Origin of the sequence: Streptomyces sp. NPDC093510 (assembly GCF_040683555.1) — a bacterium.
Classification (GTDB): domain Bacteria; phylum Actinomycetota; class Actinomycetes; order Streptomycetales; family Streptomycetaceae; genus Streptomyces.
Genome location: NZ_JBFBEE010000020.1, coordinates 1 through 168221 on the forward strand (window position 1 = coordinate 1; position 168221 = coordinate 168221).

General features: G+C 71.2%; 149 protein-coding genes, 3 pseudogenes and 1 riboswitch. Of the genes and pseudogenes, 98 read left to right on the plus strand and 54 right to left on the minus strand.

The features are described 5' to 3' along the window. Positions 1 to 73: 73 nt before the first annotated feature. Both AB0N81_RS29005 and AB0N81_RS29010 read right to left on the minus strand, forming a co-directional pair. The gene (locus tag AB0N81_RS29005; protein ID WP_365363393.1) at positions 74 to 847 is read right to left on the minus strand and encodes an SDR family oxidoreductase; all 774 of its coding nucleotides are present in this window, start codon (positions 845 to 847) and stop codon (positions 74 to 76) included. A 55-nt stretch (positions 848 to 902) separates the two neighbouring features. After that, a complete protein-coding gene (locus AB0N81_RS29010) occupies positions 903 to 1583 on the minus strand; it encodes an MOSC domain-containing protein (protein WP_365363395.1) in 681 nt (226 codons plus the stop codon). Positions 1584 to 1663: 80 nt separating this feature from the next. On the opposite strand from AB0N81_RS29010, the gene AB0N81_RS29015 reads away from it, so the two are divergent. Further along, positions 1664 to 2560 (plus strand): LysR family transcriptional regulator, encoded by an 897-nt coding sequence (locus AB0N81_RS29015; protein ID WP_365363397.1) that lies wholly within the window; start codon positions 1664 to 1666, stop codon positions 2558 to 2560. Between the two features lie 45 nt (positions 2561 to 2605). On the opposite strand, the gene AB0N81_RS29020 is transcribed toward AB0N81_RS29015, so the two are convergent. Next, entirely contained in the window at positions 2606 to 2935 is a 330-nt protein-coding gene (locus AB0N81_RS29020; RefSeq protein WP_365363399.1) for a WhiB family transcriptional regulator, read from the minus strand. 390 nt (positions 2936 to 3325) lie between these two features. Here AB0N81_RS29020 and AB0N81_RS29025 point away from each other — a divergent pair, with 390 nt between their 5' ends. From AB0N81_RS29025 to AB0N81_RS29040, 4 genes are all read left to right on the plus strand, one after another. After that, positions 3326 to 3937, plus strand: a complete 612-nt coding sequence (locus AB0N81_RS29025) for a response regulator transcription factor (protein ID WP_003948568.1) — start codon at positions 3326 to 3328, stop codon at positions 3935 to 3937. Between the two features lie 245 nt (positions 3938 to 4182). Then, positions 4183 to 4758: a sigma-70 family RNA polymerase sigma factor gene (locus AB0N81_RS29030; RefSeq protein WP_055563244.1), complete on the plus strand. Its 576-nt coding sequence runs from the start codon at positions 4183 to 4185 to the stop codon at positions 4756 to 4758. Between the two features lie 128 nt (positions 4759 to 4886). Then, positions 4887 to 6404: an IMP dehydrogenase gene (gene guaB, locus AB0N81_RS29035; RefSeq protein ID WP_365363401.1), complete on the plus strand. Its 1518-nt coding sequence runs from the start codon at positions 4887 to 4889 to the stop codon at positions 6402 to 6404. 112 nt (positions 6405 to 6516) lie between these two features. Then, positions 6517 to 7641 (plus strand): GuaB3 family IMP dehydrogenase-related protein, encoded by a 1125-nt coding sequence (locus tag AB0N81_RS29040; protein WP_362993411.1) that lies wholly within the window; start codon positions 6517 to 6519, stop codon positions 7639 to 7641. Between the two features lie 62 nt (positions 7642 to 7703). Here the strand turns inward: AB0N81_RS29040 and AB0N81_RS29045 are convergent, their stop codons facing one another. After that, on the minus strand, positions 7704 to 8957 hold the full coding sequence (locus AB0N81_RS29045) for a nucleotide sugar dehydrogenase (RefSeq protein WP_365363404.1): 1254 nt from the start codon (positions 8955 to 8957) through the stop codon (positions 7704 to 7706). Positions 8958 to 9184: 227 nt separating this feature from the next. On the opposite strand from AB0N81_RS29045, the gene AB0N81_RS29050 reads away from it, so the two are divergent. The 8 genes from AB0N81_RS29050 (at position 9185) to AB0N81_RS29085 (ending at position 25203) form a co-directional block, all read left to right on the plus strand. After that, on the plus strand, positions 9185 to 10894 hold the full coding sequence (locus tag AB0N81_RS29050; RefSeq protein ID WP_365363406.1) for a glycerol-3-phosphate dehydrogenase/oxidase: 1710 nt from the start codon (positions 9185 to 9187) through the stop codon (positions 10892 to 10894). Positions 10895 to 11126: 232 nt separating this feature from the next. Further along, on the plus strand, positions 11127 to 13205 hold the full coding sequence (locus tag AB0N81_RS29055; protein WP_365363407.1) for a serine/threonine-protein kinase: 2079 nt from the start codon (positions 11127 to 11129) through the stop codon (positions 13203 to 13205). 129 nt (positions 13206 to 13334) lie between these two features. Beyond that, positions 13335 to 15929 carry a protein kinase gene (locus tag AB0N81_RS29060; RefSeq protein ID WP_365363409.1) on the plus strand — a complete coding sequence of 865 codons (2595 nt, stop codon included), beginning with the start codon at positions 13335 to 13337 and terminating at the stop codon, positions 15927 to 15929. A 199-nt stretch (positions 15930 to 16128) separates the two neighbouring features. Continuing rightward, complete coding sequence (locus tag AB0N81_RS29065; RefSeq protein WP_365363648.1) at positions 16129 to 17847, plus strand: serine/threonine-protein kinase; 1719 nt, start codon at positions 16129 to 16131, stop codon at positions 17845 to 17847. Positions 17848 to 17950: 103 nt separating this feature from the next. Beyond that, positions 17951 to 19645: a serine/threonine-protein kinase gene (locus tag AB0N81_RS29070; RefSeq protein ID WP_365363411.1), complete on the plus strand. Its 1695-nt coding sequence runs from the start codon at positions 17951 to 17953 to the stop codon at positions 19643 to 19645. An 81-nt stretch (positions 19646 to 19726) separates the two neighbouring features. Continuing rightward, positions 19727 to 21544, plus strand: a complete 1818-nt coding sequence (locus AB0N81_RS29075) for a serine/threonine-protein kinase (RefSeq protein ID WP_365363413.1) — start codon at positions 19727 to 19729, stop codon at positions 21542 to 21544. Positions 21545 to 21687: 143 nt separating this feature from the next. Next, positions 21688 to 23304 carry a succinic semialdehyde dehydrogenase gene (locus tag AB0N81_RS29080; protein ID WP_365363415.1) on the plus strand — a complete coding sequence of 539 codons (1617 nt, stop codon included), beginning with the start codon at positions 21688 to 21690 and terminating at the stop codon, positions 23302 to 23304. Positions 23305 to 23388: 84 nt separating this feature from the next. Then, positions 23389 to 25203 (plus strand): GMC family oxidoreductase, encoded by a 1815-nt coding sequence (locus tag AB0N81_RS29085; RefSeq protein ID WP_365363417.1) that lies wholly within the window; start codon positions 23389 to 23391, stop codon positions 25201 to 25203. A gap of 132 nt (positions 25204 to 25335) precedes the next feature. On the opposite strand, the gene AB0N81_RS29090 is transcribed toward AB0N81_RS29085, so the two are convergent. Continuing rightward, positions 25336 to 26433, minus strand: a complete 1098-nt coding sequence (locus AB0N81_RS29090; protein ID WP_365363419.1) for an LAETG motif-containing sortase-dependent surface protein — start codon at positions 26431 to 26433, stop codon at positions 25336 to 25338. 276 nt (positions 26434 to 26709) lie between these two features. On the opposite strand from AB0N81_RS29090, the gene AB0N81_RS29095 reads away from it, so the two are divergent. The 3 genes from AB0N81_RS29095 (at position 26710) to AB0N81_RS29105 (ending at position 28841) form a co-directional block, all read left to right on the plus strand. After that, positions 26710 to 27075 carry a hypothetical protein gene (locus tag AB0N81_RS29095; protein ID WP_365363421.1) on the plus strand — a complete coding sequence of 122 codons (366 nt, stop codon included), beginning with the start codon at positions 26710 to 26712 and terminating at the stop codon, positions 27073 to 27075. Between the two features lie 101 nt (positions 27076 to 27176). Beyond that, a complete protein-coding gene (locus tag AB0N81_RS29100; protein WP_365363423.1) occupies positions 27177 to 27977 on the plus strand; it encodes a hypothetical protein in 801 nt (266 codons plus the stop codon). 141 nt (positions 27978 to 28118) lie between these two features. After that, positions 28119 to 28841: a hypothetical protein gene (locus AB0N81_RS29105; protein ID WP_365363425.1), complete on the plus strand. Its 723-nt coding sequence runs from the start codon at positions 28119 to 28121 to the stop codon at positions 28839 to 28841. A 664-nt stretch (positions 28842 to 29505) separates the two neighbouring features. Here AB0N81_RS29105 and AB0N81_RS29110 read toward each other — a convergent pair. After that, complete coding sequence (locus tag AB0N81_RS29110; protein ID WP_365363427.1) at positions 29506 to 29817, minus strand: chorismate mutase; 312 nt, start codon at positions 29815 to 29817, stop codon at positions 29506 to 29508. A 510-nt stretch (positions 29818 to 30327) separates the two neighbouring features. Here AB0N81_RS29110 and guaA point away from each other — a divergent pair. Beyond that, positions 30328 to 31914 carry a glutamine-hydrolyzing GMP synthase gene (gene guaA, locus AB0N81_RS29115; RefSeq protein ID WP_365363429.1) on the plus strand — a complete coding sequence of 529 codons (1587 nt, stop codon included), beginning with the start codon at positions 30328 to 30330 and terminating at the stop codon, positions 31912 to 31914. Between the two features lie 74 nt (positions 31915 to 31988). On the opposite strand, the gene AB0N81_RS29120 is transcribed toward guaA, so the two are convergent. Continuing rightward, positions 31989 to 32468: a pyridoxamine 5'-phosphate oxidase family protein gene (locus AB0N81_RS29120; RefSeq protein WP_365363431.1), complete on the minus strand. Its 480-nt coding sequence runs from the start codon at positions 32466 to 32468 to the stop codon at positions 31989 to 31991. A 130-nt stretch (positions 32469 to 32598) separates the two neighbouring features. Here AB0N81_RS29120 and AB0N81_RS29125 point away from each other — a divergent pair, with 130 nt between their 5' ends. The 3 genes from AB0N81_RS29125 to AB0N81_RS29135 all read left to right on the plus strand — a co-directional run bounded on the left by AB0N81_RS29125 (position 32599) and on the right by AB0N81_RS29135 (position 35470). Further along, complete coding sequence (locus AB0N81_RS29125; protein ID WP_365363433.1) at positions 32599 to 33384, plus strand: class II aldolase/adducin family protein; 786 nt, start codon at positions 32599 to 32601, stop codon at positions 33382 to 33384. Positions 33385 to 33535: 151 nt separating this feature from the next. Continuing rightward, entirely contained in the window at positions 33536 to 34801 is a 1266-nt protein-coding gene (locus AB0N81_RS29130) for a hypothetical protein (RefSeq protein WP_365363435.1), read from the plus strand. 144 nt (positions 34802 to 34945) lie between these two features. Next, complete coding sequence (locus tag AB0N81_RS29135) at positions 34946 to 35470, plus strand: DoxX family protein (RefSeq protein ID WP_365363437.1); 525 nt, start codon at positions 34946 to 34948, stop codon at positions 35468 to 35470. Positions 35471 to 35519: 49 nt separating this feature from the next. On the opposite strand, the gene AB0N81_RS29140 is transcribed toward AB0N81_RS29135, so the two are convergent. Continuing rightward, positions 35520 to 35759: a hypothetical protein gene (locus AB0N81_RS29140; RefSeq protein WP_365363439.1), complete on the minus strand. Its 240-nt coding sequence runs from the start codon at positions 35757 to 35759 to the stop codon at positions 35520 to 35522. Beyond that, positions 35746 to 37110 (minus strand): PspC domain-containing protein, encoded by a 1365-nt coding sequence (locus AB0N81_RS29145; RefSeq protein WP_365363441.1) that lies wholly within the window; start codon positions 37108 to 37110, stop codon positions 35746 to 35748. The genes AB0N81_RS29140 and AB0N81_RS29145 overlap by 14 nt, the downstream gene beginning before the upstream one ends. A gap of 184 nt (positions 37111 to 37294) precedes the next feature. On the opposite strand from AB0N81_RS29145, the gene AB0N81_RS29150 reads away from it, so the two are divergent. Next, positions 37295 to 38584 carry a PspC domain-containing protein gene (locus tag AB0N81_RS29150; protein ID WP_365363443.1) on the plus strand — a complete coding sequence of 430 codons (1290 nt, stop codon included), beginning with the start codon at positions 37295 to 37297 and terminating at the stop codon, positions 38582 to 38584. Next, positions 38581 to 39312: a response regulator transcription factor gene (locus AB0N81_RS29155; protein ID WP_365363445.1), complete on the plus strand. Its 732-nt coding sequence runs from the start codon at positions 38581 to 38583 to the stop codon at positions 39310 to 39312. The genes AB0N81_RS29150 and AB0N81_RS29155 overlap by 4 nt, the downstream gene beginning before the upstream one ends. Before the next feature lie 37 nt (positions 39313 to 39349). Here AB0N81_RS29155 and AB0N81_RS29160 read toward each other — a convergent pair whose 3' ends face one another. Both AB0N81_RS29160 and AB0N81_RS29165 read right to left on the minus strand, forming a co-directional pair. After that, positions 39350 to 39991, minus strand: a complete 642-nt coding sequence (locus AB0N81_RS29160) for a hypothetical protein (protein ID WP_365363447.1) — start codon at positions 39989 to 39991, stop codon at positions 39350 to 39352. Positions 39992 to 40137: 146 nt separating this feature from the next. Further along, entirely contained in the window at positions 40138 to 41187 is a 1050-nt protein-coding gene (locus AB0N81_RS29165) for an NlpC/P60 family protein (RefSeq protein WP_365363449.1), read from the minus strand. Between the two features lie 345 nt (positions 41188 to 41532). Here AB0N81_RS29165 and AB0N81_RS29170 point away from each other — a divergent pair, with 345 nt between their 5' ends. After that, positions 41533 to 41886 carry a hypothetical protein gene (locus tag AB0N81_RS29170; protein WP_365363451.1) on the plus strand — a complete coding sequence of 118 codons (354 nt, stop codon included), beginning with the start codon at positions 41533 to 41535 and terminating at the stop codon, positions 41884 to 41886. A 63-nt stretch (positions 41887 to 41949) separates the two neighbouring features. Here AB0N81_RS29170 and AB0N81_RS29175 read toward each other — a convergent pair whose 3' ends face one another. Next, the gene (locus tag AB0N81_RS29175) at positions 41950 to 43194 is read right to left on the minus strand and encodes an NlpC/P60 family protein (protein ID WP_365363453.1); all 1245 of its coding nucleotides are present in this window, start codon (positions 43192 to 43194) and stop codon (positions 41950 to 41952) included. Between the two features lie 7 nt (positions 43195 to 43201). Continuing rightward, a riboswitch (cyclic di-AMP (ydaO/yuaA leader) is annotated at positions 43202 to 43358 on the minus strand. Positions 43359 to 43613: 255 nt separating this feature from the next. On the opposite strand from AB0N81_RS29175, the gene AB0N81_RS29180 reads away from it, so the two are divergent. Next, a complete protein-coding gene (locus AB0N81_RS29180; RefSeq protein WP_365363455.1) occupies positions 43614 to 46202 on the plus strand; it encodes an ATP-dependent DNA helicase in 2589 nt (862 codons plus the stop codon). A 21-nt stretch (positions 46203 to 46223) separates the two neighbouring features. On the opposite strand, the gene AB0N81_RS29185 is transcribed toward AB0N81_RS29180, so the two are convergent. Beyond that, positions 46224 to 47759 carry a M23 family metallopeptidase gene (locus AB0N81_RS29185; protein WP_365363457.1) on the minus strand — a complete coding sequence of 512 codons (1536 nt, stop codon included), beginning with the start codon at positions 47757 to 47759 and terminating at the stop codon, positions 46224 to 46226. A 215-nt stretch (positions 47760 to 47974) separates the two neighbouring features. After that, positions 47975 to 48769, minus strand: coding sequence for an alpha/beta fold hydrolase (locus AB0N81_RS29190; protein ID WP_365363459.1), 795 nt, complete (start codon positions 48767 to 48769; stop codon positions 47975 to 47977). Positions 48770 to 49346: 577 nt separating this feature from the next. Between AB0N81_RS29190 and AB0N81_RS29195 the strand changes: the two genes are divergently transcribed. Beyond that, positions 49347 to 49757: a cobalamin B12-binding domain-containing protein gene (locus tag AB0N81_RS29195; RefSeq protein ID WP_365363461.1), complete on the plus strand. Its 411-nt coding sequence runs from the start codon at positions 49347 to 49349 to the stop codon at positions 49755 to 49757. A 360-nt stretch (positions 49758 to 50117) separates the two neighbouring features. On the opposite strand, the gene AB0N81_RS29200 is transcribed toward AB0N81_RS29195, so the two are convergent. Then, positions 50118 to 51734, minus strand: a complete 1617-nt coding sequence (locus AB0N81_RS29200) for a DUF5691 domain-containing protein (protein ID WP_365363463.1) — start codon at positions 51732 to 51734, stop codon at positions 50118 to 50120. A 23-nt stretch (positions 51735 to 51757) separates the two neighbouring features. After that, entirely contained in the window at positions 51758 to 53110 is a 1353-nt protein-coding gene (locus AB0N81_RS29205) for an SWIM zinc finger family protein (RefSeq protein ID WP_365363465.1), read from the minus strand. Between the two features lie 154 nt (positions 53111 to 53264). Between AB0N81_RS29205 and AB0N81_RS29210 the strand changes: the two genes are divergently transcribed. From AB0N81_RS29210 to sucD, 5 genes are all read left to right on the plus strand, one after another. Further along, on the plus strand, positions 53265 to 54389 hold the full coding sequence (locus AB0N81_RS29210; protein ID WP_365363467.1) for an AAA family ATPase: 1125 nt from the start codon (positions 53265 to 53267) through the stop codon (positions 54387 to 54389). Continuing rightward, positions 54386 to 56821: a DUF5682 family protein gene (locus AB0N81_RS29215; protein WP_365363469.1), complete on the plus strand. Its 2436-nt coding sequence runs from the start codon at positions 54386 to 54388 to the stop codon at positions 56819 to 56821. Before AB0N81_RS29210 ends, AB0N81_RS29215 begins: the two co-directional genes overlap by 4 nt. 179 nt (positions 56822 to 57000) lie before the next feature. Continuing rightward, positions 57001 to 58341, plus strand: coding sequence for a VWA domain-containing protein (locus tag AB0N81_RS29220; RefSeq protein WP_365363471.1), 1341 nt, complete (start codon positions 57001 to 57003; stop codon positions 58339 to 58341). Positions 58342 to 58652: 311 nt separating this feature from the next. Continuing rightward, positions 58653 to 59831 (plus strand): ADP-forming succinate--CoA ligase subunit beta, encoded by a 1179-nt coding sequence (gene sucC / locus AB0N81_RS29225; protein ID WP_365363473.1) that lies wholly within the window; start codon positions 58653 to 58655, stop codon positions 59829 to 59831. Positions 59832 to 59852: 21 nt separating this feature from the next. Beyond that, positions 59853 to 60737 carry a succinate--CoA ligase subunit alpha gene (sucD, locus tag AB0N81_RS29230; RefSeq protein ID WP_365363475.1) on the plus strand — a complete coding sequence of 295 codons (885 nt, stop codon included), beginning with the start codon at positions 59853 to 59855 and terminating at the stop codon, positions 60735 to 60737. 424 nt (positions 60738 to 61161) lie between these two features. Here sucD and AB0N81_RS29235 read toward each other — a convergent pair whose 3' ends face one another. Next, on the minus strand, positions 61162 to 62337 hold the full coding sequence (locus AB0N81_RS29235) for a sigma factor-like helix-turn-helix DNA-binding protein (protein ID WP_365363477.1): 1176 nt from the start codon (positions 62335 to 62337) through the stop codon (positions 61162 to 61164). Between the two features lie 151 nt (positions 62338 to 62488). Between AB0N81_RS29235 and AB0N81_RS29240 the strand changes: the two genes are divergently transcribed. Further along, positions 62489 to 64285 carry a DUF6350 family protein gene (locus AB0N81_RS29240; protein ID WP_365363479.1) on the plus strand — a complete coding sequence of 599 codons (1797 nt, stop codon included), beginning with the start codon at positions 62489 to 62491 and terminating at the stop codon, positions 64283 to 64285. Between the two features lie 49 nt (positions 64286 to 64334). On the opposite strand, the gene AB0N81_RS29245 is transcribed toward AB0N81_RS29240, so the two are convergent. Continuing rightward, positions 64335 to 65153: a hypothetical protein gene (locus AB0N81_RS29245; protein WP_365363481.1), complete on the minus strand. Its 819-nt coding sequence runs from the start codon at positions 65151 to 65153 to the stop codon at positions 64335 to 64337. 266 nt (positions 65154 to 65419) lie between these two features. Between AB0N81_RS29245 and purN the strand changes: the two genes are divergently transcribed. Next, positions 65420 to 66043, plus strand: coding sequence for a phosphoribosylglycinamide formyltransferase (gene purN, locus AB0N81_RS29250; RefSeq protein WP_365363650.1), 624 nt, complete (start codon positions 65420 to 65422; stop codon positions 66041 to 66043). A gap of 68 nt (positions 66044 to 66111) precedes the next feature. After that, the gene (gene purH, locus AB0N81_RS29255; RefSeq protein WP_365363652.1) at positions 66112 to 67671 is read left to right on the plus strand and encodes a bifunctional phosphoribosylaminoimidazolecarboxamide formyltransferase/IMP cyclohydrolase; all 1560 of its coding nucleotides are present in this window, start codon (positions 66112 to 66114) and stop codon (positions 67669 to 67671) included. A gap of 74 nt (positions 67672 to 67745) precedes the next feature. On the opposite strand, the gene AB0N81_RS29260 is transcribed toward purH, so the two are convergent. After that, on the minus strand, positions 67746 to 68378 hold the full coding sequence (locus AB0N81_RS29260; protein WP_365363483.1) for a hypothetical protein: 633 nt from the start codon (positions 68376 to 68378) through the stop codon (positions 67746 to 67748). 257 nt (positions 68379 to 68635) lie between these two features. Between AB0N81_RS29260 and AB0N81_RS29265 the strand changes: the two genes are divergently transcribed. Both AB0N81_RS29265 and AB0N81_RS29270 read left to right on the plus strand, forming a co-directional pair. Beyond that, positions 68636 to 69490 carry a bifunctional methylenetetrahydrofolate dehydrogenase/methenyltetrahydrofolate cyclohydrolase gene (locus AB0N81_RS29265; RefSeq protein WP_055569933.1) on the plus strand — a complete coding sequence of 285 codons (855 nt, stop codon included), beginning with the start codon at positions 68636 to 68638 and terminating at the stop codon, positions 69488 to 69490. Between the two features lie 20 nt (positions 69491 to 69510). After that, positions 69511 to 69996 carry a DUF3017 domain-containing protein gene (locus AB0N81_RS29270; protein ID WP_365363485.1) on the plus strand — a complete coding sequence of 162 codons (486 nt, stop codon included), beginning with the start codon at positions 69511 to 69513 and terminating at the stop codon, positions 69994 to 69996. Here the strand turns inward: AB0N81_RS29270 and AB0N81_RS29275 are convergent. Further along, positions 69993 to 70103: pseudogene (locus AB0N81_RS29275) on the minus strand (IS481 family transposase); the annotation flags it as partial. The gene AB0N81_RS29270 and the pseudogene AB0N81_RS29275 overlap by 4 nt on opposite strands. A 499-nt stretch (positions 70104 to 70602) precedes the next feature. On the opposite strand from AB0N81_RS29275, the gene AB0N81_RS29280 reads away from it, so the two are divergent. The 7 genes from AB0N81_RS29280 (at position 70603) to AB0N81_RS29310 (ending at position 77791) form a co-directional block, all read left to right on the plus strand. Continuing rightward, on the plus strand, positions 70603 to 70710 hold the full coding sequence (locus tag AB0N81_RS29280; RefSeq protein WP_365363487.1) for a keywimysin-related RiPP: 108 nt from the start codon (positions 70603 to 70605) through the stop codon (positions 70708 to 70710). A gap of 149 nt (positions 70711 to 70859) precedes the next feature. Continuing rightward, positions 70860 to 72761, plus strand: coding sequence for a lasso peptide isopeptide bond-forming cyclase (locus AB0N81_RS29285; protein ID WP_365363489.1), 1902 nt, complete (start codon positions 70860 to 70862; stop codon positions 72759 to 72761). A gap of 32 nt (positions 72762 to 72793) precedes the next feature. Further along, positions 72794 to 73030 carry a lasso peptide biosynthesis PqqD family chaperone gene (locus AB0N81_RS29290; RefSeq protein ID WP_365363491.1) on the plus strand — a complete coding sequence of 79 codons (237 nt, stop codon included), beginning with the start codon at positions 72794 to 72796 and terminating at the stop codon, positions 73028 to 73030. 125 nt (positions 73031 to 73155) lie between these two features. Further along, on the plus strand, positions 73156 to 73572 hold the full coding sequence (locus AB0N81_RS29295; RefSeq protein ID WP_365363493.1) for a lasso peptide biosynthesis B2 protein: 417 nt from the start codon (positions 73156 to 73158) through the stop codon (positions 73570 to 73572). 4 nt (positions 73573 to 73576) lie between these two features. Continuing rightward, positions 73577 to 75448, plus strand: a complete 1872-nt coding sequence (locus AB0N81_RS29300) for an ABC transporter ATP-binding protein (RefSeq protein ID WP_365363495.1) — start codon at positions 73577 to 73579, stop codon at positions 75446 to 75448. Positions 75449 to 75819: 371 nt separating this feature from the next. Then, positions 75820 to 76995: a sensor histidine kinase gene (locus AB0N81_RS29305; RefSeq protein WP_365363498.1), complete on the plus strand. Its 1176-nt coding sequence runs from the start codon at positions 75820 to 75822 to the stop codon at positions 76993 to 76995. A 106-nt stretch (positions 76996 to 77101) separates the two neighbouring features. Next, positions 77102 to 77791, plus strand: coding sequence for a response regulator transcription factor (locus tag AB0N81_RS29310; RefSeq protein WP_365363501.1), 690 nt, complete (start codon positions 77102 to 77104; stop codon positions 77789 to 77791). A gap of 64 nt (positions 77792 to 77855) precedes the next feature. On the opposite strand, the gene AB0N81_RS29315 is transcribed toward AB0N81_RS29310, so the two are convergent. Next, positions 77856 to 78200 (minus strand): hypothetical protein, encoded by a 345-nt coding sequence (locus AB0N81_RS29315; RefSeq protein WP_365363503.1) that lies wholly within the window; start codon positions 78198 to 78200, stop codon positions 77856 to 77858. A 676-nt stretch (positions 78201 to 78876) separates the two neighbouring features. Here AB0N81_RS29315 and AB0N81_RS29320 point away from each other — a divergent pair. The 9 genes from AB0N81_RS29320 (at position 78877) to AB0N81_RS29360 (ending at position 90137) form a co-directional block, all read left to right on the plus strand. Continuing rightward, on the plus strand, positions 78877 to 80112 hold the full coding sequence (locus AB0N81_RS29320) for a DUF2690 domain-containing protein (RefSeq protein WP_365363505.1): 1236 nt from the start codon (positions 78877 to 78879) through the stop codon (positions 80110 to 80112). Positions 80113 to 80872: 760 nt separating this feature from the next. Continuing rightward, positions 80873 to 81862, plus strand: a complete 990-nt coding sequence (locus AB0N81_RS29325) for a malate dehydrogenase (protein WP_365363507.1) — start codon at positions 80873 to 80875, stop codon at positions 81860 to 81862. A gap of 152 nt (positions 81863 to 82014) precedes the next feature. Then, positions 82015 to 82260 carry a helix-turn-helix transcriptional regulator gene (locus AB0N81_RS29330; protein WP_365363509.1) on the plus strand — a complete coding sequence of 82 codons (246 nt, stop codon included), beginning with the start codon at positions 82015 to 82017 and terminating at the stop codon, positions 82258 to 82260. Next, complete coding sequence (locus AB0N81_RS29335) at positions 82260 to 82823, plus strand: hypothetical protein (RefSeq protein ID WP_365363511.1); 564 nt, start codon at positions 82260 to 82262, stop codon at positions 82821 to 82823. The genes AB0N81_RS29330 and AB0N81_RS29335 overlap by 1 nt, the downstream gene beginning before the upstream one ends. An 81-nt stretch (positions 82824 to 82904) precedes the next feature. Beyond that, positions 82905 to 84434 (plus strand): aldehyde dehydrogenase family protein, encoded by a 1530-nt coding sequence (locus AB0N81_RS29340; protein WP_365363513.1) that lies wholly within the window; start codon positions 82905 to 82907, stop codon positions 84432 to 84434. Positions 84435 to 84555: 121 nt separating this feature from the next. Continuing rightward, the gene (locus AB0N81_RS29345) at positions 84556 to 86091 is read left to right on the plus strand and encodes a GMC oxidoreductase (protein ID WP_365363515.1); all 1536 of its coding nucleotides are present in this window, start codon (positions 84556 to 84558) and stop codon (positions 86089 to 86091) included. Continuing rightward, positions 86088 to 87203, plus strand: coding sequence for a glycine betaine/L-proline ABC transporter ATP-binding protein (locus tag AB0N81_RS29350; protein WP_365363517.1), 1116 nt, complete (start codon positions 86088 to 86090; stop codon positions 87201 to 87203). Before AB0N81_RS29345 ends, AB0N81_RS29350 begins: the two co-directional genes overlap by 4 nt. Beyond that, entirely contained in the window at positions 87203 to 89170 is a 1968-nt protein-coding gene (locus AB0N81_RS29355; RefSeq protein ID WP_365363519.1) for an ABC transporter permease subunit, read from the plus strand. Before AB0N81_RS29350 ends, AB0N81_RS29355 begins: the two co-directional genes overlap by 1 nt. Position 89171: 1 nt before the next feature. Continuing rightward, positions 89172 to 90137 carry a glycine betaine ABC transporter substrate-binding protein gene (locus AB0N81_RS29360; protein ID WP_365363521.1) on the plus strand — a complete coding sequence of 322 codons (966 nt, stop codon included), beginning with the start codon at positions 89172 to 89174 and terminating at the stop codon, positions 90135 to 90137. A gap of 95 nt (positions 90138 to 90232) precedes the next feature. Here the strand turns inward: AB0N81_RS29360 and AB0N81_RS29365 are convergent, their stop codons facing one another. From AB0N81_RS29365 to AB0N81_RS29375, 3 genes are read right to left on the minus strand one after another with little or no spacing between them, the layout of a single operon-like run. Then, positions 90233 to 90961 (minus strand): isocitrate lyase/phosphoenolpyruvate mutase family protein, encoded by a 729-nt coding sequence (locus AB0N81_RS29365; RefSeq protein ID WP_365363523.1) that lies wholly within the window; start codon positions 90959 to 90961, stop codon positions 90233 to 90235. Continuing rightward, the gene (locus AB0N81_RS29370; RefSeq protein WP_365363525.1) at positions 90955 to 91401 is read right to left on the minus strand and encodes a carboxymuconolactone decarboxylase family protein; all 447 of its coding nucleotides are present in this window, start codon (positions 91399 to 91401) and stop codon (positions 90955 to 90957) included. Before AB0N81_RS29370 ends, AB0N81_RS29365 begins: the two co-directional genes overlap by 7 nt. Next, on the minus strand, positions 91398 to 91952 hold the full coding sequence (locus AB0N81_RS29375) for a carboxymuconolactone decarboxylase family protein (protein WP_365363527.1): 555 nt from the start codon (positions 91950 to 91952) through the stop codon (positions 91398 to 91400). The genes AB0N81_RS29370 and AB0N81_RS29375 overlap by 4 nt, the downstream gene beginning before the upstream one ends. 47 nt (positions 91953 to 91999) lie before the next feature. Between AB0N81_RS29375 and AB0N81_RS29380 the strand changes: the two genes are divergently transcribed. Then, a complete protein-coding gene (locus tag AB0N81_RS29380) occupies positions 92000 to 93406 on the plus strand; it encodes a PLP-dependent aminotransferase family protein (RefSeq protein WP_365363529.1) in 1407 nt (468 codons plus the stop codon). Between the two features lie 33 nt (positions 93407 to 93439). On the opposite strand, the gene AB0N81_RS29385 is transcribed toward AB0N81_RS29380, so the two are convergent. Further along, positions 93440 to 94306 carry a hypothetical protein gene (locus AB0N81_RS29385; RefSeq protein ID WP_365363654.1) on the minus strand — a complete coding sequence of 289 codons (867 nt, stop codon included), beginning with the start codon at positions 94304 to 94306 and terminating at the stop codon, positions 93440 to 93442. Positions 94307 to 94466: 160 nt separating this feature from the next. Between AB0N81_RS29385 and AB0N81_RS29390 the strand changes: the two genes are divergently transcribed. Beyond that, the gene (locus AB0N81_RS29390) at positions 94467 to 94856 is read left to right on the plus strand and encodes a hypothetical protein (RefSeq protein WP_365363531.1); all 390 of its coding nucleotides are present in this window, start codon (positions 94467 to 94469) and stop codon (positions 94854 to 94856) included. 14 nt (positions 94857 to 94870) lie between these two features. Beyond that, positions 94871 to 96058 (plus strand): glutathionylspermidine synthase family protein, encoded by a 1188-nt coding sequence (locus tag AB0N81_RS29395; RefSeq protein ID WP_365363533.1) that lies wholly within the window; start codon positions 94871 to 94873, stop codon positions 96056 to 96058. A gap of 22 nt (positions 96059 to 96080) precedes the next feature. On the opposite strand, the gene AB0N81_RS29400 is transcribed toward AB0N81_RS29395, so the two are convergent. The 3 genes from AB0N81_RS29400 to AB0N81_RS29410 form a co-directional block, all read right to left on the minus strand. Next, positions 96081 to 97184 carry a serine hydrolase domain-containing protein gene (locus tag AB0N81_RS29400; RefSeq protein WP_365363656.1) on the minus strand — a complete coding sequence of 368 codons (1104 nt, stop codon included), beginning with the start codon at positions 97182 to 97184 and terminating at the stop codon, positions 96081 to 96083. A 225-nt stretch (positions 97185 to 97409) separates the two neighbouring features. Beyond that, complete coding sequence (gene rocD / locus AB0N81_RS29405; protein WP_365363658.1) at positions 97410 to 98591, minus strand: ornithine--oxo-acid transaminase; 1182 nt, start codon at positions 98589 to 98591, stop codon at positions 97410 to 97412. 7 nt (positions 98592 to 98598) lie between these two features. After that, positions 98599 to 98748, minus strand: a complete 150-nt coding sequence (locus AB0N81_RS29410) for a hypothetical protein (protein WP_365363680.1) — start codon at positions 98746 to 98748, stop codon at positions 98599 to 98601. A 99-nt stretch (positions 98749 to 98847) separates the two neighbouring features. Here AB0N81_RS29410 and AB0N81_RS29415 point away from each other — a divergent pair. The 4 genes and pseudogenes from AB0N81_RS29415 to AB0N81_RS29430 form a co-directional block, all read left to right on the plus strand. Beyond that, positions 98848 to 99080: pseudogene (locus AB0N81_RS29415) on the plus strand (hypothetical protein); the annotation flags it as partial. 133 nt (positions 99081 to 99213) lie between these two features. After that, positions 99214 to 100227 (plus strand): tryptophan--tRNA ligase, encoded by a 1014-nt coding sequence (gene trpS / locus AB0N81_RS29420; protein ID WP_150171284.1) that lies wholly within the window; start codon positions 99214 to 99216, stop codon positions 100225 to 100227. 86 nt (positions 100228 to 100313) lie between these two features. Continuing rightward, positions 100314 to 100895 (plus strand): 2'-5' RNA ligase family protein, encoded by a 582-nt coding sequence (locus AB0N81_RS29425; protein ID WP_365363535.1) that lies wholly within the window; start codon positions 100314 to 100316, stop codon positions 100893 to 100895. A 33-nt stretch (positions 100896 to 100928) separates the two neighbouring features. Further along, entirely contained in the window at positions 100929 to 102137 is a 1209-nt protein-coding gene (locus tag AB0N81_RS29430) for a hypothetical protein (protein ID WP_365363537.1), read from the plus strand. Here AB0N81_RS29430 and AB0N81_RS29435 read toward each other — a convergent pair. Beyond that, positions 102134 to 102889, minus strand: a complete 756-nt coding sequence (locus tag AB0N81_RS29435; protein ID WP_365363539.1) for a decaprenylphospho-beta-D-erythro-pentofuranosid-2-ulose 2-reductase — start codon at positions 102887 to 102889, stop codon at positions 102134 to 102136. The two genes, AB0N81_RS29430 and AB0N81_RS29435, sit on opposite strands and share 4 nt — an antisense overlap. 13 nt (positions 102890 to 102902) lie before the next feature. Further along, positions 102903 to 104303: an FAD-binding oxidoreductase gene (locus AB0N81_RS29440; protein WP_365363541.1), complete on the minus strand. Its 1401-nt coding sequence runs from the start codon at positions 104301 to 104303 to the stop codon at positions 102903 to 102905. A 166-nt stretch (positions 104304 to 104469) separates the two neighbouring features. On the opposite strand from AB0N81_RS29440, the gene AB0N81_RS29445 reads away from it, so the two are divergent. From AB0N81_RS29445 to AB0N81_RS29460, 4 genes are read left to right on the plus strand one after another with little or no spacing between them, the layout of a single operon-like run. Next, the gene (locus AB0N81_RS29445) at positions 104470 to 104991 is read left to right on the plus strand and encodes a phosphatase PAP2 family protein (RefSeq protein WP_365363543.1); all 522 of its coding nucleotides are present in this window, start codon (positions 104470 to 104472) and stop codon (positions 104989 to 104991) included. Next, positions 104984 to 105934, plus strand: a complete 951-nt coding sequence (locus tag AB0N81_RS29450) for a decaprenyl-phosphate phosphoribosyltransferase (protein WP_365363545.1) — start codon at positions 104984 to 104986, stop codon at positions 105932 to 105934. Before AB0N81_RS29445 ends, AB0N81_RS29450 begins: the two co-directional genes overlap by 8 nt. Positions 105935 to 105945: 11 nt before the next feature. After that, positions 105946 to 106413, plus strand: a complete 468-nt coding sequence (locus AB0N81_RS29455) for a GtrA family protein (RefSeq protein WP_365363660.1) — start codon at positions 105946 to 105948, stop codon at positions 106411 to 106413. Next, positions 106401 to 107357 (plus strand): YihY/virulence factor BrkB family protein, encoded by a 957-nt coding sequence (locus AB0N81_RS29460; protein ID WP_365363547.1) that lies wholly within the window; start codon positions 106401 to 106403, stop codon positions 107355 to 107357. Before AB0N81_RS29455 ends, AB0N81_RS29460 begins: the two co-directional genes overlap by 13 nt. Here the strand turns inward: AB0N81_RS29460 and AB0N81_RS29465 are convergent. Then, entirely contained in the window at positions 107348 to 108610 is a 1263-nt protein-coding gene (locus AB0N81_RS29465) for a D-alanyl-D-alanine carboxypeptidase (protein ID WP_365363549.1), read from the minus strand. The two genes, AB0N81_RS29460 and AB0N81_RS29465, sit on opposite strands and share 10 nt — an antisense overlap. A gap of 109 nt (positions 108611 to 108719) precedes the next feature. Between AB0N81_RS29465 and AB0N81_RS29470 the strand changes: the two genes are divergently transcribed. The 3 genes from AB0N81_RS29470 (at position 108720) to AB0N81_RS29480 (ending at position 110869) form a co-directional block, all read left to right on the plus strand. After that, positions 108720 to 108962: an SCO4848 family membrane protein gene (locus AB0N81_RS29470; RefSeq protein ID WP_062778448.1), complete on the plus strand. Its 243-nt coding sequence runs from the start codon at positions 108720 to 108722 to the stop codon at positions 108960 to 108962. A gap of 2 nt (positions 108963 to 108964) precedes the next feature. Then, positions 108965 to 110329, plus strand: a complete 1365-nt coding sequence (locus AB0N81_RS29475; protein ID WP_365363551.1) for a metallophosphoesterase — start codon at positions 108965 to 108967, stop codon at positions 110327 to 110329. A 141-nt stretch (positions 110330 to 110470) separates the two neighbouring features. After that, on the plus strand, positions 110471 to 110869 hold the full coding sequence (locus AB0N81_RS29480) for an ATP-binding protein (RefSeq protein ID WP_365363553.1): 399 nt from the start codon (positions 110471 to 110473) through the stop codon (positions 110867 to 110869). 8 nt (positions 110870 to 110877) lie between these two features. Here AB0N81_RS29480 and AB0N81_RS29485 read toward each other — a convergent pair whose 3' ends face one another. Continuing rightward, positions 110878 to 112197 (minus strand): MFS transporter, encoded by a 1320-nt coding sequence (locus AB0N81_RS29485; protein WP_365363555.1) that lies wholly within the window; start codon positions 112195 to 112197, stop codon positions 110878 to 110880. A gap of 69 nt (positions 112198 to 112266) precedes the next feature. Here AB0N81_RS29485 and AB0N81_RS29490 point away from each other — a divergent pair, with 69 nt between their 5' ends. Then, on the plus strand, positions 112267 to 112812 hold the full coding sequence (locus AB0N81_RS29490) for a MarR family transcriptional regulator (protein ID WP_365363557.1): 546 nt from the start codon (positions 112267 to 112269) through the stop codon (positions 112810 to 112812). Between the two features lie 16 nt (positions 112813 to 112828). On the opposite strand, the gene AB0N81_RS29495 is transcribed toward AB0N81_RS29490, so the two are convergent. The 6 genes from AB0N81_RS29495 to AB0N81_RS29520 all read right to left on the minus strand — a co-directional run bounded on the left by AB0N81_RS29495 (position 112829) and on the right by AB0N81_RS29520 (position 117541). Then, entirely contained in the window at positions 112829 to 113239 is a 411-nt protein-coding gene (locus AB0N81_RS29495; protein ID WP_365363662.1) for a VOC family protein, read from the minus strand. A gap of 178 nt (positions 113240 to 113417) precedes the next feature. Further along, on the minus strand, positions 113418 to 114188 hold the full coding sequence (locus tag AB0N81_RS29500) for a succinate dehydrogenase iron-sulfur subunit (protein ID WP_365363559.1): 771 nt from the start codon (positions 114186 to 114188) through the stop codon (positions 113418 to 113420). Next, positions 114188 to 115942 (minus strand): succinate dehydrogenase flavoprotein subunit, encoded by a 1755-nt coding sequence (gene sdhA / locus AB0N81_RS29505; protein WP_365363560.1) that lies wholly within the window; start codon positions 115940 to 115942, stop codon positions 114188 to 114190. Before sdhA ends, AB0N81_RS29500 begins: the two co-directional genes overlap by 1 nt. Before the next feature lie 16 nt (positions 115943 to 115958). After that, entirely contained in the window at positions 115959 to 116462 is a 504-nt protein-coding gene (locus tag AB0N81_RS29510) for a succinate dehydrogenase hydrophobic membrane anchor subunit (protein WP_365363562.1), read from the minus strand. 8 nt (positions 116463 to 116470) lie between these two features. Next, positions 116471 to 116851 (minus strand): succinate dehydrogenase, cytochrome b556 subunit, encoded by a 381-nt coding sequence (gene sdhC / locus AB0N81_RS29515; protein WP_150185849.1) that lies wholly within the window; start codon positions 116849 to 116851, stop codon positions 116471 to 116473. Between the two features lie 150 nt (positions 116852 to 117001). Continuing rightward, positions 117002 to 117541 carry a 2-oxo-4-hydroxy-4-carboxy-5-ureidoimidazoline decarboxylase gene (locus AB0N81_RS29520; protein WP_365363664.1) on the minus strand — a complete coding sequence of 180 codons (540 nt, stop codon included), beginning with the start codon at positions 117539 to 117541 and terminating at the stop codon, positions 117002 to 117004. Between the two features lie 328 nt (positions 117542 to 117869). Between AB0N81_RS29520 and AB0N81_RS29525 the strand changes: the two genes are divergently transcribed. The 3 genes from AB0N81_RS29525 (at position 117870) to AB0N81_RS29535 (ending at position 120770) form a co-directional block, all read left to right on the plus strand. Next, complete coding sequence (locus tag AB0N81_RS29525) at positions 117870 to 119474, plus strand: glycoside hydrolase family 20 protein (protein ID WP_365363564.1); 1605 nt, start codon at positions 117870 to 117872, stop codon at positions 119472 to 119474. A 108-nt stretch (positions 119475 to 119582) separates the two neighbouring features. Further along, positions 119583 to 120089 carry a hypothetical protein gene (locus AB0N81_RS29530; RefSeq protein WP_365363665.1) on the plus strand — a complete coding sequence of 169 codons (507 nt, stop codon included), beginning with the start codon at positions 119583 to 119585 and terminating at the stop codon, positions 120087 to 120089. Between the two features lie 75 nt (positions 120090 to 120164). Beyond that, positions 120165 to 120770: a hypothetical protein gene (locus AB0N81_RS29535; protein WP_365363566.1), complete on the plus strand. Its 606-nt coding sequence runs from the start codon at positions 120165 to 120167 to the stop codon at positions 120768 to 120770. A gap of 4 nt (positions 120771 to 120774) precedes the next feature. On the opposite strand, the gene AB0N81_RS29540 is transcribed toward AB0N81_RS29535, so the two are convergent. Then, positions 120775 to 121290, minus strand: a complete 516-nt coding sequence (locus tag AB0N81_RS29540; protein ID WP_365363568.1) for a hypothetical protein — start codon at positions 121288 to 121290, stop codon at positions 120775 to 120777. A gap of 331 nt (positions 121291 to 121621) precedes the next feature. On the opposite strand from AB0N81_RS29540, the gene AB0N81_RS29545 reads away from it, so the two are divergent. From AB0N81_RS29545 to AB0N81_RS29560, 4 genes are all read left to right on the plus strand, one after another. Beyond that, the gene (locus AB0N81_RS29545) at positions 121622 to 122020 is read left to right on the plus strand and encodes a hypothetical protein (RefSeq protein ID WP_365363570.1); all 399 of its coding nucleotides are present in this window, start codon (positions 121622 to 121624) and stop codon (positions 122018 to 122020) included. 86 nt (positions 122021 to 122106) lie between these two features. Then, on the plus strand, positions 122107 to 122769 hold the full coding sequence (locus AB0N81_RS29550) for an RNA polymerase sigma factor (RefSeq protein WP_365363572.1): 663 nt from the start codon (positions 122107 to 122109) through the stop codon (positions 122767 to 122769). Positions 122770 to 122814: 45 nt separating this feature from the next. Then, positions 122815 to 125025 carry a hypothetical protein gene (locus tag AB0N81_RS29555; RefSeq protein WP_365363574.1) on the plus strand — a complete coding sequence of 737 codons (2211 nt, stop codon included), beginning with the start codon at positions 122815 to 122817 and terminating at the stop codon, positions 125023 to 125025. A gap of 18 nt (positions 125026 to 125043) precedes the next feature. Then, positions 125044 to 126648, plus strand: a complete 1605-nt coding sequence (locus tag AB0N81_RS29560; protein WP_365363576.1) for an amino acid ABC transporter substrate-binding protein — start codon at positions 125044 to 125046, stop codon at positions 126646 to 126648. Between the two features lie 63 nt (positions 126649 to 126711). On the opposite strand, the gene AB0N81_RS29565 is transcribed toward AB0N81_RS29560, so the two are convergent. Further along, positions 126712 to 129483 carry an FG-GAP-like repeat-containing protein gene (locus tag AB0N81_RS29565; RefSeq protein ID WP_365363578.1) on the minus strand — a complete coding sequence of 924 codons (2772 nt, stop codon included), beginning with the start codon at positions 129481 to 129483 and terminating at the stop codon, positions 126712 to 126714. Positions 129484 to 129830: 347 nt separating this feature from the next. On the opposite strand from AB0N81_RS29565, the gene AB0N81_RS29570 reads away from it, so the two are divergent. The 3 genes from AB0N81_RS29570 (at position 129831) to AB0N81_RS29580 (ending at position 131988) form a co-directional block, all read left to right on the plus strand. Continuing rightward, positions 129831 to 130565 carry a hypothetical protein gene (locus AB0N81_RS29570; RefSeq protein WP_365363580.1) on the plus strand — a complete coding sequence of 245 codons (735 nt, stop codon included), beginning with the start codon at positions 129831 to 129833 and terminating at the stop codon, positions 130563 to 130565. A 119-nt stretch (positions 130566 to 130684) separates the two neighbouring features. Continuing rightward, positions 130685 to 131320, plus strand: coding sequence for an RNA polymerase sigma factor (locus AB0N81_RS29575; protein ID WP_365363582.1), 636 nt, complete (start codon positions 130685 to 130687; stop codon positions 131318 to 131320). After that, on the plus strand, positions 131317 to 131988 hold the full coding sequence (locus AB0N81_RS29580) for a hypothetical protein (protein ID WP_365363586.1): 672 nt from the start codon (positions 131317 to 131319) through the stop codon (positions 131986 to 131988). The genes AB0N81_RS29575 and AB0N81_RS29580 overlap by 4 nt, the downstream gene beginning before the upstream one ends. Before the next feature lie 92 nt (positions 131989 to 132080). Here AB0N81_RS29580 and AB0N81_RS29585 read toward each other — a convergent pair. After that, positions 132081 to 132567: pseudogene (locus AB0N81_RS29585) on the minus strand (Uma2 family endonuclease). Positions 132568 to 133068: 501 nt separating this feature from the next. Here AB0N81_RS29585 and AB0N81_RS29590 point away from each other — a divergent pair. Next, positions 133069 to 133734 (plus strand): RNA polymerase sigma factor, encoded by a 666-nt coding sequence (locus AB0N81_RS29590; protein ID WP_365363588.1) that lies wholly within the window; start codon positions 133069 to 133071, stop codon positions 133732 to 133734. Further along, positions 133734 to 134915, plus strand: a complete 1182-nt coding sequence (locus AB0N81_RS29595; RefSeq protein ID WP_365363590.1) for a hypothetical protein — start codon at positions 133734 to 133736, stop codon at positions 134913 to 134915. Before AB0N81_RS29590 ends, AB0N81_RS29595 begins: the two co-directional genes overlap by 1 nt. 210 nt (positions 134916 to 135125) lie before the next feature. On the opposite strand, the gene AB0N81_RS29600 is transcribed toward AB0N81_RS29595, so the two are convergent. Continuing rightward, complete coding sequence (locus AB0N81_RS29600) at positions 135126 to 136004, minus strand: L,D-transpeptidase family protein (RefSeq protein ID WP_365363667.1); 879 nt, start codon at positions 136002 to 136004, stop codon at positions 135126 to 135128. Positions 136005 to 136119: 115 nt separating this feature from the next. Here AB0N81_RS29600 and AB0N81_RS29605 point away from each other — a divergent pair, with 115 nt between their 5' ends. Next, positions 136120 to 137712, plus strand: a complete 1593-nt coding sequence (locus AB0N81_RS29605) for a methylmalonyl-CoA mutase family protein (RefSeq protein WP_365363592.1) — start codon at positions 136120 to 136122, stop codon at positions 137710 to 137712. Positions 137713 to 137823: 111 nt separating this feature from the next. Then, on the plus strand, positions 137824 to 138483 hold the full coding sequence (leuE, locus tag AB0N81_RS29610; protein ID WP_365363594.1) for a leucine efflux protein LeuE: 660 nt from the start codon (positions 137824 to 137826) through the stop codon (positions 138481 to 138483). Here the strand turns inward: leuE and AB0N81_RS29615 are convergent. After that, positions 138470 to 138871: a MerR family transcriptional regulator gene (locus AB0N81_RS29615; protein WP_365363669.1), complete on the minus strand. Its 402-nt coding sequence runs from the start codon at positions 138869 to 138871 to the stop codon at positions 138470 to 138472. The genes leuE and AB0N81_RS29615 overlap by 14 nt on opposite strands. 48 nt (positions 138872 to 138919) lie before the next feature. Here AB0N81_RS29615 and AB0N81_RS29620 point away from each other — a divergent pair, with 48 nt between their 5' ends. Continuing rightward, positions 138920 to 139846: an NAD(P)-binding domain-containing protein gene (locus tag AB0N81_RS29620; protein WP_365363596.1), complete on the plus strand. Its 927-nt coding sequence runs from the start codon at positions 138920 to 138922 to the stop codon at positions 139844 to 139846. A gap of 58 nt (positions 139847 to 139904) precedes the next feature. On the opposite strand, the gene AB0N81_RS29625 is transcribed toward AB0N81_RS29620, so the two are convergent. Together AB0N81_RS29625 and AB0N81_RS29630 are read right to left on the minus strand one after the other, a co-directional pair. Then, a complete protein-coding gene (locus tag AB0N81_RS29625; RefSeq protein WP_365363598.1) occupies positions 139905 to 140372 on the minus strand; it encodes a MarR family winged helix-turn-helix transcriptional regulator in 468 nt (155 codons plus the stop codon). A gap of 33 nt (positions 140373 to 140405) precedes the next feature. Further along, positions 140406 to 141839: an FAD-dependent monooxygenase gene (locus AB0N81_RS29630; protein ID WP_365363600.1), complete on the minus strand. Its 1434-nt coding sequence runs from the start codon at positions 141837 to 141839 to the stop codon at positions 140406 to 140408. 29 nt (positions 141840 to 141868) lie between these two features. Here AB0N81_RS29630 and AB0N81_RS29635 point away from each other — a divergent pair, with 29 nt between their 5' ends. Next, positions 141869 to 142552 (plus strand): TetR/AcrR family transcriptional regulator C-terminal domain-containing protein, encoded by a 684-nt coding sequence (locus tag AB0N81_RS29635; protein ID WP_365363670.1) that lies wholly within the window; start codon positions 141869 to 141871, stop codon positions 142550 to 142552. Here the strand turns inward: AB0N81_RS29635 and AB0N81_RS29640 are convergent. From AB0N81_RS29640 to AB0N81_RS29650, 3 genes are read right to left on the minus strand one after another with little or no spacing between them, the layout of a single operon-like run. Then, positions 142536 to 143693, minus strand: a complete 1158-nt coding sequence (locus AB0N81_RS29640) for an acyltransferase (protein ID WP_365363602.1) — start codon at positions 143691 to 143693, stop codon at positions 142536 to 142538. The genes AB0N81_RS29635 and AB0N81_RS29640 overlap by 17 nt on opposite strands. Next, positions 143690 to 145039: a polysialyltransferase family glycosyltransferase gene (locus AB0N81_RS29645; protein ID WP_365363605.1), complete on the minus strand. Its 1350-nt coding sequence runs from the start codon at positions 145037 to 145039 to the stop codon at positions 143690 to 143692. Before AB0N81_RS29645 ends, AB0N81_RS29640 begins: the two co-directional genes overlap by 4 nt. Then, positions 145039 to 146016, minus strand: a complete 978-nt coding sequence (locus AB0N81_RS29650; protein WP_365363608.1) for a glycosyltransferase family 2 protein — start codon at positions 146014 to 146016, stop codon at positions 145039 to 145041. Before AB0N81_RS29650 ends, AB0N81_RS29645 begins: the two co-directional genes overlap by 1 nt. A 198-nt stretch (positions 146017 to 146214) precedes the next feature. On the opposite strand from AB0N81_RS29650, the gene AB0N81_RS29655 reads away from it, so the two are divergent. From AB0N81_RS29655 to AB0N81_RS29670, 4 genes are all read left to right on the plus strand, one after another. Then, positions 146215 to 147567, plus strand: a complete 1353-nt coding sequence (locus tag AB0N81_RS29655; protein ID WP_365363611.1) for a DUF6716 putative glycosyltransferase — start codon at positions 146215 to 146217, stop codon at positions 147565 to 147567. 80 nt (positions 147568 to 147647) lie between these two features. Further along, positions 147648 to 148970, plus strand: a complete 1323-nt coding sequence (locus AB0N81_RS29660; RefSeq protein ID WP_365363614.1) for an N-acylneuraminate cytidylyltransferase — start codon at positions 147648 to 147650, stop codon at positions 148968 to 148970. A gap of 13 nt (positions 148971 to 148983) precedes the next feature. Next, a complete protein-coding gene (locus AB0N81_RS29665) occupies positions 148984 to 149937 on the plus strand; it encodes an N-acetylneuraminate synthase family protein (RefSeq protein WP_365363616.1) in 954 nt (317 codons plus the stop codon). Positions 149938 to 149966: 29 nt separating this feature from the next. After that, the gene (locus AB0N81_RS29670) at positions 149967 to 151079 is read left to right on the plus strand and encodes a hypothetical protein (RefSeq protein ID WP_365363618.1); all 1113 of its coding nucleotides are present in this window, start codon (positions 149967 to 149969) and stop codon (positions 151077 to 151079) included. Here AB0N81_RS29670 and AB0N81_RS29675 read toward each other — a convergent pair. The 5 genes from AB0N81_RS29675 to AB0N81_RS29695 form a co-directional block, all read right to left on the minus strand. Further along, positions 151069 to 151512 carry a protein-tyrosine phosphatase family protein gene (locus AB0N81_RS29675; protein ID WP_365363620.1) on the minus strand — a complete coding sequence of 148 codons (444 nt, stop codon included), beginning with the start codon at positions 151510 to 151512 and terminating at the stop codon, positions 151069 to 151071. The two genes, AB0N81_RS29670 and AB0N81_RS29675, sit on opposite strands and share 11 nt — an antisense overlap. Before the next feature lie 358 nt (positions 151513 to 151870). Continuing rightward, positions 151871 to 152209: a hypothetical protein gene (locus tag AB0N81_RS29680; protein ID WP_365363622.1), complete on the minus strand. Its 339-nt coding sequence runs from the start codon at positions 152207 to 152209 to the stop codon at positions 151871 to 151873. Positions 152210 to 152474: 265 nt separating this feature from the next. After that, the gene (locus tag AB0N81_RS29685) at positions 152475 to 152657 is read right to left on the minus strand and encodes a DUF397 domain-containing protein (protein WP_365363624.1); all 183 of its coding nucleotides are present in this window, start codon (positions 152655 to 152657) and stop codon (positions 152475 to 152477) included. A gap of 29 nt (positions 152658 to 152686) precedes the next feature. Then, positions 152687 to 152881, minus strand: coding sequence for a DUF397 domain-containing protein (locus tag AB0N81_RS29690; RefSeq protein ID WP_365363672.1), 195 nt, complete (start codon positions 152879 to 152881; stop codon positions 152687 to 152689). A gap of 12 nt (positions 152882 to 152893) precedes the next feature. Next, positions 152894 to 153745, minus strand: coding sequence for a helix-turn-helix transcriptional regulator (locus AB0N81_RS29695; protein WP_365363626.1), 852 nt, complete (start codon positions 153743 to 153745; stop codon positions 152894 to 152896). 235 nt (positions 153746 to 153980) lie between these two features. On the opposite strand from AB0N81_RS29695, the gene AB0N81_RS29700 reads away from it, so the two are divergent. Continuing rightward, positions 153981 to 154454: an ATP-binding protein gene (locus AB0N81_RS29700; RefSeq protein ID WP_365363628.1), complete on the plus strand. Its 474-nt coding sequence runs from the start codon at positions 153981 to 153983 to the stop codon at positions 154452 to 154454. Between the two features lie 8 nt (positions 154455 to 154462). Here the strand turns inward: AB0N81_RS29700 and AB0N81_RS29705 are convergent, their stop codons facing one another. Continuing rightward, the gene (locus tag AB0N81_RS29705; protein ID WP_365363674.1) at positions 154463 to 155821 is read right to left on the minus strand and encodes an MFS transporter; all 1359 of its coding nucleotides are present in this window, start codon (positions 155819 to 155821) and stop codon (positions 154463 to 154465) included. Between the two features lie 219 nt (positions 155822 to 156040). Between AB0N81_RS29705 and AB0N81_RS29710 the strand changes: the two genes are divergently transcribed. The 11 genes from AB0N81_RS29710 (at position 156041) to AB0N81_RS29760 (ending at position 168117) form a co-directional block, all read left to right on the plus strand. Then, on the plus strand, positions 156041 to 156928 hold the full coding sequence (locus AB0N81_RS29710; protein ID WP_365363630.1) for a LysR family transcriptional regulator: 888 nt from the start codon (positions 156041 to 156043) through the stop codon (positions 156926 to 156928). A 76-nt stretch (positions 156929 to 157004) separates the two neighbouring features. Further along, positions 157005 to 157511, plus strand: a complete 507-nt coding sequence (locus AB0N81_RS29715; protein ID WP_365363632.1) for a carboxymuconolactone decarboxylase family protein — start codon at positions 157005 to 157007, stop codon at positions 157509 to 157511. Positions 157512 to 157601: 90 nt separating this feature from the next. Continuing rightward, the gene (locus AB0N81_RS29720; RefSeq protein WP_365363634.1) at positions 157602 to 158126 is read left to right on the plus strand and encodes a hypothetical protein; all 525 of its coding nucleotides are present in this window, start codon (positions 157602 to 157604) and stop codon (positions 158124 to 158126) included. 131 nt (positions 158127 to 158257) lie between these two features. Further along, positions 158258 to 159550 (plus strand): amidohydrolase, encoded by a 1293-nt coding sequence (locus AB0N81_RS29725; RefSeq protein WP_365363676.1) that lies wholly within the window; start codon positions 158258 to 158260, stop codon positions 159548 to 159550. A gap of 275 nt (positions 159551 to 159825) precedes the next feature. Then, a complete protein-coding gene (locus tag AB0N81_RS29730) occupies positions 159826 to 160875 on the plus strand; it encodes a BMP family ABC transporter substrate-binding protein (protein WP_365363678.1) in 1050 nt (349 codons plus the stop codon). Positions 160876 to 161105: 230 nt separating this feature from the next. Continuing rightward, positions 161106 to 162158: a BMP family ABC transporter substrate-binding protein gene (locus AB0N81_RS29735; RefSeq protein WP_365363636.1), complete on the plus strand. Its 1053-nt coding sequence runs from the start codon at positions 161106 to 161108 to the stop codon at positions 162156 to 162158. Positions 162159 to 162225: 67 nt separating this feature from the next. Beyond that, entirely contained in the window at positions 162226 to 163917 is a 1692-nt protein-coding gene (locus AB0N81_RS29740; RefSeq protein ID WP_365363638.1) for an ABC transporter ATP-binding protein, read from the plus strand. Beyond that, positions 163914 to 165053, plus strand: a complete 1140-nt coding sequence (locus AB0N81_RS29745; protein ID WP_365363640.1) for an ABC transporter permease — start codon at positions 163914 to 163916, stop codon at positions 165051 to 165053. Before AB0N81_RS29740 ends, AB0N81_RS29745 begins: the two co-directional genes overlap by 4 nt. Further along, on the plus strand, positions 165050 to 166312 hold the full coding sequence (locus tag AB0N81_RS29750) for an ABC transporter permease (RefSeq protein WP_365363642.1): 1263 nt from the start codon (positions 165050 to 165052) through the stop codon (positions 166310 to 166312). Before AB0N81_RS29745 ends, AB0N81_RS29750 begins: the two co-directional genes overlap by 4 nt. Next, positions 166309 to 166710, plus strand: coding sequence for a cytidine deaminase (locus AB0N81_RS29755; RefSeq protein WP_365363644.1), 402 nt, complete (start codon positions 166309 to 166311; stop codon positions 166708 to 166710). Before AB0N81_RS29750 ends, AB0N81_RS29755 begins: the two co-directional genes overlap by 4 nt. Positions 166711 to 166839: 129 nt before the next feature. Then, positions 166840 to 168117, plus strand: a complete 1278-nt coding sequence (locus AB0N81_RS29760; RefSeq protein WP_365363646.1) for a thymidine phosphorylase — start codon at positions 166840 to 166842, stop codon at positions 168115 to 168117. The last annotated feature ends 104 nt before the right edge of the window (positions 168118 to 168221 follow it).

Sequence of the window (168221 nt, forward strand, 5' to 3'; positions counted from 1 at the left end):
CCCGGCGACGAAGGGCAACCCGGCAGACGCGACCCCGCCCCCCGCAAAGGCGCCCCGCAAAGGCCCCCCGGGCCTACTGCGGCCCGTACTTGCGGCCCGTCCGAGACGTGACGCTGCCGAGCAGGTTCCTCGGCGTCACCTTCACCACGCCCATCAGCGCCTTGTACCGCGGGTCCGGGACGGAGAGCGTCTTGCCGCGGGCGAGGTCGGCCAGGGCGACCGCGACCAGCTTGTCCGCGTCGAGCCACATCCAGTTGGGGATGTTGGACGTGCCCATCCCGGCGCGCTGGTGGAACTCCGTGCGCACGAAGCCGGGGCACAGCGCCATCAGCCGCACCCCGGACCCGGTCAGATCCTTCGCCGCGCCCTGGGTGAACTGCACGACCCACGCCTTCGAGGCGCCGTACGTCCCGCGCGGCACGAACGCCGCCACCGACGCGACGTTCACGACACCGCCGCGGCCGCGGTCCCGCATCGACGCCGTCGCCGCCGACGTCAGCCGCAGCACCGCCTCGCAGTGCACCTTGAGCATGGTCAGCTCGTCCTCGAGCGAGACCTCCAGGTAGCGGCCCTTGTTGCCGAACCCCGCGTTGTTGACCAGCAGGTCGACCGGGTCCCTGCGGTTCGAGAGCCGCTTCTCGACCGCCTCGATGCCCTTGTCCGTCGCGAGGTCCGCCGTGAGCACCTCCGCCTCGATGCCGTGCCGGTCGTGCAGCTCGGTCGCCTGCTCGCGCAGTCGCTTGGTGTCGCGAGCCACCAGCACGAGGTTGTGCCCGTCGCCCGCGAGACGCCGCGCGAAGGCGGAGCCGATGCCGGCGGTAGATCCCGTAATCAGAGCCGTAGTCATGCGCCAAGGCTAGTGAGATCGCGTGACCGCCGCGTCGCGCGGAAGGACCCGGGCCTCAGACGGTGACCGCGGCGGCCTGCTGCGCCACGTACTTGCGCGCGCGCTCGGCCGTCCCCGGATGCAGGGCATCGCCCGCCGCGAGCAGCCGCGGCAGCAGCGCCTTGTCCGTGGTGACGGCCCGGAACTGGAGGCCGACGGTGACCTCGTGGTCCGGCCGGTGGATGATCTCGATGACGTCCCCGGCCCGGATCTCACCCGGCGCGATCACCCGTAGATACGCGCCCGGCGCGTCCCCGTCGGTGAACCGCTTGACCCACCCCTTCTCGTCGAGATGGCCCTGGAACGTACGGCAGGGAATGCGCCCGCTCGTCACCTCGAGCACCAGATCGGAACCTACCCGCCAGCGCTCACCGATCTTCGCGCCGTTCACGTCGACCCCGGACGTCGTGAGGTTCTCGCCGAAGGCCCCGTCGGGCAGGTCCCGCCCGAGGGTCCGCTGCCACGCGTCGAGGTCCTCGCGGGCGTAGGCGTACACCGCCTGGTCGTTGCCCCCGTGGTGCCGCAGGTCGCAGATCTCATCACCGGCCAGGCCGCTCCCGCCGACGCCCTTCGCGCCCGGCGCGCTCACGAGCACCGGCCCCCGCACCGGCCGCTTGTCGATACCGGTGTGGCCGGAGGGCGCGCCGGTGTACTCGGCGGCCTTGCGGCGGCCCACATTGACAGAAAGAAGCTCCATGCAGGCAGGCTAAGCGAGCGCCCCTCAAAGGCGCAGAGCAATATTTCGCGCCATGTCCAAGCGTCGCTTATGCTCGATGCATGATCGAGGCCCGTCATCTCCGTGTCCTGCGCGCCGTGGCCGCCACCGGCTCCTTCTCGGCCGCGGCCCGCGAGCTCGGCTGCACCCAGCCCGCCGTCAGCCAGCAGATGAAGGCCCTCGAATCCTCGGCCGGTACGACCCTCCTGATCCGCACGGGCCGTGAGATGCGTCTGACGCAGGCGGGCGAGGCGCTGGTCAGGCACGCCGCCGGCATCCTGGCCGGGCTCACCGCCGCCGAGGAGGAGGTCGCCGCGATCGCGGGGCTGCGCGCGGGCCGGGTCCGGCTCGTCTCCTTCCCCAGCGGCAGCTCCACGCTCGTCCCCTGCGCCCTCGCTGCGCTGCGCGCGGCCCACCCGGGCACCCGTGTCTCCCTCGTGGAGGCCGAGCCGCCGCGCTCCGTGGAGATGCTGCGGGAGGGCGACTGCGACGTGGCGCTGGCGTTCCGGTACGAAGGGGCGACGGCGGCGGAGGAGTGGGACGACCTCGTCGTACGACCGCTGCTCGCGGACCGGCTCGTCGGCCTCGTGCCGGAGGGGCACCGGCTCGCCGACGCGGAGTCGGTCACCATCGGGGAGTTCGCCGACGAGTCGTGGATCGCGGGCTGCCCCCGCTGCCGCAGGCAACTGGTGGAGGTCTGCGAGAGCGCGGGCTTCGAGCCCCGGATCGATTTCGCGACCGACGACTATCCGGCGGTGATCGGCCTGGTCGGCGCCGGTCTGGGGGTTGCGGTGCTGCCGGAGCTCGCGATCGAGTCCGTACGCCCGATGGGTGCCCGCACCGTGACGGTGGAGCCTGCCGTGCGGCGGGAGATCGTCGCGCTCACGCTGCCGGATCTGGCGCAGGTGCCGGCCGTCGCCGCCACGCTGGACCACCTCGCGCGGGCTGCCGCCCGCTGATCGGCACCCCTGCGGGGGGGGGCGCCCTCTTGAAGAAACGTTCCTTCAGCTGTGTGACACGGCTCTGCCCGCCGGCGCGGAGGCCGTGACGAGGCGATTGCGCGCGCGGCCCATGAGCTCTTCGCGCTCGTCCTCGGTCAGCCCGCCCCACACGCCGTACGGCTCGCGCACCGCGAGCGCGTGAGCGGCGCACTCCGCCCGCACCGGGCACCGCATGCAGACCTCCTTGGCGGAGTTCTCGCGTGCGCTGCGGGCCGCTCCCCGCTCGCCCTCCGGGTGGAAGAAGAGCGAGCTGTCGACCCCGCGGCAGGCCGCGAGGAGCTGCCAGTCCCACAGATCTGCGTTCGGTCCGGGAAGGCGGGAGAAATCTGCCATTGCTGGTCCCCTTGGTGCCGTTCTGACGCGGATACGGTGCCCATGACCGTACATCTACTATCTAAGGAGATGAAAATATGACTCATTGCGAATCTAGCCATAGACACCAGGAAAAGGGAAGAAAAGGCGCTAAATGGGGCATAGCTTGTGATGAAAGGTTGAGGGTCTCCCGCGCGCTCTGCGCTGTGTCCGCGCCCTCACGTAGAGTGCCGAACGTGGCTGACCGCCCCGTAACTCTTTCGGGTGACCGTCGTTGAGAGTGCGGAGGCGGTTGAAAGAACAAGCGCTCGGGCAGGTGTCCGAGAGCGTCAACCGCACAGGTGACGAATAAGTACCAGCCTGGAGGCTCAAGGTGACGCGCAGCAGCTGTGAGAGCCGCGGAGGACAGTCATGACATCCGTCCTCGTCTGCGACGACTCCCCGCTTGCCCGAGAGGCGCTCCGCCGCGCGGTCGCGACCGTGCCCGGCGTGGAGCGTGTGACGACGGCGGCCAACGGCGAGGAAGTCCTCCGCCGCTGGGGCGCCGACCGCTCGGACCTGATTCTGATGGACGTACGCATGCCCGGTCTCGGTGGTGTGGAGACCGTCCGGCGGCTGCTGTCCGCCGACCCCGGTGCGCGCATCATCATGCTCACCGTCGCCGAGGACCTGGACGGGGTCGCGCTCGCGGTCGCGGCCGGCGCCCGCGGCTATCTGCACAAGGACGCCTCGCGCGCCGAGCTGCGCGCGACCGTCACCCAGGCCCTCGCGGACCCGACGTGGCGGCTCGCCCCGCGCAGACTGCGTTCGGCCGAGATGGGCGCCGCGCCCACGCTCACCGCGCGCGAGATCCAGGTCCTCGAAGGCATGAGTCACGGCCGCTCGAACGCGGAGATCGGCCGTGAGCTCTTCCTCTCCGAGGACACGGTGAAGACGCACGCCAGGCGGCTGTTCAAGAAGCTCGGCGCCTCGGACCGGGCACACGCCGTGGCGCTCGGTTTCCGCTGGGGTCTGGTTCGCTGAGTGTGCCGCCGCGGGGGCACCGCGATCCCCGCCCGCCACGAGGTGGGCGGGGCGACGGACGCCCGCGGCTGCTTGTTTCGCCGCCGATGCCGCATCCTTGAGGTGTGGAGTTCCTCGGGGACGAGTCGATCGAGCGGGAGGGGAGGGCGCAGGAGATGAGTTCCGGCGCACCTGCTCATAACGCTTCAGTGCACAACTACGGACGCGGTGCCACGGATAAGTCGCCGTCAAGGCACCATGGACCGATGCGCGATGACAAGACGACGGTGATCGGTGCCCTCGTACTTCGCGCGGTGGAGGGCGACGAGCAGGCCACGCACGACCTGCTGGCACACGTGCACCCTCTCGCGCTGCGCTACTGCCGCACCCGGCTGTCCCGACTGCCGGGTGACGCACGGCACTTCGTGGAGGACCTGGCGCAGGAAGTCTGTGTCGCCGTGCTCCTCGCGCTGCCGCGCTACAAGGACACGGGACGCCCCTTCGAAGCCTTCGTCTTCGCGATCGCGGCGCACAAGGTGGCCGATCTGCAGCGTGCGGCGATGCGGCACCCCGGATCGACCGCCGTGCCCTCCGACGAGATGCCCGAGCGGCCCGACGACTCGCTCGGTCCCGAGGAGCGCGCGCTGCTCAGCAGCGATGCCGAATGGGCCAAGAAGCTCCTCGCCAACCTGCCGGACAACCAGCGCGAGCTGCTGCTCCTGCGGATCGCCGTCGGCCTCACGGCCGAGGAGACCGGGCAGATGCTGGGGATGTCTCCCGGGGCGGTGCGGGTCGCCCAGCACCGGGCCCTGAGCAGGCTGCGGGCGCTCGCCGAGCAGTAGCGGTCCGTCGCCCCGGGGGCCGTACGAACGTACAAAGCTTGCCGATGATCTTGATCGTGGAATGAGACACCCTCAGAGCCCGTTAGCATGGACATCCGCACCGATCAAGGCCATTTGGGGAAGGTGTCATGACTGCAAACGGCGGTTCTTCGACTGGGGTGCCCGAGAAATTCGCGACACTAGGGCTGACCTACGACGACGTGCTGCTGCTGCCGGGCGCGTCGGACATGGCGCCCGACCAGATCGACACTTCCTCGCTCGTCTCCAAGAACGTCCGGGTGAACGTCCCGCTGCTGTCCGCGGCGATGGACAAGGTCACCGAGGCCCGCATGGCGATCGCCATGGCGCGCCAGGGCGGCGTCGGTGTCCTGCACCGCAACCTCTCCATCGCCGACCAGGCCAACCAGGTCGACCTGGTGAAGCGCTCCGAGTCCGGCATGGTCACCGACCCGATCACGGTGCACCCGGACGCGACGCTCGGCGAGGCCGACGCGATCTGCGCGAAGTTCCGCATCAGCGGCGTCCCGGTGACCGACGCGGCGGGCAAGCTGCTCGGCATCGTCACCAACCGTGACATGGCCTTCGAGAACGACCGCAGCCGTCAGGTCCGCGAGGTCATGACGCCGATGCCGCTGGTCACCGGCAAGGTCGGCATCTCCGGCGTGGACGCCATGGAGCTGCTGCGCCGCCACAAGATCGAGAAGCTGCCGCTGGTCGACGACGCGGGCATCCTCAAGGGCCTCATCACGGTCAAGGACTTCGTGAAGGCCGAGAAGTACCCGAACGCCGCGAAGGACGGCGAGGGCCGCCTCCTCGTCGGCGCCGCCGTGGGCGTCGCGGGCGACGCCTTCGAGCGCGCCCAGGCACTCGTCGCGGCGGGCGCCGACTTCATCGTCGTCGACACGGCGCACGGCCACTCCCGCCTGGTCGGTGACATGGTCGCCAAGATCAAGTCGGACGCCCCGCGTGTGGACGTCATCGGTGGCAACATCGCCACGCGCGACGGCGCCAAGGCGCTCATCGACGCCGGTGTCGACGGCATCAAGGTCGGTGTCGGACCCGGCTCCATCTGCACCACGCGTGTCGTCGCCGGCATCGGCGTACCGCAGGTAACGGCCATCTACGAAGCGTCGCTCGCCGCCAAGGAGGCCGGTGTCCCGGTCATCGGCGACGGTGGCCTGCAGTACTCCGGAGACATCGCCAAGGCGCTCGTCGCCGGCGCGGACACGGTCATGCTGGGCTCGCTCCTCGCTGGCTGCGAGGAGTCCCCGGGTGAGCTGATGTTCATCAACGGCAAGCAGTTCAAGTCGTACCGCGGCATGGGCTCGCTGGGCGCCATGCAGACCCGCGGCGAGCAGAAGTCCTTCTCCAAGGACCGCTACTTCCAGGAGGGCGTCGCCTCCGACGAGAAGCTGGTGCCCGAGGGCATCGAGGGCCAGGTGCCCTACCGCGGCCCGCTCTCGGCCGTCGTCCACCAGCTGGTCGGCGGACTGCGCCAGTCGATGTTCTACGTAGGCGGGCGCACCGTCCCCGACCTCCAGGCCAACGGCCGTTTCGTCCGCATCACGTCCGCGGGTCTCAAGGAGAGCCACCCGCACGACATCCAGATGACGGTCGAAGCACCGAACTACAGCCGTACGAAGTAGTCTCCTGCGCTCCACGCGCGCGTGGAGGGGCGGTCCCGGATCACCGGGGCCGCCCCTTCGGTGTGCGTCGGGGATACTGGACAGGCAGACCAAGAGGGAAAGGCCCCACAACGTGACTGAGATCGAGATCGGGCGCGGCAAGCGCGGCCGCCGCGCGTACGCCTTCGACGACATCGCCGTCGTACCGAGCCGGCGCACCCGCGACCCGAAGGAGGTCTCGATCGCGTGGCAGATCGACGCCTACCGCTTCGAGCTGCCCTTCCTGGCCGCTCCCATGGACTCCGTGGTCTCGCCGCAGACCGCCATCCGCATCGGTGAGCTCGGCGGCCTCGGCGTCCTGAACCTCGAGGGCCTCTGGACGCGGTACGAGGACCCGCAGCCGCTGCTCGACGAGATCGCCGAGCTGGACTCGGAGACCGCCACCCGGCGCCTCCAGGAGATCTACGCGGCCCCGATCAAGGCCGACCTCATCGGGCAGCGCATCAAGGAGGTGCGCGACGCGGGCGTCGTCACCGCCGCCGCGCTCTCCCCGCAGCGCACCGCCGAGTTCTCCAAGGCCGTCGTGGACGCCGGGGTCGACATCTTCGTGATCCGCGGCACCACCGTCTCCGCCGAGCATGTCTCCGGAGCCGCCGAGCCGCTGAACCTGAAGCAGTTCATCTACGAGCTGGACGTGCCGGTCATCGTCGGCGGCTGCGCCACGTACACCGCCGCCCTGCACCTGATGCGCACGGGCGCCGCGGGTGTCCTGGTCGGCTTCGGCGGCGGCGCCGCGCACACCACGCGCAACGTCCTGGGCATCCAGGTCCCGATGGCCACGGCCGTCGCCGACGTCGCGGCCGCCCGCCGTGACTACATGGACGAGTCCGGCGGCCGGTACGTGCACGTCATCGCCGACGGCGGCGTGGGCTGGTCCGGCGACCTGCCCAAGGCCATCGCCTGCGGCGCGGACTCCGTGATGGTGGGCTCCCCGCTGGCCCGCGCCACGGACGCGCCCGGCAAGGGCCACCACTGGGGCATGGAGGCCGTCCACGAGGACGTGCCGCGCGGCAAGAAGGTCGACCTCGGCACGGTCGGCACCACGGAGGAGATCCTCACAGGCCCGTCGCACATCCCGGACGGCTCGATGAACTTCTTCGGAGCGCTGCGCCGCGCGATGGCGACGACGGGCTACAGCGAGCTCAAGGAGTTCCAGCGCGTCGAGGTGACGGTCGCGGACTCGCAGCACAAGCGCTGACGGAACGCACACGGAAGGGCCCCGGTACTTCGTACCGGGGCCCTTCTTGTCGTCCCGAAGCGTCACAGGCGGTGTGCCGCGCCCGCCGGGGTCGCGCCCCTGGTGTCGAGGAGGAGCTGGGCCTTCACGGCCAGACCCTGGAGGTCGTACGTGCGGTGGTGCTGGAGCAGGATCGTGAGGTCGGCGTCGGCCGCCGCCTCGTAGAGGGAGTCCGCGCGCGGGACGGGGCGGCCGAGCACGCTCCAGTTGGGCACGTACGGGTCGTGGTAGCTGACGGCCGCGCCGAGCTCCATGAGGCGCGTCGCCACCTCCTGCGCGGGGGCGCCCTGCTGGTCGGCGAGGTCGGGCTTGTAGGTGACGCCGAGGAGCAGCACGCGGGCGCCGCGGACGGACTTGCCGTGTTCGTTGAGCAGGGTCGCCGAGCGCTGGATGACGTACTGCGGCATGCGGTCGTTGACCTGCTGGGCCAGTTCGACCATGCGCAGGGGGCGGACACCGCGCGAGGGGTTCGGGATGTCCAGGGGGACGCCGTGGCCGCCGACGCCGGGCCCGGGGCGGAAGGCCTGGAAGCCGAAGGGCTTCGTCTCGGCGCAGCGGATGACGTCCCACAGGTCGATGCCGAGGTCGTGGCAGAGGACCGCCATCTCGTTGACCAGGGCCATGTTGACGTGCCGGTAGTTGGTCTCCAGGAGGTGCACGGTCTCGGCCTCGCGGGGGCCGCGGGCGCGCACGACCTTGTCGGTGAGGCGGCCGTAGAAGGCGGCGGCCGACTCGGTGCAGGCGGGGGTGAGTCCGCCGATGACCTTCGGGGTGCCCGCGTAGCCGTGGGTGCGGTTGCCGGGGTCGAGGCGGCCGGGGGAGTACGCGAGGTGGAAATCGCGGCCCGCCCGCAGGCCCGAGCCCGTTTCGAGGATCGGGCGGAGGAATTCCTCGGTGGTCCCCGGGTAGGCGGGGGATTCGAGGATCACGGTGGTGTGCGGCCGCAGGCGCGCGGCCAGCGCCCTGGCTGCCTCGGCCACCTGACCGAGATCGAGCGAGCGGTCCGCGGCCGGTGGCGTGGGGGCGCAGATGACGGCGGTGCGGACGCGGCCGAGCTCGGCCGGGTTGACGGTCGGCCGGAAGCCCCCCGAGAGCATCCGGCGGACGTCGGCGGCCGTGAGGGTGCCTTCGGCGCCGTCGCAGGGCAGCCGGCCGCCGGCCAGGTCGGCGGCGCGGACGGGGTCGTAGCCGATGGTGGCGATGCCGCCGGAGACGGCGGCCTGGGCGAGGGGCAGGCCGAGGTGGCCGAGGCCGATGACAGCGAGATCTGCGGGCATGGCGGTGGGCCGTCCTCCCAATATCCGGACCGGGACGAGTGCGCAAGCCCTGTGGACAAGGCGGACCAGCGCAATGTCAGACTAGGAGTAAATATGACCGATTTGCGGTATTGCATCGCGTGGAGCTCCGGAGTGTTGTCCACAGGCTGGGGTCGCGTTCAGCGGGCGGCGCGGAAATCTGGGCATGATGTGAGTCCGACCACACCCGATCTCAACGGGAGGCAGCGGTGAGGACAGCGACACTCGGGCCGGCGCAGCGCGCCGAGTCACTTGCGGGAATGGCCGAACGAGAGCTGGACATCCTGGTCGTGGGCGCGGGCGTGGTCGGCGCGGGGACGGCACTCGACGCGGTGACCCGCGGCCTGTCCACCGGCCTCGTCGAGGCGCGGGACTGGGCCTCCGGCACGTCGAGCCGGTCGAGCAAGCTGATCCACGGCGGCCTCCGCTATCTGGAGATGCTCGACTTCGCGCTCGTGCGGGAGGCGCTCAAGGAGCGCGGCCTGCTCCTGGAGCGCCTCGCCCCGCACCTCGTGAAGCCGGTGCCGTTCCTCTACCCCTTGCAGCACAAGGGCTGGGAGAGGTTGTACGCGGGATCGGGCGTCGCCCTCTACGACGCCATGTCGATGTCGCGCGGACACGGCCGCGGCCTGCCCATGCACCGCCATCTGACGCGCCGCCACGCCCTGCGCGTGGCCCCCTGCCTGAAGAAGGACGCCCTCGTCGGCGCCATGCAGTACTACGACGCCCAGATGGACGACGCGCGCTATGTGGCCACCCTTGTGCGCACCGCTTCGGCGTATGGAGCGAAGGTCGCCAACCGCGCGAAGGTCACCGGCTTCCTGCGCGAGGGCGAGCGCGTCGTCGGCGCCCGGGTGCAGGACGTGGAGGGTGGCGGGGAGTACGAGATCCGCGCCAAACAGGTCGTCAACGCGACCGGTGTGTGGACCGACGACACCCAGGCGATGGTCGGCGAGCGCGGCCAGTTCCACGTCAGGGCGTCCAAGGGCATCCACCTGGTCGTGCCCAAGGACCGGATCAACGCGACGACCGGACTGATCCTGCGGACCGAGAAGAGCGTCCTCTTCGTCATCCCGTGGGGGCGGCACTGGATCGTGGGCACGACCGACACGGACTGGGACCTCGACAAGGCCCACCCGGCCGCCTCCAGCGCAGACATCGACTACCTCCTGGAGCATGTGAACTCGGTGCTCGCGGTGCCCCTCTCCCGCGACGACGTCCAGGGGGTGTACGCGGGCCTGCGGCCGCTGCTCGCGGGTGAGTCGGACGCCACGAGCAAGCTGTCCCGCGAGCACACGGTCGCGCACCCGGCGCCCGGCCTGGTGGTCGTCGCGGGCGGCAAGTACACGACGTACCGCGTGATGGCCAAGGACGCCGTCGACGAGGCGGTGCACGGCCTCGACCAGCGCGTCGCCGACTGCGTCACCGAGGACATCCCCCTCGTCGGCGCCGAGGGGTACAAGGCGCTGTGGAACGCCCGCGCGAGGATCGCCGCCCGGACGGGTCTTCATGTGGTGCGCGTGGAACACCTGTTGAACCGGTACGGCTCGATGGCCGAGGAAGTACTCGAACTCATCACCGCGGACCCGAAGCTGGGCGCGCCGCTGCCGGGCGCCGACGACTACCTCCGGGCCGAGGTCGTCTACGCCGCGTCACACGAAGGCGCCCGGCACCTCGACGACGTGCTGACCCGGCGGACACGCATCTCGATCGAGACGTTCGACCGGGGCACGCGCAGCGCCAGGGAGTGCGCCGAGCTGATGGCCCCCGTCCTCGGCTGGGACAAGGACCAGATCGAGCGGGAGGTGCAGCACTACGAGAAGCGGGTGGAGGCCGAGCGGGAGTCGCAGCGGCAGCCGGACGACCTGACGGCGGACGCGGCACGCCTCGGCGCCCCGGACGTCGTTCCCCTTTCCTAGCAGGGGACTTCACCTTTACTGGCAGGAGACTTCACGCAGGAGCACCGCGGCCGGGAGTATGACCGGTATGGGGCGCTGTGTCGGCATGGCGGTTCCCACCTCGTGCGCGGTACATCATGGGGCGGGACGGGGTCGACGGACCCTGGGCGCCGGCCGGTCCCCGAGTAAGGGACAATGAAGGCTCTGTCAGGGCGGGTTGCTCGGGTAGCAGCGGTAGCAGCAGAGGGGACGCATGTCGGACGCGGAGCAGACGGGTGACGCCCGTCGGGACAAGAGCGAACGTCTCCTCGCCGGCCGGTACCGGCTGGGAGAGGTGCTCGGCCGCGGAGGCATGGGCACTGTCTGGCGCGCCAAGGACGAGACCCTTGGCCGCACGGTCGCGGTGAAGGAGCTGCGGTTCCCCTCGAGTATCGACGACGAGGAGAAGCGGCGGCTCATCACGCGAACGCTGCGCGAGGCGAAGGCGATCGCGCGGATCCGCAACACCAGCGCCGTGACGGTCTACGACGTGGTCGACGAGGACGACCGGCCGTGGATCGTGATGGAGCTGGTCGAGGGCAAGTCCCTCGCCGAGGCGATCCGCGAGGACGGGACGCTCACGCCGCGCCGGGCGGCCGAGGTCGGCCTCGCCGTGCTCGACGTGCTGCGGTCCGCGCACCGTGAGGGCATCCTGCACCGCGACGTGAAGCCGTCGAACGTGCTGATCGCCGAGGACGGGCGCGTCGTGCTGACGGACTTCGGCATCGCGCAGGTCGAGGGAGACCCGTCGATCACGTCCACCGGCATGCTCGTCGGCGCTCCCTCGTACATCTCGCCGGAGCGCGCCCGCGGGCACAAGCCGGGTCCCGCGGCAGACCTGTGGTCGCTGGGCGGCCTGCTGTACGCGGCCGTGGAGGGCGTGCCCCCGTACGACAAGGGGTCGGCCATCGCGACGCTCACCGCGGTGATGACCGAGGACGTCGAACAGCCGGTGAACGCGGGCCCGTTGGAGAAGGTCATCTACGGCCTGCTCGCCAAGGACCCGGAGCAGCGGCTCGACGACGCGGGAGCGCGGGCGCTCCTCATGGACGTCATCCACGCGCCGGACCTCAAGGTGGAGCCGGAGCCGGTGGAGGCGACCAAGGTCGTGCCGCTGCCGCCCGCGCCGCCGGCCCAGCCTCCCAAGGCGCCGAAGACTCCAAAGACTTCCATGTCGGCCAGGCTGACGAAGTCGCCGAGGACCACGAAGGCCGCGGGTGCCGCGGGTGCCGGCGCGGCCGGTGTCCCCGGGGGCGCCGCCGGTCCGGCCGCTGCCGCCGGGACCACCCGGGCCGGCGGGGCTGTCGGTTCCTCCGGGGCCGGCGGGTCCGCCGGGCGCAAGGCCGAGGAGGCCGCCGAGCGGGTGAAGGGGGCGTTCCAGTCGGTGCGGAAGGCGGCCGCGGCTGCCACCGCGCGCTCCACGGGCACGCCCGCGTCCACGCGCACGTCGAACGAATCGCCGTCCACCGGCTCCCCTTCCGGTGCGCGGGCCGTGCCGCCGAGGCCGCCCGTCAAGGCGTCGCTCACCGATGTGGTGCCGCGCCGGACCCTGGTGATCCTGTCCGTGGTGGTCGTGCTCGCCGTGCTCGGTACGGTGCTCGCCCTCGCGCTCGGCAACGACAACGCCGGCAGCGAGGACAACAAGGGCGGCGACAAGGCCGCGTCCAGCGGGGCCACCGCCGGTGGCGGCGGACAGGGCGACGCCGACAAGGACGCGGGCAAGGACACCGGCAAGGAACCGGACAAGGGCACCGGTACCGGGGACGACCAGGACAAGGACCCGGGCAAGGACGAGAGTTCCGAGCCGGACGAGGGCAAGGGGAACGACCCGAGCAAGGGCGACGACAAGAAGCCGGAGGACGGCGCCGAGTCGACGTACAAGCACTCCCAGGGCTTCAAGATCGGGCTTCCCAAGGGGTGGAAGTACCAGTCCACCGGCCGGGCGGGCGCGCGGTTCGGCGGGCCCGGCGGGCAGAAGCTGCTGATCGGCTGGACCACCACTCCCAAGGACAACCCGGTCAGCGACTGGAAGAACCAGGAGAACTACATGGTCCGGCCGCAGTACGACCGGATCCGCATAGAGAAGGTCGGCTTCCGCGGCTGGAACACGGCCGACTGGGAGTTCACCTACGTCGACGGCGGCACCAAGTACCGGTCGATAGACCGCGGCTTCGTCGTCAACGGCGGTCTGGGGTACGGAATGATGTACACCGCCAAGGCCGATGACTGGGGCAGCGAAGAGCGGCGGGGCGCGTGGCGGACCTTCACAAGGACGTTCGAGCCGAAGTCCTGAGCCTGAGATCTCGTATCCCCTCATTGCGGTTCGCCCACGGCACGTATCGTGAGTGCTTGCGGACCGTACGCTGCCGCAACGGGCCGCAAGACGAACGGATTTGACCACCGGGCGGACGGGGAAGGCATCGTGGACGACTACGCGGGTCGGGTGCTCGCCGACCGGTACCGCCTGCCGCTGCCGCCCTCCGACGAGTACGAACTCGCCGAGTCGCGCGCCTTCGACACGTACAGCGGGCAGGAAGTTCTCGTGCGGCAGGTGCCGCTGCCCGAGATCGTCGAGGCGGAGATGCTCGACGAGGACGACCTGCCCGACGGGTTCGTGCCGCGGGCGGGGGCCGGCGGGGCCGGAGTGCGGCGGGCCGCGGCGCGGACGACGCGCAGGCCGACGGACCCGGCGGTGCGGCGCGCCATGGAGGCGGCGCAGACCGCCGCGCAGATTCCGGACCATCCACGGCTCGACCAGGTCTTCGACGTGTTCGCCGAGGGCGGCTCGCTCTGGATAGTCAGCGAGTTGGTGGCGGCGAGGCCGCTGGCGGCGCTCCTCGCGGACCGGCCGCTCAGCCCGTTCCGGGCCGCCGAGGTCGCTGCGGACGTCCTCGCGGCGCTGCGCGTGCTCCACGGACACGGGTGGGTGCATCGGAACATCACCGCGAGGACCGTGCTGATCTGCGACGACGGCCGCGTGATGCTGACGGGGCTGGCGGCGGGCGCGGCCGAGGAGGCGCTCTGCGGGTACGACCCCCGGCCGGTCGAGACGGGGGAGGCGGCCGGTTCGGCGGGCTCGGTCGGCAACGTGGCGGAGCACGGGGGTGCGGCCGGCCCGGGCGGTGCGTCTCGTGGCGGCCACGAAGCCGGAGACGTGGGGCTGGACCCCGCGCCGGAGTCCGCAGGGAGCGGCGGTGCGCGGGCCGGGCGTACGGGAGCCGTCGCGGCGTATCGCGCGGGGACGCGAGCTGCCGGACGGGTGTACGCACAGGGCGCGGAGGGCGCGGAGGGCGCGGAGAGCTCGGGAGGGCACGGTGCCGGTCCGGCCGGGCAGATACCGGACCCCTACGGCGTGGCAGGCGACAGGCCGCCCTGGCACGGCGCGGTGCCGCGGAACACGGCCCCCGTGGCGCGCGACGCGCGGGACGAGGGCGCGGGCGCCGAGGAGCGGCTCCAGAAGCACTCCCCCGATGAGTACGAGGACACGCGCGGGGACGCGGCCGCCACCGGGCACGCGAGCTGGGACGAGGGCACCGCCGCCGGAGCCGCCTCGCGCGGACCGACCACCGCCCTCGCCGCCGAGCGCGCCCGGCACGCGCGCATGGTGGTGGTCGGCGCCGTCACCGAGCGGTGGGCGCCCGAACAGGCCGGACCCGTGCACGAGAACTGGCGGCTCGCCGCGCCGATCGGCCCCGCCACCGACCTATGGGCCCTGGGAGCGCTGCTCTTTCGCGCCGTGCAGGGACACGCGCCGTACCCGGAGGACAGCCCGGCCGAACTCGTACAGCTCGTCTGCGCCGAACCGCCCGCCTTCGCCGAGGAGTGCGGCCCGCTGCGGCCCGTGGTCGAGTCGCTGCTGCGTCAGGACCCGACCGAGCGGCTCGACTTCGAGGAGCTGAGCGGCTGGCTGCGTTCGCTGGTGCGGTCAGCGCCGGAACCGGAGGCCGGGGTGAACGTCGTGCCGGTGCCGCCGTACGACGCGGGCCGGCTGCCCGTCGTACGCCGTCGTGGCGAGGTCGTGCGCAAGCGGCGCGGGGCCGCGGCTGCCGCCTCCGGGAACGGCCAGGGGCACGGGCGGCACAAGCGCGGCAAGGGGCGTGGCGGCAAGGGGAGAGGAGGGGCAGGGAGTGACGTGCGCGTCACGTCGTCCATACGGGCCCCGAGCGCCCCTCGGCCGACCCGCGAGCCGAGGGACCGGGCCCACGAGCCGAGGGACCGGGCCCGCGAGCCGGGGGACCGCGGGCCGGCCCGCCCCCGTTCGCTGGGGCGGCTGCTGCTGATCGCCATCCTGCTCGGGCTCGCGGCGGCCGTCGTGTACGCCATGGTGTTCATGCCCAAGGCCGATGACGGTGCGTCGGGCGATCGCGCCGGGACCGCGGGCGAGGTCAGTTCGGCTCCGGGCGCGAGCGGCGGGGCCGACGGCACCGAGAAGGAGCGCGAGAGAGAGAAGGAGAACGAGAAGGAGAAGGAGAACGAGAAGGAGCGGGAGAAGGGGGAAGGCGAGGGCAAGCCGGGCAGGAGTCCGGGTTCGCAGGAGCCGCAGACCACCAACCGCCCCGACCTGCCGCAGGGATTCACCCTGAGCAAGGACCCCGAGGGCTTCCACGTCGCCGTCGCCAAGGGCTGGGACCGGCAGCCCAAGAACGGCCGGGGTCAGGTCCGTTACACGCACGGCGCCTTCGAGCTGCTGGTGGTGCCGGGACGTGACACCACGGACGGCTACGGCAGCGACCCCATGAAGTACCAGCGTGAGGACGAGCGCGAGCTGCAGCCGTTCCGGGACTCCTCCTGGGCGACCTCCAGCGGGATGCGCCGTATCGACGTCGGCGGACGCGCCATGGCCGAGGGGCAGTTCACCTGGCAGGACTCCGCGGGCCGTGAGGTCTTCGTACGCAATCTGGCGATGGTCGTCGGCGGGAAGTACCACGTGGTGCAGGTGCGCGGGCCCGAGGCCGAACGGGACGAGGTGGACCGGCTGTACGAGCAGGCGTCGGCCACCTACCGGGTCACCGACTGAGCCGGTTCGGGTGCGGTTGCGGCGCGGTCCCGGCGCGGTTCCGGCCCTCGTCACACCCTCGGAGCCAGGCGATTGGGGCACTCTGGACATGAACGGCATGCGTCACAGTGCGGTCTCCTGAGACCCCCTGTGGTTCCCAGCGCGCTTCCCGCTCCTTAACCTGGCCCTGTCAATACCATTGCGGGGGAACGTGAACCAGATGCAGGGCCTGCTCCTCGCGGGCCGCTACCGACTCGTGGAGTCCATCGGCCGCGGTGGCATGGGACGGGTGTGGCGTGCGCAGGACGAGGTGCTGCACCGTGCCGTCGCCGTCAAGGAGCTGACGGCTGCCCAGTTCGTGCAGGAGGCCGACCGTGCCGTCCTCTTCGCGCGGACGCAGACGGAGGCACGGGCCGCCGCCCGCATCAACCACCCCGCCGTCGTCACCGTGCACGACGTCATCCAGTACGACGACCGGCCCTGGATCGTGATGGAGCTGGTCGAGGGCCGCTCGCTGGCGGACGCCGTCAAGGACGACGACCGCGTCGAACCGGTCGAGGCCGCCCGCATCGGCCTGTGGACCCTGAAGGCCCTGCGCGCCGCGCACGCCGCCGGGGTCCTGCACCGCGACGTCAAGCCCGGCAACGTACTCCTCTCCGACGACCGGCGGATTCTGCTCACCGACTTCGGGATCGCCGCGATCGAGGGCGACTCCACGATCACGCGGACCGGGGAAGTCGTCGGCTCGGTCGACTATCTGGCGCCCGAGCGCGTCAGCGGCGGCAACCCCGGGCCCGCCTCCGACCTGTGGGCGCTCGGCGCCACGCTGTACACGGCCGTCGAGGGCTTCTCCCCGTTCCGGCGCACGTCGCCGCTCGGCACCATGCAGGCCGTGGTCACGGAGGAGCCCGCGCCGCCCCGGCACGCGGGGGTCCTCGCCCCCGTCATCAGCGCGCTGCTGCGCAAGGACCCGGAGACCCGGCCGACCGCCGAGGAAGCCGAACTGATGCTGGCCGAGGCCGCGGAGGGGCGACGGCCGCAGCACGCGCAGGCGTACGTCCCGACGCAGGTGCACCCGGCCTCCGGACCGCACACGGACGCGCAGGGGAAGTTCCCGTCGGCGTACACGCGGAGCGACACCCCGGCGGCGCCGTACACGCACGCGCACTTCCAAGCCCCTGGCACAGGCACACGCACAGGCACAGGCACAGGCACCGACACCGCCCCCGGCACGGACACAGCCTCCGGCACCGCCCCCGGTACGGGCACAGCCTCCGGCACCGCCCCCGGCGCCCGCCGGGACGCCCACACCGTCGTCGGCGGTCAGGGCCCGCGTGAGCGTCGCCGCTGGCCCGCGATCGTCGCGCTCGTCGTGGCGGCCGCGCTGGTCGGCGGCGGTGGCGTCTTCGGCTATCTGCACTTCGCCGCCGGCACGCAGGAGTCGGGGAACAGCGCGGAGGACGAGCCGGGCAAGGAGGTGGGCCGCATACCCGACGACTGGCAGCGCGTGAACGACCCCGAGGGCTTCAGCCTTGTGCTGCCCAAGGAGTGGAAGCGCGAGGCGAACGGCAACCAGGTCGACTACACCCCCGACGGCGGACGCCGGTTCCTGCGCGTCGCCGTCGAGAAGAACCCCCAGTTCAAGAGTTCGTACGCCCACCAGCTGTCCCTGGAGAAGAACCTGCGGGTCAAACTCCCCGAGTACCGGCGGCTGCGGATGGATTCGAACGTATTCCGCGATCAGCCCGGCGCGCTCTGGGAGTTCAGCTGGACTGCGGGTGCGAACGACACGACCGCGGGCCCGCGCCGCGCCATAGAGCAGACCTATCTCAGCCGTGACGGCGTCGAGTACGCGCTGTACATGTCGGCCCCGGCAGCCGGCTGGGACACCACGCGCGAGCAGTTCGACGCGATGCTCCGGGGGTGGCGGGAGCGCTGAGCGCCCGCGCCCACCCCTGTGAAGTCGGGCGGCAGCGGCCGGAACCGGCCCGCGGCTCACTTCGCCCCATTCCGTTCGCACACGTGTGGGGCATGATGGCCGCATGGGGAGCCTGGGAGACCACGCCGGTGGTGCAGGTGGAGGAGCCGGCGGGGGTGGCGTCGGCGGGGGCGGCGCACGTGTGATCGCGGGCCGTTACCGCCTCGAGGCGCGGCTCGGACGGGGCGGCATGGGGGTCGTGTGGCGTGCCACCGATCTGCTTCTGGGGCGCCAGGTCGCGGTCAAGGAACTGGCGCGCGACGAGACCCTCTCGGACGTCGAGGCGGAGCAGCAGCGCGAGCGGACCCTGCGTGAGGCGCGGGCCGTGGCGCAGCTGCGGCATCCGCACGTCATCGTCGTCCACGACGTCGTCGTGCAGGACGAACAGCCGTACATAGTGATGGAGTTGGTCGAAGGCGGCTCGCTGGCCGGGCGGATCGCGCGGGGCGGGCCCCTGGACGCGCACGCCGTCGCAAGGATGGGCATCGACCTGGTCGGTGCCCTGCGCACCGCGCACGAGGCGGGCATCCTGCACCGCGACCTCAAGCCCGCCAACGTCCTCCTGGAGCGGTCGACGGGCCGCGTCGTGCTCACCGACTTCGGGATCGCGCAGCTCACCGGGGCGACGACGTTGACGGAGGTCGGGTCGTTCGTGGGTTCGCCCGAGTACACCGCGCCGGAGCGGATGGCGGGCGAGCGGACGGGGCCCGAGTCGGACCTGTGGTCGCTCGGCGCGCTGCTGGTCACCGCGCTGACCGGTGAGTCCCCGTTCCGCCGCGACTCCATCGGCGGCGTCCTGCACGCCGTCGTCTACGACGACATCCGGCCACCCGCGGCGGCCGCGCCGCTGCTGCCCGTGGTGCTCGGCCTCCTCGACCGCGACCCCGACCGGCGGCTCGACGCGGCGGAGGCGGAGGGGCTGCTGCGGGTGTACGTCGAGACGGGGCGGATGCCGACGGTGGAGCGGGAGAGACCCGGCTCCGGGCTGCCGGGACTTCCGGGGTTGTCGGGGTTACCCGGGCGGGTGGGCCTGCCCGGCCGACCGGGGCGAGGCGGTCAGACACCCGCCGAGCGGGAGCTGCTCGCGAGCCGGGCCGCCGCGGGACTCGTGAAGCCGGAGAAGCACGGCCGGGCATTCATGATCGCCGCCGCGCTGGTGGCCGCGCTCGCCGGGGCCGGGGTCTCCGCCGTGGTCCTGATGGGCAGGGACGGCGACAGCGGGGGCACACCGGCCACCCTGTCGCCCTCCGCGTCGCAGGGCTCTCCGACGCCCACGGTCACCGTGACGACGCGCACGCCGAGGCCGTCGTCGCCCGAGGCGCCCCAGGGCTACCGCATCGCCAAGGACCCCAAGGGCTTCGCGCTCGCCGTCCCCGAGGGCTTCCGGCGCCAGGTGGACGGACGCCGCGTCTTCTACGTCTCGTCGGACGGCACCTACCGCATCGGCATCAAGGAGGCGGCCTCGGGGCGCGGCGGCCCGCTCGCGGCGCAGCGCCGCGCCGACGCCGAAGGGGCACGCGACAACCCCGGCTACCGCGACAGCAGGGTCACGGAGACCACGCGCAACGGCAGGCCCGCCGCCCTGTGGGAGTTCACCTGGGACGGCTACGGCGACGACGAGGGCGGTCGGCGCACGCTCGACCTGTGCTGGCAGGAGGGCGGCCGGATGTTCGACGTGTGGGTCTCGGCGCCGGCCGGGGACGCGGGGCAGGCGCGGCGGTACTTCGACGCGGCGGTGGACACGTTCGTACGCCGATGACGCTCCCCGGCGTGCATCACCCCGGTCACAATGGGGGCCCTGGCTGGAAAGCGTGGTGCCCGGCAGGGTAAGGATGTGGGCATGAGTGACAACGGGGGAGCCTCTTACGGGCCGTACGAACCCACCAGCTTCGGCCTGCAGCCGCCACAACGGCCGGGCGTACCGGGGCAATCCGGCCATGGCGAGGGGATTCACCCCGACAATCCGTATGCGCAGCCGCTGCACCCACAGCCCGCGCAGCAGCACCCACAGCCCTCGCAACACCCGCAGCAGCAGCACCCACAGCCCTCGCAGCAGCCCCAGCCCTCACAGCACCCACAGCCCTCGCAGCACCCACAGCCCTCGCAGCAGCCCCAGCCCTCACAGCAGCCGCAGCAGACCCTGCACGCGCAGTCCGAGCCGGGCGCGGGCCGGCTGATCGCCAAGCGCTACCGGCTGCTCGCCAAGCTCGGCCACGGCGGCATGGGCACGGTCTGGCGCGCCAAGGACGAGACGGTGGACCGCGAGGTCGCCGTGAAGGAGCCGCGCCTCCCCGACCACCTGCCGGAGCGGGAGCGGGCCAACGCCTTCGAGCGGATGCGCCGCGAGGCGCGCGCCGCCGCCCGCCTCGATCACCCCGCCGTGGTCAACGTCCACGACGTGGCGGTCGAGGACGGCCAGCCGTGGATCGTGATGGAGCTCGTCCAGGGCCGTTCCCTGGGCGCCGCGCTCCAGGAGGGCACGCTCGGCGCCCGCGACGCCGCGCGCATCGGCCTCGAGGTCCTGAACGCCCTGGACGCCGCGCACCAGGCGGGCATCCTGCACCGTGACGTGAAGCCGGACAACGTCATGCTCGGCCGGCACGACCGCGTCGTCCTCACCGACTTCGGCATCGCCCAGATCGAGGGCGAGACGAACCTGACGGACACCGGTGGCTTCGTCGGCTCGCCCGAATTCATCGCCCCGGAGCGGGTGTTGGGGCAGCGGCCGGGCCCCGCATCCGATCTCTGGTCGCTGGGCGTCGTCCTGTACGCGGCGACGGAGGGCGTCTCGCCCTTCCGCCGCAACAACACGCCCGCGACACTTCAGTCCGTCCTGAACGCGACTCCCGCCGCGCCCGCGTCGGCCTCCGGACCGCTCGCCGAGGCGATCAACCGGCTGCTGGCCAAGGACCCGGCCCAGCGTCCGGACGCCGCACAGGTCCGCACCCTCCTGGAGGAGGCTGCCAGGCCGCCGCAGCCGGCGCCGACGCAGGTCGTCACGGTGGCGGGCGGCGGCTCCGGGCAGCAGCACGGCAAGGGAATCTTCCTGAGCCGCAAGGCCCTTGTGGTCGTCGCCGGTGTGGTCGTCGCGGCCGTGGCCGCCGGGGTCCTCGTGGCGTTGAACCCCTTCGGTAGCTCGGACGCCGAGGCATGGAAGAAGCACGAGGCGAAGGCGGTCGCCGCCACCGTCTCCGCTCCGGAGGGCTACGCGGAGAGCAAGCCGGAGGCCACCGACACGGACAAGTCCTGGGCCAGGTACACCGACCCCAGCGGTGCCGTCTTCATCACGCTCGACCTCGCGGAGAAGAAGGACACCTCGCTGCAGGTCGCGGGGACCGCGGCGGCCCAGGCGTACGCCGACGCGGAGACGTTCGAGGAGAGCGGCGAGAGCTCGATCAGCGACATGGCCGGCGACCCCGCTCCCGTCGCCAGGACCAAGGAGACGAAGTACCGGGACCGCGGTGCCGCCGAGAACACGGTCACGTACACCGACTCGCAGTCCGAGCTGCCGCGCGAGGCCAGGATTCTGTACTACCGGACCAAGTCCGGGGACATGTACCGGTTGTGGATCGACTATCCCGGCAAGGGCGACTTCACCGCCCGCGGCCGCGAGGTCGCCGAGACCGCCATCGCCGACCTGGAGCTCAGCAAGCTCTGAAAACTGCTCCGAGGCTCGTCCCGCTGGCGACAACGCCCTGATCAGCAGCTTTGTCGCCAGCAATCACTGGCGTGGTGCGAGTGGCCCGTGAAGCCGTTACCGATGGGTACCCAAAACCCTGACGTGCGCCTACTCTCACGAGCATGACGGACTCGCAGGCCACCGCAGCGCCCCTCGGAACGAACCCGACCGCCCCGGCCCCCGACGGCGCGCGCACCGCCGCCGACGTGGTCACGCCCGAGCTGATCGCCCAGCTCACCCGTGACGTCATCGGGTCGGGACGTACGGCCAACCACACGCCGCTCACCGGCGAGAAGCTGGCCGACCTGCCCGAGTCCACCCCCGAGGACGTGGCCACCGCCTTCGAGCGGGCCCGCACCGCCCAGATCGCCTGGGCCAGGACCCCGGTGAAGCAGCGCGCCGCCGTCCTGCTGCGCTTCCACGACCTGGTGCTCCAGCGCCAGGCCGAAGTCCTCGACCTGATACAGCTGGAGACCGGCAAGTCCCGGCTGCACGCGCACGAGGAGATCCAGGCCGTCGCCGTCGCAGCCCGGCACTACGGCCGCAAGGCCCCCTCGTACCTCAGCCCGAAGCGGCACACCGGCGTCGTCCCGACCCTCACCAAGGTCACGGAGAACCGGCAGCCGCGCGGCGTCGTCGGCCAGATCGCCCCCTGGAACTACCCGCTCGAACTCTCCATCGGCGACGCGCTGCCCGCCCTCGTCGCGGGCAACGCCCTCGTGATGAAGCCCGACACGGAGACCTGCCTGACCGCCCTGTGGGCCCGCGACCTGATCATCGAGGCGGGCCTGCCGTCCGAGGCCTTCCAGGTCGTCCTCGGCGAGGGCCCCGTCGTCGGCCCCGAGGTCGTCAAGCACGCCGACTACGTCTCCTTCACCGGCTCCACCCGCACAGGACGCGAGGTCGCGCAGGGCGCCGCCGCGCGCCTGGTCGGCGTCTCGCTCGAACTCGGCGGCAAGAACGCCATGCTGGTGCTGCACGACGCCGACATCGACAAGGCCGCGTCGGGCGCGGTGCGCGCCTGCTTCTCCTCCGCGGGCCAGCTGTGCATCTCCATCGAGCGGCTGTACGTCCACGAGTCGATCGCGGACGAGTTCGTGGCGCGCTTCGCGGAACGTACGAAGGCGATACGGCTCGGCACGTCCCTCGCGTACGGCGCCGACATGGGCTCCCTCGTCGGCGAGCGCCAGCTGGAGACCGTGACCCGGCACGTCGAGGAGGCCGTCGCCAAGGGCGCCACGCTCGTCGCGGGCGGCGTCGCGCGCCCCGACATCGGCCCCTACTTCTACGAGCCGACCATCCTGGACGGCGTCGAGGCCCCGATGGCGGTGTGCGGCGAGGAGACCTTCGGCCCCGTCGTCTCCATCTACCGCTTCACGGACGAGAACGAGGCGGTCGAGCTCGCCAACGCCACGTCGTACGGCCTGAACTCCTCGGTCTGGACGAAGGACACCGGCCGCGGCCGCAAGATCGCCGCCCGCCTGCGCACCGGCACCGTCAACGTCAACGAGGGCTACGCGCCCGCCTACGGCAGCGTGCAGTCCCCGATGGGCGGCATGAAGGACTCCGGTCTGGGCCGCCGCCACGGCTCCGAGGGCATCCTCAAGTACACCGAGGCGCAGACCGTCGCCACCCAGCGGATCATGCCGCTGGCGCCCTCCTTCGGCATGGACGACGAGAAGTACGCGGCGTTCATGACCGCGAGCCTGAAGGTCATGAAGGCGTTCCGACTGCGTTAGCAGCGCCCCGTAAGGGGCGCGGGGAACCGCGCGAGCAACCACAGACCCACAGACGGCCCGCGGGCAATTTGACGAGGAGAGTCGATGTCACAGGAGAGCTCTGCCCAGATCCAGGTGGGCGACGACGCGTACGACTACGACGTGGTCGTCGTGGGCAGCGGCTTCGGCGGCGCCGTGTCCGCGCTGCGGCTGACGGAGAAGGGATATCGCGTCGGCGTGCTCGAGGCGGGCCGCCGCTTCACGCGCGCGACGCTGCCCAAGAACTCCTGGGACCTGAAGAACTACCTCTGGGCCCCCGCCCTCGGCCTCTTCGGCATCCAGCGCATCCACCTGCTCGGCAACGTGATGGTCCTCGCGGGCGCCGGAGTCGGCGGCGGCTCGCTCAACTACGCCAACACCCTCTACGTACCGCCCGAACCGTTCTTCAAGGACCCGCAGTGGAAGGACATCACGGACTGGCAGGACGAACTGCACCCCTACTACGAGCAGGCCAAGCGCATGCTCGGAGTGCGGCTCAACCCGACGACGACGCCCTCGGACATCCATCTGAAGGCCGCCGCCCAGGAGATGGGGGTCGGCGACAGCTTCCACATGGCGCCCGTCGGCGTCTTCTTCGGCGACGAGAAGGACGCGGACGGTCGTTCAACGACCCGGCCGGGGACGGAAGTTCCCGACCCCTACTTCGGCGGCGCGGGACCGTCCCGCAGATCCTGCACCGAGTGCGGCGAGTGCATGACCGGCTGCCGGCACGGCGCGAAGAACACCCTCAACGAGAACTACCTCTACCTGGCGGAGAAGGCCGGCGCGGTCATCCACCCGATGACCTCGGTCGTCGCCGTCACCGAGGACTCGCAGGGCGGCTTCGCCGTCGCCACCCTGCCCACCGACGACAAGCGCAAGGGCAGAGGCCGCACCTTCAAGGCCCGCAAGGTCGTCGTCGCCGCCGGTACGTACGGTACGCAGACGCTCCTGCACCGCATGAAGGACAACGGCCTGCTGCCGCACATATCGAAGCGGCTCGGCACCCTCACCCGCACCAACTCCGAGGCCCTGGTCGGCGCCCAGACCACCGACCGCCGCTACCGCAAGCGGCACGGCACGGAGAAGGCCGACTTCACCAAGGGCGTCGCGATCACCTCGTCGATCCACCCGAACGCCAACACGCACATCGAGCCCGTCCGCTACGGCAAGAAGTCCAACGCGATGGGCAGCCTCACCGTGCTCCAGGTCCCGTACACGGTGAGGGGCGGCAAGGCGCGCGTCGCGGGCTGGCTCGGCAACGTGGCACGCCACCCGTGGCTGATGGCCCGTTCGCTCTCCAACCGGCGCTGGTCGGAGCGGACCATCATCGGCCTCGTCATGCAGTCGCTCGACAACTCCCTGACCACGCACCGCAAGGAGAAGGGCATCGGGAAGGGACTGCTCACCGCCCGGCAGGGCCACGGCGCGCCCAACCCCGACCAGATCCCCGAGGCCACCCGCGCGGCGACGATCCTCTCCAAGGAGATCAACGGCTTCGCGGGCTCGAACATCGGCGAGCTCATGGGGACCCCGCTGACCGCGCACTTCCTCGGCGGCTGCCCGATCGGCGACTCGGCGGACACGGGCGTCATCGACCCCTACCACCGGCTCTACGGCCACCCCGGCATCTCGGTCGTCGACGGCGCCGCGGTCTCCGCGAACCTGGGCGTCAACCCGTCCCTGACGATCACCGCGCAGGCCGAGCGCGCCATGTCGTTCTGGCCCAATAAGGGCGGCGAGGACCCGCGTCCGGCGCAGGGCACGGAGTACGTGCGGCTCGCGGCCGTCGAACCGAAGACCCCCGCGGTCCCGGCGGACGCCTTCGGCGCGCTGAAGCTGCCGTTCCTGGGGATGCCCGCGGTGCCGCCCAAGAAGTGACGCGGCCCCGACACCCGTAGGGCCCCACCCTAGGGCCCCACCCGTAGGGGCCCACCCGTAGGGGCCCGGACACACGTAAGGACCTGCGCCCCCCTCCGAGCGCAGGTCCTTCCGCGTGATCAGGTGCCGCTGTTACGCGGCGGTGTCGGCCTTGCGGCGACGTACGGCGAACATCGCGCCCGCACCGGCGACGACGGCGGCGCCGCCCGCGAGGGCGATGGTCGGCAGCATCGAGCTGGAGCCCGTCTCGGCCAGGCTGCCCGTGTCGCCGCCGGTGGTGTCGGCGACCGGGAGCTCCTTGGACTCGCTCTGCGGCTTCTTGACGGAGGCCGGCTGGGTCTTGTCCGGGGTCGGCGTGGACGTGCCCGGGGTCTCGCCCGAGCTGCCCGCCTTGCGGAACGTGATCGGCTGGTACGCGTCCGAGCTGTGCATGCAGTTCTGCTCGGTGTCGAGGTAGCCGCCGATGCCGACCGCGTAGCCGTCACCGGCCGGGGCCTTGGAGTCGATGGCGACCCGCAGCTTGACGTCGACCGTCTCGTCGGGGCCGAGGTCGGCGACGTCGAAGGCGAGACCGCCGTTCACATCGCCTTCGATCGTCTTCCAGGCATCGGCCTTGGAGCTGAAGTACTGCAGGTCGGCGTAGCTGCTCAGCCGGTCATCGTCGTCGTCGCCCGCCGAGAAGTCGTTCACGGCCGCGATCCACTTGACCTCGCCGAGCTCGTCGTCGGTGGGGTTGGTGAGGGACAGCTCGAACCGGTGCCAGCCGCTGCCCGTGACGATCTTCTCGGGCAGGCCGACGAGGTCGACCTCCAGCACGGATTCGGTGTCCACGCCGTCTTCGTTGACCGGGCAGTCGAGCGGCTCCTCCGCTTCCCCGTCCTCGGCGTCCTCTTCCTCGTCCTTGGGATCCCCGTCCTTGAGCTCGTCGGCGGGCTTGTCCGCCTTCGGGGGCTTCGCAGGCTTCGCGGGCTTCGCCGGAGGGGTGGACGGCGGCTCGTCGGCCGGCTCGTCGGTGTCCGCGGGCGGTGTGGACGGGGTGGACGGGGTGGAGGGGCTGGGCGTGGCCGTGTCCGTCGGCGTTCCGGCCGGCGGGGGCGTCCCGGGGGAGTTCGCGGCCGAAGCCGCGGAGCCGGCCTCCTCGGTCGCGAAGGCCGCCGGGGCCGAGAGCAGCGCGATCGGGGCTATGGCAGCCGTTGCGGCCGCGGCAGCCATGGCACGACGAAGCTTCATGAAGACCTCAGGAAGTCCGGCGCGCTGCCCGGTCGGCAGCACGGAAATGGAGGCCCCCGCGTTGGAGACGCGGGTGTGGCCGTTGTTACTGCATGCATGACCTGCGATCCCTGTGAATGGTTGTCCTCGGGTTCACAGAATTCTTATGTGGTGTGAATCACACGGCTTGTGTTGTCGTGAGGGGGTGCCGTAGAACTTCCCCGCTCAAGAGGCACATGGAGCACGTGGAGCACGTGGAGCACATGGATGCCAGGGGATGCCAGGGGAGGGGACAGCGTGGCCATACCCGACGAGGTGTGGGAGAGGTTCGAGGACGACAGCGAGCGGGACATCCGCTCCTCCGCGCCGAAGGAGCCGTCGGCGCGGGCCCGCATGGTGGCCGAAAGGCTACGGCGCCTCGACGAGGAGGCCGCGCGCCGGCGGATCGAGGAGGCGGGGCGGTTCCGCCGCAGGCGCGCGAAGCGCGAGGCGGAGTCCGAGCGGTGGCGGCCGGACGAGTGGCGGGCGGCGCCGACGGGCCCGCGCCGGAGCCGACGCTCCGAACGCAGCCGCCGGGCGTGGTGCGTGGTGATCGTCATCGGTGGCATGGCCCTCGCGATCGCCCTGCTCAGCCCGTTCCGCTTCTGGATCTGGGGCTGGTGACGGAACCGGAATCGATCTTCCCCCGTCGTAACAGTGCAAGCAGCGACGAGACTGCGAGCAGCAGGAATCAACAAGCGGGAAGCCTTCGGGGGAAACAGAACGTGAAGTCAGCTGTGTCGCGTGTCGTGGCGGCCGTCTCGGTCGTGGCCGCCCTCGGTGCGAGTGCCGCCTGCAGCAGCAGTGGTGACGACGACGCCGGGAAGCCGTCGAAGCCGCGCGCCCGTGTGGGCTCCGCCGCGCTGGAGAAGGCGGCCCTCACCGCGGGGGACATCAAGGGCTACAAGGTCGAGACGCCCAAGGCGTCCGAGGGGTCCAAGGGGCCCGGCCCCGGGAAGGCGTCGCCCACGGAGTGCGGCCCACTCGCCGCGATGCTCGCTTCCGCTTCCGCTTCTGCTGCCGGTGCCGGTGCCGGTGCCGGTGTCGGTGTCGGCACCGGTGGTTCGGCGAAGGCGCACGTCGACCGCGTCCTGACCCCCACCGACGACAAGGACTTCACGACGACGGGCGTCGGGCTCTCCGCCTACGCCGAGGCCGACGCCAAGCAGACGATGAAGGACCTGCGTACGGCGTCTACGTCGAAGAAGTGCGCCGCCTTCCGCGTCGGTGAACAGCGCTACCTCGGCGTGAAATCGATGTCGGCCCCGGAGGGCGAGGGCGACGAGGCCGTCTCGTACAAAATCGCCCATCGCAACGGTGAGTTCGTGGTGCGGGAGAGCGTCACGGTCGTGCGCAGCGGCTCGACGCTCGCGGTCTTCGACGCGTCGAACCTGTACGACCCCGAAGGCGTCCAGAGCGACAAGGAAGCCGAGAGGAACGGCATGGACGGCATCGGCGCGCCCACCGCGGACGAGGACCCGAAGGTGGCACCCGAGATCGTCGACGCGCAGCTCGGCAAGCTCTGACCTAACTCACACGCGCCGCGTACAACCTTTCCGGCGGTTTCTGATCGTTACGGAAAACGCTGGTGAGAGGCGTGCTTCTACCGCTTTCATGTCGCCTCGGCGCGGGCCGTCGCCCGCGCCGTGAGAGTGAAGGTAGGAAACGTGAAGTCATCTGTGTCCCGTGCCGTCGTGGCCGCGTCCGTGACGGTCGCGCTGGGTCTGACCGCAGCCTGCGGCAGCGACAACGGCGACAGCGGCGACAAGGGCAAGAAGTCGCCGGAGAAGTCGGCCGCGGCGAAGCCGGTCGCGAAGAAGTCGACCGTGCTGTCCGCGGCGGATCTGGAGAAGGCGGCCCTCGCCAAGGGCGACCTCAAGGGCTACAAGGTCGAGAAGATGTCTGCGGCGGACATGCCGTCGCAGACCGTGCCCGCGGACCCGGCCGCGTGCCAGCCGTTCGCCGACATGTTCATGTTCGCCACCCAGCCGGCGGCGAAGAACCGCCTCGGCCGCACCCTGACCGGCCCCGACGAGCTGGACGCCACGGTCATCTCGCTCGCCCTGCTCGCGCACGAGAAGGCCGACGCGGAGAAGATCATGGAAGGCCTGCGGAAGGCCACGAAGAAGTGCACCGCGTACGAGCACGCGGACTCCAAGTACCGCGACGTCGCGGCCCTGCCCGCGCCGAAGGCGGGCGATGACGCCGTCTCGTACAAGGTCGTGGGCGACATCCAGGGCCAGAAGACGCCGATGAGCTTCACGGTCGTGCGCAGCGGGTCGACGCTCGCGGCCTTCTACTCGATCAACCTGCTCAAGCCCAAGGAGTTCGGCGTGCCGACGAAGATCGTCGACGCGCAGGTGAACAAGCTGGAGAAGCTCGCGAAGTAGCCGCCGCCCACGCGCCGGAGCCCGAAGGCGAAGAGCACGAAGGCGAAGAGCGAGATGGTGAAAGCGAAGGGCCCCGCGGGACGGAACCGCGGGGCCCTTGGCTGTCGGCGCCGACGTCAGGGCTGCGTCGGTGCCTCGGGGCGGCGCCGGGGGGAGTGCGCCGCTTGGCCGGGGGTGCCGGTGGCCGACCCGGCGCACAGGGGGCGCTCGCGTGGTATCGACCAATGGCAATGAAGATGTGGACGGGGTCTCGCTGCCCGCCCTTCTACGCATCGTGCTGGATGTGTTGTTGGCTGCGCAACCGTTTCGACCACTTGTGCAGGGGAAAGGGCCGGGGATCCGGTTCGGGGTACGAGGGGTGCGGGACGGCATTCGGGACGGAGGCCGGCCGGCTCCGGGCGTCCCCGGAACCGACCGTTCTCTTGGGTGACCGGGCTGCTGTCCCCTGCCGTCCGGTCACATCACTGGAGTGAGGTCCCACGGCGCAGGGACGCAATCCCTACGCCTCATCGCTCCAGCGGAGCCACGCGTGGTTCTTACGGGCCCGCCCCTGGCTGGCACGGACACCGGGACCAACGAAGCCCGCCCGGAACCGGTCACGCGCCGTACGGGTGAGAACCGATCCGAACTCAGTTCCGCAGACGACCGTGGGGCTCGCGCGGGGTCAGACGCGGCCCCGGCACAGCTCCAGGAGGGTCATCGCGAGCGTCGTGCCGGGCTTGCCGAGCGCGTCCCTGTAGTGGGCGAGGATCTCCATCTCGCGGGAGAGGTTCACGCGGCGGCCGCCGGAGGTGATGCGGGCTTCCTGGATGACGGCCGAGACGGCCATCCGTTCCTGCACGAGGCCGATGATCCGGTCGTCGAGCGTGTCGATCCGCTCACGCGCGTTCTCGATCACACCGGCGGCCTCGGGGGTGCGGGCACCGGTCTTCTCGGTGGCGGTGGCGGTGGTGGTGCCGGCGGCGGTGCTGGTCATCTTGGGGCTCCTTGTCGGAAGAGGTGCCCCGGAGCGGCAGGACCCGCGTACGACAGAGCGCCCCGGGCCTTGTCGGCCCGGGGCGCCCGGTAAGTCGCTTGTCGGTGGGATCAAGCAGCTCGACCATGGCAGCCGGCAGGCCGGTTGCCATAGGTAAAGAGGAAGCTGAGGTGCTTGGTCACGGGGTCAGTATGCCCCCACGCGCGTGTGCCGGGTCAATCGGGACCGGCGCACCGCTCGGATGCTGAGACGCCCGTCCGGGCTGCGTGCGGCCGGACGCCCTCCGCGCGGGGCCTGCCGTATCCGACGAGGGCGGGCCTGTCGTATCCGACGAGCGAGGGCCTGTCGTATCCGAAGAGCACGGGCCCGTCGTATCTGCCGAGCGGGGGCCCGTCGCATCCGACGAAGGGGTCGCGCCGCGCCCGTTAGAATTGACAAACACAGACCCCCTGCTCACGCACGAGCCTCTGCTCACGCACCGCTCAAGCTCAACGCCGGAAGGCCGCCGCCGTGCCATCAGCGCCCCCCGCTGCCGCCGCTCCCGACACCGTTCTGGTCGTCGATTTCGGAGCGCAGTACGCCCAGCTCATCGCCCGTCGCGTCCGTGAGGCCCGCGTCTACAGCGAGATCGTGCCGAGCACGATGCCCGTCTCCGAGATGCTCGCCAAGAAGCCCGCCGCCATAATCCTGTCCGGCGGCCCTTCCTCGGTGTACGCGGAGAACGCGCCCAGCGTCGACCGCCAGCTCTTCGAGGCCGGCGTCCCCGTCTTCGGCATGTGCTACGGCTTCCAGCTGATGGCGACGACCCTCGGCGGCACGGTCGACAACACCGGCGCCCGCGAGTACGGCCGCACCGCGCTGGCCGTCTCCAAGGCGGGCTCCACCCTCTTCGAGGGCACCCCCACCGAGCAGTCGGTGTGGATGTCGCACGGCGACGCGTGCAGCGCGGCCCCCGAGGGCTTCACGGTCACCGCGTCCACGGACGTCGTGCCCGTCGCGGCCTTCGAGGACGACGAGAAGAAGCTGTACGGCGTGCAGTACCACCCCGAGGTGATGCACTCCACGCACGGCCAGCAGGTCCTCGAGCACTTCCTGTACCGCGGCGCGGGTCTCAAGCCGAACTGGACGACCGGCAACGTCATCGACGAGCAGGTCGCCGCGATCCGCGAGCAGGTCGGCACCAAGCGCGCGATCTGCGGCCTCTCCGGCGGCGTGGACTCCGCGGTCGCCGCGGCTCTCGTGCAGAAGGCCATCGGCTCGCAGCTGACCTGCGTGTACGTCGACCACGGCCTGATGCGCAAGGGTGAGACCGAGCAGGTCGAGAAGGACTTCGTCGCCGCGACCGGCGTCAAGCTGAAGGTCGTGGACGCCCAGGAGCGGTTCCTGAACGCCCTTGCCGGGGTCAGCGACCCCGAGGAGAAGCGGAAGATCATCGGGCGCGAGTTCATCCGCGTCTTCGAGCAGGCCCAGGCGGAGATCGTCGCCGAGGCCCCCGGCGACCAGCCGGTGGAGTTCCTGGTCCAGGGCACCCTCTACCCCGACGTGGTCGAGTCGGGCGGCGGCAGCGGCACCGCGAACATCAAGTCCCACCACAACGTGGGCGGGCTTCCCGAGGACCTCGAGTTCCAGCTCATCGAGCCGCTGCGCAAGCTGTTCAAGGACGAGGTCCGGATGGTCGGCGCCGAGCTCGGCCTGCCGGACGAGATCGTCCAGCGCCAGCCGTTCCCCGGTCCCGGCCTGGGCATCCGCATCGTCGGCGAGGTCACCAAGGACCGCCTCGACCTGCTGCGCGAGGCCGACGCCATCGCCCGCGAGGAGCTGACGGCCGCCGGTCTCGACCGCGAGATCTGGCAGTGCCCCGTCGTGCTGCTGGCGGACGTCCGCAGCGTCGGTGTCCAGGGCGACGGCCGCACCTACGGCCACCCGATCGTCCTGCGCCCCGTCTCGTCCGAGGACGCCATGACGGCCGACTGGACCCGCATGCCGTACGACGTCCTCGCGAAGATCTCGACGCGCATCACGAACGAGGTCGCCGACGTCAACCGCGTCGTCCTCGACGTGACGTCGAAGCCGCCGGGGACCATCGAGTGGGAGTGACCCCCAGGGTCCTTCCCCAGGCTCGCTGAGCGCCGGTGCCGCCATTCCCGAACAGGGTGGCGGCACCGGCGCTCTCACGTCCGCCGTGTCGTACGGACCGGTTCCCCCGGCTTCCACAGCTGCACCGCCAGGTACTTCCCGTCCTCGATGCCGATGCGGACCACCTCCGTCAGCTCGGTGCGGAAGAGGTGGAAGGCGCCCGGGTCCGGCGGGTTCACCGAGTCCGCGTAGCGCGCGACGGTCTCGGGGTCGCGCACCTCGACCGCCCGGCCCGCGATGCGGACGTCGCCGCCCGCCATCTCCGTGCCCGGGCCCGGGTTCGCCTGCAGCGCGAAGCGCGGATCGCGGCGCAGGTCGATCGCCTTGAGGGAGCCCGGCATCATGCCGAGCCACAACTCCCCGTTCAGGAAACGCACCTCGATCCCGGTGGTGCGTGGCGCCCCGTCCTTGCGGAGCGTCGCGAGGGTGTGGTGGGTGAACGCGCCGAAGCGCTTCTCGACCATCGCGGCCAGATCCGGTTCGGCCGCGACGAAGGCTTCCCAGTTGAATGGCATACGCCGAGTCTCCCGCCGATACCGGACATCTCCTGTCGCCTTTGCTCGCTCCGTCGATCGTGACGTGCCTCTGTCCTCCTGTGCTTCTCACCGGTAACTTCCGCCCCGTACAGCCAGAGATGGAGGACAGATGCAGGCGCCCACACCGATACCCGTCGAACGGTTGCAGTTCGCGATGCCGCCCGTCCACGAGTCCGTGGCGGACGAACGGCGGCACCGCAAGGAGAGGCTCGCGGGCGCGCTGCGGATCTTCGGGAGGCTCGGATACGAGGACGGGGTCTCCGGCCACATCACCGCACGCGACCCGGAGTACACCGACTGCTTCTGGGTGAACCCCTTCGGGATGGCCTTCAAGCACATCACCGTCGGCGACCTCGTCCTCGTCAACGCCGAGGGGCAGGTGGTCGAGGGGCGCCATCACGTCAACCAGGCCGCGTTCACCGTCCACGCCCAGGCCCATCTGGCGCGGCCCGATGTCGTCGCCGTCGCGCACTGCCATTCGCTGCACGGCCGTGCGCTCTCCACACTCGGCGAACTCCTGGACCCGATCACCCAGGAGTCCTGCGCCTTCTACGAGAACCACGCGCTGTACGACGGCTACACCGGTGTCGTCGTCGACGCCGAGGAGGGCCGCATGATCGCGAGCGCGCTCGGCGGACACAAGGCGGTCATCCTGCGCAACCACGGCCTGCTCACGGTCGGGGACTCCGTCGACGCCGCCGCCTGGTGGTTCATCTCCATGGAACGCTCCTGCCAGGTCCAGCTGAGCGCCCGCGCCGCGGGCCGCCCGGTGCTGATCGGCCACAAGCAGGCGGTGCAGACCCGCGAGCAGCTCGGCAGCGATCTGGTCGCGTGGATCAACTACCAGTCTCTGTGGCAGGACATCAGCCGCAGCGAACCGGATCTGCTGGCCTGACCCGGCCGTCAACGCCGTGCCGGTCCATTCACCCCCGCTGACCTGACCCCGGCAGTGCGTTCGCCTTTCAGTGCGGCACAATTCGCTTTCTCTGCAAGGAAGTTCGCAAGGGGCCCCAGGGGCTTCGAGGGTGGGGAAGGCGGCGTACGCGGTGGCAGTGCAGGAGGCGGGGCAGGGCGTGCACGGGGGTGGCTGCACATGCGGCGGCTGCCCGCACGGCGCGCGCGAGGGGCACCGGCGGGCCGTGGCCGCATTCCTCGCCAAGCGCGACGAGCTCGCGACCGGGCAGGGGCTGCCCGCGGCCGTCGCCCACTCGGCGGGCGCCTCGCGGCAGTGGGTGTCGGACGAGCTGACACAGTCCGCGTACGACGTCGCCGAGCGCGGCAGGGCGGAGGGCGAGGCCTGGCTGCGACGGCTCTGGACGCGCACCCTCGGCGTCGTATGGGTCTCCTTCGGCGTACTGCTCCTGGTCCAGGCGCTCACCGCGATCGGCACCGGCTGGTCGGACGCGCGCACGGCCGGGCTCCTCGCGGCCCTGGTCGTGGGCGGCCTGCTGACCGGCGCGGCATACGCCCACCGGGCGCGCGGCGGGGTCCTCGCCCCGGTGATCGGCGAGGACAACCGGCTCTCCACCTCGCGTGCCGTGGCCGCCTCCTGGGTGCTCCTCGTCGTCTTCGCCGTGCTCGTCCTCGCGGGCGAACTCGCCGCGGCCTCGGACCACGGGCAGCGCGACCAACTGATCGCCGGTCTCGAACTCGCCCGCGCCGCCGGAACGGTGACCGTCCTCGCCGTGGTGTGCGCGGTCGCCGTCCTGGTCCGCAGAGTCGTCGGCCTGCGCGTGCTCGGCCAGCGCCTGCAGAAGGTGCGCGCGGACCGGCCGCGGCCCGCCGACCCGCTCACCGACGACGCGGGCCGCGGCAGCTTCACCGACGCGCAGTACGTCCTGGTCAACGCCGTCGCCGTGGTCTTCGCCGCCGTACGTCTCGCACGACGGCCCGAGCAACTGCCCGACCTGCCCTGGGGCCTCGCCCTGCTCGTACTGGTCTCGGCCGCCACATACCTCGCGGGCAAGTACTCCGAAGGCAGCCGTCCCGTGATCCTCTCCGTCGTACGCGCCCGCGAGGCCGGCGACCTCGACGCCCCCATCCGCACGGGCGACGACATCGAGATCCGCGGCGTCGGCTTCGTCCCGCCCGGCGCCGGGGACGCGGACCGGCTCGCCCGCACGGTCGTCCGCATCGGTGCCGTGCACGTCCACGTGCCGCTCGTGCCCGTGCCCGGCGGCTTCACCAACCCGACCGACGCCACCCTGACCGTCCCCGTCCCCGTCGACGTCGAACCAGGCCGCGTCGAGGTCCAGGTCGTCACAGCCGCCGGCGTCGAGACGAACCGCGTCACGATCGACGTCACGGACTGACCCACCGCCATCCCCCCTCCCAGAGCTTTCGGACCGGTACCCGAGAAACCCGCCGCACCCGCCGCACGCCAGTGAGCAGCACCCCCTCTTCGTACGTATCGTCAAAAGACGGGACCACGACCACGCGAGAGGCGGCGGAGTGCCATGGCCCACGGCATGCGTACGAACAGCCACACCCACCACACCAAGCGTGCCGACTGGCGGGAGTCCGCCACCCGTTACGCCCTGCTCCCCCTGCGGATCTTCCTGGGCATCACCTTCATCTACGCCGGTCTGGACAAGCTCACCGACAGCACCTTCATGCAGGCCGACGGCGAAGGGTCGATCGGCGCCCAGATGGACGGCGTCCGTGACATCTCCGCGATTCCCCCTCTCGTCGACCTGTCCCTCAAGAGCCCCGTCGGCTTCGGCTACGCCATCGCCCTGGGCGAACTGGCCGTCGGCATCGGCACCCTGGTCGGCCTGCTCGCCCGGGTCGCGGCGCTCGGCGGTGTGCTCATCTCGCTCAGCCTCTGGCTGACCGTCAGCTGGCACGAGACGCCCTACTACTACGGCAACGACCTGGCGTACCTGATGGCGTGGCTGCCCCTGGTGCTCGCCGGGGCCTCCGTGTTCTCCGTTGACGCCCTGCTCGCCGCCCGCCTCGGGAAGTCCCCGGGGCCCGGCTGACCGGGTTGTCCGCCTAGTCCAGCTAGACCAGCTAGACCGGCTAGACCGGCTAGTCCGGCTGTTCCTCGGGGCCCCCGGCGCGGCCGCCCGGACGACCGCGCCGGCTCGGGCGTATCCCATGGATCGTCGCCGCCACGCCCGCCAGGAACAGGCCGGCCATCACGAGCGGCAGCGCGACGAACCAGGGCGCGTCCCAGGCACCGCCCGCATCGCCCGCGTACACGATCGCGACCACCAGCAGGCAGAGTCCTGCCACCAGCTTCCCGGGGTGGAATTCATGACGTAGCACGGGTCACCTTCGCTTGTCCGACGCCGACTTCGAGGCGCAGATCTATCGTGCCGCCGTCCTTGCTGCCCGCGGGCGGCTCCAGCGTCACCTTCTTCTCCCGGCCCGGAGCGATGTCCAGATCCTTGTTCATGTCGTCGGGCAACACGATGTCGCCGACGCCCACTTCCGCGTCGAGCCGCACGGTGGCGTCCTTGGGCACGATCACCCGGAGGTCGCCGACGCCGACCTCGGCACCGGTCTTCAGCGTCTTCCCCTTGCCGATGTCGATCCTGCTCAGGTCGAGGGTGCCCCGGCCGAGCCCCACCTCGTACTGGGGGCGGATGTCCGCGGCCGTCATCGGTATCCAGTCCGTGCGGGCGTAGTGCGTGGTGATGTTCTTCGGGAGGGCTGCCGAGGCGGCGAGGAGCCCGGCGGTCAGCACCGCGAGCACGATCGAACCCGCGCCGGTGCGCCCGAGGAAGGCACTGACCGCGATGCCGAGTCCGAACACCGCCAGCGCGCATGCGAGACCGGTCTGCAACGTCGTGCCGAGCGGCTGCTCCTCCCACGTCAGGCCGGTCCCCAGACCGCCCGCGAGCAGGGCGAACAGAAACACCCAGCCGCCGATCCAGCGTGGCCCGCGAGGCGTCGGCGCGGGGGCGGCCGTCGCCGTCTCCTTGCGGAGCATGCCGTGGCGATCCGTCGGCTGATAGCCGATGTCGATGCCCTCGGGGCCCCAGAAGTAGCCCGAGATCCCGTCGTACGTACCGTCCTTCACTATCGGGTCGCGCCACCATGAAGGGCCAACGGTGACGGGCGGCGCCTTCGCCTCCGGCGGGGCGTCCGCCGCGGCCTGGGCCGCCACCGGATCGGTGTCGAGAGTGTCGCGCTGCTGCGACCAGTACCCCGCACCGGCCAGGAGCAGGGCGAGGACGGCGGCGAAGGTGAGCGCCCCGCCGTTGTTCAACAAGGTGAGGAAGACGCCGCAGCCGACCAGGGCGAAGAGCACCGCGGTCAGCGCCTGGCCGTCGACCCGGCCGGACAGGAGCCTGCGCGCCTCGTTCTCCTCCTCGTCCTCATACGGCACGAAGAGCCAGGCGAAGCCGTAGAAGACCAGGCCGAGACCGCTCGTGATCGCGAGCACGGCGAGGCCGATACGGAAGATCACCGGGTCCATGTCGCAGTGCCGGCCGAGCCCGGCGCACACGCCGCCGAGCTTCTTGTGCCGACGGTCGCGGTGGAACTTCCGCTCCTCCGCGGGCAGGCCCGGCGCGTGACCGCCCGCGGGACCACCCGGCTCGCCGTGCGCGATGCGCAGGGCATCGCGGATGGCGGCCTCGGTCTCCGTCTCGGCGGGCTGCTGATCTCTCATGCGTCCATGGTGACCGCCCCGGGCCCGCCGCGGCAGTCGGGAAGACCCTGGCCCAACCCTGATATCGCCCCTGAGACGCCTCGGGTCGCACCCCTGACAGGGCCGCGGCAGGGATTGAGATCAGGGAAGTCTCGGGGGTCGACCCTGATGCTCGTACCCGCGCCCGCGTGTGAATATCGATGACATGCCGGAAGCCGCTGCACCGCCCATCGACGACGTCCGACCGCTGCGCAAGCTCTATCGCAGCGGCGACGGCCGTTGGCTCGGCGGTGTCGCACGCGGTCTGGCCGGACACCTCGGGCTGCCCGTCATCTGGGTCCGGCTGATCTTCGTCGGCCTGTTCACGGCGGACGGCCTCGGCGCGCTGCTGTACGCGGCGTTCTGGTTCTTCGTCCCGCTCGGCGTGGGCGGCGTGGACGCCGAGCGGCCGCCCGCTGCCGTCACGAGCGAGACGACGCCGGACGGCCGACGCAGACTCGTGGCCCGCAAGCCCGACAAGGGGCAGCTCGTCGCGCTCCTTGCGATGGTCGTCGTCGCCATGGTCTTCGTCGGCAATGTGGATCTGGACGGTTCGACCAAGGCGTACGTCGTCCCGACCCTGCTCGTCGCCGCGGGCGTCGCTCTCGTCTGGCGCCAGGCCGACAACGCCCGCAGGGCCCGCTGGATGGCCGTCGGCCGCCGCAGGCGCACCCTGACCATCGCCAGGTCGGCGGCCGGAGTGCTGCTGGTGGGCGCCGGGGTCTCCGGCATCTTCGTGCTGCAGGGCTCCGCCGCGCACCTGGGCGCCGTGCTGCAGGCCTCACTCGCCGTGCTCGTCGGCATCGCGCTGCTCGCCGGCCCCTATCTCGTCCGCATGATGCAGGACCTCTCCGAGGAGCGGCTGATGCGCATCCGGGCACAGGAGAGAGCCGAGGTCGCCGCCCATGTGCACGACTCGGTGCTGCACACCCTGACTCTGATCCAGCGCAACGCGGAGAGCGCGGGCGAGGTGCGCCGCCTCGCCCGCGCCCAGGAGCGCGACCTGCGGGCCTGGCTCTACAAACCCGGGGGCACCGGCAAGGACGAGGACGAGGAGCCCGACACCCTCGCGGAGGCGGTCCGCCACAGCGCCGCGGAGGTCGAGGACAAGCACGGCGTCCCCATAGAGGTCGTCGTGGTCGGCGACTGTCCGCTCGACGAGCCGCTCACCGCACAGATGCAGGCCGCGAGGGAAGCGATGGTGAACGCCGCCAAGTACGGTGGCGAGGGTGGCGCGGTGCAGGTCTTTGCCGAAGTCGGGGACGAGACGGTGTTCGTGTCCGTCCGGGACCGCGGTCCCGGCTTCGATCTGGACTCCGTGCCGGACGACCGCATGGGCGTACGAGAATCGATCATCGGCCGCATGCAGCGCAACGGCGGCACGGCGCGACTGCGCGCGGTGCCCGGCGGCGGTACGGAAGTCGAGCTGGAGATGGAGAGGACGGGGACGACATGAGCGACGCTAGCGGGGCCGGCGGGCCCACGGAGCCGACCGGGACGGACGAGGGCGGCGGTGCGGGCGGGCGTCGTGTGCGAGTCGTCCTGGTCGACGACCACCGAATGTTCCGTACCGGGGTACAGGCGGAGATCGGCCGGACCGAGACCACCGGTGTCGAGGTCGTCGGCGAGGCCGCGGACGTCGACCAGGCGGTCACGGTCATCACGGCCACGCGCCCGGAGGTCGTCCTCCTGGACGTGCACCTGCCGGGCGGCGGTGGTGTGGAAGTCCTGCGTCGCTGCTCGCCGTTGATGGCTGACGCGGAGAGCCCGGTGCGCTTCCTCGCGCTGTCGGTCTCCGACGCCGCGGAGGACGTCATCGGTGTCATCCGGGGCGGTGCCCGCGGTTATGTCACCAAGACCATCACCGGTACCGACCTGGTGGACTCCGTCTTTCGTGTGCAGGACGGCGACGCGGTGTTCTCGCCGCGTCTCGCGGGGTTCGTCCTGGACGCGTTCGCCTCGACGGACGCGCCTCCGGTCGACGAGGACCTGGATCGCCTCACGCAGCGTGAGAGGGAGGTTCTGCGGTTCATCGCGCGCGGGTACGCGTACAAGGAGATCGCCAAGAAGCTCTTCATCTCCGTGAAGACGGTCGAGTCGCATGTCTCGGCGGTGCTGCGGAAGCTACAGCTGTCCAATCGGCATGAGCTGACGCGGTGGGCTACGGCTCGGCGGCTGGTCTGACCGGACCTCGGCAGGGTGGGCTTCGGCGGGTGCGGCGTCAGCGGCGCGCGGGGGTGGTTAGCCCTGCGGTCGGGGTCAGTTTCCGTAGCGCCCAGCGGTAGTGGCCGGCGGCCTTCGTGGCGCCGAGGAGGCCGGTCAGCCAGAGGATCAGGCCGACACCCATGCCGAGGACGACGTCGGCGTATGTGTCGTGGCCCGGTTCGGCGTGCGCGGTCGCGGTGAAGGACATCCACAGGCCCAGCGTGCACACGGCGAGGGACGACAGGAGCCAGAGGAGGCTGAGCCCGGGGGAGCGCAGCCGGGCGTCGGATGTCGGGTGCCTGTCCAAAGTGAGCCAGGCGTCGGTGAGTCGACGGATGCGCCGGTCGCGGCGGATGCCCAGGGCGACGCCGATCACCGCAGGGGCCAGCACCGCAAGGCCGAGGATCACGAGGACCGGGCCCAGCAGGAAGACGGAGGCGTCCTTGTCGTCGATGTACCGGAGCGGCTGGATCAGCAGGGCCCAGCCGGTGACACCGCCGAGGCCGCACAGCCACAGCAGTAGGAGCCGGCTCACCCCGAGGTGCCGTCTGCGCAACTCCTCCAGGGCCATGCCGCGGTCGGTGAGCAGCGTCTGCCGGTCCGGCCAGGTGCGCAGATGGACGGGTGGCGGGGGCGGAGGCAGCGTACGACTGGGCATGCTCGTGACATTACTGGCGGGCCGACCCCTTGATCGCCGGGGCCCGCTCACCGGGACCCGGACGGCAGGGCCTGGATGGCAGGTGCCGGGTGCCGGGTGCCGGGTGCCGGGTGCCGGGTGCCGGGTGCCCGTGGTGGTGCGGTGGTTCAGGCCACGCGTGTCGCCCCCGCGAACGGCATCTGGTCGATGGGTGCGAGCCGTACGGGTGCGCTCGGGTTGGGGGCGTGGATCATCTGGCCGTTGCCGACGTAGAGGCCGACGTGGCTGATGCCCGAGTAGAAGAACACCAGGTCGCCGGGGCGCAGTTGGGAGCGCGGGACGCGTTCGCCCGAGGCGATCTGGGCGTAGGTGGTGCGGGGCAGCGCGACACCCGCCGAGCGGTACGCGGCCTGGGTGAGCCCCGAGCAGTCGAACGCGTTGGGGCCGGTGGCGCCCCAGACGTAGGGGCTGCCGATGGCCTTGTACGCGTAGGAGACGGCGGACGCGGCGCGGGCGTTGGGGGCCTTGGAGGGCGTGCCCGCGGCCGCGTCGCGGCCCGCTGAGCGGGTGGCCCGGTCACCCTCGTCGTCGGCGACCCTGGCGCGCTGGTCGGCGGTGAGCCGGGACAGCAGCCGCTTCGCCTCGCCGAGCTTCCCGGTGATCGTCTTCTTGTGCTTGCGCAGTTCCGTCTCGCGCGTGCGGAGGGCGGCCAGTCGGTCGTCGGCGCGGCCGCGCAGCCGGTCGAGCTCCTGAACCTGCTCCCGCACTTCGCCGACGGCCAGGGCCTGGCGGCTGCCGGCGCGGTCCGCGCGGGCCGCGCGGTCCAGGAACTGGTCGGGGTCGGAGGAGAGCGCGAGCTGCATGGAGGGGTCGATGCCGCCCGCGCGGTACTGCGCGGCGGCGAACGAACCGAGGCTGTTGCGGGCGGTGTTGAGCTTCTCCGTCTTGCGGGCCGCCGTGTCGCGCAGTTCGCCGAGCGATTTCTCGGCCTTCTCGGCCTTCTCCTTCGCGCCGTTGTACTTCTCGGCCGCCGTCTCCGCCTCGCGGTAGAGCGAGTCGACCTTGGACTTCACCTCGGCGGGGCTGAGCCGGGGGTCCGCGTGTCCCGTGCCGTCGAAGGCGGTCGCCGAGGCGGCTCCCGCGAGGGCGAGGGTCGCGGCGGTGCGGGCCGTGCTGCCGGTGAGCGAGCGCTGCTTGGGCTTGCGGTGCGCTGCCACGAAGTGGGGCTCCTTACGTGTCCGGCGGCGGCCCGCACAGGGGGAGCGGGCCACCGCCGGGTTTCTCGGCGGTGGTGGCCGACGGCCGTCCTGGGTCGGACGACGGTGGGGAGTCGGTCACCTGGTGGAGGACGCTAAACCTGGGCGTCACGAGTTGGTGACCGATTGTGCGCAACTGACGGAAGTGGGCGGACAGTGACCGACTACGCCCGTGCCGCTCACGGGACAGCACCCGCTTCGGGCGTGGCTGTGACCGATGGCTCGATTCCGACTTGCCTGCCCGGGTGGTGGTGGTACGGGGGCGCCTGCCGTGGCCGGCTGGGCGCCCGGCTAGGCTCCGGCCTCATGGACCTACTCATCCATCTCTTCGTCGGCCTGCACATCATCGGCATCGCCTCGCTCCTGGGCGGCTTCCTGACCCAGATGAAGCAGATGGGCCAGGGTGCCGCCCGCTTCACCCCCGGGATGCTGCACGGCGCTTTGATCATGCTCGTCACCGGTGTGGCCCTGGTGGGCCTCAACCAGGCGGACGACAACACGGTCAACAACGTCAAGATCGGCATCAAGCTGGCCCTGCTGATCGTGATCCTCGCGCTGGTCTATGTGAAGCGGGACGAGGAGAAGGTCGACAAGGGCATGTTCGGCGCGGTCGGCCTGCTGACCACTGCGAACATCTTCATCGCCGTGCTGTGGACCTGAGTTTTCCGCCTCTACGCGCGCGTGGCCCGCATCCTTCCCGGATGCGGGCCACGCGCTTTGTGCTCAAGCGGGGCGCACCACGCTGTGGATCGGCATGTAGTAGATCGACTCGACGCGGACGTTCGCGCCCGGCTTCGGGGCGTGGATCATCTTGCCGTTGCCGATGTAGATCCCCACGTGACTGATGTCGTCGTAGAAGAACACCAGGTCACCCGGCTCGGCGTCGGCGGTCTTCACGGTCGTGCCGACCTTCACCTGGTCCCACGTGGTGCGCGGCAGGGAGATCCCCGCGGCCTTCCACGCGTCCTGGGTCAGCCCGGAGCAGTCGTACGAGTCCGGGCCGGTGGCGCCCCAGACGTACGGCTTGCCGATCTGGGCCTCCGCGAAGTCGATGACCTTCGCGGCCTTGGTGGCGTAGCTGCCGTCCGTGCTCCCGGGGCCCGAACCGGAACCGGAACCGGAACCGGAACCGGAACCTGAGCCCGCGTCCGAGCCCGTGTCGGAGCCGGAGCCGGAGCCGGAGCCGGAGCCGGAGCCCTGCCCCTCCTCCTGCTCCTTCTCCCGCTGCGCCGCCTCCTCGGCCTTGCGCTTGCGCTCCGCCTCGGCGGCCTGCTCGCGGGCCAGCTTCTCGGCCTTGCGCTTGGCCTCCTGCTTCTTCTTCCGCTCGATCTCCGCGAGCCGCGCCTTCTCCTCGGCGGTCAGCTTCGAAAGGAGCTCCCGCGCGTCGCCCAGCTTCTTCTGGACGGTCTGCTTGCTCGTCCTGAGGTCGTCCCGCGAGTCGCTCAGCGTCTCCAGGCTCTTCGCTGCCTTCGCGCGCTGCTTGGTCGCCGACGCCTGCTGCACCTCGTAGTCGTCGACCGCCTTCTTCTGGCGCGTGGTCAGCCGGCCCGCGAGGTGGCTCTGGTCGAAGTAGCCCTGCGGGTCGTCGGCGAGCATCATCGTGGCCGTCTCGGAGACGGCGCCGGTGCGGTACTGCGCGGCGGCGAACGAGCCGAGCTCCTTGCGCGCGTCGTTCAGCTTGTCGGTGCGCTTGGCCACGTCGTCGAGCAGGTGGTCGACCTTCTTGCGCTGCTTGTCCGTGCGCTCCTTGGCCGAGTTGTACTTCTGGGTGGCCACGCCGGCCTGCCGGTAGAGCTCGTCGACCTTCTTCTGGACCTCTTCGAGGCTGGGCTTCGTGGGCGCGGAGGGTGCTGCCTGCGCGCTCTGCGACAGGAGAGCGACGGAGGTGAGGGCTGCCGTCGTGATGCCGATGGCAGGGGCCGTGCGTAGACCGGCGGTACGGGTCCGCGGCTTGCGGTGCGACGCCAAGGGAGGCGACTCCTTCCGTAGACCGCCTACCGGGTTAGCTGTCGGGTTCGGGCGGGTGGTTCGGAAGGCTGCCCTACAGTCCCGTACTACGTACGGGACCGATTCACCCCAAGGTTCGGGTGGGTCCCCGGCTCCGAACATGTCGGACTCGGCGGAGGCCGCCCGTTCCCGGCGGGGTTCGCCGGTGGGGGACGAGTGGCCCGCCGGGCACGCTAGCCAACTCGTGTGGCCCGTGTGAAGGATGATGTTCGATATGCCCGATACATTTTCGTGACTTTACGAGGTCCTTGACACGGGCATGGCGCAGGCGCGTCGGAGCGTAGCGGGGTGTCATCGGACGCGGGCGGGGCGTGAGGGAGTGCGGGGACCATCGGAACCCGCAGCGGTTTGTCAGTGGGGCCGCCTAGACTCGGGAAGCGATGAGCAGCCTCTTTGATGACAGCTTCCTGGCGGACCTGCAGCCTTCACGGGCCGTGGACGAAGAGCCCCCGCCGCCGCCCGAGGACAGCGCTCCGGAACCCGTTCCGGACGACCTGTTCAGCGGGAAGTTCGACGTGCCCATGACCCGGGACTCGCACTACCGCGACGGTGCCCCGCGCCCGGTCATCGACCCGGCGACGCTCCTGGACGGGCTGAACGAGAACCAGCGCGCGGCCGTCGTGCACGCCGGCTCCCCCCTGCTCATCGTGGCCGGCGCCGGCTCCGGCAAGACCCGCGTGCTGACCCACCGCATCGCGTACCTCCTCGCCGAGCGCGGTGTGCACCCCGGCCAGATCCTCGCGATCACCTTCACGAACAAGGCCGCGGGCGAGATGAAGGAGCGCGTCGAGCAGCTCGTGGGTCCGCGGGCGAACGCGATGTGGGTGTCGACCTTCCACAGCGCCTGCGTCCGCATCCTGCGCCGCGAGTACAAGAAGCTGGGCTTCACGTCCTCCTTCTCGATCTACGACGCCGCGGACTCCAAGCGCCTCATGGCCCTGGTCTGCCGCGACCTGGATCTCGACCCGAAGAAGTTCCCGCCGAAGTCCTTCAGCGCCAAGATCTCGAACCTGAAGAACGAGCTGATCGACGAGGAGGACTTCGCCGGTCAGGCCGCCGACGGTTTCGAGAAGACCCTCGCCCAGGCCTACGCCATGTACCAGTCACGCCTCCGCGAGGCGAACGCGCTGGACTTCGACGACCTGATCATGACGACGGTCCACCTGCTGCGTGCCTTCCCGGACGTCGCCGAGCACTACAGGCGCCGCTTCCGGCACGTCATGGTCGACGAGTACCAGGACACCAACCACGCCCAGTACGCCCTGGTGCGCGAGCTCGTCGGCCCCTCCGGAGGCGACGAGGACGACCCGGCCGAGCTGTGCGTGGTGGGTGACGCGGACCAGTCCATCTACGCCTTCCGCGGCGCCACCATCCGTAACATCCTCCAGTTCGAGGAGGACTACACCGACGCGACGACGATCCTCCTGGAGCAGAACTACCGCTCCACGCAGACGATCCTCACCGCCGCGAACGCGGTCATCGAGCGGAACGAGAGCCGCCGTCCCAAGAACCTGTGGACCAACCAGGGCGCGGGCGCCCGCATCACCGGATACGTAGCCGACACCGAGCACGACGAGGCGCAGTTCGTCGCCGACGAGATCGACCGGCTCACGGACGCGGGCGACGCGAAGGCCGGCGACGTGGCGATCTTCTACCGGACGAACGCCCAGTCCCGTGTCTTCGAAGAGATCTTCATCCGCGTCGGCCTGCCCTACAAGGTCGTCGGCGGCGTCCGCTTCTACGAGCGCAAGGAAGTCCGCGACGTCCTCGCGTACCTCCGCGTCCTCGCCAACCCTGAGGACGCCGTCCCGCTGCGCCGTATTCTCAACGTGCCCAAGAGGGGCATCGGCGACCGTGCCGAGGCGATGATCGACGCGCTCTCGCAGCGCGAGAAGATCTCCTTCCCGCAGGCCCTGCGCCGCGTCGACGAGGCGTACGGAATGGCGGCCCGCTCGGTCAACGCCGTCAAGCGTTTCAACACGCTCATGGAGGAGCTGCGGACCGTCGTCGAGTCCGGCGCGGGCCCGGCCGTCGTCCTGGAGGCCGTGCTCGAGCGGACCGGCTACCTCGCCGAGCTGCAGGCCTCGACCGACCCCCAAGACGAGACGCGCATCGAGAACCTCCAGGAGCTCGCCGCCGTGGCCCTGGAGTTTGAGCAGGACAACAACCAGGCCGAGGGCGACAGTCAGGCCGAGGGCGACAGTCAGGCCGAGGGAGCCGGTCAGGCCGAGGGTGCCGGTCAGGCCGAGGGTGCCGGTCAGGCCGAGGGTGCCGGTCAGGTCGAGGATGGAGCGGGTGAGGGTGTCGCTCCGGCCGGGACGCTCTCCGACTTCCTGGAACGCGTCGCGCTAGTCGCCGACTCCGACCAGATCCCCGACGAGGAGGACGACGGCTCCGGAGTCATCACGCTCATGACCCTGCACACCGCCAAGGGCCTCGAATTCCCCGTGGTGTTCCTGACCGGCATGGAGGACGGCGTCTTCCCGCACATGCGCTCCCTCGGGCAGGTCAAGGAGCTGGAGGAGGAGCGCCGCCTCGCCTACGTGGGCATCACGCGCGCGCGCGAGCGGCTCTACCTGACACGGTCCTCGATGCGCAGCGCCTGGGGCCAGCCGTCGTACAACCCGCCGTCGCGCTTCCTCGAAGAGATCCCGGACGCCCACCTGGACTGGAAGCGGACCGGATCGGTCGGCGCGCCCGCCTCGTCCGGACCCGCCGCGGGGATCGCCTCGACGCTGTCGTCCTCGCGCTCGCGTTCCGGCGGCGCCCAGGGGTTCGCCACGCGTCGCGCGTCGGAGAAGCCGGTGGTCTCGCTCGCTGTGGGCGACCGGGTCACGCACGACCAGTTCGGCCTCGGGACCGTGGTCGGGGTGAAGGGGACCGGTGCGAACGCCGAGGCGACCGTCGACTTCGGAGAGCCCAAGCCGAAGCGCCTGCTGCTGAGGTACGCGCCGGTGGAGAAGCTGTAACGCCGGGGGCGGCGGCCGGAGTTACGTCGGGTCGAGGTCGTGGCTGCGCAGCCACGGCAGCGGGTCGATCGCCGAGCCGCCGCCGGGCCGCACCTCGAAGTGCAGGTGCGGGCCTGTGGAGTTGCCGGAGTTCCCGGAGAAGGCGATGGTCTCGCCCGCCTTCACGGGGCCGCTGGAGATCTTGTGCGTGGAGAGGTGGCAGTACCACGTCTCCGTGCCGTCCTTGGCGGTGACGATCGCCATGTTGCCGTAGGCGCTGTTCCACTTCGTCGACACGGTGCCGTCGGTCGCGGCGAGGACCTCCGTGCCGTACGACACCGGGAAGTCGATGCCGGAGTGCGCGGACATCCAGTTGACGCCCGCCTGGCCGTAGTACGCGCTCAGGCCGTGCTGCTTGACCGGGAGCGAGAACTTGGGACGCAGCCGCTCCTTGCGCGCCGCCTCGGCGGCCGCCTTCTTCTGGGCGGCCACCTTCTCGGCCTTGAGGTCGATGCGCTCCTGCGTACGGCTCGCGCGGTCCGCGAAGTCGCCCGCGTCCGCGGAGAGGTTCGCCAGCTGGGTGTCCAGCTTGTTGTTGGCGGTGGAGGGCTTCACGGACGTGACGTCCGGAGCTGATGCCGCCGTTGCCGTTTTCTCGTCGTCCCCGCCGAAGCTGCCCACGGAGGCGGCGGCCACTCCGGCGACTCCCATCACACAGGCCGAGGGCACGGCGACGGTCAGCAGGGCGGAGCGCTTGGCAGGGCTGCGGCGGCGGGTCCTGGAGCGGCCGCCGTCGGAGGGCCCGCCGCCCTTTCCGCGCGAGGAGCGGGGGGCAGGGGGGACGGGGGGAGCGGCGCTACGGGAATCCGCGGCCGGCTCGGCGTCCGCGATCCCGTACGGGGCGTCGGCGTCGATCCCGTACGACTGCGCGTCCTCGGGGTGCTCCGCCGATTCGTAGGGCTGGGGCGCGCCGAGCGTGTCGTACGCACCTGTGTCGAAGGTCTGCGTGTCCCACTGGTCGGTCTGCGGTGCCTGGTCCGGCGCTTGCCCCGGTGCTTGCTCCGGTGCCTGGTCCCAGGCGGTGCTCTCCCACTGGCCCGTGGAGTCGGGGCCCGGCTGTGACGGGATGTCGGCGAGCTGCTGATAGCCGCCGGTCGACCACACGGAGGTGTCGTAGCTGCCGGTTTCGTAGGCGCTGCCGTCGTACGTGGCGGCGTAGTACTGCGCGGCGTACGGGTCCTGGGTGAGCGTCTGCTGCGGGGCCGTGGTGGTCGCCCACTGGCCCGTGTCGTGCGCGCTGCCCGGCATGTCGCCGAAGAGGGGGTCGGCCGCGAAGGTACCGGTGTCGAAACTGCCGGTGTCGAAAGTACCGGTGTCGAAAGTGCCGGTGCTGAAGGCTCCGGTGTCGTAGCTGCCGGTGTCGAAACCGGTGGTCTCGAAGCTGCCGGTGGAGTAGGTGTCGTAGCCGTAGCCGCCGTGCTGGGCGCTCTGTTGGTCGTACGTCACGTAGTGCGGTTGGTCGGCGCCGGGTGCCGAGGACGGGGGAGTCGAGCTCCCCGACGGGTGACGGTCGTTCACCAACTTCTCTTTCGCCTCGGCAGCAGGGGCAGAGCAGTGCGGCGACTGTACCCGGCGGTATACGGGCGCGACAATCTTCGGCAGGTTTCGTGGTTTCAGGAAACGGGCATTCGGCCGTCTTTCGGCGGACTGCGGGCACAGCCTTGGCTCTGCGTTCGAGGTTCGTTCGAGAGAAGTGGGGTAGCGCCGGGGGCCGTGGGAAGGGTGGGGCTGTTTCAGGCGACCGTGAGTCCGCCCGGTGCGCTCTTGGCATCGGCGCCCGGATTCGCCAGGTCGAGTGCCTGGCGTATGCCGTTCGCGACCGCGGGGTGCACCGGCAGTGCGAGGTGGCCGATTCCGGTCACGCGGACGTTCTGCGCGAGCAGGTCCGGGTGGTCGACGCAGGCCGTCTTCAGGGGGTCCATGATCTGGTCCATATCGCTCCAGAAACTGACGAACTGCGTGCCGCAGTCCGGCGCGGGTTCCTTCAGCTCCTCGATCAGATCGGAGCCCGGACGCATCTGCCGGACGATCGGGTGCGCGTCCGCGAGCGGTATGACGCGGGTGCCGGCGTGCGGTGTGCCGAGCGTGACCAGGGTGCGTACGTGCGCGTCGCCGCCGAGCCGCTGTACGTAGTAGCGGGCGATCAGGCCGCCGAGGCTGTGCCCGACGATGTCCACCCGGGCGTGCCCCGTGCGCTCGCGGATCTCCTCGATGTGGCGGCCGAGGAGCTCGGCGGCGACGCGGATGTCGCAGGTCAGCGGCGAGTGGTTGAGGGTCTCCACGCGACGGCCGTGCTGGGCGAGCGCGCGGCGCAGCAGTACGAAGACGGAGCGGTTGTCGATGAAGCCGTGCAGGAGGAGAACCGGGGGCCTGCCGTCCGGGGGGAGGCGGGGGGCGCCGGGAGGCGGCTGGACCGGGGTCGGCCTGCGCTCCTGCGTGATGCCCGAGGGGTAGAGGAGCAGGTGGCCCGCGAGGATCGTTAGCTCCAGGGCGGTCGACTTCAGCAGGGCCGCGGAGAGGCCTGCCATCTTCGCCGGGAGGGCCGGGAGGGCCGGGAGGGCCGGGAGGGCCGGGAGTGGTGGGAGCGGTGGGAGTGACGCGAGGCCGAGGATTTTTGGCAGCAGGGCGCCTAGTGGGCGAAAGGGGCGGGCTCCCGCGTGGGCTCCTGTGACCGGCATCGTCGACCTCCCGTTGGCGCACGGAAGGACGCCTCTGTCCCCCGTGTGCCCTAGGGGGAGTCGTGGTCGAGGAGTCGGCTGTGCGAGGGCGACGTCGGCCACCGTCAGTAGTGGCTCCTTGCCCCCGTTGCATCGCCGATGCGCGGTATCACCACGCCGTGCGGTTGCCGGCGCGGTGGCCCGGCGTCTCGTTGCGGCTCCCCTCGCGCCTGGTCCGGATGCGGAGCGTGAACCCCTGGGTTACGGACGGGCGCGCAGCGAACGTGTCCCACGTGTGATTTCCCCCTCGCTCTCCACCGTGAAACTGCCGCTTGCGGGATGCTGGGGATAACGTTCGTTCACTTCCCCGGCCGGTGCGGTGCGGGAGTTGTGGGTCTGTTGGTGGTACGGATTTCGGTACTACGGATTTCGGTACATGGAGGCAGTGATGGGTGTGGCAGCCGGGCCGATCCGCGTGGTGGTCGCCAAGCCGGGGCTCGACGGGCACGATCGCGGGGCCAAGGTGATCGCGCGGGCGTTGCGTGACGCCGGTATGGAGGTCATCTACACCGGGCTGCACCAGACGCCCGAGCAGGTCGTGGACACCGCGATCCAGGAGGACGCCGACGCGATCGGTCTCTCCATCCTGTCGGGGGCGCACAACACGTTGTTCGCTCGCGTGTTGGAGCTGTTGAAGGAACGGGACGCGGAGGACATCAAGGTGTTCGGGGGCGGGATCATTCCGGAGGCGGACATCGCGCCGCTGAAGGAGAAGGGTGTCGCGGCGATCTTTACGCCTGGGGCCACTACTGCGTCGATCGTGGAGTGGGTTCGGGGGAATGTGCGGCAGGTGGTCTGAGCGGCGGGTCGTCTGAGCGCGGGTCGTCTGAGCTGAGCCGTTGACTGCCGCCTGCTGTGCGTCTGTTCGTCTGTGGGGCGGGGCCGCGGGGGTATGTACGTACTCGCTATCCCTTCGCCACGGCACAAGGACAAAGACGCCGATGTTTCCTCGGTGCTCCGTGCGCACATACCCCCGCGTCCCCTCGGGACGGTTGCGCGACCGTCCGCCGGTGGGGGTGCCTGTGCCTGGTCCCCGCGTCGCCTCGGGACGGTTGCGCGGCTGCGGCCCGGTGGGGGTGTCTGTGACCGGTCCCCGTGTCGCCTTGGGACGGTTGCGCGACCGGCCGCCGGTGGGGGTGCCTGTGTTCTCAGGGGCGGGTTATGGGGGTGGGAGTTCTGTGCGGATTGCTGCTCTTAGGCGCAGGGTGGTTACGAGGCGTTGGAACGCTTCCGACCAGTAGCTGCCCGCTCCGGGGGACGCGTCTTCCGGTTCGTCGGGGATGGCGGTGAGCGCCTCCAGGCGGATCGCCTCTGAGGGGTCCAGGCAGCGTTCCGCCAGGCCCATTACTCCGCTGAAACTCCAGGGGTAACTGCCCGCGTCGCGTGCGATGTTCAGGGAGTCCACCACGGCTCGGCCGAGGGGGCCGGCCCAGGGGACCGCGCAGACGCCGAGCAGTTGGAACGCCTCCGACAGGCCGTGTGCCGCTATGAAACCCGCTACCCAGTCCGCTCGTTCGGCGGGGGGCAGGGCGGCGAGCAGTTTGGCCCGTTCCGCGAGGGACACGGCGCCGGGGCCTGCCGCGTCGGGTGCGGCGGGGGCGCCCAGTAGGGCTCTGGACCAGGCGGTGTCGCGTTGGCGTACCGCCGCGCGGCACCATGCGGCGTGCAGTTCGCCCCGCCAGTCGTCGGCCACCGGGAGCGCCACGATCTCAGCCGGGGTGCGGTTGCCGAGCCGGGGCGGCCAGGTGGCGAGTGGGGCCGACTCCACCAACTGCCCCAGCCACCAGGAGCGCTCGCCGCGGCCGGTGGGGGGTTTGGGGATGACGCCGTCCCGTTCCATGCCCGCGTCGCACTCGTGCGGGGCCTCGACGGTGAGGGTCGGCGTGCTCGAGGTGTGGTCGACGGCCACGCAGGAGGCCGCGCGCGCCGACATCCTGCCTGCCAGGGCTGATGCGGGGAGTGCGGACAGCAGTTCCGCAGCTGTGGAGCGGACGTTGCGACTGCGGTCGGTCAGGGCCTGTTCCAAGAACGGCTCGTCCTCGGGGGACAGGCCGGTGCGCAGCGAGTCGAGGAACATCAGGCGGTCCTCCGCCCGTTCCGTCGGCCACGTGGAGGTGAGCAGGTCCAGGGCCGTGCGGGCGTGCTGTGCGCGCAGTGCGGTGAGGAGGGCCACGCGCTCGGCGAAGAGGCCCTCCTCCCAGAGCTGTCCGGTCCGCGCCGCGTCGTCGGCGGGCGGGAGTGCCACGCCGCCTCCAGGGGTGGCGCGGAGTGCGAACTTCCAGTCGGGGTTCAGACGGGCCAGCCAGAGTGCTCTCGGGCCTGCGAAGGTGAGGGCGTGGGGGCGCAGGTCCGTGCGGCCGCGTGCCGCGTTCAGGAGTGCGGGCAGGAGTTCGGGCGGTGCGCCGTAGCCCCGCGCGTTGGCCAGGGCCAGCCACTGGGGCAGGAGCTCCATCAGGTCGGGTGCGGCGCCACGGCGGCCGCCGCTGCCGGTTCCTGGCTGGCCGGCGAGCAGCGTCGCGAGCCTGCGTCTTGCCGCGGGCGGCACCTGGGGCCTGGGGTCGTCGGCCGCGGGCTCCGGTGGTGCGGCGGCGACTGCCGGGCGCAGGCCCGCTCTACGGCGCGTCGCCTGCGTCGCCGCCGCGTCCAGGAGGGCGAGTGGTGCCTCCTTGCCGGGGGAGTGGAGCGCGGGCGGCAGCGGGCGACGCTCGGTGCCCAGCAGGGAGGCCGTGACCAGGTCGTCCCATGAGGGCGCGGTGGCGGTGTGCGGTGTGGGCATGTGTGTCTCCTGGTCCGCGGTCGTCAGCACAGCGACACCGGCTCCTGTGAGTCCTTCGGCCACGCCGTCAGCGGTGTGAAGCCCTGGTGGCCGCATTCACCGAAGACCGTCAACGGCATGCCTCCGGAGAGGGCGATCAGGCGCCACAGACCCGGCCTGGATGTGGCGGGTGGGGAGAGGGGGAGTGCCGTGGTGCCGTCGGAGTCGGTCAGTTGCCAGGTGCCTTCGTGTTCGGCCGATATCACTTCGGAGAGCGTGACCGGCCAGGACTCCAGCCAGGGGTCGTCGCGAAGCGCCTCTCCGTAGCGGACGACGGCCTCTTCTGTGCGTATGCCCGGGGGGCGGTGTGTGGCGGGGGCCGGGGCGGTGAACTGTTCGCCCAGGTCCACACGGAGTTGGGCCGCGCCCGGGTAGGCGATCACCTCGGCGTCGAGTACGAGGCCCACGGGGAGAGCGAGTTCGGGTGCGCGGCCCGCCGCGCCGTAGGAGAGGAGGAGTGCGGTGCGGTCGGATTCCGTGCCGTACAGCCATATGCGGCGTGTGGTGAGCCTGCTGTCCGCGGTGTCGTACTGGGCGAGGACCAGCCAGCGGTCCCGTGTCGGTGGGCCCTCCGGCTGGGTGGGCAGGCCGACGCGGGAGCGGACCGTGGCCGCCAGGTCGGGCGGCAGCCGGTCGCGGTGGAGCCACCCCTGGGTCAGGAGATGGAGCAGCGCGCACTCCTCCAGGAGACGCGCCGGCCAGCCGGGGCCGGACGAGGGGATCGCCCCCAATTCCCGTGCCCGGGCGGCCAGTCCCGGTGCCTGGGCGTCGACCATGCGGGCCGCTGTCTCCTCCCACAAGCCGTACCCCGCCTGCTCGGCCGCGGCGGTGCCGCCTCGGAGCAGATCGGACAGGCGCTGCTCCAGCTCCGTCGCACCCGCGGTGATGCGCTCGGCCCGCCTCTCCGCTCTCCTACGCGCCGCCTCCGGGTCGGCGGCGGCTCTCGGCGTACCGGGCGGACTCTGCTCGGTCTCCGTCCGTTTGCGGCGCGACGCGAGCCATTCCTCGGCCCAGGGCGGTGGTTCGCCGCCTTCCGGCACGGTGCCGTCCGCGCCCGCCCAGACCAGCAGCAGCCCCAGCGCGTGCTTGCACGGGAACTTGCGGCTCGGACAACTGCACTTGTACGCCGGGCCCGCCGAGCCCGCGATGTCGACGACCGTCCGATACGGCTTGCTGCCACTGCCCTTGCACAGCCCCCACACCGCCCCATCGTCAGAACTGCCCGCCTCCGACCATGGGCCGGCGACGCCGAGTTTGCTTCCCGCCTTGCGTGACGGCGCGTCAGGAGCCAGTGCCAGCACCTGATCCGCCTTCCAGCGCACCCCCTGCTGAGTCATGTCTCGAAGGTAGGCGCAGCCACTGACAATCGACCCGGCCAAGGATATGTGCGCAGGTCAGAGGCGTGCGGAGGGTGATTGTCAGTGGCGTGGTGCACCGTGGAGACACATCCGGGCCAGATGCGGTCCGGACGAGCTGGAGGGGGATCGCTCCATGACCGTTTCCGTCGACTCGACGACGTCCGCGACCGCGAATCCGTCGGGCGCCCTGCGGCCGCACGCCGAGCACGCCTTCGCCGCCGAACTGGCCGCGCTCGCCGCCCAGGACGACCGGCCGAGGCCGCAGCGGTGGAAGCTCTCGCCGTGGGCCGTCGCCACCTATCTCCTCGGCGGCTCACTGCCCGACGGCACGGTGATCACGCCGAAGTACGTGGGGCCCCGCCGCATCGTCGAGGTCGCCGTCACCACGCTCGCCACCGATCGCGCCCTGCTGCTGCTCGGAGTGCCCGGCACCGCGAAGACGTGGGTGTCCGAGCACCTCGCGGCCGCGGTCAGCGGTGACTCGACGCTGCTCGTCCAGGGCACGGCGGGCACGCCGGAGGAAGCCATCCGGTACGGCTGGAACTACGCGAGGCTGCTCGCGCACGGCCCCAGCCGCGACGCGCTCGTGCCCAGCCCCGTCATGCGGGCGATGGCGGAGGGCATGACGGCGCGCGTCGAGGAGCTGACCCGCATCCCGGCCGACGTCCAGGACACGCTGATCACGATCCTGTCGGAGAAGACACTGCCCATCCCCGAGTTGGGGCAGGAGGTGCAGGCCGTACGCGGCTTCAACCTCATCGCCACGGCCAACGACCGCGACCGCGGCATCAACGACCTGTCGAGCGCCCTGCGCCGCCGCTTCAACACCGTCGTCCTGCCGCTGCCGGAGAGCGCCGACGCCGAGGTCGACATCGTCTCGCGCCGCGTCGACCAGATCGGCCGCTCCCTCGACCTGCCCGCGGGGCCCGAGGGCATCGACGAGATACGCCGCGTCGTCACCGTGTTCCGTGAACTGCGCGACGGCGTGACGGCCGACGGGCGTACGAGACTGAAGTCGCCAAGCGGCACGCTGTCCACGGCGGAGGCGATCTCCGTCGTCACCAACGGGCTCGCGCTGGCCACGCACTTCGGGGACGGTGTCCTGTGCCCCGGTGACGTCGCGGCCGGCATCCTCGGCGCCGTCGTGCGCGACCCGGCGGCGGACCGTGTCATCTGGCAGGAGTACCTGGAGGCGGTCGTGCGGGAGCGTGACGGCTGGAAGGACTTCTACCGCGCGTGCCGCGAGGTGAGCGCATGACGGGGGTGGGGGAGCCGCTGCTGCTCGGGGTGCGGCACCACGGGCCGGGCTCCGCGCGCGCGGTGCGGGCCGCGCTCGACGCTGGGCAGCCCGATGTCGTGCTCGTCGAGGGCCCTCCGGAGGCCGACGCGGTGGTGCGGCTGGCCGCCGACGAGGGCATGCGGCCGCCCGTGGCGCTGCTCGCGCACGTGGTGGACGAGCCGGGCCGCTCGGCGTTCTGGCCGCTCGCGGAGTTCTCTCCGGAGTGGGTCGCCATCCAGTGGGCCCTGGGGCGCGGGGCGACGGTGCGCTTCTTCGACCTGCCCGCGGCGCACTCGCTCGCCCTGCGCGCCGGGGACGAGGGAGGCGAGGGGGACGGGGACGAACGCGCTGAGGGTGAGCGCGTCGAGGACGGGAGCGAGAGCGACGTGCGGGTCGATCCCCTCGGCGTTCTTGCCGAGACCGCGGGGTACGACGATCCGGAGCGCTGGTGGGAGGACGTCGTCGAGCACCGGGCGGCGGGCGGCGAGGCGTTCGCGCCGTTCGAGGCGCTGAGCGACGCGATGGGGGCGCTGCGCGAGGCGTACGGGGACGGTGGACACAGCCGGGACGTGGTGCGCGAGGCGTACATGCGGCTCCAAGTGCGCGCCGCACAGAAGGAGGCCGGTGCCGAGCGGGTCGCCGTGGTGTGCGGGGCCTGGCACGTTCCCGCACTCCGGCGGAAGGTCACCGTGGCCGCCGACCGGGCCCTGCTCAAGGGGCTGCCCAAGGTGAAGGCCGAGATGACGTGGGTGCCGTGGACCCACCGCCGGCTCTCCCGTGCCAGCGGGTACGGCGCGGGAATCACCTCCCCCGGGTGGTACGGGCATCTGTTCAGCGCACCCGACCGGCCCGTCGAGCGCTGGATGACGAAGGTCGCGGGGCTGCTGCGCGACGAGGACATGCTCGTCTCGTCCGCACACGTCATCGAGGCGGTGCGGCTCGCCGACACGCTGGCCGCGATGCGGGGGCGGCCGCTGGCGGGGCTCACCGAGACGACCGACGCCGTGCGGGCGGTGATGTGCGAGGGCTCCGACGTGCCGCTCGCGCTCGTGCGCGACAAGCTCGTCGTCGGTGACGTGCTGGGCGAAGTGCCCGAGTCGGCGCCCGCGGTCCCGCTGCAGCGGGACCTCACCCGGCTGCAGCGCAGGCTGCGACTCAAACCGGAGGCCGTGGAGCGGGAGTTGGAGCTCGACCTCCGCAAGGAGACGGATGCCGCGCGCAGCAGGCTGCTGCACCGGCTGCGGCTGCTCGGCGTCGGCTGGGGGGAGCCGGTGGTGTCCCGGGGGAGCACGGGGACGTTCCGGGAGACCTGGCGGCTGCGGTGGGAGCCGGAGCTCTCCGTGCGGGTCGCGGAGGCGGGGGTGTGGGGGACCACGGTGCTGGGCGCGGCCACGGGCCGGGCCTCGTCGGACGCCGTCGACGCGAGGGCCCTCGCCGACGTGACCGCGCTCGCCGAGCGGTGTCTGCTGGCGGAGCTGCCGGACGCGTTGCCCGTGGTGATGCGGGTGCTGGCGGACCGGGCGGCGCTGGACGCGGATGTCGGGCACCTCGCGCAGGCGCTGCCCGCGCTGGTGCGGTCCCTTCGCTACGGAGACGTCCGCGGGACCGGTACGGAGGCTCTCGGCGAGGTGGCCCTCGGGCTCGCCGAGCGGATCTTCGTCGGGCTGCCGCCCGCGTGCGCGGGGCTCGACGCGGACGCGGCTCTGGAGATGCGGGGGCACGTCGACTCGGTGCACCAGGCGGTCGGGCTACTCGAAGAGTTCTGTTCGGGCCGCGCCGAGGTGACGCCCGCGGCCGCGCCCGCCGCGACCGTGGTGCGGAGTGTTCGTCCCCGGTGGCACGCCGTCCTGCGGACACTCGTCCAGCGGGAGGCCGTCGCCGGAGTCGTCCGAGGCAGGGGCGTGCGGCTGCTTCTGGACGGTGGGGAGCTGGGGGACGAGGAAGTGGCCCGGCTCATGGGGCTCGCGCTGTCCCGGGGGTGCGCGCCGGCCGAGGCGGCCGCCTGGATCGAGGGGTTCGTCGGGGGCGGGTCCGGGGGCGGAATGCTGCTGGTGCACGACGAGAGGCTCCTCGGCCTGGTCGACGACTGGCTGAGCGGGGTGTCGGACAGCGCCTTCACCGACGTACTGCCCCTGCTGCGGCGCACCTTCTCGGCGTACGAACCGGGGGTGCGGCGGACGTTGGGCGAGCTGGTTCGTCGGGGGCCGACGGGGGCGGGGGCCCGGGGCGAGGTGAGCGGGCGTGGGTCCGGGGGCGGACTGCCCGGCTTCGCCGAGGACATAGACGCGGCGCGCGCGGACGCCGTCGTCCCGATCGTGCGCCTGCTGCTGGGCCTGCCGACGGGGACGGGGACGGGGACGGTGACGGGGACGGTGACGAGCAGCGACGACTGCGTGGGGGTGGCGGGGTGACTGGGGCGGCTGGGGAGACGGGAGTGGCTGGAGCGATGGGGGCAACCAGAGCGGCCGGGGAGACGAGGGGGGCCCGGAAGACCGTGGCGGTGGGAGAAACCGGGGCGCTTGGAGCGGCTGGGGGGACGGGGACGAGGAGGGCGAGCGGGATGACTGGGGTTGCAGGGGCGGGGGCTGGGATGGCTGGGGTGGCTGAGGCGGGGTCGGATGGGACTGGAGTTGGGGTCTCTGGAGCCGGGGGTGTCGGGGGTGTGGTGCCTGGGGGTGAGGTGGGGTCGGACGGGGCTGGAGTTGGGGTCTCTGGAGCTGGGGGTGCTGGGGGTGTGGTGCCTGCGGTGCCTGTGGTGGAGGCGGTCGGGGTCGGGGTCGGGGTCGGGGACGAGAGGTTGCGGCGGTGGCGGCTTGTGTTGGGTGGGGGGAGTGCCGAGGGGACGGGGGGTGCGCTCAGTGGGCGGGATGTGGCGGTGGATAGGGCGCTGGCCGCGCTGTACGGAGGAGGGGGTGAGACGGATGGTCGGGGGCGGGAGCGTGCGGCGGGGCTCGGGGCGTCCGCGCCGTCCGTGGCGCGCTGGCTCGGGGACATCCGGACGTACTTCCCGTCGTCCGTCGTCCAGGTCATGCAGCGCGACGCCATCGACCGGCTGGGGCTCTCCACGCTCCTCCTGGAGCCGGAGATGCTGGAGGCCGTCGACGCGGACGTACACCTGGTGGGCACGCTGCTTTCCCTCAACAAGGCCATGCCGGAGACGACCAAGGAGACCGCGCGGGCCGTCGTGCGCAAGGTCGTCGAGGACCTGGAGAAACGGCTCGCGACCCGGACCCGTGCCACGCTCACCGGAGCCCTCGACCGCAGCGCCCGCGTCAGCAGGCCCCGCCACCACGACATCGACTGGAACCGCACGATCGCGGTCAACCTCAAGAACTACCTGCCGGAGTACCGGACGATCGTCCCCGACCGCCTCATCGGGTACGGGCGGGCCTCCCGGTCCGTGAAGAAGGACGTCATCCTCTGCATCGACCAGTCGGGGTCGATGGCCGCCTCCGTCGTCTACGCCTCGGTGTTCGGGGCCGTGCTCGGGTCGATGCGTTCGCTGAACACACGGCTCGTCGTCTTCGACACGAACGTCGTCGACCTGACCGACCAGCTGGACGATCCGGTCGATGTCCTGTTCGGCACGCAGCTGGGCGGCGGCACGGACATCAACCGGGCGCTCGCCTACTGCCAGTCGCAGATCACCCGGCCCGCCGACACGGTCGTCGTTCTCATCAGCGACCTCTACGAAGGGGGCATCCGCAACGAGATGCTGAAGCGGGTCGCGGCGATGAAGGCGTCCGGAGTGCGGTTCGTGACGCTGCTCGCGCTCTCCGACGAAGGGGCGCCCGCGTACGACCGCGAGCACGCGGCGGCGCTCGCCGCACTGGACGCGCCGGCCTTCGCCTGCACTCCGGACCTCTTCCCGGAGGTGATGGCCGCGGCGATCGAGAAGCGTCCCCTTCCCATACCGGACACGGCGGGCTGATCGCGGGAGCAACCAGAGCAAACAGGCGGCCCCCGACGTCACAGGGGCCGCCCGGCGACCTCCGCAACTGCGGGTTTTGCCGCGGTGACCACGTGATCTGTGACCGTCATCACCGCCCAAATGTGATCTGTGATTTAGGGAGGCGCGGCACACGGCGATAACCTGCGAGACGGACATGCCGCGTACTGGACTCCGTCCTACGCCTCCCTTGTGACAGCGCAGTCACGTTGCCCTCCGCGGCACGCCCATGCAGACAGCTGACACCAAAGCAGCGAGATCGCAGCGAGATCACGGATAAGGGACGGACGCGCGTGGACCTGTTCGAGTACCAGGCGAGGGACCTCTTCGCCAAGCACGGTGTACCGGTGCTGGCCGGTGAAGTCATCGACACGCCTGAGGCGGCGCGCGAGGCCACCGAGCGGCTTGGCGGCAAGTCGGTCGTCAAGGCGCAGGTGAAGGTCGGTGGCCGCGGCAAGGCCGGCGGCGTGAAGCTGGCGGCGACCCCGGACGAGGCCGTCGCCCGCGCGACGGACATCCTCGGGATGGACATCAAGGGCCACACGGTCCACAAGGTGATGATCGCCGAGCTGTCCCCGGAGATCGAGGCTGAGTACTACGTCTCGTACCTCCTCGACCGCACCAACCGCACCTTCCTCGCCATGGCGTCGGTGCAGGGCGGCATGGACATCGAGGAGGTCGCGGAGAAGACCCCCGAGGCCCTCGCGAAGGTCCCGGTCGACTCCAACGATGGCGTCACCATCGAGAAGGCCCGCGAGATCGTGGCCCAGGCGAAGTTCCCGGCCGACGTGGCCGAGGGTGTCGCCGAGGCCATGGTGACCCTGTGGGAGACCTTCGTCGCCGAGGACGCGCTCCTCGTCGAGGTCAACCCGCTGGTGAAGACCAAGGACGGCCGCATCCTGGCCCTGGACGGCAAGGTCTCGCTCGACGAGAACGCCGACTTCCGCCAGGCCGACCACGAGGCGCTCGAGGACAAGGACGCAGCCAACCCGCTCGAGGCTGCTGCCAAGGCCAAGGGCCTCAACTACGTCAAGCTCGACGGCGAGGTCGGCATCATCGGCAACGGCGCGGGTCTCGTCATGAGCACCCTCGACGTCGTCGCGTACGCCGGTGAGGCGCACGGTGGCGTGAAGCCCGCCAACTTCCTCGACATCGGTGGCGGCGCCTCCGCCGAGGTCATGGCGAACGGCCTGGAGATCATCCTCGGCGACTCGGACGTCAAGTCCGTCTTCGTCAACGTCTTCGGTGGCATCACCGCGTGCGACGAGGTCGCCAACGGCATCGTCCAGGCCCTGGAGCTGCTCGCCTCCAAGGGCGAGAAGGTCGAGAAGCCGCTGGTCGTGCGTCTCGACGGCAACAACGCGGAGCTGGGTCGCAAGATCCTGAGCGACGCCAACCACCCGCTCGTGCAGCGTGTGGACACCATGGACGGCGCGGCCGACAAGGCCGCCGAGCTCGCGGCCGCGAAGTAAGGGACGAGGGACAGAACAGCCATGGCTATCTTCCTCAACAAGGACAGCAAGGTCATCGTCCAGGGCATGACCGGTGCCACGGGCATGAAGCACACCAAGCTCATGCTGGGTGACGGCACGAACATCGTCGGCGGCGTGAACCCGCGCAAGGCCGGCACGTCCGTCGACTTCGACGGCACCGAGGTCCCGGTCTTCGGCTCCGTCAAGGAGGCCATGGAGAAGACGGGCGCCAACGTCTCCGTCCTCTTCGTGCCGCCGGCCTTCTCCAAGGCCGCCGTCGTCGAGGCGATCGACGCGGAGATCCCCCTCGCCGTCGTCATCACCGAGGGCATCGCCGTCCACGACTCCGCCGCCTTCTGGGCGTACGCGAAGTCGAAGGGCAACAAGACCCGCATCATCGGCCCGAACTGCCCCGGTCTCATCACCCCGGGCCAGTCGAACGCCGGCATCATCCCGGGCGACATCACGAAGCCGGGCCGCATCGGCCTGGTCTCGAAGTCCGGCACGCTGACGTACCAGATGATGTACGAGCTCCGTGACATCGGCTTCTCGTCGGCCGTCGGCATCGGTGGCGACCCGGTCATCGGCACGACGCACATCGACGCCCTCGAGGCGTTCGAGGCCGACCCCGACACCGACCTGATCGTCATGATCGGTGAGATCGGCGGCGACGCGGAGGAGCGCGCGGCGGACTTCATCAAGGCGAACGTGACGAAGCCGGTCGTCGGCTACGTCGCGGGCTTCACGGCGCCCGAGGGCAAGACGATGGGCCACGCGGGCGCCATCGTCTCCGGCTCCTCCGGCACCGCCGCCGCGAAGAAGGAGGCCCTCGAGGCCGCCGGCGTCAAGGTCGGCAAGACGCCGACCGAGACGGCTAAGCTGGCGCGCGAGATCCTGGCGGGCTGACTCCGTCGGTTGAGCAGTGTTTAAAAGTGGGCCCGCACCTGATTGGTGCGGGCCCACTTTTGTGCCTTCGGCCTGCGGGCCGGTGGGGGCTTGTCGCGCAGTTCCCCGCGCCCCTGAAGACCCGGGCCGGTGGGGGCTTGTCGTGCCCCGCGGTGGAGCCGCAGATGTCACCGTCCCGCGCGCCTGAAGACCCGGGCCGGTGGGGGCTTGTCGGGCCCCGTGGTGGGGCCGCAGATGTCACTGTCCCGCGCGCCTGAAGACCGGGGCCGGTGGGGGCTTGTCGGGCCCCGCGGTGGGGCCGCAGATGTCACTGTCCCGCGCGCCTGAAGGCCCGGGCCGGTGGGGGCTTGTCGGGCCCCGTGGTGGAGCCGTAGATGTCACCGTCCCGCGCGCCTGAAGACCCGGGCCGGTGGGGCGTCTTGGGCTATGGCAGGTGGGGTGTCAGGCGGGGGTGGCCGGTTGTCAGTTCTGCTCGGAGTTTTTCGCGGAGGGTGGTGTCCTCGTAGGAGAGAGGGCCGGGGCCCATGCGTGGGGGGACTCCGCTGATGGCGGTGCCGGGGGCCTGCGGGGGTTCGTACCGGGTGGGCGCGGTCTTCAGGGTGAGTGCCGTCGCACCGACGATCAGGGCCGTGAACGCGATCGCCGCGCGCGTCCAGAACCGGGCGCGGTACTCGCTGCCGGTACGGATCCGCTCCGACTTGGGCAGCCGCAGCGTCTCGGCCCCGCCGACCTCCCTGAGGCGCCGGTGCAGTACGTCGAGGTCCGCCAGTTCGGGCATCTGTTCGGCGACGGCCTCGCGCGCGTGCAGCAGGCGGTTCGCGGTGGCGGGCGTGCTCGCCTCCGTCTCGGCCGCGGTCTCCGGCAGATCCAGACCGAGGCCGTCGTAGAGCATCAGGGCGCGGCGCTGTGCGGGCGGCAGGCTCAGGAGCACGTCGACGAAGGTGAGGTCCGCCGGGGACGCGGGCAGGGCGTCCGGGTGGCGTTGGCCGGGGCGGAAGCGGTGCCAGGGTGACATCGCGTACTCGTACGCCGCCGCGCGCACCCACCCCGCCGGGTCGCGGTCGACCGCCACCTCGGGCCAGCGCTGCCAAGCCAGTTGGAAGGCCCGCTCCACCGACTCCTGGGCGAGGACCCGCCGCCCGGTGAGCAGATACGTCTGGCGTACGAGGCCGGGGGCGCAGTAGGCGCAGAGGGCGTCGAAGGCCTGGGCGGGGGTGAGGTCCCGCTCCTGCGGCGGCTCAGGGGGCTCGACCGTCGCCACCCGGACGGACTGTGGGTGTGGGTGTGGGTGTGGGCGTGGCTGTGGTTGTGGTTGTGCGTGTGGGTGTGGTTCGGGCAGCGCGGGGGGCGTCGTCGGCTCCGGAGTGCGCGGTTTCGTTGCGCGTCTGGTCGTCGGCGCGGGCGCCTCCGCGTTCAGGAGCCTCGCGTACGCCTCACGTTTGCGGCCGCGCGGCGTGGTGCGGCCCGTCTCCCAGGAGCGGACCGTCGCGCGCGTGACGCCGATCCTCGCGGCGACCTCGGCCTGGCTCAGCGACTTCGCCTCGCGCAGCCTGCGGCGTTCCTTGGGGGACGGCAGAGGCGTGGCAGGGCTCTGGGGCATGTCGGACTCTCCGCACCGTGGGCCGACGTGCGGCGGGAGGCCGGGCGCAGCCGATCCGCCGTACGAAAAAGTACATAAACGTATATTGAGCGACACATCCGATATTCGCCTGCTACGGGAAGAAAGCGCGTGTCGTTGGGACCATGACCGCGTGACCCAGACGACCGATCACCACGCCTCGCCGCCGCCCGCCGAGCCGCAGCGCACGCGGGCGCGCGATCGTTCGCCAGGACTGGCCACCTGCGTGCTGGGCGGGGCCGTCGCCGCGGGACTGGGACTCGGCGCGTTCGCCGTACTGGTGATGGTGCTGTGGACCACTTCCCCGTACCCGGACAGCGGGCCCGACGGCGCCCTGCACGTCGCGGCGGCACTCTGGCTGCTGGCGCACGGCACAGAACTCGTCCGGACGGACACCCTCTCGGGATCGCCCGCGCCCATCGGTGTGACGCCGCTGTTCCTCGTCGTCCTGCCCGGCTGGCTGCTGCACCGGGCGGCACGGGACGCGGCCTCGCCCGAGGGGCGCGGGCACCCGGCGCGGACGGCGTGGTACGGCGTGGTGGGCGGCTATCTGCTGGTCGGCGCGGCGGCGACGCTGTACGCGGCGGGCGGTGAGCTGAGGCCCCACTGGCTCAGCACGGCCGTGCACGTGCCCGTGCTGGCGGTGGGCGCGGCCGGACTCGGGGTGTGGACGGCGTGCGGCCGTCCGCGCGGTCCCCTGCCAGTGGCCGTGCGCCGCCCGCTGGCCGCGCTGCCCGACGAGACGCGTGCCGCGCTCCGCGCCGCTCTCGTACGCGGCTTCCTCGTACGTCGTCGCACGGTGGCCGTCACCCGGGCCGGGCTGGCGGGCGCGCTGGTGCTCGTCGGTGGCGGGGCGCTGCTCGTCGCGGTGTCGCTCGTGCTGCGGGCCGGATCGGTGCAGGCGTCGTTCATGCAGGTCACCGACGTGTGGTCGGGGCGGCTCGCGGTGCTGCTGCTGGCTCTCGCACTGGTGCCCAACGCCGCGGTGTGGGGTGCCGCCTACGGCCTCGGCCCCGGCTTCTCCCTCGGCACGGGAACCGTCACGGGCCCCCTCGCCGCGGGCTCGGCCCCGCTGCTGCCGCCCTTTCCGCTGCTCGCGGCCCTGCCTCCGGCGGGGCCCGGGACGCCGCTGAGCTGGTCGGCCGCGGTGGTGCCCGTGGGGGCTGGACTGGCGATCGCGTGGTGCACGGCCGGGGCGGCGGTGCCCGCCTTCGGGCAACGGGACGGGGAACAGCACGGGGAACAGGGCGAGGCGTGGTCGCCGGGGCGTACGGCCGCGGGCGCCGTGCTCGCGGCGGTGCTGTGCGGGGTGGCGACGGCGGGCCTCGCGGCGCTCGCGGGCGGGCCGATGGGGGTGGCGGCGCTCGCCGAGTTCGGGCCGGTGTGGTGGCAGGCGGGGGCGGCGGCGCTCGGGTGGTCGGTGCTGGTCGGGGTGCCGGGGGCGCTGATCCTGCGCGTGTGGCGGCTCAGGCGGCCGCAGCCGTCCGACAAGGTCCGGCGGCGGGCGTGGCTGCCGCGGCCGACGACGTCAGCGTTGCGGCTGCCGCGACCGATGATGCCTGCGTTGCGGCTGCCGCGACCGATGATGTCCTCGCTGCGGCTTCCGTGGCCCGGACGGGCGGGGGCGGGAACGGAAACGGGTACGGGTACAGGAACGGGTACAGGAACGGGCACTGCTGGGGGCGCAGGGGCCGCCGGCACGGCCACGCCCACGTCCGCACCCACGAGCCTGGACGGTACGTCCCCGGAGCCGCTGGAGCCGCCGCAACCGGCGAGCACCCCGCATACGCCTGAGCCACCCAAGCCGCCCAAACCGCCCAAGCCGCCGGAGCCCCCCACCTGGCACGACGACGACCGTGAGGCTCGCTGGCAAGCGTTGAAGGAAGAGGGCGAGCGCCTCTGGCGGCGACGCCCCCCAACGTCGTCCTAGCCGCCCTGTCGTCCTAGTTGCCCCAGCCGTCCTAGTCGCCCCAGCCGCCTTAGTCGTCCTGCTCGCCCAGCAGCGGACGCAGCTGCTTCGGCAGGAGGTCCTCGCAGGACTGCTTCGACGTGCTGGTGAGCGCGTCGTCCACGCAGGTGTAGTAGTCGCTGTACACCAGCTGTGCCGTGAACGTGGCCGCCACCATGACCAGCGCCAGACCACCCGTCACCAGGCCGCTGATGGCGGCGGTCGTCTGCGGCCTCGTGGACGGCGTCGTCGCCGGGTCGGCCTGCGGGCGGGCGCCCGGAGCGGTCACGGCGGTCGCGGCGGGCGCCGGAGCCGTCGGGTCTGGCGTGCGCGGCTTCGCGCGCAGCGCCTGGACCGCCCACATCACGGCGAGCGCGCCGAGCAGCAGCGCCACGTACCGCCAGCCGAACAGGGCGAAGAAGAAGCCCCACATGCCGGAGAGCAGGGCGTAGCGCGCGCGGCGCTGGGCGGGGTCCGTCGGGTCCCAGCGCATGCCGCCACCGCCACCGCCACCGCCACCGCCGGACCCCGAGGGGCCGTCCTGGCCGGGGCCGTTCTGCTGGTTCTGGCCGGGGCGCTCGCCGAAGCCGCCCTGGGAGCGGCCGGGCTGGCGGTCGCTCCACTGGCTGCCCCAGGGGGACCCGTGGCCGCCGCCCGAGTCCTGGTCGTCCGGGGCGGAGTCGCCGGAGGGGCGGCGCGGCTGCCACGGCCGGTCCGGTGTCCCCTCCGGCGGCGGCGCGAAGGGGTTGTCGTCGTCCTTGCCCGTTCCCTGGGCACCCGGGCTCCGGGACTCGGGTCCCTGGGATTCCGGGTCCTGCGGCGGAGACGAAGGGCGGCTACGGTCCGGCATCAGGTGTGCGTCTTCCCCTTGGTAGGGCCGTGGAGGAGCCATGTGCGGCTCGGCAACGCGGCGTTCGTCGGTATTCAGGGCGCCTTCCTGACAGACGCTACCCTCCGCCCGCGCCCCCGTCCCGTGAGGGGCGGTTCCGTGTGCCGGTATCGTTGCTGGCGGTCGGCCGCTTCGTAGGGTTCCCCGTATCGAGGGGCCCGAAGCCTTCGTACGACCGTACAAAGACGCACCTCCCGAGAAAGGGCCCCGCTGTGGCCAAGAGCGCTGTGGTCGCGCGCCCCAAGCGCCTCGTCGTGCTGGTGTCCGGGTCGGGCACGAACCTTCAGGCCCTGATCGACACCATCCACGCCGAGGGGGCCGAGCACTACGGGGCCGAGATCGTCGCGGTCGGCGCCGACCGCGACGGCATCGCGGGGCTCGACCGCGCCGGGCGTGCCGGCGTCCCGACCTTCGTCTGCCGGGTGAAGGACCACGCGACCCGCGACGATTGGGACGCGGCGCTCGCCGCGGCGAGCGCCGCGTACGAGCCGGATCTGGTGGTCTCCGCCGGGTTCATGAAGATCGTGGGGAAGGAGTTCCTCGCGCGCTTCGGCGGGCGGTTCGTGAACACGCACCCCGCGTTGCTGCCCAGTTTTCCGGGGGCCCACGGTGCGCGCGACGCGCTCGCGTACGGCGTGAAGGTCACCGGCTGCACCGTCCACTTCGTCGACGACGGCGTCGACACCGGCCCGATCATCGCCCAGGGCGTGGTCGAGGTCCGGGACGAGGACGACGAGAGCGCTCTGCACGAGCGCATCAAGGAAGTCGAGCGCACGCTGCTCGTCGATGTCGTGGGGCGTCTGGCCCGGCACGGCTACCGCATTGAGGGACGAAAGGTTCTTATCCCGTGACCGCCGAAGCTACGAACGCCGAAGCTGCGAACGCCGAAGCTGCGAACGCGACCGCCGCGCAGCGCCCCATCAAGCGCGCGCTCGTCAGCGTCTACGACAAGACCGGCCTGGAAGAGCTCGCGCGCGGGCTGCACGAGGCGGGCGTCGAGCTCGTCTCCACCGGCTCGACGGCCGCGCGGATCGCCGCCGCCGGGGTGCCCGTCACCAAGGTCGAGGAGCTGACCGGTTTCCCCGAGTGCCTGGACGGCCGGGTCAAGACCCTGCACCCCAAGGTCCACGCGGGCATCCTCGCCGACCTGCGCCTGGAGGACCACCGCCGCCAGCTCGCCGAGCTGGGCGTCGAGCCCTTCCAGCTCGTCGTCGTGAACCTCTACCCCTTCAAGGAGACCGTCGCCTCGGGCGCGAGCCCCGACGAGTGCGTCGAGCAGATCGACATCGGCGGCCCCTCGATGGTCCGCGCCGCCGCCAAGAACCACCCGTCGGTCGCCGTCGTGACCGACCCGAAGCGGTACGCCGACGTCCTCGCGGCCGTCAAGGCGGGCGGCTTCGACCTGACCGCGCGCAAGCGGCTCGCGGGAGAAGCGTTCCAGCACACGGCCGCGTACGACGTGGCGGTCGCCGGATGGTTCGCCGACGCCCGCGGCGGAGCCGCTGATGAACACAGCGCCGCCGCCGACGACTCCGGCCTCCCCGGCTTCCTCGGCGCCACCTACGAGCGCAAGAACGTCCTCCGCTACGGCGAGAACCCGCACCAGGGCGCGGCCCTCTACGTCGACGGCACCGGCGGTCTCGCCGAGGCCGAGCAGCTGCACGGCAAGGAGATGTCGTACAACAACTTCACGGACACGGACGCCGCGCGCCGTGCCGCGTACGACCACGACGAGCCCTGCGTCGCGATCATCAAGCACGCCAACCCGTGCGGCATCGCGATCGGCGCGAATGTCGCCGAGGCGCACCGCAAGGCGCACGCCTGCGACCCGCTGTCCGCGTTCGGCGGTGTGATCGCGGTGAACCGTCCGGTGTCGAAGGAGATGGCGGAGCAGGTCGCCGACATCTTCACCGAGGTCATCGTCGCGCCGGAGTACGAGGACGGCGCCCTCGAAGTCCTCACCAAGAAGAAGAACATCCGCGTGCTGCGCGCCCACCGGGCGCCGTCGAACGCCGTGGAGGTCAAGCAGATCGACGGCGGCGCGCTGCTCCAGGTCACCGACCGTCTCCAGGCCGACGGCGACAACCCCGCCAACTGGACGCTCGCCACGGGCGACGCGCTCAACGAGGGCGAGCTCGCCGAGCTGGCGTTCGCCTGGAAGGCGTCCCGCGCGGTCAAGTCCAACGCCATCCTGCTCGCGAAGGACGGCGCCTCCGTCGGCGTCGGCATGGGCCAGGTCAACCGCGTCGACTCCGCGAAGCTCGCGGTGGAGCGCGCCGGCGAGGAGCGGGCGCGCGGCTCGTACGCCGCGTCCGACGCGTTCTTCCCCTTCCCCGACGGCCTGGAGATCCTGACCGCGGCGGGCGTCAAGGCCGTGGTCCAGCCGGGCGGTTCGGTCCGTGACGAGCTGGTCGTCGAGGCCGCTAAGAAGGCGGGCGTGACGATGTACTTCACGGGGACGCGGCACTTCTTCCACTGAGCCGTACGCACAAGGGCCGCACCCTCCTTCCAGGAGTGGTGCGGCCCTTGCGCGCGTGCGCGCGGAGAACTCGCTCAGTAACGCGGGCGGTTGAACCAGGCGGCGCCGGACGGGGCGATCATCGCCGCGGCCATGATGCCGCCGAAGCCGATCCAGAGCATGGCCCAGACCAGTCCCACGGTCGTGTCGGCGTCGGCCGAACCGAGCAGGATCAGCACCCCGAACAGGGCGCCGAGGATGCCGTACACCATGGTGGTGATCCGGATGCCCTGCCCTCCCTTCGAGAACTTCACGCCAAGCGTGATCGACAGTGCGGCGAGCCCGAGGAAGAGCAGGGCGATGACCAGGATGATCGCGGCGGAGTCCTGCCCGAGGTCGGAGAACTCGTTGTCCCCGAAGGTGTCGGACGCCGCGTCCGACGCGTCGCTGACCGTGGCCGCGCCGAAGATCGCGAATATGCCGATGAGGACTTGCACCGCGGCGACGATGAACAGGAGCACGCGAGCGGTCATCATCAGCCCCGGCATCGACTGCTGCATCATGTTGCCGCCCGGGTAGCCGGGGTAGGCCGGCGGCTGCTGCGGGTAGCCGTAGGGCTGCTGCGGCGGGACGCCGGGCGGGCCCTGCTGGGGATAGCCGTACCCGGGAGCGGCCGGGGGCTGCTGGGGCGGCTGCCCGTATGGGTTGTTCGGGTCGCCGTAACTCATGGCGGTCTTCCTCCGTCGGGTGGTGCGGGGACGACGCGGCACATCACGGAGGAATGTTCTACAGATGCGGTCCGTCCCCCCGACACTGCCCGCGGCACTGTGCCGCATATCGTTCTTTAGGCTTGGCTTATTTGTCCAGCCACACTCGGTATGTGTTGTGCAAGTGCAACCTCGCTGATCAGTGGGTGAACCACCGTGACGACAGGGGGAGGCGACCTGATTGGTACCGGGCGGGCCTCATCCGGGAAGATGGGGGCATGACCGCCCAGATTCTCGATGGCAAGGCCACCGCAGCAGCGATCAAGTCCGAACTGACCGCCCGCGTGGCGGCCCTGAAAGAGAAGGGCGTCACGCCCGGACTCGGTACTGTCCTGGTCGGCGACGACCCGGGAAGCCAGAAGTACGTAGCCGGCAAGCACCGCGACTGCGCGCAGGTCGGCATCGCCTCCATCCAGCGCGAACTGCCCGCCACCGCCTCGCAGGAGGAGATCGAGGCGGTCGTCCGCGAGCTGAACGAGGACCCGGCCTGCACCGGCTACATCGTCCAACTCCCGCTGCCCAAGGGCATCGACGAGAACCGCGTCCTGGAGCTCATGGACCCGGACAAGGACGCCGACGGCCTGCACCCCATGAACCTCGGCCGCCTCGTCCTGAACGAGCCGGCGCCGCTGCCCTGTACTCCGTACGGGATCATCCGGCTGCTCCGGCAGCACGACGTGGAGATCAAGGGCGCCGAGGTCGTCGTCGTCGGCCGCGGCGTGACCATCGGACGGCCCATGCCGCTCCTCCTCACCCGCAAGTCCGAGAACGCCACCGTCACCCAGTGCCACACCGGTACCCGTGACCTGGCCGCACACCTGAAGCGGGCCGACATCATCGTGGCCGCGGCGGGCGTGCCGCACCTGATCAAGCCCGAGGACGTGAAGCCGGGCGCCGCCGTCCTGGACGTGGGCGTCTCGCGCGACGAGAACGGCAAGATCGTCGGCGATGTCCACCCGGGCGTCGCCGAGGTCGCAGGATGGATCTCACCGAACCCGGGCGGTGTCGGCCCGATGACGCGCGCCCAGCTCCTGGTGAACGTCGTCGAGGCCGCGGAACGCGCCGCGCGCTGAAGCGGGAAAGAGGCGAGGTCATGAGCGAGGCCAGGAGTCCGGAAGACGACCCGGGCGACGCCCAGGATGTTCCCCGGGCCAAGGGCGCGGTCAGCGCGCCGGGCCCGGACGGGCGGCCGCGGAAGGTGTCGCGCCGCTTCCCGCTGTTCACGCGTGACACCGCGCGGCCCGAGGGCGGCGGCCGTGCCGCGGCCGGCGACGCCCCCGCACCGGCCCGACAGTGGCCGCTGCTCAGCGTCACCTCCCTGGTCGGGATCGGACTGCTGCTCACCGCGCTCGACGTGTTCCGCGTCGGCACGCTGCTGATCGGCATCGCCCTCATCGGCGGTGCCGTGCTGCGCTGGGCGCTGCCGGACGTGGGGATGCTGGCGGTGCGCTCGCGGTTCACCGACATGGTCACGTACGGGGCGCTGGGCCTCGCCATCGCACTCCTCGCGCTGATGGCGCAGCCCGAGCCGTGGCTGGAGATCCCGTTCCTGGACGACACGCTGCATTACACGATCTAGGCGCGCTGTCCGGACAGGTTGGTGACGCGGCCGGACGGGGTCTGGCCGCCGATGCTGGTGTGGGGCCGGTGGCAGTTGTGCCGGTCCAGCCAGTCCGGAAACGCTGCCCGGTCCAGCCAGTCCAGAAACGCTGCCTGGCGTTCGGCGTCTGAGGTGTCCTTCATTCACGTTTCAATTTTTGACCGTCAAGGCGCCCTGACTGCGAAGGTGTGAAGGCTCACACATTTTGGGTTATTGGGAGTACGCGCTGAAGCGGCCCGCCCCCAATCGGCTGTTTATGCCTAACTATTTTACGGTCTAATTGGCTGTACGGTCATGAAGGTGCGGGGGTGAACACCCCCTTTGTGGCGATTTAGGCATCGTGGGCTGGCCTTATGGAGAGGGCGCCTGCCTGCGCTTTCGCTGTCCCACTGACTGCGCCCCATGCGCGCCCCCCTTGCGCCCCTCGTCCGCCTCGCGATCCGGGGCGGGCGTTGTGATGTTGCCCTTTTCGTACTTACGGTGGTCCCGCGGATTTGACCGATCTCGATTTTCACGTCGAGATCTAATTGAATTCGCCGCACATATTTTTCCTGTGCGTATCGTCCTCAAAAAGGGAGAACGATTATGACGTACGAGCGGCCCACTCTCACCAAGGCAGGAAGCTTCCGCAAGGTGACCGGGATCAAGAACACCGGGCCCAAGGACATCCTCGGCGGCAAGCAGCTCCTCTGATCGGGGGCGGCCCCGGCCGCTGAGCGGTTATGAGTCGCAGAACGTTTGCGCCGGTCCTTGAACAGGCCGGCTATCGGGTGGTGGCGTCCAGCCGCCACCCGATCCTCTGCCCCGGGCATCACCTCACCGCCGACCGAAGGCCGTTGCTCATGGCTCCGTTTCTCTCCCTCCAGGCCGCACCCGCCTGGTTCATCGCGTTGCCCGACACCGCCGCGGCCGCGCCCTTCGCCGCCAGGGCGCGCCGCTACGCCACCCGGAGTCTGCTCCATGCCTCTGGACGACCGTGGCTGGTGGGCCGCTGGGAGGAGCATGCGGCCGTGACGGGGCGGTGTGGCGGAACCCGTATCGCGGTGATCGGGGAGCACGCCGTCACTGAGCAATATCTCGAACAAGCCGCTGCGGCCACCGGCCCCGCCTCACTGGCGGCCCTGGACCGCGCCGCACGCCGGCCCGGCAGCTTCCATCTGGTGGCCAGCGCCGGCGGCCGGGTGCACGTACGGGGTGGCGTCGTGAACCTGCGGCGCGTGTTCCACACCGAAACCGCAGCATTCGGCTCCGGCTCCGGCTCCGGCCCCGTCAGCGTGGCGTCGGATCGGGCCGACGTGCTCGCCGAACTGATCGACGCTGATCTCGACGAACGCCGGATCGCCCTCGAACTGCTCACCTCAGGAGCGCCGTACCCGCTGTCGGAGCCCCCGCTGTGGCGGGGCCTGCGGGCCGTACCCGCAGGCCACTGCCTGACCCTCGACGCCGACGGTCGGACCACCATGAGGCGGTGGTGGTCGCCGCTCGACCCCGTCGTCCCCCTCGCCGAGGGCGCCCGACACCTGAGAGAGGCGCTCACCGAAGCGGTCGGTGTACGCACCCGCGGGCGCGAGCTGGTGACGGCAGATCTGGGCGGACTGGACTCCACCGCCCTGTGCTGTACAGCGGCCCGCGGCGACACCAAGGTCGTCGCATACACAGCCGCGCTCCACGACGAATCCGGCGACGACGTGTACTGGGCCCGGCGCACCGTCCAGGAACTCGAAGGCGTCGAGCACCACGTCGTACCGGCCAAGGACACGGCCCTGACCTTCGACGGAATCGACACCCTCCACGACATCCTGGACACGCCCAGCATCATCACCGTCGACCGCAACCGCCGGATGGGCATCGTGGAAATGGCCGCGGCCCGAGGATCCAACCTGCACATGACCGGCCTGGGCGGCGACGAACTCCTCGCCGGCACGCCCGCCCGGCTGCATCCCCTGTTACTGACCCATCCCCCGACCGCACTGCGCAACATCCGCGGATACGCCGCCAAGTACCAGTGGACCCGGCGGGCAACGCTGCGCCAGCTCCTGGACCGGCGCTCCTACCGGAGCTGGCTCGGCCGCGTGGCCCGCGACCTGGCCGGGCCGCCTCCCGGCACGAACACACCGCTGCTCGACTGGTCCGTACCGCCCCGGATGGCGCCCTGGGCCACGCCCGACGCCATCGCGGCCGCCCGCGAACTGATACGCGCCGACCTGTCCGGCATCGAACCCCGGGGCAGGGGACACGGTGAGCACCGAGAACTGGTCGCGATGGACGGCATCTCCCAGTGGACCCGGCACATCGGCCAGATGGCCGCGCCCCTGGGCATCACCGTCGCCGCCCCCTACTACGACACGCGCGTCATCGAGACCTGCCTCGCCGTGCGGCCACAGGAACGGATCACCCCCTGGCGGTACAAACCCCTGATTGTCGAAGCCATGCGCGGCGTCGTGCCGGAAACCAGCCGGACACGCAACACCAAGGCGAACGCAACGTTCGAGGAGGAGGTCGGCCTGCGCGAGCATCGCCGACGGCTGCTGGCGCTGTGTGACGACTCGCGGCTGGCCCGGCTCGGCCTGATCGACGAGAACGTACTGCGTGAATGGTGCCGCCGCTCTCTCGCCGCGGAGACGGAGAGCTACCTGCTGCACTCGACGATCGCCTGCGAAGTCTGGCTGCGCTCCCGCGAAATGACGCCCCCGCGCCAGGGGGACGCCGTCCCCGCCCAGCCCACCGCCGACCGAAAGGAATGATCTTGGTGTACGCCTTGAAGCCTGGCGTCCTGATGACCGAGACCGAATACGGCGTGGCGCTGCTCGATCAGAAGAGCGCCGAATACTGGACCCTCAACCCGACGGCGGCCCTTGTCCTGCGAACCCTGCTGGACGGTCGTGCCCGCGGCGCGGAGCGGGCCGTCGAGGCACTGACCACGCAGTACGACGACGTCGACGCCGACGAAGCAGCCAAGGACGTCGACGCCATCGTCGGCGAGCTGTGCTCCTCAGGACTCCTCACCGCATAGCGCACGCATACGACAACACGGGCCCGCAGTCAGACTCCTGCGCGCCTCCCGACGCCCCACCTCTCCACGCTCTCCATGCCCGGCGTTTCTCTGCGCCCCGCCCTCCTCCGACCGAAGAGGCACGCATGACGACCCCGGAAGCTCTCCCCTACGATCCGCGTTCCGTACCGGTGGGCCGCCGCTTCGCCGCCCGGGCAGCCGTGGGCTGTGCCCATGTGCTGGCCACCTTGCCGCCGGGCCGCATCCGCACCATCCTGGCCAGGCTGCGGCGCGGCGCCCGGCCCGCCACCCTCCCCGAGGCGGAAAAAGCCCGGGAGACGGTACTCGCCGTAAGCCTGTCCGCCGGCGGACAGAAGGGCTGCCTCCCGAGATCCCTGGCCACCGTGCTGCTCTGCCGGTGGTACGGCCACTGGCCCACCTGGTGCGTGGGCGTGCGCAGCCGACCGCCCTTCGCCGCCCACGCCTGGGTGGAAGCCGAGGGTGCCCTCGTCGGCGAAGACGCCTCACCCACATACTTCCAGCGCTTCTTCACCGTGGAGTGAGCCGATGACCACGGCCCCCGGCATCGAGGACCCCCGGCCCCTCACCGGCCCCGCCGACGGCTCCGACGCGCCTGAGGAGGACACGGGCCCCGACCGCACCTGGGCGGCACAACGAGCGCTCATGACCCATCTGAGCCCACAGCGTTGGCGCATGGCCGCAGGTGTCCTGCTGGGGCTCGTCGGCAGCGTCATGGGCCTGGCCCAGCCCTTGGCAGCCAAGCGCGTGATGGACGACATGAGCCAGGGCCGGCCGGCCGCCGGCCCCATCCTCATGCTCAGCCTGCTGGTGGTCACAGGGGCGGTACTCGCGGGGCTGGGCCACTACGTGCTGCAATGGTCGGCCGAGTCCATGGTCTGCGCCGCCCGCTGCCGGCTGACCGAGCGGCTGCTGCGCCTGCGGGTGCCCGTGGTGGAGCGCACCGAGCCGGGCGACCTGATCGCCCGCGTCACCTCCGATACGACGTTGCTGCGCCAGACCGCGCCCCAGGCGGTGTCCGCCGCCGTCACCGGCACACTGGTCACCGCTGCGACCGTCGTCATCATGGGCTTCCTCGACGCCGTCCTGCTCTGCGTCACTCTCGGCGTGATCGCGTTCGTCGGTGTCATCGTCGCGGTCGTGGCTCCGCGCATCGGCCGCGCCACCCGGCAGGTGCAGGATGCGGTGGGCCACATCGGGGGCGCTCTGGAGCGCGTCCTGGGAGCCTTTCGCACGGTCAAGGCATCGGGTGCCGAGCACTGGGAGACCCAAGCGCTGCATCGTGCGGCCGAACACGCCCGCCGCAGAGGTACGCGGGCTGCGGCGTGGGAGGCGGTGTCGGCCACAGCGTCGGCGGTGGTCGTTCAGGTGTGCTTCCTCGTTGTGCTCGGGGTGGGAGGCGCCCGGGTCACTTCCGGCACAATCAGCGTCTCCACCCTGGTCGCCTTTCTGTTGTATCTCTTCGCCCTCGCTCCTCGCATCGGTCAACTCGTCGAAGGAGTCAGCCAGTTCCAGATCGGATCTGCAGCCGCTGCCCGCATCGAGCAGATCGAGACGTTCGAGGCCGAACAGGTGAAACCCGAGCGCGCGGCCGAGCACACGCGGGGAGTGACAGTGACAGCGAGGGGCGACTCACCCGACATGGCCGCCGAGGACTGCCGGTCGCCACTCGACGTGACCTTCCGTCAAGTCCGTTTCTCCTACCGGCCCGGGCTGCCCAGGGTGCACCACGAGGTCTCCTTCACCGTGCCCAGGCGCGGTCTGACGGCAATCGTGGGCCCGTCCGGCGCCGGCAAGACCACCGTCTTCTCTCTGATCGAGCGCTTCTACGAACCTGATGCCGGGTGCATCCTTGTGGGCGGCAAGGACACACGGCAGTGGCCCCTGAGCCGGCTCCGCGCATCCATCGGCTACGTAGAACAGGACACCCCCGTCCTCGCCGGCACACTGCGGGACAACCTGACGCTCGGCGCCGGCGACCCTTCCGGCGAAGAACTCGCCCAGGTGCTGCACATGGCGCGGCTGGACACCTTGACGGACCGCCTCCCCCACGGGCTGGACACCCACGTCGGCCACCGCGGCAGCCGCCTCTCCGGGGGCGAGCGACAGCGGGTGGCGATCGCCCGCGCTCTGCTGCGCCGCCCGAGACTGCTGCTGATGGACGAAGTCACCTCACAACTCGACGCGGCCAACGAGGCGGCACTGCGCAACATGATCACCGATGCCGCCCGCGGCACCACCGTCATGGTGATCGCCCACCGGCTCTCCACCGTCACCACGGCCGACCGGATCATCGTCATGGAGGCCGGATGCGTACGAGCGATCGGCACGCACAGTGAACTCATCAAGCATGACGCCCTCTACAGCAAACTGGCGCACACGCAACTTCTCGATCGTTGATCGTGGGGTGTGGGGTGTGGGGGGTGTGGGTGTGTGTGGCGCATCCGTCTGGTGTGCCCGCAGGTCGAGCGCTGCTTCCACGCCCGTGATGAGCTCGCGGAAGCTCGTCAGCGGTGCGGCCGGCGTGTCGCGGTGGCCCGTCCTCCCCCGAGGGGACGGGCCACCGCCATGTGGACCGGGCGTTCCCCCGTGCCATCCCGACGGCCGCGGTCCACTGGTTCCACAAACTACGGGCGGGGTGCCTGCCGCGTCGTCACGTGCTGGGTTGAACTCCGCCTGCTCCGGGCGTGGTAGACGCGCGGTTCCTACAACTACCGCTGTACTGCGACCGGTTGACGTTGCGCCGTCCATACGCGCGTTACGCTGCGGCGATGCGGATCCGCCCCCTAGCCGTAGACGCACTCATCGCGGTCGCCCTGACCACGGTGGCCGTACTGCTCGGGCAGGAGTCCGTCAAACAGGGCTGGATGGCGCTCGACCCCGTGGGATACGCGCTGGTGGCGCTGGTCTGCGTTCCGGTCGCGGCCCGCAGCAGAGCCCCGCTCACCGTCCTGCTCGTCGTACATCTGGCGTGGTTCGTCTACGTCACCGTCGGCTACTGGCCCGTGGTCGGCACCTTCGGCCCCATGCTCACCGTCTACACCGTCGCCTCCCTGCGTCCCCCGCGCATCTCCCTCCCCTGTACCGCGCTCATGGCCGCCCTGTGGATCTACGCAGGGGTCATCAGCGAGGACGCGTCGATGCCGTCCGTCGTCGGCCAGGCCGTCGGCTTCTCGCTCGTCCTCTGGCGCTTCGGACACGTCGCACGCCGGTCGGCGGAACTGGCCCGGCAGCTGAAGCGGGAGCAGGACGAACGGGCCCGGCGCGAGGTCGCCGAGGAGCGGGGCCGCATCGCACGCGAGCTGCACGACGTGGTCGCCCACCACATGTCGGTGATATCCGTGCAGGCGGGCCTCGCCACGTTCGTCTTCGGCACCGACCCCGCCACCGCGCGCGCCGCGCTCGGCACCATCTCCGGGACCAGCGGCGAGGCACTCGAAGAACTGCGCCGCATGCTGCGGGTGCTGCGCGCCGAGGACGGCGAGCACACCGGTGACGTCCCCGCGGCGCCCATGCCGGGCCTCGCCCGCCTGGACGAGATGATCGAACGAATCCGCGCCGGGGGCATCCCCGTCGAACTGCGCGTCACGGGAACGCCGCGGCCGGTGGCGCCCGGCGTGGAACTCTGCGCCTACCGCGTGGTGCAGGAGGCCCTCACCAACGTACTGAAGCACGCCCCCGGCGCCGCGGCGACCGTCGAACTCGCCTACGAGCGGCAGCGGATACGGGTCTCGGTCGTCAATGACACGGCGAGTGAAGCCGAGGGGGTGAATCAGGACAGAGTGCGGACGGGCAGTGGACACGGGTTGATTGGGATGCGGGAGCGGGCCAAGCTCTACGGCGGGGCGATCAGTATCGGCCCGCTGAGCGAGGGGGGATACGCCGTGCGGCTCACCCTGCCGACCTCGGCGCGGGCAGCGGCGCGGGGGGACGACGCAACGGAATGAGCCGGGTGACCGTATGAGCCGGGTGAGCGTATGAGCCGGGTGACCGAATGAGTCGGGTGACCGGGTGAGCCGGGTAGCCGAATGAGTCGGGTGACCGGGTGACCGGATGACCGCATGCATCAGAGTGCTCGTCGTCGACGACCAATTCCTCATCCGTGCGGGGTTGGTGGGCCTGCTGCGCGCCGCTCCGGGCATCGAGGTCGTGGGAGAGGCGGGTGACGGCGACGAGGCCGTCGAGCTCGCGGCACGGACCTGTCCCGACGTCGTCCTGATGGACATCCGGATGCCGGGCATGAACGGCATCACGGCCACCGCGAAGATCCTGGAACAGGCCGCCGACCCCGCCCCGCGTGTCCTGGTGCTGACGACGTTCGACCTCGACGAGTACGTGTACGGGGCGCTGCGCGCCGGCGCGTCCGGGTTTCTGCTCAAGGACTCGGGGCCCGAGCGGCTGCTGGCCGCGGTGGCGGCGGTCGGTGGGGGCGACGCGCTCTTCGCACCCAGTGTGACGCGCCGCCTCGTGGAGGCGTTCGCCCGGCAGGCGGCGGAGGCCGGGGGCGAGAAGGAACAACCGCCGCCCGACCTCGCGGCGTTGACCCTGCGCGAGGTCGAGGTCCTCAAGCTGATCGCCCGCGGCCTGACCAACGCGGACATCGCCGAACGGCTCTACATCAGCGAGGCCACCGTCAAGACCCACCTCAACCGCACGATGAGCAAGCTCGACCTGGACAGCAGGGCGCAGGCCGTGGTCGTGGCGTATGAGACGGGGCTGGTCACGCCGGGGGCCGGGGGGTAGGGGGCCAGGGGGGAGGGGAGGGGGTGGTGGCGGTGGGGTGAGGGCAGCGCGGGTGTCACGGGTGTCAGCAGGTGACCACCTTGCCGTAGGAGCCGCGGCCCCAGTTCCACTCCCACTGCTCGTTGTGCTGGTACGTGAGGCACGGCGAGTCGTTGCCCCAGTCGATGACGACCTTCAGGTGCATGGCCCGGCCGCAGTGGTTGGTCACCTTCACGTACTTCCGGTGCTTGATGACGTCCCGCTTGACGCAGACGGGGGCCGTGCCGCGGAGGGCGCTCGCGGAGGCCGTCCCGGGCACCGACCCGGGCGCCGGGGTCGCCGACGCGGTGGGGGGTGTCGCCAGGGCCGTGCCGAGCAGGGCGGCGGCTGCGGTGATGACGGTGCCGGCGAGGCGTTTGCCGTACTTCATGTGTGGTCCCTTCGGTGCTTTGCTGCGTGCCGTTGCCGCATCGACTCTGCCGAGTTCGTCGGTCCCGGGGTCGCAAGACATGGCCGAAGTCGCCCTTTCGGGGACACACCGCGCTTCTGAAAGGAAGACGGTGCCCGTCCTCACCCCCGTGGGAGGACGGGCACCGTCGGTCGGGAAGATGATGTTCCTGCTGGAACCTCCCGATATAAGCGGTGCGTTCCGCTCGTGATCCAGAGTCATGGACCCGCCAACCGTGGACAAGGCGTGGCTGGTTCCTGTGGCACGGAGGTGACCATTCCGCAACGGTGTTCGAGGTGTGCAACGGGGTGGTTGGGGGGTGCGACGGGGTGGAGGGGGTCGGGGGCGGTTGGTTGCGGCAATACGGAAGCTTTCGGGCATCTTGGGCCGGTAGCTGGGGTTCCGCATGGTGGAGGGGGCGGCGGTGGGACACTGGGCCCTGGACCTCGGGGAGTGCGAATCGTTCGGGAGTGCGGGGGAGGCGGGGGCGTGGCGGCGCCCGTCGGTGGCCCGAAAGCTTCCGTGCACCCCCCACTCCGGGAACTGACACCCTGGCTCCGAGCATCCCTCTGGATAGTCCAGGACGGGGGCGGCGCGGGGCCGGCCCGGGGTCGGCGCGGGGGCAGGACACGTACGTACGGGGGGAATAGGGGGAGCAATGCCTCGTTGGAAGGCGCTACCGGATGAGCTGGACCCTGAGGTCAGGGAGTTCGCCAGTCAGCTGCGCAGGCTCGTCGACCGCAGTGGTCTCAGCATCGCGGCGGTGTCCGACAGGACCGGCTACAGCAAGACGTCGTGGGAGCGCTATCTGAACGGGCGGCTGCTCGCGCCCAAGGGGGCGATCGTCGCGCTGGCGGAGGTGACCGGGACGCAGCCCGTGCATCTCATCACCATGTGGGAGCTGGCGGAGCGGGCGTGGAGCCGGTCCGAGATGCGGCACGACATGACGATGCAGGCGATCCGGATCTCTCAGGCTCGGGCGGCGTTGGGGGAGTCGGGGAGTGCGGCGGGGGGTGCGGCGGGGCAGGCTCCGGGTGCGTCCTCCTCGCCGGCCGACTCGTCTTCCTCCGCCGCGTCTTCTTCCCGCAAGTCCTCCAAGTCTTCGAAGGCCTCCCGCCAGGACGGTGCGGGAGCCGTCGGTGTCGGGCCCGTCACCGGGGTGGCTGGGCCTGCCGGGGTCTCTCCGACCGTGCCGCCGCAGGGGGGCGCCGCTTCTTCGGGTTGGCCGGGGTCGTACGGGGCGTCGTCCAGTTCGTACGGTGATGTTTCCGCGTCTCCCTTCGGTGAGGGGAGAGGTGGCAGTGGCAGTGGTGGTGGGGGTGGCGGGGGGCCGGTGGGTGGCCCTGCCCCGGGTGTGCCGTCGACGCGTGACGCGGAGTCGCCGGATCGGCAGCGGCGGCGTCGGCAGCTGACGATGTTCCTCGCGGGCATAGTCGGCGCCCTCGTCGTCATCGCGGCCGCGGTCTTCCTGACCGGGTTCGGGGACGACGGCAAGGGCGAGGACGAGGCGAAGCCGTCCGTGTCGCCGAGCACCAGCGACAAGAAGCTGCCCGCGGGGGTCGAGTGCAGCGGCAAGGACTGTGCGGGCAAGGACCCCGAGAACATGGGGTGCGGGGGCGAGCTGGCGAAGACCACGTCGCGGGCCACGGTCGGGAAGACGCTGGTCGAGGTGCGGTACAGCAAGGCGTGTGGGGCCGCGTGGGCGCGGATCACGCAGGCTGCGCCGGGGGACGAGCTCACGATCACGGGGTCGGGGGATGGGGGCGCGGCCAAGCAGCGCGGAACGGTGAACGAGGACTTCGACGCGTATACGCCGATGGTGGCGGCGTCTTCGGGGACTTCGGCGAAGGCGTGCGCGGCGCTTACGTCCGGGGTGACGGGGTGCACGGAGTAGGCTCGCGGGCTCCCTTGGTGCCGGTCTGCGCCTTCCGCCCGTCTGTGGGGCGGGGCCGCGGGGGTATGTACGTACTCGCTATCCCTGCGCCGCGCCTCAAGTCCAAAGACGCCAGAGTGTGCTCGGTGCTCCGTGCGCACATACCCCCACGTCCCCTCGGGAGCGCTTGCGGCTGCGGCCCGGTGGGGGGCGCAGCCTCTCCTGCTCCTACCTGGCAGCTGCGTCGCGGGGTGCACGGGTGGGTGGGTGGGATACATCCGCCGCGGAGCGGCGGGCTTGGTGCCCCTACCCCGGGGGGACGTCGCGGGGGGCACCCCGCCCACCCGCCCCTACTCCCGCGGGGCGTCCCCGGGCGCACGGGTGGGTGGGATAAGTCGCTGGTCAGCGTGGGGGTTTGGGGGCGTGGCGAGAAAGTCTGGCGGTGGGGGGAATGAGATGGGGATCGGAGGGCAGGCGAAACGTACCCCCACGGGAGTGGTCACACCCCCACGGCGGCCGCCGCGCTCCCCCCCTCGTGGCGGCCGCCCCCCTTTTTAGGGGTGGCGGGCCGGGGGAGTGACGCTGTGGGCCGGGCCACACTGACCCGGGGACCGGGGGCGCTCGGGGCGCGATAGCCTGACGGCGGATCTCTCTTGATGCCAAGAGATCGATCATCGAGAGGCGATCGAGGACTCGGCGTGGCGTCGGCGGGGATCCGCGAACAAGGGGATCCAGTAGAGGGACACGGGACCCCACCGCCAGCTGTCTTACGGAGATCGCCATGACCCGCACTCCCGTGAATGTCACCGTCACCGGCGCGGCCGGCCAGATCGGCTACGCGCTGCTCTTCCGCATCGCCTCGGGCCACCTGCTCGGCGCGGACGTGCCGGTCAACCTGCGCCTTCTTGAGATCACGCCGGCGCTGAAGGCCGCCGAGGGCACCGCCATGGAGCTCGATGACTGCGCCTTCCCGCTGCTGAAGGGGATCGAGATCAGCGACGACCCCAACGTCGCCTTCGACGGCGCCAACGTCGCGCTGCTCGTCGGCGCCCGGCCCCGTACCAAGGGCATGGAGCGCGGTGACCTCCTCGAGGCCAACGGCGGCATCTTCAAGCCGCAGGGCAAGGCCATCAACGACAACGCCGCCGACGACATCAAGGTGCTGGTGGTCGGCAACCCCGCCAACACCAACGCGCTCATCGCGCAGGCCGCCGCCCCGGACGTACCCGCCGAGCGCTTCACCGCGATGACGCGCCTGGACCACAACCGCGCGCTGTCGCAGCTGGCGAAGAAGACCGGCTCGTCCGTCGCCGACATCAAGCGGCTCACCATCTGGGGCAACCACTCGGCCACCCAGTACCCGGACATCTTCCACGCGGAGATCGCCGGCAAGAACGCCGCGGACGTCGTGGGCGACCAGTCCTGGCTCGCCGACGAGTTCATCCCGACCGTCGCCAAGCGCGGCGCCGCGATCATCGAGGCCCGTGGCGCCTCGTCGGCCGCCTCCGCCGCCAACGCCGCCATCGACCACGTCCACACGTGGGTGAACGGCACGGCCGCCGGTGACTGGACCTCGATGGGTATCCCGTCGGACGGTTCGTACGGCGTTCCGGAGGGCCTCATCTCCTCCTTCCCCGTCACCACCAAGGACGGCAAGTACGAGATCGTCCAGGGCCTGGACATCAACGAGTTCTCGCGTGCGCGCATCGACGCGTCCGTGCAGGAGCTCACCGAGGAGCGCGAGGCCGTCCGCGGTCTCGGCCTCATCTGAGTCCCGGCGCCCTCGCGCGTCACCTTCCGCCGCCCCCGGCGGCCGCTCACCGCGGCCACCGGGGGCGGCGGTCGGCGTTTCGGGGGTGGGGGGGGGAGGCGGTGGCCGGGGTGGTGTTGCTTTCGTACTCGCGAATGTAGTACTTCTTATACATGAGCGAGCAAGTGCACAACAGGCTGGCGGTGGTGCGCGCCGAGCGGAAGGTGTCGCGTCAGAGCCTGGCCGAGGCGGTGGGAGCCCACTACCAGACCATCGGCTACATCGAGCGCGGGCAGTACAACCCGAGCCTCGACCTCGCGCTGAAGATCGCCAAGTTCTTCGAGCTGCCGGTCGAGGCCCTGTTCTCCCTCGAGCCGTTTCGCCCGCTCACGGATGAGGTCTACGGGAGGAAGCAGTGATGAAGACCGATGAGCGGCCCATGACCGGCTACGACCGGCGCATGTACGCGATCATGAACCGGCGCGAGGCCGCCCTGCTCTACGCCACCGCGGCCCGCCGTCGCACCGCCGTCATCTCGCACATCGTGCTGACCGCGGCGGGTATCGCCTGCTCGCTCTACTCCGTGCTCGGGGACGAGCGCTGGGCGACGTTCGCGATTCTCGGCGTCCTGGTGCCGTGGTGTGTGGCGACCAGCGCCATCAACGGCGCGACCCGCGGGCTGCTCGAACTGCGCGTGCGCGCCCTCGACGAGCGGCAGCGCGCGGAGAGGGACCGTGTGGCGGCTCGTGCACAGCGCGTGATGATGTGGCTCCTGCTGAGCGCGACCGTGGGGGTGGGCGTCGCCGGGTTCGCGGGCGTGGAGATCGAGGGGCTCGTCTTTCCTGTGCTGTTCAGTGTTCTCGTCGTGCACTGGCTCATGCCGCTGTGGATGGCGGGGCTCGCCGTGGTCGATGAGCCCGTGGACGAGGAGTTCGGCGAGTTCGGCGAGGAGAACGCTGTCGGAGCCGCCAGGAGCGAGTGACGCAGCGCACGTGCGGGACACGCATGCTTTCTTCCGGTCAGGGCAGGTGCACCCGGCTACCGCGAGTGACAGGCGGGGCATATGACAGGAACGGAAGGCAAACGGGACGTGTCCGCACAACAGACCATCCATGTGGGCGGAGAGTGGCTTGCGGCCGCCTCCGGCGCCACCCGCGAGATCCTCGACCCGGCGGACGCCAAGCCGTTCGCCGTGATCGCCGAGGGCGGAGCGGACGATGCGGATGCCGCCATCGCCGCCGCACGCAAGGCCTTCGACGAGGGCCCCTGGCCGAGCACGCCCGTGGCCGAGCGCGCCGCGCTCCTGCGCCGCGTCGCCGATCTCCTCGTACGTGACCGCGAGGAGATCGGGCTGCTCGAGAGCCGCGACGCGGGCAAGACCCTCGAAGAGGGCCGCGTCGACGTCGACTGCGTCGCCGACGCCTTCCGTTACTTCGCCGACCTGGTGATCGGTGAGGGTGCCGGGCGAGTGGTGGACGCCGGGTCCGACGACATCCACAGCGTCGTCGTGCACGAGCCCATCGGCGTCTGCTCGATGATCACCCCCTGGAACTACCCGCTGCTGCAGGCCAGTTGGAAGGTCGCGCCCGCGCTCGCCGCCGGCAACACCTTCGTCATCAAGCCCAGCGAGATCACCCCGCTGACGACCGTCGCGCTCATCGAGCTGCTCGTCGAGGCCGGGCTGCCCGCGGGCGTCGCCAACATCGTCACCGGACCCGGCCACACCGTCGGCGCCCGGCTCGCCGACCACCCCGACGTCGACCTGGTCTCCTTCACCGGCGGCCTCGTCTCCGGCACCAAGGTCGCGCAGGCCGCCGCGCTCGGCGTGAAGAAGGTCGCCCTGGAGCTCGGCGGCAAGAACCCCAATGTCGTCTTCGCCGACGCCTGCGCGAGCGACGAAGGGTTCGACACCGCCGTCGACCAGGCGCTCAACGCCGCCTTCATCCACAGCGGGCAGGTCTGCTCCGCCGGTGGCCGCCTCATCATCGAGGAGTCCGTGCGCGAGCGTTTCGTCGCCGAACTCGCCCGCAGGGCCCGCAAGATCAAGCTCGGGCGCGGCACCGAGGACGGTGTCGAGTGCGGGCCGCTCGTCTCGCAGCAGCAGCGCGAGAAGACCGAGATGTACGTCGCCTCCGCCCTGGACGAGGGCGCTGTGCTGCGGTCGGGCGGCAAGCGGCCCGAGCCGAGCGAAGTGCGGCCCGCCGAGGGGTACTTCTACGAGCCGACCGTGCTAGACCAGTGCCACCGTGAGATGAAGGTCGTGCGGGAAGAGGTCTTCGGGCCCGTCCTGACCGTGGAGACCTTCCGTACCGAGGACGAGGCCGTAGCGCTCGCCAACGACACCGAGTACGGTCTCGCGGGCGCCGTGTGGACCAGCGACTCCGGCCGCGCGCGGCGCATGGCACGGCGGATGCGCCACGGCACCATCTGGATCAACGACTTCCACCCCTACCTTCCGCAGGCGGAGTGGGGCGGCTTCGGCAAGAGCGGTGTCGGGCGCGAGCTCGGCCCCGCGGGGCTCGCCGAGTACCGCGAGTCCAAGCACATCTACCAGAACCTGGCACCGCAGCCGGTCCGCTGGTTCGCCGGCTGATCCCCGGTACGCAGAGGTACGCGCGGGGCGGACACCGCCCCGCGCGCAACACGTTCAAGCGCCCCCCGCTCATTACGCGTAAGCACCTTGGCACGACCTCGCAGGAAGAGGAGTACTAGGCATGTCTGACCAGACCGAGTTCGACTACGTCATCGTCGGTGGCGGTACCGCCGGATCGGTGATCGCGTCCCGTCTCACCGAGAACCCGGACGTCACCGTCGCCGTCATCGAGGGCGGCCCCAGCGACATCGACCGCGAGGACGTCCTCACGCTGCGCAAGTGGCTCGGTCTGCTCGGCGGCGAGCTGGACTACGAGTACACGACCACCGAGCAGCCGCGCGGCAACTCGCACATCCTGCACAGCCGCGCCAAGGTGCTCGGCGGCTGCTCGTCGCACAACACCCTGATCTCCTTCAAGCCGCTGCCGTCCGACTGGGACGAGTGGGAGGCGGCGGGTGCCACCGGCTGGAACGCCAAGGCCATGGACCCCTACTTCGGCAAGCTGCGCAACAACATCGTGCGCGTCGCCAAGAAGGACCAGAACCAGATCGCCAGCGACTGGGTCGAGGCGACGAAGACCGCGCTCGGCGTCCCGGAGATCGTCGGCTTCAACGACAAGCCGTTCGACGAGGGCGTCGGCTTCTTCGACCTCTCGTACCACCCGGAGAACAACAAGCGCTCCTCCGCCTCGGTCGCCTACCTCCACCCCCACATGGAGGCCGGTGACCGCCCGAACCTCCACCTCTTCCTGGAGACCTGGGCCACCGAGCTGGAGCTGGAGGGCAAGACCGCCCGCGGCGTCCACGTGCGGATGAAGGACGGTGTGGAGAAGCTCTTCACCGCCCGCCGCGAGGTCCTTGTCTGCGCCGGCGCCGTCGACACGCCGCGGCTTCTCATGCACTCCGGCATCGGCCCGAAGAAGGACCTCGAAGCCCTCGGCATCCCCGTCGTGCACGACCTGCCGGGCGTCGGCGAGAACCTCATCGACCACCCCGAGTCGGTCATCGTCTGGGAGACCGACGGGCCGATCCCCGGCAACTCCGCGATGGACTCGGACGCCGGTCTGTTCGTGAAGCGGGACCCGGACCACAAGGGCCCGGACCTGATGTTCCACTTCTACCAGATCCCGTTCACCGACAATCCGGAGCGTCTCGGCTACGAACGCCCCGAGCACGGCGTGTCGATGACCCCGAACATCCCCAAGTCCCGCTCCCGCGGCCGCCTCTACCTGACGTCCGCCGACCCCGAGGTCAAGCCCGCCCTCGACTTCAAGTACTTCGAGGACGAGGGGGACTACGACGGGCAGACCCTCGTCGACGGCATCAAGCTGGCCCGCAAGGTCGCCCAGGCCGAGCCGTTCAAGAAGTGGCTCAAGCGCGAGGTCTTCCCCGGCCCCGACGTCACCGACGACGCCGAGATCAGCGAACTCGTCCGCAAGGCCGCGCACACCGTCTACCACCCGGCGGGCACCTGCCGAATGGGCGCCTCCACTGATGAACTCGCCGTGGTGGACCCGGAGCTGAGGATTCGGGGCCTGGCCGGAATCCGTATCGCGGACGCATCCGTCTTCCCGACGATGCCGGCCGTGAACCCGATGATCGGAGTGCTCATGGTCGGGGAGAAATGTGCCGAGATCCTTGGTGGTGACGGCCGATGAGCGAGGCCACCGTGACGACCACGGACCAGCACGCGACGCCCGGTGACGGGCCCGTCTTCGCCGTCGAGAACCTCTGGAAGGTCTTCGGCCCCCGGGCCGAGCGGATACCCGGCGACACGGAGCTGCACGGCCTGAGCCCCGCCGAACTGCGCGAGCAGACCGGCTGCACGGCCGCCGTGCGCGACGTGTCCTTCGAGGTCAACAAGGGCGAGGTCTTCGTCGTCATGGGCCTGTCGGGCTCCGGCAAGTCCACCCTCGTACGCTGCCTGACCCGCCTCATCGAGCCCACCTCCGGCTCCCTCGCCATCGACGGCGAGGACGTCCTCGCCATGGACAAGGCCCGCCTGCGCGAACTGCGCCGCCGCCGCGCCGCCATGGTCTTCCAGCACTTCGGCCTCCTGCCGCACCGCACGGTCCTCGACAACGTCGCGTACGGCCTGGAGATCCAGGGCGTCGGCAAGGCCGAACGCCGCGCCAAGGCCCTCGAAGTCGTCAAGAAGGTCGGCCTGGAAGGGCTCGAACAGCGCAAGCCCGGCCAGCTCTCCGGCGGCCAGCAGCAGCGCGTCGGCCTCGCCCGCGCCCTCGCCGTGGACCCCGAAGTCCTCCTCTTCGACGAGCCGTTCAGCGCCCTCGACCCGCTGATCCGCCGCGACATGCAGGAGGAAGTCGTCCGCCTGCACCGTGAGGAGGGCCGCACGATGGTCTTCATCACCCACGACCTCAGCGAGGCCCTCAAGCTCGGCGACCGCATCGCCCTGATGCGCGACGGCCGCGTCGTCCAGCTCGGCACCCCCGAGGAGATCGTCGGCTCCCCGGCCGACGACTACGTACGCGACTTCGTGCGCGACGTGGTGCGCGCCGACGTGATGAGCGTGCGCAGCGCCATGCGCCCCGCCGAGGGCGACGAGGAGACCGGCGGCGCGGCGCTCGCCCCCGACGCCAAGGTCACCGAGGCCATCGAGGCCGTCGCCCGCACCGGCTCCCCGGCGCGCGTGATGGACGGCAAGCGCTGCCTCGGCGTGGTGGACCACGCCGGGCTGCTCGCCGTGGTCGCGGGTACCACCGCGGCCCCGGCACCAAACGTCCCCGGCAAGGGCGAGGTGGTCGCCTGATGGCCACCGCCACCGCCTCGGGGCCCGTCAGGGATACGGGAATCGGCGCGCTCCTGCGTCACCGTGCCGTCGGCAAGCTCCTGCTGCTCGCCGTCGCCGCGGCCGTGCTCGTGCCGATCGTCAACGCCAAGTGGGCCTCCGGCGCCTGGCCGGACGCGCTCACCGTCGATCTGACCGAGCCGCTCGGGAAGACGACCGACTGGATCATCGACAACCGCGACAGCCACCCGCTGTTCGTCTACTTCCTCGGGCACGTCTCCAACGCCATCGTGCTCTCCGTGCGCGGCGTCTACCTCGTGCTGCTCGCCGCAGGATGGGCCGGCGTGACCATCGGTGCCGGGCTCGTCGCCTGGCGTGTGGCGGGCGTCAAGCTCGCCGTTCTGGCCTCGTCCGCGTTCGCCGTGTGCGGGCTGCTCGGCATGTGGGTGCCGACCATGCAGACGCTCGCCCTGATGATCGTCGCGGTCCTCGCCTCGGTCGTGATCGGCCTGCTGCTCGGCCTCGCGGGCGGGCTGAACGACCGCGTCTTCCGCATCCTGCGGCCGGTCCTCGACACCATGCAGGTGCTGCCGGCCTACGCCTATCTGCTGCCCTTCGCCCTCGTCTTCGGCATGGGCGTCCCCGCGGCCATCATCGCGACGGTCGTGTACGCCGCCCCGCCCATGGCACGGCTCACCGCGCTCGGCCTGCGCGGCGCCGACGGCGGCGTGATGGAGGCGGTGACCTCGCTCGGCGCGACCGGCCGGCAGCGGCTGTTCTCCGCGCGCCTGCCCCTCGCCCGCAAGGAACTCCTCCTCGGCCTCAACCAGACGATCATGATGGCGCTCTCCATGGCCGTCATCGCCTCGGTGATCGGCGCGGGCGGCCTCGGCGACCGCGTCTACCAGGCGCTCTCCACCGTCGATGTCGGTCAGGCGCTCGCCGCCGGCATCCCGATCGTGCTGCTCGCCGTGGTCCTGGACCGGGTGACCGGGGCGGCCGGGGAGCGCACAGGCGCGCACGCCGAGGACACGTCGGCGCTGCGCGGTTGGCGCGGCTGGACCGTCGCGGGCGCCGTGACGGTGCTCGCCGCGCTCGCCGCCCGCTTCGCGGACCGCGTGGACTGGCCGACCGGCTGGGTCGTCAACATCGCCCCGTCGGTCAACACCGCCAAGGAGTGGATGGTCGACCACATCTACACCGGCGTGCCCGTCGTCGGCGGCACCGCCGACTGGGCCTCGCACTTCACCACCTGGGTCCTCAACCCGGTCAGGGACGGCCTGCAAGGGCTGCCCTGGTGGTCGGTCCTGCTCGTCGTCGCCGCCCTCGCCTGGCTGATCGGCACCTGGCAGACGGCGCTGACCGCCGTCGCCGCGATGGCCGCGATCGGCGTGCTCGGCGTGTGGGACAAGTCCCTCGACACGCTCGCGCAGGTCCTCGCCGGTGTCGCGGTGACGCTGGTCCTCGGCTTCGCGATCGGCATCGCCGCGTCCCGCAGCAAGCGGTTCGAAAGCCTGCTCCGCCCGGTGCTCGACGTGTTCCAGACGATGCCGCAGTTCGTGTATCTGATCCCGGTCGTCGCGCTCTTCGGCATCGGCCGCGCCCCCGCGGTCGCCGCCGCCGTCGTCTACGCGCTGCCCGCCGTCGTCCGCATCACCACGCAGGGCCTCAGCCAGGTCGACGCCGCCGCGATGGAGTCCTCGCGCTCGCTCGGCGCCACCAGCTGGCAGCTGCTGCGCAAGGTCCAGCTGCCGCTGGCCCGCCCTGCCCTCATGCTCGCCCTCAACCAGGGCGTCGTCCTGGTCCTCGCCGTCGTCGTCATCGGCGGTCTGGTCGGCGGTGGCGCGCTCGGCTACGACGTGGTGTTCGGCATCGCGCAGGGCGACCTGGCGACGGGCCTGGTGGCCGGTGCCGCGATCGTCTGCCTCGGCCTGATGCTCGACCGGGTCACGCAGCCCACCGAGCGCCGCACGAAGAAGGGAGCCTGACATGCGCGTTCGTACGCGTGTCATGAGCGCCGTCACGGCCGCCGGTGCGCTCCTCGCGCTCTCCGGCTGCGGCGCGGCCGACATGAGCAAGCAGGCGTCGCCGTACGCGAACGCCGCCGGGGCCAAGACGGTGACCCTCTCGGTCCAGTCCTGGGTCGGCGCGCAGGCGGACGTCGCCGTCGCCGAGTACCTGCTCAAGAACGAGCTGGGCTACCGCGTCGACAAGGTCCAGATCGACGAGGTGCCCGCCTGGGACGCCCTCAGCCAGGGCCGCGTCGACGCGATCATGGAGGACTGGGGCCACCCCGAGCAGGAGCAGCGGTACGTCAAGGACAAGAAGACGATCGTCCCCGGCGGCGACGTCGGCGTGACGGGGCACATCGGCTGGTACGTCCCGACGTACTTCGCCAAGAAGCACCCGGACGTCACGAACTGGAAGAACCTCAACAAGTACGCCGACCAGTTCCGCACGTCCGAGAGCGGCAGCAAGGGCCAGCTCATGGACGGCTCCCCGTCGTACGTGACGAACGACAAGGCGCTGGTGCAGAACCTGGACCTGGACTACGAGGTCGTCTTCGCGGGTTCCGAGGCGGCGCAGATCACCCAGATCGAGCAGTTCGCCAAGCAGCGGAAGCCGTTCCTCACCTACTGGTACAAGCCGCAGTGGCTGTTCGAGAAGGTGCCGATGACGGAGGTGAAGCTGCCCGAGTACAAGGAGGGCTGCGACGCCGACCCGGCGAAGATCAAGTGTGCCTACCCGCACACGCCGCTGCAGAAGTACTTCAACGCGGACTTCGCGAAGAACGGCGGCGAGGCCGCGGAGTTCCTGAAGAACTTCAAGTGGTCGGAGGAGGACCAGAACGAGGTCTCCCTGATGATCGCCGACAAGAAGATGTCGCCGGACGACGCGGCGAAGGCGTGGATCGACAAGAACGAGTCGAAGTGGAAGGGCTGGCTGCCCAAGTAGCCGGCCGGGCCCGGTCGTTGCGGGCCCTCTCCGTGGCCGCGGTGCCGGGTGCCGGGTGCCGGGAAACCGGCACCCGGCACCCGGCACGTCCACGCCTACCTCAGCTGTTCGGCGATGTCCTTCAGGCCCGCCATGGCCCTGTGCAGCAGCCCGGGGCCGAACGTGACGCGCGTCGCGCCCAGCGTGCCGAGCTCCCGCGGAGAGGGCCCGCCCGGCACCGCCACGACGTTGATCGGCCCCTCGATCCCCGCCCGCAGCGCGGGAATCGCCTCGGCCGGCGCCAGGATCGGATAGACGCAGTCGGCCCCGGCCTCGCGGTACAGGCGGGCCCGCTCGATCGCGTCCTGTGGGTCGGTGACGCCGCGGACGAACGTGTCGACGCGGGCGTTGACGAAGAGCCGGTCGCCCGCGGCCTCACGCACCGCCGCGAGGAACGCGGCCTGCTCGGCGGGGTCCCTGAGGGTGCCCGTGCCGTGCCCGCCGAAGGAGTCCTCCAGGTTGCAGCCGACCGCCCCCGTCTCCAGGAGCCGGTCCACCAGTTCCTTCGGGGCGAGGCCGTAACCGGCCTCGATGTCGGCGGTCACCGGGACGGAGACGGACCGCACGATCCGGCCGATCGCCTCGAACATCTCCTGCGGCGGCACCTGCCCGTCCTCGTACCCGAGGGAGAGCGCGATCCCGGCGCTGGGCGTGGCCAGCGCCTCGTACCCCGCCTCCTGGAACACCCGGGCGCTCGCGGCGTCCCAGGGCCCCGGCAGGACCAGCGGGTCGTCCTGCGCCCGGCCGTGGTGCAGGGCGCGGAGGGTTTCGACGGGGCTCACCATGCGGGACCTCCTGGTTCGATGCGGCGGCTGACCATCAGCCGGTTCCAGTTGTTGATCACGGTGATCAGGCCGATGAGGTGGGCGAGTTCACCCTCATCGAAGTGGAGCGCGGCCTTCTCGTACGTCTCGTCCGGGACGAAGCCCTTCGTGAGGACGGTGACGGCCTCGGTGAGCGCGAGGGCGGCGCGCTCACGCTCGGTGAAGAGGTCCCCGGCCTCCTCCCAGGCGTCGAGGAGGGCGATCCGCTGTGGACTCTCGCCGTTCTTCGACGCGATGTCCACATGCATGTCGAGACAGAAGGCGCAGGCGTTGATCTGCGAGGCCCGCACCATGACCAACTCGGCCAGGGCGGGGTCGCCGAGCCCCTTCTTGGCGGCGGCGCTCAGCTCGCTCATCGCACCGGCGACCCGCTTGTCCAAGTGCGTCGTGCGAGGGCTCACTTGGCGTCCCCGGCCTTGTAGTGGCCCGGCACCTGGCGCGTGCTGACGCCGAAGCGGTTCCACGCGTTGATGACGGTGATCGCGGCGATGAGCTGGGTCAGCTCCGCCTCATCGAAGTGCGCGGCCGCGTTCTCGTACACCTCGTCCGGCACGAAACCTTCGGTGAGAACGGTGATGGCCTCGGTCAGCTCGATCGCGGCGGCTTCCTTCGCCGTGTAGAAGTGCCGGGACTCCTCCCAGGCGCTGAGCTGGATGATCCGCTCGACGCTCTCGCCCGCCGCGAGGGCGTCCTTGGTGTGCATGTCGAGGCAGAGCGCACAGCGGTTGAGCTGCGAGGCACGGATCTTGACGAGCTCGTAGATCACCGGGTCGAGGCCCTTACGGGCGGCCGCGTCGAGCTTGACCATGGCCTTGAAGACCTCGGGGGCGTGTCGGCCCCAGGCGAGGCGCGGCGTGTGCTCGCGGGCGTACTCCTTGGCGGTGGCGTTCTCGTTCGCGTTCTCGGTGGTGCTCTCGGTGGTACTTCCGGCGGTGGTCACGTTCGTGGTCATGCTGTCGAAGGTACGGTCGGGATAGCCCACGGGTATGGTCCATTTCCATGGGAGAAACCTGGGCCACTTTGGGCGTCGACCTGCACCTGGAGACAGGCGGCGACGCTTCCCGCCACGGCGTCCGAAAGGGCCTCACGGACGCCCTCCGCGAGGCCGTGCGCGGCGGCCGCCTGGCGCCCGGCACCCGCCTTCCGTCGTCCCGCTCCCTCGCCGTCGACCTCGGCATCGCCCGGAACACGGTCGCCGACGCGTACGCCGACCTGGTCGCCGAGGGCTGGCTGACCGCACGGCAGGGCTCGGGGACACGGGTCGCCGAGAGGGTCATCGCTCCGCCGGTACGGCCTGCCCCGCCCCGCAGGAAGGGCGGGCCGCCGACGTACGACCTCACCCCCGGCTCGCCGGACCTCGCGTCCTTCCCGCGCGCGGAGTGGCTCAAGGCCGCCCGGCGCGCGATGGCCGCGGCACCCAACGACGCGCTCGGCTTCCCTGACCCGCGCGGCCGCACCGAACTGCGCACCGCCCTCGCCGGGTATCTCGCGCGGGCCCGCGGGGTGCACGCCGACCCCGACCGCATCGTCGTCACCGCCGGGTACGTGCACGCGCTCTCGCTCCTGGGAAGGGTGCTGCGGGCGCGCGGACTGCGGGAGGTGTCCGTGGAGTCGTACGGCCTGGACATCCACTGGAACCTGCTGCACCGCGCGGGCCTGCGCACGACGCCGCTCGCCTTCGACGAACTCGGCACGGACGTCTCGGCATTGGGGCCCGGCGCGCCGGAGGCGGTGCTGCTCACCCCCGCCCACCAGTTCCCGATGGGCGTGCCGCTCCATCCCGACCGGCGCGCGGCGGCCGTCGACTGGGCGCGGCGCGAGGGCGGCGTGATCCTGGAGGACGACTACGACGGCGAGTTCCGCTACGACCGCCAGCCGGTCGGCGCGCTCCAGGGCCTCGACCCCGAACGTGTCGTGTACCTCGGCACGGCCAGCAAGGCCCTCGCCCCCGGCCTGCGCCTGGGCTGGATGGTGCTGCCGTCCGGCCTGCACGACGAGGTGCTCGGCGAGAAGGACGCCGCGGGCGCTTCCTGCGGCGCCCTGGAGCAGCTGACGCTCGCGGAGTTCCTCACGTCGGGGGCGTACGACCGTCATGTGCGCGGCGCGCGGCTGCGCTACCGGCGCCGCCGCGACCAGCTCGTGGCGGCGCTCGCCGCCCACGCGCCCGACGTCCGCGCCACCGGCATCGCGGCGGGCCTGCACGCGGTCCTCGAACTGCCCCCGGGCACCGAGCGGTCCATCGTCCAGGCGGCCAACTGGGAACGCCTCGCGGTCCACGGCCTGTCCGGCTTCCGCCACCCCCTGGCGGGAGACCGGGAGCGGGACGCGCTGGTGGTGGGGTACGGGACGCCCGCGGAACATGCCTGGGCGGGGGCGTTGGAGTCGCTGTGCCGGGTGCTGCCCTGAGGAGCTGTCCGTATCAGCCCGCACCGGCCTTCGTCAGTCCCGACGGCCTTCGAGGAGCGGTGCGGTGGGCGGGGACTCCGCCTCGGCGGGTGCCTCGCCGAAGCGGGCCAGCGCCAGTGCCCCCGCGACCGCCACCGCGAAGCCGAGGACCGCCAGCCCTGCGAGGCCCTCCCGGGTGCGGTCGCCCAGCCAGACCACGCCCACCAGGGCGGGGCCGATCGTCTCGCCGATCACCATGCCCGCCGTGGCCGTCGTCACCGAGCCGCGCTGCAGCGCCGAGGTGAGCAGCAGGAAGGCGGCGCCACCGCCCACCAGCAGCGCGTACGTCGCCGGGTTGGCCAGGAGCGCCCTCGGCGCCACGTCGTCGATGAGGCGCACGGTCACCTCCACCACCCCGAAGCCGCACCCCGCACCCAGCCCGAGCGCCAGTGCCCGCCCACGGCCGGGCAGCCGGCCGGCGACCGCGCCGAGGACCAGCACGGCGACGGCGACACCGAGCATCACGTACCGCAGGGTCGTCGAGCCGGTGCGGTCGCCCTCGTCGCCCGACGCGAGGCCGAGCATCGCGAGCCCCGCGCAGACGACGCCCACCGCACCCCATTCGACGCCGCTGAGCCGGACCCGCAGCAGCCGGGACGCGACCACGGCCGTGACGGCGAGGCTGGCGGCGAGCGCGGCTCCCACGGCGTAGATCGGGACGGAGCGCAGGGCCACGATCTGCAGCAGGAAACCGATGCCGTCGAGGGCGAGCCCCGCGACGTAACGCCACTGGCGCACGGCGCGCAGCAGCAGCGCCGGGTCGACGCCGGACCCGGTGCCCGGCGCGGTGGCGCGAGTGGCGACCGCCTGGAGAACCGAGGCCGTACCGAAGCAGACAGCCGAACCGAGCGCGCAAATCATCCCAAGAGACACGAAGTGACTGTAGAGGAAGGTGAGTCAAAGGAGACCCGAGGGACATCCGGTGGAGGCGGCTGGCACGGCGTGCCGCGGCTTCCCTACGCTGGCCACTGAGCACGTACGGAGCAGGACGAGGCAGCAGGACGACGGGGGACGGCACCACATGGCACAGAAGCAACCACGGCGGCTGAGGTCCAGCACGGTCGCGCTCGGCGGCATGGGTGTCCTCGCGGCGGCCCTCACCTCCTGCGGCTCCGACCCGGACCGCCGGTGCGTGGACCGTGACAGCTACGACGTCGTCAACGGCTACCGCATCGTGAGCGACAGCAACTGCAAGCCGGGCGGCTCCGGTTCGGCCGGTTCATCCGGTTCCTCCGGCAAGTCCCGCAAGGGTTCCCACGGCACCGGCACGTCGTCCGGCCGCCCCGACCCGGCCTGGTACTACGACGCCGACGTCGACGGCCGCTACGCCGACTTCGGCACGTTCAGCCGCAGCGAGGCCGTCGACCGGGACGGCTTCGGCTGCTCGGGCAGCGGCAGCGGCGGCGGCTGAGCGGCCGGCACACCATGGAACGCCGCACCACGCAGCCGCGCCCCGGCTGGCAGCAGACCGTCGAGGACCAGGGGCTCATCTACCCCCTCACGCGCTACCCCGACGACTCCCTGCGCCCCTACTGGGACGAGAGCGCCTACTACGTCTTCTCCCTGCCCGAGGTCGAGGCGCTGGAGGAGGTCGTCGAGGAGCTGCACGCGATGTGCCTGGCCGCCGCCGCGCACATCGTCGAGCACGACCGTCTCGCCGACCTCGGCATCACGGATCAGGGAGTGGCGGACGCCGTCGTCGAGGCCTGGCACCGCCGCGCCGAACTCCCCTCCCTCTACGGCCGTTTCGACCTGCGCTACGACGGCACGGGCCCGGCCAAGATGCTGGAGTACAACGCCGACACGCCCACCTCCCTCGTCGAGGCCGCGAGCCCCCAGTGGTTCTGGATGGAGGAGCGCTTCCCGGGCGCCGACCAGTGGAACTCCCTCCACGAACGCCTCGTCGACGCCTGGAAGAAGCAGGCCCCGCTGCTGCCCCCGGGCGGCCCGCTCTACTTCGCGCACTCCGCCGGCGACGAACTCGGCGAGGACCTGATGACGGTCGCGTACCTGCGCGAGACCGCCGAACAGGCCGGGCTGGCCGCCGAGTCCATCTCCATGGAGGACATCGGCTGGGACCGCCTCTCGCGCCGCTTCGTCGACAAGAAGCTCCGTTTCATGCGCAGCTGCTTCAAGCTCTACCCGTGGGAGTGGCTGACCACGGACCGCTTCGCGCCGCACGTCCTGGAGACCCTCGACAACGGCGGCGGCACCGGCTCGACGCTGTGGATCGAGCCCGCCTGGAAGATGCTCCTCTCCAACAAGGCGCTGCTGGCCGTCCTGTGGGAGCTGTACCCGGGCCACCCGAACCTGCTCCCCGCGTACCTGGACGGCCCGCGCGAACTCGCCGCGTCCGGCGGGTACGTCGCCAAGCCGCTGCTCGGACGCGAGGGCGCGGGAGTGACGGTGCACGAGCCGGGCACCGGCACGCCCGCCCCGCGCGAAGAGCCGTGCTGCTACCAGGAGTTGGCGCCGCTGCCGGATTTCGACGGCAATCGGGTCGTGCTCGGTGCGTGGGTCGTGGCGGACGAGGCGGCGGGACTCGGCATCAGGGAGTCCTCGGGGCTGATCACGGACGAGTACGCGAGGTTCGTCCCGCACGTCATCCTGTGAACGGGCAGAGGCCCTCGCCGGGTCAGCGGCAGAGGGCCGTGTCCACGACCTCGTCCACACGCGTCATGACCGTCGCGTCGGCCGGCTGCATGGTCACCGCGACATTGGCGGCGCGGCCCTTGTCGGTGACGCCGCCCCGGGTCTCGTATCCCGGGTAGCTGCCGCCATGGCCCCAGTACACGCCGCCGCACGACAGCGGCTTGCTCACGAGGCCCAGGCCGTAACGGGCGCCGGGGCCGAAGTAAGGGGCGGGGACGGTGGTGCGCATCTGGGCCAGCTGCGGTGCGGGGAGGAGTCTGCCGTGCAGCAGCGCGCCGTAGAACCGGTTGAGGTCGGAGTTGGTGGAGATCATCTGTCCCGCCGCCCAGGTCCAGGAGGGGTCCAGCTCCGTGATGTCGCGCAGGGGCGCACCCGCCGATTCCTGTAGGTAGCCCTTGGGGTGGGGCTCGCGGATGGTCGCGTCATGAGGGGCGGGGAAGTAGGTGTGGCGCAGCCCGATGCGCTTGATGACGCGCCGGTCGATCTCCTGGGCGATGGAGTGCCTGGTGACCTTCTCGACGATCATTCCGGCCAGTACGTAGTTCGTGTTGCTGTACGCCCATCCCTTCCCCGGCTCGAATTCGGACTTGTACCGGAGCGCGATGTCGAGCAGTTCACCCGGCTCGTAGTACCGCGGCTGGAGGTCGTGCTTCGTGTAGTTGGGCAGCCCGCTCGTCTGCTGCAGGAGGTGGCGGACGGTGATCCGGTTCCCGTCGATCCCGTCCCCGCGCACACGGTCCGGCAGATACGTCTCGACCGGCTCGTCGAGCCGGATTCTCCCCTCACCGACCAGCTGCAGCACGACCACCGCGGTGAACGCCTTGGTGTTGCTGCCGATCCGTACCTGACCGTCCCGGGGCACTTCCGCCCCGGTGGCCAGGTCGCCGACCCCCGCGGTGTACGTACGGGTCCGGCCGTCACGTCCGCCGACGCTCGCCAGCGCGGCGGGCAGGCCGTCGGCGCGCACCAGCGCGTCCAGGCCCTGCTGGACGGCGTCCGGCCGGGGCGCGGCGGACGCCGTGGACGGGGCCAGGACACCGGCCGTGATGACGCCGACCGTCACGGCAGTCGCGGCCGCGGCCGACACGGCTCTGAGCCGACCGCTCCGCTGCCGCCTGTCCGGGCGCCGCCCGGAAGAACGCACCCTCTGCCATGCCTGCTCACGCACGATTCAACTCCTACGGAAACATCGGGAAACCGGCGGCACCCGCCGGCCCCCACACTTCCGGAAGCTGTCCCTCACAACGATCCTGCCAACCGCCCACTCCAGGTAGGGCTAACCCCCGGGCCCCCAGGCCCCCGCCCCCCCGGACTAGCTGAGTACGGCCCGCAGTTGATCGAGGCCCCAGTCCAGGTCCTCCTTGCTGATCACCAGCGGGGGAGCGATGCGGATCGTCGAGCCGTGCGTGTCCTTGACCAGCACACCCCTCTCCATCAGCTTCTCGGAGATCTCCCGCCCCGTGCCGTACGACGGAGCGATGTCGACGCCCGCCCACAGCCCGCGGCCCCGCACCTCCGTCACCTTGCCCGCGCCGGTCAGCAGCCTCAGCTCCGCGTGCAGGTGGTCGCCGAGCTCCGTGGCCCGCTGCTGGAACTCGCCGGACGACAGCATGTCGACCACTTCGAGGCCCACCGCGCAGGCCAGCGGATTGCCGCCGAACGTCGACCCGTGCTCACCCGGCTTGAACACCCCGAGCACATCGGCGTCCGCGGCCACCGCCGACACCGGCACGACGCCGCCCCCGAGCGCCTTGCCCAGCAGATACACGTCCGGCACGACGCCCTCGTGCTCACACGCGAACGTACGTCCCGTCCTGCCGAGCCCCGACTGGATCTCGTCCGCGATGAAGAGGACCCCGCGCTCCCGGGTCAGCTCCCGCACCCCGGGCAGATATCCGGCCGGCGGCACGAGGACGCCCGCCTCGCCCTGGATCGGCTCGATCAGCACGGCCACCGTGTCGTCGGTGACCGCGGCCCGCAGCGCCTCCAGGTCGCCGTACGGCACGATGTCGAAGCCCGGCGTGTACGGCCCGAAGTCCGCCCGTGCCTCCTCGTCCGTGGAGAAGCTGATGACGGTCGTGGTCCGGCCGTGGAAGTTGCCGGCCGCGACAACGATCCTGGCCCGCCCGTCCGGCACCCCCTTGACCTGGTAGCCCCACTTGCGCGCGGTCTTCACGGCCGTCTCCACGGCCTCCGCGCCCGTGTTCATGGGCAGCACCATCTCCTTGCCGCAGAGCTCGGCGAGGCGCGTACAGAACTCGGCGAACCGGTCGTGGTGGAACGCCCGCGAGGTCAGGGTCACCCGGTCGAGCTGCGCCTTCGCGGCGTCGATCAGGCGGCGGTTGCCGTGCCCGAAGTTGAGCGCGGAGTACCCGGCGAGCATGTCGAGATAGCGGCGCCCCTCGACATCGGTCATCCACGCGCCCTCGGCCGAGGCGACCACGATGGGCAGCGGATGGTAGTTGTGCGCGCTGTGCGCCTCGGCCGAGGCGATGAGCCGCTCACTCGTCGAGCCGGAACCGGCGGCCGACGACGAGGATGCGGGCGATGACGACGATGACGTGAGGGGAGATGACGTACTCGACACGGGGTCTCCGTTCGTCCTGCGGCGTGGGGCGGGTGTGGCGCCCAGTTTCTATCGTCGCTCGCATCGCGGACGAGGAAACCTGCCGGATCGGCGTGCCAGCTACGCCGGCCCGGACAGCACGGTGGCTGGCGCACGGGGAACGGGCCCCGAACTCGCCGCGCTCATCGGCGCCGAGGAACAGCCGAACAAGTACAGCGAGGGCTACCCCGGCCGCCGCTACTACGAGGGCCAGCAGAACATCGACCCCGTGGAGCGCCTGGCCATCGCCCGCGCGCCGAGATCGCCCGCGAGGCCGGCGCCGTCCTGGTGGCCGACATCGCGCGCATCGCCAGTCTGATCACCGGCGGCGCCCACCCTTCGTCGGGGCCGGACGCACTGTGTTCCTCGTCTCATCGGCCACGACCGCGGGCAGCCACGGCGTGGACACCGCACCGGCCGGTAACCGTGGTGCACCGGCCGTGGCCGATCGGTTCCCACCCGTCACACACCTGTTTCCGAGCTATGAGAGTCACCTGAGAGAATGGGCGTCATGGCCTCTGAACGACCTCGTGTGCTCTCCGGAATCCAGCCCACCGCCGGCTCGTTCCATCTCGGCAATTACCTCGGCGCCGTCCGCCAGTGGGTGGCGCTCCAGGAGTCCCACGACGCCTTCTACATGGTGGTGGACCTGCACGCGATCACGATCCCGCAGGACCCCGCCGAGCTGCGCGCCAACACCCGGCTCGCCGCCGCCCAGCTGCTCGCCGCGGGCCTCGACCCGGAGCGCTGCACGCTCTTCGTCCAGAGCCACGTCCCCGAGCACGCCCAGCTCGCCTGGGTGATGAACTGCCTCACCGGCTTCGGCGAGGCCTCCCGCATGACGCAGTTCAAGGACAAGTCCGCCAAGCAGGGCGCCGACCGCGCTTCCGTCGGCCTCTTCACGTACCCGGTCCTCCAGGTCGCGGACATCCTGCTGTACCAGGCCAACGAGGTGCCGGTCGGCGAGGACCAGCGCCAGCACATCGAGCTCACCCGTGACCTCGCCGAGCGTTTCAACGGCCGGTTCGGGGAGACGTTCACCGTGCCGTCGGCGTACATCCTCAAGGAGACGGCGAAGATCTACGACCTCCAGGACCCGTCGATCAAGATGAGCAAGTCGGCGTCCACGCCGAAGGGCCTGATCAACCTCCTGGACGAGCCCAAGGCCACCGCCAAGAAGGTCAAGAGCGCCGTCACCGACACCGACACGGTGATCCGCTACGACGTGGCGGAGAAGCCGGGCGTCAGCAACCTCCTCAGCATCTACTCCACGCTCACCGGCACCGGTATCGCCGAACTGGAGCAGAAGTACGCCGGCAAGGGCTACGGTGCGCTGAAGACCGACCTCGCCGAGGTCATGGTCGAGTTCGTGACCCCCTTCCGGGACCGCACCCAGCAGTACCTGGACGACCCGGAGACGCTCGACTCGATCCTGGCCAAGGGCGCGGAGAAGGCCCGTGCCGTCGCCGCCGAGACCCTCGCCCAGGCGTACGACAAGGTGGGCTTCCTGCCCGCCAAGCACTGAGTCACCCGACCCAGCACAACAGCTCGCACCACGCTGCCCACCGGGCGGCGCCGCCCTGCCCATGGACACGACGACAGGAGTACGACGTGGGGACCGTAACGATCGGCGTCTCGATCGCGGTCCCGGAGCCACACGGCAGCCTGCTCCAGGAGCGGCGTGCGGGCTTCGGGGACCCCGCGGCGCACGGCATCCCCACCCATGTGACGCTGCTGCCGCCCACCGAGGTGGACGCGTCGGCGCTGCCCGCGGTCGAGGCACATCTGCTCTCGGTCGCGGCGGCGGGGCGCCCCTTCCCGATGCGGCTCTCGGGGACGGGCACCTTCCGGCCGCTGTCGCCCGTCGTCTTCGTGCAGGTGGTGTCGGGCGTGTCGGCCTGCTCCTGGCTGCAGGAGCGGGTGCGGGACGCGTCGGGGCCGATGGCGCGCGAACTGCAGTTCCCCTACCACCCGCACGTCACGGTGGCGCACGGCATCTCCGAAGAGGCCATGGACCGCGCGTACGAGGAGCTGTCCGAGTACGAGGCCGAGTGGCCCTGCACCGGCTTCGCCCTGTACGAGCAGGGCTCCGACGGCGTGTGGCGCAAGCTGCGCGACTTCCTCTTCGGCGGCCCTGTGGTGCCCCCTCAGGCCTCGGCCCCGTCAGCCCGGGGTACGCTGCCCGCTCGCTGACCGGGGCGCCCCGGCCGACCGTGCTGGGGGACCATGCGCAACGCAGCGGCAGCCGTCGCCGTACTCGCCCTTGTGGCGGCCGGCTGCGGGGCACAGGAGCCCGGCGGGGCCGCTGACACGCCGCCGTCCAAGTCCCGTGCGTCCGGGCTCTCCTGGGCGTACGAGCGCGTCGACGGCGAGCCCGGCGAGCTGATCGACGGGGCCGCCATGGCTCCGGACGACGTCTGGGCCCTCGGGAGCGACAGCGCCCACACCGACGGGCGGTCCGCGAAGGGCCATCTGCTGCACTTCGACGGCGAGAAGTGGACGCGGGAGCCGATGCCGGTCGACGGCGACCCCCACCTCTCCCGGCTGGAGTCCCTCGGGTCGGCGGGCATCCGGCTGCACACCGTGGAAGGCACCGCGTCGGACACGAGGAGCCCCCGGTACGCGCTCTGGGACGGCACTCGCTGGGGCCCCGTGAAGGACGTACCTGCCGGGCCGCTCACGGACATCGAGGTCATCACCCCGGATGACGTGTGGGTGCTCCGGGGCGACGGCCGGGTCACGCACTGGGACGGCAGCCGTTGGACGCCGACGCCGATGCCCGCGGAGAGGATCACCGCCCTCGCCGGTTCGGCGAGGGACGACGTGTGGGCGGTCGGCTCCCGTACGACGGGGCCGGGTGTCGGCGGACCCGGCGGCGAGGTCAGGCAACTCGCCGCGATGCACTTCGACGGTGAGAAGTGGGCGCTCACCAGGACGCCGACGTACCGCTTCCCCGATCCGGTGCCACCCGAGCCGTACGCCGAGTTCACCGGGATCGACGTCGCCTCCCGCACGTACGTCCGCGCCCACGGAGGGCACTCCTACAAGGGGTACGACGGCGAAGAGGTCCGCGACCCGGAGTCGGAGTCCGTCGAGCTGAGCTGGGACGGCTCCCGCTGGAAGGACTCGGAGCCCTTCCCCGGAGCGTGTGAACACCGCAGGCCCGTGGCCCGGGACGGCGACCGCGGCTTCTTCATGAACGGCAACTGGCACCTGGCCACCGACGGCACCTGCACCAGGATCAAGAAGCCGAGGCTGCCCGCCGGGGGAGGCGTGCGCGCCGAGGCCCAGCAGCAGCTCTGGCTCAAGCGGATCATCACGGTGCCGGGCTCGGACAAGGTGCTGGGCTTTGGCACGGTCGACGTCCTGCAGAGCGGCGCCGCCCCGGACAAACCCGTCATCGTCTCCCTGAAACGCCAGGAGGAGAACCCCTAGAGGGGCAGCCGCCGGAACACCGGCCTCGGCACGTGCCGCAGGGCCGACATGACCAGCCGCAGGGCCCCGGGCACCCACACCGTCTCGGAGCGCCGCCGCAGCCCGTTCTCGATGGCTTCCGCCACCGCCTCCGGGGTGGTCGCCATGGGGGCCTCCTCCAGGCCCGCGGTCATCTTCGACCGTACGAAGCCGGGGCGGACGACCATCACGTGCACTCCGGTGCCGTGCAGCGCGTCGCCCAGGCCCTGGGCGAACGCGTCGAGTCCGGCCTTGCTGGAGCCGTAGATGAAGTTCGAGCGGCGCGCGCGCTCACCCGCCACCGAGGAGAGCACCACCAGGGAGCCGTGCCCCTGGGTCTGCAGCGCCCGCGCGCAGACCAGGCCCGCGGAGACCGCGCCCGTGTAGTTGGTCCGGGCGACGCGCACCGCCGCGAGGGGCTCGTCCTCGTCGCGTGCCTGGTCGCCGAGGATGCCGAAGGCGAGCAGCACCATGTCGATGTCGCCCTCGGCGAAGACCTTGCCGAGGGTCACTTCGTGGGACTCGGGGTCGAGCGCGTCGAAGGCGACGGTCCGCACGTCCGCGCCCATGTCGCGCAGGCCGGCCGCGGCCTTCTCCAGGTCCGGTGAAGGACGCCCGGCCAGCCAGACCGTGCGGGTGCGGCGGGCGACGAGGCGCCGCGCGGTGGCGAGGCCGATCTCGGAGGTGCCGCCGAGGACGAGCAGGGACTGGGGGGTGCCGAAGGCGTCTTTCATGAGTACCGGTCTCCTAGAGGGCGAGGCGGCGGGAGAGGTCCGAGCGGAACACTCCTCGCGGGTCGAGATCGGCCCGCAGGGCGCGGAAGTCGTCGAGCCGGGGGTACATCGCTGCGAGCATCTCGGGCCGCAGGCGTGAGTCCTTGGCGAGGTAGACGCGCCCGTCGGCGGCGGCCACCTCCTCGTCGAGGTCGTCCAGGAAGGCGCCGAGACCTGGGAGGTTCGCCGGGATGTCGAGGGCGAGGGTCCAGCCGGGCATCGGGAAGGACAGCCAGCCGGGATCGCCCTCTCCGAAGCGCTTCAGCACGGCGAGGAAGGACGGGCAGCCCCGCTCCGAGATGCGCCGCACGATGCGGCGCAGGGCCTCCTCCTTGCCGTACCCGACGACGAATTGGTACTGCACGAAGCCGCTGCGGCCGTAGATGCGGTTCCAGTGCGGGACGCCGTCCAGAGGGTGGAAGAAGGTGGAGATCTTCTGGAGCTCGCCGGTGCGGGAGCGGGGCGCCTTGCGGTACCAGAGTTCGTTGAAGAGGCCCACCGAGGCCTTGCCGAGCAGCCCCTCCGGTACGAAGGAGGGCGCGGCCGGCAGCTGTCCCGGACGGAACGCGAGCGGGGCTCTGCGCGCGCGTGCACGCTCCGGAAGCGCGTCCAGGGGGGCGTGGTCGCCGCGGGTCAGGACGGACCGGCCCATGGTGGCGCCCCGCGCGAGGAGGTCGATCCAGGCGACCGAGTAGCGGTAGCGGTGGTCGGTGGCCGTGAGGCGGGCCATCAAGTCGTCGAGGTCCGTGGCGCGTTCCGTGTCGACCGACATCAAGGACGTCTCGACCGGCAGGAGCTGGACGGTCGCCGACAGGATCACGCCGGTGAGGCCCATGCCGCCGGCCGTCGCGTCGAACAGGGCGCTGCCGGGCTCGATCGTGCGGACCGTGCCGTCGGCGGTCAGCAGTTCCATCGAGAGGACGTGGCGGGAGAAGGAGCCCGACACGTGGTGGTTCTTGCCGTGGATGTCGGCGCCGATCGCCCCGCCCACCGTCACATAGCGGGTCCCCGGCGTCACCGGCACGAACCAGCCGAGGGGGAGCAGGACCTCCATCAGGCGGTGCAGCGAGACCCCCGCGTCGCAGACGACCGTGCCCGCGTCGGCGTCGATGACGCGCACCCGGTCGAGGCCCGTCATGTCGAAGACGGCGCCGCCCGCGTTCTGTGCGGCGTCTCCATAGGCACGGCCCAGGCCGCGGGCGATGCCGCCGCGGTCCCCGCAGTCACGCACCGCGGCCGCGGCCTCCTCCTGCGTGCGGGGTCTCACCAGCCGGGCGGTGGTCGGTGCGGTGCGCCCCCAGCCGGAGACGGACACGGCGGACGACAGGGGAGCCGAGGCGCGGGCAGGGGTGTCGGCGGGTGAGTCGGCAGGCATGGCAGTGACCGTATCGTCCGCAGATGTGCGCTTCGCTCCGAACTGACCATGCTTTCACCGAAATGGGTGATTGATGGAGTGTCACCCTACATTGACGGAATTATTAGCATGTTGCCTAGAAGAGTCGAGATGCCCAGCTCTCGAATGTCTTCGAAATAGAGGCGACATGCACGACATGGACCACCGGTTGCTGTCGGCCCTGCGCGACTGCGGCACCGACCCGCGCGTGGCGGCCGCGGCACGCGCCCTGTCCCGGACCGGAGAGCACGGCGCGCTCTGGATCGCCGCGGGCCTCGCGGGCGCCGCCGTCGACCGTGAGCGCCGCGGCGCCTGGCTGCGCGGCACGGCGCTCACCGCCGCCGCCCACCTGGCCAGCATGGGCGTCAAGCGGATCGTCCGCCGCCCGCGCCCCGGCAGCCACAACGGCGTCGAACCCCTTGTACGCACCGCGGGCCGGCACTCCTTCCCCAGCTCGCACGCCACGTCGGCCGCCGCGGCCACCGTCGCCTACGGCGCGCTGCGCCCCGCCGGCGCCCGCCTCGTACCGCCACTGGCCGCCGCGATGTGCGTCTCCCGAATGGTCGTCGGCGTCCACTACCCCTCGGACGTGGCCGCGGGCGCGGCGCTCGGGGCGCTCACCGCGCGCGTGGGCGCCGCCTGGATGAACGGAGACAGCATCGATGCCTGAACGTATCTCCACCGTCCTGGAGCGGCCCCGCCCGGTCCGGCGCCCGGCCGCCATCGGCCTGCCGCTCGGCCTCCTGAAGACCGCGCGCCCCCGCCAGTGGGTGAAGAACGTCCTGGTCGTCGCGGCCCCCGCGGCCGCCGGTGAGCTCTTCTCGCGGCACGCCCTCGTCCAAGTGGCGATCGTCTTCGCGCTGTTCACGGCCGCCGCCTCCGCCGTCTACCTGATCAACGACGCGCGCGACGCCGACGCCGACCGCGCGCACCCCACCAAGTGCCGCAGGCCGGTCGCCGCCGGACAGGTGCCGGTGCCCGTCGCGTACGCCGTCGGAGGGCTCCTCGCCGTCCTCGCGCCCGTGGCCGCGACGGTCCTGTGCACACCGCTGACAGCGGCGCTCCTGGCCGCGTACGTCGGCATGCAACTCGCCTACTGCGTCAGCCTCAAGCACGTCCTCGTCGTCGACCTCACGATCGTCACGACCGGCTTCCTCATGCGCGCCATGATCGGCGGCCTCGCGCTGGAGATCCCGCTCTCGCGCTGGTTCCTGATCACCACGGGCTTCGGCGCGCTCTTCATGGTCTCCGCCAAGCGCTACTCCGAAGCCGTCCAGATGTCCGCGAGCTCGGAGAAGCTCGGCGCCACCCGCGCGCTGCTCACCGAGTACACCACCGGCTATCTGCGCTTCGTGTGGCAACTGGCGGCGGGTGTCGCCGTTCTCGCGTACTGCCTGTGGGCCATGGAGGAGGGCGGCACCGCCAACGGAAGCCTGCTGCCCTGGCGTCAGCTGTCCATGGCGGCCTTCATCCTCGCGATCCTGCGCTACGCCGTCTTCGCCGACCGGGGCACGGCGGGCGAGCCCGAGGACGTCGTCCTGCGGGACCGGGCACTCGCCGTGATCGGCCTGGTATGGCTCGCGATGTACGGACTCGCGGTGGCGGACTGGTGAGTGCGCGTTCCCTGCGCGGACGGCTGCGGTCGCTCGGGCCCGAGCTGCTCGGCTTCGCCGCCGTCGGCCTCTGCGCGTACGCCGCCGACCTCGGCCTCTTCGTCTGGCTGCGCGGACCCGTGGGCCTGGACCCGCTGACCGCCAAATCGCTCTCCTTCGTGGCGGGCTGCTCGGTCGCCTACGCGGGCAACGCGCTCGGCACCTACCGCAGGAGGACCACGGAGGTCTCCCGGCTGCGCCAGTACGTGGTGTTCTTCGCCGTCAACATCGCGGGCGCCCTCGTCCAACTGCTGTGCATCGCCGTGTCCCACTACGGTCTCGGCTTCACCTCACAGCGCGCGGACACCGTCTCGGGTGCGGGGATCGGTATGGCACTCGCCACTTTGCTGCGGTTCTGGGGTACCCGGACCTTGGTATTCCGCACACCGGGCAGGACAACGGGCAGGACGGCAGGCACGGAGGCGTCATGGACTGGCTGAAGAAACTTCCCGGCATCGGGCCCCTCGTCGAGAAAGGCATGCGCACACACGCGTGGCAGGCGTACGAACGGCTCGACCACGTGCACTGGACGCGCCTCGCGGCCGCCATGACCTTCATCAGCTTCCTGGCGCTCTTCCCGCTGCTGACCGTCGCGGCCGCGATCGCCGCCGCGACGCTCTCGAAGAAGCAGCAGGACACCCTGGAAGACAAGATCTCCGAACAGGTCCCCGGCATCTCCGACCAGCTGAACCTGGACGCGCTGGTCGACAACGCGGGCACCGTCGGCCTCGTCGCGGGCGCCCTGCTGCTCTTCACCGGCATCGGCTGGGTCGGCTCGATGAGGGAGTGCCTGCGGGCCGTCTGGGAGCTGCCGGACGAGGAGGAGAACCCCGTCCTGCGCAAGGCCAAGGACGCCGGAGTGCTCATCGGGCTCGGGGGCGCGGGCCTCGCGTCGTTCGTCGCGTCGGCGCTCGCGTCGACCGCCGTCGGCTGGGCCGCCGACCTCCTCGGCATCGACGAGCAGGGCTGGGGCTCGGTGCTGCTCCAGGTCATCGCGTTCGCCATCGCCGTCCTCGCGGACCTGCTGCTCCTGCTCTACGTCCTGACCCTGCTGCCCGGCGTCCAGCCGCCCCGGCGCCGGCTCATCACCGCCGCGCTGATCGGCGCGGCCGGGTTCGAGCTGCTCAAGCTGCTGCTCGGCGGCTACATGAAGGGCGTCGCCGCGAAGAACATGTACGGCGCCTTCGGAGTGCCCGTCGCGCTGCTCCTGTGGATCAACTTCACGGCGAAACTGCTGCTGTTCTGCGCGGCCTGGACGGCGACCCGCAAGGCATCACAGGGCGAGGAGGCAGCCTCCGAAGAGACTGCCTCCAAAGAAGCCGCCTCCAAAGAAGCTGCTTCCGAAGAGGCGGCCTCCCCGACCGCCTCCCGTCGTCAGTCCTGACGCGACTGGCGGCCCGCCTGGCCCGGCAGCGGCATCCGGCGCCGCAGCACGTAGGCACCCGCGCCGAGGACCGCGAGCACGCCGCCCGTGATCGCGAGCGCGATGCCCATGCCGCTCGACCCGCCGTCGGAGGAGTGCGCCGCCTTCTCGACGGCGCCCTCTCCGCCGCTGCCCGGGGCGCCCTTGCCGGCACCGCCCGTGTCGGCGCCCTTCGGGGCGACGAGCTGACCCACCGGGTCGACCTTGCCCGCGGCCTTGAAGCCCCAGTCGAAGAGCCGCGCGGTCTCGTTGTAGACCGCGTGGGCCTCTCCGGAGGAGGGGTTCATGACGGTGACAAGGAGAACCTTGCCGTCGCGCTCGGCAACACCGGTGAAGGTGTTCCCCGCGTTCGAGGTGTAGCCGTTCTTGACGCCCGCGATGCCCTTGTAGGGGCTGACGCCGAGTGCGCCGGTGAGGAGCTTGTTGGTGTTCTGGATCCCGAAGGACCCGCGCTTCGTCTTGCCCTTGTCCTTGCCCTTCTCGATCTTCTTCGTCTGGCCGGGGAACTGGGCCGTGGCCGTCGAGCAGTACTCGCGGAAGTCCTTCTTCTGCAGCCCGGAGCGGGCGAACAGCGACAGGTCGTACGCGGAGGAGACCTGCCCCTTGGCGTCGTAGCCGTCGGGGGAGACCACGTGCGTGTCGAGGGCCTGCAGCTCCTCGGCGTGCTTCTGCATGTCCTCGACGGTCTGCGGGATGCCGTCGTTCATCGCGGACAGGACGTGCACCGCGTCGTTGCCGGACCGCAGGAAGACACCCAGCCACAGGTCGTGGACGCTGTACGTCTCGTTCTCCTTGATGCCGACCATGCTGCTGCCCGCGCCGATGCCCTCCAGGTCGGAGAGCGCCACCTTGTGCTTCTGCGACTTGGGGAACTTCGGCAGCACCGTGTCCGCGAAGAGCATCTTGAGGGTGCTCGCCGGAGGCAGCCGCCAGTGCGCGTTGTGCGAGGCGAGGACGTCGCCCGACTCCGCGTCCGAGACGATCCAGGAACGCCCCGTCAGATCCTTGGGCAGCACCGGAGCGCCCGCCTTGAGCTTCACCTGGGTTCCGGGCTCGCCGAGCTGCACACCACCCACGGTGGACATCTTGGAGGGCGGCTTCGGGTGCTTCTCGTCGCCTCCCGGCTTCCCGTCCGCGAGCGCGGGCGCTGCGGTCGACATGGTCAGCAATGCGGCGGAAGCGACCAACATGGCGGTCTTTTTTACGGCAGGCACGGACGAGAACGTACAGGGCGGCGCTGTGCGAGTCGCTCCCGAGGTGCGCTGTGTCCCGTCGTCCCCACCCCGGCGGCGGCGCGGCAGGGGACCTCGCGATACTGAACGCATGAAGCTCAGCCGCCCTGTCTCCTGGTTCCTGCTCGCCTTCGGGGTGTGGAGCTGGTTCATCTGGATCACTTTCGTCAAGAACCTGTGGAAGGACGGCAGCGGGCTCGCCTTCGACGACGCGGACAACCCGACCGGGTACTTCTGGGTGCACCTGACGCTTGCCGTTGTCTCCTTTGTCTTGGGGACGGTGGTAGGGGTCATCGGGTTCCGTGGAGTCCGTGCTCTGCGCAGAACGTCATAGCCGTGGCTGCCCTCGTGGTCCTCGTGGGCCTCGCCGTCGTGGCGGCCTTCGCCGCCCTCCACTGGTACGCGTGGCGCCGCCTGGTGCGGGACACCACGGCCGGGCCCGGCCTCGCCCGGCGCGTCGGCACGGTGGTCTTCGTCGCGGGGCCGCTGCTGATGTTCGGAGGGCTCGTCGCCGAGCGGGCCGGGGCTCCGTTCCTGGTCCAGCGGGTGCTGGCCTGGCCGGGCTTCATGTGGATGGCCCTCTCGCTCTATCTGCTGCTCGCGCTGATCGTGGGGGAACTGGCGCGTCCCCTGGTGCGGCGGTGGACGGAACGGGAGGAGGCGGTTCCGGAACGCGTACGCGTAGCTGTGGCGCAGTCCGGCGCGACAGCCGACCCCGATGAGGCATCCTCCGCCCCCGATCGGACCTCCTCCGCCCCCGACCAGACCTCCTCCGCCCCCGAACGGGCTGCCCCCGAGGCCGAGAAGACTGCCCTCGCGCCTGCCCCCGAGTCGGCTCCCACGCCGACTCCCGCGCCCGCTCCCGGAAGGGCCGCCCCCACCCGCCGCCTCTTCGTCTCCCGTGTCGTCGGCGGGACCGCGGCCGCCGTCGCGGCCAGCACCGTCGGCTACGGAACGTACGGCGTGCTCCGCGGCCCCAAGGTGAAGCGGGTCACCGTGCCGCTGGCGAAACTGCCGCGCGGGGCCCACGGGTTCCGGATCGCGGTGGTCAGCGACATCCACCTCGGGCCGATCCTCGGACGCGGCTTCTCACAGCGGGTGGTCGACACCGTCAACGCCACGCAGCCCGATCTGATCGCCGTGGTGGGCGACCTGGTCGACGGCAGCGTCGAGGACCTGGGGCCCGCCGCCGCGCCGCTCGCGGGACTGCGGGCCCGGCACGGCGCGTACTTCGTCACGGGCAACCACGAGTACTTCTCCGGAGCCGAGCAGTGGGTCGACCACGTGCGGGAACTGGGCCTGCGCCCGCTGCGGAACGCCCGTACCGAACTCCCCGGCTTCGACCTCGCAGGCGTCGACGACGTGGCGGGCGAGGACGAGGGCAAGGGCCCCGACTTCGCCAAGGCCCTCGGCGACCGGGACCGTTCGCGGGCGTCCGTGCTCCTCGCGCATCAGCCGGTCGTCATCCACGACGCCGTCGAGCACGGCGTGGACCTGCAACTCTCCGGCCATACCCACGGCGGCCAGCTGTGGCCGGGCAACCTCGTCGCCGACCTGGCCAATCCGACGCTCGCGGGCCTGGAGCGGTACGGCGACACACAGCTCTACGTGACGCGTGGCGCGGGCGCCTGGGGCCCGCCGGTACGGGTCGGGGCACCGTCGGACATCACGGTCGTGGAACTGGCGTCACGCCAGGCCTGAGCCCCGTACGACACGCCTCAAGGCCCCTTCCCCGTGGGGTATTTGATTCAGAACCGGCCAATATGCGTGAGCCCAGAGGTGCCGCAGTGACACCGCGCGGTTCCTCTGCGCAGCATGGGGCTGTCGGAGGGGGATGGGGATTTGTTGAGACGTGATGCCTTCAGACTGCCGCCGCACCCCGCGTCGGTGCCGCTCGCCAGGACGCGCGTGCACGACCATCTGGCGGCCTGGGGCCAGACGGCGGACCACGGGGCGATCGACGACACCGTGCTCCTCGTGTCGGAGCTCGCGACCAACGCGATCCTCCACGGACTCGTCGTCGAGCGGGAGTTCGAGGTCGCGGTGACGGTGCTCGCCGACGGATCGTGCTTCATCGAGGTGTCCGACGAGAGCCCGTCGGAGCCCGAGCTGCGCGCCTGCGACGTCTGGGAGGACGAGAACGGCCGCGGCATGCGCCTCCTCGACGCGATCGCGGAGGCGTGGGGCGTGTGGCGGCGCGGCAGGTACGGCAAGACGGTGTGGGCGCTGGTGCGGGGATGAGCGCACCGTCAGAGCCGCTCATGGGCGGGAGCGGACACCTGCCCTTCGAGGGCGACCGGACGCTCGCGGTCATCCTCGGCCGGCTCCTCGGCCGGCTCTGACGCGGGGAGGGTGAAGCGGCGGACGCCCGGGACCGCCGCCGTACCCACACAGGCCACCCCGACGCCGACGGCCGCGATCCACAGGGGCGCCCCCGTGCCCCAGGCGCTCGCCGCGAGCGGGGCGAGGACGTATCCGAGCGGCATCGCGGCCATCGAGAGCAGCCAGTCGTACGAGGTGACGCGGGCCAGCACCGCGGGCGGTATCGCCGCCTGCACCGAGGTCTCCCAGACGGGACTGAGGAAGCCGAGCCCCGCCTGCGCGAGGCCGTAGGCGACGATGACGGCGGGCGCGGGGGCCTCGGCGGCGAGCAGGCCGAGCGGGAGGGCGTACGTCGCGAGGCCCAGGTTGGCCATCAGGACGGGGCGCCGCGGCCTGGCCCGGCCGGCGAGCAGCGAGCCGAGCAGCAGCCCGACGGCGCCCGACTGGAGGATCCAGATCCACACGCCCTCGCCGCCCAGCTCCTCGACGGCGAGGACGGGCCCGAGGGTCATGAGCACGGCGGCGGCGCCGTTCCAGGCGGCGTGGGCGACCAGACTCGTCCAGTACCAGTCGCGGCGGCGCACCTCCTGCCAGCCCTCGACGAGGTCCTTGCGGAGGGAGCCGCGCTGCTCCACGGGCGCCGGAGCGATCGCGTGCGGGAGGCGGACCGCCGAGAGCAGGCAGGCGCTGAGCGCGAACGAGACGGCGTCGAGGATGAAGGCCCAGCCCGGCCCGGCGACGGCGATCAGAAGCCCGGCGAGTGCCGGACCGCCCAGGACGGTGCTGCTCCTGACGACGCCGAACAGGGAGTTGGCGCCGTGCCGGTCCTTCTCCTCGACGGTGCCGGTGATCAGCCGCGGCAGCGTCGGCATGCCGAAGGCGGACGCGGCGCCTCCGACGGCCTCGGCGGCGGCGATGTGCCACAGCTGCGGCTCCCCGCCGAGCAGTTCGACGCCCACGAAGAGCTGGGCGCCACAGCGCACGAGATCGGTGACGAGGGCGACCGTGCGCGGATTGAAGCGGTCCGCCACGACCCCGCCGAGCGGCAGCAGGAGCAGCCGGGGCCCCATCGCGCAGCCGAGGACGATGGCCAGGTCGGAGCCCGATCCGGTGACGCGCAGCACGGCGAGCGCGAGGGCCGCGGGGATGACGGCGCCGCCGATGAGGGACAGGGTGCGGCCGATGAGGAGGAGCCGGAAGGGGCGGTTGTGCAGCAGGGGGTACGACGACAGTCGTGGCAGCGGCATGGAGAGGACAGTATTTCGGCGTCGAACTATTCGTCAACGAAATATCCGGAGCCGAAGTACAGTCCTGGGATGGTGGACGACAGGGCGGTTGACGGGCCGGAAGACCGGCAGGGCCGGGACTGGACGGACGGGCACGTCGAGCGCTGGCTGCCCGTGCTGCCCACGCTCGACCCGGACATCGAGGGCGCGGTCACCCGCATGAGCAAGCTCACCGTGCACCTGCGCCGCGTCCGCGAGCAGTCCCTCGCCGAGTTCGACCTGGAGCGCCACGAGTTCGACACCCTGCACAAACTGGCCGGCCGGGGCGGTTCCGCGAGCCCCTCCGACCTGGCGGCGGACCTGGACCTCGCCCCCGCCTCAGTCACCGGCCGCCTGGACGGTCTGGAGCGCCGCGGCCTGATCCGCAGGACCCCGTCACGGAAGGACCGCCGCCGCGTCGACGTGGAGCTGACGGAGCCGGGCAGGTCGGCGTGGCAGGGTGCGATGACCGTCCTCGGCCGCGAGGAGGAACGCCTCCTCGGCGTCCTCCCCGAGGAGGAGCGCGCGCGGCTCGCCGAGATGCTGCGCCGGATCATGCTGGTGGCGGAGGCGGACGGGGGAGCGGGCTGGCGATAGCCCCCGCCCCGGAGACTCAGAAACTCCGCGCCAGCTCGGGCCGTTTGAGGTAGTCCGCGAACCCGACGACGTTCCCCCACGGGTCCGCGATCTCCACCGTCCAGCCCGTGGCCACGGAGAAGGGCTCGGCGAGCAGGGGCACTCCCGCGGCCGCCAGGGCCTGGCCCTTCGCGCGGGCGTCCCGGACCTCCAGCCAGAGGCGGGGCGAGGGCCACGACGGCGTACGCGCGACGATGCCGTCCTCCACACGCAGCAGTACGCCCGGCGTCTCCTTGCCCACCTTCAGGATGGCGAGCCCGATCTCGTCGAGCCGGAAGGCGACGGGGAACCCGGCCCGCTCGTAGAAGCCGACGGCCTCGCCCAGGTCGCCGACGGGAAACAGGACGTTGTCGAAGCCGAGGAGCTCTGCGGACTGGTCAGCGGACAGGCCGACCGACTGGTTGTCTGACATTCCGTCAGGGTAGGCCGAGAGTGGACATACCGGCGCAGACGCGCATGAACTGCCCCATAGGGCGCGCGATACTTCGACCGTACGGCCCCCTGCGCCCGTGGGCCCCGCTCCAGGAAGGAGCGGGGCCCACGGGATACGTACGGGCGGACCCGGATCAGAAGCGACGCGTGATCAGCGCGCGCTTGACCTCCTGGATCGCCTTCGTGACCTCGATGCCACGCGGGCACGCGTCCGTGCAGTTGAACGTCGTGCGGCAACGCCACACGCCGTCCTTGTCGTTCAGGATCTCCAGGCGCTGCTCGCCCGCCTCGTCACGCGAGTCGAAGATGAAGCGGTGCGCGTTCACGATCGCGGCCGGGCCGAAGTACTGGCCGTCGTTCCAGAAGACCGGGCACGAGGACGTGCAGGCGGCGCAGAGGATGCACTTCGTCGTGTCGTCGAAGCGCTCGCGGTCCTCGGCCGACTGCAGACGCTCACGCGTCGGCTCGTTGCCCGTGGTGACCAGGAACGGCATGACGTCGCGGTACGCCTGGAAGAACGGGTCCATGTCGACGACCAGGTCCTTCAGGACCGTCAGACCCTTGATGGGCTCGACCGTGATCGGCTTGGCCGGGTTGATGTCCTTGATCAGGGTCTTGCAGGCCAGACGGTTCTTGCCGTTGATCCGCATGGCGTCCGAGCCGCAGATGCCGTGCGCGCAGGAGCGGCGGAACGTCAGCGTGCCGTCCAGGTCCCACTTGACCTTGTGGAGGGCGTCGAGGACACGCTCCTTCGGGTCGATCTCCAGCTGGAAGTCTTCCCAGGTGGCGTCCGCCGAGACCTCCGGGTTGAACCGGCGGACGCGGAGGGTGATCGTGATGTACGGGGAGTCGGCGAAGCCCGCCTCGGGCTTGGCGTCTTCCTTCTCGAGGGTCGGGGTAGCCATCAGTACTTACGCTCCATCGGCTGGTAGCGGGTCTGGACGACCGGCTTGTAGTCGAGACGGATCGTCTCCGTGCCGTCGTCGCCGACCTCGCGGTACGCCATGGTGTGGCGCATGAAGTTGACGTCGTCGCGGTTGGGGAAGTCCTCGCGGTAGTGACCGCCGCGGGACTCCTTGCGGGCGAGCGCGGACTGCGCCATGACCTCGGCGAGGTCGAGCAGGTTGCCCAGCTCGATGGCCTCCAGGAGGTCGGTGTTGAACCGCTTGCCCTTGTCCTGGATCGAGACGTTGAGGTAGCGCTCGCGGAGCTCCGCGATCTTCTCCACCGCCGTCTTGATCGTCTGCTCCGTGCGGAACACCATGACGTTGGCGTCCATGGTCTCCTGCAGCTCCTTGCGGAGCTCGGCGACCCGCTCGGTGCCGGTCGCGTCGCGCAGCCGCTCGACCTGGGCGACGACCAGCTCCTCCGGGTTCTCCGGCAGCTCGACGAAGTCGTTCTTCGCCGCGTACTCGGCGGCGGCGATGCCCGCGCGCTTGCCGAAGACGTTGATGTCCAGGAGCGAGTTGGTGCCGAGGCGGTTGGCGCCGTGCACGGAGACGCAGGCGACCTCGCCCGCGGCGTACAGGCCCGGGACGACCGTCGTGTTGTCCGCGAGGACCTCGCCCTCGACGTTCGTCGGGATGCCGCCCATGGCGTAGTGCGCGGTGGGCTGGATCGGGATCGGGTCCGTGTAGGGCTCGATGCCGAGGTAGGTGCGCGCGAACTCCGTGATGTCCGGGAGCTTGGCGTCCAGCTGCTCCGGCGGGAGGTGCGTGAGGTCGAGGTAGACGTGGTCGCCCTCGGGACCGCAGCCGCGGCCCTCACGGATCTCCGTGTAGATGGAGCGCGAGACGACGTCACGGGACGCGAGGTCCTTCATGACCGGCGCGTACTTCTCCATGAAGCGCTCGCCGTCCTTGTTGCGGAGGATGCCGCCCTCACCGCGGGCGCCCTCCGTGAGAAGGATGCCCATGCGCCAGATGCCGGTCGGGTGGAACTGGAAGAACTCCATGTCCTCCAGCGGCAGGCCGCGCCGGTAGCAGGCCGCCTGGCCGTCACCGGTGAGGGTGTGCGCGTTCGACGTCACCTTGAAGAACTTGCCGGTGCCGCCGGACGCGTAGATCACGGACTTCGCCTGGAAGACGTGGATCTCGCCGGTGGCCAGCTCGTACGCGACGACGCCCGCGCTCCGCTTGACCCCGTCGACCTCGACGATGAGCTGGTCGAGGACGTAGAACTCGTTGAAGAACTCCACACCCTCCTTGACGCAGTTCTGGTAGAGGGTCTGGAGGATCATGTGGCCCGTGCGGTCCGCGGCGTAGCAGGACCGGCGGACGGCGGCCTCGCCGTGGTTACGGGTGTGACCGCCGAAGCGGCGCTGGTCGATGGTGCCGTTCGGGGTGCGGTTGAACGGCAGGCCCATCTTCTCCAGGTCGAGGACCGCGTCGATGGCCTCCTTCGCGAGGATCTCGGCGGCGTCCTGGTCGACCAGGTAGTCGCCGCCCTTGATCGTGTCGAAGGTGTGCCACTCCCAGTTGTCCTCCTCCACGTTGGCGAGCGCGGCGGCCATGCCGCCCTGCGCGGCGCCCGTGTGGGAACGCGTGGGGTAGAGCTTGGTGAGCACGGCGGTGCGGCTGCGCTTCGTCGCCTCGATGGCGGCGCGCATGCCGGCGCCGCCCGCGCCGACGATGACGGTGTCGTACTTGTGAATCTTCACGGAAGTCGCCTCGGCTTTAGCGGATGTTCGGGTCGAAGGTGAAGATCACCAGCGTGCCCAGAAGGATGGTGAACACCGTGGCGGTGTACAGCAGGCCCTTGAGCCACAGACGCGTGTTCGGGCGCTCCGCGTAGTCGTTGATGACCGTGCGCAGGCCGTTGGCGCCGTGCAGCATCGCGAGCCACAGCATCAGCAGGTCCCAGACCTGCCAGAACGGCGAGGCCCAGCGGCCGGCGACGAACGCGAAGCCGATCTTGGAGACGCCGCCGTCGAGCACCAGCTGGATCAGCAGGTGGCCGAGGACGAGGACGACCAGGACGACACCGGACAGGCGCATGAAGAGCCATGCGGCCATCTCGAAGTTGCCGCGGGTCGAGCGCGGGGTCTTGGAGGTGCGCTTGCGCGGCGCCTCGATGACCGGGGCCGGGTTGTCCACGTCGTAGAGCGACGCGCCCTCGACGGGGCTGATCCCGGAGGTCCCGGACGTTGCGGACTTCTCAAGCGTGGTGTCAGAAGACATGTCTGGCGTCAGCTCCCGAAGACTTCGCGGACGGCGTGGCCGAGGACGGGGTAGAGCGCCCCGACCATCAGGACGACCCAGATGCCGACGACGGTCCAGAGCATCTGCTTCTGGTAGCGGGGACCCTTCGACCAGAAATCGACGGCGATGACACGCAGGCCGTTGAGCGCGTGGAAGAGGATGGCGGCGACCAGGCCGTACTCGAGGAGTGCGACGATCGGCGTCTTGTAGGTGCTGACGACATCGTCATACGCCTCCGGGGAGACGCGGACGAGAGCGGTGTCCAGCACATGCACGAACAGGAAGAAGAAGATGAGGACGCCGGTGACTCGGTGAGCCACCCAGGACCACATTCCTTCCCGGCCGCGGTACAGCGTTCCAGCCGGCACGGCAGAACCCTCCGGGAGCGGGGATTGGGGCCAGCCGGCTTTGGGTGGTCGGACGGGCCCGGCCGGGTACGGTCCACCGGCCGCTCGTCATCGTATCGACGAGTTGTCGGTAGCCCTGCCCCGGGTCCGCAGGTGTGATCAAACAGGCAATCAAACAGGCACGTACGGGCTATCGGGGCGCGTTTGCGGTCGACTCTCCCTGTCGGCGTGTCCTGCGGTGTTCCCAGGCGTCTGGCCTGCGGTGAGCCGGGCCAGGCGGCCGCGGGCGAGGCGGCGCAGCTCATCGGCCGCGAGGGCGCGCTCCTCCTCCGGATCGTTGCCGAGGCGTGACCGGATGCCGGAGAGCAGGTGGTCGAGGCTCTCGTCCGGGGCGACGTCGTCGAGGCAGATCACGAAGGTGTGCCCGAAGCGGCTCTCGTACGCGGCGTGGGCGGCGCGCAGGGCGGTGTGGGCGGCGCCGTACCCCGCCTGGGCGGCGTCCTGGTGCGGGATCACGGGGGTCAGGGGTTCGCAGGCCAGGGCCTCGGTGAGGTCGGCGGGCGACAGGTCGTACGCCGCCTCGTCGGACGCCGCGAGCAGTGCCTCCTGGTCGGGGTAGGGACGGTGGGCGGTGACACGGCGGGCCCAGCGTCGGCTGCCGCAGCAGGTGAGGAGGGCGGCTTCGGCGGCGGCGGGCGTCGCGGAGTTCAGCTGGTGCGGCGGAGCGGCAGGGGTTGCGCGGCCGACGGGGCTGGGGAAACGGTGCGGGGGCAGCGTGCGCTCCTGGGCAGGGGGCGGCTAGGGAGGGGCGGTGCGGGTGTGGGGGTGACGTAACGCTATCGAGACGAGTGGAGAGGTGTCCGAATGATGAGCGAATTTCACTCGAATGGGAGAGTTTGGCTCTCCGGCGTGGACGAGCCGCCCTGGGAGACCCGTCGTAGCGTGGCGGTATGGCTCTGGTTCTGACTCCGACTTCAGGTACGGCGCCGAGTACAGCTTCGAGCGCCGCGGCATCGAACACGGCACCGAGGGGTGACCGGTGAGGCGCGGGCCGATAGCCGCGGCGGGCGGCGCCGCGGTCGCCGGGGCCGTCGCGCTGACCGTGGCGGTCTGGCCCGGCGGCGAGGGCGAGGGTGCCACCGACCGGCCGGCGGGCGGGAAGTCCGCTCCCTCCGCCGCCCCGACCCCCACCAAGAGCTACGAGCTCTCCAAGGCCCCGCGGACCATACCCGTCGTGCGCGAGCACTCCGCCGCCCGCGGCCCCGGCTGGCGTCCCGCCGAGGGCAAGGGCCGCGTCGTCGTCCGTGACGACGGCCTGGCCGACGAGGCGCGGCTGCTCGCCGGTGAGCTGAAGCTGCGGTACGGAGGGAAGGCGCGGCCCGAAAAGGGCGACGTGGAGCTGGCGCTCACGGACGACGACAAGGGTGAGAGCGGAACCAAGGGCGGCGCGGAGTCGTACACCCTGTCCGTGAAGGGGCAGCAGGTGCGGATCGCCGCGCCCGCGGAGGCCGGCGTCTTCTACGGCACCCGCACCCTCAAGCAGGAGGTGAGCGGTGGCGGAACCGCTCCGGAGGGCGTCGTGCGGGACCGTCCGGCCAAGCCGCAGCGCGGCCTCATGCTCGACATCGCCCGCAAGCACTTCGACGCGAAGTGGATCGAGGACCGCATACGCGAGCTCGGTGATCTCAAGTACAACCAGCTCGGCCTGCACTTCTCCGACGACCAGGCGTTCCGCGTCGCGTCGGACTCGCACCCCGAGATCGTCTCCTCCGACCACCTCACCAAGGACCAGGTCCGCGGCATCCTGAAGCTCGCGGCGAGCCGGCACATCACGGTCGTGCCCGAGATCGACTCGCCCGGACACCTCGGCACGGTCATCCGGCAGCACCCCTCCCTCCAGCTCCGCAACGCACGCGGCGCCGCCACGCAGGGCGCCCTCGACATCTCCGAACCCGCGGCGGCGAAGATCGTCGACGATCTCCTCGAGGAGTACGCGGAGCTGTTCCCCGGCGCGTACTGGCACCTCGGCGCCGACGAATACCAGGCCCTCACGGTCAAGAACCCCGAGGCCTCCTATCCGCAGCTGGCCGCGGCCGCCCGCGAGCGCTACGGCCCCGGCGCCCGCGTGCAGGACCTGGCGACCGGCTGGCTCAACGACCGCGCCGACACCGTGCGCAAGCACGAGAAGAAGCCGAAGGCCTGGAACGACGGGTTCTTCCGGGGCGGGACCGCCGAGGCCGCCGACGACCTCGAAGTCGCCTACTGGACGGGCAAGGAGATCGGCGCGCGCGAGCCCGACGAGTACCTGAAGGCGGGCCGCAAGCTCACCAACTACAACGACGAGTACCTCTACTACGTCCTCGGCCAGCCCCAGACCTTCCGCTACCCCACCGGGCAGCGCATCTACGAGAGCTGGACCCCGCTGGTGGTCCGCGGCACGCGCCCGGTGAGCGAGCGGTACGACGACCAGATCCTCGGCGGTTCCTTCGCGGTGTGGGGCGACATCGCGGGGGCACAGAACCAGGAGCAGGTCGCGCAGGGCATCCGGATGCCGTTGCGGGCCACCGTCCAGAAGCTCTGGGACCCCAGGAAACCGACCCTGGCCTGGAACGACTTCGTGAAGCTCGCCGACACGGTCGGCTAGTCGCAATTCGGCTTTCCGGTGGCGGACTTGCCGGTATCTGTGGTGTATTCGGCCACGAACGACAAGATTGCGGTACGGAGTGTGCGGAACACGGCGGGGGGACGCGGCATGGGCTACTGGGGGTACTACGTCGTCGGCAGGAGCGAGCGGCCGCTCACGGAGCTCGCGGCGGTGGGTGACCTGCGGGACGAACTGACCCTCCTGGACCGGCGGCCCGACGGCTGGCAGGTGTGGGAGGTCCCGGGCGGCGACGGCACGCGCGACGTCGGGAACATGAACACGCTGGCCCTGGAGACGGACGCGCCCGCCCTCTTCGGGTTCGTGATGGACAGCGCCTGCGTGATCGTCGAGGCGGCGGCGCCCCAGAGCGGGGCGTGGAGCACGTGCCTGGCGCGGCGCGCGGTCGCCGGATACCTCGGCGACACCGAACTGTCCGTGGACGACTATTTCCTGGAGCCGCGCGACGCCGCACGGCGAGCGGTCGCCTGGGCCGCTGAATCCGGCAGGACGGTGCGCCCCGGGCCACTGCTCGACGTACTGAACGCGGCTGCCGAACCCTCCGCGGAGCAGCTCTTCTTCCGCTTCCTCGACCGGCTGGGCGTCGTGCCCCAGTGACGTGGCAGTGACGTTCCCGGGGCGGTGCACGCAGTAAGGGGCAGTGCAGGGTCCGTTACGGGGGAGAAGTGCAGCATGAGCCTGGTGGAGCTGATCGCGCAGGCCGACGAGAGAGGTCTGGCGGCGAGCGGGCTCGCCTGCCTGGACCGGTGCGTTCCGGTGCTCGGCGGCGACGGCGGCGACGACGACCTGTTGCGCCCCCTGTGGGCCAGGCTCGCCGACGGTGGCGACTGGGGCGGTCCGCTGGCCGACGCGCGCTCGGCGCTCGACGCCGCCGGTGATCCGGCCGGCCGGGTGCGGGGCACCTCCGGTGAGGCGGCCGCGCTCGCCCGGCGCATGCTCGACGCGGTCCCCGCGGCGCACTCGGGCGCGGCGGTCCGGGAGTGGGCGGACGGCTGCTCCGTCGCCGCGCTCCAGGTCCACCGACTCCTGGACACCGAGCCGGCCGGCACCCGCTCGGTGGCGGCGCGCCGCGAGGGCCGCACGGACGGCATGTCCCCGCTGGTCGCCGCCGAACTCCGCCGTCAGGTGCGCATCCTGGAACTGCTCTCCAACAAGGGAGCGGGCCCCATCGGCGGCCTGCGCCAGGCCCTGGACGTCTCCACAGAGGGCCGCCGGGTGCTGCGGGCGGTGGTGTCGCGGCGGGCGCGGGGCAGCGCCGAGGGGCTGACAAGCTGCTGACAAGCTAAGGGGCCGGCTCCGCCGGGAGTTCGGCGGTGCAGGTGGCGCGCCCGCCGGCGCCGGATGCCGTGGCGCGCTGCTGGTGTTCGCCGCGCAGGGAGAGGGTGCAGCTCGCCTCGCCGCCCTGCTCGCCGAGCCGGACGCTGACCGCCGGGTCCTTGCCGAGCGGGACGCGCACTGTCTTCCGCCAGGGAAGTTCGACGGCCGTCTCGACGCCCGTTTCGACGGCCGTGCTCCCTTCGGTGTTCGCCGAGAGGTACGAGACGTCGGCGGTGCCCGTGCCGGTGACGCGGTACGTCACCGAGACCGAGGGGACGGAACGCCGCTCCGGCTCGTCGTCGCCGCCGACGACGCCGTAGACGACGAATCCGGCACAGATGCCGAACAGCACTCCGCCCACGGCCACCACGCGCCGGTTCGATATCTCGCCGACCACCGTCGGATCGTCCGGATCCTCCGGAACGACTAATTCCCCCAGGCCGTCCGTTTCTCTGCCCGCGGTCGCGTTTCCGTTGCGCATCTTCTCCAGCCCCTCGTGAAATCGGGGTGGTTATACAACATCGGGAAGGCTATCCACCAGGCAGGGAAGAAACCGGACTTTTCCCCCGGCGGTCGGGGGTCCTGTGGCGAAATGGTTGTACGAAACGTGCGGCATTTTTGTGTGAGAAGAGGCACGACGGAAAGCCGTCACAACAGAGAGGCGACTTCCGCTCAGTAGAGAGAGGGCGCGTCCTGCGCTCTCGGCTGCCGAGGCGAAGGGGTGGGGACTCATGGACGGTGAGGGCAGACAGGGAAGACAGGGGAGACAGGGGAGACAGGGCGGACGCAGTCAGGCGGTCGGCGCACAGGAGATGAGGGAGCAGGCGCGGGGGTTCGTCGCGCGGGCGACCGCGCGGAACCGGCTTCCGCTCGACTTCTCCGTGGCCAGTCTCCGCGTCGTCGACTTCCTCATCGACGGCCTCCGCAGGAGCGGCCGTACGCGCGGCGAGATCGCGGAAACCCTCTTCGGGCTCGGCGCCTACGTCGGGGAAGTCCTCGTGCGCCGCGCGGGCGCCGTCTGGATCGACTTCGACGGAGAGCAGCGGGAATTCTTCGGGCAGTCCGTCGGTGTCCGGATGCCGGACGGCCGGGTGTGGAATCCCCTGGGGAAGGTCGTCAATTGCCTCGAGAGAGGCGGAACGGATGGCTCCGAGGTCTCGCTCCAGACCTTTTACCTCACCTTGCCGGGCCGTGTGCGCCATGTGGCGTGAAATCGACGCCGATGAATTATTGAGCCTTCTTTGATTATGGGGAAACGCGGCACGGTGGCCGGTGCCGGCTGGGTGAAGAGGAGAGCGTGGCGCAGGGTGGGGTACATCGCCGTACGGCGGCTTGCGACGAGGAGCTGACCCGGGCTCTGGGGGAAGCGCGGAAGGGGGACGACGCGGCCTTCTCCTTTGTCTATCGGTGCGTTCACCCGGGACTTCTCGGACATGTGAGCGGACTCGTCCGCGACGACGCGGAAGACGTGGCCTCCGAGGCGTGGCTGCAGATCGTGCGCGACCTGGAGAGGTTCCGGGGGAGCGGCGCCGACTTCCGCCGCTGGGCCGCGGCCGTCGCGCGCCATCGCGCCCTCGACCATCTGCGCCGGGTCCGCAGCAGGCCGCGCGGCTCACCGGTCGAGCAGGACCTGCTCGACATCCCGGCCGAGGACGACACCGCCGGCCTCGTCCTGGAGGCGCTGGCGACGGAGCGCGTGCTGAACCTGGTCGCGGCCCTGCCGCCCGACCAGGGCGAGGCGGTCCTGCTGCGGGTGGTGATGGGCCTGGACGGCCCTTCCGCCGCGCGGGTCCTCGGCAAGCGTCCCGGGGCGGTGCGGGCGGCGTCCCGGCGCGGCCTCCTGCGGCTGGCGCGTCAGTTGGCGCACCAGCCGGACATGGAGGCACCCGGACGCCGGGTGTACCCACGGGGTGACTTGCGGCGCACCCTCCCCAAACCCCCGTCCACACGGCTAACCTGACGCGCCTTCACTGTAGACACGGCCGTCGCGGCCACGGAGAGGCCCGTGCCTGATGAACTCGGATTCGCTGAGCTGCTGGACGACGGCGGCCTGATCGCCCGGCTGCTCGGGAGGACCGCGGCGGGGCGGAAACGGGAACCCCTCTACGGGCCCGATCTCCCCGTGGTGCTTCTCGTCGGCGGGCCCGGCATGGGCAAAGGGCGGCTGCTGCGCTGCATACGGCGGCACTTCGGGCCGCGCGTCCCCGTCGCGTACGTCGACTGCGCCCTGACCGACTGCCGGGAGCAGGCCGCGGAGGAGCCCGGCAGCCGGTCGGAAGTGACCGAGGTGCTGCGCAAGATCGCCTTGCAGTACGGCGACTGGAGCGGCGACGGCGGCGGGATCGCCGTGCCGAGGCTGTACGCGGGACTCGCGGCCGTCGCCGCGAGCGACCGGCTCGCCCGGACGGCGCCCCTGGTGGACGAGGTGAGCCGCCTCGACGGAATCCTGCCGCCGGGTTCCTTCTGGCGGGGCGTGCTGAAGGGGACGGCCAGGAACTACCTGGGCCACCTGGCGGGACTTGTCACCAGCCCGCTGGCCGGGCCCTTCCTCAACGCCCTGCTCGACGGGCTGTTCGCCCGCGTCTCCGCGGAGGGCAGGGCAGCCCTCGCGGACTGCTACGGCGAGTACCCCGGCGCGGGCGGCCATCCACAGGCCGGACTCCGGGCGCTGGGCGAGGACTTCCAGCAGGGCGGTGAGGCGCGGCGCATCGCCGAGGGCTTTCTGTTCCGGGCGCTGCGGCAGGACATCGACGCCGCCTACCAAGGGGTGCGCGGGCGTATGTCGCGAGTGGGGCGGCCCGCCCTGCTCCTCGACCACGCGGACGGCTCCCTGGGCAGACGGCTGGTGAAACCGGCCCTGGAGGACCGGGAGCGGGGCCACCACGACCGCCTCGTGATCCTCGCGACGGCCCGGCGCGAGGACGGCGGCCGCTTCCTGCACCGGGCCGGGAGCAGCCGCGACGGCATGGCGACCTGGCAGCCCTTCACGGGCGAGCTGCCCCGGTGGAGCCGGCCGCCGGGCGGTGTCCCCGACCACGCGCCGCTGTGGCGGGGCGTCCTCCTCGTACGGATGCCCGTGCTCACCCGCGACCGGCAGAAGGACGAGCTCAGCCGGTCGCGCGGCGGCCATGAGCAGCCGGACAACGCCGTCCGGCTCCGCATCCACAGCGGTGTGCACCGGCTGAGCGGTGGGCGCCCGCGGTTCGTGACCCGGCTCGGCGAGGCGACCGCGGCCGCCACCTTTCCGACGGCCGAGGAGTGCACCGACTGGGCGATCCTGGACGCCCGGGTGCCGGCGGCCGAGGACGAGCAGGGCCGCCCCGTCGCCGACCGCCCGGTGGCCGACGTACTGATCGACGAACTCGTCGTACGCCGGCTCCCCGAGGAACTGCCCCCGGAGCACCGCGGCCACTGGCTCGACCTGCTCACCCACCTGTCGGTCGCGCACGACGTGGAGTGCGCCCAGACGCTGATGCGCGCGGTGCAGGAAGGGCGTACCGAGCAGCTCAACGCGTACCGCATCGCCGAACTCCTGGAGGACACCGGCTGGCCCCGCTGCCCCCGGCACTTCATCGGCGACCTCGGCCTGCGCCGCCTGCTCACACGGCGGCTGCACCGGCTGCGCGACGGCGGGGCCGCCTGGCACGCCGACCACGCGCTGCTCCAGGGCCACTACCGCGACCTGGGCGACCGCCACCCCGACGCCCTGTTCGTCACCGCCGCCGCGCACCGGATGCACCACCTCCTCGCCTCCGACGGCGCGGACCTCGTCACCCGCTACCTCGCCGACGCCTTCCGCACCCGTCCCGTCGGCGAGTGGTGCGAGGAACTGCTCGCCGTGGCGGACGCCGCGCTGGTCGGCGCCGACGACGACCGGTACGCGCGCGCCCTCGGCGAGAGGCAGGTGCGCGGCGACACCCTGCGGCGCCGGATCGACCGGCTGCTGCACGCGGTGTGGCTCACCGAGGACCGGACGCGGCCGCTGGAGGAGATCGTGCCCGGCGTCCTGCGCGGGCCCCTGCGGGAGCTCAGCGAGGAGCTGGCGACCCTCGCCGACGAGGCGGTGCGCGACCAGGGGCCCGAGGGGGCGGACGTGGCCAGGGCGGCTGACGGGGCCGCGCTCCTCATCCGCATGGCCCGCGACTGGGGCGACCGGGCCGAGGACAAACAGCCGCTGAAGCGGTGCGTGTGCACGGAGCACATCGGGTTCGGCTGACGGAAAGGGAGGGCAGCGGTGAGACAGTTCGGAAACTGGCTGTACAACACGTTCCTGGCCAACTGGATGCGCAGGGTTCTCACGCTGTCCGGCCTCGTGGCCGCGGGCGTGCTCCTGTACGTGTTCCTGCCGCCGATCGGCGGACCCGACAGCTGCGCCACGGGGGTCGAGAAGCACGGCGGCGAGTGCATCGGCGTCAACGGCACCGGATACGCCTTCGGTACGCGGGAGATCGACGAGGTGGCCCGTGCCATCGCGAAGGAGAACGAGGAGTTCGTCGGCGACAAGCCGCACGTCACCGTCGCCCTGATGCTGCCGCTCCAGCCCGACATCGCCGCCGAGCGCGTACAGCTCCGCAGCGAGATCCAGGGCGCCTACCTCGCCCAGTACCGGGCGAACCGCGAGGAGAACACACCCCTGCTGCGGCTCGTCCTCGCCAACCCCGGCGACGCCTACGCCCAGCAGGAGCGGGTCGTCGACCAGCTGGCGGACATGGCCGCGGACAAGAACGACAACCTCCGGGCCGTCACCGGCTTCAACCTCAGCCTGGACGCCACGGAGAAGGCCATCGCACGGCTGACCGGCGACCTGCACATCCCGGTCCTCGCCGCCCGCGTCAGCGCGGACGGCCTGGCCAACCCGGAGAAGAGCGCGGGCAAGGAGCCCTATCCCGGCCTCGCCCGCATCATCCCGACCAACCGCCAGCAGGCCGACGCGCTGGCCAGTTTCCACGGCGAGCTCAAGGACGAGGAGACCGTCCTGGTCAGGGACAAGCGGCCGCGCGACATATACAACAACTCGCTCGCCGAGGCGTTCAGCCGCGACGAGAAGGGGCCGCCGGGACCCAAGGACCAGACGTTCGACTCCCCCTCGATCACCGACCCGGGCGACACCGGCAACGACTTCACCCTCATCGCCCAGAACATCTGCCAGTCCACGGCCCGCTACGTGTACTTCGCGGGGCGCCCGGTCCACCTGCGGCTCTTCGCGCTGAAACTGGCCGACGTGCAGTGCCGCGGGAAGAAGTACACGATCGTCAGCGGCTCGGGTGCGGCCACGCTAGAGCGCTACATGAAGGGCGACGACTGGGAGCGGCTGCGCGGCGGCGGGCAGGAGCCCGTCGTCACGGTGCAGTACGCGGCCCCCGGCCACCCCGACGCCTGGAACCACGAGCTGAGCGGGAAGAGCGGCAAGAAGGGTGGTGCGAAGGGCCGGCCGGCGTATCTCACCGAGCCCCAGCGGGAGTTGGACGAGCTGCGCGCACTGATCGGCAGGGGAAGCGCCGGGGAGATCGGGCCCGTACGGCTGAAGGACTCCCGCACCATGCTGGTGCACGACGGCGTACGCACCATAGCCAAGGCCGTGCTGCTGTCCAACGCCCAGACCGAGGGAACGGTGCCGCCGCTGAAGCGGGTCTCCGACATGTGGCAGCGCCTCGAAGCGGTCAACCGCGTCCGCGGGGCCAGCGGCTGGATCTGTCTGACCAACGCGGGGAACGCCTACGACAAGCCGGTGGCCGTGGTCGAGCTGAACCCGCGTACCGAAGAGCTGGAGTTCGTCGGCATCGGCTGGCCCGAGGGCAAGCCGCAGCCCGAGGACTGCCGGGTGCCCAGCGGCACGTGAGGCGCCGCGAAGCGCCGCTCCCCGGGTGTCGTCCCGGGGAGCGGCGCGTGAGCCGTCAGGGCGTCAGGGGGTCAGGGCCTGGCCCAGCTTGGCCCCCGCCGGGGTCCCCAGCGCCGTACGTCCGTAATAGACGCCGCTCGCGCCGGGCACGCCCGAACTGCCGCTGTCCAGCTGGAGGATCGTGCCGTCGCCCGTGTCCTCGCCCTCGACACCGATGGCCAGGTCGGCGCGGCCGAAGCCGGACAGATCGGCCAGCGTCACCGAGGAGCCGAGGCGGTCGCCGCTCTCCGTGGAGCCGGGCACGTCGGGCTCGTCCTGCGAGAACGCCTTCGCGCCCGTGCCGGTGAGGCCGGACGAGGAGCCCTTCAGGAGGAGCGAGGTGCCCGCGTCCTTGCGGTTGGTGCCGGAGCGGGTGATGTCCTCGCCGGGGGCGCCGGTGAGGACGTCCGCGTAACCGTCGGCGTTGTAGTCGCCCGCCGCGACCGACCAGCCCATCGCGTCGCCCGCCTCGGCCGCCCCGACGACGCCGGACGTCGCCTGGTGGACCGTCTTCATACCGGTCGTCGTGAAGCCCGTCGACGTGCCGGGGACCACCGTGACCTGGCCGCCCGCGTGGGCGCCCGACTCTGCGGTGTAGGGCTGGCCGATGACGAGGTCGTCGTAGCCGTTGCCGTTGACGTCGCCCACGGCGACCGAGCGGCCGCCCGGGACGGAGAGGACGCCGACCCGGCTCAGGCCCGACCTGCCGCCCCTGAACCAGGCGACCTTGCCCTTGCCCGCCTGGTCGCGGTAGGTCAGCGCCACGTCCGCGTAACCGTCCCTGTTGAAGTCGCCGGACGCGGCGTCGGGGTAGGCGATCGCGGTGTCGCCCGGGGTGAGGCTGCCGCCCGAGGCGTGGTCGGCGTCGAGCCGCGCGGACCACGAACCGCCGGTGCCGGTCGAAGCCGCGAAGACGTCCGCCTTGCCGTCGGCGTTGAAGTCGCCGGACGCGACCGCCGCGCCGAACCGGGCACCCGGGTAGTGGAAGTCGGCCGAGAGCTGCATGTCCGTGCCGGACGTGAACGTCGGGCCGTAGAGCATCGTGACCGCGCCGCGGTCCTTGTTGCCCGACGTGTCGTCCTCGCCGGGCGCGCCGATGACGAGGTCCGCGTGGCCGTCGGCGTTCAGGTCGCCCCACGCGGTGGCGGCGCCCCAGTCGTCGCCGGTCTCCGAGGAGCCGGGAACGCCGGTGCTCGCCTGCGTCAGCGAGATCCTCGAACCGCCCACCGGGCCGTCCAGGCCGCCGGGCACGACGGTGACGCGGCCGCGGCCCGACGACGCCTTCGGGGTGCCGGCGATCAGGTCGGTGATGCCGTCGCGGTTGTAGTCGCCCGTCGGTAGGGCCGAGTTGCGGCCCGCGCTGCCCGCGTACCGGCGTATCTCGCCGAGCTTGGCGTACAGGTTCTTGCCGGGGCAGACGGTCGCGTAGCCGTCGCGGTGCCCGGAGACGGTGTTGAGCGAGGCGCGCTCGCCCTTCTTCCACACGCCGGTGTCGTCGGACGCGGTCAGCGTCACCTTGCCGGCCGGGTCGCCCCCGTACTGGCCGAGCTTCCAGGCCGTCACGCGCGCCACCGACTCCAGGGCGGCACGAGTCGGCTTGCCCGCGGGCTTGTCCGTCGCCGGGTCGCCCTCGAAGTCACCGAGGACGGCGATGCCCGCCGAGTCCCCGTTGAAGCCGTAGGTGTGCGCGCCGCGGACGGGCACGTCGATGCCGCCGCCGCGGCCCTCGAAGACCTGGCCGCACTTGTCCACGAGGAAGTTGTAGCCGAGGTCGTTCCAGCCCTCGGTCTTCACGTGGTACGTCAGGAGGCCGCGGACCAGCGACGCGGACTGGGCGCAGCTGTAGTCGTTCGAGCCGATCGTGTGGTGGACGAAGACCGCCTTGACCTTCTCGGTGTACTCCGGCGGGTCCTTGACGAGCGACTCGTCGGCGCCCCAGGCCGCACGGCCGATCACGGGCGGCCGGGTGACCGTGGACGGCGGGGCCGTCGGCTTGGTGGGGGTGGTGGCCGAGTCCGACGACTCCGACGGGTCGGGTGCCGACGGCGGCTCGTCGGCGGCCCGCGGGGCGGCGGCCGGTGCGGTCGGCGTGGTCGGTGCGGTCGGCGTGTCCGCCGGTACAGGACCGGTGGTGGGCGTGGGGGTGTCGCCGTCGGCCGCGAAGGCCGCGGGGGCCATCGCGGTGCCCCTCGCCGCGGCGCCGGACGCGCCGGGACCGCCGTCGAGCGACGGGTTCCGCGCCTCCTTGGACGTCACACCAGGGTCCACGAGGTTGACCTCGAGTCCCTCCGGCAGCACGGAACTCGACGTCCCGTCGGCCGCCGCGACGCGGACCTCCACGCCGTCGGACGGCCCGACCCAGAGCGGATCGGAGGCGGCACGCGAGCCCGCCTCCGCCTTCTCCGAAGGGTGCGGCTCGAGGTCCAGGGACTGCCAGCCGCTCCACGCGCCGGAACCGATGGCGCGCGTACGGACCTGGGCCGTGCCCTCGAGTTCCTCGGTGTCCCCGCTCCAGGAGACCCCGAGGAGCGAGAACTGCTCGGTCGACGTGCGCGGCAGCCCCCGCTTCGCCGCGCCGTCGGCCTCGAGCGGGAGATCGTGCACGCTCGCCGGCCGCTTGGCGCGCGGGTCGGGGCCGGGGCCCTCCCCGTCGCTCGGACCGGCCATCGCGTACGTCACCGCTCCGGCACCCCCCAGCACGACCGCCCCGACCGTCAGCCACGCCCTGCGCTTGAGGCTCAGCGGCCTGTACGCATGCGTGGTACGCGGCTTTTCACGCGGTTTGCGCGGGATCAATTACCCCACCCCTCAACGAATTTCAGGTGAACCAAGCGAGTCCGTACGACTGACCGAAGAGGCAAAGGGTTGTAGCCGGAAGGGCGATTTGTCGCGTGATGTATCCCGCACGCGGAGGGTGTGACACGGGGGCGGGCCGGTGCGCTGGGCCATGTGACAGTTGTGAAGAAATGTCACCAGCGTGGCGCTGAGTGAAAGTACGGGCGGGGGAACCGGTGGGGAACGGCATGGCGGGTCGCACGGGGCGACGTGCGGCGGCGGACAGACGGTGGGTGCGCGGGGCCGCGCTCTGCGTCGCGGTGAGCGCGGCCGCCGGCACGCTCACGTCCTGTGGCACGGATCGCGAAGTGACGTACTCCGGAGGCAGCTTCGAGGACGTCGTGCCCGACGATGAGAGGCGCGGCAAGGAGCTCACCGTCGAGGCCCTGAAGCTGCTCCGCGACGTGGGCTCGGTGCGCATAGGCGTCGACAAGGTCACCCCGAAGGGCCACCAGAAGGTGTCTCTGCACATGGACCGCGACAACAACTGCACGGGCACCTTCGACGCGGGCCCGGCCCAGCGCGGCGACCTCATCATGATCGGGGGCGGCTCCACCTATATGCGCTTCAGCGAGGAGTCGCTGGCGGTGATCCGCGAGATGGCCGCCGCCCGCGGGCCCGAGACCGCGGCGCGGGTCAGGGAGCGGACGGCGCTCGCGAGCGGCAAGTACCTGAAGATCCCGGCGGGCGCCGCCGCGGGCCCCGCGTCGCCGGTGAACAGCTGCGACCTCGACAAGATCACCCGCGCGATGCCCGTCGGCCCCGGCCCGGACAGCGTCATCAAGGCCGGTCCGGAGACCAGGCGTTACGGCAAGGACGTCACCCCGCTCGTCGAGCACAGGGACGGCAGCGAGACGTCGGTGTACATCGCCGCGCAGGGCAAGCCGTACGTCCTCGGCCTGGAGTCGGAGAAGGACGGCGAGGTCATGAGGATGAGATTCTCCGCGTATGAGGAGCCGGTCACCGCGGTGGCCCCGGCGGCGGCGCAGACGATCGACATCACGGAGATCCGTCCCGGCGGCGGAGGCCTCTTCGAGGTGTGACACCCCGCGGCGGGTGGCCGTGCGCCGGGTCGCTGTGACATTTCCGCGCCCGGCGACGCTGGTGACCGTGGAGGCACAGGCGCCGCGCACTGTGCCCGAGTCGGCCGGATGGGAGCGGGTTGGGCCAGGGTGGGGGACCCCGTCGAGCACAGGCGCACGACGAGGAGCTGGGCAGGGCCGTGGCAGCGGCCCAGGAGGGCGACGAGGCCGCGTTCGCGGTCGCCTACCGCATCGTCCAGCCGGGGCTCGTCGGCTATCTGCGCGGCCTCGTCGGCACGGACGGAGAGACGGCGGAGGACGTCGCCGCCGAGGCGTGGCTGGAGATAGCCAGGGACCTCGGGCGGTTCCGCGGGGACGGCGCGGGCTTCCGCGGCTGGACCGCGACGATCGCCCGGCACCGGGCCTTCGACCACCTGCGCCGCCAGAAGGCGCGGCCGCGGCCCGCCGTGCTGGAACAGGACATGCTCGAACTCCCGGGCCCGCACAGCACGCCCTCCTCGGCCCTGGAGGCGATCTCCACGGAGCGGGTGCTCGCCCTGGTCGCCACGCTGCCGCGCGACCAGGCGGAGGCGGTGCTGCTGCGGGTGGTCGTCGGCCTGGACGGCCCGACGGCGGCGCGCGTCCTCGGCAAGCGCCCCGGGGCGGTGCGGACGGCCGCGTACCGGGGCCTCAAGAAGCTGGGCGAACGACTCGGGCCGCTCGGGCCCGACGGTGTGACGGATGACGGTCCCGGCGCGCTGGGGGAGTCGAGATGAACGCAGACGAGACCCCCGGCTCCGGGGGTACGCCGAACCCGCCCCCGCCCCCGCCTCCACCGCCTCCCTCCTCTCCCTCTCCCTCTTCCTCCCCCTCCCTCGGCGAGTTGCTCGCCGCGGCGGGGCGTGCCGAGGTCGACGTGGTGGCGCAGGGGGAGGCGGTCGCGGCGTTCCGCGCGGCGCGGGACGAGGGCGCGCACCGGGCGCGAACCCGGCGCCGCGACGACTGGCGCCCCCGCGAGCGCCGCCGGGGCCGGGTCTCGCTGCGGGCGGCCGGGGGTGCGGTGCTGGCGGGCGGCCTGCTCGGCGGGGTGGCGCTGGCGGGGGCGGGAACGGTGTCCGACCCTCCGTCCCCTGCTCGGCCCCCTGCGTCGTCCCCTTACGAACGCCCGGACCCGGCCTCGTCGTCCGCACCGCCCTCGTCCGCACCATCCTCGTCCGCACCGCCATCGGCTCACGCCGAACCTGCCGCTCCCGGTTCGGAGAGCAAGAACAACGAAGGCCGGGACAACGAGGTCAGGAAGAAGGGCGGGGGCGGCGCTCCCAAGAGCAAGCCGCAGCCCGGGGAGAAGGCGAAGGCCAAGGGAAAGGGCAACGGAAAGGCCAAGGCCAAGGCCAAGGCCAAGGGGAAGGGTGGGCAGAGGTCCGGGCCCGAGCCCAAGAGGTAGCGAGAGGTGGACCGGGAGCGGTCACCTGCTCCAGAGGCGTGAGTTCGTCGAGCCACAGGCTCCATGCCCGACCGCTGTCGTGGTGGTGGCTTTCAGCGACTCCGGGAAGGCGTGAGCCTGTCGAGGTCGAGAGTGATGTCGAAGGGCAGCGGGCGCTGAAGGACGCCCCGGAAGATGCCTGCGGGCGCATACGCGCCCGTTGGTTCGTCGAGCTCGTAGACGTGGAGCGGGCGTGCCGCCCTCTTCCTCGACGAGCTGCACGGCGTCGGGGGGACACCAGGTGCGGTCGGGGTCGTAAGGCATGTCCGTCAGCAAGAGGTCCGGCTCGGGACGATTGCGGGCATCGAGGCGGATCGTCATCTCCCGCTCGACCTCTGTACCGGACGGTGCCTGCGCCATGAGCGAGGTGGTCAGGGCGGTGACGAGACGACCGTGCCAGGACCGCTGGGGCGACAGCATGAATACGAGGGTTCCGTCGATCAGCTCGGTGTGACGCGGCGCCTCGGGGAGGTGATCCAGGTCCTCCGCGAACCAGCCTTCCGCGCGGGGTGGGCGCATCCAGTCGGGCAGTGCGGTCATGGCTTCACGGTACGGCTGCGACGAGCCGAGAGCTCCCGGAGCTCGTCTCCGGATTTCGTCGGGAGCCCGCGTCGCGGTTCCCGCATGCCGAGTCGGCTCGCATCGATGAAGAGGACGGACGTACCGGCCTTACCGGCGGGGAGGTGCCGACGGCGGGCTGTGGCGAGATCACGTGCGCCGGTCGTTCCCGGCGTCCGGCCGGTCGGGCGCGCGTTGGCCGGTCGACCCCGAAGGTCACGCATCGACGCTGTTCGGGGGACGGAGTACCGGGAAACCGGCCGGGGCCGCCACCCCCCACAGGAGAGGCCCCGGCCGGCACACGGTACGAACCGCGTGCGGTCCGTACTTCCTTCAGCGCCGCGCGTGCGTTTTCTGTCACACCGCGTTCTGTCACGCGTTAGTTGCGCGTTGTACAAACATGGACGTAGGTGTGTCCGAGCCCGTAGCGTGCTGCTTCGCGCCGGGGCCGGGCGCAGATCTCCGAGTGGCAGGATTGAGAGAGTGCTGGGGGACGACGCGGAGCTGACCGCCGCGGTGCTTGCGGCGCAGGACGGGGACGAGACCGCGTTCCGGACTGTGTACCGCGCCGTGCACCCACGGCTGTTGGGATACGTACGCACGCTGGTCGCCGACCCGGACGCCGAGGACGTCGCCTCCGAGGCCTGGCTGCAGATAGCGCGCGACCTCGACCGGTTCAGCGGCGACGCGGACCGGTTCCGGGGCTGGGCGGCGCGCATCGCGCGAAACCGCGCCCTCGATCACATACGCATGCGGGGCCGCCGTCCCGCGGTGGGCGGCGACGAGTCGGAGCTGACCGGGAAGCCGGGCGACGCCGACACCGCCGGAGAGGCGATGGAGTCCCTCGCCACCGGCGACACCCTCGCCCTGATAGCCCAGCTCCCGCAGGACCAGGCGGAGGCCGTCGTGCTCCGCGTCGTCGTCGGTCTCGACGCGAAGAGCGCGGCGCAGACCCTCGGCAAGCGCCCGGGAGCCGTCCGCACGGCGGCGCACCGCGGGCTGAAACGCCTCGCCGAGCTGCTCGGTCCGGAGGGGGCCGACCCCAAGGAGGCGCTCGGCGCCGTACCGCCTCAGAGAGAGCCGCGCGGATGCGCGGTGACGTCCGCCGGTGTGACGCAATCGCGTACGCGGACGCAGAAGGACATGTGATGGCCGACGAGCAGCATCAGTGGCTGGACCGCGACGCGGCGGAGCGTCTGCTGCGCGGGGAGCCCCTCGAAGGCATCGACCCTGACACGCGCCCTGAGGCCGACCGGCTGGCGCAGGCCCTCGCCGCGCTGGCCGCGCAGACCGCACAGGCCGCGCAGGTCGCGCAGGCCGATTCCGGCGTGGAGAACGCCGCCGGTTCCGCGCCCCGCGCTGTTGCCGGTTCCGGTGAACTCCCCGGTGAGGCCGCCGCGTTGGCCGCGTTCCGGGCCGCCCGCGCGGAGAACGCCGGGGCCGCGCGGAGCGGCGGCGCCAGGACCGCGCCGTACGCGACGGCCGCCCACGAGGCGGCCGCGGGCGAGACCGTACGCATGGGACGTGCCGGGGACCGGCCGCGCCCCAGCCGCTGGGGCCGCCCGGTCCGCTTCGGGCTCGCCGCGGCTCTCGCGGCCTGCATGATCGGCGGTGTCGCCGTGGCCGCGGGGACAGGCGTGCTGCCCTCGCCGTTCGGCGCGCACAGTGACCCGGGCCCCGCCGTGTCCGCGTCACCCGTCGCCACCCCGGAAGAGCCGTCGGCCACCCCGTCGGAGGAGGCGGGGGAGCCGTCCGAGGACATGGTCCCGGACGCGAGCACGGCGCCCGACGAGGAGCCGACGTCGCGGGAGACGGCGAGCAGTCCGCCGCCGGAGGCCGAGGCGGGCGGCGAGCACACCGGCAGCCCGCAGCAGCCGAGCGGCGACAGGACGCCTCGCGGCGACGAGGCGAAGCAGTGGTACCGCAAGGTGGTGCTCGCCTGCCGCGCCTACCGCAGCGGTGAGCTCCAGGGCGACAAGCGCCGCCGCCTGGAGGAGGCCGCCAAGGGTCCCGCGCGCGTGGAGGCGTTCTGCGGCCGGGTCCTGGGCGGTCCGGGCGGCGGCGGTCAGCACGGCGGGGGCCAGCACGGCGGCGACGGCCAGCAGGGCGGCGGAGACGGCAGTCACGGCGGCGACGGCGGCGGCCAGGGCGGTGGCGACGGGGACGGCGACGGCGAGAACGGCTCGGGCGGTGACGGCGACGGCGGCGACGGCGGCGACGGGGGCTCGGGCGGTGACACCGGCGGCCACCCCGTGCCGCCCGTCTCCACCCCGTCCGCCCACCCGCCGACCCCCGCGTCCTCCCGCAGCGCCCTCCCCACCTTCCCGTGACCGGTGGCCGGACCGGGTCGCGGAAGCCTCTCACCTCGTAGGTGTGACGTTTTTTGAGGTGGTGACGCAGTAAGAAGTGAGCCGACTGGTCATCGGCCCGCGCACGAGCCGGGGGTTCCCCCCGTACCTTCGGCTCCGTGCCCTCGGCGTGGGCGGGATACGTTCCCCCGATCCCGCCCACGCCGCTTTTCACGTACAGGGGACGACGTCTCACTTGTAGATGACGACCCGGTCGCCGTCCCGTACCTGCGCGAACAGGCTCGCGATCTTCTTCTCGTCCCGGACGTTCACACAGCCGTGCGACGCGCCGCTGTACCCCGTGGCCGCGAAGTCCGACGAGTAGTGGACGGCCTGGCCGCCGCTGAAGAACATCGCGTACGGCATGGCCGTGTCGTAGAGCGTCGAGACGTGGTGCCGGGACTTCCAGTAGACGGTGAAGGTGCCCTCACGTGTCGGTGTGTACTGCGAGCCGAACCGCACGTCCATCGTCGACATGGCCTTGCCGTCGATCATCCACGTCAGCGTGCGGCTGCTCTTGGCGATGCACAGGACCCGTCCGGTCAGGCAGCGCTTGTCCGGCGCGGCCGCCGGGCTGCCGCCGCCCGCGTAGAGCTCGTGCCGCGTCGGCTCGCGCGTCATGGCGAGCAGCCGCCGCCAGGTCACGGTGTCCGTTGCGCCGGTGCGGGGCAGCCCGCGCTTGGCCTGGAAGCCCGCGACCGCCCCGGCGGTGACGGGTCCGTACGTCCCCGTCGGGTTCTCGTTGAACCAGGCGAGCTGCCGCAGCCTGGCCTGCAGTTCCCGCACCTGACCGGTGCGGTCGCCTTCCCGCATGAGTGTCCTGGGAGGGGCGGAGGGAGGCGCGGGAGGAGGAGTGGGCGTGCGTGCCGTGGGGGTCCGGGCCGGCTGCCTCGCCGTCGGCTTTCCCGGTTTGTCGTCCCCGCCGGACGGGCCGGCCGGCTGCCCCGCCGACGTCTCCTTCCCGGGTCCGCCGCCGGACGGACTCCCCTCCGTGTCCACCGCGACCGCCTTGCATCCCGCCGTCAGGACCAGCACCGCCACGGCCCCCGCTGATATCGCGCCCCTGCCCATCACGCCCCCGCGCTCGTAGCCGGCACCTCGGAGGGTGCCCTTGGACAACACTCCTGAAAGTGTTTCCCGGTTTGCCGCGAGTGACGCGTCCCGTGCGCGGGCGCAAGCTGGAGGCATGACACACGAGTCGGAGTCAGGACTGCCCATCGAACCCGTGTACGGCCCCGAGGATCTGGCGGACTGGGAGCCGGCGGAGAAGCTCGGTGCCCCCGGCGCGTACCCCTACACGCGCGGCGTCTACCCCACGATGTACACCGGCCGCCCCTGGACGATGCGCCAGTACGCGGGCTTCGGCACCGCCGCCGAGTCCAACGCCCGCTACCGGCAGCTCATCGAGCACGGCACGACCGGCTTGTCCGTCGCCTTCGACCTGCCCACGCAGATGGGCCACGACTCCGACGCTCCGATCGCGAGCGGCGAGGTCGGCAAGGTCGGCGTCGCGGTCGACTCGGTCGAGGACATGCGCGTCCTGTTCGGCGGCATCCCGCTGGACAAGGTCTCCACGTCGATGACGATCAACGCGCCGGCCGCGCTGCTGCTCCTCCTCTACCAACTGGTCGCCGAGGAGCAGGGGATCGCGGCCGACCGGCTGACCGGCACGATCCAGAACGACGTGCTGAAGGAGTACATCGCGCGCGGCACCTACATCTTTCCGCCCCAGCCGTCGCTGCGTCTCGTCGCGGACACGTTCCGGTACTGCCGGGCCGAGATCCCGAAGTGGAACACCATCTCGATCTCCGGCTACCACATGGCCGAGGCGGGCGCCTCGCCCGCGCAGGAGATCGCCTTCACCCTGGCCGACGCCATCGAGTACGTCCGTACGGCGGTCGCGGCGGGCATGGACGTGGACGACTTCGCACCGCGCCTCTCCTTCTTCTTCGTGGCGCGTACGACGCTCCTGGAGGAGGTCGCCAAGTTCCGTGCCGCCAGGCGCATGTGGGCCCGCGTCATGCGGGAGGAGTTCGGCGCGAAGAACCCCAAGTCGCTGATGCTGCGTTTCCACACGCAGACGGCGGGCGTGCAGCTCACCGCCCAGCAGCCCGAGGTGAACCTCGTCCGCGTCGCCGTCCAGGGCCTCGGCGCGGTCTTCGGCGGCACCCAGTCGCTGCACACCAACTCCTTCGACGAGGCCATCGCGCTCCCCACCGACAAGTCGGCCCGCCTGGCCCTGCGCACCCAGCAGGTCCTCGCGTACGAGACGGACGTGACGGCGACGGTCGACCCCTTCGCCGGGTCGTACGTCGTGGAGAGGATGACCGACGACGTGGAGGAGGCGGCCCTCGCGCTGATGCGGCGCGTCGAGGACCTCGGCGGCGCCGTGCACGCCATCGAGCAGGGCTTCCAGAAGGGCGAGATCGAGCGCAACGCCTACCGCATCGCGCAGGAGACGGACAGCGGCGAGCGCGTCGTGGTCGGCGTCAACCGCTTCCGGCTCGACGAGGAGGAGCCGTACGAGCCGCTGCGCGTCGACCCCGCCATCGAGGCCCGGCAGGCCGCCCGTCTCGCCACGCTCCGCGCCGAGCGGGACGGCGCGGCGGTGGGCGCCGCCCTGGCCGCGCTCCAGGAGACGGCGAAGGCGGAGCCGGGGGAGGGGGCCAACGTCCTGTATCCGATGAAGGAGGCGCTGCGGGCGCGGGCGACCGTGGGCGAGGTGTGCGACGCGCTGCGGGAGGTGTGGGGCGCGTATGTCCCGACGGACGTGTTCTGAGGCCTGAGGCCTGAGGCCTGAGGTTTCTCCCCCTCCTACCCCGCCTGTCCCTCCTGTCCGTCAAGCGGACACCGATATCCATGAGTCGCACGCCCATGCGAGACTCCCGCCATGCTGGGTGTCACCGATCTTCCGACCTATCTCGCGGGCCTCGTCCTCATCATCCTGCTGCCGGGGCCGAACTCGCTGTACGTGCTCTCCGTCGCCGCCCGCCGCGGCGTGCGCACCGGCTACACCGCCGCCGCCGGTGTCTGGTGCGGCGACGCCGTCCTGATGACGCTGTCGGCGGCGGGCGTGGCCTCGCTCCTCCAGGCCAACGCCCTGCTCTTCGGGGTCGTGAAGTACGCGGGCGCCGGTTATCTGACCTGGCTGGCGGTCGGCATGCTGCGGGCGGCGTGGGGCATGTGGCGTGCGCGCAGGGAGCAGGCCGTGGAAGGGGGCCGGGCGGACGAGCGGGAGGCGGCCGCGGGGGAGCGGCCGTTCCGCAGGGCCTTCGTGATCAGCCTGCTCAACCCCAAGGCGATCCTGTTCTTCATCGCCTTCTTCGTGCAGTTCGTCGATCCGGGCTACGCCTATCCCGCGCTGTCCTTCGTCGTGCTCGGCATCCTGGCCCAGCTGGCGAGCTTCCTCTACCTGACGGCCCTGATCTTCAGCGGCACCAGGCTCGCGTCCGCGTTCCGCCGCCGCAAGCGGCTCTCGGCCGGGGCCACGTCGGCGGCGGGCGCGCTGTTCCTCGGGTTCGCGGTGAAGCTGTCGGTCAGCAGCGTGTGACGGCGGCGCCCGTCAAGGGCGGGTAGCTGTCGCCACCCGTCCGGTCTGCCGCGTCGATGTAGGTGGCGAGGGCGTCGCGGGACCGGGCGATCTTCTCCATCTGGTCGTCGAGGCGCCGCAGCCGTGTCCGCATCGCCTCGAGCAGCTCGGGGCAGCCGGGCAGCTCCGGGACCTCTCCGACGGCGCAGGGCAGCACGTACGCGATGTCCTCGGAGGAGAGGCCGGCGCCCAGCAGGTGCCGGATCTGCGTCACCCGCAGCACGGCGGACTCGTCGTACTCGCGGTACCCGTTCGCGCCGCGGTCCGCCTCCAGGAGCCCCTGGGACTCGTAGTAGCGCAGCTGGTGGGCGTTGACGCCCGTCCGGCGGCCCAGTTCCCCGATTCGCATCGAACCTCGCTTGACCTTCATACCGGTATCAACGTTGACGATGCTGTCATGAACAACGAACCCGAGAACAACAATTCCGCGATCGACAATGCTGCCGCGCCCGCAGCCGCACCCGTGACCGTCATCGGTCTCGGCCTGATGGGGCAGGCGCTGGCCGCCGCGTTCCTCAGAGCCGGGCACCCCACCACCGTGTGGAACCGAACGGCGGCCAAGGCCGGTCAACTGGTCGCGGACGGCGCGCGGTTGGCGCCGACCGTCGGCGACGCGCTCGCGGCGGCCCCTCTCACGATCGTCTGCCTCACCGACTACGACGCCGTACGGGAACTGCTCGGCGCGAGCGAAGTCGCCCTCGACGGCACGACGTTGGTGAACCTGACCTCCGGCGACTCGGCCCAGGCCCGGGAGGCCGCGCGGTGGGCCGGGGAGCGGGGTGCCCGCTACCTCGACGGGGCCATCATGGCCGTCCCCACCGCCATCGGCACCGCCGACGCGGTGATCCTGCACAGCGGTCCCGCGGCGGACTTCGAGACGCACGAGGCGACTCTCGCCGCGCTCGGCACCGTCACCCACCTCGGCGCGGACCACGGCCTCGCGTCCCTGTACGACGTGGCGGGCCTCGCCATGATGTGGAGCGTCCTGAACGCCTGGCTCCAGGGCACCGCCCTGCTCAGGACGGTCGGCGTCGACGCCACGACGTTCGCGCCGTTCGCCCGGCAGATCGCCGCCGGTGTCGCCGAGTGGCTGCCCGGGCAGGCCGAGCAGATCGACAAGGGCTCCTTCCCGGCCGAGGAGTCGTCCCTGGAGACCCACGCGCGCGCCATGGCGCACATGGTCCAGGAGAGTGAGGCGGCGGGTGTCAACGCCGAGCTGCCGAAGCTGATCCAGGCGATGGCCGCCCGCTCGATCGCCGCCGGGCACGGCGCCGAGGAGTACCCCGTGCTGATCGAGGAGTTCAGCAGGCCGTCGGACGGCTGACCGTTCCCTGGCGCCACGCAGGGGGGACCGTTCAGTGGTGCCACGCAGGGGGAACCGTTCAGTGGTGCCAGGCCGAGCCCCCCACGTTGTGGATCATCCGCTGGAGGACCTTCAGCGTACGGACGTAGTCCTCGTCGGTGATGCCCTCGTGGATCTCCGCGCGGACGGCCTTCTGGCGGTCGGCCACGCGGGCCTGGAGCGCCTGGCCCTCGTCGGTGAGGGCGATGACGCCCGCGGGGCCCTCGGTGATGAGGCCGCGGTCGTGCAGGGCGTCGATGTTGTGGGACAGGACGCCCTCGCCGACCTCCAGGTAGCCCTTCAGGACCGCTACGACCTCGTCCCGGGAGCGGCCCTCCGGCGCCTGGACGAGCTGGCTGAGGGTCCACCACTGGGGCTGGGTGAGGCCCATCTCGGCGAGCATGGTGCGGATGTGGTTGACGACGGCGGCGCCCGCGGCCGAACTCCAGTAGCCGACAGGCTGGTTGACGAGGTCCTGGTCACTGTGTGAATACGCGAAAGCTGACATGTGCTGAACGTAGAACCTCAAGTATCCTTGAGGTCAAGCCGCGCAGCGTGCCAGATACTCCGTGAGGCCGTCCCGCGCGTCCGTCCCCGCCCAGCCCACGTACCCGTCGGGCCGGACGAGGAACAGCCCCTTCCCGTACGGCTCGTACGTGGGTACGTCACGCACGTGCACCAACTCGGCGTCCAGCGGCGGGAGTTCCGCGTCCATGCCCACCGCGAGGAGCGTGAAGTGCGGGCCGCGGAACACGTCGAACAGGGTGCCGGTGCCGCACGGCCCGTCCGGCGCGCGGTCGCCCGCCCGCAGCGCCTCCTGCGGCAGGCCCTCGCGCGTCTCCACCGCCAGTGACGCGTTCCGGTAGCCGATGCCGAGCTGCCGGGTGGCCGCCCCGCGCCGCGCCTCGCCGCGGTGGATGCGGGTGGACAGGCCCAGCATCCGCGCGGCGTTGGGCCGCCGCTCCTCCTCGTACGTGTCCAGGAGTGCTTCGGGGGCGCCGCGCCCGAGCACCGCGCCGAGCTTCCAGCCCAGGTTGTAGGCGTCCTGGACGCTGGTGTTCAGGCCCTGGCCGCCCGCGGGCGAGTGGATGTGCGCCGCGTCCCCGGCCAGGAAGACGCGGCCCTCGCGGAAGCGGTCCGCCAGGGCCGCGCGCGGCCGGAAGTCCGAGGACCAGCGGACCTCGGTCACGTCGTCCGCGGTCAGGTGCGTGCGGGAGGCGACGAGGTCGCGTACGCCCTGAAGGGAGAGGTCGGGTGACGCCCCTGCGGGGAACTGGGCGGTCAGCTGGAAGTCCTCGGTGCCGGCCAGCGGACAGATCGCCGTGTAGAGGCCGGTGTCGTCGGCGGGCGGGAACATGTGCCAGTTGTCGCGGTCGAGCGCCGGGACGCGGACGTCCGCGACCAGGACCGGGTTCGGGTCCACGGCCTCGCCCGCCATCGTGATGCCCAGCGCGCCGCGCAGGGTGGAGCGGCCGCCGTCCGCCGCGACCGCGTACGCCGCCCGTACCGTCGCGCCGGTCGACAGCCGGGCGGTGACCCCATCGGCATCCTGGGCCAGCTGCGTCACCTCCGCGCCGAACGCGACGTCGCCGCCGAGTTCCCGCAGGCGCGCAAGGAGGATCTCCTGGGTGCGCCACTGGGGGAGCATCCACGGCGTGGTGTACGGCGCGGTCTCCGTCGGCTCCGGTTCGTCGAACATCCGGTGCTCGCCCTGCCGCTCCCCGTCCCGCCACACCATGCCGACCGGGACGGGACCGCCCGACGCGAGGACCGCGCCGATCACGCCGAGGTCGTCGAAGACCTCCATGGTGCGGGGCTGCAGGCCCTTGCCGCGGGAGCCGGGGAAGAGGGCGGCGGCCCGCTCGACGACGAGGGCGGGCACGCCGCGCCGCGCCAGGTCGCAGGCGAGGGCAAGACCGGTGGGCCCGGCGCCCACAATGAGTACGCCAGTGTCCTTAACGTTGTTAAGTGCCATGCCGCAGAGCTTGCGCTTAACGGTGTTAAATTGTCAAGGTGGCTACGACGAAGCTGGACCGGACCCGAGTGGCGCGCACCGCGCTCGACCTGCTGAACGAGACAGGGCTCGAAGGGCTGACCCTGCGCGCCATCGCCCAGCGCCTCGACGTGAAGGCGCCCGCCCTGTACTGGCACTTCAAGGACAAACAGGCGCTGCTCGACGAGATGGCGACCGAGATGATGCGGCGCATGGCCGAGGACTTCCTGTCCGCGCCGGACTCCGACTGGTGCGTGACGCTCACCACCGCGATGCGGGACCTCCGCGCCCACCTGCTGCGCTACCGCGACGGCGCCAAGGTCTTCAGCGGCACGCGCTACACGGACCTGTCGTACGCGGCGCCCCTGGAGCTCCATCTGCGGACGCTCGGCGAAGCTGGATTCACGCCGGCCGCGGCGATCCGGGCCTGGTTCACCGCGTACAGCTACACCATCGGATACGTCATCGAGGAGCAGTCGACGGGCCCGACGGGCCCGACGGGCCCGACGGGCCCGGATGCCGCGCACGGCGAGGGCGGCTACGAGCTCGCGGCGCGCGCCGAGCGCCTAGCCGCCTACCCGCTGGCCGCGGCGGCGGGCGAGGAGATGTTCCGCTCGCACGACCGCGGCTTCGATGAGGGCCTCGCCGCGGTCGTGGCGGGGATCGGGGTGACGCTCGTCAACTCCGGGGGGTGAGGCCCCGGTTGAGTCCGTCGCGGATGAGCGGAGTCAGTCGCTCTTCCACGAACCGGTTCAGGAGCCACGCGAGGACCAGCATCGCGGCGATCGTCAGACCGAACGTCGCGTACGACGGCAGCCCCAGGTGGCGGTGCAGCGCCTCGACCGTCACCCAGCCCAGGTGCTCGTGCACCAGGTAGAAGGGGTACGTCAGCGCGCCGGCCACCGTCAGCCAGCGCCAGTTGACCCGGTCGAGACGGCCGAGCGCGATCAGGAGCACCGCCGCGAAGCCCGCCGTCACCACCGCCATGATCACGGCCGAGGAGCGGTACGAGAAGAAGTCCGGGTTCGGCGCGTGCCACAGCCCCTGGACCGCGTAGTGCTGGCCGATCAGCCAGCTGACGCCCGTGATGCCCCACGCCGTGAGGTCGCGGCGGTCGCGGTGGATCAGATAGATGCCGATGCCGCCGACGAAGAAGGGCGCGTACTCCGGCATCAGCACCAGGTCGAGCAGCGGCTCGTCCGCTCCCTCCGCGACGGCCGCGGACAGTGTCCACACCGCGCAGAACAGCACCACCCGCGCGCGGGTCGCGCCCGGCATGACCACACACAGCGCGAACAGCGCGTAGAAGCGCAGCTCCGCCCAGAGCGTCCAGCACACGCCGAGCACCCGGTCCACGCCCAGCGGCTGCTGGAGCATGGTGAGGTTCACCAGCGCGTCGCTGGGCGAGACCGCGTCGTACGCCACGACGGGCAGCGCGAAGACCGCCGTCACCAGGACGATCGCCGCCCAGTAGGAGGGCAGCAGACGCGACGCGCGGGACGCGAAGAACGAGCGCAGGGGCCTGCCCCAGCCGCTCATGCAGATGACGAAACCGCTGATCACGAAGAAGATCTGCACGCCGAGACAGCCATACGCGAACCATTCACTGGCCGTCGGGAACTGCTGCTTGGGCGAGCTGCCCCACGCCTCGGCGATCTCGCCGTCGCGGCCGCCGTAGTGGTACGCGGCGACCATGAGCGCCGCGACGAGCCGCAACCCGTCGAGCGCGCGCAGCCGGGGCTTCCCGCGGGCGGGCCGGGGGGCCGGCGGCGTGGGCGGGGCAGTGGGTTCCGCCCCCGGTGAGAGCTTCGGGAGGGTTATGTCGGGGGAGGTCATCCGAGCGCGGTCCGCTTGAGCGAGCGCTGCACGGAACGGGCGCGGCGGGCGACGCGGCGGACGGCCGCGTTGCGCGGGATGAACGCGAGCTGCGAGGGGACGGCGCCGGGTAGCGCGAGCGCGGTGAGGCGGCGCCGCTTGAAGTAGCGCCAGGTGACGGCGGAGAGGTTCCGTGCGAGGTAGCGCTCGGCGTCCGGGCGCAGCCGGGGGTAGATCTGCGGCTGCATCGCGAAGCCGACGGCCTTGAGGAGGTTCGTCAGCTCGCCGGTGCCGAGACCGGCTTCCTGGGCGGTGACCGCGGCCCGGTCGGTGAGCTCGGGCAGCAGGGCGTCGACGATGGTGACCGGGACGCGGTTGCTGTTCTGGTAGGGCGCGAGGCGCTCCAGGAGGAGGTCGGTGCCGGTGCGGGCGGCGGGCAGGCCGTAGAGCGCGGACGCCGTGAGCAGGGCCGTGGAGAAGCAGCCGACGACGAGCGCGGGCCGCATCCGCTGGTAGAGGACCTCGGCGAGCACGGGGGTGTCGAGCACCGTCAGCTCGACGCCGATCGCCTGCGCCTCCTTCTCCAGGGCGCGCGACCAGCGGGCGGGCGCCGTGGGGTGGGGCTTGAACACCACGCGGGTGTGGCCGAGCGCGGCCGCGCCGCGCACCATGCGGATGTGCAGCTCCTCCTCTTCCTCGGCGGTGAGGATGGAGAGCGCGGAGAGGTACTGGCCGAGGACGAGGACGGGCGCGTCGATCTCCGGCAACTCCGCTTCCTCGGCGCCCAGTTCGGCGAGCACCTTCACGAACGCCTCGGTCGGCACCACCTCCGGCTCCACCCCGAACTCGGTGAGGAGCAGCGGGGTGAGCCCCGGTACCAGGTCCAGGTGGAGCAGGCGCCGCACGCGGGTGCCGACCAGGGGGTCGATCTTGTTGCGGGTGGGGCCGTAGCTCATCAGGCCGTCCGCGTAGACGTCGACGGGGACGCCGGTGAAGATCTGCGCGAGGGCGAGCGCCGGGTTGACCTGGATGGACTCGACGGCCAGCTCGATGTCGTCGTCACCGAGGCCCCACAGCATCCGGATGTAGCGCTCCCACAGCACGACGTCGTCGCCGCGCGGGGCCCAGCCGCCCGGGTGGAAAGGGGAGATGGCCTCGTTCCAGGAGCGCACCTCGTCGAACCGGCCGCGCAGCCGCTCGAACCCCGGCATCTCGTCGAGGGGCGTCGTCGTCTCGGGCGTCGCCGCGTTGTTGCTGACGAGGAGGATGCGGCGGTCGGCGGGGCCGAAGCGGTCGGCGTCCAGGGCGGCGGCGAGGGTCGCGGTGCCGTACAGCGTGGACGCCATGAAGATCTGCGTCGTAGCCATTACGCGGCCACCTCCGCCGTCACCGGGCGCCGCCGCAGCCTGCGCAGCCGGGTCGCCCGCTGGACGTCCATGGAGTCGAGCGCGTCGTCGAGAACGCCCTGCGGCATCCGCTTCAGGGCGGCCGCACTCATTGACTTCAATTTCCGCGCCACGGATGGCTCGAACCTTTCGATGGATCCCAGATGGTGGGAGATGATCGCGCAATAGGTGCGCACGGCCTTCGGCAGGAGTTCGTCCGCGTCCCGGTCCGCCGCTGTTTCCCGTACGACCTGGTCGAATGCCTTGATGAAATCGAGCTGGCGTACGTCGCCGATCTGGGTCAGCGAAGAGGCGACACCGCGCCGGTAGAACACGCCGAGAAGGCCGACCGCGGCGAAGGATTCCGCCTCCCGGTGCAGCCGCCAGATCCAGGGCCGGTCCTCGGCGGTGCGCAGCCCGTCGGTGAAGTGCAGGAGTCCCGCGTCGGCGAGCCGGCGGTGGTAGATGCCCGCCCAGGCGTACGCGTAGTCGACGGAGGTGGAGCGGTCGGCGGGCAGGATGACGTCGCGCGGATTCAGCACGACGCCGCGCCTGCCGTGCGGGACGCGGTGCACGGTGCGGGCCCGCGCGGTGCACTGCACATGGTCGGTGCGCACGAAGTCGCACCCCAACTCCTCGATGGCGCCGACGAGTTGGGAGAAGTAGCCGGGCGCGAGCCAGTCGTCACCGTCCAGGAAGGTGAGGTACTCGCCGCGCGCCGCGTCGAGGCCCGTGTTCCGGGCGGTCGCGAGGCCGCCGTTCGTCTCATGTCTGAGATGGACGGCGCCGGGCAGCTCGCGCGCCGCACGCTCCAGGATGTCCGGAGTCTCGTCGCGCGAGCAGTCGTCGACGAGGATGAATTCGAAGTCGTCACGTGCGTTCGCACGCAGACTCCTCAAGGTGTCGGGCGCGTATTGCTGCACGTTGTAGAACGGCACGATGACGGAGAGCTTAACCACGTGGGTGACGTTAGGTGTCGGCCCGTCATTCGGGTCGACCCGCAGCGGTATGCCAGGTGAACGACGCGTGGCGGAATGGTTAACCGGGCTGCCGGACGGGCTTTTCCCGGGCCGATTCGCCATTCGTCGGCATGCTGTTAACCGTTTGTTGCACCTGAGTTGGGCCGCGAATCGAAATGCCTTCCTAGCGTCTGGGACGTGCAAGGAAGTCATCGAAACCCGCTGCGGGTCGCCGTGCTCGCCGACTCCGATACGCGATGGAAATGGGGCGCTCTCACCGCGAACCGCATCGTATCGGACAGTCGGCTCACCGGCTTCCTGCTCCGCGGCCGGGCCACTCCCACGCCCCGGCAGCTCGAAGAGGTGGGCGTGCGCGCGGAGTCCCTGCGCGAGGTCACCGCCGTCGAGTTCCTGCGCGAGATGGAGCGGGACGCACCCGACGTGATCGTGCTCGCCCTGGTGGGCGGGGCGGTCCAGGCGGTCCTGCACGGACTCGCCCGCGTCGCGCAGGACGCCCTCCTCACCGGCGCCACCAGGAAGCGCCCCGTCGTCGTCACCGGCTACGTCGGCGTCGTCTACGAGAAGCTCGCCGACGGCCTCCTCCTGCGGCACGGCGCGGACGTCGTCCTCGCCAACTCCCGCCAGGACGCGGAGCGCTTCCGCGCGGTGTACGAAGGAGTGGGCGCCGACGCGTCCGCGGTGACCGAGGCCGCGCTGCCGTTCCTCGGCGGAGACCCGTACCGCGGGCCGGGCAAGCACGGCCACGAGGATGCCCCGTACACGGTCGTCTTCGCCGCCCAGCCCTCCGTGCCGGAGACCGCCGCACACCGCACGTACCTGCTGCGCCGCCTCGCCGAACACGCCCGGCTGCACCCCGACCGCGACGTCCTGCTCAAGCTGCGCAGCAAGCCCGGCGAGCACACCACGCACATCGAGGAACTGCCCTACCAGAAGCTGGCGCAGCGCGTCGAAGGCGGCCTGCCCGCCAACTGCCGCCTCGTCTACGGACACATGGGCGAGGTCCTCGACCGCACCGACCTCCTGGTCACCGTCAGCTCCACGGCCGCACTCGAATCCCTGCACCGCCGCATCCCCACTGCCGTCCTCACCGACCTCGGGGTCCGCGAGGCGCTCGGCAACCACCACTTCACCGGCTCCGGATGCCTCGCCTCCTGGGACCAGCTGGACGCGGGTCATCTGCCCGAGCCCGACGAGAGGTGGCTGGCACGGCAGGGCGTCGCCGCCGACGGAGCGTACGAGAAGGCCTTCGACGCGGCACGGGAGCGCGTCGACGCCCTCCTCACCGACGCGGCCGCCGGCGCGCTGGCGCCCGTCGAGCCCTACTACAGCCTCACCACGGCCCGCGGCTATCTGCCCGGCATCCTCGCCCGCCACCACCTCGGCCCCGACGGCGCCCCGCTCCCGGGCGCCCCCTCGGCCGACAAGGACCCCGGCCCCGTACGGCAGATCGTGCGCCGCGCGGCCCGCGGCGCCTACCGCCACGGAGTGCAGCGCGTGGCGCCCGTCATCCGGCGGATGGGCGAGCTGTGAGCCCCGGGCGAGCTGTGAACCCCGGACGAGCCGTGAACCCCGGGCGAGCCGTGAGCACCCACCCCCTCCAAGGAGCCCCCATGCCCCACCCCGACCCCGCGAGCGCACAGGCCCGCCGCGTGCTCGCCGTCATCCCCGCCCGCGGCGGCTCCAAGGGCGTGCCCGCCAAGAACCTGGCCCCGGTCGGCGGGGTGCCGCTGGTGGCCCGCGCCATCCGCGCCTGCCTGGCCGCCCGGCTCGTCACCGACGTCGTCGTCTCCACCGACGACCACGTGATCGCCGAGGCCGCCCGCGCCGCCGGCGCCGAAGTGGTGCTTCGCCCCGCCGCGATCGCCGGGGACACCGCGACCAGCGAGGCCGCCGTCCTGCACGCGATGGACGCCCACGAGGCGCTGCACGGCACGACAGTCGACGTCGTCCTGCTCGTGCAGTGCACCAGCCCCTTCCTCACCCACGAGGACATCGACGGGGTGGCGTCGGCCGTCGCCGAGCACGGCGCCGACACGGCCGTCACGGTGGCGCCCTTCCACGGCTTCATCTGGCGCGACGCGGCCGACGACGCCGACGGTTCCGCCGGAACGGCTGACGTCCCCGCGCAGCGCACCGATTCGGTGGGCGGCACCGCCACGCTCGCCAACTCCACCCGCACGCGCGGCGGTTACGGCGTCAATCACGACAAGTCGTTCCGCCCGCGCCGCCAGGACCGCCCCCAGGACCTCCTGGAGACCGGCGCCGCCTACGCGATGGACGCGGCGGGCTTCCGCACCGAGAAGCACCGTTTCTTCGGCCGCACCGAGCCCGTCCGCACCGACCCGGCCCGCGTCCTGGAGGTCGACGACCCCCACGACCTCGCCCGGGCCCGCGCCCTCGCCCCGCTCTTCGACGCGGCTCGTCCAGGAGACGACGCCGCCCTCCCGACCGCCGCCGACATCGACGCGGTCGTCCTCGACTTCGACGGCACCCAGACCGACGACAGGGTGCTGATCGACTCCGAGGGACGGGAGTTCGTCTCCGTGCACCGCGGAGACGGCCTCGGCATCGCCGCCCTCCGCAGGAGCGGCCTGCACATGCTGATCCTGTCCACGGAGCAGAACCCGGTCGTCGCCGCGCGCGCCAGGAAGCTGAAGCTTCCCGTGCTGCACGGCATCGACCGGAAAGACCTCGCACTGAAGCAGTGGTGCGAGGAGCAGGGCATCGCTCCCGAGCGCGTGCTCTACGTCGGAAACGACGTCAATGACCTCCCGTGCTTCGCCCTCGTGGGCTGGCCCGTGGCGGTCGCGAGCGCCCACGACGTCGTACGCGGCGCCGCACGCGCGGTCACCACCGTCCCCGGTGGTGAAGGCGCGATCCGAGAGATCGCCACCTGGATCCTCGGCCCCTCTCTCGACTCCCTCCACAGTTAAGGAATTTCCTGCCATGAGCAACATCACCTCCATCGGCACCGACTCCCGCCTGCGCCGCTTCGGTTCGAAGACGGCCGGCCCCGGGCAGCCCGTGTACATCACCGGTGAGATCGGCATCAACCACAACGGTGACCTGGAGAACGCGTTCGCGCTCATCGACGTGGCCGCCGACGCGGGCTGCGACGCGGTGAAGTTCCAGAAGCGCACCCCGGAGATCTGCACGCCGCGCGACCAGTGGGACATCGAGCGCGACACCCCCTGGGGCCGCATGACGTACATCGACTACCGCCACCGTGTGGAGTTCGGCGAGTCCGAGTACCAGGCCATCAGCGAGCACTGCGCCAAGCGCGGCATCGACTGGTTCGCCTCCCCGTGGGACACCGAGGCCGTCGCCTTCCTGGAGAAGTTCGACCTGCCCGCCCACAAGGTCGCCTCCGCCTCCCTCACGGACGACGAGCTGCTCCGCGCCCTGCGCGCCACGGGCCGCACGGTCATCCTCTCCACGGGCATGTCGACCCCGAAGCAGATCCGCCACGCGGTGGAGGTCCTTGGCTCCGACAACATCCTGATGTGCCACGCCACGTCGACGTACCCGGCGCAGGCCGAGGAGCTCAACCTCCGCGTCATCAACACCCTCCAGGCCGAGTACCCGAACGTCCCGATCGGCTACTCCGGCCACGAGACCGGCCTCCAGACCACGCTGGCCGCCGTCGCCCTCGGCGCCACCTTCGTCGAGCGCCACATCACCCTCGACCGCGCCATGTGGGGCTCCGACCAGGCCGCGTCCGTCGAGCCGCAGGGCCTGTCCCGCCTGGTCCGCGACATCCGCACCATCGAGGCGTCCCTCGGTGACGGAGTCAAGAAGGTCTACGAGTCGGAGCTCGGCCCCATGAAGAAGCTCCGCCGCGTCGCCGGCGTCGTCGCCGAGAGCGAGTCCGCCGCGGACGCCCAGCAGGTCGCGGTCTGAGCCTCTTACCGGGAGACGGACATACGACGATGAGCCCCCGAGTCGGCCGAGCCGACGACACCACGGCCCCGGCCGGGGCCGCCACGACGCTCGCGTTCGTGGAGAGCCCGGTCCAGCTGCTGAACGTCCTGGAGTGGGCACACTCCGCGGCCGCGACCGGCCCGACCGGGGGCCTCACCGTCGTCGTCCTGTCCCCGAACGACCCCATGACACGCGGCCAGTTGCGCCGCATGGCGCAGCTCGCACGCGACGAGGGCGTCGAGGTCCGCTGGGAGGAGGCGCGCGGCGGCGCGTCGGCTCCCTTCCAGACCATCGGGGGCCTCGCGGGCCCTCTGCGCAGGGCCGACCGGATCGTCATCGGCGACCCGTTCTCCCGCTACGTACAGCTCCTCCTCACCATCACCAAGGCCCGCTCCCTGGTCGTCGTCGACGACGGCACGGCCACGATGGAGTTCGTCTCCCAGCTGGCCCGCGGCGAACGACTCCAGCGCTGGCACCGCAAGGGCGGCCGCCCCGGCCCCCGCGACCTGGTCTTCGCCCCGGTCTCGGCCTCGGCACGCCGCCGCCTCACACCCGGCGGATCACGCACCGTGGAGGTCTTCTCCTCCATGCCGATCGACAGCGCGCCCGACGGCGTGACCGTGTCCGTCAACAGCTTCGCCTGGACGAGGGAACGCTTCGGCCCGCCCCGCATCACGCGCGGCGCCGACCTGGTCGGCACGTCACTGGTGGAGACGGGAGTGGTCGACCCGGACCGCTATGTGGAAGCGGTCCGCGCGCTCTCCCTGGCCCATGGCGCCAACCGCTACTTCGCCCACCGCCGCGAGAGCTCCGAGAAGCTCCACCGGCTCGCGGTCGAGACGGGCCTCCAGGTGGTCCGCCCGGACCTCCCCCTCGAACTCATCGCCCGCCGCGGCCCCATCGGCCGCACGATCCTCAGCTTCCCCTCGACGGTCGTCCACACCCTCCCTCTGGCCCTGGCGGGCACGGAGGTGAAGGTGGCGGTCTGCGACATCGACCCGTCCTGGCTCACGGAGACGGCGTCACCGCGCGCACAGGGCTTCCTGTCCGGCGTGACGGGGACGGCCCGGGACGTGCACCGGCTGTCCTCGGTACGTCACGGGGCGGCCGCTACCGGCTGAAGTGCCGTACGTACCGCCTCTGCCACGGGGTCTCCACGGCGTGCCGGTCGTAGTGCGTACGTACGTAGGCGACGGCCTCGGCCGCGGGCACCCCGTCCAGAACGGCGACGCACGCCAGCGCGGTCCCGGTCCGCCCGCGCCCGCCCCCGCACGCGACCTCGACCCGCTCCCCGGCGGCCCGCTCCCACACCTCGCGCAACACCGTCCGAGCGAGCTCCCGGTCCGCGGGAAGCCGGAAATCCGGCCAGCGCAACCACCGCGCCTCCCAGGGAACTTCGGGCGGCCGCTTGCCGAGCAGGTAGACACCGAAGTCGGGCACGTCCCCGTCCGGCAGCGGATGCCGCAGCCCCCGCCCCCGGACCAGCCGCCCGGAGGGCAGCCGGAGAACGCCGGGGGCCGGCTGCCACGTCACTGTGCTCTGATCGTCGGTCATGCACGGAGACTAGGCCGCACTGACCAGCGCGGCGAGCAGCAGCCCGCAGAAGATCATCCGGGCGTTACCACCTGCTGTCGCCGGTGGTCTGCCCTTCGCCTTTTAGGCCTACTCCTTAGGGCCTACTTCTTGGGGGCGGTTGTTGTGCGGAATGCTCGCTGTAGCAGGATGCGAAAACAGGAAACGGCGCCGCCGGGCCCAAGGGTGAATGCGGCGATAGCGAACAGGCCGGAATGGCTTGCGTATCCGTAAGTTATCGCCGCCGCACTGATCCCGGCGTGACCGTACGGAAGCAGTATCCCGATCCGGCCTTCACGGGTACTGACGATCGGAATGGCGATCCACAGGAAAAGCACACCTAGATAGAGGAACGGAACAAGTAGCAGCGCCATCGGGCCCCCTCGCGCGTCCCCACCTGAGGACTGGTGCGGTAGCCAGCTACTGTACTCAGGGTCCGGCGCGCTACCGGGCCAGCAGCAGAAGTGGCCGTTGGGGTTGGCGCCGGCACTGTCTTCGACGCGATCGGATCACCGTCGTAAGCGCGAACCGTTCCATTCGCGCAGAGCTTAAAGCTTAGTTCCTCCCAGATCGGTGGTGAGTTGTTCATCAGCGAACCAAGATTGCCCGGCTTGAAGAAGGCGTTGTAGACCGCACCGACCAAATCGGCGACCTTGTCGTCGACCACGGGCGAGTTCACGACTTCGCTCTTCCATTTCGTCGCAGAATCGGTCGCTTTTCGGGCGCCAAGCATGGGCCGGTACCCGGTTGAGCCCCCCCCGATGCGTACAGGGCCCTCACGCAGATCCCGTTCTCGGCCAGGCCGGGCTGATGCGCCGGGCATCCGAGCACATGCTGCTCACGCGTGAGCGCCGCGCCTCCTCCACCGGTGGCGACCATCGACATACCGGAGGTGCTGGGGCGCGCCCTCATCCTCCAGCGGCGCGCAAGGCCGGCTCCTCGGGCTAGACCTGTGCGTTCTTGACGGCGGATATGAGCGCGCCGAGCTGGGTGGGGGAGGTGGTGAGGATGACGTCGGGGTCGTCGCTTTCGCGGAGGCGGAGGGTTCCGTCGGGGGCGGTGGCGACGTGGACGCAGGAGGAGGCCTCCTGGCTGTGTGTGGACTTCTGCCAGGTGAGGTCGGGCATGGGATCGGGTCCTTCCCTGCGGGCTGCCGTCACATAGGCGTATCGGGCCGTGCGTTCTTGTACGCGGTTATGAGGGCGCCGAGTTGGATGCGGGAGGTGGTGAGGATGACGTCGGGGTCGTCGCTTTCGCGGAGGCGGAGGGTTCCGTCGGGGGCGGTGGCGACGTAGACGCAGTCGGAGCCGTCCGGGCTGAAGGTGGACTTCTGCCAGGCCGGCGGAGGTATATGGGTCACTTCTTACCGGCTCCGAAGGATGTGGGCGATGAGGTCGCGAGTCGCCGCGGGTTTGAGTGCGACGGCTTCCATGCGGTCGAGGATAGTTCGGTACTTCCCCAACTGGGCTTGTGCGTCCAGGAAGTCGCAGCCGTGGTGAGTGTCCAGCTGGACGGTGTCGAGATGCGGGTCGGATCCGTGCAGGTAGTTGACCGACTGGCCGTTGCCGGGGAAGCCCCCGCAGTCATAGGGGATCACCCGGACAGTGATGTGGCTCTCCTCGCTGAGTGCGAGTAGGTGCGAGAGCTGGGCACGGGCGGTTTCCAGGCCGCCGTACTGGATGCGGAGGGCCGCTTCATGGATCAGGGCGCTGTAGAGCGGCGGGTTGGTGCGATGCAGCACGGTCTGGCGCCTGATGCGGTGCGCCAGACGGTGCTCGATCTCGTACGCGCGGAAGGCAGGAACGGCCTCTCGCAGCATGGCGCGGGCGTGATCCGGGGTCTGAAGGAGCGCCGGAATATGGATCGCGAGTGAGACCCGCAACGCGATGGCGTGGTGCTCGAGTTCTGCCAAGTCGATGAGGTCGGGCGGTAGGTGCTCGCGATACTCCTCCCACCAGCCTCGGACGCGCCGCCCGGTCATCGCTGTGAGGGCGTCCACAAGTGCTTCGTCTGTGCACGCGTAGGTGCGCGCCATGGTGCGTACTCGGTCGGCGCTGACCGGATAGCGCCCGGCTTCGATCATGCTCACCCGCGCTTGCTGCAATCCCAGCCGGTTGGCGGCCTCGGTGGACGTGAGCCCGGAGTGCTCGCGGAGCTTACGCAGCTCGATGCCGAGTCGGCGCTGCCGCAGATTGGGGGTGTTGGTGGGCGGCACTGGCGGTCCTCTCGATGGTCAGTGACGCGGCCCGATCCCTCACACGAGTGATGCTCAGTGAAATATCACCGTGAAGGTAGCAGAGCTATCACTTAAGGCCCCACGGTCGTGCTGTCAGCCGCTCAACTCGCCCTGCTGATAAGCCGGAAGCGCACCGCGCCCAGGAGGCGCGACATGCCACCGCCCGGCGAGGCGACCGCGTGAGCGAACCGAGCTCCGCCCCCAAGGAGGCGACATGGCAACCGTATCCCCGCCCCGCACCTGGTCGTACGCCCTTCACCTGCCCCACGACCCCCGGGCGCCCCGCATCGCCCGCATGACGTCCCGCGCCGTCCTCCCCGCGTACGGAATAAGTGAACTCCTGGACGTCACCGAACTGTTGACGTCCGAGCTCGTCACCAACGCCTACCAGCACTCCGAAGGGCCCGCCGCCCTCCGGCTGCACGGCACCGATGACCCGTACGGGCTGCGGGTCAGTGTGTGGGACAGCAATCCGCACATCCCCGCCCCCTTCGACAAGCCCCCTTGTCGGAGCGGGGACGGGAGCGGGCCGCTGCGCGCCGTGCCGGACGAGGCGGACAGCGGGCGCGGGCTCGGGCTCGTGGCGGAGTGGGCCGAGGCGTGGGGCGGGCATCCGCTCGGCGACGACCTGTTCGGGCGGGGCGGCAAGTTGTTGTGGTTCGCGTTGCGGGCGCCGGAACAGGTGTGAGGAGGGCGTCAGCGCACCGCGGAGACGTCGGCAGGGGCGCGGTCCGCGGCGGGCCCACCCGATGCCACCACCGGCGCCCCCCGCTTCGTTCGCAGCCCGAACGCGCTGACCAGCACGGCGGACAGCGCCGCCGCCAGGGGCACCCAGAGCGCGGCCCGGTACCCGTCGAGGAGTGCCGACGGCGAACTCGACGCCGTGGCCGCCACATTGACCGCCGTCACCGTCGACAGGCCGACCGCCGCGCCGAACTGGAAGGACGTGTAGAGCAGCGCGCCCGCAAGGCCCTGCTCCTTCTCCGCCACGCCCTGCGTGGCGACGATGGTGAGCGGACCGTACGCGAGCGAGAACGCGAGGCCGAGGAGAAGCAGGCTCGGGAACATCATCGTGTACGTCCAGTCGGCGCCGACCGGCAGGAACAGGGCGTACGCGAGCGCGGCGAGCAGTAGTCCGCCGAAGATCACCCGGGCGTTGCCGAAACGGTTCACGAGCCGGGGCGTGAGAAGAGGGGAGAGGACCGCGTCGACGCCCATGACGAGCATCGCGAAGCTGGTTTCCAGCGTCGACCAGCCCCGCAGCTCCTGGAGGTAGAGAACGACCAGGAACTGGAAGCCGAAGAAGGCCGCGGCCAGGAGCAGCGCGGAAAGATTGGCACGCACCAGCGGGCCGCTCCGCAGAATTCCGAGACGCACCAGCGGGATCGCAGCCCGGCGCTCGACCGCGACGAACACGGTCAGCAGGGCGAGCCCCGCGCCCACGGTGAGCGCGGTCCATGCGGACGTGGTGTGCGTGGCGCGCTCCACGCCGAGTACCAGCAGCACGATGGCGGCGGTGATCGTGACCCCGCCCGCCACGTCGACGCGCTGCCCCGTCCGGTCGGGCCGCGGCGACCTGGGCACGACGGTGAGGGCGCCGACGAGAATGACGGCGGAGAGCACGACGGGCGCGAAGAACACCCAGCGCCAGCCGAGCCCGGTGAGCAGCCCGCCGACGACCAGGCCGATGGAGAATCCGCCGGCCGCCGTGCCGGAGTAGAACAGCAGCGCCTTGTTGCGGCGCGGGCCTTCCTGGAACCCGGTGGTGATGATCGAGAGGCCCGCCGGGGTCATGAACGCCGCGGCGATCCCCGTGACGAAGCGGGCGACGATCAGCATCCAGCCCTCCGTGGCGAGGCCGCCGAGCCCGGAGAAGACGAGGAAGACGGAGAGCCAGAGGACGAACATCCGGCGGCGCCCGAAGAGGTCGGCGGCCCGCCCGCCGAGCAGCATGAACCCGCCGTACCCGAGGACGTACGCGCTCATGACCCACTGCAGCGAGCCGGTGGACAGGCCGAGATCGGCGCGGATGGAGGGGAGGGCGACGTTGAGCATGGCGATGTCGATGCCCTCCAGGAAGATCGCGCCGCAGAGGACGAGGAGGACGATCCGCTCGCGGCCGGTGAAGGGCCGGCCGGGGGACTGGTGCGCGTGCGGTGCGAGGCTCTGGCTCATGGCGCCACCCTCGGCCGGGCCGGGGCGCGGAACAACGGCGAACATCGCAACGTTCGTTCAGCCAGACTGACCGATGGGGACCGACCTGGGGGTACGGCGATGGAACGCGACGAACTGGAGTGCTTCCTGCTCCTCGCCGACGAGCTGCACTTCGGCCGGACGGCCGAGCGCATGCGGCTGTCCCGGGCCCGGGTGAGCCAGCTCGTGCAGCGCCTCGAACGCCGCGTCGGCGCCCCGCTGTTCATCCGGACCAGCCGCCGCGTGGGCCTCACCGCGCTCGGCCGCCAACTGCGCGCCGACCTCGAACCGCACCACCGCGCCATCGAGGCCGCACTGGAACGCGCCGTGGCCACGGCGCGCGGCATCGACTCCGTCCTCCACGTCGGCTTCGCCAACCCGCTCACCGGTGAGATCGTCATGAAGGCGACGGAGGCCCTCCGCGTCAGCCACCCCGGTCTGGCGGTGGAGGTGTGCGAGGTGCCCCTCGGCGACCCGTACGGCCAGCTGCGCAAGGGCAAGTTCGACGTACAGCTGACCGAACACCCCGTACGGGAGGAGGACCTGAGCGGCGGGACGGTGCTGCTCACCGAGGACCGGGTCCTGGCCCTGCCCGCCTCGCACCCCCTGGCCGCCCGCCCCTCGGTGACCCGCGAGGACCTGGCGGAGGTCCCGCTCCTCGCCATCGACGGCGACGTCCCGGGCTACTGGCTCGACCACCACGCCCCGCCCCGCACCCCCGGCGGCCGTCCCATCGGCCGGGGCCCCGGCGTGTCGAACATGCAGGAGGCCCTGACGCTGGTCGCGGCGGGCAAGGGCGCCCTCCTGGCCCCCGCCCACACCGCCACATACTTCGCCCGCCCCGGCGTCACCTACGTCCCCCTCACGGACGCGGAGCCCACGGCCTACGGCCTGGTCTGGCGCAGGGACCAGGAAACGGGCGCGGTGGCGGCATTCGCACGGACGGCACGAGAAATTTCCGCTTCCTAGCGCACAACCGGTCACATCTCCCCGACGGGCTCCGTCAGTGCACCGAGAGCAGGCACCACGACACGAGGAGATGGCCATGGAAACGCGTTCGATCACGGCAGAGGTCCCGATGGCGCCCCGGATGGCCCAGGACCCCGCGCAGCTCGTCCCCGAGCTGGCGGACGTCTCGGCGGCGCTGTTCCGGGTCACCGGCAACGGCTCGGTGCCGCGCCCGACGATCGGCCTGGTGCAGCTGCGTGCCGGGCAGATCGTCGGCAGCACCTATCTGACCGTGCTGCACACGGGCTTCCTGCGCAAGGGCGGCGTGCCGGAGGAGAGGATCACGTCGGTCGCGTCCTGGCGGGACTCGCCGTACTTCACTGGTGCCGAGCGGGCCGCGCTGGCACTCGTGGAGGCCGTGCTCCAGCCGGCCGCCCACGGCGAGAGGGTCTCGGACGAGCTGTACGCCGAGGTGGCCGGGCACTACGACTCCAAGGCGCTCGCCACCCTGATGTTCGCGATCGGCCAGGTCAACTTCTTCATCGCCGTGGCGCTGGTGGCCAAGCCCGTGCCGGGGCGGTCGTTCTCCGCCCCCTGGGGGTGAGACCGGCGCACACGCCTCCCCCGATCGGCGGAGGCACACGAGCCCCGGAGGGGACGCGGGACGGCCGTGCCCGGCGGGAGCATCGGACGCATGCCGATCAAAGTCACCGCGCTCCCCGGCGTCCCCCGCTGGGCCGCCCTCGCCGCGCACGCCGTGCCGCTCGTCACCCTGCCCTCGGGGCTGTGGCGGGTCGCCCTCGTCGTAGGGCTCCCCGTCGCCGCGGAGCCGCAGCGGGGGACCGGCGAGGCCGTGTACGTCCTGATGCTCAGCGTCGTCTCGGAGGCGCTGGCCCTGCTCACGCTGGGCCTCGTGCGGGAGTGGGGTGAGACCGTCCCCGGCTGGGTACCCGTGCTCGGCGGGCGGCGGGTCCGGCCGTCGGCCGCCGTCGTTCCGGCCCTGCTCGGTGCGGCCGGGCTCTTCGGCCTCATGGGCTGGGCCTTCTACGCACAGATCGCCGGATTGGGGAGCGAAACGGCTGTGACGGACGGTACAGCGCAAACCACGCTTCTCGTGTTCTGCTATATACCGCTGATCGCGTGGCCGCCCTTGCTGACAGCGGTCGCCCTTGCCTACTACAGGCGCCGGACGACTTACGCATCCTCCGAGGCGGCCTGAAAGTTTACCCATGCCGATCGGCGGCCATGCGCCACGAGGCCAGTAATTCTTCCCCTATCGGGCTGAACTTTTGTTGATCGTGGGTTAGTTGGCCGTTGCATCGCCTTACCCTTCAGAGGGTGAACCAACTGATGTCCCGTGCGTCCGAAGAGGTGTCCGACGGCGTGTCCGGAACGGAGTCCGCGCCCGCGGACACGCTCCCCGGCACGCTGCCCGAAGCGCTGCGTGCCGAACTCGTCGCTTTCCGACGCGACCTGCACATGCACCCCGAGCTCGGCAACCAGGAGTTCCGTACCACCGCGGCCCTCAAGGCCCGCCTGGAGGAGGCGGGCCTCGAGCCCCGTGTGCTCGCCGCCGGCACGGGGCTCATCTGCGACATCGGTGAGCACCCGGCGCCGGCGGACGGCCCGGCCGAGGGCGCTGCCGGGCGCCGGGAGCCTGGCGCACGGCCCATGTTCGCCCTGCGTGCCGACATCGACGCGCTGCCCATCCCGGACACCAAGCTCGGCGTGCCGTACCGCTCCACCGTGCCCGACCGTGCCCACGCCTGCGGACACGACGTGCACACCACCGTCGTCCTCGGCGCCGGGCTCGTCCTCGCCGATCTCGCGAAGAAGGGGCAACTGCCCTTTCCGGTGAGGCTGATCTTCCAGGCCGCCGAAGAGGTGCTGCCGGGCGGCGCGACCGACGCCATCGAGTCGGGGGCCCTCGACGGCGTCGGCAAGATCATCGCCGTGCACTGCGACCCCCGGGTCGACGCGGGCCGCGTCGGGCTGCGGCACGGCCCCATCACCTCCGCCTGCGACCGCCTGGAGATCTCGCTCGACGGCCCCGGCGGGCACACCGCGCGGCCGCACCTCACCACGGACCTCGTCACCGCCGCCGCCAGGGTCGCCACCGACGTCCCCGCCCTGGTCGCCCGCCGCGTCGACGCCCGCTCCGGCCTCTCGGTGACCTGGGGCCGCATCGAGGCGGGCCACGCGCCGAACGTCATCCCGCAGCACGCCGAGCTCTCCGGGACCGTGCGCTGCCTCGACCTCAGGGCCTGGCGGGACGCCCCCGACCTGGTGCACAGCGCGGTCCAGGAGGTCGCCGACATGTACCGCGCCAAGTCCGAGATCAACTACATCCGCGGCGTGCCGCCCGTCGTCAACGACGCCGCGGTCGCCGATCTGCTGCGCGACGCCATGACCGAGCGGCGCGGCCCGCACTCCGTCGAGGACACCGAACAGAGCCTCGGCGGCGAGGACTTCTCCTGGTACCTGGAGCACGTGCCCGGCGCCATGGCCCGGCTCGGCGTGCGCGTCCCCGGTGAGCGCACCGTCCGCGACCTCCACCAGGGCGACTTCGACGTGGACGAGTCGGCGATCACCGCGGGCGTCGAACTCTTCACCGCCGCCGTCCTGTTGGACGCGATGCGGTAGAGGCGGGCAGGGCGAGGGGGCCGGTTGCGCAGGGCGCGTACACGCGCACGCGACCGGCCCCCGGTACGAAAAGCACGAAGAGGTAACGGCACCGCGGAAACCCGTTCCCCTCCCTTTCTACGCGCGTTAATGTGCGCCGAAATCAGCGTCGTACGCGGCGCGTTGGCGATCAAGGGGTGCTTCCTGTGCGTCGTCTCTCTCCGCAGTTCCGGAATTCGCGGTCCCGGACATCACGGTCCCGGCAATTCCGCTCCCGGAAATCTCGCGCCACCCACATCACCGCGACACTCGCGGTCCTCGCCCTCGCCGCGACCGGCTGCGGCGAGACGAGCAACGAGGCCTCGCAGGACGACAACAGCAAGGGCCCCGCCGGCTCCTCGTACAAGGGCAAGGGCATCGGTCTCGCGTACGACATCGGCGGGCAGGGTGACCAGTCCTTCAACGACGCCGCCTACGCGGGCTATTCGAAGGCCCGCAAGGAGTTCAAGATCGGCGGCGTGGACATGGAGCCGGGCGACGGCGAGTCCAGCGCCGACAAGGTCCAGCGCCTCGAACAGCTCGCCAGGCAGGGCTACGACCCGGTCGTCGGCGTCGGGTTCGTCTACGCGCCCGCGGTGGAGGCGGCGGCCAAGAAGTTCCCCGACACCACCTTCGGGATCATCGACGACAACACCGTGAAGGCGGACAACGTCGTCGACCTCGTCTTCCACGAGGAGCAGGGCTCCTATCTGGCCGGTGTCGCCGCGGCCAAGGCGAGCAAGGCCAAGCACGTCGGATTCGTGGGCGGCGTGGACATCCCGCTCATCCACAAATTCGAGGCCGGATTCGTGCAGGGCGTGAAATCCGTCGACCCCAAGATCAAAATCGAGAAGCGGTATCTGACCGAGAAGCCCGAGGAGGGCGGATTCTCCAGCCCGGACAAGGGGCAGAACGCGGCGAGCGGGCAGATCGAATCCGGCGCCGACGTGATCTACCACGCGGCGGGGCTCTCGGGCCAGGGCGTCATCCAGGAAGCCGGCTCGCAGAAGAAGTGGGCGATCGGCGTCGACTCGGACCAGTACAAGCAGAAGGCCCTCGCCAAGTACAAGGACTACATCCTCGGCTCGGCGTTCAAGGACGTCGGCGGCGCGGTGTACGACCTGACGAAGTCGGTCGTCGAGGGCAAGCCGATGAAGGGCGAGCAGCGCTACGACCTCGAGTCCGGCCGCGTCGGCTTCTCCGACTCGAACCCGAAGTACACCGCGATGAAGGACGTCGTCGCCGCCGTGGAGAAGGCCGAGAAGGACATCATCAGCGGCAAGGTCGAGGTGAAGATCGTTCCGTAGCGCGCGGTCCGGGACGTTTTACGTAGTACTGCGTGTGCCGACTGGGCGCCCCCATCAAGGGGGCGCCCACTCGCCGTTCGGCCCCCCGACACCCGGTGGCCACAGCTCGATAACGGACCGGACAGAAGGGTTCTTATGTCAGGTCTACGCGCGTTACGCTGCGGCGAAATCAGCGCCGGGTGAGGCGCTCGAACGTGCTTGTGCTTGCTTGTACTAAGGAGTTCGTCTCTATGCGCCGGGTGTCTCGAATAGCTGTCGCGGGCGCCGCGACCGCCGCTCTTGCCGTAACCGTCTCCGCCTGTGGTGGCACGTCCAGCGACGCCGCCGCGAGCAAGGACGACAAGAACAAGGGCGTCGCCATCGCCTACGACGTCGGCGGCGCCGGCGACCAGTCCTTCAACGACGCCGCGACCGTCGGCATGAAGAAGGCCGCCAAGGAGTTCAAGACCGGCGAGAAGGCCGTCGAGCCCGTCGACGGCGAGTCGGACGCCGACAAGACGCAGCGCCTCACGCAGCTCGCCAAGCAGGGCTACAACCCGGTCATCGGCGTCGGCTACGCGTACGCGCCCGCCATCAAGGAGGTCTCGGAGAAGTTCCCGAAGACCACCTTCGGCATCGTCGACGACGAGACGGTCAAGGCCGACAACGTCTCCGACCTGGTCTTCAGCGAGCAGGAGGCGTCCTACCTCGCGGGCGTCGTGGCCGCCAAGGCCACCAAGTCCAAGACCGTCGGCTTCGTCGGCGGCGTGGACGTCCCGCTGATCCACAAGTTCGAGGCGGGCTTCGCGCAGGGCGTCAAGGACACGAACCCCAAGGTCAAGGTCGTCAAGCAGTACCTGACCGAGAAGGCCGAGGACGGCGGCTTCTCCAGCCCCGACAAGGGCAAGACCGCCGCCCAGGGCCAGATCGAGAAGGGCGCCGACGTGGTCTACCACGCCGCGGGCCTCTCCGGTCAGGGCGTCATCGAGGCCGCCGCCGCCAAGAAGGTCTGGGCGATCGGCGTCGACTCCGACCAGTACAAGCAGGACGCCCTCGCCAAGTACAAGAAGTACATCCTGACCTCGGCGACCAAGGACGTCGCGGCCTCGGTGTACAACCTGGCGAAGGCCGTCGAGGACGGCAACGCCAAGGGCGGCGTCGTCCGCGCCGACCTCAAGTCGGGCGGTGTCGCGCTCGCCGACTCGAACCCCGAGTTCATGAAGATGAAGGATGTCCAGGAGGCCCTGAAGAAGGCCGAAGAGGGCATCAAGGGCGGCAAGATCAAGGTCAAGACCACGCCGTAGGGCGGAAGTTGATCCGACGACTGCCGTAACGGCAGCGTGATTCTCGTGTGACGGGGTGTGGGGGACGATGGGTCACCCGCGCCCCGTTCGCGCGAGCCATATTCAGCAGCAGGGGCACTGCGCGCGTAGGCGGCCCCTTTCCTTCAGGCCCTTCCGGCCTTCTGGCCCCCGAGGAGAGTGCGCCATCGACGCGTCCACCAACCCTCCGCCCATCGCCGTCGAACTCGTCGGCATCACCAAGCGCTTCCCCGGAGTCGTCGCCAACCACGACATCCACCTGACCGTCCGCAAGGGCACCGTGCACGCCCTCGTCGGCGAGAACGGCGCGGGCAAGTCGACCCTGATGAAGATCCTCTACGGCATGCAGAAGCCGGACGAGGGCACCATCACCGTCGACGGCGAGCAGGTCGCCTTCGGCAGCCCCGGCGACGCGATCGCCCGCGGCATCGGCATGGTGCACCAGCACTTCATGCTCGCCGACCAGCTGACCGTCCTGGAGAACATCGTTCTCGGCAGCGAGAAGCTGCACGGCATCGGCGGCGCGGCCCGCCGCACCATCCTCGACCTCTCCGACCGGTACGGACTCGGGGTGCGCCCCGACGCGTACGTCGAGGACCTCGGCGTCGCCGACCGGCAGCGCGTGGAGATCCTCAAGGTCCTCTACCGCGGCGCCACCACGCTGATCCTCGACGAACCGACGGCCGTGCTCGTGCCGCAGGAGGTCGACGCGCTCTTCGCCAACCTCCGCGAGCTCAAGGCCGAGGGCCTGTCCGTCATCTTCATCTCGCACAAGCTGGGTGAGGTCCTCTCCGTCGCCGACGACATCACCGTCATCCGGCGCGGCACGACGGTCGGCACCGCCATCCCGTCCGAGACGACCCCGCGCCAGCTCGCCGAGCTCATGGTCGGCAGCGAACTGCCCACCCCCGAGACCGCGGAGTCGACGGTCACCGACCGCCCGATGATCCAGGTCGAGGGCCTCAAGCTGCTCGCCGACGGCGAGTCCGGGCGCGCGCTGCTCGACGACATCTCCTTCACGATCCACGAGGGAGAGGTCCTCGGCATCGCGGGCGTCGAGGGCAACGGCCAGACCGAGCTGATCGACGCGCTGATCGGCCTCAAGCACGCCGACTCCGGCGTGATCCGCATGGCGGGCGAGGACATCACCGCCGTCCCCACCCGCAAGCGCCGCGAGGACGGCATCGGGTACATCCCCGAGGACCGCCACCGCCACGGACTCCTCCTGGAGTCCCCGCTGTGGGAGAACCGCATCCTCGGCCACGTCACCGAGAAGCCCAACGCGCGCGGCTTCTGGCTGGACCTCAAGGGCGCCCAGGCCGACACCCGCCGCATCGTCGAGGAGTACGACGTCCGTACGCCCGGCATCGACGTGACGGCCGCCTCGCTCTCCGGCGGCAACCAGCAGAAGCTGATCGTCGGCCGCGAGATGAGCCACAGCCCCCGCTTCCTGATCGCCGCCCACCCCACCCGCGGCGTGGACGTCGGCGCGCAGGCGCAGATCTGGGACCAGATCCGCGAGGCGCGCCGCGAGGGTCTCGCCGTACTGCTGATCTCCGCAGACCTGGACGAGCTGATCGGCCTCTCCGACACCCTGCGCGTGATCTACCGCGGACAGCTCGTGGCGGACGCCGACCCGGCCACCATCACGCCGGAGGAGCTCGGCTCGGCGATGACCGGTGCCGCCTCGGGTCACCTGGAGCACGTGGAAGAAGACGCCCCGGAGGACGAGGCCCGATGAAGAAGTTCGACAAGGAGCGCGTGCTCCTCGCGGTGGCCGGACCGGTCATCGCGCTGATCGCGGCCGTGGCGCTGACCTCGGTCGTCCTGCTCGCGTCGGGCAAGAGCCCGATCGAGCCGTACAGCCTGATGCTGGAGCAGGCCACCTTCTCCGACGTGCAGGTGCTGATCCTCAACCAGGCCGGCATGTACTACCTGGCGGCGCTCGCGGTGGCCATCGGCTTCCGCATGAATCTGTTCAACATCGGTGTGGACGGCCAGTACCGGCTCGCCGCGATGATCACCGCGGTCGTCGGCACGCACCTCGCGCTGCCGTCCTTCCTGCAGATCCCAGTGCTCATGCTGGTCGCCATGCTCACCGGCGCCTTCTGGGCCGGCATCGCGGGCGTCCTGAAGACCACGCGCGGCGTCAGCGAGGTGGTCTCGACGATCATGCTCAACGCCATCGCGACGAGCGTCATCGCCTACCTCACCCTCACCGAGAACTTCGGTGTCCCGGTCGGCAACAACCAGACCACCGGCGTGATGGAGAAGTCCGGCTGGTTCCCCGGCATCGAGGTGGCGGGCGGCGAGATCTACGGCTTCGTCGTCATCGCGGTCCTCGCCGGCGTCCTGTACTGGCTGGTCCTCAACCGCACCCGGTTCGGCTTCGACCTGCGCGCCACCGGCGCCTCGCCGTCGGCGGCCGCGGCCAGCGGTGTCAGCGCCAAGCGCATGGTGCTCAGCGCGATGCTGATCTCCGGCGCGGTGTCGGGCCTCGCGGGCCTGCCGATCCTGCTCGGCGACACCCACACGTACAGCCTCTCCTTCCCCGCGGGCCTCGGCTTCACCGCCATCGGCATCGCGCTCCTCGGCCGCAACAACCCCGTCGGCATCGCCTTCGCGGCGCTGCTCTGGGCCTTCCTCGACAAGGCATCGCCCGCGCTCGACTACGCCCAGCCGGAGGCGTACGACAAGGAGATCGCGGTGATCATGCAGGGCCTCATCGTGATCGCGGTCGTCGTCTCCTACGAGGAGGTGCGCCGCTGGGGCCTGCGCCGGCAGCAGCGCCGCGTCGGTGAGGAACTGGCCGCCGCCGCACGGGCGAACGGCAACAACGGCAACAACGACTCCGTGAAGGAGGTGGCTGCCCGATGAGCTCGGCAACCGTCGCCAAGCCCTCGGCCGAGCAGCCCGCGCCGGGCCGCCGCCGCATCTCGCTCCCCGTCCTCCTGCTGGTCATCGCGGGTGTCCTCGTGCTGACCTCCGTGGTCCGCCTGATCACCGGCGCCGACGGCATCACGTCCACCGGCCAGATGTCCACGGCCCTCAAGCTCGCCGTGCCGATCGGCCTCGCGGGCCTCGGCGGCCTGTGGGCCGAGCGCGCGGGCGTCGTCAACATCGGCCTCGAAGGCATGCTGATCCTCGGCACCTGGTTCGGTGCCTGGGCCGGCTTCCAGTGGGGCCCGTGGGTGGGCGTCCTGTTCGGCATCGTCGGCGGCGCGCTCGGCGGCCTGCTGCACGCGATCGTCACGATCACCTTCAACGTCAACCACATCGTCTCCGGTGTGGCCCTCAACATCCTGGCCCTCGGCGCCACCCGCTACCTCGCGACCTTCGCCTTCGAGGGCGAGGAGGGCGGTACGTCGAAGCAGTCGCCGCCCGTCGAGTCGCTCGGGAACTTCTCCGTGCCGGGCCTCTCCGACTGGCTCGCCGACCTCAACGGCAAGCACTGGTTCCTGGTCTCCGACCTCGCGGGCCTGTTCGGCGGCCTGTTCACCGACCTGTCCCCGCTGACCGTGATCGCGGTCGCCATGGTGCCGCTGAGCTGGTGGATCCTCTGGCGCACCTCGTTCGGCCTCCGCCTGCGCTCCTGCGGCGAGAACCCGATCGCCGCCGAGTCGCTCGGCGTGAACGTCTACAAGTACAAGTACCTGGCCGTCGTCATCTCCGGCGGCCTCGCCGGCCTCGGCGGCGCGTTCCTCTCCCTGGTCGCCTCCAACATCTACCTGGAGGGCCAGACCGGCGGCCGCGGCTACATCGGCCTCGCCGCGATGATCTTCGGCAACTGGATGCCGGGCGGCCTCGCGCTCGGCGCGGGCCTGTTCGGTTACACCGACAGCCTGAAGCTCCGGGGCGGCGGCACGAACGTCCACGCGCTGCTCCTGCTCATCGCGATCCTGCTGGTCATCGGCGCGATCTACCTCGCCTGGCGCAAGCGGTACGTCCCCGCGGCGATCACCGCGGCCGTCTCCGCGCTGATGTTCCTGTGGTACGGCTTGACCGACGAGGTGCCCAACCAGGTCGTCACCGCCACCCCGTACGTGGTGACCCTGCTGGTCCTCTCGCTCTCCGCCCAGCGGCTGCGGATGCCGAAGGCGGACGGAATGCCGTACCGGAAGGGGCAGGGCAAGTGACGACCGTTGCCGCGGACACCGACTGGGAAACCCTGCGGGAGGCCGCGCGCGAGGCCATGTCCCGTGCGTACGCGCCCTACTCGGGCTTCCCGGTCGGCGCCGCGGCCCTGGTCGACGACGGCAGGACCGTCTCCGGCTGCAACGTGGAGAACGCGTCGTACGGCCTCGGCCTGTGCGCCGAGTGCGGCCTCGTCTCACAGCTCCAGCTGACCGGTGGCGGCCGCCTCACGCACTTCACCTGTGTGGACGGCAAGGGCGAGATCCTGATGCCGTGCGGCCGCTGCCGCCAGCTGCTCTACGAGTTCGGGGGCCCGGAGCTCCTCCTGGAGACGGCCTCGGGCGTACGCACGCTCGCGGACCTGCTCCCCGACGCGTTCGGGCCGCAGCACCTCAACTGACTCAACTGACGGACGGCCCCGCCCCTTTGACGATCTCGGGTGCGGGGCCGCCTTCATCTCCCGGCTCTATGCGCGTAGAGTCGCGGCATATCTACGTACGTACGCCGTTGTACTGCTGGAAGGACCGCCATGGACGTCATCTCTGTCATCCGGACCAAGCGCGACCGGGGCGAACTCAGCGACGAGCAGATCGACTGGGTCATCGACGCGTACACCCGCGGCGCGGTCGCCGACGAGCAGATGTCCGCCCTCGCGATGGCGATCCTGCTCAACGGCATGAACCGCAAGGAGATCGCCCGCTGGACCGCCGCGATGATCGCGTCCGGCGAGCGCATGGACTTCTCCTCCCTGTCCCGCCCGACCGCCGACAAGCACTCCACCGGCGGCGTCGGCGACAAGATCACGCTGCCCCTCGCCCCGCTCGTCGCCGCGTGCGGCGCGGCCGTCCCGCAGCTTTCGGGCCGCGGCCTCGGCCACACCGGCGGCACCCTCGACAAGCTGGAGGCCATCCCCGGCTGGCGCGCGCTGCTCTCCAACGAGGAGATGCTGAACGTCCTCGACGGCGTCGGCTCGGTGATCTGCGCGGCGGGCGACGGCCTGGCCCCCGCCGACAAGAAGCTCTACGCCCTGCGTGACGTGACCGGCACGGTCGAGGCGATCCCGCTGATCGCCTCGTCCATCATGTCGAAGAAGATCGCCGAGGGCACGGGTTCGCTGGTCCTGGACGTGAAGGTCGGCACGGGCGCCTTCATGAAGAACCTGGACGACGCGCGCGAACTGGCCTCCACGATGGTGGAGTTGGGCACGGACAGCGGTGTCCGTACGGTGGCCCTGCTCACGGACATGTCGACGCCGCTCGGCCTCACGGCGGGCAACGCGCTTGAGGTCCGCGAGTCGGTGGAGGTGCTGGCGGGCGGCGGCCCGGCGGACGTGGTCGAACTGACTCTGGCGTTGGCCCGCGAGATGCTGGACGCGGCGGGCCTGAAGGACGCCGACCCCGCGAAGGCCCTCACCGACGGCTCCGCGATGGACGTGTGGCGCCGCATGATCGCGGCGCAGGGCGGCGACCCGGACGCGACGCTCCCGGTGGCCCGGGAGACGCAGGTGGTCCGCGCCCCGTCGTCCGGCGTGCTGACCCGCCTCGACGCGTACGACGTCGGCGTCGCCGCCTGGCGCCTCGGTGCGGGCCGCGCCCGCAAGGAGGACGTCGTCCAGGCGGGCGCGGGCGTCGAACTCCACGCCAAGCCGGGCGACTCCGTCGAGGCGGGCGCGCCCCTCATGACCCTGCACACGGACACGCCGGACCGCTTCGCGTACGCGCTCCAGTCCCTGGACGGCTCCTTCGACATCGCCCCTGCGGGCACGGCCTGCACGCCGAACCCGATCGTGCTCGACCGCATCGGCTGACACGGGCTCTATGGGCGCGCAACGCCGTCTCCACCACGGAGGGATATCCGGCCGCCTCTTCGAACGTCAGCCCCTCGGGCATGCGCGCCCAGGCCGACAGGACG

Excerpts from the sequence above, each read along its gene's own strand:
- AB0N81_RS29005 (WP_365363393.1), bottom strand. The coding sequence starts at position 847 with ATGACTACGGCTCTGATTACGGGATCTACCGCCGGCATCGGCTCCGCC.
- AB0N81_RS29010 (WP_365363395.1), bottom strand. The coding sequence starts at position 1,583 with ATGGAGCTTCTTTCTGTCAATGTGGGCCGCCGCAAGGCCGCCGAGTAC.
- AB0N81_RS29015 (WP_365363397.1), top strand. The coding sequence starts at position 1,664 with ATGATCGAGGCCCGTCATCTCCGTGTCCTGCGCGCCGTGGCCGCCACC.
- AB0N81_RS29020 (WP_365363399.1), bottom strand. The coding sequence starts at position 2,935 with ATGGCAGATTTCTCCCGCCTTCCCGGACCGAACGCAGATCTGTGGGAC.
- AB0N81_RS29025 (WP_003948568.1), top strand. The coding sequence starts at position 3,326 with ATGACATCCGTCCTCGTCTGCGACGACTCCCCGCTTGCCCGAGAGGCG.
- AB0N81_RS29030 (WP_055563244.1), top strand. The coding sequence starts at position 4,183 with ATGCGCGATGACAAGACGACGGTGATCGGTGCCCTCGTACTTCGCGCG.
- guaB (WP_365363401.1), top strand. The coding sequence starts at position 4,887 with ATGACTGCAAACGGCGGTTCTTCGACTGGGGTGCCCGAGAAATTCGCG.
- AB0N81_RS29045 (WP_365363404.1), bottom strand. The coding sequence starts at position 8,957 with ATGCCCGCAGATCTCGCTGTCATCGGCCTCGGCCACCTCGGCCTGCCC.
- AB0N81_RS29055 (WP_365363407.1), top strand. The coding sequence starts at position 11,127 with ATGTCGGACGCGGAGCAGACGGGTGACGCCCGTCGGGACAAGAGCGAA.
- AB0N81_RS29065 (WP_365363648.1), top strand. The coding sequence starts at position 16,129 with ATGCAGGGCCTGCTCCTCGCGGGCCGCTACCGACTCGTGGAGTCCATC.
- AB0N81_RS29070 (WP_365363411.1), top strand. The coding sequence starts at position 17,951 with ATGGGGAGCCTGGGAGACCACGCCGGTGGTGCAGGTGGAGGAGCCGGC.
- AB0N81_RS29075 (WP_365363413.1), top strand. The coding sequence starts at position 19,727 with ATGAGTGACAACGGGGGAGCCTCTTACGGGCCGTACGAACCCACCAGC.
- AB0N81_RS29080 (WP_365363415.1), top strand. The coding sequence starts at position 21,688 with ATGACGGACTCGCAGGCCACCGCAGCGCCCCTCGGAACGAACCCGACC.
- AB0N81_RS29085 (WP_365363417.1), top strand. The coding sequence starts at position 23,389 with ATGTCACAGGAGAGCTCTGCCCAGATCCAGGTGGGCGACGACGCGTAC.
- AB0N81_RS29090 (WP_365363419.1), bottom strand. The coding sequence starts at position 26,433 with ATGAAGCTTCGTCGTGCCATGGCTGCCGCGGCCGCAACGGCTGCCATA.
- AB0N81_RS29110 (WP_365363427.1), bottom strand. The coding sequence starts at position 29,817 with ATGACCAGCACCGCCGCCGGCACCACCACCGCCACCGCCACCGAGAAG.
- AB0N81_RS29120 (WP_365363431.1), bottom strand. The coding sequence starts at position 32,468 with ATGCCATTCAACTGGGAAGCCTTCGTCGCGGCCGAACCGGATCTGGCC.
- AB0N81_RS29125 (WP_365363433.1), top strand. The coding sequence starts at position 32,599 with ATGCAGGCGCCCACACCGATACCCGTCGAACGGTTGCAGTTCGCGATG.
- AB0N81_RS29135 (WP_365363437.1), top strand. The coding sequence starts at position 34,946 with ATGGCCCACGGCATGCGTACGAACAGCCACACCCACCACACCAAGCGT.
- AB0N81_RS29145 (WP_365363441.1), bottom strand. The coding sequence starts at position 37,110 with ATGAGAGATCAGCAGCCCGCCGAGACGGAGACCGAGGCCGCCATCCGC.
- AB0N81_RS29150 (WP_365363443.1), top strand. The coding sequence starts at position 37,295 with ATGCCGGAAGCCGCTGCACCGCCCATCGACGACGTCCGACCGCTGCGC.
- AB0N81_RS29155 (WP_365363445.1), top strand. The coding sequence starts at position 38,581 with ATGAGCGACGCTAGCGGGGCCGGCGGGCCCACGGAGCCGACCGGGACG.
- AB0N81_RS29160 (WP_365363447.1), bottom strand. The coding sequence starts at position 39,991 with ATGCCCAGTCGTACGCTGCCTCCGCCCCCGCCACCCGTCCATCTGCGC.
- AB0N81_RS29170 (WP_365363451.1), top strand. The coding sequence starts at position 41,533 with ATGGACCTACTCATCCATCTCTTCGTCGGCCTGCACATCATCGGCATC.
- AB0N81_RS29180 (WP_365363455.1), top strand. The coding sequence starts at position 43,614 with ATGAGCAGCCTCTTTGATGACAGCTTCCTGGCGGACCTGCAGCCTTCA.
- AB0N81_RS29190 (WP_365363459.1), bottom strand. The coding sequence starts at position 48,769 with ATGGCAGGCCTCTCCGCGGCCCTGCTGAAGTCGACCGCCCTGGAGCTA.
- AB0N81_RS29195 (WP_365363461.1), top strand. The coding sequence starts at position 49,347 with ATGGGTGTGGCAGCCGGGCCGATCCGCGTGGTGGTCGCCAAGCCGGGG.
- AB0N81_RS29200 (WP_365363463.1), bottom strand. The coding sequence starts at position 51,734 with ATGCCCACACCGCACACCGCCACCGCGCCCTCATGGGACGACCTGGTC.
- AB0N81_RS29205 (WP_365363465.1), bottom strand. The coding sequence starts at position 53,110 with ATGACTCAGCAGGGGGTGCGCTGGAAGGCGGATCAGGTGCTGGCACTG.
- AB0N81_RS29210 (WP_365363467.1), top strand. The coding sequence starts at position 53,265 with ATGACCGTTTCCGTCGACTCGACGACGTCCGCGACCGCGAATCCGTCG.
- AB0N81_RS29215 (WP_365363469.1), top strand. The coding sequence starts at position 54,386 with ATGACGGGGGTGGGGGAGCCGCTGCTGCTCGGGGTGCGGCACCACGGG.
- AB0N81_RS29220 (WP_365363471.1), top strand. The coding sequence starts at position 57,001 with ATGGCTGGGGTGGCTGAGGCGGGGTCGGATGGGACTGGAGTTGGGGTC.
- sucD (WP_365363475.1), top strand. The coding sequence starts at position 59,853 with ATGGCTATCTTCCTCAACAAGGACAGCAAGGTCATCGTCCAGGGCATG.
- AB0N81_RS29235 (WP_365363477.1), bottom strand. The coding sequence starts at position 62,337 with ATGCCCCAGAGCCCTGCCACGCCTCTGCCGTCCCCCAAGGAACGCCGC.
- AB0N81_RS29245 (WP_365363481.1), bottom strand. The coding sequence starts at position 65,153 with ATGCCGGACCGTAGCCGCCCTTCGTCTCCGCCGCAGGACCCGGAATCC.
- AB0N81_RS29260 (WP_365363483.1), bottom strand. The coding sequence starts at position 68,378 with ATGAGTTACGGCGACCCGAACAACCCATACGGGCAGCCGCCCCAGCAG.
- AB0N81_RS29265 (WP_055569933.1), top strand. The coding sequence starts at position 68,636 with ATGACCGCCCAGATTCTCGATGGCAAGGCCACCGCAGCAGCGATCAAG.
- AB0N81_RS29270 (WP_365363485.1), top strand. The coding sequence starts at position 69,511 with ATGAGCGAGGCCAGGAGTCCGGAAGACGACCCGGGCGACGCCCAGGAT.
- AB0N81_RS29280 (WP_365363487.1), top strand. The coding sequence starts at position 70,603 with ATGACGTACGAGCGGCCCACTCTCACCAAGGCAGGAAGCTTCCGCAAG.
- AB0N81_RS29285 (WP_365363489.1), top strand. The coding sequence starts at position 70,860 with ATGGCTCCGTTTCTCTCCCTCCAGGCCGCACCCGCCTGGTTCATCGCG.
- AB0N81_RS29290 (WP_365363491.1), top strand. The coding sequence starts at position 72,794 with ATGACCGAGACCGAATACGGCGTGGCGCTGCTCGATCAGAAGAGCGCC.
- AB0N81_RS29295 (WP_365363493.1), top strand. The coding sequence starts at position 73,156 with ATGACGACCCCGGAAGCTCTCCCCTACGATCCGCGTTCCGTACCGGTG.
- AB0N81_RS29300 (WP_365363495.1), top strand. The coding sequence starts at position 73,577 with ATGACCACGGCCCCCGGCATCGAGGACCCCCGGCCCCTCACCGGCCCC.
- AB0N81_RS29305 (WP_365363498.1), top strand. The coding sequence starts at position 75,820 with ATGCGGATCCGCCCCCTAGCCGTAGACGCACTCATCGCGGTCGCCCTG.
- AB0N81_RS29310 (WP_365363501.1), top strand. The coding sequence starts at position 77,102 with ATGACCGCATGCATCAGAGTGCTCGTCGTCGACGACCAATTCCTCATC.
- AB0N81_RS29315 (WP_365363503.1), bottom strand. The coding sequence starts at position 78,200 with ATGAAGTACGGCAAACGCCTCGCCGGCACCGTCATCACCGCAGCCGCC.
- AB0N81_RS29320 (WP_365363505.1), top strand. The coding sequence starts at position 78,877 with ATGCCTCGTTGGAAGGCGCTACCGGATGAGCTGGACCCTGAGGTCAGG.
- AB0N81_RS29325 (WP_365363507.1), top strand. The coding sequence starts at position 80,873 with ATGACCCGCACTCCCGTGAATGTCACCGTCACCGGCGCGGCCGGCCAG.
- AB0N81_RS29330 (WP_365363509.1), top strand. The coding sequence starts at position 82,015 with ATGAGCGAGCAAGTGCACAACAGGCTGGCGGTGGTGCGCGCCGAGCGG.
- AB0N81_RS29335 (WP_365363511.1), top strand. The coding sequence starts at position 82,260 with ATGAAGACCGATGAGCGGCCCATGACCGGCTACGACCGGCGCATGTAC.
- AB0N81_RS29340 (WP_365363513.1), top strand. The coding sequence starts at position 82,905 with ATGACAGGAACGGAAGGCAAACGGGACGTGTCCGCACAACAGACCATC.
- AB0N81_RS29345 (WP_365363515.1), top strand. The coding sequence starts at position 84,556 with ATGTCTGACCAGACCGAGTTCGACTACGTCATCGTCGGTGGCGGTACC.
- AB0N81_RS29350 (WP_365363517.1), top strand. The coding sequence starts at position 86,088 with ATGAGCGAGGCCACCGTGACGACCACGGACCAGCACGCGACGCCCGGT.
- AB0N81_RS29355 (WP_365363519.1), top strand. The coding sequence starts at position 87,203 with ATGGCCACCGCCACCGCCTCGGGGCCCGTCAGGGATACGGGAATCGGC.
- AB0N81_RS29360 (WP_365363521.1), top strand. The coding sequence starts at position 89,172 with ATGCGCGTTCGTACGCGTGTCATGAGCGCCGTCACGGCCGCCGGTGCG.
- AB0N81_RS29365 (WP_365363523.1), bottom strand. The coding sequence starts at position 90,961 with ATGGTGAGCCCCGTCGAAACCCTCCGCGCCCTGCACCACGGCCGGGCG.
- AB0N81_RS29375 (WP_365363527.1), bottom strand. The coding sequence starts at position 91,952 with ATGACCACGAACGTGACCACCGCCGGAAGTACCACCGAGAGCACCACC.
- AB0N81_RS29380 (WP_365363529.1), top strand. The coding sequence starts at position 92,000 with ATGGGAGAAACCTGGGCCACTTTGGGCGTCGACCTGCACCTGGAGACA.
- AB0N81_RS29385 (WP_365363654.1), bottom strand. The coding sequence starts at position 94,306 with ATGATTTGCGCGCTCGGTTCGGCTGTCTGCTTCGGTACGGCCTCGGTT.
- AB0N81_RS29390 (WP_365363531.1), top strand. The coding sequence starts at position 94,467 with ATGGCACAGAAGCAACCACGGCGGCTGAGGTCCAGCACGGTCGCGCTC.
- AB0N81_RS29395 (WP_365363533.1), top strand. The coding sequence starts at position 94,871 with ATGGAACGCCGCACCACGCAGCCGCGCCCCGGCTGGCAGCAGACCGTC.
- AB0N81_RS29410 (WP_365363680.1), bottom strand. The coding sequence starts at position 98,748 with ATGCGAGCGACGATAGAAACTGGGCGCCACACCCGCCCCACGCCGCAG.
- trpS (WP_150171284.1), top strand. The coding sequence starts at position 99,214 with ATGGCCTCTGAACGACCTCGTGTGCTCTCCGGAATCCAGCCCACCGCC.
- AB0N81_RS29430 (WP_365363537.1), top strand. The coding sequence starts at position 100,929 with ATGCGCAACGCAGCGGCAGCCGTCGCCGTACTCGCCCTTGTGGCGGCC.
- AB0N81_RS29435 (WP_365363539.1), bottom strand. The coding sequence starts at position 102,889 with ATGAAAGACGCCTTCGGCACCCCCCAGTCCCTGCTCGTCCTCGGCGGC.
- AB0N81_RS29440 (WP_365363541.1), bottom strand. The coding sequence starts at position 104,303 with ATGCCTGCCGACTCACCCGCCGACACCCCTGCCCGCGCCTCGGCTCCC.
- AB0N81_RS29445 (WP_365363543.1), top strand. The coding sequence starts at position 104,470 with ATGCACGACATGGACCACCGGTTGCTGTCGGCCCTGCGCGACTGCGGC.
- AB0N81_RS29450 (WP_365363545.1), top strand. The coding sequence starts at position 104,984 with ATGCCTGAACGTATCTCCACCGTCCTGGAGCGGCCCCGCCCGGTCCGG.
- AB0N81_RS29460 (WP_365363547.1), top strand. The coding sequence starts at position 106,401 with ATGGACTGGCTGAAGAAACTTCCCGGCATCGGGCCCCTCGTCGAGAAA.
- AB0N81_RS29470 (WP_062778448.1), top strand. The coding sequence starts at position 108,720 with ATGAAGCTCAGCCGCCCTGTCTCCTGGTTCCTGCTCGCCTTCGGGGTG.
- AB0N81_RS29485 (WP_365363555.1), bottom strand. The coding sequence starts at position 112,197 with ATGCCGCTGCCACGACTGTCGTCGTACCCCCTGCTGCACAACCGCCCC.
- AB0N81_RS29490 (WP_365363557.1), top strand. The coding sequence starts at position 112,267 with ATGGTGGACGACAGGGCGGTTGACGGGCCGGAAGACCGGCAGGGCCGG.
- AB0N81_RS29500 (WP_365363559.1), bottom strand. The coding sequence starts at position 114,188 with ATGGCTACCCCGACCCTCGAGAAGGAAGACGCCAAGCCCGAGGCGGGC.
- AB0N81_RS29510 (WP_365363562.1), bottom strand. The coding sequence starts at position 116,462 with ATGTCTTCTGACACCACGCTTGAGAAGTCCGCAACGTCCGGGACCTCC.
- AB0N81_RS29530 (WP_365363665.1), top strand. The coding sequence starts at position 119,583 with ATGGGCTACTGGGGGTACTACGTCGTCGGCAGGAGCGAGCGGCCGCTC.
- AB0N81_RS29535 (WP_365363566.1), top strand. The coding sequence starts at position 120,165 with ATGAGCCTGGTGGAGCTGATCGCGCAGGCCGACGAGAGAGGTCTGGCG.
- AB0N81_RS29540 (WP_365363568.1), bottom strand. The coding sequence starts at position 121,290 with ATGCGCAACGGAAACGCGACCGCGGGCAGAGAAACGGACGGCCTGGGG.
- AB0N81_RS29545 (WP_365363570.1), top strand. The coding sequence starts at position 121,622 with ATGAGGGAGCAGGCGCGGGGGTTCGTCGCGCGGGCGACCGCGCGGAAC.
- AB0N81_RS29580 (WP_365363586.1), top strand. The coding sequence starts at position 131,317 with ATGAACGCAGACGAGACCCCCGGCTCCGGGGGTACGCCGAACCCGCCC.
- AB0N81_RS29595 (WP_365363590.1), top strand. The coding sequence starts at position 133,734 with ATGGCCGACGAGCAGCATCAGTGGCTGGACCGCGACGCGGCGGAGCGT.
- AB0N81_RS29600 (WP_365363667.1), bottom strand. The coding sequence starts at position 136,004 with ATGGGCAGGGGCGCGATATCAGCGGGGGCCGTGGCGGTGCTGGTCCTG.
- AB0N81_RS29605 (WP_365363592.1), top strand. The coding sequence starts at position 136,120 with ATGACACACGAGTCGGAGTCAGGACTGCCCATCGAACCCGTGTACGGC.
- leuE (WP_365363594.1), top strand. The coding sequence starts at position 137,824 with ATGCTGGGTGTCACCGATCTTCCGACCTATCTCGCGGGCCTCGTCCTC.
- AB0N81_RS29615 (WP_365363669.1), bottom strand. The coding sequence starts at position 138,871 with ATGCGAATCGGGGAACTGGGCCGCCGGACGGGCGTCAACGCCCACCAG.
- AB0N81_RS29620 (WP_365363596.1), top strand. The coding sequence starts at position 138,920 with ATGAACAACGAACCCGAGAACAACAATTCCGCGATCGACAATGCTGCC.
- AB0N81_RS29625 (WP_365363598.1), bottom strand. The coding sequence starts at position 140,372 with ATGTCAGCTTTCGCGTATTCACACAGTGACCAGGACCTCGTCAACCAG.
- AB0N81_RS29630 (WP_365363600.1), bottom strand. The coding sequence starts at position 141,839 with ATGGCACTTAACAACGTTAAGGACACTGGCGTACTCATTGTGGGCGCC.
- AB0N81_RS29640 (WP_365363602.1), bottom strand. The coding sequence starts at position 143,693 with ATGACCTCCCCCGACATAACCCTCCCGAAGCTCTCACCGGGGGCGGAA.
- AB0N81_RS29645 (WP_365363605.1), bottom strand. The coding sequence starts at position 145,039 with ATGGCTACGACGCAGATCTTCATGGCGTCCACGCTGTACGGCACCGCG.
- AB0N81_RS29660 (WP_365363614.1), top strand. The coding sequence starts at position 147,648 with ATGCCCCACCCCGACCCCGCGAGCGCACAGGCCCGCCGCGTGCTCGCC.
- AB0N81_RS29665 (WP_365363616.1), top strand. The coding sequence starts at position 148,984 with ATGAGCAACATCACCTCCATCGGCACCGACTCCCGCCTGCGCCGCTTC.
- AB0N81_RS29670 (WP_365363618.1), top strand. The coding sequence starts at position 149,967 with ATGAGCCCCCGAGTCGGCCGAGCCGACGACACCACGGCCCCGGCCGGG.
- AB0N81_RS29675 (WP_365363620.1), bottom strand. The coding sequence starts at position 151,512 with ATGACCGACGATCAGAGCACAGTGACGTGGCAGCCGGCCCCCGGCGTT.
- AB0N81_RS29685 (WP_365363624.1), bottom strand. The coding sequence starts at position 152,657 with ATGCCCGACCTCACCTGGCAGAAGTCCACACACAGCCAGGAGGCCTCC.
- AB0N81_RS29700 (WP_365363628.1), top strand. The coding sequence starts at position 153,981 with ATGGCAACCGTATCCCCGCCCCGCACCTGGTCGTACGCCCTTCACCTG.
- AB0N81_RS29705 (WP_365363674.1), bottom strand. The coding sequence starts at position 155,821 with ATGCTCAACGTCGCCCTCCCCTCCATCCGCGCCGATCTCGGCCTGTCC.
- AB0N81_RS29710 (WP_365363630.1), top strand. The coding sequence starts at position 156,041 with ATGGAACGCGACGAACTGGAGTGCTTCCTGCTCCTCGCCGACGAGCTG.
- AB0N81_RS29715 (WP_365363632.1), top strand. The coding sequence starts at position 157,005 with ATGGAAACGCGTTCGATCACGGCAGAGGTCCCGATGGCGCCCCGGATG.
- AB0N81_RS29720 (WP_365363634.1), top strand. The coding sequence starts at position 157,602 with ATGCCGATCAAAGTCACCGCGCTCCCCGGCGTCCCCCGCTGGGCCGCC.
- AB0N81_RS29725 (WP_365363676.1), top strand. The coding sequence starts at position 158,258 with ATGTCCCGTGCGTCCGAAGAGGTGTCCGACGGCGTGTCCGGAACGGAG.
- AB0N81_RS29735 (WP_365363636.1), top strand. The coding sequence starts at position 161,106 with ATGCGCCGGGTGTCTCGAATAGCTGTCGCGGGCGCCGCGACCGCCGCT.
- AB0N81_RS29740 (WP_365363638.1), top strand. The coding sequence starts at position 162,226 with ATGGGTCACCCGCGCCCCGTTCGCGCGAGCCATATTCAGCAGCAGGGG.
- AB0N81_RS29745 (WP_365363640.1), top strand. The coding sequence starts at position 163,914 with ATGAAGAAGTTCGACAAGGAGCGCGTGCTCCTCGCGGTGGCCGGACCG.
- AB0N81_RS29750 (WP_365363642.1), top strand. The coding sequence starts at position 165,050 with ATGAGCTCGGCAACCGTCGCCAAGCCCTCGGCCGAGCAGCCCGCGCCG.
- AB0N81_RS29760 (WP_365363646.1), top strand. The coding sequence starts at position 166,840 with ATGGACGTCATCTCTGTCATCCGGACCAAGCGCGACCGGGGCGAACTC.